Origin of the sequence: Paludisphaera soli, from assembly GCF_011064595.1 — a bacterium.
Taxonomy (GTDB): domain Bacteria; phylum Planctomycetota; class Planctomycetia; order Isosphaerales; family Isosphaeraceae; genus Paludisphaera; species Paludisphaera soli.
This window is the reverse complement of the sequence record NZ_JAALJI010000009.1, coordinates 57,672-248,174: the sequence shown is the minus strand read 5'-3', so window position 1 is coordinate 248,174 and position 190,503 is coordinate 57,672. Positions and strand designations below refer to the sequence as shown.

144 protein-coding genes, 5 tRNA genes, 2 pseudogenes and 1 riboswitch (1 of these 152 cut by a window edge) are annotated in these 190,503 nt (G+C 70.8%); of the genes and pseudogenes, 80 read left to right on the top strand and 71 right to left on the bottom strand.

The window, feature by feature from the left end; genetic code table 11:
- Nucleotides 1–160: 160 nt before the first annotated feature.
- From G6O68_RS32815 to G6O68_RS14390, 5 genes and pseudogenes are all read left to right on the top strand, one after another.
- Nucleotides 161–301 (top strand): annotated as a pseudogene (locus tag G6O68_RS32815) (DUF2997 domain-containing protein); the annotation flags it as partial.
- 332 nt (nt 302–633) lie between these two features.
- Nucleotides 634–1,920: an AAA family ATPase gene (locus tag G6O68_RS32810; protein ID WP_240911182.1), complete on the top strand. Its 1,287-nt coding sequence runs from the start codon at nt 634–636 to the stop codon at nt 1,918–1,920.
- 106 nt (nt 1,921–2,026) lie between these two features.
- Nucleotides 2,027–3,010, top strand: coding sequence for a hypothetical protein (locus G6O68_RS14400; RefSeq protein ID WP_240911181.1), 984 nt, complete (start codon nt 2,027–2,029; stop codon nt 3,008–3,010).
- A complete protein-coding gene (locus G6O68_RS14395) occupies nt 3,010–3,291 on the top strand; it encodes a hypothetical protein (protein WP_165248909.1) in 282 nt (93 codons plus the stop codon). Before G6O68_RS14400 ends, G6O68_RS14395 begins: the two co-directional genes overlap by 1 nt.
- Before the next feature lie 122 nt (nt 3,292–3,413).
- Nucleotides 3,414–3,719, top strand: a complete 306-nt coding sequence (locus tag G6O68_RS14390; RefSeq protein ID WP_165248907.1) for a hypothetical protein — start codon at nt 3,414–3,416, stop codon at nt 3,717–3,719.
- Nucleotides 3,720–4,947: 1,228 nt separating this feature from the next.
- Here the strand turns inward: G6O68_RS14390 and G6O68_RS14385 are convergent.
- Nucleotides 4,948–5,029, bottom strand: a tRNA-Leu gene (locus G6O68_RS14385).
- Between the two features lie 78 nt (nt 5,030–5,107).
- Here G6O68_RS14385 and G6O68_RS14380 point away from each other — a divergent pair.
- The 3 genes from G6O68_RS14380 (at nt 5,108) to G6O68_RS14370 (ending at nt 8,760) form a co-directional block, all read left to right on the top strand.
- A complete protein-coding gene (locus tag G6O68_RS14380) occupies nt 5,108–6,823 on the top strand; it encodes an FAD-dependent oxidoreductase (RefSeq protein ID WP_165248905.1) in 1,716 nt (571 codons plus the stop codon).
- 242 nt (nt 6,824–7,065) lie between these two features.
- Nucleotides 7,066–7,839 carry a Bax inhibitor-1/YccA family protein gene (locus G6O68_RS14375; protein ID WP_165248903.1) on the top strand — a complete coding sequence of 258 codons (774 nt, stop codon included), beginning with the start codon at nt 7,066–7,068 and terminating at the stop codon, nt 7,837–7,839.
- Between the two features lie 414 nt (nt 7,840–8,253).
- Nucleotides 8,254–8,760: a hypothetical protein gene (locus tag G6O68_RS14370; protein WP_165248901.1), complete on the top strand. Its 507-nt coding sequence runs from the start codon at nt 8,254–8,256 to the stop codon at nt 8,758–8,760.
- Nucleotides 8,761–8,867: 107 nt separating this feature from the next.
- Here G6O68_RS14370 and G6O68_RS14365 read toward each other — a convergent pair whose 3' ends face one another.
- The 4 genes from G6O68_RS14365 to G6O68_RS14350 form a co-directional block, all read right to left on the bottom strand.
- Nucleotides 8,868–9,905 (bottom strand): isoaspartyl peptidase/L-asparaginase, encoded by a 1,038-nt coding sequence (locus tag G6O68_RS14365; RefSeq protein ID WP_165248899.1) that lies wholly within the window; start codon nt 9,903–9,905, stop codon nt 8,868–8,870.
- A 105-nt stretch (nt 9,906–10,010) separates the two neighbouring features.
- Nucleotides 10,011–11,039, bottom strand: a complete 1,029-nt coding sequence (locus G6O68_RS14360; protein ID WP_165248925.1) for a DUF1559 domain-containing protein — start codon at nt 11,037–11,039, stop codon at nt 10,011–10,013.
- Nucleotides 11,040–11,149: 110 nt separating this feature from the next.
- Nucleotides 11,150–11,362, bottom strand: coding sequence for a hypothetical protein (locus G6O68_RS14355; RefSeq protein WP_165248897.1), 213 nt, complete (start codon nt 11,360–11,362; stop codon nt 11,150–11,152).
- Between the two features lie 180 nt (nt 11,363–11,542).
- Nucleotides 11,543–12,046: a hypothetical protein gene (locus G6O68_RS14350; RefSeq protein WP_165248895.1), complete on the bottom strand. Its 504-nt coding sequence runs from the start codon at nt 12,044–12,046 to the stop codon at nt 11,543–11,545.
- A 204-nt stretch (nt 12,047–12,250) separates the two neighbouring features.
- On the opposite strand from G6O68_RS14350, the gene G6O68_RS14345 reads away from it, so the two are divergent.
- Nucleotides 12,251–13,300 carry a N(4)-(beta-N-acetylglucosaminyl)-L-asparaginase gene (locus G6O68_RS14345; RefSeq protein ID WP_165248893.1) on the top strand — a complete coding sequence of 350 codons (1,050 nt, stop codon included), beginning with the start codon at nt 12,251–12,253 and terminating at the stop codon, nt 13,298–13,300.
- A 70-nt stretch (nt 13,301–13,370) separates the two neighbouring features.
- On the opposite strand, the gene G6O68_RS14340 is transcribed toward G6O68_RS14345, so the two are convergent.
- From G6O68_RS14340 to dnaE, 4 genes are all read right to left on the bottom strand, one after another.
- Nucleotides 13,371–13,577, bottom strand: a complete 207-nt coding sequence (locus G6O68_RS14340) for a hypothetical protein (protein ID WP_165248891.1) — start codon at nt 13,575–13,577, stop codon at nt 13,371–13,373.
- Between the two features lie 20 nt (nt 13,578–13,597).
- A complete protein-coding gene (locus tag G6O68_RS14335; RefSeq protein ID WP_165248889.1) occupies nt 13,598–14,746 on the bottom strand; it encodes a DUF1559 domain-containing protein in 1,149 nt (382 codons plus the stop codon).
- A gap of 623 nt (nt 14,747–15,369) precedes the next feature.
- On the bottom strand, nt 15,370–15,912 hold the full coding sequence (locus G6O68_RS14330) for a hypothetical protein (protein ID WP_165248887.1): 543 nt from the start codon (nt 15,910–15,912) through the stop codon (nt 15,370–15,372).
- 109 nt (nt 15,913–16,021) lie between these two features.
- On the bottom strand, nt 16,022–19,768 hold the full coding sequence (dnaE, locus tag G6O68_RS14325; RefSeq protein ID WP_165248885.1) for a DNA polymerase III subunit alpha: 3,747 nt from the start codon (nt 19,766–19,768) through the stop codon (nt 16,022–16,024).
- 285 nt (nt 19,769–20,053) lie between these two features.
- Between dnaE and nuoL the strand changes: the two genes are divergently transcribed.
- Nucleotides 20,054–22,342, top strand: a complete 2,289-nt coding sequence (gene nuoL, locus G6O68_RS14320; RefSeq protein ID WP_165248883.1) for an NADH-quinone oxidoreductase subunit L — start codon at nt 20,054–20,056, stop codon at nt 22,340–22,342.
- Between the two features lie 57 nt (nt 22,343–22,399).
- Nucleotides 22,400–24,088 carry a complex I subunit 4 family protein gene (locus tag G6O68_RS14315; RefSeq protein ID WP_165248881.1) on the top strand — a complete coding sequence of 563 codons (1,689 nt, stop codon included), beginning with the start codon at nt 22,400–22,402 and terminating at the stop codon, nt 24,086–24,088.
- Between the two features lie 13 nt (nt 24,089–24,101).
- Here G6O68_RS14315 and G6O68_RS14310 read toward each other — a convergent pair whose 3' ends face one another.
- From G6O68_RS14310 to G6O68_RS14300, 3 genes are all read right to left on the bottom strand, one after another.
- Nucleotides 24,102–25,820 carry an NAD-dependent malic enzyme gene (locus G6O68_RS14310; RefSeq protein WP_165248879.1) on the bottom strand — a complete coding sequence of 573 codons (1,719 nt, stop codon included), beginning with the start codon at nt 25,818–25,820 and terminating at the stop codon, nt 24,102–24,104.
- Nucleotides 25,821–25,904: 84 nt separating this feature from the next.
- Complete coding sequence (locus G6O68_RS14305; RefSeq protein WP_165248877.1) at nt 25,905–27,074, bottom strand: Gfo/Idh/MocA family protein; 1,170 nt, start codon at nt 27,072–27,074, stop codon at nt 25,905–25,907.
- Nucleotides 27,075–27,182: 108 nt separating this feature from the next.
- On the bottom strand, nt 27,183–28,364 hold the full coding sequence (locus tag G6O68_RS14300; RefSeq protein ID WP_165248875.1) for a Gfo/Idh/MocA family protein: 1,182 nt from the start codon (nt 28,362–28,364) through the stop codon (nt 27,183–27,185).
- Between the two features lie 298 nt (nt 28,365–28,662).
- On the opposite strand from G6O68_RS14300, the gene G6O68_RS14295 reads away from it, so the two are divergent.
- The 7 genes from G6O68_RS14295 (at nt 28,663) to G6O68_RS14265 (ending at nt 39,788) form a co-directional block, all read left to right on the top strand.
- Nucleotides 28,663–29,430, top strand: coding sequence for a YkgJ family cysteine cluster protein (locus tag G6O68_RS14295; RefSeq protein ID WP_165248873.1), 768 nt, complete (start codon nt 28,663–28,665; stop codon nt 29,428–29,430).
- A gap of 130 nt (nt 29,431–29,560) precedes the next feature.
- On the top strand, nt 29,561–30,724 hold the full coding sequence (locus tag G6O68_RS14290; RefSeq protein ID WP_165248871.1) for a Gfo/Idh/MocA family protein: 1,164 nt from the start codon (nt 29,561–29,563) through the stop codon (nt 30,722–30,724).
- Between the two features lie 28 nt (nt 30,725–30,752).
- On the top strand, nt 30,753–31,223 hold the full coding sequence (gene nikR / locus G6O68_RS14285; protein WP_165248869.1) for a nickel-responsive transcriptional regulator NikR: 471 nt from the start codon (nt 30,753–30,755) through the stop codon (nt 31,221–31,223).
- Nucleotides 31,224–31,388: 165 nt separating this feature from the next.
- Nucleotides 31,389–31,712, top strand: coding sequence for a 2Fe-2S iron-sulfur cluster-binding protein (locus tag G6O68_RS14280; RefSeq protein WP_165248867.1), 324 nt, complete (start codon nt 31,389–31,391; stop codon nt 31,710–31,712).
- A gap of 55 nt (nt 31,713–31,767) precedes the next feature.
- Nucleotides 31,768–34,584, top strand: a complete 2,817-nt coding sequence (locus tag G6O68_RS14275) for a M16 family metallopeptidase (RefSeq protein ID WP_165248865.1) — start codon at nt 31,768–31,770, stop codon at nt 34,582–34,584.
- Between the two features lie 122 nt (nt 34,585–34,706).
- Complete coding sequence (locus G6O68_RS14270) at nt 34,707–36,032, top strand: dicarboxylate/amino acid:cation symporter (RefSeq protein ID WP_240911179.1); 1,326 nt, start codon at nt 34,707–34,709, stop codon at nt 36,030–36,032.
- Nucleotides 36,033–36,191: 159 nt separating this feature from the next.
- Nucleotides 36,192–39,788, top strand: coding sequence for an Ig-like domain repeat protein (locus G6O68_RS14265; protein WP_165248863.1), 3,597 nt, complete (start codon nt 36,192–36,194; stop codon nt 39,786–39,788).
- Between the two features lie 30 nt (nt 39,789–39,818).
- On the opposite strand, the gene G6O68_RS14260 is transcribed toward G6O68_RS14265, so the two are convergent.
- Entirely contained in the window at nt 39,819–40,841 is a 1,023-nt protein-coding gene (locus tag G6O68_RS14260; protein ID WP_165248861.1) for a S66 peptidase family protein, read from the bottom strand.
- Nucleotides 40,842–40,916: 75 nt separating this feature from the next.
- Nucleotides 40,917–42,431, bottom strand: coding sequence for a N,N-dimethylformamidase beta subunit family domain-containing protein (locus tag G6O68_RS14255; protein WP_165248859.1), 1,515 nt, complete (start codon nt 42,429–42,431; stop codon nt 40,917–40,919).
- Nucleotides 42,432–43,040: 609 nt separating this feature from the next.
- Between G6O68_RS14255 and G6O68_RS14250 the strand changes: the two genes are divergently transcribed.
- Nucleotides 43,041–46,940, top strand: a complete 3,900-nt coding sequence (locus G6O68_RS14250) for a beta strand repeat-containing protein (RefSeq protein ID WP_165248857.1) — start codon at nt 43,041–43,043, stop codon at nt 46,938–46,940.
- Nucleotides 46,941–47,031: 91 nt separating this feature from the next.
- Here the strand turns inward: G6O68_RS14250 and G6O68_RS14245 are convergent, their stop codons facing one another.
- The 3 genes from G6O68_RS14245 to G6O68_RS14235 form a co-directional block, all read right to left on the bottom strand.
- Nucleotides 47,032–47,850 carry an esterase/lipase family protein gene (locus G6O68_RS14245; protein WP_165248855.1) on the bottom strand — a complete coding sequence of 273 codons (819 nt, stop codon included), beginning with the start codon at nt 47,848–47,850 and terminating at the stop codon, nt 47,032–47,034.
- A 498-nt stretch (nt 47,851–48,348) separates the two neighbouring features.
- Nucleotides 48,349–49,518: a pyridoxal phosphate-dependent aminotransferase gene (locus tag G6O68_RS14240; RefSeq protein ID WP_165248853.1), complete on the bottom strand. Its 1,170-nt coding sequence runs from the start codon at nt 49,516–49,518 to the stop codon at nt 48,349–48,351.
- 83 nt (nt 49,519–49,601) lie between these two features.
- A complete protein-coding gene (locus G6O68_RS14235) occupies nt 49,602–50,024 on the bottom strand; it encodes a cytochrome c (protein WP_165248851.1) in 423 nt (140 codons plus the stop codon).
- A gap of 250 nt (nt 50,025–50,274) precedes the next feature.
- On the opposite strand from G6O68_RS14235, the gene G6O68_RS14230 reads away from it, so the two are divergent.
- From G6O68_RS14230 to G6O68_RS14215, 4 genes are all read left to right on the top strand, one after another.
- Nucleotides 50,275–51,318 carry a DUF1559 domain-containing protein gene (locus G6O68_RS14230; RefSeq protein ID WP_165248849.1) on the top strand — a complete coding sequence of 348 codons (1,044 nt, stop codon included), beginning with the start codon at nt 50,275–50,277 and terminating at the stop codon, nt 51,316–51,318.
- A gap of 11 nt (nt 51,319–51,329) precedes the next feature.
- On the top strand, nt 51,330–51,695 hold the full coding sequence (locus G6O68_RS14225) for a hypothetical protein (RefSeq protein WP_165248847.1): 366 nt from the start codon (nt 51,330–51,332) through the stop codon (nt 51,693–51,695).
- Between the two features lie 164 nt (nt 51,696–51,859).
- Entirely contained in the window at nt 51,860–52,720 is an 861-nt protein-coding gene (ypfJ, locus tag G6O68_RS14220; protein ID WP_165248845.1) for a KPN_02809 family neutral zinc metallopeptidase, read from the top strand.
- A 333-nt stretch (nt 52,721–53,053) separates the two neighbouring features.
- Nucleotides 53,054–54,265 carry a hypothetical protein gene (locus G6O68_RS14215; RefSeq protein ID WP_165248843.1) on the top strand — a complete coding sequence of 404 codons (1,212 nt, stop codon included), beginning with the start codon at nt 53,054–53,056 and terminating at the stop codon, nt 54,263–54,265.
- A 63-nt stretch (nt 54,266–54,328) separates the two neighbouring features.
- Here G6O68_RS14215 and G6O68_RS14210 read toward each other — a convergent pair whose 3' ends face one another.
- From G6O68_RS14210 to G6O68_RS14200, 3 genes are all read right to left on the bottom strand, one after another.
- Entirely contained in the window at nt 54,329–55,303 is a 975-nt protein-coding gene (locus G6O68_RS14210) for a ThuA domain-containing protein (RefSeq protein ID WP_165248841.1), read from the bottom strand.
- Between the two features lie 77 nt (nt 55,304–55,380).
- Nucleotides 55,381–56,313 (bottom strand): cation diffusion facilitator family transporter, encoded by a 933-nt coding sequence (locus G6O68_RS14205; RefSeq protein ID WP_165248839.1) that lies wholly within the window; start codon nt 56,311–56,313, stop codon nt 55,381–55,383.
- A gap of 105 nt (nt 56,314–56,418) precedes the next feature.
- Complete coding sequence (locus G6O68_RS14200; RefSeq protein ID WP_165248837.1) at nt 56,419–56,745, bottom strand: hypothetical protein; 327 nt, start codon at nt 56,743–56,745, stop codon at nt 56,419–56,421.
- A 394-nt stretch (nt 56,746–57,139) separates the two neighbouring features.
- Here G6O68_RS14200 and G6O68_RS14195 point away from each other — a divergent pair, with 394 nt between their 5' ends.
- The 3 genes from G6O68_RS14195 (at nt 57,140) to G6O68_RS14185 (ending at nt 59,144) form a co-directional block, all read left to right on the top strand.
- Nucleotides 57,140–57,562 carry a DUF6157 family protein gene (locus G6O68_RS14195; protein ID WP_165248835.1) on the top strand — a complete coding sequence of 141 codons (423 nt, stop codon included), beginning with the start codon at nt 57,140–57,142 and terminating at the stop codon, nt 57,560–57,562.
- Nucleotides 57,563–57,585: 23 nt separating this feature from the next.
- Nucleotides 57,586–58,089 carry a GNAT family N-acetyltransferase gene (locus tag G6O68_RS14190; RefSeq protein WP_165248833.1) on the top strand — a complete coding sequence of 168 codons (504 nt, stop codon included), beginning with the start codon at nt 57,586–57,588 and terminating at the stop codon, nt 58,087–58,089.
- 326 nt (nt 58,090–58,415) lie between these two features.
- A complete protein-coding gene (locus G6O68_RS14185; protein ID WP_165248831.1) occupies nt 58,416–59,144 on the top strand; it encodes a PEP-CTERM sorting domain-containing protein in 729 nt (242 codons plus the stop codon).
- A 133-nt stretch (nt 59,145–59,277) separates the two neighbouring features.
- On the opposite strand, the gene G6O68_RS14180 is transcribed toward G6O68_RS14185, so the two are convergent.
- Nucleotides 59,278–59,856, bottom strand: coding sequence for a tetratricopeptide repeat protein (locus tag G6O68_RS14180; protein ID WP_165248829.1), 579 nt, complete (start codon nt 59,854–59,856; stop codon nt 59,278–59,280).
- A 222-nt stretch (nt 59,857–60,078) separates the two neighbouring features.
- On the opposite strand from G6O68_RS14180, the gene G6O68_RS14175 reads away from it, so the two are divergent.
- Nucleotides 60,079–60,513, top strand: a complete 435-nt coding sequence (locus G6O68_RS14175) for a hypothetical protein (protein ID WP_165248827.1) — start codon at nt 60,079–60,081, stop codon at nt 60,511–60,513.
- Between the two features lie 18 nt (nt 60,514–60,531).
- Here the strand turns inward: G6O68_RS14175 and ilvA are convergent, their stop codons facing one another.
- The 6 genes from ilvA to G6O68_RS14145 all read right to left on the bottom strand — a co-directional run bounded on the left by ilvA (nt 60,532) and on the right by G6O68_RS14145 (nt 70,183).
- Nucleotides 60,532–62,037, bottom strand: a complete 1,506-nt coding sequence (gene ilvA, locus G6O68_RS14170; RefSeq protein ID WP_165248921.1) for a threonine ammonia-lyase, biosynthetic — start codon at nt 62,035–62,037, stop codon at nt 60,532–60,534.
- A 222-nt stretch (nt 62,038–62,259) separates the two neighbouring features.
- A complete protein-coding gene (locus tag G6O68_RS14165; protein WP_165248825.1) occupies nt 62,260–62,832 on the bottom strand; it encodes a hypothetical protein in 573 nt (190 codons plus the stop codon).
- Between the two features lie 200 nt (nt 62,833–63,032).
- Nucleotides 63,033–66,413 carry a PVC-type heme-binding CxxCH protein gene (locus G6O68_RS14160; RefSeq protein ID WP_165248823.1) on the bottom strand — a complete coding sequence of 1,127 codons (3,381 nt, stop codon included), beginning with the start codon at nt 66,411–66,413 and terminating at the stop codon, nt 63,033–63,035.
- 65 nt (nt 66,414–66,478) lie between these two features.
- Nucleotides 66,479–67,405: an ABC transporter ATP-binding protein gene (locus G6O68_RS14155; protein WP_165248821.1), complete on the bottom strand. Its 927-nt coding sequence runs from the start codon at nt 67,403–67,405 to the stop codon at nt 66,479–66,481.
- 73 nt (nt 67,406–67,478) lie between these two features.
- The gene (locus tag G6O68_RS14150) at nt 67,479–69,797 is read right to left on the bottom strand and encodes a hypothetical protein (protein WP_165248819.1); all 2,319 of its coding nucleotides are present in this window, start codon (nt 69,795–69,797) and stop codon (nt 67,479–67,481) included.
- A gap of 65 nt (nt 69,798–69,862) precedes the next feature.
- Nucleotides 69,863–70,183, bottom strand: a complete 321-nt coding sequence (locus tag G6O68_RS14145; protein WP_165248817.1) for a MazG nucleotide pyrophosphohydrolase domain-containing protein — start codon at nt 70,181–70,183, stop codon at nt 69,863–69,865.
- Nucleotides 70,184–70,501: 318 nt separating this feature from the next.
- Here G6O68_RS14145 and G6O68_RS14140 point away from each other — a divergent pair, with 318 nt between their 5' ends.
- From G6O68_RS14140 to G6O68_RS14120, 5 genes are all read left to right on the top strand, one after another.
- Nucleotides 70,502–73,432, top strand: a complete 2,931-nt coding sequence (locus tag G6O68_RS14140) for an FG-GAP-like repeat-containing protein (RefSeq protein WP_165248815.1) — start codon at nt 70,502–70,504, stop codon at nt 73,430–73,432.
- Between the two features lie 354 nt (nt 73,433–73,786).
- Nucleotides 73,787–74,002 carry a hypothetical protein gene (locus G6O68_RS14135; protein WP_165248813.1) on the top strand — a complete coding sequence of 72 codons (216 nt, stop codon included), beginning with the start codon at nt 73,787–73,789 and terminating at the stop codon, nt 74,000–74,002.
- A 167-nt stretch (nt 74,003–74,169) separates the two neighbouring features.
- Nucleotides 74,170–75,270 carry a DUF1559 domain-containing protein gene (locus G6O68_RS14130; protein WP_165248811.1) on the top strand — a complete coding sequence of 367 codons (1,101 nt, stop codon included), beginning with the start codon at nt 74,170–74,172 and terminating at the stop codon, nt 75,268–75,270.
- Between the two features lie 202 nt (nt 75,271–75,472).
- Nucleotides 75,473–76,282, top strand: coding sequence for a hypothetical protein (locus tag G6O68_RS14125; protein WP_165248809.1), 810 nt, complete (start codon nt 75,473–75,475; stop codon nt 76,280–76,282).
- Nucleotides 76,283–76,445: 163 nt separating this feature from the next.
- Complete coding sequence (locus G6O68_RS14120) at nt 76,446–77,345, top strand: tetratricopeptide repeat protein (protein WP_165248807.1); 900 nt, start codon at nt 76,446–76,448, stop codon at nt 77,343–77,345.
- On the opposite strand, the gene G6O68_RS14115 is transcribed toward G6O68_RS14120, so the two are convergent.
- Entirely contained in the window at nt 77,279–77,548 is a 270-nt protein-coding gene (locus G6O68_RS14115) for a hypothetical protein (protein WP_165248805.1), read from the bottom strand. The two genes, G6O68_RS14120 and G6O68_RS14115, sit on opposite strands and share 67 nt — an antisense overlap.
- A gap of 203 nt (nt 77,549–77,751) precedes the next feature.
- Between G6O68_RS14115 and G6O68_RS14110 the strand changes: the two genes are divergently transcribed.
- Entirely contained in the window at nt 77,752–78,969 is a 1,218-nt protein-coding gene (locus G6O68_RS14110; RefSeq protein ID WP_165248803.1) for a Gfo/Idh/MocA family protein, read from the top strand.
- A 68-nt stretch (nt 78,970–79,037) separates the two neighbouring features.
- Here the strand turns inward: G6O68_RS14110 and G6O68_RS14105 are convergent, their stop codons facing one another.
- The 4 genes from G6O68_RS14105 to G6O68_RS14090 all read right to left on the bottom strand — a co-directional run bounded on the left by G6O68_RS14105 (nt 79,038) and on the right by G6O68_RS14090 (nt 82,464).
- Nucleotides 79,038–79,628: a DUF2239 family protein gene (locus tag G6O68_RS14105; protein ID WP_240911178.1), complete on the bottom strand. Its 591-nt coding sequence runs from the start codon at nt 79,626–79,628 to the stop codon at nt 79,038–79,040.
- An 84-nt stretch (nt 79,629–79,712) separates the two neighbouring features.
- Nucleotides 79,713–80,372 carry a hypothetical protein gene (locus G6O68_RS14100; RefSeq protein WP_165248800.1) on the bottom strand — a complete coding sequence of 220 codons (660 nt, stop codon included), beginning with the start codon at nt 80,370–80,372 and terminating at the stop codon, nt 79,713–79,715.
- Nucleotides 80,373–80,680: 308 nt separating this feature from the next.
- Nucleotides 80,681–81,787, bottom strand: coding sequence for a slipin family protein (locus tag G6O68_RS14095; RefSeq protein ID WP_165248798.1), 1,107 nt, complete (start codon nt 81,785–81,787; stop codon nt 80,681–80,683).
- Between the two features lie 606 nt (nt 81,788–82,393).
- Nucleotides 82,394–82,464: transfer RNA gene (locus G6O68_RS14090), tRNA-Cys, on the bottom strand.
- A gap of 572 nt (nt 82,465–83,036) precedes the next feature.
- On the opposite strand from G6O68_RS14090, the gene G6O68_RS14085 reads away from it, so the two are divergent.
- From G6O68_RS14085 to G6O68_RS14075, 3 genes are all read left to right on the top strand, one after another.
- A complete protein-coding gene (locus G6O68_RS14085; RefSeq protein ID WP_165248919.1) occupies nt 83,037–83,987 on the top strand; it encodes a DUF1559 family PulG-like putative transporter in 951 nt (316 codons plus the stop codon).
- A gap of 186 nt (nt 83,988–84,173) precedes the next feature.
- A complete protein-coding gene (locus G6O68_RS33265) occupies nt 84,174–85,790 on the top strand; it encodes a hypothetical protein (protein ID WP_165248796.1) in 1,617 nt (538 codons plus the stop codon).
- 24 nt (nt 85,791–85,814) lie between these two features.
- A complete protein-coding gene (locus G6O68_RS14075) occupies nt 85,815–86,717 on the top strand; it encodes a Zn-dependent dipeptidase, microsomal dipeptidase (RefSeq protein ID WP_165248794.1) in 903 nt (300 codons plus the stop codon).
- Nucleotides 86,718–86,730: 13 nt separating this feature from the next.
- On the opposite strand, the gene G6O68_RS14070 is transcribed toward G6O68_RS14075, so the two are convergent.
- The gene (locus G6O68_RS14070) at nt 86,731–87,540 is read right to left on the bottom strand and encodes a HEAT repeat domain-containing protein (protein WP_165248792.1); all 810 of its coding nucleotides are present in this window, start codon (nt 87,538–87,540) and stop codon (nt 86,731–86,733) included.
- Nucleotides 87,541–87,890: 350 nt separating this feature from the next.
- On the opposite strand from G6O68_RS14070, the gene groES reads away from it, so the two are divergent.
- The 8 genes from groES to G6O68_RS14030 all read left to right on the top strand — a co-directional run bounded on the left by groES (nt 87,891) and on the right by G6O68_RS14030 (nt 98,407).
- The gene (gene groES / locus G6O68_RS14065) at nt 87,891–88,181 is read left to right on the top strand and encodes a co-chaperone GroES (protein ID WP_165248790.1); all 291 of its coding nucleotides are present in this window, start codon (nt 87,891–87,893) and stop codon (nt 88,179–88,181) included.
- Between the two features lie 73 nt (nt 88,182–88,254).
- Nucleotides 88,255–89,880: a chaperonin GroEL gene (gene groL, locus G6O68_RS14060; RefSeq protein WP_165248788.1), complete on the top strand. Its 1,626-nt coding sequence runs from the start codon at nt 88,255–88,257 to the stop codon at nt 89,878–89,880.
- Between the two features lie 159 nt (nt 89,881–90,039).
- Entirely contained in the window at nt 90,040–90,342 is a 303-nt protein-coding gene (locus tag G6O68_RS14055; protein WP_165248786.1) for a hypothetical protein, read from the top strand.
- Between the two features lie 33 nt (nt 90,343–90,375).
- Complete coding sequence (locus tag G6O68_RS14050) at nt 90,376–91,953, top strand: hypothetical protein (RefSeq protein WP_165248784.1); 1,578 nt, start codon at nt 90,376–90,378, stop codon at nt 91,951–91,953.
- A gap of 390 nt (nt 91,954–92,343) precedes the next feature.
- Nucleotides 92,344–92,877, top strand: a complete 534-nt coding sequence (locus G6O68_RS14045) for a hypothetical protein (RefSeq protein WP_165248782.1) — start codon at nt 92,344–92,346, stop codon at nt 92,875–92,877.
- A gap of 126 nt (nt 92,878–93,003) precedes the next feature.
- A complete protein-coding gene (locus G6O68_RS14040) occupies nt 93,004–93,813 on the top strand; it encodes a rhomboid family intramembrane serine protease (protein WP_165248780.1) in 810 nt (269 codons plus the stop codon).
- Nucleotides 93,814–93,985: 172 nt separating this feature from the next.
- Nucleotides 93,986–95,995, top strand: a complete 2,010-nt coding sequence (asnB, locus tag G6O68_RS14035; protein ID WP_165248778.1) for an asparagine synthase (glutamine-hydrolyzing) — start codon at nt 93,986–93,988, stop codon at nt 95,993–95,995.
- 825 nt (nt 95,996–96,820) lie between these two features.
- Entirely contained in the window at nt 96,821–98,407 is a 1,587-nt protein-coding gene (locus G6O68_RS14030) for a GMC oxidoreductase (RefSeq protein WP_165248776.1), read from the top strand.
- 713 nt (nt 98,408–99,120) lie between these two features.
- On the opposite strand, the gene G6O68_RS14025 is transcribed toward G6O68_RS14030, so the two are convergent.
- Entirely contained in the window at nt 99,121–99,798 is a 678-nt protein-coding gene (locus tag G6O68_RS14025; protein WP_165248774.1) for a hypothetical protein, read from the bottom strand.
- A gap of 178 nt (nt 99,799–99,976) precedes the next feature.
- On the opposite strand from G6O68_RS14025, the gene G6O68_RS14020 reads away from it, so the two are divergent.
- Nucleotides 99,977–101,047, top strand: a complete 1,071-nt coding sequence (locus G6O68_RS14020; protein WP_165248771.1) for a fatty acid desaturase family protein — start codon at nt 99,977–99,979, stop codon at nt 101,045–101,047.
- 55 nt (nt 101,048–101,102) lie between these two features.
- Here G6O68_RS14020 and G6O68_RS14015 read toward each other — a convergent pair whose 3' ends face one another.
- Nucleotides 101,103–102,491, bottom strand: coding sequence for a PhoPQ-activated pathogenicity-related family protein (locus G6O68_RS14015; protein WP_240911177.1), 1,389 nt, complete (start codon nt 102,489–102,491; stop codon nt 101,103–101,105).
- A gap of 203 nt (nt 102,492–102,694) precedes the next feature.
- Nucleotides 102,695–104,437, bottom strand: a complete 1,743-nt coding sequence (locus tag G6O68_RS14010) for a rhomboid family protein (protein WP_165248767.1) — start codon at nt 104,435–104,437, stop codon at nt 102,695–102,697.
- 138 nt (nt 104,438–104,575) lie between these two features.
- Here G6O68_RS14010 and G6O68_RS14005 point away from each other — a divergent pair, with 138 nt between their 5' ends.
- The 12 genes from G6O68_RS14005 (at nt 104,576) to G6O68_RS13950 (ending at nt 117,273) form a co-directional block, all read left to right on the top strand.
- Nucleotides 104,576–105,361: an MlaE family ABC transporter permease gene (locus G6O68_RS14005; RefSeq protein WP_165248765.1), complete on the top strand. Its 786-nt coding sequence runs from the start codon at nt 104,576–104,578 to the stop codon at nt 105,359–105,361.
- Nucleotides 105,362–105,489: 128 nt separating this feature from the next.
- Complete coding sequence (locus G6O68_RS14000) at nt 105,490–105,939, top strand: hypothetical protein (RefSeq protein ID WP_165248763.1); 450 nt, start codon at nt 105,490–105,492, stop codon at nt 105,937–105,939.
- Nucleotides 105,940–106,114: 175 nt separating this feature from the next.
- Nucleotides 106,115–107,317: an L-2-hydroxyglutarate oxidase gene (lhgO, locus tag G6O68_RS13995; RefSeq protein ID WP_165248761.1), complete on the top strand. Its 1,203-nt coding sequence runs from the start codon at nt 106,115–106,117 to the stop codon at nt 107,315–107,317.
- Nucleotides 107,318–107,402: 85 nt separating this feature from the next.
- Nucleotides 107,403–108,452, top strand: coding sequence for a D-2-hydroxyacid dehydrogenase (locus G6O68_RS13990; protein WP_165248760.1), 1,050 nt, complete (start codon nt 107,403–107,405; stop codon nt 108,450–108,452).
- Between the two features lie 40 nt (nt 108,453–108,492).
- The gene (locus G6O68_RS13985) at nt 108,493–109,797 is read left to right on the top strand and encodes a lactate racemase domain-containing protein (protein ID WP_165248758.1); all 1,305 of its coding nucleotides are present in this window, start codon (nt 108,493–108,495) and stop codon (nt 109,795–109,797) included.
- Nucleotides 109,794–110,627, top strand: a complete 834-nt coding sequence (locus G6O68_RS13980; RefSeq protein ID WP_165248756.1) for an HAD family hydrolase — start codon at nt 109,794–109,796, stop codon at nt 110,625–110,627. The genes G6O68_RS13985 and G6O68_RS13980 overlap by 4 nt, the downstream gene beginning before the upstream one ends.
- Before the next feature lie 200 nt (nt 110,628–110,827).
- Complete coding sequence (locus tag G6O68_RS13975) at nt 110,828–111,925, top strand: DUF1559 family PulG-like putative transporter (protein WP_165248754.1); 1,098 nt, start codon at nt 110,828–110,830, stop codon at nt 111,923–111,925.
- A 96-nt stretch (nt 111,926–112,021) separates the two neighbouring features.
- Nucleotides 112,022–112,453, top strand: a complete 432-nt coding sequence (locus G6O68_RS13970; protein WP_165248752.1) for a hypothetical protein — start codon at nt 112,022–112,024, stop codon at nt 112,451–112,453.
- A 68-nt stretch (nt 112,454–112,521) separates the two neighbouring features.
- Nucleotides 112,522–113,622 (top strand): DUF1559 family PulG-like putative transporter, encoded by a 1,101-nt coding sequence (locus tag G6O68_RS13965; RefSeq protein ID WP_165248750.1) that lies wholly within the window; start codon nt 112,522–112,524, stop codon nt 113,620–113,622.
- 23 nt (nt 113,623–113,645) lie between these two features.
- Nucleotides 113,646–114,440: an endonuclease/exonuclease/phosphatase family protein gene (locus G6O68_RS13960; protein ID WP_165248748.1), complete on the top strand. Its 795-nt coding sequence runs from the start codon at nt 113,646–113,648 to the stop codon at nt 114,438–114,440.
- A gap of 237 nt (nt 114,441–114,677) precedes the next feature.
- On the top strand, nt 114,678–116,156 hold the full coding sequence (locus tag G6O68_RS32800; protein WP_240911176.1) for a hypothetical protein: 1,479 nt from the start codon (nt 114,678–114,680) through the stop codon (nt 116,154–116,156).
- Between the two features lie 535 nt (nt 116,157–116,691).
- A complete protein-coding gene (locus G6O68_RS13950; RefSeq protein WP_165248746.1) occupies nt 116,692–117,273 on the top strand; it encodes an NUDIX hydrolase in 582 nt (193 codons plus the stop codon).
- A 16-nt stretch (nt 117,274–117,289) separates the two neighbouring features.
- On the opposite strand, the gene G6O68_RS13945 is transcribed toward G6O68_RS13950, so the two are convergent.
- Nucleotides 117,290–118,522 (bottom strand): S1C family serine protease, encoded by a 1,233-nt coding sequence (locus tag G6O68_RS13945; protein WP_165248744.1) that lies wholly within the window; start codon nt 118,520–118,522, stop codon nt 117,290–117,292.
- Between the two features lie 256 nt (nt 118,523–118,778).
- On the opposite strand from G6O68_RS13945, the gene G6O68_RS13940 reads away from it, so the two are divergent.
- The 5 genes and pseudogenes from G6O68_RS13940 (at nt 118,779) to G6O68_RS13920 (ending at nt 126,525) form a co-directional block, all read left to right on the top strand.
- Nucleotides 118,779–119,210, top strand: coding sequence for a hypothetical protein (locus G6O68_RS13940; RefSeq protein WP_165248742.1), 432 nt, complete (start codon nt 118,779–118,781; stop codon nt 119,208–119,210).
- Nucleotides 119,211–119,435: 225 nt separating this feature from the next.
- Nucleotides 119,436–120,419, top strand: coding sequence for a DUF1559 domain-containing protein (locus G6O68_RS13935; RefSeq protein WP_165248740.1), 984 nt, complete (start codon nt 119,436–119,438; stop codon nt 120,417–120,419).
- Nucleotides 120,420–120,526: 107 nt separating this feature from the next.
- Nucleotides 120,527–121,843, top strand: a pseudogene (locus G6O68_RS13930) (carboxymuconolactone decarboxylase family protein); the annotation flags it as partial.
- A 139-nt stretch (nt 121,844–121,982) separates the two neighbouring features.
- On the top strand, nt 121,983–125,696 hold the full coding sequence (locus G6O68_RS13925) for a PVC-type heme-binding CxxCH protein (RefSeq protein ID WP_165248736.1): 3,714 nt from the start codon (nt 121,983–121,985) through the stop codon (nt 125,694–125,696).
- Nucleotides 125,697–125,739: 43 nt separating this feature from the next.
- Nucleotides 125,740–126,525, top strand: coding sequence for a glycosyltransferase (locus G6O68_RS13920; RefSeq protein WP_240911175.1), 786 nt, complete (start codon nt 125,740–125,742; stop codon nt 126,523–126,525).
- Between the two features lie 28 nt (nt 126,526–126,553).
- On the opposite strand, the gene G6O68_RS13915 is transcribed toward G6O68_RS13920, so the two are convergent.
- Entirely contained in the window at nt 126,554–130,102 is a 3,549-nt protein-coding gene (locus G6O68_RS13915) for a protein kinase domain-containing protein (protein ID WP_240911174.1), read from the bottom strand.
- A gap of 250 nt (nt 130,103–130,352) precedes the next feature.
- Complete coding sequence (locus G6O68_RS13910; protein ID WP_206108093.1) at nt 130,353–131,324, bottom strand: bestrophin family protein; 972 nt, start codon at nt 131,322–131,324, stop codon at nt 130,353–130,355.
- Between the two features lie 188 nt (nt 131,325–131,512).
- Here G6O68_RS13910 and G6O68_RS13905 point away from each other — a divergent pair, with 188 nt between their 5' ends.
- The gene (locus G6O68_RS13905) at nt 131,513–132,268 is read left to right on the top strand and encodes a YoaK family protein (RefSeq protein ID WP_165248732.1); all 756 of its coding nucleotides are present in this window, start codon (nt 131,513–131,515) and stop codon (nt 132,266–132,268) included.
- Nucleotides 132,269–132,280: 12 nt separating this feature from the next.
- Here G6O68_RS13905 and G6O68_RS13900 read toward each other — a convergent pair whose 3' ends face one another.
- Together G6O68_RS13900 and G6O68_RS13895 are read right to left on the bottom strand one after the other, a co-directional pair.
- On the bottom strand, nt 132,281–134,512 hold the full coding sequence (locus G6O68_RS13900) for a cellulase family glycosylhydrolase (protein ID WP_165248730.1): 2,232 nt from the start codon (nt 134,510–134,512) through the stop codon (nt 132,281–132,283).
- 19 nt (nt 134,513–134,531) lie between these two features.
- The gene (locus G6O68_RS13895) at nt 134,532–137,381 is read right to left on the bottom strand and encodes a tetratricopeptide repeat protein (RefSeq protein WP_165248728.1); all 2,850 of its coding nucleotides are present in this window, start codon (nt 137,379–137,381) and stop codon (nt 134,532–134,534) included.
- Between the two features lie 180 nt (nt 137,382–137,561).
- Nucleotides 137,562–137,688: riboswitch (cobalamin riboswitch) on the top strand.
- Between the two features lie 423 nt (nt 137,689–138,111).
- Between G6O68_RS13895 and G6O68_RS13890 the strand changes: the two genes are divergently transcribed.
- Nucleotides 138,112–138,978 (top strand): PEP-CTERM sorting domain-containing protein, encoded by an 867-nt coding sequence (locus G6O68_RS13890; RefSeq protein ID WP_206108092.1) that lies wholly within the window; start codon nt 138,112–138,114, stop codon nt 138,976–138,978.
- A 30-nt stretch (nt 138,979–139,008) separates the two neighbouring features.
- Here G6O68_RS13890 and G6O68_RS13885 read toward each other — a convergent pair whose 3' ends face one another.
- From G6O68_RS13885 to G6O68_RS13875, 3 genes are all read right to left on the bottom strand, one after another.
- Nucleotides 139,009–139,455 (bottom strand): hypothetical protein, encoded by a 447-nt coding sequence (locus G6O68_RS13885; protein ID WP_165248724.1) that lies wholly within the window; start codon nt 139,453–139,455, stop codon nt 139,009–139,011.
- Between the two features lie 132 nt (nt 139,456–139,587).
- Entirely contained in the window at nt 139,588–144,849 is a 5,262-nt protein-coding gene (locus tag G6O68_RS13880) for a M56 family metallopeptidase (RefSeq protein ID WP_165248722.1), read from the bottom strand.
- Nucleotides 144,846–145,241 (bottom strand): BlaI/MecI/CopY family transcriptional regulator, encoded by a 396-nt coding sequence (locus G6O68_RS13875; protein ID WP_165248720.1) that lies wholly within the window; start codon nt 145,239–145,241, stop codon nt 144,846–144,848. The genes G6O68_RS13880 and G6O68_RS13875 overlap by 4 nt, the downstream gene beginning before the upstream one ends.
- 185 nt (nt 145,242–145,426) lie before the next feature.
- On the opposite strand from G6O68_RS13875, the gene G6O68_RS13870 reads away from it, so the two are divergent.
- On the top strand, nt 145,427–146,800 hold the full coding sequence (locus tag G6O68_RS13870; RefSeq protein WP_165248718.1) for a c-type cytochrome: 1,374 nt from the start codon (nt 145,427–145,429) through the stop codon (nt 146,798–146,800).
- Between the two features lie 250 nt (nt 146,801–147,050).
- On the opposite strand, the gene G6O68_RS13865 is transcribed toward G6O68_RS13870, so the two are convergent.
- Both G6O68_RS13865 and G6O68_RS13860 read right to left on the bottom strand, forming a co-directional pair.
- The gene (locus tag G6O68_RS13865) at nt 147,051–147,485 is read right to left on the bottom strand and encodes a hypothetical protein (protein WP_165248716.1); all 435 of its coding nucleotides are present in this window, start codon (nt 147,483–147,485) and stop codon (nt 147,051–147,053) included.
- 70 nt (nt 147,486–147,555) lie between these two features.
- Nucleotides 147,556–148,059 (bottom strand): hypothetical protein, encoded by a 504-nt coding sequence (locus tag G6O68_RS13860; protein ID WP_165248715.1) that lies wholly within the window; start codon nt 148,057–148,059, stop codon nt 147,556–147,558.
- Nucleotides 148,060–148,505: 446 nt separating this feature from the next.
- Between G6O68_RS13860 and G6O68_RS13855 the strand changes: the two genes are divergently transcribed.
- Entirely contained in the window at nt 148,506–148,688 is a 183-nt protein-coding gene (locus G6O68_RS13855) for a hypothetical protein (RefSeq protein WP_165248713.1), read from the top strand.
- Between the two features lie 96 nt (nt 148,689–148,784).
- On the opposite strand, the gene G6O68_RS13850 is transcribed toward G6O68_RS13855, so the two are convergent.
- The 4 genes from G6O68_RS13850 to G6O68_RS13835 form a co-directional block, all read right to left on the bottom strand.
- Nucleotides 148,785–150,083 (bottom strand): dipeptidase, encoded by a 1,299-nt coding sequence (locus G6O68_RS13850; RefSeq protein WP_240911173.1) that lies wholly within the window; start codon nt 150,081–150,083, stop codon nt 148,785–148,787.
- Nucleotides 150,084–150,323: 240 nt separating this feature from the next.
- On the bottom strand, nt 150,324–150,671 hold the full coding sequence (locus tag G6O68_RS13845; protein WP_165248711.1) for a hypothetical protein: 348 nt from the start codon (nt 150,669–150,671) through the stop codon (nt 150,324–150,326).
- A gap of 9 nt (nt 150,672–150,680) precedes the next feature.
- On the bottom strand, nt 150,681–152,147 hold the full coding sequence (locus G6O68_RS13840; protein ID WP_240911172.1) for a DCC1-like thiol-disulfide oxidoreductase family protein: 1,467 nt from the start codon (nt 152,145–152,147) through the stop codon (nt 150,681–150,683).
- Nucleotides 152,132–152,836 (bottom strand): hypothetical protein, encoded by a 705-nt coding sequence (locus tag G6O68_RS13835; RefSeq protein WP_165248707.1) that lies wholly within the window; start codon nt 152,834–152,836, stop codon nt 152,132–152,134. The genes G6O68_RS13840 and G6O68_RS13835 overlap by 16 nt, the downstream gene beginning before the upstream one ends.
- Before the next feature lie 344 nt (nt 152,837–153,180).
- On the opposite strand from G6O68_RS13835, the gene G6O68_RS13830 reads away from it, so the two are divergent.
- The 3 genes from G6O68_RS13830 (at nt 153,181) to G6O68_RS13820 (ending at nt 155,464) form a co-directional block, all read left to right on the top strand.
- Nucleotides 153,181–153,864: a hypothetical protein gene (locus G6O68_RS13830; protein WP_165248705.1), complete on the top strand. Its 684-nt coding sequence runs from the start codon at nt 153,181–153,183 to the stop codon at nt 153,862–153,864.
- A 196-nt stretch (nt 153,865–154,060) separates the two neighbouring features.
- Entirely contained in the window at nt 154,061–154,393 is a 333-nt protein-coding gene (locus G6O68_RS13825; RefSeq protein WP_165248703.1) for a hypothetical protein, read from the top strand.
- A gap of 246 nt (nt 154,394–154,639) precedes the next feature.
- A complete protein-coding gene (locus tag G6O68_RS13820; RefSeq protein WP_165248701.1) occupies nt 154,640–155,464 on the top strand; it encodes an all3515 family Zur-repressed PEP-CTERM protein in 825 nt (274 codons plus the stop codon).
- A gap of 34 nt (nt 155,465–155,498) precedes the next feature.
- Here the strand turns inward: G6O68_RS13820 and G6O68_RS13815 are convergent, their stop codons facing one another.
- The 3 genes from G6O68_RS13815 to G6O68_RS13805 form a co-directional block, all read right to left on the bottom strand.
- Nucleotides 155,499–157,232, bottom strand: coding sequence for an HAD-IIB family hydrolase (locus G6O68_RS13815; RefSeq protein ID WP_165248699.1), 1,734 nt, complete (start codon nt 157,230–157,232; stop codon nt 155,499–155,501).
- Between the two features lie 144 nt (nt 157,233–157,376).
- Nucleotides 157,377–157,568, bottom strand: coding sequence for a hypothetical protein (locus G6O68_RS13810; RefSeq protein WP_165248697.1), 192 nt, complete (start codon nt 157,566–157,568; stop codon nt 157,377–157,379).
- 77 nt (nt 157,569–157,645) lie between these two features.
- The gene (locus G6O68_RS13805) at nt 157,646–158,740 is read right to left on the bottom strand and encodes a DUF1559 domain-containing protein (RefSeq protein ID WP_165248695.1); all 1,095 of its coding nucleotides are present in this window, start codon (nt 158,738–158,740) and stop codon (nt 157,646–157,648) included.
- Between the two features lie 519 nt (nt 158,741–159,259).
- Between G6O68_RS13805 and G6O68_RS13800 the strand changes: the two genes are divergently transcribed.
- The 3 genes from G6O68_RS13800 (at nt 159,260) to G6O68_RS13790 (ending at nt 163,891) form a co-directional block, all read left to right on the top strand.
- On the top strand, nt 159,260–159,589 hold the full coding sequence (locus tag G6O68_RS13800; protein WP_165248693.1) for a hypothetical protein: 330 nt from the start codon (nt 159,260–159,262) through the stop codon (nt 159,587–159,589).
- A 732-nt stretch (nt 159,590–160,321) separates the two neighbouring features.
- Nucleotides 160,322–162,073 carry a biosynthetic-type acetolactate synthase large subunit gene (gene ilvB, locus G6O68_RS13795; RefSeq protein WP_165248911.1) on the top strand — a complete coding sequence of 584 codons (1,752 nt, stop codon included), beginning with the start codon at nt 160,322–160,324 and terminating at the stop codon, nt 162,071–162,073.
- A 312-nt stretch (nt 162,074–162,385) separates the two neighbouring features.
- The gene (locus G6O68_RS13790) at nt 162,386–163,891 is read left to right on the top strand and encodes a succinate CoA transferase (RefSeq protein WP_165248691.1); all 1,506 of its coding nucleotides are present in this window, start codon (nt 162,386–162,388) and stop codon (nt 163,889–163,891) included.
- A gap of 97 nt (nt 163,892–163,988) precedes the next feature.
- Here G6O68_RS13790 and G6O68_RS13785 read toward each other — a convergent pair whose 3' ends face one another.
- Complete coding sequence (locus tag G6O68_RS13785; RefSeq protein ID WP_165248689.1) at nt 163,989–165,599, bottom strand: sigma-54-dependent transcriptional regulator; 1,611 nt, start codon at nt 165,597–165,599, stop codon at nt 163,989–163,991.
- 236 nt (nt 165,600–165,835) lie between these two features.
- Entirely contained in the window at nt 165,836–166,726 is an 891-nt protein-coding gene (xerC, locus tag G6O68_RS13780) for a tyrosine recombinase XerC (RefSeq protein ID WP_165248687.1), read from the bottom strand.
- Between the two features lie 253 nt (nt 166,727–166,979).
- Between xerC and G6O68_RS13775 the strand changes: the two genes are divergently transcribed.
- From G6O68_RS13775 to G6O68_RS13760, 4 genes are all read left to right on the top strand, one after another.
- A tRNA-Met gene (locus G6O68_RS13775) sits at nt 166,980–167,052 on the top strand.
- 313 nt (nt 167,053–167,365) lie between these two features.
- Nucleotides 167,366–167,438, top strand: a tRNA-Met gene (locus tag G6O68_RS13770).
- Nucleotides 167,439–167,682: 244 nt separating this feature from the next.
- Nucleotides 167,683–168,147, top strand: a complete 465-nt coding sequence (locus G6O68_RS13765; RefSeq protein ID WP_165248685.1) for an acyl-CoA thioesterase — start codon at nt 167,683–167,685, stop codon at nt 168,145–168,147.
- 228 nt (nt 168,148–168,375) lie between these two features.
- Nucleotides 168,376–170,031: an RNA polymerase sigma factor gene (locus G6O68_RS13760; RefSeq protein WP_165248683.1), complete on the top strand. Its 1,656-nt coding sequence runs from the start codon at nt 168,376–168,378 to the stop codon at nt 170,029–170,031.
- A 20-nt stretch (nt 170,032–170,051) separates the two neighbouring features.
- On the opposite strand, the gene G6O68_RS13755 is transcribed toward G6O68_RS13760, so the two are convergent.
- The 12 genes from G6O68_RS13755 to G6O68_RS13700 form a co-directional block, all read right to left on the bottom strand.
- Nucleotides 170,052–170,714, bottom strand: a complete 663-nt coding sequence (locus G6O68_RS13755) for a tetratricopeptide repeat protein (RefSeq protein ID WP_165248681.1) — start codon at nt 170,712–170,714, stop codon at nt 170,052–170,054.
- 128 nt (nt 170,715–170,842) lie between these two features.
- A complete protein-coding gene (gene rpiA / locus G6O68_RS13750) occupies nt 170,843–171,559 on the bottom strand; it encodes a ribose-5-phosphate isomerase RpiA (RefSeq protein WP_240911170.1) in 717 nt (238 codons plus the stop codon).
- A 177-nt stretch (nt 171,560–171,736) separates the two neighbouring features.
- Nucleotides 171,737–172,780: a linear amide C-N hydrolase gene (locus tag G6O68_RS13745; protein WP_206108091.1), complete on the bottom strand. Its 1,044-nt coding sequence runs from the start codon at nt 172,778–172,780 to the stop codon at nt 171,737–171,739.
- A 115-nt stretch (nt 172,781–172,895) separates the two neighbouring features.
- A complete protein-coding gene (ycaC, locus tag G6O68_RS13740) occupies nt 172,896–173,519 on the bottom strand; it encodes an isochorismate family cysteine hydrolase YcaC (RefSeq protein WP_165248675.1) in 624 nt (207 codons plus the stop codon).
- A gap of 175 nt (nt 173,520–173,694) precedes the next feature.
- Entirely contained in the window at nt 173,695–173,892 is a 198-nt protein-coding gene (locus tag G6O68_RS13735; RefSeq protein ID WP_165248673.1) for a hypothetical protein, read from the bottom strand.
- Nucleotides 173,893–173,982: 90 nt separating this feature from the next.
- Nucleotides 173,983–174,056, bottom strand: a tRNA-Pro gene (locus G6O68_RS13730).
- An 83-nt stretch (nt 174,057–174,139) separates the two neighbouring features.
- Complete coding sequence (locus G6O68_RS13725; protein WP_165248671.1) at nt 174,140–174,865, bottom strand: hypothetical protein; 726 nt, start codon at nt 174,863–174,865, stop codon at nt 174,140–174,142.
- Nucleotides 174,866–175,302: 437 nt separating this feature from the next.
- Nucleotides 175,303–176,184 carry a ParB/RepB/Spo0J family partition protein gene (locus G6O68_RS13720; RefSeq protein ID WP_165248669.1) on the bottom strand — a complete coding sequence of 294 codons (882 nt, stop codon included), beginning with the start codon at nt 176,182–176,184 and terminating at the stop codon, nt 175,303–175,305.
- Nucleotides 176,177–176,923 carry a ParA family protein gene (locus G6O68_RS13715; protein ID WP_068410111.1) on the bottom strand — a complete coding sequence of 249 codons (747 nt, stop codon included), beginning with the start codon at nt 176,921–176,923 and terminating at the stop codon, nt 176,177–176,179. Before G6O68_RS13715 ends, G6O68_RS13720 begins: the two co-directional genes overlap by 8 nt.
- A 210-nt stretch (nt 176,924–177,133) precedes the next feature.
- Nucleotides 177,134–178,504: a nicotinate phosphoribosyltransferase gene (locus G6O68_RS13710; RefSeq protein WP_165248667.1), complete on the bottom strand. Its 1,371-nt coding sequence runs from the start codon at nt 178,502–178,504 to the stop codon at nt 177,134–177,136.
- Nucleotides 178,504–180,174 (bottom strand): glycosyltransferase family 39 protein, encoded by a 1,671-nt coding sequence (locus G6O68_RS13705; RefSeq protein WP_165248665.1) that lies wholly within the window; start codon nt 180,172–180,174, stop codon nt 178,504–178,506. Before G6O68_RS13705 ends, G6O68_RS13710 begins: the two co-directional genes overlap by 1 nt.
- 68 nt (nt 180,175–180,242) lie before the next feature.
- Nucleotides 180,243–180,794, bottom strand: a complete 552-nt coding sequence (locus G6O68_RS13700; RefSeq protein ID WP_165248663.1) for a CHRD domain-containing protein — start codon at nt 180,792–180,794, stop codon at nt 180,243–180,245.
- A gap of 242 nt (nt 180,795–181,036) precedes the next feature.
- Here G6O68_RS13700 and G6O68_RS13695 point away from each other — a divergent pair, with 242 nt between their 5' ends.
- Together G6O68_RS13695 and G6O68_RS13690 are read left to right on the top strand one after the other, a co-directional pair.
- Complete coding sequence (locus G6O68_RS13695; protein WP_165248661.1) at nt 181,037–182,221, top strand: glucose-6-phosphate dehydrogenase assembly protein OpcA; 1,185 nt, start codon at nt 181,037–181,039, stop codon at nt 182,219–182,221.
- A 41-nt stretch (nt 182,222–182,262) separates the two neighbouring features.
- Nucleotides 182,263–182,649, top strand: coding sequence for an STAS domain-containing protein (locus G6O68_RS13690; protein WP_165248659.1), 387 nt, complete (start codon nt 182,263–182,265; stop codon nt 182,647–182,649).
- Nucleotides 182,650–182,703: 54 nt separating this feature from the next.
- Here G6O68_RS13690 and fabD read toward each other — a convergent pair whose 3' ends face one another.
- From fabD to G6O68_RS13675, 3 genes are all read right to left on the bottom strand, one after another.
- Nucleotides 182,704–183,615 (bottom strand): ACP S-malonyltransferase, encoded by a 912-nt coding sequence (gene fabD / locus G6O68_RS13685; protein WP_165248657.1) that lies wholly within the window; start codon nt 183,613–183,615, stop codon nt 182,704–182,706.
- A gap of 28 nt (nt 183,616–183,643) precedes the next feature.
- Complete coding sequence (gene plsX / locus G6O68_RS13680; protein ID WP_165248655.1) at nt 183,644–184,690, bottom strand: phosphate acyltransferase PlsX; 1,047 nt, start codon at nt 184,688–184,690, stop codon at nt 183,644–183,646.
- A gap of 242 nt (nt 184,691–184,932) precedes the next feature.
- A complete protein-coding gene (locus G6O68_RS13675) occupies nt 184,933–187,629 on the bottom strand; it encodes a M16 family metallopeptidase (protein WP_165248653.1) in 2,697 nt (898 codons plus the stop codon).
- A gap of 360 nt (nt 187,630–187,989) precedes the next feature.
- Between G6O68_RS13675 and G6O68_RS13670 the strand changes: the two genes are divergently transcribed.
- Together G6O68_RS13670 and G6O68_RS13665 are read left to right on the top strand one after the other, a co-directional pair.
- Nucleotides 187,990–188,895 (top strand): DUF1559 family PulG-like putative transporter, encoded by a 906-nt coding sequence (locus G6O68_RS13670; protein ID WP_165248651.1) that lies wholly within the window; start codon nt 187,990–187,992, stop codon nt 188,893–188,895.
- Nucleotides 188,896–188,935: 40 nt separating this feature from the next.
- Entirely contained in the window at nt 188,936–189,403 is a 468-nt protein-coding gene (locus G6O68_RS13665; protein WP_165248649.1) for a hypothetical protein, read from the top strand.
- Nucleotides 189,404–189,415: 12 nt separating this feature from the next.
- On the opposite strand, the gene G6O68_RS13660 is transcribed toward G6O68_RS13665, so the two are convergent.
- Nucleotides 189,416–190,503, bottom strand: partial view of a beta-galactosidase gene (locus tag G6O68_RS13660; protein WP_165248647.1) — the end only. Its footprint extends 1,537 nt past the window's final position; only the last 1,088 of its 2,625 coding nucleotides appear in the window; its start codon lies off the right edge, out of view — the gene reads right to left on this strand; it ends in the stop codon at nt 189,416–189,418.

The following is a 190,503-nucleotide window of genomic DNA, read 5'->3' as shown; positions in this document are numbered from 1 at the left end:
ACGGCGGGGCCTGGGGGGAGCGGGCCCCGCTCGACCGCCTGCCGCAGATGTACGCGGTGGAAAAGGCCCGGATCGAGGCGAGGAGACGGGGCCACGCCATCGCCGAGCGCCTCCTCGGCGACGGCTCCATCAGGCTCACGATCCAGGTCGGAGGTGCGTCTTGAAGAGGGTCGTCGAGATCTCGGTCGCCCCCAAGGGCGAGACGACCGTCCGAACGCGGGGCTTCGCCGGCCCGGAGTGCCGCGAGGCGATCCGATCCGTCGAGCGGGCCCTGGGCCGGCGGACGTCCGAGGCGCTGACGGCCGAGTTCCACCAGGGCCAACGCTCCGATCTGCGGCCGGATCAGTTCACCCGACCCCGCCCCCGAATCCCTCGCCGCCCGCTACCTGCGATCACCTCCCCCAGACACCATAGAGGAGCCTTCGATGACGCTCGCCGAGCGCCTCGAGGAGTACGTGCGCCTGCTTCACCGGGCTGTGGCTCCGGTCCTCCGAGCACCAGGACGCCCTGGCCGAGATCGCCGCCCTCTGCCGCGCCCGGGGGTGGTCGGTCGCCGCATGGGACGTCGACGGGGGCCTCAGGGCCCTCGGGGGCGAAACCGAGGCTATCGCTCCCGTCGACGCCGCCGACCCGTTGGCGGCGATCCGGGCGCTGGACGCCATGGCCGCGCCCGACGGCGCGGCGCTGCTGGTCCTGGTCAACTTCCACCGCTTCCTGGGCAGCCCCGAGGTCGTCCAGGCCCTCGACGCCCGGATCGTCGCCGGCAAGCAGGCCCGGACCTTCGTCGTCGTCCTGTCGCCGGTCGTCCAGGTGCCCGTCGAGCTGGAGAAGCAGTTCGTCGTCCTGGAGCACGACCTGCCCGGCCGCGATCAGCTGGAGGCGATCGCCCGCTCGATCGCCTGCGAGCCGGGCGAGCTGCCCGGGGGCGACGAGCTCGACCGGGTCCTGGACGCTGCGGCGGGGCTGACGCGGTTCGAGGCCGAGGGGGCCTGCAGCCTCTCGCTCGTCCGCCACGGCCGCGTCGCCGCCGGGCCGCTCTGGGAGCTGAAATCCGGCATGCTCAAGAAGTCGGGCCTGCTGACGCAGCACCGCGGCGGCGAGGCGTTCGCCGACCTGGGCGGGCTGGACGCCCTCAAGGCGTTCTGCTCGCGGGCCCTGCGGCCCGGCCGCGGGGCCGGCGTCCGCGCCCGGGGCGTCCTGCTGCTGGGCGTGCCGGGCACGGGCAAGTCGCAGTTCGCCAGGGCCCTGGGCAACGAGACGGGCCGGCCGACGCTCACGCTCGACGTCGGGGCCCTGCTGGGCTCGCTCGTGGGCGAGACCGAGCGGAACGTCCGCCAGGCGCTGCGGATCGCCGACGCGATGGCCCCCCGCGTCCTGTTCTGCGACGAGGTCGAGAAGGCGCTCGGCGGCGCCGCCTCGGGCTCCCATGGGGACTCGGGCGTCGGCGCGCGGCTGTTCGGCTCGCTGCTCTCGTGGCTGTCCGACCACGATTCGGACGTCTTCTTCGTCGGCACCTCCAACGACGTCTCGAAGCTGCCGCCCGAGTTCGGCCGGGCGGAACGCTTCGACGCAATCTACTTCCTCGACCTGCCCGGCTCCGCCGAGAAGGAGGCGATCTGGAAGATGCACCTGGAGCGGTTCGGCCTCGACCCCGACCAGCGTCGGCCCCGCTACGCCGACTGGACCGGGGCCGCGGTGCGGGCGTGCTGCCGGCTGGCGGCCCTGCTCGACGTCCCGCTTGTGGAGGCGGCGAGGAACATCGTCCCGGCGGCGGTCACCGCGGGCGAGTCGGTCGAGCGGCTGCGGTCGTGGGCCGCCGGCCGCTGCCTGGCCGCCGACCGCCCCGGCGTGTATTCGCGCGTCGGCTCGCCCGAGGGGCCCCGCCGCCAGGTCCGCCGGGGCGAGCCCTCGGACAACTGACCCTCCGTCGCCGGGCTCTCCCGGCGGGTCGACGACTTGTACGAAGACCCCATCACGAGGCGGCGGCCCGCACGGCCGGCCGCCTCGTCTCTTTCCAGGAGGTTCGATGACCACCCTGCTCGACCGCATCGAAGGACCCCCGGCCGTCGCATCAGTCGACGACCTCGCCGAGCCGGCCCGGCGGCTGCGGGCCGAGACGGCCGCCGCCCGCGTCGCGTTCACCTGGCTGGGCACCCGCAAGGCGCTGACCGCCCCGCAGCGCGACCGCGCCGCCGAGGCGTTCGACGCCGAGGGCGGATGCCTCTCCGCGGGCAAGCGGCTGCTCGACGTCAAGCACCCGGCGTTCCGCGCCGTCACCGCCGTCCGCGGCCGCATCCGCTCGTACCGGCGCGAGGTGTCGCCGCCCTTCCCCGAGCCGGGCGTGCGACTGATCCGACGCGACGCGGTCGACGAGTTCGCGCGGCGGATCGCCGGCTTCCGCGGCGAGCTGGACGACGCCCTCGCCGACCTCGACCGCCGTTACGGCGAGCTGAGGGGGGCGGCCGCCCGCCGGCTCGGCAGCCTGTATGACCCGGCCGACTACCCCGCCTCGCTCGTCGGCCTGTTCGCCGTCGCCTGCGACTTCCCCTCGGTGGAGCCGCCCGACTACCTGATGAGGCTCGCGCCCGACCTCTACGAGCGCGAGCGGGCCCGGTTGGAGTCGCGGTTCGAGGAGGCGGTGGCGCTGGCCGAGCGGGCGTTCGCCGAGGAGTTCGCCCGCCTGGTCGAGCACCTGGCCGAGCGGCTCGACGGCGTGGGCGACGACGGCCGCCCCAAGGTGTTCCGCGACTCGGCGGTGGAGAACCTGTCCGGCTTCTTCGACCGGTTCCGGGCGCTCAACGTCCGCAGCGACGCCCAGCTCGACGAGCTGGTGGAGCGGGCGCGGCAGGCGGTCCGGGGCGTGGGCCCGCGGGAGCTGCGCGAGGCCCCCGACCTGCGGCGGCGGGCGGCGACGCAGCTCTCCCAGGTCCAGTCAGCCCTGGACGGCATGCTGGTCGAGCGGCCCCGCCGCCGCATCCTCCGGCAGGCGTCCGCGCCGGGGGGCGACTGATGCGGCTGGTCGTCGACCCCCGCGGCGTCGTCAGGGCCGCCTACGCCGAGGCCGTCGACCTGGCCGCACTCGGCCGCCCGACGATCGCCCGCGCCAGCCATGTCGAGCCCGACGCCGAGGGCCGCTGGACGGCCGACCTCTCCCCCTGCGGCGGCCCGACGCTCGGGCCGTTCGCCCGCCGCGGCGAGGCCCTGGCGGCGGAGGTCGCCTGGCTGGAGGCCAATCGGCTGGCGCCCCCGGACCGGGCCGACCCTTGCGGCCCTCGCACCCCTCGGGCTTGACGGGCGCTTCACGCCGTCGATCGCAGTCGTCCCCCGTCCCGCGCCGTCGCGCCGCGTCATCCCGAAGCCGCCGGTCGCATCTACGCCCCTGGATCCTTCCCCCACCCGAGAGGAGCCTCCCCGTGACCCAGTCCCAGCTCGACCGCACCGTCGCACGCCGCATCGGCGAGCCGCTCGCCGTGATCCGCCGCCTCGGCTTCCAGGCCCGCTCCGGGCGGCCCGACGACCCGGAGGCCGAGGACCTCCACCTGGCCGTCGACTGCCCGTTCTGCGGCGGCGGCGTCTCCCTCTCGGCCCGCCCCGGCGGCCCGCCCCCGCTCGCCGAATGCGGCGGCTGCGACGTGGAGTTCGCGTTCGCCGCCGCCGACGTCTACGCCGCCGGCCCCGGGCCCGGGAGGCGGCCCCACCGCCCCGTCCACGCCGCGTAACGGGCCGTGCGGCGGGCGAACTTCGATGCCCGCCCAGCCGAGGCCACGCCGCATCGATTGACGTCGATAATCACCTGCCATGTATGGAGTCGACCGCCATGATCGTCCTGACCCGCCGCGAGGCCCGCCGCCTGCGGGCCGTCCTCCGCCGCCGCACCCTGGGCCTCGCCCGCAACGGCCCGGCCCCCCCGTTCGTCGTCCACGCCGACCCGGGAGGCGGGTTGCGCGTCCGGCTGCACCTCGACCACCTGGCCGTCGAGTGCCTCCTGGAAGACGTCCCCGGGTCCGAGGGGGCCGTCATGATCCTGCTTGAGTCGTTGGCCGACTTCGAGGGCCGCGACGACTCCCCGGTGCTCCTGGTGTCCCCCGCCCCCGCCCCGCGACCGCGCGCTGGGACGACCGGGGCGTCCCGCAGTCCCGCGAGTACGCCGTCCCCGACGTCGCGCCTTCGGCCTTCCAGGAGACGCCCGCCGACCTCGTCGAGGGTCCCCCGGGCTCCTGGAGGTCCTGGCCGAGACCGCCGCGTCGGCCGGCGAGCGATCGGCCCGCCACGCCCTCGACTGCATCCTGCTGAGGGGCTCGACCTCGGAGGCGATCGCCACCGACGGCCGGCAGGTGCTCGTGTAGGGCGGCTTCGGCCTGACCCGGGACGACGACCTCCTCGTGCGCGCAGTGCCGCTCTTCGCGTGCAAAGCCCTGCCGCGCGACGTCCCGGTCCTCCTCGGACCGACCGGGACCCACGTCGCGCTGCGGGCCGGGGCCTGGACTCTCCAAGTGGCGATCCAGGCCGACGCCCGCTTCCCGCGCGTCGAGCACGCCGTGCCCGACGCGGGCTCGGCCTCGACCCGGCTGACGATCGACCCGGCCGACGCCGCCTTCCTCGCCGCGATCGACCGCCTCCCCGGCGGCGACGACCCGCACGCGGCCGCGTCGCCGGGCGCGCCCGCTCGTCCGGCGTGGGGCCGCCGACCGAGCTGGTCCTGGCCCGCTCCCGCCACTCCGGCGAGCCCGTCCGGCTGCACACCAACCGCGAATACCTGGCGCGGGCCCTGCGCCTCGGCTTCGACGAGCTCCGCCTCTTCGGGCCCGACGCCCCCGCGCTCTGCCGCGACGGCCTCCGGTCGTTCGCCTGGCAGCCGTTGTCCAGGGAATCGGCGATCGGCCCGTCCGACGACGCCGTAATGGTGGAGCCCGCCCACGCCGGCCCGGCCGTCGGGACGATTTGTCATGCGAGAGGAGGGACTCGAACCCTCACGCCTTGCGGCACAGGAACCTAAATCCTGCGCGTCTGCCAGTTCCGCCACTCTCGCGCGACGGGATGCCCTCGCGGAGGGATCCGCGGGGGCTTATCCTAACAAGATCGGTGTCCGCTCCCAAGAGGTCAATCCATGACGACGCGTCGCCTGTTGCTTCAAAGATTCGGCCGGGGTCTCTCGCTCCTGCCGCTGCTCGGCCCTTCCGCCCTGGGCCGCGAGGCCCTCGCCGGGCTCGCCGCCGCCCGCGGCGAGCTGGCCGCCGACCTGGCGATCGTCGGCGGCGGCGTGGGGGGCGTGGCCGCCGCGCTCGCGGCGCTGCGCCAGGGCCTGCGCGTCGTCCTGACCGAGCCGACGGACTGGATCGGCGGCCAGCTCACCAGCCAGGCCGTCCCCCCGGACGAGCACCCCTGGATCGAGCAGTTCGGCTCGTCCCTCGCGTATCGCGCCTATCGCACGGGCGTCCGCGACTACTACAAGAAACACGCCCCGCTCACCGTGGAGGCGCTCTCCAACCCGTTCCTCAACCCCGGTGGCGGCGGCGTCTCGCGGCTCTGCCACGAGCCCCGCGTCGGCCTGTCCGTCCTGACGGACATGCTCGCCCCCTACGCGTCGCTCGGCCGATTGGTTTTGCTCCTGGACCACGAGCCGGTCCGCGCCGAGGTCGACGGCGACCGCATCCGCGCCGTGACCGTCCGCAACCGGCGGACCGGGGCCGAGGTCGCGCTGACGGCCCCGTACTTCCTCGACGCGACCGAGCTGGGCGACCTGCTGCCGATGGCCGGCGTCGAGCACGTGGTCGGGGCCGAAAGCCAGGCCGAGACCGGCGAGCCCCACGCGCTCGCCCAGGCCGACACTGGCGTCCAGCAGGCGTTCACCGTCTGCTTCCCGGCCGAGTATCGCGACGGCGAGGACCACACGATCGACCGCCCCGAGGAGTACGACTTCTGGCGCGAGTTCGTCCCGGACCTGTCGCCGCCGTGGGCCGGCAAGCTCCTGGACCTGAGCTACACCCACCCCGTGACCCTCAAGCCGAACAACCAGGGCTTCGACCCCACCGGCAAGGGGAAGGGCCTGTGGCTCTACCGCCGGATCCTCGACCCGTCGATCTACCGCCCCGGCGCGTACGACGGCGGCGGCGCGACGCTGGTCAACTGGCCCCAGAACGACTACCTCCTGGGCCCCCTCGTCGCCGAGGGCCAGACCGCCGAGAAGGCCGAGGACCACGTCCGCCGCGCCAAGCAACTGAGCCTCTCGCTGATGTACTGGCTCCAGACCGAATGCCCGCGCCCCGACGGGGGCACCGGCTGGAAAGGCCTGAGGCTCCGCCCCGACCTCGTGGGGACCGACGACGGCCTGGCCAAGGCCCCGTACATCCGCGAATCGCGCCGGATCAAGGCCGAGTTCACCGTCACCGAGCAGCACGTCGGCCTGGAAGCCCGGCGCAAGGAGCTGGGCCGGGAGGACGTCTCGGCCGAGCCGTTCTGGGACTCGGTCGGCGTCGGCAGCTACCGGATCGACCTCCACCCGGCGACCGGCGGGAAGAACTACGTCGACATCTCCTCGCTCCCGTTCCAGATCCCCCTGGGCGCCCTGTTGCCGGTCCGCGTGACCAACCTCGTCGCCGCCTGCAAGAACCTCGGCGTCACGCATATCACCAATGGTTGCTACCGCCTGCATCCGGTGGAGTGGCTGATCGGCGAGGCCGCCGGCTCGGTCGCGGCGCATGCGCTGGCGATCAATGAGTCGCCGAAGGCCGTGCGGGCCGACCGGAAGCGGTTCGAGACGTTCCAGAGCAAGCTCAAGGCCCAGGGGGTCGACGTCGCCTGGCCGAAGGCGACCGCGCGCTGAGGCGGCGGCCCGGCGATGAGTTTCCTTTCAAGGACCCAAGAACCGGGCGGATTGAACGAACTCGGAGTCGGAAGTCGTCGTATGATAGGAGGTATGGAGGCGGTCCCGCGCGACGGCGGTTCTGCTTGCCGGATCCGGGGGACCAGTCGAGAATATCAGTGGACGGCCCCGCGGCCTTCCCGGGCCGGCCGCCGCCGCGGACGATCGACCGAAGCCGTCGCGAAACTCGTGGAGAAGAAACCGTGACGTCCAGCAATCCCGCCTTTTCTCAGGATATGTTCGCCGGCTACGACCAGGTGTACGGCGCGCCTCGGAGCATGGCGACGACCGTCCAGGGGACGATGGGCAAGACCTTCCTCTTGCTGGCGATCCTCTCGGCGACCGGCCTCTGGTCTTGGAACGCGGTCGGCACCGGCCAGATGCCCATGGGCGTGGTCGTGGGAGCGGCCCTCGCCGGGTTCGTGACCTCGCTGGTGACGATCTTCAAGCCGACCTTCGCCCCCTGGACCGCGCCGGTCTACGCCGCGATGCAGGGCGTGTTCCTCGGCGGCCTCTCGCAGGTCATCGACGCCCAGGTCCGCCTCCGCCAGGGGCTCGACAGCCCGTTCCAGGGGATCGCCCTGCAGGCGGTCTCGCTGACCATCGGCGTGACCCTGGTCATGCTGTTCCTCTACGCCAGCGGGACGATCCGGGTCACCGACAAGCTGCGGTCCGGGATCATCATGGCGACGGGGGCGGTCTGCCTCTTTTACATCGTCTCGATGGTGATCCGCCTCTTCGGCTACACGCCCCCGCTGATGGGCGCGACGCCGATGGGCATCGGCTTCAGCCTGCTCGTCGTCGGCCTGGCGGCGTTCAACCTGCTGCTCGACTTCGACTTCATCGAGGAGGCCGCACGCCGCGAGGCCCCCAAGTACATGGAGTGGTACGGGGCGTTCGGCCTGATGGTCACCCTGGTCTGGCTGTACCTGGAGATCCTCCGCCTGCTCTCCAAGCTCGCCAACAGCCGCGACTGATCGGCGCCCGGGACTCGAACGAAACCCACGCCGCGAAAGGCCGGCGATCCCGCCCCCACGGGCGGATCGCCGGCCTTCGGCTTTTTGTGCGTACGATGGACGCCCACTTGGCCTTGCCCGCTCGGCGAGGCCGTAGTACTCTGCGGCCCACCTCGAAGGAGCCTCAAGTTTCGGGCCGCTCCAGCCGACCCGGACGCGCGATCCTGGAACCGGAAAACGACGGCGGGCCCCGCGCCCCGCGTGCGTCGATCCCGCAGCGACGCGGACGGCGGCGGGGGCGGAACCCCCTGGCAGGCACAGGCCGACGGACGGTCGGTGAGGCGGCGACGCGATGACCGCGCCCCTCGCGACGGTCGGGCACGACGGACGACCCAGGACGGGTCGGCCGGTCCTTTGAGAATGGAGTCGACCGCGATGCGTCTCAGGTTCTGGTCTGCTTCGGCCCTGGCCGCGGGGTTCGTGACCGCCCTCGTGTTCGTCCGCCCCATCTTCGGCCAGGACGCCGGGCCCGCCCCGGCGACGAACCCGAAGACGGAGGCGGCCGCCCCGGCCGTCGAGAAGGCGAAGGGGCGTGCGATCGACCTGAAGCTGGCGATCGCCGGCCTGGGATCCAAGGGCTGCGAGGTCGACGTGAAGCCGGGAAACCCGACCTGCGTCTTCAGGCCCCAGACGCTCCGCGTCAAGGCCGACGGCCAGGTCACGGTGTCGCTCAAGGAGGTCGAGATCCGCGGCGCGGACCGCAACTGCTCGATCGCCCTGACGATCCGCGAGGACGGCCAGCCGGCCAAGACCATCTATCGCGGCTACCGCGTCGCGGCGGTGGCCCGGCCGGGCACGGCGGAAAGCTTCCTCTGCTGCCTCAGCTCGCCGTCCAAGGTCGCCGCCGTCGCCGGATCGACGCCCGCCGCCACCCGCCGCTGAGGCCGAGACGAGACGGCCGCCCCCCCTGAAACGAACACGGCCCGCCCGGCGAGCTTCGCGGCTCCTCCGGGCGGGCCTTCGTATTCCGCGGCCGGCGCGAATCCGGATCAGTCGAAGAGGGTGGCCGAGTCGACCGTCTTGATCGTGTCGCCGTCGGCCACCACGATGCCGGCCGGGCCGTGGATGTTGGCCGCGGCGTACTTGCCGTCCTTCGTGAGCAGGTAGAAGACCACGTCGAAGGCGGGCTTGCCGTCCTCGGTGCGGAACCGGGGGTCGCGCAGGGTGGTCTCGACGAGTTGCTTGGTGGTCGCGACCAGGGCGTCCTTGGGCTTCGCCCCGCGCCGGAGGTTCTCGACGACCAGGAACGAGGCGCAGTTGATCAGGTTGACCTCGCCCAGGCCGACGGATCCGCACGAGCCGACGGTGTTGTCGAGCCAGAGCCCGGCGCCGAGGATCGGCGAATCGCCCACGCGGCCGGGCACCTTGTAGCCCAGGCCCGAGGTCGTGGTCACGGCCCCGAGGTCGCCGTGTGTGTCCAGTACGGAGCAGTGGATCGTGCCGTGGGTCGGCCGCTCGACCAGCTCGCGGATCGGCGGGTCGAGCGAGGCGACGGTCTGGGGGATACGGGAGCCGCGGAGCTTGGCCTCCTTCCAGGCGATCCAGGCCTTGCGGGTCTCCTCGGTGAGCAGGTCCTCCTCCGGGAAGCCGTGCTCCTTGGCGAACTTCAGGGCGTTGTCGCCGACGAGCAGGACGTGCTTGGTGCGCTGGAGGATGCAGCGCGCGACGGCCGCCGGGTGGGCGATGTTGCGGAGCCCGGCGACGCCGGCTCCGCCGTGGGTCGGCCCGTGCATGACCGAGGCGTCGAGTTCGACGACCCCTTCCTCGTTCGGGGTCCCCCCCTTGCCGACGGAGTGCTCGTTGACGTCGGCCTCGACGATCGCCACGCCGGCGATGGCCGCGTCCAGGGGGTCGGCCCCCTTGCGCACCAGGTCCATGGCGATCTCGACCGTCTTCTCCCAGCCGCTGGCGATCACGACCGGCTTGCGCGGGCCGGGCTTCTTCTCGGGGAAGGCGCCGATCGAGAGGGCGGCCAGGCTGGTCGTCCCCAGGGACAGGAAATGGCGGCGGTGCAGGCTGGGAGTCATCGGTGTTGGTCCGGGGTGGTGAGGGAGACGTGCCGGTGCGCGACACCGCCCGACGGGCCGGGGAGGCCCGTCGGGCGGGTCGGTTTCACGACGAAGCGCGATCGCTCAGAGCGAGTCGGCGCTGATGATCTCGCCGCTGGCGCGGGTCGAGAGGGCCTGCCAGACGCCGAGCTGCTGGCCGGGAAGCACCTGCAGGACGCCGTTGGCATCCGGGGCGATCGCCAGGGGGAGGCCGGTGGCGGCGTCGAACGGGGCGCTGTTGATGGAGTCCTTGAGGAACTTCACCGAGCCGTCGGCGAACGCCGCGTTCATGCCGCCCGGGTGGAAGCTCGAGAAGCTGTGGAACATGATCTGCACGTTGATGCCGAGCTGACCCGTGTTCACGTAGTTCTCATTGAGCTTCTTCTGGGGATTGATGGGATAGAGCGTGTTCGCCAGGGTGTCGGCGTTGTTGCCCGAGTACCACCAGACCCAGTCCCAGCGCACGTCGGCCGGGATCTTGCCGTAGGCGACCTCGCCGGCCACCATCGTGTTGCTGGTGCCGTCGGTGATGCCGGCGATCGAAACCGAGCTGTCGTAATAGAGCATCCCGTCGGCGCGGGCGAGACGGGTGGCGTAGGTGGCGTCGCAGCTGCGCTCGCTATAGCGGCCGACGTAGAAGGCGGTCCCGGCGGAGCCCCGGTAGTTGGTGAAGTAGATCGGGTAGCCCATGCTGCGGGTGTCGGAGATCGCCGCGGCTCCGTCGCTGGGACACCAGAACGCCTGGACGCCCGTCGAGTAGACGGTCCGGTTCATCTGGTTGTCCGTGTAGTGGATCATGAAGTTGTGGGAGTCGTACAGCGGCGACTGTTCGATGTACGGCAGGATCGAGATCAGGAAGCTGTGCTCGTGGCTGCCGGAGCACGGCGTGCCGCGGTGGAAGCCGCCGATGGGGTAGCGGGAGTTGGAGCTCTCATAGTTCGCCAGCCCCAGGCCCATCTGCTTGAGGTTGTTGGTGCACTGGGCGCGGCGGGCGGCCTCGCGGGCCGCTTGGACTGCGGGGAGCAAGAGGGCGATCAGGACGGCGATGATGGCGATGACCACCAGCAGCTCGATCAAGGTGAAGCCGCGCGGACGGGATCGGAATCGATCCATCGGGACCTCCTGGACGGATGAGTGAGGAACGGGGATTGGGGAGGTTTTCGAGGCCTGGGCCTCGGGGAGCGAGTGACGTACGGGCGAGGGCGAGAACCGACCAGGTCGGCTCATCGCCTCGAGCGCGAGCCGGGCTTCGGTTGCTTGACCTCGACCCCGTACGGGTTTTCGATGTCCTTCTGAAGATCGTCCCGCTTCTTGTCGGTCGACGCGATGGGGGCCTCGGATTCGCCGCAACCGGCCATCGGCAGGAGGCCGGCCGAGCAGGCGAGGATCAGGGGCCCAAGTGTCAGGGCGCGCGAGGGCGCGGTGAGTCTCCACATTGTCGGGCGGGCTCCTTGGCTAGGAGGGGGGGGCGGGGTCGATCGATGGATCAACCATCGGCAATCGTCGCCGGGATGAGGACTTTTCGCGGAGCGAGGGCCGTGGGACTTCGGGGGCCGGCGCTGGGCTGAAGGGTCGTCGAGAAGGGTGAAAAGCCGCACCCGGCCGCCGGCATCGCCTCAGATGTTGGTATTCTCTCCTTGATAGGACACGATGACGCGGAATCCCCTCGGGGACGGGGGGATGGCTTCGCCTCCCACGCCGGGTCCCTCGCTGGACGCGGCCGGGACGGTCGCGGGCTCAGGTAGGACGTGGAGGACGACCAGCAATTCGCCGATCGGCTTGATCAGGAATTTCCTCGAATGTGAGGCTCCGGCGGCGTCCTTGCAGGTCAACGTCGCGTCGAACCTGCCCGGCACCTGGATCGAGGTCCCGACCGATTTCCCGGCGGACAGCTCGGGGAGCTTGAAGTTCCCCCCGGGGAACTCGATCGTCGGCTCGATCAGCGCCGCGTCGGTGTCGTTCGCCAGGACGATCGAGACGCCGTCGCCGACGATGAGGTCGCGGCCGAACTGCGCGTAGCCGACCCAGCCCAGCAGGATCGCGTTCAGCAGGAGCGAGAGCTTCATCATATTGGACGGGCCCGCGGCCGCCCGCGTGGGCTCGGCGATCTGGCGTTCCATCGACTGGCGTCCGTCTTGGAAGGTGTCGGGAAGCGCTGCGGGACGGCGGACGGCCGGGGGGGAATGTGAGTTTTCCCCGGCCTGCCCGCCGGTTGATTGTGGCGATCTTCCGGTCTATCTCCGAGAATGTCAAGCATCAACGGCCATTTCCATGAATCGCGCCTCATCGTCGAGGCCAAACCGAATTCCCTAGGTAAAAAGACCATGCGCAGACCGATCAATCGTCGCCTCTTCATGGGGAGCACCGCCGCCGCCAGCCTGGGGACGCTGGCGATCGGGGCGTCCGAGCCGAGGCCGACGGGGGACCGTCGGCCGGTGGCGGTCTCCAGCGGCAACGGCCTGCGGGCGGTCGAGAAGGCGGTCGAGCTGGTGAAGAAGGGGATCGACCCGCTCGACGCCGCGATCGAGGGCGTGGCGATCGTCGAGGCCGATCCCAAGGACGACTCGGTGGGCTACGGCGGCCTGCCGAACGAGGACGGCGTGGTCGAGCTTGACGCGGCGGTCATGCACGGGCCGACCCACGGCGGCGGCTCGGTCGCCTCGATCCGCAACATCATGCACCCCGCGGCCGTCGCCCGGCTGGTGATGAAGCGGACCCGCCACTGCCTGATCGTCGGCGAGGGGGCGCTGCGGTTCGCCCGCGCCCACGGCTTCCCCGAGGTCGACCTGCTGACCGAAGAGTCCCGCAAGGTCTGGCTGCACTGGAAGGAGACCCGCGACCCCAACGACGACTGGGTCCCCCCGCCGGAGGCCGAGGTCGCCGCCTACCTCGACGACTACATGAAGCGGCGCGTGACCGGCACGATCCACTGCTCGGTGCTGGACACCCACGGCGACCTGGGCTGCACCACGACGACCTCCGGGCTCTCCTGGAAGATCCCCGGCCGCGTCGGCGACTCGCCGATCCTGGGCGCGGGGCTGTACCTGGACAACACGGTGGGCTCGGCCGGGTCGACGGGCATCGGCGAGGCCAACCTGCTGAACCTCTCCAGCTATCTCGTCGTCGAGAACATGCGCCGGGGCGACGCCCCGAAGGACGCCGTGATGGGGGCCCTGAAGCGCATCGCCGAGACCAGCGTCCGCGACCCCAAGCGGCGGCGGCCGGACGGCAAGACGAAGTTCAACGTGTCGTTCTACGCCGTCTCCAAGGACGGCAAGTTCGCCGGCGGCTGCGTCTACCCCGGCGGCAAGATGGCCGTCCACGACGGCGATTCGGCCCGCGTCGTCGAGCTGGACCCGCTCTACGACAAGTGAGCTGAACGGGGCCGGAAACGCGAAGACGCCCTCGCACGGGATGGTGCGAGGGCGTCTCGTGGGGTCAGGTTCAGCCCGGCTCGTCGAGGGGGTTCTTGGGGATGTTGGAGGGCTTCTTGCGGGCCCCCTTCATGATCTCCTTGCCCCGTTCGGCGGCCTTCTGGACCTCCTGCTGGTTGTTCTGGAAGGCGGCCGGGTCGTCGGGGTCGCCGCCGCATCCGGCGGAAGCGGCGAGACATCCCGAGAGCAACACCGCGATGAACGTCGACTTCCTCATGGGATCTCCCGTCGCGGCGATCAGTAGGAGTCGGACGAGAGGATCTCGCCCTCGTTCTTGGTGATGAGGCCGCGGAGGACCTTGCCGTCGACCGATTCCTTGAGGAACCGGACCGAGCCGTCGCCCATCAGGACGTTGGCGCCGCCGGAGTGGAAGCTGAAGATCTCGTTGTTCGGCCCGCAGTCGTGGGCGTTCCAGGGGCACTGGCCGGCGGCCGGCTGCACGCCCAGGGCGTAGCCGGCGTTCTTGTTGTTGTTGATGAGCTTGGAGACGCCGCTGGCGCTGTCGGGCTCGGCCCAGCGCCAGTGGCAGCGGGCCTCGCCGGTGACCGGGTCGAGGTAGCCGCCGGACGAGGCGGCGAGGTTCTGGCCGACGGTCTCCCACATCTTCGGGCTGCGGCCGGTGTCCTCGTAGAACAGCAGGCTGTTCGAGGTGCCGTCGGAGATCGAGGCCAGGGTCGAGCCGCCGAAGTACGGGTCGATCTTCCCCTTGGCCGGGTCGAGGTGCACGGTCTTGCCGGAGGAGACGTAGGTCTGCCCGCCCGAGGGGGAGAACTGCGAGTAGAGCGAGACCGGGTACGATCCGCTGGTCATCGCGGCCAGGCTGAGCTTCTTTTCGGCCGGGGCGACGCCGTGGGCCGGGCTGCCGGTGGGATTGCCCAGCGTGTCCAGCTCGGTGTAGGGGCAGACCGCGTAGTCGGAGCAGCCGTAGCCGAGGTTGTCCTTGCCGTCGCCCCCGGAGCGGTCGCCCGCGAGCGGGTTCGTCGGGCAGAGGAACGCCTTGACCGCCGTGGCCGAGGCGGTGAAGTTGCTGGGCAGGTTGTACCGCAGCTCCAGGTTGAAGGCGTTGAAGACGACCGACTGCTCCATGTACGGCAGGATCAGCGTGAACGCGCTGTGGTAATCCTGCGACTTGTAGGTCTTGCCGTCCGTGAAGGTCACCGGGTGCTCGCCGCTGCGGGGCAGCGCGCCGTTCGACGATTCGAAGTTGTGCACGCCGAGGCCGAGCTGCTTCAGGTTGTTGACGCACTGGGCGCGACGGGCGGCCTCGCGGGCCGACTGCACGGCGGGGAGCAGCAGGGCGATCAGGACCGCGATGATCGCGATCACGACCAACAGCTCGATAAGGGTGAAGCCGGGACGCGGCGACGATCGGGTCGAGGGGCTCATCGGGGAAAGTTCTCCATGGCTTGGCTGAGGGTGGGAACGGCGGGCGGGGAGCCCTTCGACGAGGTGGGCGGCGACCAGCCGCGGCGACGCGGGCGAACGGATCGGGCCCGCTCGCGAGGACGCCGAGTCGGCTCGCGAACCGGCCGCGCCCTGCAACGCGGAGGCGAGCCAGCAGCCCGCCGCCACGATCAGGGCCCGCCAGGCGACGATCCCGGAAGAGGGACGCACGCAGAACATGGGGGGCCTCGCCGAGACATCCACGATCGTCGAAAGACTAACGCGAGTTAATTTACTCGGCTCCTGCGTGCGATCGGCGAACGCGAGAGGAAGCTTGCGTGTAGAGATGAAGAAGATCGAACTTCCGGCCGATCCCCTCGATTTGGAGGGTGGCCCGAACGCAGGCCCAGGCCCGGTCGTGAGCGGGGGGGGGGAACAGCCCGCGGCGAGGATGCGACGAACCGAGATCCGGCCGAGTCCCTGCCGTCGCGCGGCCTCAGAGCGGCTCGACCCGATCGCCCGGCGAAGCCGATCCGGCCATCGACCCGACGAATCGGTCGGGGTTCATCCCGGGGACGGCCACGAATTCGCGGAGCCGCTTCCCTGCGCCGCTTCCTGGCGCCTTCTCAAGCGGGAGTCGTGATTCGATTCCTGGCGCCTCGGCGTTCGAGCTCGTCGAACTCCGCCTCGATCTCGTCGTAATGGTCGGATAGGCGAATCCTCGAGTCGTCTCGTCGCCACTCGTCGAAGCGGTCGAGGATCGTCGGGTCCCCGAGGGCCGTCGCCCCGAGCTTCACGACGAGCCGATTGGGGCTGTGTCGGGTGGCGTCGAGGAGGGTGATCGCCTCGGCCGGCGCGCGGACCTGACATGCGATGAGATAGGCGAGCGCCGCGCTCCGCCCCTGCCCCGCGCGGCAGGTCACGAGGACCTTATCCTTCGCCGTGGCGAAATCGAGGCCCCGGCGGAGCGCGTCCCGGGTGGGCGTGATTTTCCCCGGACGCGGATCGAGCACGTCGTCGAAGCGGAGGTAAAGGCAGGAGAGGGCGCGAGTCTCGGCGTACCCCGTCGACTCGGTCTCGGCGCCGAGGATCACCACCGCATGCCATCGACCCGGCTCGCGCTCCAGGAGGTGGCTCGCCGCCAGGTACCCGGCGATTCGGATCTCCATCGCCTTCCCCTGCCCTCCGGCCGGCCATCCGGCTGAGCCACGAATCGAGAGCCGAGCGGAACTCACTCGGGCTGAATGAGCCCGCTGCGGCGGAGGTCGTCGCGGTGGATCAGTCGTCGTCGGGGTCGGCATAGTCGTCCATCCCGTCCGCCCCGTCCATCACGCCGACTCCGACGGGGACGCGTGCGGCGGCCGCCGGAGAGGGGGAAGGGGCTGCGGTCGCACCCTCGGGGCGGGCGGTCGCCCCGCGGGCGCCGAGGAGCCGGACGTTGCCGGGGCCGACGACCTGGCCCATCTCGGAGACCATGCGGTCGTCGAAGCGGACCCGCAGCGAGGCCCCCGCGCGGTAGATCACGCGCCGGACGTGCTCGATGCCGAAGATTTCGAGGTAGAGGTCCAGGTTGCCGGGGCGGACGCGGACGATCCGCAGGAGCCGCTCCAGGTCCTCCTGCTGCTGGACCCCCTTGTGGAGCGTGACGATGACTCCCTTGGCCAGCTCGGCGTCGGCGTTCTCGATGGGGATGAATCGGCTGACGATGATCTCGGACGGCTCGCGGCTGAGGTCGATGGTCCCCTTGATGAAACCGATCGCGTCGTCCTTGATCAGGTCGCCGAGCTTGGCGAACTCCTCGGGCCAGAGCATGGCCGGGGTCGACCCGCTGAGGTCCTCGAAGGTGAACTTGGCCATGCGGGTCAGGCCCGACCGGCTCTTCTGGACGTTGCGGACCTGGACGTTGGTGACGAGCCCGCCCAGGATGACCTCCATCCGGCTCCCGCCCCCTCCGCCGCCGCGGAACCCGCCTTTGCCGCCCCCGCCGCCGCCGGACGAGCCGCCCGAGGCCTCCTTCAGCCGGGCCGCGGCCTCGGCGATGTCGGCGGCGCGGTGGGTCGCCAGCGCCTGGAGCTTGTCGGCGTGCTGCGAGAGCGGGTGGCTGGACATGTAGAAGCCCAGCGCCTTCTTCTCGCCGGAGAGCCGCTCGATGTCGGGCAGCTCGGGGACGTCGGGCAGGCTCGCGACCCGAGAGCCGACGTCGGCCGCATCGGAATCGTCGTCGTCGAACAGCCCGCGCTGGCCGCGCTTGCGGTCCTCCTGCTTGGCCTGGCCGCCCTGCATGGCGCGGGGGAGGATCGTCAGGAGCTGCGAGCGACGGGCGCCGAGGAAGTCGAACGCCCCGGCGCGGATGAGGGTCTCGGCGGCCCCGGCGCCGACCTCCTTGGTGGAGACGCGCTCGAAGAAGTCTTCCAGGCTCAGGAACGGCCCGTCCTTGTCGCGGGCCTTGAGGATCGCCTCGACGGCCTTGGCGCCGACCCCCTTGATCGCCTCCAGGCCGAACTCGACCTTGCCTTCCGTGTGGACGGTGAACGTCGCGCGGCCGTCGTTGACGCTCGGCGGCAGGACCTCGATCCCCATCCGGCGGCAGTCTTCGATGTGCTCGACGAAGAACTTGTCGCGCTCGGCCCCCCCCATCTCGGACGAGAGGACGGCGGCCATGTACTCGGTCGGGTAGTGGGACTTCAGGTAGGCCGTCTGATACGCCACCAGGGCGTACGCGGTGGAGTGCGACTTGTTGAAGCCGTAGCCGCCGAAGAACTCGATCAGCTCGAAGATCCGGGCCGCCTTGTCCTTCTCCAGGCCCTTCTGGACGGCGGTCTTGACGAACTGGTCGCGGTTCTCGGCGATGATCTCGGTCTTCTTCTTCGAGATCGCCTTGATGCACGCGTACGCCTTGGAGAGCTCGATGTCCCCCAGGCGGTTGAGGATCCGCATGACCTGTTCCTGGTAGACCATGACCCCGTAGGTCTCTTCCAGGATGTCTTGCAGCACCGGGTGGAGGTACGAGGCCTCCTTGCGCTTGTTCTTGACGTCGACGTACTCGTCGACCATGCCGCCGTTGAGCGGGCCGGGGCGGTAGAGGGCGTTGGTGGCGATGATGTCGGCGAAGCGGTCGGGCTTCATCTTCACGAGCAGGTCGCGGATGCCCGCGGATTCCAGCTGGAAGACGCCCTTGGTCTCGCCGCGCTGGAGCAGCTCGAACGCCTTGGGGTCGTCGAGTTCCAGGGCGGCGAGGTCGAGCGGCCGGTCGGGGTAGCGTTCGGCGATCAGCTTGACCGCGGCCTGCAAGGTGGTCAGGTTGCGGAGGCCGAGGAAGTCCATCTTGAGGAGGCCGGCCTTCTCGACGTCCCCCATGTCCCACTGGGTGCAGAGGACCTCCTCCTTGTCGCCCCGGCGGATGACCTGGAGCGGCACCAGCGATTCGAGCGGCTGGTCGGCGATCACGACGCCGGCCGCGTGCGTGCTCGCGTTCCGCGCCGAGCCTTCGAGCCGGCGGGCGAAGTCCAGGAGCCGCTTGACCTCGGGGTCCTCGTCGGCCATCCGCCTGAGCGCCGGCTCCTCGGCGATCGCCTCCTCAAGCGTGATGTTGAGCCGGGTCGGGATGAGCTTGTTGATCTCCTCGACCCGCGACAGCGGCAGGTTCATCGCCCGGCCGACGTCCTTGATGGCGGCCTTGGCCTTCATGGTGCCGAAGGTGCCGATCTGCGCCACGTTGGCGTCGCCGTACTTGCGGCGGACGTACTCGATGACCTCGTACCGCCGGTCCTGGCAGAGGTCGATGTCGATGTCCGGCGCCTCGGACCGGTTCGGGTCCAGGAACCGCTCGAACAGCAGGTCGTACTTGATCGGGCAGACGTCGCTCAGGTAGAGGACGTAGCTCACCAGGGCTCCGCAAGCCGAGCCTCTCGCCAGCGCCGGGATCTCCTGCTCTCGAGCGTACCGGACGAAGTCCCAGACGATCAGGAAGTACGAGGCGAACCCCATCCGGTTGATGATCCCCAGCTCGTGGTCGAGCCGGGCGCGGACCTCGGCCGGCGGCGGGGAGGGGTAGCGCTCCTTGAGGCCCTTCTCGCAAAGCTCCAGCAGGTACGCCTCGGGGGTCTTCTCCTCCGGGGGCTTGAACGAGGGGAACTGGCGCTTGCCCAGCTCGGCGCTGGTGTAATTCTCCTCGACCATCTCGGCGATCAGGGCCGACTGCTTCAGGGCCTCCTCGAAGCCCGGGGCGGAAGCGTACATCTCGTCGGGCGAGCGGACGTGGAACTGGTCGGAGATCCGCCCCTCGTCGTTGACGAACCGCGGCTTGTCCAGCGGCTGGTCGATCGTCTTGCCGGTGTTGATGCACAGGAGGACGTCGTGCGACAGGTTGTCGTCCTGCCGCAGGTAGTGGGCGTCGCTGGTGGCGACGAGCGGCAGCCCGAGCTTCCGCGCCACGTCGACCTGGCGCTCGCGCGCGTCGCGCTGGATCTGCAGGCCGTTGTCCTGGATTTCGACGTAGAAGTTCCCTTCGCCGAACGTCTTCTGGTACCAGATGGCCAGGTTCTCGGCCTGCTCGAAGCGGTCGCGCAGCAGGTGCTGCGAGAACTCCGACCCCACGCAGCCCGAGAGGCAGATGAGCCCCTCGCTGTAGCGTTCGAGCAGCTCCTTGTCGATGCGGGGCTTGTAGTAGTACCCCTCCTGGTACGACCGAGACGAGAGCCGGAGCAGGTTGCGGAACCCGATCCCGTTCTTCGCCAGCAGGGTCAGGTGGTAGGCGAACTTCTCCTCCCCCGACCCGTTCGTCGACCGATCCGTCCGCTTGCCCGGGGCGACGTACGCCTCGATCCCCACGATCGGCTTGATGCCGGCGTACTTCGCCTCGCGGAGGAATTCCACCGCGCCGAACAGGTTGCCGTGGTCCGTCACCGCGACCGCCGACATCCCGCTCGCCTTCACGTGCTTGACCAGGTCCGGCAGCTTGTTGGCCCCGTCGAGCAGGCTGTAATGGCTGTGGCAGTGGAGATGGCAGAACGGTCGGCTCGACATTCCCGATTGCTCCCGGCGCGAGGATGACGACGGTTTTGCGTGAACCTGCGTCCAGTCAGTATACCATATCGAGCGGGCGAGGGGGACCCGTCGCGGAGGTCGACCCGGCATCGGCGGGGGCTTGCAACGGCGGGGGCGGTGTGACATAGTCCAGGCTCACGCCTCGCCCGGCCGGAGTGCCGGCGCCCCCTCGCGCGGGCCGGATCGCGAGGCCCCGCCCGACGGGTCGCGAGCCGGGCCTGCAACGCTACGCAGCGACGCGATCGCAACGAAGGACGTCCGAACATGCCCTGGCAGGTGGGTCTCTACACGGCCGCCGTCTTGATCCCCCTGGCGGCCTTCCTCGTCGAGATCCTGTTCATCCGCAAGCTCGGCCGGCTCAACGCCGCGATCGCCACCGGCGCGATCGCCGCCTCGTGCGTCCTCAGCGCGATCGGATTCTTCGATTACTTCCTGATCGAACAACGCGCCGCACTCGCCGAGCCGGCCCATCACGAGGCCGCCGCACTCGCCGACGCCCACGCGATCCATGCCGGTCCGCTCGCCTGGAAGGGGAGCTTCGACTGGGTCGTCCTCGGGTCACCCGAGGCGGGACGACGGCTGTCCCTGCCGCTGGGCGTCCACATCGACGGACTTGCGGCGATCCTCTTCCTGATGGTCACGTTCGTCGCGACCCTGATCCACGTCTATTCGATCGGCTACATGGCCGAGGACCCGCGATACCCCCGGTTCTTCGCGTACCTTTCGCTCTTCTGCTTCTCGATGCTCGGGCTGGTCGCGGCGTCGAATTTGTTCATGATCTTCGTCTTCTGGGAACTGGTCGGGGTCTGCTCCTACCTGCTGATCGGCTTCTGGTACGAGGAGAAGTCGAACGCCGACGCCGCCAACAAGGCGTTCGTCGTCAACCGCGTGGGCGACGTCGGCATGCTGATCGGCCTGGGGATCCTCTGGTCGGCGCTCGGCACGTTCGACTTCCACGAGGTCTCCTCGGGACTCCGCGACGCCGCGGGCCAATTGAACGTCGCCAGGCCGTTGACCCCCGCCGATCGCGTCCCCTTCCGCGGGCCGGATTTCCACATCGGGGACTGGCCCACCCCCTCGATCGCCTATGGTTTGTTGACGCTCGCCGGGCTGGGGATCTTCGCCGGCTGCGCGGGGAAGAGCGCGCAGTTCCCGCTGCACGTCTGGCTGCCGGACGCGATGGCGGGGCCGACGCCCGTCTCGGCCCTGATCCACGCGGCGACGATGGTCGCGGCCGGCGTGTACCTCGTCGCGCGGTTCTTCCCGGTCTTCACGCCCGAGGTCCTGCTGACGATCGCCTACACGGGCGGGATCACGCTTCTCATCGGTGCGACCGTCGCGATGGTGCAGACGGACTACAAGAAGGTCCTCGCCTATTCGACGGTCAGCCAGCTCGGCTTCATGATGCTCGCGTTGGGGGTCGGCGGCTGGTCGGCGGGGGTCTTCCACCTGCTGACCCACGCCTTCTTCAAGGCCCTGCTCTTCCTGGGCGCGGGGAGCGTCTATCACAGCGTCCACACCTATGAGATGTCGGGCCTTGGCGGGCTCCGCAGGCGGATGCCGATCACGGCGGCGACGATGTTGGTGGGTGTGCTGGCGATCTCGGGCGTGCCGTTCTTCAGCGGATTCTACTCGAAGGACGCCGTCCTGGCCGCCGCCCTGGCGCGCGTCTGGCAGAGCCCCGAGCACGCGTTGCTGTTCGTCCTGCCGGTCGTCGGGGCGTTGTTGACGACGTTCTACATGTTCCGGATGTGGTTCCTGGTCTTCGCCGGCGCGCCCCGAGGCTTCCCCGACCCGCACACGGCGCGCGTCGCCCACGCGCGGGACGAGGAAGGCGTCCTCGCGGCCGAGGAGGCCGAACAGGGCGAAGGCGCCCCGCTGCACGAGTTGAACCCGGCGGCCCACGCTCACGAGAGCGAGCCGGTCATGACCCGCCCGTTGATCCTGCTGGCGACGCTCAGCGTCTTCGCCGGCTGGACGGTCTGGCTCGGCCTGCCGATCGGGACGCCCCTCCTGCAACGGATGATCGCCCACGGCGAGCCGGCCGGCGCGATCGACGCCCACGCCGCGCACGGCTACGCGCTCGGGGCCTCGCTGCTGATCGTGGCGCTCGGCTTCGGGCTCTCGGCGCTCTATTACGCACCCGCCGGGCTGCCGTTCCTGCCCGCCCTCCGCCTGAGCCCGATCCGGGCCGCGTCGCGGTTCCGGCCGCTCTACGCCCTGTTCAAGAACAAGTGGTACTTCGACGACCTGTACGACCTGGCGCTGGTCCGGCCCTGCCTGCGGCTGGCGAAGGCCTGCTCGGGGATCGACCGCCACCTGATCGACGGGTTCGTCGACGGCTCGGCACGAACGGTCGAGCTGCTGAGCCGGCTGGGCGGCCTGTTCGACCGGTTCGGCGTCGACGGCGCGGTGAACACGATGGCGCAAGCCGTGTACGCCGCCGGCGACCGCGCGCGGTCGATCCAGACGGGTCGGATCCGTAATTATCTGATGTACCTGACGCTGGCCCTGATCGGCCTCTTCGCCGGCGTCTACGCCTGGGTGGGCTGACGCCCCGACCCCGGCCCGAACCGAAGCCGCGAGACCCCTTTGCCCGGTGCTCCGATCATGAGCGACTACCTGCTGCTGACCTCCCTCTGGCTCGTCCCCCTGATCGGCGCGGGCGTCGTCCTGTGCGTGCCGAAGGGGTCGGAGCGCCTGGTCAAATACGTCGCGACCGGGTTCACGGCGGCCGGGTTGCTGCTGGCCCTCGTGGCGCTCGCCATCTACGTCGGCGACGATCGGGCGAATGCGCCGCTGGCGGAGCGGGCGGCTGCGATCCGAGTGGTTTCCTGGCCCGCTTCCGAGGCCATGGGGGCGGGGGACGTGGACGGGAACCTCGTCATCCGTCGCGATTGGATCCCGGCCTTCAATATCCAGTACTACCTGGGCCTCGACGGGATCAGCGTCAGCCTGCTGGTGCTGACGGGCCTGGTGAGCCTGCTGGCCTGCCTGGCGTCGTGGGGGATCGAGAAGCAGGTGCGGGGTTACTACGCCCTCTTCCTTCTGCTGGTCGCCAGCATGACGGGGGTCTTCCTGGCGCTCGACCTGTTCCTCTTCTACGTCTTCTTCGAGGTGATGCTTCTGCCGATGTACTTCCTGATCGCCGTCTGGGGCGGCGAGGAGCGGGAGTATGCGGCGATCAAGTTCCTGCTGTATACGCTGTTCGGGTCGGTCTTCATCCTGGTCGCGATCCTGATCCTGTACTTCTGGCCCGGCGACGCCCCGGCGGGCGGGTTCCAGGCGGGGACGTTCGACGTCGTCGCCCTGACCACGATCGCCTCGACGACGGGGTATTACGGGCGTTGGATCCAGGACTGGGTGTTCGTGCTGTTCCTGGTCGGATTCCTGGTCAAGCTGCCGTCGTTCCCGTTCCACACCTGGCTGCCCGACGCCCACGTCCAGGCGCCGACGCCCATCAGCATGATCCTGGCCGGCGTCTTGCTGAAGGTCGGCGGTTACGGCCTGATCCGGCTGGCCTGGCCGCTCGCCCCGGCGGGGGCGTTCGACTGGTCGTATGTCGTGGCCGCCCTGGGGGTCTTCAGCATCCTCTACGGCGCGCTCGCGGCGATGGCCCAGACCGACTTCAAGAAGTTGGTGGCGTACAGCTCCATCAGCCACATGGGCTACGTCACGCTGGGGATGGCGGCCATGAACCTGGCCGGCGGCTCGGGCTACTACGCCTACGGCGTCAACGGCGCGATGTACATGATGCTGGCCCACGGGGTCACGTCGGCCGCGATGTTCTTCCTGGTCGGCGTGATCTACGACCGGGCGCACACCCGCGACCTGGACAGCCTCGGCGGGCTGAACGACGCGATGCCGGTCTACGGGGCGATGTCGTACGTGATCTTCTTCGGCTCGATGGGCCTCCCAGGCCTCTGTGGCTTCGTCGCCGAGATCTTCGTGGTCCTCGCCGCCTTCCATTACAGCGTGACGCTGGGCGTCCTGGCCGCCGCCGCCGTCGTGCTCACGGCCGGCTACATCCTCTGGACCATCCAGCGCGTCTTCCTCGGCCGCAACGAGACCTGGAAGGACCTGCCCGACCTGACCGCCCGCGAGATCGTCATCGCCGCCCCGCTGGTCGTCCTGACCGTCCTGATGGGCGTCTTCCCGCAGCCCCTCGTCCTGCGTTGGATGAGCCCCTCGGTCGACCGGGTCGTCCAGGGGGTGGCCGAGGGGAGCGCTCGCAACGCCGCCGGCCCAATGGCCGAGTCCCGGGACGCCGGCCCGCCGCAGGTGGCCCGCGCGCGGTAAGGAGCCGACGACCTCAGATCGGCTTGCGACGGATCGGAAGGTAGCGCGGCGTCCATGTCCTCGCGTCGAGGAGGGCATCCAGGTCGTCGGATGGCCCGAACCTCGTCGCCAGCCCCTCGTCACGCGCCGCCAGGGCGACGGCGCGGGCGATCGCGCGGGAGATCCGCCGCGCGTCCGTCAGGGGGGGGAGCACGGCCCCGCGGGGGTCGTGCGACGCCGGCGAGGCTTCGGCCAGCGCCCGGGCCGCCGCCATGAACATGCCGTCGCTGACCCGCCGGGCCCCCGAGGCGAGCACCCCCAGGCCCATCCCCGGGAAGATGTACGAGTTGTTGCACTGGGCGATCGGGTACGTCCGGCCGCCATGCTCGACGGCCGTGAACGGCGACCCGGTGGCGATCAAGGCCCGGCCGTCGGTCCAGGCGATGAGGTCGGCGGGCGTGGCCTCGACGCGCGACGTGGGGTTCGAGAGCGGGAAGATGATCGGGCGATCGACCTGGGAGTCCATCGTCCGGACCACCTCCTCCGTGAACGCCCCCGGCTGGGCGGAGACGCCGATGAGCACGGTCGGCCGGGCCCGCTTCACCACGTCCAGCAGGCCGATCGACGGGCCGGAGCCGGAGTTCCAGCCCGCGACGCGGGCGTGCGGCTGGGCGAGCCTGCTCTGGAAGTCGCGCAGGCCGTCCATCGCGTCGTGGATCAGGCCGGCGCGGTCGATCATGAAGAAGCGGCCGCGGGCCTCGGCCTCGGTCATCCCTTCCGCCTTCATCGTCGCGACGAGTTGCTCGGCGATGCCGCAACCGGCCGAGCCCGCCCCCAGGACCGCGACCCGCTGATCGCGGAGCGCGCCGCCCGAACCGGCCACGGCCGCCAGCAAGGCACCGGTGGTCACGGCGGCCGTCCCCTGGATGTCATCGTTGAACGTGCAGAGCTGGTCGCGGTAGCGTTCCAGCAGCGGCCCGGCGTGGGGCTGGGCGAAGTCCTCCCACTGGAGCAGGACGTTCGGGAAGCGTCGCCGGACGGCCTGGACGAACGCGTCGACGAAGGCGTCGTACTCTGCGCCGTCGACCCGTCGGCTCCGCCAGCCGATGTAGAGCGGGTCGTCCAGGCGTTCCTGGTTGTTCGTCCCCACGTCGAGCACGATGGGCAGGGTCGTGGCCGGGTGGATCCCCGCGCAGGCGGTGTACAACGAGAGTTTGCCGATGGGGATGCCCATCCCGCCGGCGCCCTGGTCGCCCAGGCCCAGGATGCGCTCGCCGTCGGTCACGACGATCACCTCCACGCGGGGCGAGGCCGCGTTCTCCAGGATCTCGTCGAGCTGATCGCGCTCGGCATACGACAGGAAGAGGCCCCGAGGCCGCCTCAGGATGTGGCTGAACCGCTCGCAGGCCAGGCCGACCGTCGGGGTGTAGATGATCGGCAGCATCTCGGGCAGGTGGTCGAGGATCAGCCTGTAGAAGAGGGTCTCGTTGGTGTCCTGCAAGGCCCGGAGATAGATGTGGCGTTCCAGGTCGGTGGTCTTGTCTCCGTACGCCTGGTAGGCGCGATCGAGCTGCTCTTCGAGGGTCTCCTCGTGCGGCGGCAAGAGCCCGAGCAGCCCCAGCTCGCGCCGCTCGGCGGCGGTGAAGGCGGTCCCCTTGTTCAGCAGGGGGCGTTCGAGGAGCAGGTGGCCGCCGAACGGCACCTCGATCTCCTCGGCCCCGATCGCCGCCTCCAGCGCCGCCTGAATATCCATCGACTTCCCTCGGGACGCCTCGCGTGCGATCTGGCGTGAGCGGGCCGCCCCCGGCGAGGGGGGCGGCCCGGCTCGTTCGGTCGGTCAGGCCACGGTGACCCAGTTGCGGGCCTTGGCGGACTGAGCGATGGCCTCGCAGATGCGGACCTCGCGGTCGCCTTCGGCGAACGTGGGGAAGTTGGGTTTGCCCTGGCAGCCGCCCTGGATGTAGGTGTAGAAGGCCAGGTCGAGCTGCTTGAAGGCGTCGGGGAAGCCCTCGGCGTGGCCGCCGGGGTAGTGGCTGAAGTTCCCGGCCTCAGGGCTCAGGATTGCCGGGTCGCGGTTCATGAGCTGGTTCGGGGCGCCACGGCGGCCCAGCCAGAGCAGCTCGGGCGACTCGCTGTCCCACACCATCGAGCCCTCGGTGCCGCAGATCTCCAGGTAGAGGCGGTTCTTGCGGCCGCCGTGCATCTGGTTGACGTAGAAGACGCCGCGCGCCCCCTGCGACAGGTGGAGCATGACCGCGCCGTAGTCCTCGGTTGTGATCTTCACGGCCTCGGACGCCTTCTTGGTGGCGTTGGGGCCGGAGTAGGTCTCGGCGCCGCCGATCGGGCGGTTGCGCTCGGGGTGGAACGTGGCGAGGTCGGCGTTGACCGACTCGATGTGCCGGCCGGTGATGAACTGGGCGAGGTCCATCCAGTGGGTGCCGATGTCGGCGATGGCCCGGAGGTTGGTGTGGCCGTCGGGCTCGACCCGCCAGTTGTAGTCGTCGACCAGGAGCAGCCAGTCCTGGGTATACGAGCCGGCGACGGAGATGATGCGGCCGAGGTCGCCGCGGGCGACACGGGCGTGCATCTCCTGGGCGAGCGGGTAGAACCGCAGGTTGTAGTTCACGCCGGCCGCCTGGTTCGGGCGGCTCGCGGCGAGCTTCACCAGCTCGGCCGACTCGTTCGAGCTGACCGACAGGGGCTTCTCGCAGAGGACGTGCTTTCCGGCCTCGAGCGCCATCTTGGCGTGCTTGAAGTGGATGTCGTTCGGCGAGGCCAGGTGGACCGCGCCGATCTCGGGGTCGGCGAGGACCTCCTCGATCGTGTTGTAGACCTTGGGGATGCCCAGCTTCTCGGCCTGGGGGCGGGCCTTCTCGGGGCTGATGTCGAGCAGGCCGGCGACGTGGACGCCGATCCGGCGCAGGGCCTCGGCGTGGACGGGGCCGATGAAGCCGCCGCCGATCAGGGCGACCTTGGGGGGGTTGGAAAGGACGTAGGGAGCGCCCATCGCAGGATTCCTCTCGCTTCGCTCTCGACGCGGCCGGTCACGGTCGCCGGCCGCGTCGTTCGGGTGGTGGGGTCGGGGGTGCGGGTCGGGACGGCCGGATCGGGTCGGTCACTTCACCTCGTCGAGCGTCACCGGTCGGCGCTCGACGGCGGAGATCATCGCGGCTTCCAGGACGCGCTGGGTCTGATAGGCGTCCTCGAAGTCGGGGATCGGGACGACCGGCTCCTGGCCGCCCAGCACGCGGAGGATGTCATACGCCTGGTTGGTGAAGCCGTGCTCGTAGCCCAGGACGTGGGCGTCGGGCCACCAGTTCTCGGCGTAGGGGTGGTCGCCGCCGTGGGTGCACATGATGGTCGTCCAGCCCTGGACGACGCGGGGGCGGGTGGCGTCGTAGTATTGCAGCTCGTTCATGCGTTCGAAGTCGAACTTGAGCGCGCCCTTGGAGCCGTTGATCTCGAAGCCGTTGCGGTTCTGGTTGCCGGTCGCCTGGCGGGCGGCCTCGAACGAGGCCACGCCGCCGCCGGAGAGCCGCGAGAGGAACAGCACGGCGTCGTCGACCGTCACCGGGCCGGTCTTGTCGGCCCCGCCGACCCCCGCGGCGATCCCGCCGGCCGTGGGGCCGGTCATGAGCTTGCGCTCCTTGATGAACGTCTCGGCGATGGCGCCGGCGATCTCGGTGACCTCCTCGCCGGTCACGAAGCGGACCATGTCGATGATGTGGGCGTTCAGGTCGCCGTGCGAGCCCGCGCCGGAGCCTTCCTTCTGGAACCGCCAGATCAGCGGGATCGACTCGTCCGCCCAGTCCTGCAGGTAGAACGCCCGGGCGTGGCGGATCGTCCCCAGCGCGCCCGACTTCACCAGGTTGTAGGCGGTGGCGACGGCCGGGCATCGGCGGTAGTTGTACCAGACGAAGGTCTTCGCGCCGGCTTCCTTCGCGGCCGCGACCATCAGCCGACCTTCCTCGATCGTCCGCGAGATCGGCTTCTCGCAGGCGACGCTCTTGCCGGCCTTCAGCGCGGCGAGGGCGACCTCGGCGTGCATGTTGTTCGGCGTGACGACGTCGACCAGGTCGATCGCCGGGTCGGCGACGGTCGCCTGCCAGTCGGTCGAGGCGTTCCGCCAGCCCCAGGTCTTCGCGAACTCCGCCGCCGCTTCGGCGTTGCGGCCGAAGACCGTGTGCATGGCCGCCTGGACCGGCGGCTTGAAGAACCGGGGGACCTGCGACCACGCGTTGGAGTGCGTCCGCCCCATGAAGCCCTGGCCGATCATGGCCACGCTGATCTCACGCATGAGTTACCCTCGACGAACGACGGACGGGAGGACCGACGGCCCGCGAGAGGGACGCCGGCGATGTGCACGAATGGAGGCCGGTCCGGGCGTCCGGGGACCGCCCGGCGGCGGGGCGGTCGGCCGCCTCGCACGATCCCGAGACCCCGGCGGCCCGCGACGATGCAGGCCAATATAGCCGTCCTCCCGGGGCCGTCCAAGGGCCGACCGCCGACCGCCGCGTCACTCGCCCGGCCCGAGGCCGTACGACTTCTTCGGGCGTTCGGATCGATCCGGGACGAGGCTGTTCGGAGATCGGCTCATGGCGGCGAACCAGACGGCGCGGATCGGATTGCAGCTCCCGGCGGGGCGGATCGACCTGGAGGTCACCGCCCCCGACGGCGACGTCCCCGTCGACCGCGTGCTCCCCCTGGCCCGCGCGCTCGCGGACAAGGTGGTCGAGCTGACCGTGCTGGAGGTGGAATCGCGGGGCCGCTCGATCTCGTGCCGGGCCGGCTGCGGCGCCTGCTGCCGCCAGCTCGTGCCGATCGGCGCGGCCGAGGCCCGCGGGCTCTCCGAACTGGTCGCGTCGATGCCCGAGCCCAGGCGGGCCGAAATCCGACGGCGGTTCGACGAGGCCCTCCGCCGCCTCGACGAAGCCGGCGTGCTCGCCGACCTGCACCGCCGCGACGCCTGGGACGCCGACGACCGGCGTCGCGTCGGCCTGGGGTACTTCGACGCGGGCGTCGCCTGCCCGTTCCTGGAAGCCGAGTCGTGCTCGATCCACCCCGATCGGCCGATCGCCTGCCGCGAGTACCTGGTGACGTCGCCCGCCGAGAACTGCTCGCATCCCACCCCCGAGGGGATCGACGCGGTGAAGCCGCCGACCTCGGTCTGGACGGCCGCGGCGCGGCTGGAGCCCCCCGCGCCGGGCTCGCGCTCGATCCCATGGACGCCCCTGGTGCTGGCGTTGCAGCTCGCCGAGGCCGAGCCCGAGCCGCCGACGCGGCCGGCGCGGACGCTGGTGGCGGAGCTTTTCCGCAACATCTCGGGATCGCTCCAGGCGGCCGATGCCGACCGATCGGCGTGACCCGCATGCGTCACCCGACGACCCGGGTCTCCCCCTTGCGAGGCGTCCCGTCGCGCGGCTACGCTCGACGTTCCACACATGCCGGTTCGGATGGGATCGATCGAGCCCTCGACGTCGGAAGGCCGTCACGATGAAACGAAGAAAGCTGCGCGTGGGGATGGTGGGCGGCGGCGGGACCAGCAGCTTCTTCGGGGCCCCCCACCGCCGAGCGATCCTGATGGACAACACGGCGGAGTTGACCGCCGGCGCCCTCCGCAGCAAGCCCGACGACTCGATGGCGGCGGCCGAGGAGCTGTTCTTCCCGCGCGGCTACCCCGACTGGAAGACGCTCGTCGAGCGCGAGGCCGCGCTGCCCGACGACGACCGGATCGACTACCTGACGATCGTCACCCCCAACGACGCCCACGCCGGCCCCGCCGAGGCCGCCGCGACCGCGGGAATCCCGGTCCTCTGCGAGAAGCCGCTGACCACCAACCTCGACGAGGCCCGCCGGCTCCACGCCGCGGTGGAGGCCGCCGAGGTCCCGTTCGTCGTCGCGCACACCTACACCGGCTACCCCATGGTGATGTTCGCGCGCGAGCTGGTCCGCGACGGCCTGGTGGGCGAGGTTCGCAAGGTCGAGGCCTGGTATCCCCAGGGCTGGCTGGCCACGCGTCGCGAGGAGGGGGGCCACAAGCAGGCCTCGTGGCGGACCGACCCGGCGCAGGCCGGGGCCTCGGGCTGCGGCGGCGATATCGGCTCGCACGCTTACGAGTTCATCCGTTTCGTCGCCGGGCTGCACGCCACGAGGCTCTCGGCCCGGATGAAGTCCGTCGTCCCCGGCCGGGCGCTCGACGACGACTTCGCCGTCCTCGCCGAGCTGAACAACGGCGCGATCGCCACGGTGACGGCCTCGCAGATCAGCATCGGGGCCGAGAACGACAACGGCTTCCGCGTGATCGGGACCGCCGGCACGCTCCAATGGCGGCACACCCACTTCGCCCAGCTGGAGCACTTCGTCGCCGACCGTCCGGTGGCGGTGTATCGAGCCGGGGCGGACTACGGCTACATGCCGGCCTCGGTGCGGCCCTATCTGCGGATGCCCTGCGGCCACCCGGAAGGTTTCCACGAGGCGCTCGCCAACCTGCACCGGACGCTGGAGTGGACCATCCGCGGCCGTCGCGGCGAGGACGCGCCGACGCCCTTCGAACACCCCGGCATCATCGACGGCGTCGCGGTCATGGCCTTCCTCGACGCGGCCGTCGCCAGCGCCCGCGAGGACGGCGCCTGGGTCGACGTCCCGTTCTCCGGCTGAACCCGCGACGCGCGGGAAGGATCGGGTCGTGAAAGAGCCCCTCGTGCGGTTCAGCGTCGCCATCGGCGGCGAGTTGCTCCGACGCTTCGACGAATACCGCGAGCGTCACCGCTACCCCAACCGCAGCGAGGCCGTCCGCGGCCTGATGCGCGCGGCGCTCATCGACGAGGCCGTCGACGACGCGGCCGCCGACGCCATGGGGGTCGTGACGCTGATCTACGACCACCACGCCCCCCGGATCGCCAAGCGGCTGACCGACGTCCAGCACGACCACCTCGACATGGTCCTGACGACCACGCACGTCCACCTCGACCACGCCCGATGCCTGGAGGTCATCCTCCTCCGAGGCCGCGCCGCGCAGGTCCGTCGCCTGGCCGACGACCTGATCGGCACCAAGGGGGTCGAGACCGGCCGCCTCGTCCTCGCCTCCGCCGCCCCGATCACCGAAGGGCACGGGCATCCCCATCCCCACGGCCACGACCATCCGCATGCGCACTGACCAGGCCGGCGTCGCCTTCGGCCGCCGCAATCCGACGGGCCGACCCACCCCCGCCCCCGCCCCGGTCCGCCTTGCCTGCCCCGGAGGGGGTGTGGCATGATCGTTGACCGAAGTCGAAATGCGAGCAGACGAACCGCGAGACGAAGCTTCCAGGAGCCTGAGAATATGCCCACGGTGACGGTCGACGGGGAGAAGTCGTTCGAGGTCGAGCCCGGCGTCAAGCTGGTGCTGGCAATCGAGGACGCGGGGATCGACATCATGCACAAGTGCGGCGGCAACGCCCGCTGCACCACCTGCCGCGTCATGGTCCTGGCGGGCGAAGCCCCGCCGATGGGCGAAGCCGAGCGCGAGCGCCTGGAGCGCGACACCGGCTCGGCGCCCGGCTACCGCCTGGCCTGCCAGTTGCGCGTCGAGGGCGACCTGACCGTGGCCGTGCTCCAGCGGTCGTCGGTCACCGGCGTGCCGGCCGGCACCCGCCCCGCCGACTGAGGCCCCGCCCGGTCGATCGCGGACTCCCTGGCTCCCGGCCCCGAGGATCGTCGTCATGCGGCCCATCCTGTGCGCCTCGTTCGCCCTGGTCCTGTGCCTCGGGGCCGCCCCGGCCCGCTCCCAGCAGGCCCCGCCGGCGGCCAGGGAGCACGAGGTCCCGGCGCTCGCCGTCGAGAAGTACACGCTCCCCAACGGCCTCACGGTGCTGCTCCACGAGGACCGCAAGACGCCCGTCGCGGCGGTCCACCTCTGGTACAAGGTCGGCTCGAAGGACGAGAAGCCCGGCCGCACCGGGTTCGCCCACCTGTTCGAGCACCTGATGTTCCAGGGCTCGAAGCACCACGACCGCGACTACTTCGAGCCCCTGGAACAGCTCGGCGCCGAGATCAACGGCAACACCACCGAAGACCGCACGGTCTACTTCGAGTCGGTCCCCAGCAACGCGACCGAGCTGGCGCTCTGGCTCGAAGCCGATCGCATGGGCTTCCTGATCCCGGCGATGACCCCGGCGAAGCTCGACAACCAGCGCGACGTCGTCAAGAACGAGCGACGGGAGTCCGTGGAGAACGTCCCGTACGGGATGGCCGACGAGGCCTTGCGGCGGGCGCTCTACCCCGAAGGCCATCCCTACCGACACGAGGTCGTCGGCTCGATGGCCGACCTGTCGGCGGCGAGCCTGGACGACGTCTCGGCCTTCTTCCGGACGTACTACGCCCCCGACAACGCGATCCTCTGCGTCGCCGGGGACATCGACAAGGCCCAGGTCAGAACCTGGATCGAGAAGATGTTCGGCCCGATCCCGAAGGGGCCGGCCGTCGAGCGCCCGAAGCCCTCGGCGCCGAAGCTGGACGGGCCGAAGCGGATCACGCAGACCGACCGCGTCTCGCTCCCCCGCGCCCAGCTCGTCTGGCCGACCGTGCCGAGCCACCACCCCGACGAGCCCGCGCTCGACGTGCTGGCGTCGGTCCTGGGGGGGCTCGACAAGGAGAACCGGCTCTACCGGGCCCTGATGCACGACCGCAGGCTCGCCGCCGAGGTCGGCGCTCAGCATCCGACGCTCAACCTGGCCGGCACCTTCGAGGTCGACCTGCTCGCGCCGCCGGGGGGCGGGCTGGACGAGATCGTCGCGATCGCCCGCGAGGAGATCGAACGCCTCAAACGCGACGGGCCGACGCCCGAAGAGGTGGCCAAGAGCCGCAACGCCCGCGAGAGCGGCCTGATCCTGGGCCTCCAATCCGTCCTCACCAAGGCCGAGGTCTTCTGCCTGTACGAGGCGGTCTCGGGCGATCCGCTCGGCTATCGCGACGAGCTGCAACGCCTCTTCGCCGTCACCCCCGGCGACGTGAAGCGGGTGGCGAACCAGTACCTGACCGACGCCTTCATCCGGCTCGACGTGGTCCCCGGCCCGGCGCCCGAGCGGCCGGCCGAGGCCGAGGCCCCCCGCGCCCCGGCCTCGCCGTTCGAGCCCGTGCAGCAGGCCCGCGAGACAGAGGCCTCGACGAAGATACCCGGGGTCGGCCCGCCCCCCGAGTTCACGCCGCCCGCGTTCGAGCGACGGACGCTGTCGAACGGGCTCCCCGTCTGGATCGTCCCGAGGCGCGAGCTGCCGATCGTCACCTTCCGGCTGGTCGTCGGCGCCGGCGAGACCTCCGCGCCGACGGGCAAGGAAGGGCTCGGCTCGCTCGCGGTCGGCCTGCTCGACGCGGGGACGAAGTCCCGGGACTCGTTCCAGATCGCCGGCGACCTGGCGGAGATCGGCGCGAGCCTGGAGCTGACCTGCGGCCTGGAGTGGAGCGCGGCGGGGGTCACCGCCCTGCTCCGTCACAGCGACCGCGCGCTGGACGTCTACGCCGACGCGGTCCTGAACCCGACGTTCCCCCAGGACGAGGTCGACCGCCGCAAGCTCCTCCGCCTGGCCGACATCGAATCCCGCCGCGACTCCGCCGACGAGGTGGCCGAGGACCTGTTCCGCAAGCTCCTGTTCGGCGGAACGCATCCCTACGGACGGGCCCAACTCGGGACGCAGGCGACGGTCGAATCGATCACCCGCGCGGACGTCGCGGCCTTCCATGACGCCCACTTCACGCCCACGGCCGCCACCATGATCGTCGTCGGCGACGTCGAGCCCGACGCGATCGCCGCCACGCTGGAGGCCCGCTTCGGCGGCTGGAAGCCCCGCCCTGCCCCGCCGAAGGTCGCGCCCGGGCCCCCCGCGGCGACGCCCGCCGGCGCCGTGTTCGTGGTCGACAAGCCCGGCGCGGCGCAGTCGGTGCTGGCGGTCGGCCGGCTGGGCGTGGAGCGGAAGTCGCCCGAGGTCCCGGCGCTGGGCGTCCTGAACGCGATCGTCGGCGGCCAGTTCTCCAGCCGGCTGAACATGAATCTGCGCGAGGACAAGGGCTACAGCTACGGCGTCGGGTCGGAGTTCCGGTCGCTCCGGGCGCCGGGCTGGTTCGAGGTCCGGGGCTCGGTCCAGACGGACGTCACCCGAGAGTCGCTCCTGGAGATCCGCCGCGAGCTGGCCGACCTGCACGGGCCGAGCCCGATCACGGAGATCGAGGTCGAATCCGCCAAGCGACGCACCGCCTACGGCTTCCCCGGTCGCTTCGAGAGCACGTTCGACGTGGCCGACCAGCTCTCCGCGATCGCCGCCTACGACCTCCCCGACGATCACCTGGCGACCTACCTCCGCCGCATCGAGGCGGTGAAGCTCGATCAGATCCGGAGGATGGCCGACGACTACCTGAAGCCCGACTCCATGACCACGGTGATCGTCGGCGAGCGGGCCGTCATCGAGCCCGAGCTTCGGAAGCTCCCCGACGCCGCGGCGGTCCGCCACGTCGACGAGGACGGGGAGCCGGTCGAGAAGCCGTAGGGGACGAAGGGGGAACGTCGCGCCCTCGCGATCACGCCGGCGAAAGGGCATAATCGTCGGTCCTCTCCTTCGGACGAGACCCGCCAGCCCCCTGGCGCCGACCCGCCTTCCCGGAGCCCCCGATGCCGAGCGAGAACGACTTCGACGCCCCGCCCGAGCCCTTCACGGACCCGAACCTCGACCCGATGTTCGGGGCCCCGCCGGTCGAGGACGAGCCCGAAAGCCGGCCGGGCGGGCTGCCGCTCTACGTCTGGGTCGTCATGGCGGTGGGGATCGCGATCCCGATCGGGCTGGCCTGGGGCGAAGGGGCCCGGGCGCTCGAACTGCTCCCCAACCTCATCATGCGGGCCCTCACGGCGCTCGCCGCCCCGCTGGTCGTCATGGCGATCCTCCACGCGATCGTCACGAACGACATCCGGGGCCGGCAGGGCGCGATGATGATGTTCCTGTACCTGATCAACACGATCGTCGCCATGCTGATCGGCCTGGGCCTGTCGAACCTGATCCGGCCGGGGCTGGGGGCGTCGCTCGGCGACGCGGGGGGCTCGGCGGCCCCGATCGCGCAGAAGTCGGCGAGCGAGCTGGTCGTGGAGCTGATCCCGCGCAGCATCGGCGAGGCGTTCGCCACCAACAACATCGCCCAGCTCGTCGTCCTGACGCTGGCCCTGGGCATCGGCCTGGTCAAGATCCGCAACGCCCACCGCGAGGCCGGCAGGGAGGAGTTCCAGACGGTCGTGAACCTGCTCTCCATCGGCTTCGAGCTGCTGATGAAGGTCCTTTTGTGGGTGGTGGCGCTCGTCCCCTTCGCGGTGCTGGGCGTGGTGGCGTCGCGCGTCGGCCAGCCCGACGGCATGCGGATCTTCCTGTCCCTGATCTGGCTGATCCTGGTGGTGGTCCTCGGGCTGGGCTGCCAGGTCTGCTGGTACCTGCTCCAGATGGCGGTCTTCGCCCGGATGTCCCCCCTGCGTTTCCTGGGGGGGGCGGCCGACGTGATGGCCAACACCTTCAGCACCGCGAGCACGGCGGCCACCATCCCGATCACGCTGAAGTCGCTGGGGCGCATGGGCGTCTCGCGGCAGTCCAGCCAGCTCTGCGCGTGCATCGGGACCAATTTCAACAACGACGGCACGGCGCTCTACCAGGCGACCGCCGCGCTCTTCATGGCCCAGGCGCTCGGCTTCACGCTGAGCCTGACCGACCAGATCCTCGTCGTGATGACGACCCTCGTCGCCAGCGTCGGGGCCGGCGGCATCCCCTCAGGGAGCTTCGTGACCATGCCCCTGATCTTCGCCGCCGTCCGCCTGCCGGCCGACAAGATCCCCATCCTCCTGACGATCGACTGGTTCCTGGACCGCTGCCGGACCACCTCGAACGTCCTCGGCGACATGACCGTCGCCGTCCTCCTCGACAAGATCGCCCCCCCCGGCGCGGAGCCGGCCGAGGCCTGATCGGGAGGCCCGAAGGGCATTCCGATGGAATTCGGAAACGTGCCCGCGATCCCCTGGACGACGCCCGGCATGGTTGCATAATAGTCCCGACGGGCTCGACGAGAATCCGACCCGGAATGGACCCCGAGCCGCGACCCCTCTCGACATCAGGGATGCTGCATGATCGTCCACTGGAACGCGGGCGCGAGCCCCGCCGCCGCGCCCGCCTCGAAGCCCCGCCGAGTCGGCCCTCGTCGCCGCCCTTCGCTCCGGCCGTGTCCCGAGCTGTTGGAGGGCCGGCTGGTCCTGGACTCGGGGGCCGGGTGGTCGGCTCTGGCGGGCGGTTCGCTGCCGCCGGCGCAATTCTCGTCGCCGGCGACCAGCACCTACGTCCAGGAGGCCAGGCTCACCTCTCCTGTCGCCGGCGACGAGCTGAACTACGGGTGGGGCATGTCGCTGACGTCCGACGGCGAGACCTTGGCGATCGGCGCGCCCGGGGAGGACTCCATGCCGGGGGCTGTCTACGTCTATACGCGAGGCGATCGGGTCTGGACCGAGACCGCCAGGCTCGCGATGCCGGAGGGAGTCCCGGGCCATCGGTTCGGCCAGGGCGTCGCGATCAGCGGCGACGGGAGCACCCTCGCGGTCACGTCCCGCGTGGGCGAGTGGGCGACCGGGGGGGCGTCGCTCCATATCTACTCGCGGTCCGAGTCCGGCTGGAACTTGTCGCAGACGATCACGCTCGAGGCCAGCTACGGGTTCGGCGGCTGGCTGTCGATCAGCGACGACGGGGGCGTCGTCGCGGGCGGGGCGGCTTTCTTCAATTCCGCGGCAGGTGCAGCCTACGTCTTCTCGCGGGTGAACGGAGTGTACGCGATGGAGCCCCCGATCCTGGCGCCCGACGGGTCGCCTGGTGATTGGCTCGGCGAGCCGGCCGCGCTGAGCGGCGACGGCCGGCTGCTGGTCCTCGGTTCGGCTTATCGCACCGCGGGAGGGGTCGGTCGGGGAGCGATCTACGTCTACGAGAGGTCGGAAAGCGGCTGGAATCACACGGCCACGCTGAGCGCGACGCCAGGGGTCACCACCGGCCTGAGGGTCGCGGTCAACGGCGACGGCTCGGTGCTCCTCGCCCGTGAGCGGACGGAAGGCGAAGCCGGGCCGATCGACGCCGGGGTCGTCTACACCAAATCAGGATCGACCTGGAGCCGATCCGCCGAGTTGATCGATCCCGAGCCCGCACCGGGCGACGTTTACGGCGATTGGGTCGCGCTCAGCCCTGATGGCCTGACGGCTTTCCTCGGCGCCCCTCAGCGAAAGTCGACCGAGGGCGTGCCCGCGGGGGCCGCTTACGTCTTCTCCAGGACGGGGGCGACGTGGGAGCAGGTGGGCCGGTTCGCCGACCCCGCCGGCAAAGCCCTCGACCGTTTCGGCATGGGTGCGACGATTCGCGGCAGGACCATCGTCGTCTCGTCGCCGAACGCCGACGACGGCGCCTCCACGGATCAAGGCGCCGTCTTCGTCTACCACCTGCCCGACGGCCTCGAGGTGGCGACCGATCCCGTGGACCAGGTGGGCCGCCCCTTCTCGCCCATCACGTTCTCGGCCGCCGCGGCCGGGGCCGATTCGATCGCGACCCAGTGGCAGGTGAGCGCCGACGCCGGCGCGACCTGGGCCGACGTCCCGCAGGCGACGAGTCCCTGGCTCACGTTCGTCCCGACCCTGGCGGACTCGGGGCACCTCTACCGGGCCGTCTTCACCGACGGCGGCGGCACGACCCTCGCCACCCGCGCCGCCTTGTTGACGGTCGCGAAGGCGACGCCGATCGTCACCGTCTCAGCGGACCCGACCCGGTGGAACGAGGACGCGACGTTCACCGTCCGGGTGGCGACGGACGGCTCGACCCCGCGGACGCCGGGCGGGGGCTCCGTGACCTTTCGGGCCGGCACGTTCACCGCCACGCGGCCGCTGGTCGACGGCGTCGCGACGTTCGTGGCCCCCGCGGGGACGTTCGCGCCGGGTGCCGTCCAGGCGGTAGCCAGCTACGACGGAAGCTTCGACCCGGTCTTCGTCGCGTCGAGCGGGACGCTGTCGCACTCGGTCCTGCGGGCCGTGACCTCCCTCACCCTCTCCAAGGACGTCGCCGATCCCTACTTCGGCCAGCCGATCCTTCTGACGGGGGCCATCGCCTGGACGCCCTGGAACGGATCCCCCCCGATCCGCCCGACCGGCCTCGTCTACTTCGAGCATCCCGGGCACTGGAAGCAGGGGGTCGGCCGGGTCGACACCTTCCTCGAGTTCACCGGCTCCGGCTTCAACAGTTATGCCTTCGAGCGCGAAGGCAACGTGATCGAGGCCCGATACCTGGGCGACGACTGGTTCGAGCCGTCGGTCGCCCAGCCCCTGGTCTTCGACACGACTCCGGCCCCCATCGAGTTGAACGTCTACACCGAGGCCGGGACGCTCGCGACGTTCGGCGCGACCGTCACCTACCGCGTCTCGGTCGGCGTCGATTCGTACTACCCGGTGAGCGGCGACGTGCGGGTCCTCATCGAAGACGACCACGGTAAAGTCCGCGAGCGGACGACCAGCATCGTGCAGGGTGCTCCGGGCTCGGTCCAGTTCACCGACCTGGCCGTGGGGACGAACAAGGTGACCTTCCTCTTCTCCGACGCGAACGGCAACTGGCGCCCGGCTACGGCGACGGCCTACATCGGCATCTGGAAGTCGCCGACGAACGTGTCGGTGTCCTCCTCCGACCCGGTCTCCGACGCCGGCCAAGAGGTCGTCCTCACGGCCACCGTGAGCGAGCCCAGGGTGGGGAACCTCGTCACCTCGGGGACGGTCCAGTTCTACGTCGGCGATCGGCTGGTCGCCACGTCCCCCGTGGATTCCCTCGGCAGGGCCCGGCTGACGACCTCCGCGCTCATGCCGGGGAGCTACACGATCACCGCCGTCTACCTGGGGTCGGAAAACTACCAGCCGGGTCAGTCGACCGGGCTCGCCCAGCGCGTCGAGCCGCTCCCGGTGTCACCCAAGCCGGCCACCGTCACCACGGTGACCGCCGACGCGGGTTCGAGCGTCGCGGGCCGCGAGGTGACCTTCACGGCGACCGTCGCCCGGGCGGACGGCGGGGGCGGGCCGACCTCGGGGCTCATCTCCTTTTACATTGGCGGGGCGCTGGTCGCCTATGCTCCGATCGGCGCCGACGGCCGCGCGACGCTCAGGACCTCCGCCCTGGTCCCCGGCGTCTACAGCGTGTCGGCGACGTTCCCCGAGTCGGCCGACCTCTGGGGGAGCCAGGCCGCTCCCATCACCCTGGCCGTCGCCGCGTCGGCCTCGTCTCCCCTCGCCACGTCGACCGTCCTGACCTCCACGGCCAGCCCGGCCGGAGTCGGCCAGGCGCTGGCCTTCGGCGCGCAGGTCGCCGGCCCGGCCGGTGCGCCCCGGCCGACCTCGGGGCGGGTCCGCTTCTACCTCGGCCTGGACGCGATCGCGGAACGGCCGATCGACGCGAGCGGCCGGGCGACGCTCGAAGCCCGTTTCGACGCGCCCGGCGGCTATCTGATCACGGCGGTCTACCTGGGCGCTGACGGCTTCGCGACGAGCCAGTCGGACCACCTGGGCCAGGTCGTGACCGCCCCGGTCTCGACGAGCGCCCAGGTGGTGCCTGCGACGGCCCCGGTCGTCATGGCTTGGGCCGCGCAACGGGCGTCCCGTGCGGAGCGGCTGGCGAGGCTCGCGCTGCGTCGGCCGCCCGTGATGCGGGGCCGAGCCTGATCCGGTCCCGCAGGCCGGCGGACCTCCGGCTCATTCCCCGGCCAGGGGCGATTCCAGGAGCCGGAGCGTCCCGGCCTCGGCGTCGATCTCGGAGGGCACGCCGTAAGGGAGGACGGCGTTGTGGGGGATGTGGCCGACGGGGAATCCGGCGAGGACCGGATAACCCCTGTCGGCGAAGTAGTCGCGGAAGACGGCCGCCAGTTCCACCTCTTCCGCGCCGTCGAACGCCCCCAGGACGACGCCGGCGAGGCCGTCGAGCAGCCCGGCCAGGCGCATCTGGCTGAGCATGCGGTCGACCCGGTAGGCGGCCTCGTGCGTGTCTTCGAGGAACAAGATGCGGCCCTTCGTCTCGATCTGGTAGGGCGTGCCGACCGTCGCCGCGACCAGCGAGAGATTCCCGCCGGTCAACCGCCCGGACGCCTTGCCGGGCGCGAGCCTCCTGGGCTTCTCGGACGGCGACGGGGCCGGGACCGTCAGGTCGAGCGCGGGGTCGTCGGCGTAGGTCCCGGTGCGGAGGACCCGCCAGAGGAGGTCGTTCGCGTACTTCCGCTCGCCGTCCTCCTTGTTGAGAGCGGCCAGAGGCATCGGGCCGTGGAAGGTCACCAGCCGACACTTCGCGCCGATCGCCAGGTGGAGCGCCGTGAGGTCGGAGAAGCCGAGGATGATCTTCGGGTGCTTCGCCAGCGCCTCGTAGTCGAGCCGGTCGAGGATCCGGGTCAGCCCGTAGCCGCCCCGGCAGGCGAACACGGCGCGGGCGTCGGGGTCGCGGAAGGCCTCGTTCAACTCGGCCGCCCGCTCGTCGTCGGTGCCGTCGAGGTAGAGGTAGCGCCGCTCGATGTTCTCGGGGACGACGACCTTGTACCCCCTGGCCTCGAACAGCTCGCGGCAACGCCGGACCTCCACCGCGGAGACCGGCCCGGCCGGGGCGACGAACCGGATCACGTCGCCGGGGCGGAGCGGCGCGGGCTTGCTCCACTCTTCCGAACGGGCGGCCGGACCGGCGAAGAGGCCCACGAGGAGCAATGCGGACGAGGCGAGGAGGATTCGAGGCATGGAGGCCGCCGGTCGAGGTGGATGGGGGAACGCCCGGCTGGTGGGGCGGGCGCGTGGAGGGGCGAGGCATCGGGCTCAGGGCGTGCCGCGCAGGCGTTCCAGCAGGTTCGTGGTGATCCGCTGAATGCGGGGATCGACCCCCTGGGGGCGGGTGTAGACGTCGGGCATGATGAAGCCGGGGGGGCTCGACAGGCCGGTGGCCCACCAGATGGTCGAGGCGTTGAACACGAAGTTGTTCTTGGGTCCGGGGTAGATCGTGGCCGTGTAGACGCCCTCGCCGCGGGGGCTCTTGGTCGGCCCGCTGGCGACGATCTCCAGGCCGGGGATGTCCCAGGGCTCGCCGTGCCATTCCCAGCCGACCAGGCCGCCGGCCGAATCGCCCTCTTTCATGCCCGTCCCCCGGAAGAGCCAGTGGTCGGGCTTGCGGCAGGTCCAGTCGCCGCCGCCGGTGACGGGGAAAGTGCTCTGCGCGCCGATCAGGGTGGCCTCGTTGGGGCCGTTCTTCTTGAAGAGGGCCTCCTCGGGGAACCCCTGTTCCAGTTCTTCCTTGCGAGGGGCGCCGAATCGTCCGACGCGCTCGATGATCCGGCCGGGGCGGCCGTCGCTGGACGGGTGGATGTCGACGACGCCGCAGATGCTGTTGCCGGAGAGGAAGGCCAGGTTCAGGCCGTCGTCGCGGGCCTTCTTCACGTTCTCGAACATCTCCAGCGACCAGTATTCGTCGTGGCCGATCGAGATCCAGCCCTTCGCGCGACGGAGCCCCTCGGGGTCGAGGTGGGTGTCGATGTTCGAGATGTAGGTCACGTCGTAGCCGTGCTCCTCCATCCAGAAGGCCAGGGGGAACTCCCACAGGAGCCACTCGCCCGACCCCACCGACAGCGGCGCGTCGAAGATCTGGCAGTACTTGCCGTAGGGGCGGTCGAAGCTCGTCTGGACGTCCGGGCCCCAATACCAGTTCTTCTTGCCGTCGTCGTAGAGGGCGAACTGCGAGGGCCATCGGTTGTAAGCGTTCCAGGTGTTGTCGGAGACCTGGAAGAGATAGTCGGCCTTCCGGTCGTCGCGGACGACGAAGACGACGTAGCTCTGGAGCCCTTCGCGCTCGGCCGTCAGCTTGCCGAGATACACGCCGCTGACCCAGTCCTCCGGGATCTTGAAGGAGGCGCAGGGCTCCCACAGGCACTCGCGGAGCCGCATCGGGCCGATCTCGGGGTCGGGCTGGACCTGCCCGGCGAAGCTCCCCAGCTTCTCCGCCAGCCGCGCGCCGTGGCCCTGGTAGAAGCCCATGCGGTACAGCTCGATGGTGAACCGCGAGGCCGGATTGGTGCTGACGTGGAAGGTCAGGGTCTCGCCGGGCCGGATGCTGGTGTGGGAGACGTAGCCCTCGATCGCGGGGGATCGGAAGTTCGTCTTGGGATCGACGCGGACGTTGGTGTTCATCCAGTCCCGCGTGCCGGGCCTGGCGTTCTCGGCCCGGATGCGGTCGGGGTCGGCGGGGGCGGCCGCGCGGGCGGTCGCGACGCCCGAGGCCAGGCCCGCCGCCGTCGTCGTCTTCATCCAATCGCGCCGATTCATGCCGGGAAGACGTGCCATCGCGGGACGCTCCTGAGGTTTCGTCGCCCTCGCCGCCGGGGGCCGTCCCCCCACTATGAGGCAGGCCGTGGGGCGGTCGCAACCCCGTCGCGATCGCCCGGGGTGATGCGGCCCCGAGACGCTTCGGCACCTTCCGTTGCGAAAGGTCAACGCGACACCAAGTCTGATTAAGCGTTCGGCGGCCGTCGGGAGTGGACGAATTAGGATCGCCAGGTCGCGAAGCGTGCATTTTCAGGGAGTTCGGACACGCGGCGCGAAGTCACCGAACGATCTGGGTGGAACCGGGAGTTCAAAGGATGCTAGATTGCGAAAGCCTCGCACGCGTCTCTCTCCGGTCGTGAACCACGCCTGGGACCGACAGCTCGACCCTCCGCGGCCCCGGAGCCGGGGCGGCGCCGCGATCCGCCTTCGCCATGCACACCCACGGGAATCGCCCTAATGATCTTCGATCGCAGACGTGCTCCGCAGCCGCGACCGGCCGTTTCGAGGGACTCCGTCCGCGCCTCCGAGGCGAGGCGCCGCCGCGCCCGACGGCCGGAACGGGAGCTCCTGGAAGACCGCCTGGCCCCGGCGGCGGGGGCCTGGTCGGCGATCGGGGCGACGGGGCCGATGCCGCCGGCGGCCGTCTCCACCGTCACGGCGACGACGAGCGACGCGGACCTGCCGCTGGGCCTGCAGTACGCGGCCTCCGAGGCGCTGGGCTCCGCCGATCCGTCTTACGCGCCGGCGCCCTCGGGCGCCGGCTACGTGCTGGCGAACGCGACCAACGCCTACTCGGCCTACGTGGACGCTGGCGGCCTGCGGGTGTGGGCCGACGGCGACGCGTGGTCGCTGAGCGTCGCGGGGATCGGCTACGGGTCGGCGACCCGCCCGCTGGGCGCGGCGACGGCGACGGCCGCGGCGAACCGCGTCGAGTACGACTACGGCGGCGTCACCCAGTGGTTCGTCAACGGCCCGCTCGGGCTCCAGCAGGGCTTCACCCTGGCGGAGCGGCCGGCGGGCGCGGCGGCCGGCGGGCCGCTCACCATCGACCTGGACCTGGGAGGCAGCCTGATCGCCGCCGCCGACGCCGGCGGGACGAGCGCGACGCTCGCCCGGGCCGACGGCTCCGCTTCGCTCGTCTACGGCGGCCTGATCGCCTATGACGCGACCGGCGCGGCCTTCCCCGCGACGATGACGGTGACGACCGCCGACGCGGGCCAGACGCTCTCGATCCGGGTGGACGACGCCGGGGCCCAGTATCCGCTGGTGGTCGACCCGTACGTCCAGCAAGCCAAGGTCGTCGGCTCGGTCTCGGGCAGCGTGCAGTTCTTCGGCTCGTCGGTCTCGCTGGCCGCGAGCGGCTCCCTGGCCGTGATCGGCGCCCGCAGCACGGAGGTCTCGTCGCTGTCGATCCCGGGCTCGGCGTATGTCTTCAGCCGGTCCGGCTCGTCCTGGACGCAGCGCGCCCGCCTGCTCCCGTCCGACGGGGCCCAGGGGGACGACTTCGGTGCCGCGACGGCCATCGCCGCCGACGGCGGCACCATCGTGGTGGGGGCGCGGGCCGCCGAGGTCGGCGGGAACGCGGGCCGGGGCGCGCTCTACGTCTTCACCGGGAGCGGGTCGAGCTGGACCGAGGTCCAGAAGGTCACGGCCGCCGACGGCGCCGCCGGGGACGGGCTCGGATACTCCACGTCGATCAGCGCCGACGGCGCGGTGATCGCGTCGGGGGCGGTCGGCGTGGGCGGGAACCAGGGGGCGGTCTACGTCTTCGGCAAGACGGGCTCCACCTGGTCGCAGGGCGCCAAGCTGACCGCCGGCGACGGCGCGGCCGGGGCCCTGTTCGGCTTCTCGACCGCCATCAGCGGCGACGGGACGACGGTGGTGGTCGGGGCGCCCGGCGCGTCGGTCTCCGGCCGGGCCCAGCAAGGGGCGATGTACGTCTACGCCTCGGGCGGCGGGGCGAAGCTCGTCGCCTCCGACGGCGCGGCCAACGACGGCTTCGGGACCTCGGTGACCACCAACTACGACGGCTCGATCGCCATCGCCGGCGCCCCCTACGGCGACGTGGGCGGGAACGCCGACCAGGGCTCCGCCTACGCCTACTTCCGCCTGGCGGCGGGCTGGGCCCAGTCGCAGAAGCTGACCGCCTCCGACGGCGGTGCCTTGAACGGCTACGGCGCCGCCGTCGCCCTGAGCGCCGACGGCCTGACGGCGGCGATCTCGGCCAACTTCGCCACGGTGGGCGCCAACTCCCGCCAGGGGGCCGTCTACATGCTGTCCCGGACGGGAGGGACCTTCACCCAGACGGCGAAGCTCTCGGCGTCCGACGGCGCGGCCAACGACGAGTTCGGCCTGAGCGTCGCCCTCAGCTCCGACGGCTCCACGATACTCGCCGGCGTCCCCAACAAGACGGTCAGCACCTTCTTCTTCCAAGGCGCGTCGTACTTCTTCTACCAGCAGCCGACGCTCGCGGTCGCCTCCTCGCCGTCCAGTCGGACGGCGACGATCGGCGTGGCGACCACGTTCACCGCCGCCTCCACGGGCCTCCCCGGCCGCACCGTCCAGTGGCAGGTGAGCCCCGACGGCGTCGCCTGGTCCAACATCGGCGGCGCCACGCGGACGTGGTACACCCTGACCCCGACCCTGGCCGACTCGGGCAAGCGTTACCGGGCGGTCTTCTCCGACGGAACGGGCGCCACCGCCGTCACCGTCCCGGCCACGCTGACCGTGGCCAAGGCGAGCACGTCGCTCCTCGTGACGGCCAGCGTGAACCCGAGGCAGATCGGCGACCCGCTGACGATCACGGTCGACGCCTCGGCGGCCGTGCCCGGCTCGGGCACGCCCAACGGCGGTACCGTCTCGCTCAACATCGGCCCGGTCAACTTCAGCGGCACCCTGGTCAACGGCCGGGCCGTCTTCTCCAACATCCCGGTCCTCGCCCTCGGCACCTACACCGCGACGGCCACCTACGGCGGCGCCAACGACCCGACCTTCGGCGACGCCCAGGCCACCGCCACCGTCCTGGTCGTCCGGGGCACCTCCTCGCTGACCGCCGCGGTCCCCTCCCAGCCCTCCACCGTCGGCCAGCCGGTCACGCTCACCGCCGTCCTCGGGGCCGCGGGCAACGTCTCCAACCTCGCCGGCGGCGTCATGATCCTCGACCGCGGCCAGCCGATCGCCTTCCCCCAGCTCACCGTCGCCAACGGGGTGGCCTCGGCCAGCTTCACGACCACCGCCCTGGCCGCAGGGGCCCACTTCTTCCAGTTCGTCTACCTCGGCAACCCCGAACTCTTCGCCGCCTCCACCGGCGTCTTCGAGTTCCAGGTCAACCCCGCCGCCGCCTCCAGCACGCCCGCGCCGACGAGTTCGGCCTCGACCTCGACCCCGCCCCCGGCGATCGCCTCGCCCGCCGGCCCGGTCGCGAGCGCGACGCCGGGCCCCGGCCTGTTCCTCGTCAATCCGGGGAACAAGACGGCGACCGCCGGGTCGCCGGTGACCTTCACTGCCGCGCCGACGTCCGCCTCGACCAGCTTCGCCCAGTGGCAGGTGAGCCCTGACGGGAATGCCTGGACGAACATCGTGGGCGCGAACCAGGCCTGGTACACGCTCATCCCGAGCCTGGCCGACTCCGGCAAACGCTATCGCGTGGTCTTCACGAACCTCCAGGGGACGAGCGAGACGAGCGCCCCCTCCACGCTGACCGTCGTGAGGGCGAGCACGGCGCTGACGGTCTCGCCGAGCGTGAACCCGAGGCGGATCGGCGACCCGCTGACGATCACGGTCGACGCCTCGGCGGCCGTGCCCGGCTCGGGCACGCCCAACGGCGGTACCGTCTCGCTCAACATCGGCCCGGTCAACTTCAGCGGCACCCTGGTCAACGGCCGGGCCGTCTTCTCCAACATCCCGGTCCTCGCCCTCGGCACCTACACCGCGACGGCCACCTACGGCGGCGCCAACGACCCGACCTTCGGCGACGCCCAGGCCACCGCCACCGTCCTGGTCGTCCGGGGCACCTCCTCGCTGACCGCCGCGGTCCCCTCCCAGCCCTCCACCGTCGGCCAGCCGGTCACGCTCACCGCCGTCCTCGGGGCCGCGGGCAACGTCTCCAACCTCGCCGGCGGCGTCATGATCCTCGACCGCGGCCAGCCGATCGCCTTCCCCCAGCTCACCGTCGCCAACGGGGTGGCCTCGGCCAGCTTCACGACCACCGCCCTGGCCGCAGGGGCCCACTTCTTCCAGTTCGTCTACCTCGGCAACCCCGAACTCTTCGCCGCCTCCACCGGCGTCTTCGAGTTCCAGGTCAACCCCGCCGCCGCCTCGTCGTTCGCGTCGACGACGGTCGGCGTCCCGGCCCAGTCCGCCTCCTCGTTCGCGGCGAGCCCCTCGACCGCGACGTCCGCCACGTTCGTCGAGGCGCTCGAGACCATCGACGCGTTCGAGACGACGGCCGCGTCGCGGAAGAACGGCCGGACCAACGGTTTCCCGAACGCCTCGGCCATGAGCTTCCGCCGCTTCGCCATGCGTTGAGCGAGGGCCCGGCCGCTCCAACCGAAAACCCCCGGCCCCGGACGTCGTCCCGGGCCGGGGGTTTCGCGTTTCGAAGGCCGACGGGCGGCGATCAGCGGGCCGAGGACGGGACCGAAACGACCGCCGCGGCGTCCGCTTCGGCGTCGGCGCCGAACCCGTGGGCGATCAGGTTCTCGATGATGCGGCCGTAGTAAGCGGGGACGTCCCGCGCCTCGGCGTCGGTCCTGCCGTGGGTCAGCCAGTTCATCTGCCGGAGGTGGTCGAGCGGCCAGGGGTCGAGCGGCTCGCCGAACGCCATGGCCGACTCGACCGAGACCAGGCCGTCGTTCGGGCCTTCCATCTCGGCGAGCGCCTCGTGGAGCCGACGCAGGGGCCAGGCCACGTCGCCCGGGTCGGGATCCCCGGCGATGCTGAAGCAGGGGACGTCGGCGAGCGTCCCGTACTTGCGGCGGAATCGTCGCGAGGCCTGGCGGGTGATGTCGAGGCAGCCCCGGTAGTCGATCCCCATGACGTTCAGCAGGCGATAGATCCGGCCGGCCTTGAGCTTGGCGAAGTCGGCGATGGTCGACCCCATGTGGGGCGTGGCGATCGTCGTCAGGCTCAGGATGCGGTCGCTCCAGCCGGGCTCGGCGAGCAGCCGACGCGCGTCGAGCCCCCCCATGCTGTGGCCGATGACGTGCACCGGCTCGTCCGGAAAGTAGGTGTCGATGCGGTATCCCAGCCGCTGGGCCCGGAAGTCGATCGACGCGATCGGGTGCACGCGCGTGGTCAGCACGCGGTTGCCCGCGTCGCGGAGGATTTGCGGGATGCCCCGGAAGTACGACGTCAGGGTCAGCGGGCCGAAGCCGATCCGCGTGAACCCGAACAGACCGTGGGCGAGGATGATGGGAGCCTTCAGACGCCCGATCATGGTGGGGTCGATCTCGATGGGCCTGGCGGCCAGGCCGGGGTGTTGAATCCTAGGGCATGACGGAGCCGCTCGTCGATCCGCTGCACGTCTCTCTGCTTCTATTGTATGGCATGAATCTTGAGGGGAAGCCGAGGATTTTCGCGTCAGCATTTCAGACGTCCGAACTTTGCGGGTTGCAGCGGTTAAGGGCGACTCGAAGGCCTCGAGATTCGTCCCTTGCGAAGTTGAAGCCGAGGCGTAGCATTCGATCGCGGACGACACGCCGGTCGCGCGGAATTGCCGGGACGTCGGGATTGATCAGGCGCCGAACCGCGAAAAGGTGCGTGGGACGAACGGAGTTTGATCCGCCAAGCGGCTCGGATGTGGGGATGCGGCCGACCGGCCGCGTCCGAGGAAGGCGGGGACAGGCACGCCTCGGTGCCGGTCGCCGTCGTCGCCGGGACGGACGAGGTGTTCGTCTCCATCCCTCCCCGGCTCCTCGGAACCCAGCAACCTCCGTCAGACGACGACCCGCAGCACCCGCAGCCTCCGGGCGGCCTCGTCGAGCGTCTCCTCGCGCTTGCAGAAGCAGAAGCGGACGTAGGAGCGGCCGAGGTCCTTGTCCTGGAAGAAGCTGGAGCCGGGGACGGTCGCCACGCCGATCTCGCGGACGAGCTTGCCGGCGAACGCGACGTCGTCGGTCGCGCCGAAGGGGGTGATGCCGGCCATGACGTAGTAGGCGCCCTGGGGGGCCTCGAACTCGAAGCCGACTTCCCAGAGGGCCTTGCAGAAGCGGTCGCGGCGGGCCTGGTAGGCGGCGGCGAGGTCGTCGTAGTAGGACCGGGGGAGGCGGTAGGCGACCGCGCCGGCCTCTTGCAGCGGGGCCGCCGCGCCGATCGAGACGAAGTCGTGGACCTGGCGGAAGGTCTTCGTCAGGTGGGGCGGGGCGAGGATCGTGCCGATCCGCCAGCCGGTGACGGAGTAGGTCTTGGACATCCCGCCCACGACCACCGAGCGTTCCTTCATCCCGTCGAGCGCCGCGAGGGCGACGTGCTGTCGGCCGTCGTAGAGGATGTGCTCGTAGATCTCGTCGGTGATCGCGATCACGTCCCACTTGCGGCAGAGGGCGGCGACGGCCTCCAGCTCCTCGCGGGTGAACACGGCCCCCGTGGGGTTGTTCGGGTTGCAGAGGACGATCGCCTTGGTGCGGTCGTTGAAGGCGGCGGCCAGCTCGTCGGGGTCGAACTTCCAGTCCGGGGGGCGGACGGGGAAGAAGCGGGGCGAGGCGCCGGCCAGCACGCAGTCGGGCCAGTAGTTCTCGTAGAAGGGCTGCGTCAGGATCACCTCGTCGCCGGGGTTGATGATCGAGAGCAGGGCGACGAGCATGGCCTCGGTGCTGCCGCAGGTGACCGTGATCTCGGCCTCAGGATCGACGTCCAGGCCCAGGTGCCAGGCGGCGTGCTCGGCGATCGCCCGCCGAAGTTCGTGCGCGCCCCAGGTGATCGCGTACTGGTTGACGTCGTCCTGGATGGCGCGGCAGGCTGCGTCCTTGAGGGCCTGGGGGGCGGCGAAGTCGGGCATGCCCTGGGCGAGATTGACGGCGTCGTGGCGGCGGGCCTCGATCGACATGCCGCGGATGACGCTGTCGGTGAACCGCGAGGCCTTGGCGGCGATCAACGGGTGCTGCATGGGAGTCGGCGTCTCGCATACGGGGCGGGGCCGCCGCCGCGGTGGGGCGCGACGGCGGCCGGGGTGGGGCCGGGGCGGGGGTGTCAGTCGGGCTGATGGGCCTCGTGGCAGGCCTTGCAGGAGCCGCCGATGCTCTTGGTGGCGGCCTTGAAGCCGTCCACGTCCTTCTTGTCGACGGCCGTACCGAGCGATTCGGCGTGCTCGGCGAGGGCCTTGGTCAGCTTGTCCCACGAGGCCTTGTCGCCCTTCGGGGGCTGGTTCGCGGCGAGGGCCGGGGCATACTTGGCGAAGACGTCGGACGCCTCCTTGACCTTCGCCCAGTCGGGCGAGCCGGCCTTGGCGGCGGCCTTCAGCGTGTTGTTCGGCGAGTTCTTGCCGGCGAACAGCTTCTTCATCACCACTTCGATGCTGGCCGCTTCGTCGGCCGCGGCGTCGACGCGCGCGGCCGAGAGGCCGGCGATCAGGACCAGGGCCGCCAGGCTCGCTCCGCAGATCAGACTCTTCATGCAAGGCTCCTCAAGGGACCATGAGAACGGGGCCTCCGGCGCGGAAGCCCGCCGCTGCACCATCGGAGAGGCGGGGGATCGACCACGATCCGCCACCGGAATAGACTACCGGCCGGCCCCGGCCCGGGCCAGAACAGCCGGGCCGAAATGCAGGCCCCGCCCGCACGCGGAAGGCTTGCGACGAGGCCCGGCCCTATTACAATCGGCCTTGAGCGGGACGAGCGACGGGGCCGGGGGAGCGGGGGACGCCATGAGAGACATACGCATCGGGCGGGCCTTCACGCTGATCGAACTACTGGTCGCGATCGCGATCATCGGGGTGCTGATCGCCCTGCTGCTGCCGGCCGTCCAGTCGGCGCGGGAGGCGGGCCGGCGGGTCCAGTGCTCCAACAACCTGAAGCAGATCGGCCTGGCGCTGCACCATTACGCCTCGGCCCACGGCGTCTTCCCGCCCGGAAGGGTCAACAGCCACGTCGCCGGCCGGGGGAACACCTGGGGGACCTACTCCCAGCTGCTCCCGCAGCTCGACCTGTCGCCGGTCGCCAACGCGTTCAACTTCGACCTCGCGCCCGATCTCGACCCGGCCAACACCACCGCCGGGGCCGTCTTCATCGCCCCGTTCCTCTGCCCGAGCGACCCCGGCCCGGCCCGGCGCGCCCAGGACCATTACGGGATGCACAACTACCCGGCGTGCGTGGGCGGCCTCCATCCGGTGACGCAGGCCCCGGTCGACGCCTCGGGCGCGGCGATCGCGGTCCGGCCCGACGGCCTGTTCTCGGAGAACGTCGCGGTGCGCCTGGCCGCGGTCGGCGACGGCCTGTCGAACACCGTCGCGATCGGCGAGTCGATCCGCTCGGTCCCCGGGATCGGCTTCGCGGCCGACCGGCTCAACGGCTTCGTGATCACGGGGGACAACAAGACGATCGGGCCGCCGATCACCTCGGACGCCGACTACGCCGCGCTTTGCCTGGTCGCCTCGCCCCCCGGCTTCCAGGTGACGCGCGGGAGCAAGTGGCACTACGGGGCCCCCGGCCATAGCCTGTACAACCACCGCCGGCGGCCCAACGACGACCGGGTCGACTGCCGCGGCGGCCTGCCCCATAGCGACAAGAGCGACCCGGCCTGGCATCAGCTCTCGCTCGACGTCGCCGCGAGGAGCCGGCACCCCGGCGGAGTCCACGCCCTCCTCGCCGACGGTCACGTCGGGTTCGTGAAGGACTCCGTCTCCCTCCCGGTCTGGCGGGCGCTTGCGAGCCTCGCCGGCGGCGAGGTCGTCTCGTCCGGATCGTACTGAGGGCCTCGGCCATGAGCGTCGGCCGCCTCCTGCCCCTCGCCCTCCCGCTCCTCCTCGTCGCGGCGGCCGGCTGCGGGCCGACTCCCGGCGCCGCCGGCCTGTGGGACCTCCGCGTGGGGGGCGAGGCGAAGCTGGCCGGGGCGGGGGACGCTCCGGACGTCGTCGTGAGGCTCCCCGTCGCCCCGCCGGCCTCGGCCCGGTCGACCGGCCGCGCGTCGCGGGCGGCCGCGAAGGACGAGGACGTCGCCCTCCCGGCCGGGACGCGGGTCGAGATCCTGGCCGTCGACGGCGACGACGCCCGCGTCCGGATCGCCGAGGGCCCCCACGCCGGCTCGATCGGCTGGATCGAGTGCCGCCGGCTGGAGCCGACCCCCTGAGGTTTCGGCCCGCCGGCCTCGCGGATCGGTTTCTCCGAGGGGATCCGGCACGGCCCTTGCCTACCCTAGCTCCCGCAAATACCCTTTGTCCATGAAGATCGCGCGCCTTCAGCGCGTCGGGACCGAGGGCGACCATTCGATGCGGAATCTCCGGGAGACGGCCCATGCGTTGGCAAGGCGGACGTGAGAGTGAGAACGTCGAGGATCGTCGCGGCCTCTCGACGGCGGCGGTGGGCGGCGGGATCGGGACCCTGATCGTGATCCTGCTCGCCGCATTTCTGGGGATCGACCCGCGGCCCCTGATGCAGATCTTCCAGGGGGGCGCGCCCGGCGGGGCGGCCCAGCCGCAGCAACGCGAGCGAGAGCTGACCCCGGAAGAACAGCGGCAGGGCCAATTCGTCCGCACCCTGATGGGCATGACCGAGGACGTCTGGAACGAGCAGTTCGCCAAGATCGGCCGCGAGTACCAGGAGCCGACCCTCGTCCTCTTCTCCGGCCAGGTGGGGACCGAGGGCTGCGGGTTCGCCAGCTCCGCGGTCGGGCCGTTCTACTGCCCCGGCGACCAGAAGGTTTACATCGACCTGACCTTTTACGAGGAGTTGGAGACGAAATTCAAGGCCCCCGGCGAGTTCGCCCAGGCCTACGTCATCGCCCACGAGGTCGGCCACCACGTCCAGCACCTGCTGGGGATCAGCGACAAGATCTCGCGCGCCCAGCAGCAGGCGAGCAAGGCCGAGGCCAACCAGCTCTCCGTCATGTTGGAGCTGCAGGCCGACTTCCTGGCCGGGGTCTGGGCGCATCACATCGAGAAGAAGCGCCACGTCCTGGAGAGCGGCGACATCGAGTCCGGCCTCCGCGCCGCCACGGCCATCGGCGACGACGCCCTGCAGAAGCAGGCCCAGGGCTACGCCGTCCCCGACTCGTTCACCCACGGCACGTCCGAGCAGCGCGTCCGCTGGTTCACCAAGGGCCTTCAGACCGGCGACATCAACCAGGGCGACACCTTCAACGCCCCGGAACTCTGACCAGCTCCCCCGCCCTCCTGTCGAGATTCCCACGGCTTCCCTCCCCCCGGGGAGGGAAGCGAGTCTGCCGCCGGCGCAACCGCCCCATTCGACACGGCGTCCGCAATCGCGACGTCGGGATCAATCCTCGCGCCGCGTCCGACCGTCGCTTCGGGTCGGTTGATTGGGAACGGTTCTTCGCGGAGGGGGGCCGATAAGAAGGTCAGTTTGAGGGCCCAGGGCGGTAGCGCGCCGGGTCCCTGTCGCGGCGTCGGGCCTCGGTCGGGTCGTCCGTCCGGGGGAGGAGTCTCGTCGAACGCCGCAACGTCCCTCGCGATCATGGAGGATCGTCGCATGTCGGCCTCATCGAACCGCGCCCGCACGTCGCGTCACACCTTCCGCCCGACGGCGACCGCCGACGCCCGCCTCGAAGAGCGGATCGTCATGTCGAACGCGCCCGTGACGCTGAACGAGTACCTGCGGATCTCGCAGCGGCTGCTGGCGAACCCGTCGCCCCGGCTGGCCCGCGTGGTGGGCTTCCCGGCGTTCACCAAGGACGCCCCGGGCGTCTCCGAGAACCCGAGGACGATCTACGCGCCGGCGATCCAGACGATCCGCGGCGGCCAGGCGGTCAACGTGGTCACGAACGACGGCTCGCGGTTCCGCATCCAGCTCGCCTACGTCTCCAACACCCAGCAGACCGCCGCCGCCGAGGGCGCCGCCGGCGCCTACGCGGTGGGCTCGGGCCAGACGGCCCTCTCGATCGCCCAGCCGACCGAGACGCCGCAGCCCCAGGGGACGGTGCGCGTCTACCCCCGGCCCGACGGCTCGGTCGGCATCATCGTCGACGGCTCGACCTCGAACACCGAGCTGACCATCAGCCCGCTCCCCCGGTCGATCCGCAAGGGCTACGCCCACAGCTTCGCCTACGGCCAGGCCGAGCAGTCCCGCGTGCTCGACGTCAGCTCGATCACCATCAACAGCGGCCAGATCGCGGCCATCCTCGGCTTCCACACGGCGGACCTGACCGGGCCGGTCTCCGTCAGTGGGACGCAGGCGATCGACCGGATGGCCTTCCGCTCGATCCAGCCCGGGGCCTCGATCACCACCGGCGGCGACCTCAACACGCTCGACGTGCTCCAGGACGTCACCCTGAGCGGCAGCAACATCTCGATCGGCCGCGACCTGAACCTGTTCAACGTCGGCGGGAACGTCTCCTTGCAGAACGGCGCCAACGTCTTCGTGAACCGCGACATGGGGCTGGTCGCCCAGGCGCCGAAGGGGACCGGCACCGGGGCCAACGTCCTCACGCTGAACGTCCCCCTCGTCGGCACGCAGTCGTCCCAGCAGTATCCGGGCGTCTCCGCCTACATCCAGGGCGACCTGGTGATCAACCCGGGCAGCCAGTTCGCGGTGGGCCGCGCGATCGACCAGCTCTTCTACGTCGGCGGCGACCTCACCGGGGCCACTGGCTTCAGCTTCGCGGAGAGCAACGTCCAGGATCCGTCGGATCCCAACGCGCCGCCGATCTTCCCGTTGCAGGTGGTCGGGACCATCACCGCCTGAGCCCCGACGGGAGGGCCGCCCGGCGAGGATCCACGAGCCCTCGCCGGGCGGCCCGTCGGGCCGTCATCGCCTCGGGCCGGCCAGGTAGGCCGGCTCGATGTCCTTCTTGAACGTCCCGACGCCCGAGTTGTTCGGCTCGTAAGGGGCGACGAAGTCGGCCTTCACGCCGTCAGCGGGGATCTGCTCCTCCAGGCCGAGCGCCCAGAAGACGCCGTTGAGGGCGAGCTTCCGCATCGACTCCGCCCGGAAGTCGAACGGGTGGCCGAGCGTGGTGAAGAAGACCCGCGCCGGCTTGCCGCTCGCGCCGGTGTAGGTCTTCGTCCAGGCGACGGGGTTGGTCTCCGGGAAGCGGTCGAACTCCTTCGCGTGGCCCGATTTCAGGGCCTTGCCGATCAGCAGCTTCGTGCACTCCCCTTCCAGCGAATCGCCCCCGCCCTCGACATGGTAGAGCCACGAGTAGGCCTCGAAAGACTTCACGCCCCGGAGCGCGGGGTGGCCGGCCTCGGGGGTGTTGATCGAGACGGCGGTGAGCATCTCCTCGCCGTCGCCGAAGTGGCCGTGGTGGGTGATCCATTTCTGGCCGAAGACCTTGCGCTCCCAGGCCTCGTTCATCTCGGCCGCGTGGGGGCCGCCGTCGTACTTGAAGGCGTGGGTGGCCGTGCGGAAGCCCATCATCGGCTTGCCGCCGTCGGCGTACTTCTTGATGCGTTCGAGCTGGTCGTCGGGGAGCTTGCGGAAACGGGTGAACATCACCACGAGGTCGGCGTCGTCGAGCGCCTCCAGGCCGGCGATGTTCGCCAGGGCGTTGGGATCGACCTTCCCCTCGGCGTTCATCGAGTAGCAGACCGAGACGCGGAAGCCGTGGGTCTCGTCGAGGATCCTCGCCAGCATCGGCAGCGACTCCTCGCTGCGGTACTCCTCGTCGCCGCTGATGAGGACGACGTGGGGCTTCTTCGCCGGCTCGTCGGCGGCCCTCGCGACCAGGGGGAGCAGCAGCAGGCAGGCCGGGGCGATCCAGCGAGAGAACGCGCGCGCCATGGGGGGATCCTCGGAGGTGTGGGGCGGTTTCCGCCGTTATAAGGCCGGGGAGGCCCCGGTGCAACGGGCACGACGGCTCAGGCCTCGTCGGAGTGCGCGTGGCGGTGCGGGAACGGCTCCAGGTGCACGAGGACGTCGCGGACGATGGGGAACCGCTCCAGGATGCGATCCTTCACCTGGTGGCTGATCCGATGCCCCTCGTCGACGCTCAGCTCGGCGGGGACCTGGACGTGGATGTCGACCAGGTACTCCAGCCCCGTCTTGCGGACCCAGAGCTTGTCGACGTCGCTGACCTCGGGGGGGTCGACGGCCACGTCCCGGATCGCCGCCACGAAGTCGGCGTCGGCCTGCGCGTCCATCAACTCCTGCGCACTGGAGAACAAGAGAGTCGTCGCCGAGTAGAGGATCACGCCGACGACGACCATGGCCGCCACGGCGTCGAGCCAGGCGTAGCCCGGCCCCAGGATCCGCACCAGGGCCAGGCTGATGAGCACGGCCAGGGCGCTGAGGGCGTCGGAGCGGTGGTCCCAGGCGTTGGCGATCAGGGCGCTGGAGCCGAGCCGGCGGCCCAGGCGGATCTTGTACTGGTAGAGCGCCTCCTTGATCGCCACGTTGACGCCGGCGATCAGCAGGGTCCAGAGGGGCGGGACGGCCTCGATCGGCTCGGGCGGGAACGACCTAAGGGTGTTCCAGCCCACGAGCAGGGCCGAGACGATCACCAGCACCGCCACGTTCGAGCCGGCGATGGCCTCGGCCCGCGTGTGGCCGTAGGGATGTTCGGCGTCGGCCGGCTTCTGGGCCACCCGGAAGGCCAGCAGGACCGCCGTCGACGTGAAGACGTCGCCCAGCGAATTCACCGCGTCGGAGACCATCGCCAGCGACCCGCCGACGATCCCCCCGACGAGCTTCGCCGCACCGAGGGCCAGGTTGACCACCAGCCCCAGGATCGTCGCGCGCACCGCCGCGCCGTACAGCCGGCGTTTGACCAGTTCCACCTTGCGAACGCGCATCCCACGGAGCCCACCGCCGCGACGACGGCGCATCCGCCCGGGCGGCCTCCATCTTATCCGCCCCGGCCCCCCCGACAATCAGAAGATCCGCGACGCCCCGCCAACTCACGGTTGGAACGGCCGGCGAAAGGCCACCCGCTTGAGGTCCCGGTGGCGTTCCAGCGACGACGCGGAGTGGTCGAGCTCCACCCGCATCGCCAGTTTCTCCGCGACGTGCCGCTCGCAGCCGGAGTGGAAGGCCCAGGCCCGCAGCGCCTCGAAGCGGCGGAAGCCATACAGATTGACGCCCACCGCGACGACCAGGATCGCCGCCCGCCTGCGAGCCGGGATCGTCCGGGCCGGCCCGACCGGCAGCGCGAATCGTGCGATCGCCCAGAGGGCGATCCGCCAGGCCGCCCCGAATCCGAAGACACACCATCCCCGCCACCCCATCCTCGCGCCCTTTTACAACGCGCCGATTGGCTTCGTTCGCGCCGTCCTCGAAACGAACCCATCGGACGCAACTCGCATCCCTGAAATCCCTTAAACCCTTAACGAGCGATCGGAAATTGGCTTCGTTCGGCGCAGTTCGCGTGTCGGCGGCGAGGCCCCGCGGACCGCTCCGGGCGAAGCCAGGGCGTCGAACCGAATCCTCGACTCAAGATAAAGGATGAGCAGGAATGCAGGTTGCGGACACGCGCGACGAGGAAAATCGACGGAACTCCTCGACAATCCTCACCTGGGGAAGTCGGATCGGAGCCCGAGGTCGCCGTTGCGGGGACGGGCGCGAGTCGGCATCATGCGGCGCGAACCCGCTCGATCCCCGACACGTCCGAGAAATTCCCCGATGAAACCGATCCGAAATACGTTCGTCCTCGTCGCGACCGATTGCCCGGCCGGGCGGGGCAAGCCGCCGGTCGCGAGGGGGGAGAAGCCGACGGTCGCCTCGCTCCAGCATGAATTGCTCACGACCCGACCGTATACGATGACGCTGGAGGACCTGATCCTCGCGGTCCACGTCCGTCGCGCGGGGATGTCGGAGCAGGAGGTTGCCGAGCGGGACGAGTCGATCCGCGCCGAGCTGTTCGCGAAGCCCCACCCCTGCATGCGGGCCTCTCCCCTGCCGAAGACCTACGGCTGGGGCGTGCACCACGACGACGAGGGGCGGATCGCGATCGTCGGCGTCGAGTCGGAGGAGTACGCCCGTTTCGCGCGCGGCGAGGTCGCCGGGGTCGAGGTCGTCCCCGCCATGCGAAACAAGCGGGCCTGAACGCCCGGAAGGACGAGGAAGCCATGACGATCATCCGCCCCGAACGGCCCGGCGACGAGGCGGCGATCCGCGACGTGATCGCCTCGGCCTTCCCCACCGAGGCCGAGGCGAATCTGGTCGACCTGCTGCGCGAGGCCGGCCGGCTGTCGATCTCGCTGGTCGCGGAGGTCGACGGCGCGATCGTCGGCCACGTCGCCTTCAGCCCGGTCACGGTCGACTCCGGCGCGACCGGCGCGGGGCTCGCCCCGCTGGCCGTGCATCCATCCCACCGGCGGACGGGGATCGGCGGCATGCTGATCCAGGAAGGGCTGGCCGCGTGCCGCACGGCGGGCGTCGGCTGGGCCGTGGTCCTGGGCGAACCGCGTTACTACAGCCGTTTCGGCTTCCGCCCCGCGCCGGGCGTCGGCCTGCTCGACGAATACGGCGGCGGCGACGCCTTCCAGGCCGCCGAACTGGCCCGCGACGGCCTGCCCGTCGGCGCGGGGCTCGTGCGGTACGCCCCGGAGTTCGCCTCGCTGGAAGGTTGAGGCCCCTCGCCGGACGCGGCGGTGCCGGATCGCGATTTTTTTTGCGGTGCTCGTGCAAAAGCGGCCCGGGTCTTCGGGTCCGACCAGTCGTGAATTTCTAACGAATTTTAATGAATTCCACACCGATTACATGATAATCCGGCCTCGGTCTGGCAGGAATCGTCCTCTTCATCCGGCTGCAACCGGATCGCCCCCGCGACCGGCCCGCGGCGGCCGGCGATGGATCCTGGACATCGCCGACGCTCGTGGCTAACCTTCGTCACGCTCGCGGCCGAAAGTCGTGCCGGCGTGCGAAGATGGATCATGGGCCTCGAAGGAACGCTTCTATGCCGCGCCGCGCCGGATTGTTCTCCGTGATGGTCGCCTCGAGCCTGCTGATCCCGGCCGCCAAGGCCGATTTCGTCGTGCGAACCGAGACCCTCGAAGGCGAATGGTCCACGACCGAGGGCGGGACGCTCTCGAACCCGGACGGGCCTCGCTTCGGCTCGCTCCCGCCGGCCCCCGGGGTCCAGGGCTTCAAGATGTCCGGGTCGGCCGAGATGGTCGCGCAGGGCGAGTCGGACGAGACGACGCTGAGCGCGGCGTTCCGGGGCGACGCCTCGGGGACCGTCACGGAGGCGAACGTGCTCGTCGGCCTGCGAGGGGGGGTCGAGGTGCTGACGTCGTCGCCGGACACGCGTTCGCTCGTCGTCCGCCTGATGATCGACCTGGCCCTGGTCGACGACGCGACGGGGGCCTCCCGGAACGCCGTCTTGGACACCTCCTTCGCGTACTCGATCGACGAGTCGATGATCTACTCGTTCGACCGCGAGTTCACCTTCGACCTGTCGGCCTTCCAGGGACTTCGGGTCACAGGCGTGTCCGGCCTGGTCAGCCTGAGCAGTTCGTTCTTCTCCGAGGACGCGGGCGACGTGGTGAGGCTGTCCATCCCCGACTCGTCGCTCGATTTCGGCCTGGGCGGCGCGACGGCCGTTCCGGAGCCTTCCTCGCTGGCCTCCGGCGGCCTCGCCGTGCTGCTGGTCCTGGGCTACGCCCGGCGCCGCCGGCGGGCCTGAGCGAGCCGTCGCACGAGCGTAGGGCTCGATGAACTCCTCGGCCGCCCCACATCCCGCCTGGGTGGGCGTCCGAGGAGGTTGATTTCGTCGAGGACGGCTTCCCGATCCGCGCCGATGGCCCGGTCGGCGGTGTTCAGCGAGGGCCCTCGCCGGGGGGCCCGGAACGGTCCTCGCGCGACCTGCGCCAGTGCTCCAGGAAGGTCCTCGCGCCCTCGTCGTCCAGATCCAGGTCCAGGGCCTTTCGATAGCACTCCTCGGCCAGGTCCGGACGGCCCCGGTCCTCATGGCCGTCGGCCTCCGCACGGAGCCCCCGCAACCGCCACATCTTCAGCAAGCGCCTGGCCTGCTCATCGTCCGGGTCCACTTCCACGGCCTTGCGAAAGTATTCCTCGGCCAGATCCTGACGGTCCTGGAACTCGTAGACGTCGGCCTGGCACCAGAGGGGCACGGTCATGTCGGGGGCCAGCATGGCCGCGAACCGGAACCAGATCAGGGCGACTTCCCAGTCCCGCTCCCTGTAGGCCAGGTTGCCGATGTAAAGATGCGTCCAGACGTCGGTGGGGTCCGCCCGGAGCGCCCTCGTGTACGCCTCGCGCGCCTCGTCGAGCCGCTCTCGACGGCTGAACCACGCGCCCAGCGACTGCAGGGCGCGGGCGTCGTCCGGACGCTCCTCAAGGTAGCGCAGGAGCCGCCAGGGTTCTTTGGGCCGCATGGGACGTCTCCGAAGGATTCCACGACGCCCGGCGACGGGGCCTCGATCCCAAAGACGCTCCCGGACTCCCGAGGTTCGGGGCTCGCCGTCACGGCCGACGGCCCGCCGAGGCGGCTCTTTGCGCGAGCGGCCCCTTGAGCGTCGGATCCAGGTCGGTTTAAGATCGCGACATCGGGACCTGCGGACCGGAGGATCGAGACCGCTTGATGGAGGCGGAGCGAGATGGGAACGACCTTGAATGCAAGCGGCGTCCGTCGCGACGGCCTGTGGCTGGCTCGAGGGTTCGCGGTCGTGCTCTTCGCCCTCGCGGGGATCCTGGGGGCGGTCGCGGCGCTCGGGGCGGCCATGGTGATCACCCGAGGTCAGCGCTCCGACGCCCTGATCCTCGTCTCGACCGGGACGATCGCGTGGGTCCTCGGCTGGCTCGGCGCGCGGCTCTGGGCGGGCCGCTCGATCCCGGGCTGGTTCCTCGCCGGCGTCTTCGGGCTGGTCGTCGTGGTCCCGTTCCTCGGGCTGCTCGCGACGGGCGAGTGGGGCCTGGCGATGATGTTGCTCGGGACGATCCTGCCGGGGCTGGTCGTGTTCGACTTCGGGCTGATCTTCGGCCCCCGCACGGCACCTGGGAAAGCGAAGGACGCCGCGGACGACCTGGCTTGAGGCGTCGATCCCCCGTCATCAGCCCAGGAACAGCCGGTAGACCGGGTTCTCGGTCTCGTCGACGCAGGGGTAGCCGAGGCCTTCGGCGAAGTCGTGGAAGGTGGGGAGGTCGGCGTCGGGGATCTGGAGACCGACGAGGATGCGGGCGTAGTCGGCCCCCTGGTTGCGGTAGTGGAACAGGCTGATGTTCCAGGTCGGCGGCATGGCGGCGAGGAACCGCATGAGCGCGCCGGGGCGTTCGGGGAACTCGAAGCGGTAGAGCCGCTCGTGATGCGCCTGCGGGCTGCGGCCGCCGACGAGGTGGCGGATGTGCCCCTTGGCCAGCTCGTCGCCGGTCAGGTCGACGACGGGGAAGCCCTCGTCGATGAACCGACGCGCCAGCGAGGCGGACTCGTCGCGGTCGCCCACGGCCAGGCCGACGAACAGGTGGGCCTCCTTCGGGTCGGAGATCCGGTAGTTGAACTCGGTCACGCTGCGAGGGCCGATCAACGTGCAAAGGTCGCGCAGGATGCCGGGACGCTCGGGGACGGTCACGGCGAAGAGGGCCTCGCGCTCCTCGCCCACCTCGGCCCGCTCGGCGACGAATCGGAGGCGGTCGAAGTTCATGTTGGCCCCGCAGGCGATCGCCACCAGCGTCTCGCCCTGGAGCTTGTGCCTCGCCGCGTACTGCTTGGCGCCCGCCACCGAGAGCGCGCCGGCCGGCTCCAGGATGCTCCGGGTGTCTTCGAACACGTCCTTGATCGCGGCGCAGGCGGCGTCGGCGTCGACCGTGACGAAGTCGTCGACCAGCTCGCGCGTCAGGCGAAACGTCTCCTCGCCCACGAGCTTGACCGCCGTGCCGTCGGAGAAGAGGCCGACGTCCGAAAGCGGCACGCGCTCCCCGGCGCGGACGGAGCGGATCATGGCGTCGGAGTCGGTCGTCTGGACGCCGATGAGCTTGATCTCGGGCCGGACGGCCTTGATGTAGGCGGCGACCCCAGAGATCAAGCCGCCGCCGCCGATCGCCGCGAAGACGGCGTGGATCGGCCCCTGGTGCTGGCGGAGGATCTCCATGCCGATCGTCCCCTGCCCCGCGATCACGTCGGGGTCGTCGAACGGATGGACGAACGTGTATCCGTGAAGCTCGCAAAGCTCCAGCGCGTGGAGGTGGGCGTCGGAGTAGCTCTCGCCGTGCAGGACGACCTCGCCGCCGAGGCCGCGCACGGCCTCGACCTTGAGCGACGGCGTCGTCACCGGCATGACGATCGTCGCCCGGCAGGCGAGCTTCCGCGCGCTGAGCGCCACCCCCTGCGCATGGTTCCCGGCCGACGCGCAGACGACCCCCCGCCCGCGCTCCTCGGCCGAGAGCCCGGCCATCTTGTTGTAGGCCCCCCGCAGCTTGAAGCTGAAGACCGGCTGCTCGTCCTCGCGCTTGAGCCAGAGGTCGTTCCCCAGCCGCGCCGAGAGCTTGGGCGCCCGCTCCAGGGGGGTCTCCACCGCCACGTCGTACACGCGCGCGGTGAGGATCTTCTTCAGGTAGTCCATCGGGCCGAGGGGGGCGGATTGCGGGCCGTTCACGGGGCGGGTCGATCCTGTTGGGTGGGGAAGTCGTGAAACCCCGCGTCGGGCTCCCCTGCTTCGGGGGTCCGGGTCGTCGTGCGACGGGGGTTCCCGGTCGCCGGCCGGCCGACGTCCCTCGTCCTCGATCAGGGTACCATCTCCGAAGGGGCCCTGGGCACCCCGCTCGGCGTCGTCGGCCCGCCGGGACTACTTGGGGACGGTCCCGGCGGCGAGGTTCTTGTTCACGCGGTCCATGAGCTGCCGGAAGACGTCGGGGTTGTAGCCGGCGGTGAAGCTGAGGAGCGAGGAGAGCCCGGCGAGCCGGATGTACTTCTCCAGGGAGAGATTCGTGAACGCCTGATCGGAGAGGAGGATGGAGCCGGACTGGACGATCAGGAAGATGAAGAAGCCCCGCGTGACGGCGGCGACGTAGGCGTCGCGGCGGCCGGCCGGGTCGCCGGGGCCTTCCCCGCCGACGGCCCGGAACCCGAGGGCGCCGAGGAAGGCCGAAACGCAGCAGAGCATCGCGGTGTTCGTGACCGTGTGGCAGGCCACGATGACCGCCAGGCAGCCGATCAGCTCGACCGCCCCCGCGATCTTGTGGTTGCGGACCGGGTCGATGAAATCCTGCGTGCCGACCGCGATCCCCGCCGCCAGGAGCGTCATCCAGGCTGCGAACGCCAGCCCGCCGGCCGCCACCTCCGCGAGCGCCAGGCGCCGGGGGCTCGCCTCGCGCGTCGCCCATGGGAGCACCGTCGGCGGCACCACCGACGCTCGCACGAGCGTGGACGCCGACGAATCCCGAATCCCCGCACCGACCGCGACGAACGCCCGAATCGGCCCCGCAATCTCGCCGTCCTCCATGACGCCGCGTCGACGCCCCCGCCATTGGGTGGCGGCGTCCCGCGTCTAGGGAATGATGACGATCGCTTCAGGACGCGTGCCACGCGAGGTGGCGAAGGGAGGCCGGCCCGCCCCGATCAGGGGGCGGCGAGGGGCACGGTGGTCGCCAGGAACTCGACGAGGTCGCGGATCTCGCGCTTGTCGAGGCTCTTGATCAGATCCTCGGGCATGGCGGAGCCGCCGCGGGCCTTCTCCTCGATCTCGTCCTTGGGGACGACGACGAGGGCGCCCTCGGCGGTGAGGAGGCGGACCTCGCGGTCGTCCTCGGACTTGACGACGCCGGCGACGACCTGGCCGTTCGCCAGGGCGAGGACCTGGCTCTCGAAGCCCTCGGCGATCTGCTTGTTGGGGAGGACGATCGACTCCAGGATGTACTCGCGGCCTTTCCGCACGCCGACGCCCGCCAGCTCGGGGCCGACCTCGCCGCCGTCGCCGGAGACCTTGTGGCAGCGAAGGCACTGGACCTCGGCCTTCTCGCGGAAGATCCGGCGCCCCCGCGCGGCGTCGCCGCCCACGAGCGCGTCGCGGTAGGCGGCCAGCGGGTCGTCGGCCGGGCGGGCCGCGTCGAGACGAGCCAGGGCGGCCTTCACCTCGGCCGACTCGCGCTTGGCGGCGGCCTCGGCCAGGTCGAGCCGGACCTCGGCGGGGACCTCGCCGGCCTGCAGCTTGGCCAGCCAGCCGCCGAGAACGTCGTCGGCCTTCGCGCCCGGGGCCGTGCCGAGCAGGGCGAAGGCGGCCTGCTTCTCCGGGGTCGAGCCGCTTTCGAGGACCGAGGCGGCCTCGGCGACCGCCCGGTCGGGCTCCAGCCGGCCGAGGATCCGCAGCCCCTCGGCGCGGAGGGCCGGGGCGTCAGCCTTCCTCGCGTCGGCGACGACCTCGGTGAGCTTCTCGTCCTTCAGGGCGTCGAGCGCGCGGAGGGCCTCGACGCGCGAGTCGGCCGGGCGCGAGGCGTCGGCCACGAGCCCCCGCAGCGACGGCCCGGCGTCGGCGACCTTCAACATCCCGGCGGCCGACGCGGCGGCGTTGCGGACCCGGTCGGAGGCGTCGGCCACGAGCGCCGGCAGGACCGACGCCAGGGCCGCGACCGCCGGGTCGGCCGGGCGTTCGAACTCGCCGCGATAGAGGCCGGTGATCGGATGCAGGGGCACCGGTTTCCCCCAGGCCGCCAGGATCTCCAGCGCCTCGACCCGGATCGACTCGGGCACGTCCTTCCGCGCGGCGACGGCCGCCAGCACGGCGGGGTCTCCGGCCTGGCCGAAGGCCTCGCAGGCGGTCAGCACGCGACGCCAGAGCGGCTCCGACAGGCCCGACCGGCCGGCGAGGGCGACGAGCCTGGGGAGCCCCGCGGCGAGGGCGGGGACCTCGGCGATGGCCCGGGCGGCCTCCAGGACGATGGCGGGGTCGGCGTCGTCCAGGAACCGGGCGAGGGCCGGGTTCGCCCGCTCGCGCATCGTCAGCAGGGCGATCATGCGAACGTCGGCGGAGGGATCCGAGGCCAGGGCGTCCATCGCCGCTCGCACCGACGGGTCGCCGCTCTCAGCGCGGGCCAGGGCCCGCTTCGCGGCGTGCCGGAGGTAGGGGTCGCGGCCGTCGCCGGCGCGGATGCGGGCCGCGATCGGTGCGACGACGTCGCCGATGGCGGGGAGGATCAGAGCCTTCCCGCTCATCGCGAGCATCGCGTGAAGCCGGACGCGGGGGGATTCGTCCTTCAGGAGCGGCAAAAGCTCGACCAGCGGAATTCTACCCGCTTCGGCGAGGGCCCTCGCGGCCTGGGCGCGGACCTCCGCGTCGGGATCCTTGACGAGGGCGAGGAGCGCCGGCTGGACCTCGCGGCGAGGGTCGTCGACCGAAGCCCGGAGCACCTGGCCGAGCCCCCAGATCGCGTGCAGCCGGCCGTAGCCCTCGGCCCTCAGTGCGGCTTCCTGGAGCGTCGCGAGCGCCTCGGCCCCCGTCGCGGTCTTCACGCGATCGACCAGCGCGAACTGGGCTTCCTGCCGGACGCGGCGGTCGGCGTGGGCGAGCAGGCGGCCGAGTTCCTCGTTCGGGCGGCCGTCGAAGCCCTCGGCGAGGAGCCGCTTGACCTCGGCCACGCGGGGATCCTCGGCGGCGGCCGGGTCGGAGACGCGCCAGATGCGGCCCTTGCCGGTCTTGCCCCACCCCTTGACCCAGTCGCTGACGTAGAGGGCGCCGTCGGGGGCGAAGTCGCAGTCGGTGGCCTGCAAGCCCCAGAGAAACTGTTTCGGCTCGACCAGCTCGAACGAGGCGCCCTTCGGCCGGGTCGCGAACGAGCGGACGCCGCTGGTGGCCGCCGCGCCCCGGAAGTCGCTGAGGTAGAACCGGCCCTTCTCGCCGTCGTTCAGGCCGACGCCGGGATAAACCGCCAGGCCGGAGGGGCCGTCGGAGAAGTTGGCCAGCGGCGGGAGCTGGTAGGCGGGCTTGCCCTCAAGCTCCGGGGTCCACATCTTCTCGGCGTTCCAGATTCCCCGGCTGTTGGGCCTCTCGAGGAACTGGTAGCCGATGCGCCAGCCGGAGTCGCCCCCCTCGATCAGGTGGATGAACCGGGCCTTGTCGCCGCCGTCGGAGTTGTTGTCGACGGTGAAGAGGTCGCCGGTGTCATTGAAGGCCAGCTCCTGCGGGTTCCGCAGGCCGGTGGCGAAGATCTCCAGGTTCGACCCGTCGAGGTCGCATCGCAGGACCGAGCCGCTGTCGAGGGCGATCAGTTCGCGGCCGTCGGGCGTCTTGACGTTGAAGCCGCGATCGCCGATCGAGAAATAGAGCCGGCCGTCGGGCCCGAGGATCAGCCCGTGGAGGTCGTGGCCGAGGAAGCCGACGTGCACGCCGAAGCCGGTGTAGAGGGACTTCCGCTCGTCGGCGCGGCCGTCGCCGTCGGCATCCTTGAGCAGCCAGAGGTCGGGGATGCTGGTGAAGTAGACGTCCCCCTTGCGGGTCAGGACGCCGGCGGCGATGCCGGTCTCGGGGCCGATGAAGCCCTCGGCGAAGACCTGGGCGTGGTCGGCCTTGCCGTCGCCGTCGCGGTCCTCGATCAGGCTGATCCGCTCGCTCTCGACGCCGAACCGGGCGAACTCCTCGGGCTTGAAGAACTTCTTGTACATGGCGACGCGATCGGCCACCGTCCGCGCGGCCAGGTCGTCCACCAGCCAGTTCATGTGGCCGCGGGTGTCGGTCACGCCGTCGGTGTGGCGGAAGGTCTCGACGACGAAGAACCGCCCCTTCTCGTCGACGTGGAACGCCACCGGGTTCGCCAGCATCGGCTCGGCGGCGAACAGGTCGACCTGGAATCCCGGCGCGACCCGCAGGGACTTCTGGGCCTCGGCCGGCGAGGGGACCCTGGCGGCCCTCTCGGCCCGGTTCGACCCGTCCTCGGCGATCGCCGGGGGGACGGCGGCCGACGCGGCCAGGAGCGCGAATGCGGCGAAGGAGAGGCGGCTACGGCCCATGGAGCGTTCTCGCGAAGGGTGCGGGGGGACGGAAAGGGCCGTCGGGCGGCTCAGCTCGGCTCAGCTCAGCTCGTGATGCCCTTGGTCAGGTGGAGGAACGCGGTCTCGAGGTTGATCTCGTCTTCCTTGAAGAGGGTCAGCTCGAAGCCGTTCTCCAGGATCCGGCTGGCGAGGAAGCCGTACTGGTGGACCCCCGGGCGGAGCTTGACGATCAGCACGCCGGCCTTCTCGTCGACGGTCTCGACCTCGGGCTGGGACTCCAGGAAGTCGGCGGCCTCTGTGAGCCGGTCGGCGACGTTGATGTTCAGGACGATATCGGTCCGGACCCGCTTCATGACCTCCGTCACCTCGCCGTTCACCAGCAGGCAGCCCTGCTCGATGATGCCGATCTTGTTGCAGATGTCGGCCAGCTCCGGCAAGATGTGGCTGGAGACCAGGATGGTCTTGCCCATCCCCCGAAGCTCCTTCAACAGGGCCCGCATCTCGATCCGGGCCCGGGGGTCGAGGCCCGAGGCGGGCTCGTCGAGCAGGAGCACCTGGGGGTCGTGCAGGAGCGTCCGGGCCAGGCCCAGGCGCTGGGTCATCCCGCGCGAGAGGCTGGTGACGAGGGCGTCGCGCTTGTAGGTCAGGTCGACCAGCTCCAGGACCTCCTCGCAGATCTTCCGGCGGGCGGCGCCCTTGATCCGGTAGGCGGCGGCGAAGAACTCCAGGTACTCGATGACCTTCATGTCGTCGTACACGCCGAAGAAGTCGGGCATGTAGCCGATGACGCGGCGGATCTCCTTGGACGCGGTGTAGATCGAGTAGCCGCAGACGGTGGCCTCGCCCCAGCTCGGGTTGAGCAGGGTGGCGAGGATCCGCATCGTCGTGGTCTTGCCGGCGCCGTTGGGGCCGATGAACCCGTATACGTCCCCCTGGTTGAGCGTCAGGTTGAGGCGGTTCAGGGCGTACATCTCGCCGTACATCTTCGTCAGGTCGTGGGTCTCGATCATCGCGGTCCGCCTCGTCTCGTCTCGTCGGTCGGTCTGGGAGATGTTCGCGTGGGGTCGGCTGTCGGGACGGGTCTCAGGGCCGGGCGGCGCCGGGCGACTTGAGCGGCAGGACGACCCGCAGCAGGGTCGTCTGGTCGATCTTGGGCTCGTTGGGGGCGTTGCCGACGGCCATCTGCGCCCCGGGCCGCTTCGTCCGGGCCACGAGCATCGGCCGCTGGAGCGCGAGCTGGCCGGTCAGGTCGAGGTCGTGCAGGGTCGAGTTCCCCAGCGGCTGGTCCTGGCCGGCGGTGCGGCGGGACTCGCTCTCGTGGAACATCACGGCCAGCAGCAGGTCGGCCCGGTTCAGGATCGCGTCGGGGCCCTTGAGCTCCCCCTTCATGTAGCGCGACTCGCGGGATTTCAGCTCGCCCGAGAGGGTGCGGTCGCTCTGCAGCTCCACGCGGATCGTCTGGCCTGGGGCCAGGTCGCCGAGCTGGTAGACCTGCCGTCCGAAGGCCAGCACGGCGTCGGCCAGGGTGTACGTTTGGAGGTTCGTGATGGTCCCCTGCACGCGGTCGAAGCCGGCCAGGCCCAGGTCGGACTCGACCACCGGCGCGGCCGGCCCGAACCAGCGCGAGGAGAAGGTCTTGGTGCTCCAGATCGGCACTCGGACGTGCTCCAGCCGCTCCAGGCCGCCGGCCGGGCCGTACGCGTAGCCGCCGCCTGAGAACGAGAATCGGCCGGTCGAGCCTCCCATGCCGCCGAACTGGGCCTCGGGCACGCCGAACCAGCTGGTCACCACCTCGACGCCCGGGGCGGGCCGCGCGGGCTCGCCGGACGAGGCGGGGGCCAGCGCCGGCGCGTCGGCCTGGCCGTCGACCGGGACGGGGAGGAACGCCAGGTCGTAGTCGCGGTTCTGGGGGCTGAACAGGGTGGCCCACGACCGGCCCCGGGTCAGGCCGGAGACCTGATCGACGTCGACCAGGTCCACCTTGTTGACCAGCAGGTCGCTCCCCTTGAGCCGGTAGGCGGCGAAATAGGCGAGCAGGCTGACCGCCGTCACGATCAGGGGGAACGTGATCCAGGTCAGCTCCATCCGCTTGAGGACCTTCTTCAGGAAGAAGTAGTCCCCCGGGCCGATCGCCAGGATGTAGAGGAAGATCAGGAACGCCACCAGCCCGAACGGCACGAGCTTCACCCGGGGGAACTGCTCCAGCGACACCCGGAGCTGGCTCGCCAGGTCGGTGACGCCCGTGGCGTAGAACCGAGCCGGGCCCCCCATCATGGCCTCGCCGGCGTCTTCCTGGAACCGGTCGCGCTTCAGGTCGAGGGCCTGGACCCAGAAGAGGCCGCGGTCGGCCCAGTCGGCGAAGATCTTCTCCTCCACGTCGACCCCGATCAGGGTCACCCGGCCGAAGCCCAGCGGGCCCCGCACGACCAGCGGCAGGCTGGCGATCGACGCCAGGACCTTGCCGCCACGCTCCTCGACCCCTTCCAGCTTCGTCGCCATGTGGGCGGGGCTGCCGGGGGGGGTGATCGGCCTGGTGGAGTTGGCGAAGGTGTCGAGGGCCTCCAGCGACTGCACCCGCTCGCGGCCGGCGAGCACCGCCGGCAGCGCGGCGCCCAGCGCCGAATCGCGGACGGCCTGCCAGTTGGCCCCCACGGCCACCACCAGGTGCCCGCCCCGCTTGGCCCACTCGACCAGGGCCTCCCCCTTGGGGCCGGCGAGCATCTCCAGCGTCGCGCGGTCGGCGGTGTCCAGCACCACGGCCCGCGCGCCGTCGTAGCCCAGCCAGCGGCCGGGGAGGCGCTCGGCGTCGGCCTCCACGTCCATCGCGCTGAGGAACAGCTCGGACTCGCGGCCGTTCGTGCGTCGGAACCCGGCGACCTCCCGGATCTGGTCGATCCCCTGGGGACGGCCCGCGGTGAGGATCCAGGAGTCGTCGGGCGAGATCGCCGTCAGCTCGGCGCGGGCGATCTGGTCGCGGGTCCGCTCGCCCAGCCAGCGGCCCTTCTCGTCGTAGAACCGGACCGAGAACCCGCCGTCGCGGCCCCCGGCGCGGGTGTAGGCCACATAGGTCCGGGTCTCGCCGGCCGGCACGTCGACCGCCTGACGGGCCGAGGTGGGGACGCCGTCGTCGTCGCCGACCACCACGTCGAGGAAGCCCCGGAAGGGCACGCCTCCCCCCTTGACCTGCACCCGGACCGGCGTCCACGCGCCGATCTTGTAGGCGTCGTTCCCGCCGAAGCCGATGCGAATGTTCTCGACCTCCACCGGCAGCGCCGCACACGCCGGGGCCGGCGCGAGCAGGCCGCCCGCGACGACGAGCGCCGTCAGCGCGATCCAGGGGGCGAACCGGGGACGGGGGCGGGGACGCTTCGTCGGGCGGGTGTTCATCATGGATGCGGCCACGGAGGATGCGCGTCGGGGGGAATGGCTAGGGTACGAAGACGGCGGGCCGATGGTTCGGATCCGGTTCAGGGCTTCTCGGCCGGGTCGCAGACGCAGGGCGATCGGCCGCAGCCGGGGCAGCCCACGCCGTACTTGCGGCGCACGGCGTCGTCGAGGTCGACGCCCTTGATGTTCGCCAGCGTCGCCAGCCAGGCGAGGACGTCGGCCATCTCCAGCGCCAGCTCCTCGTGCGATCCGGAGCGCAGCGCCGTCGCCAGCTCGCCGAACTCCTCGGCCAGCCAGAGGAAGGTCGCCTCCGGCCCGCGCGCGGCGTCCTTGTCCCCGTACATCTCCAGGATCGTCCGCTGCAGCCCGCGGAGCGTCAGCCCGTCGTCGTTCTCGCCCATCCCGAGATCTTACCCGATCGCGCGAGCCGCACGCGAGGGGGATTCGGGCCTGGCGAGGGGGACCGGACGCGGGAACGGGGGGACCTCCTCCCCGACCTCCCGGCGGGGCGCCATCCCGGACCTCCCGCCGCGGGAGGCGGGATAAGTCCCATCAAAATCCACTCGAATCGCGTCCATCAGGATCCATCGGGGCGGCTGATCTCGACGACCCGCCGGGGGCGAGTTCCGCCCCCGGGCCCGCGACCGCTTGTGGAGGCGACGAGCCCGTGATTACATTGACGGGACGGGACGTCCATTTCCCCCAGATCCCGAGCCATCATGAAGAATCCATCCAGGACCGGGCCCTCCCGTTGGGGCCGGGTGCGGGTCATGCTCGCGATCGCGGCGGTCGCCGGGATCGGCTATCTGGCCTTCGTCGAGGCCCGGTACCGGCGCGAGCGGGCCGAGCTGGCGCGCGAGGTCGAGCGAGGCCGCTTCGCGCGGGCCGAGCCGGGCCTGCGGGCCCTGCTGCAGCGACGGCCCGGCGACGGCGAGGTGCTGTTCAACCTCGGCCTCTGCGAAGAGGCGACCGGACGCCTGGGCGACGCGCTCGGCCACTGGGCGGCGGTGCCGGCCGGCTCCGGCTCGGCGGGCCGGGCGGCGGTCATGCGGGCGCGCGCCGCGCTCCTCGGCCACCGCCTGTCCGAGGCCGAGCCCCTGATGCGAGCGGCCTTCGAAGACGAGGGGCCTCATGCCGTCGAAGCCTTCAACACGGTCGTCCACCTCCTCAAGATCGAGGGCCGGTTCGAAGAAGCCCGCCGGGTGCTGCGCGCCACGGCCGAGCGTTATCCCGACCCCATCGGCGTGCTCAAGGAGCTGGCGCAGGTCGACTCGGTCAACCCCTACCCGCTCGACCGTACCCGCGAGGCCCTCGACCGCGCCGAGCGGGCGGCCCCGGGCGACGATCGGATCATGCTCGGCCGGGCGAACCTGGCCGTGAGGACCGGCCGGTTCGACGAGGCCGCCCGCTGGCTCGACCGCTGCGAGCGGGCGCGTCCCGGCGACGCCGCCGTCGCCAGGTCGCGGCTCAACCTCGCCGTCGCCGCCCAGGATCCCGCCGCCGCCCGGCGGGCGCTCCAGGGCATGCCCCCGAGCGACGTCCCCCCGGGCGAGGTGCTCCGCCTCCGCGCCTGGTTCGCCGCCCGGGCGGGGGACGACAAGACCGAGGCCGCCGCGCTGGCCGACCTGGTCGCGTTCGACCCCGGCGACCTCCGCGCGGTCGAGCGGCTCGCCGAGTTGCGGCTCCGCGAGGGCGACCCCGACGAGGCCGCCAGGCTCCGCGCCCGCAAGGCCGAACTCGACCGCGCCCGCGCCCAGTACGACATCATCCTGTTCACGTTCGAGATGACGGGGTCGCGGCCCGCGCAGATGGCGCGATTCGCCGAGACCCTGGCCCGGCCGCTTGAGGCTCGGCTCCTCTGGAAACTGGCCCTCGCGCGGCGACCCGGGGACCCCGAGGCGGCCGAGGGCCTGAAGAGGGCCGAGGCGGCCAGGCCGCCGGCTGCCCCCCCGGGTTCCGACCTCGCCGCCCTCCTCGGCGACCTCGACGACGCCCGCCTCGCGACTGCGGATCCCCCCGCGGAGGCCGGCCCGACCATCCCCCGCTTCGTGGACGACGCCGAGGCCGCCGGGCTCAAGTTCGCGTTCGACAGCGGGATGTCCCCGATCCGCCACCTCCCCGAGACGATGAGCGGGGGCGTCGGGCTGCTCGACTTCGACGGCGACGGTCGGCTCGACGTCTACTGCGTCCAGGGCGGGCCGTTCCCCCCGCCGGCCGACTCCCAATCCTGCGCCGATCGGCTCTTCCGCAACAAGGGGGGCGGCGCCTTCGAGGACGTCACCACGCAGGCCGGCATCGCCGCGATGCCCGGCGGCTACGGCCACGGGGTCGCCGTCGGCGACTACGACGGCGACGGCCGCCCCGACCTCTTCATCACGCGGTGGCGATCCTACGCCCTCTACCGCAACCGGGGGGACGGGACCTTCGAGGACCTCACCGCGCGTGCGGGGCTCGGCGGCGACCGCGACTGGCCGACCTCGGCGGCGTTCGCGGACCTCGACGGCGACGGCGACCTCGACCTCTACGTCTGCCACTACCTCGCCTGGGACTCCGACGCCCCCGAGCCCTGCTACGACGAGAAGCGGTCGGCCTACGTCTATTGCGGGCCGACGCGGTTCCTGCGGCGGCCGGACCACGCCTTCCGGAACGACCGCGGCGTCTTCACCGACGTCACCGAGGAGGCCGGATTCATCGACCCGCACGGGCAGGGCCTCGGCGTCGTCATCTGCGACCTCGACGGGGACGGGAAGGTGGACGTGTTCGTCGCCAACGACCAGTCGGCGAATTTCCTGTATCGGAATCTCGGCGGGTTCAAGTTCGAGGAGATCGGCGAGTTCTCGGGCGTTTCCACGAGCGCCGACGGGTCCTATCAGGCGAGCATGGGCGTCGCGCTCGGGGATCCCGACGGCGACGGCCGGCCCGACCTGATGGTGACGAATTTCTACAACGAGGGGACGACGCTGTATGCGAACCTCGGCGGGATGGCCTTCGCCGACCACAGCACGTCGTCCGGCCTGATCGTGCCCAGCCGCTACATGCTCGGGTTCGGCCTCGCCCTGGTCGACGTCAACGCCGACGGCCGCCTCGACGTGGTCTCGACGAACGGGCACGTCGACGACTTCAGCCCCGACGAGCCGTACCGGATGCCCACGCAGCTCCTGCTGGGCGCCGCCAACGGGCGGTACGTCGACGCGACCCGGCAGGCCGGCCCCGCCCTGGCCGTCGAACGCCTCGGCCGCGGCCTCGCCGCGGGGGACCTCGACAACGACGGCCGGGTCGACCTGGTCCTCGTCCCCCAGAACGGCCCGCTCGCCTTCCTTCGCAACGCCACCGAGGGGGGCGGACGCTGGCTGATCCTCGGCCTGGAGGGGACCGCCTCGAACCGCGACGCTGTGGGCGCGAAGGTCACGGTCAGGGCGTCCGGCCGTCCCCAGACCGCCTGGCGGATCGGCGGCGGGAGCTACCAGTCGGCGAACTCCCCCGCGCTCCACTTCGGCGTCGGCGATGCGGCCGATGTCGAGGAGGTCGAGGTGGCCTGGCCCTCGGGGAAGGTCCAGTCCTTCGGCCGCCTGAAGACCGACGCCGCCTACCTGCTCCGTGAAGGCGACGCGGCGGCGCGGCCTCTCCAAGGCTACGGCCCCCGGGGATGACCCCCCCTGCCCCTCCGCGGGACCGTCGCCGCGGTGCCCGCCAGATCGGTCCCCACTTCAAGGGTCGGCGGACCCCAGGACGTCGGTCGCATCGAGACGCCTGCATCCGCCGTGACGACCGATTCGTCCGGCGCGACGATTTCTTTTCGAAATCCGACCAGGTTCTTGCAAAAACTCGGGCCGGATTCTAGAGTGACGACCTCAGCTCATCTCAATCGTGCTCATATCTCGATTTGGCCCGAATTCGTTAGGTCTCGCCCGTCCGACCGGGAGACCGCGGCGATCGGGCATGGCCACGCCCCCCGACCGAGCCGGGTCGTCGCGTGCGGCCCTGCGCCAGGAGGACCCTCGATCATGGTCCGCGGCAAGCACAACGTCAGGAGCCTCGCCGTCCTCGCCGCCTTCGCGACGGCGTGCCTCGTCGTCCCCGGCTGCGGGGGCCCCGAGACCGCCACGGGCACCCAGGCGACGGACGTCTCGCCCGAGGTCCGTCAGCAGATCTCGGAGACCGTCTCCAAGGGCTACTCCAAGGATTACAACGCGAAGTACGCCCGCAAGAAGGTCAGGTGATCGTCGACCGCGCACGTCCGGTCGCGAGCAAATCCAGGGGCCGCGCCCGCCCGGCCTCGCCCCGGCCCGCCCACCGCGTGCCGGGAGGCAGCCGCTCCCGTCCGAGGCCCCCCCCCTCGCGTCGCCTCCCCTCGCGTCGTTCTCTCCTCATTTCCCCGAGGTGCTCGATGAAGATCCGTCTTCGATCGGTCCTTGCTCGCGGATTCACGCTGATCGAACTCCTGGTGGTCATCGCGATCATCGCCGTCCTCATCGCCCTGCTGCTCCCGGCCGTCCAGTCGGCCCGCGAGGCGGCCCGCCGCGCCCAGTGCACCAACAACCTGAAGCAGATCGGGCTGGCGATGCACAACTATCACAGCACCCACGGGGCGTTCCCGCTGGGCGACTCGCTCCAGCCCCAGGGCTTCCCGACCGGCGTGGGCGACCACGCGGTCTGGAACTCCTTCAGCGCCCAGGCCCTGATGCTGGGCTACATGGAGCAGGGTCCCCTCTACAACGCGATCAACTTCAGCTGGGCCCCGGCCGATTCCCTGAATAACACGGTCTACCTCACCAGGATCAATTCGTACCTCTGCCCCTCGGACGCGAACGCCGGCCGAGTCAACATCAACAGCTACGCCGCATCCTACGGCACCACGACGTCCGGCATGTTCCAGTGGACCGACCAGGCCGGCCATCTCAACTTCCAGAGGGCCGGCCACTCGAGCGGTCTCTTTACCGTGGGCCTGGCCTACGGCGTGGCCGACGCGACCGACGGCACGTCGAACACGATCGCGTACTCCGAGATCCTGGTCGGACGCCAGGGCCGCTTCTACGACAACGTCACCCCGCCCCAGCGGTATCGCGGCAACATGCTGATGGCCTCGACCGCGACCGGCGGCGACGGCCTGGTCTACGCCAGCCAGAACGTCCCGGCGGTCCTCGCCAACATCGCGGCCTGCAAGGCCGAGTTCCTCACCCCGGCCGCCGACGGCAAGATCTCCGACTTCCGCGGCTGGCGCTGGGCGCACGGCAACCCGGCCTTCTCCATGTTCAACACCGTCCTGGTCCCGAACGACACGTTCGGCGGCTGTCGGAACGGCGGCAACCCCGACTACTGGCCGGACAGCAGCTTCGTGGTCGGCGCCTCGGGAGCCCACCCCGGCGGCGTCAACACGCTCATGGGCGACGGCAGCGCCCGGTTCGTCAAATCCTCGGTCAGCCAGCAGACCTGGTGGGCGCTCGGCACCCGGGACGGCGCCGAGGTCCTCTCCTCGGACTCGTACTGATCGGGCCCGGCCGTACGATCCCGGTCGATCGTCGGCGGCGCCCGCATGCCTGGCCCGCCCCCGTCCGGGGGGCGGGCCGGCGTCTTCGGAAGCCCGGCCGCGACGCAAGGGCCCTCGGTCCGCGGGCGATGCGCCACTCCCGAGCCTCCTGAACGAACGGCCTCCACGACACAAAACCCCACGAGCCGAGGAATCGCGAACGATGCTCTCGACCGAAAACCCCGAGCCGACCGGCGAGATCGCGACCGACGTCGCCCCCCCGGGCCCCCGACCGATCCCCGCGGTCCGTCTGTGGGCCCTGACCCTCGGCACCAGCCTCGCGGCGGGCCTGCTCGCCTGGGGGATCGGGGAGAAGAACCTGACTTACTTCGTCCCCCCCACCGTCAAGGTGACCGCGATGGGCGCGACCTTCGACATGGTCACCCGCGAGAACCAGGCTGCCGTCGATCGCAAGAACGCCATGCTCGCGTTCGGCGTGCTGGGGGGCCTACTCGGCCTGGCGCTCGGCCTCGCGGGCGGGTTGTCGCGCGGATCGGTCGCCTCCGGCGCGACCGCCGGGCTGGTCGGCTCCGCGGTCGGAGTCGCCGCGGGCGCGGCCGGCTCGTGGGCCCTGCTGGGGATCTACTTCCATCAAGAACTCAACTCGTTCGAGGAGTTCTCCCGAGACCTGCTGCTGCCGACGCTGATCCGTGGCGGCATCTCGGCGATCATCGGCTCGGCGGCCGGACTGGCCCTCGGCCTCGGCGCCGGCGCCGACCGACGGCAGATCCTCTCGGGGGTCCTCGGCGGACTGATCGGCGGATTGATCGGGGCGACCTTGTACGAAATCGCCGGCGCGTGGCTCTTCCCCACGGCCGACTCGAATCGCCCGATCCCCGGCGCGTGGCCCCCGCGACTCCTCGCCATGCTCCTGCCCGCCGCCCTGATCGGGGCGTGCGCCGCCTTCACCCTGCTCGCCCCCGGCCGTCGCGGACGCGAACGGCCGACCGCGGCTGAGCCGACCGCCGCCTGATCGAGGCGCGGACGACGGCACAGGGGGACCTCTCGGCCATCCGGAAAAGCGTCGACTCCGGCCCGCGGATCTCGGAACATGACGCGATGGGAGACGCTCCGTACGGCCCCCGGGCCCTCGGCGCGGATTCTTTGCATGTCCCAGGGAACTCAGGTGCCCATCCATGAGTCGCGCCCGCGACCCGTTCACCGCCGCCGTCACGGCCTGGTGGTCGCCGCTGATGAAGCAGCACGGCTTCCGGAACTACTCGATCCCGAGATCCAACGTCCGGGGGCTGACGAGGCGGAGGCACCGCACCTTCTCCCGGATCGCGAACGGCCGAGTGTTCCAGTACTTCGGCCTTGGGGCCAGGTCCTCGTCCCCGGGCTCCGGGGCCCGGTTCCACGCCCGCTACGCGAGCCTGCTGATCGGGCGGCTCCAGGAGGAGGTGTACAGCACCGCCGGCGGGACGATCGAGCCCGAAGGCGGGCGCACGTTCGCGGACTGGCCCGCCGACACTCACGGTCGGGCCGACGATTCGATGGTCCGGGTCCGGGACCGGGCGGCCCAGGAGGCGATCCCCTGGCTCGACGCGACCGCGACCGTCGAGGGGTTGGCCAGGGCGCTGGCCGCCATGCCGGCCGGGGAGAACCCCAATACGACCTTCGAGCTGGGCCGGTGCCACGCGACGCTGGGACGGGTCGACGAGGCCGCGGCTTCGCTCCGCGAGGCGATCGCCCTGTTCCAGACGCCGAGCACCTCCGATGCTTCGGTGCCTCGGCCGACCGGGAGCGGCGACGGGCGGAGGAGTTGCTTTCGGCGATCGAGAGAGGGACTTCCGAGGAACTCCTCGCCCGATGGGGCCCAGCGACGATCGAGAACCTCGGCCTGGGCGACCTGCCGGGCGTGGGGGCCGATCCGGCCTGAATCCCCCGCGCCGGCGGTCCTCGTCGCGCCCGGGGAGGGTTCGGGCGCGTCATGCGAGGTGCAGGCGGAACCCCGTGTCGGGTTGATCGGTCAGTCGTCGGCGCCCGCGGAGGAGAAGGCGTGGACGGCGGCGGGGGTTTCGAAGCGGGGGAGGTAGGTGGCGGCCTCGTCGGACTCGGCGGCGGCGAGCAGGGTCAGCTCGGTCTCGAACCGGAAGGCCCGGCGGCGGTCGACGCATTCGACGAGAAAGATCGTCGGCTGGCGTTTCTCGACGATCTTGTGGATCACCACCCCCTGCGAGGCGCGTCCGGTGGTGGTCTGAAAGGCCACGAGATCGCCCAAGGCGAAAGGCCGCTTCATGGTTTCACCCTCCTTGGTAAAACGGCATCGGCGAGGATCCATCGCGGACATCGTAACGAATCGCCCGGATCCGTCTGCGCGGATTCGTAAAAATCCTCAAGATCCGATCCGAGACGAACGGGCCCCGATCGACCGAGTATGATGGGGCCTTCCCGGGCTTCGACCACTCCGGATCGTACCTTCCAACCCAGCGGAGCAAGAGCATGGCGAATCGTCGCGATTTCCTGGGGACCCTGGCGGCGGGCGCGGCCCTGGCGGGCGCGGGCGCCTCGGCCAGGGCGTCGGCGGCCGGCCGGGTGATCGGCGCGAACGACCGGATCCGGTTCGGCCTGATCGGGGCCGGCTCGCGCGGCAAGGAGATCCTCAAGGCGGCGCTCACCTGCCCGAACGTCGAGGTCGTCTCGGTCGCCGACGTCTACACGGCGCGGTTCGACGAGGCGAAGAAGATCGCCCCGGGCGTCGCGACCACCCAGGACCACCGCAAGCTCCTGGAAGACGCGTCGATCGACGCGGTGCTCATCGCCTCGCCCCAGCACCTGCACGCGCGCCACTTCGTCGACGCCATCCGGGCCGGCAAGGACGTGTATCAGGAGAAGACGATGGCCTTCAACGCCGAGCACGCGCGCCAGATGCGCAACGCGCTCGACGGCTCGGGTCGGGTCGTCCAGGTCGGGCTCCAGTGGAACTCCAGCGGCGGCGTGCAGAAGGTCCGCGAGCGGGTGAAGTCGGGCGAGCTGGGGGCGATCTCGCTCCTGGAGACCCACCACTTCCGCCAGACCCCGTACGGCGGCTGGATGCGCGAGGTCCCCAAGGACTTCGACGCCTCGCAGGTCGACTGGGACGCCTTCCAGGGGGACGCGAAGCGGGTCCCGTTCGACGCCGACCGGTTCCTCAACTGGCGGTTCTACTGGGACTACTCCGGCGGCAACGTCTACGAGAACATGGTCCACATCGCGGCCTTCTGGTTCGCCGCGCTCGACCTCTCGATCCCGGAGACCGTCAGCTCCACCGGCGGCAACTTCCAGTCCCCCAAGATGAGCCCACCCGACGCCTTCCAGGTGACGATGAAGCACCCGGAGAACGTCCTGTTCACCTTCACCTCGATGTTCGGCAACGGCTTCTACGGCGAGGGCCGCAACCTGCTGTTCGGCACCAAGGGGACCCTGGTGCACTCGCTGGCCGACCTGATGCACGTCGTCCCCAACGGCACGAAGGTCGAGAGCGACGCCCCCAAGGGGAGCTTCAAGAACCCCACCGCGCAGCACCTCCAGAACTTCTTCGACTGCGTCCGCAGCCGGAGCGAGCCGACCTCCCCCTTCGAGCTGGGCTTCCGCACGGCCGTCGCCTGCCGCATGGCCGTCGAGGCCTACCGACGCGGCACGACCGTCCGCTGGGACCCCGCGACCGAGGAGATCGTCTGAACCGAACCCGCCCGGACCTCGGCCGCACCCGTGAGGCGTGCGGCCGAGGGATCGCCGGTCGTCCGGGTTCAGAAGGACGCGCGGGCCAGGGTCCGGGCGTACTCGCGGACGTCGAGCGGCCAGTCCTCGGTCTCGGCGGCGAACTTCGCGGCGTCGCCGGCGAACAGGGCGCGGCTGGCCTCCTCGAAGCCGGCGAGGTTGCCCCCCATCGCCACGAGGAACCGATACGCGCCTTCCCGCGCCTTGCGGACGCGGTCCTTATCGACGTTCCGCTTGCGGGCCTCCTCGACCAACTTGCGGAGCGCGACCGACGCCCCGCCCGGCTGCTCGCCGAGCCATTCCCAGTGGCGGGGCAGCAGCGTCACCTCGCGGGCGACCACGCCCAGCCGGGGCCGACCCGGCCCCCTCGGCTCGTCGGCCGGCCGAGCCTCGACGGCCGTGGCGGGCTCCGGCTCAAGCCGCGCCAGCACCTCGTCCAGGCTCCCCTCGAAATCCAGCTCGAACTGCTCGCCCGTGGCGTCGTCGAAGAGCAGCAGCAACTCGCGCGAGCCGGCGTCGAGCCGTCGCTTCACCGCCGACGCCACCTCCGCCAGCCCACCCCCGGCGATCCGCCGATCGCCCTCGAACGCCGTGCAGATCCGGCCACTCGTCTCGATCATCTTCATCCTCCCCGTCCGAGGTTTGCCCTGGTACGGAGGGATTTTATCCGGGTGAAACCTAAAGGCAATATCACCCGGGTAAAATCAGGCGGACTCGATCAGGTCGCTTCGAGCGCCCTGGAGCCGCCTGCGTCCGAGGAAGCCGCCGACGGCGACGACCGCGATGGTCGCCGAGGCGATCGAGGCCGGTTCGGGGACGATGGCGGGGAAGCCGGATGACTCGAGAAGCGTGACGCCGATCGCGTAGGTCCAGGTCCGGGACTCTCCGAAGTCATAGGCGGGGTCCGGGCCGTAGTAGCTCGCGCTGATGCGGATCGAAGACGGCCGCGAAGATCCGTCGGGGAGGAACACCCGGTCGAAGAGGCCGGCATGGGTCCCCGGGGATGCCGAGAAGACCCCAAGGATCCCTCCGCCGTATCCGCCGTCCGAGGCCAATTCCAGGGGCGTGTAGCCATAGCGCGCCGGGTTGTAATCGAGGGACTCCCCGAGAACGTTGGCCGGCTGGTCGATCTCGATCCGTCCGAACATCCAGCCTGCGCCCAGGCGGAGGCTCGTGTTCAACAGGAAGGTGCCTTGCAGGTCGGGATCGCCGGTGCCCAGGGTGTCGCCGGGTACGATTTCCCAGTCGAACTGGATGTCCTCGGCGCTCGCGGCGCTGGACAGGCCCAGGGCCAGGACGCAGGCCGCCACGACCTTCGCACCAAGACGGAGCGCCCGACCAAACGCAAGATCGCATGACGACATGGAGACACTCCTGATGACCATCCCGCGGCGACGACTCGATGCTTGGGTCGTCCGAGGCGGGCAGTGTACAGGAGAGCCGTTTCGGGTCCAACGATGGTGCGGAAATGAGACGCGTCGCGCCTTCATCTGGCCGCAAAGTGAAGACAAAAGCAACGATCGCGGCGACGGCCTGTTTAGATAACGAGCCGCATCGACCAGAAAGGCGGGGGCAGGCCACGCATGACGAGATCGCGAAACGTCGACCCATCCGGCGCAAAAAAACGGCCGGGCGACCGGACGACGCGGGGTCGTCGCGGCCGTCCGGCCGATCACAGCAGGTTCAGGACCTTGTCGGAGAGTCGGCCGTCGCCGAGCACCACCTTCAGGTCGCCGGCGACGGCGATCTTCTCCAGGACTTCCAGCTCGCGGAGCCGCATGAGGGTCGGGTTCTCGGCGAGCAGCCGCGCGGTGTTGGCCTGGCTCCGCAGCGCGGCGGTCTCCTCGCGACGGGTGATGAGGTCGGCCTCGGCGGCCTTGCGGGCCTCGGTCACCTTGTTCATCAGCTCCTTCATGTCGCCGGGGAGGATCAGGTCGCGGACGGCCAGCGCGGCGACCTCCAGGCCCAGCTCGGCGGCCCGGGGGGCGAGCAGGCCGGCGGCCTCGACGGCCACGGCCTGCTTGTCGGCGAGCAGGGCGTCCAGGTCGCGCCCGCCGACCACCGCCCGGAGCGCCAGCTGCGCCTCGCGGTAGAGGGCCTGCTTGAAGTCGTCCACGGCGCAGACCGCCTTGCGGGGGTCGACCACGCGGAACGTCGCCAGGGCGTTGATCCGCAGCGAGACCTTGTCGGCGCTCATGATCTCCTGGCCGGCGACGTCCAGGGTCGCCTCGCGGAGGTCGACCTCGACGACCCGGACGTCGGCCGCCCCGCGCCAGAAGGCCCAGGGGCCGGGTTCGAGCCCCCCGGCGAACCGGCCGTCGAGGAAGAGCACCCCCACGCAGCCCCGGCCCACCGCGCCGATCTCAAGGTACGAGGCCGCCGTCATGTGGCGGAGGACGACCTTCGCCTCGTCGTGTTCGAACCGGGGCGTGCGGGCGTCGACCACCTCGAAGCGGACCCGGCGGGGCTCCAGCCAGAAGGCGTGCAGCCCCTCGGGGAGGATCGCCGCGAACCGGCCGTCGATCCAGACCAGGGCCCGCTGGCCGTCCTGGAGGTCGATCACCTGCGCGAAGCCCTTCAGCTCGCCCGACTTCGCGATCAGGTCGAGGCTGTCGTGCCGCAGGAACGGCGCCCGGCGCGAGACCACCTCGACCTTCACCTTGCCGAAGGGGTCGAAGAACCAGTGGTCGCCGGGCGTGAGCAGGCCCCGGAACTCGCCGTCGCGGAAGTGGAGGCCCATCTCGAAGCTGTGGACCTTGAAGCGCTTGATGCAAAACATGACGGAGCCTCCCGCCCGGACCGCGTCCGGACGTTGATTTCAGGGATCGTTCATGGGATGAAAACCGGGTTCGGGTGCGGGAAAGGCCTCCGGGGGGCGGGACGGCCGACGGTCACCCGTCGGGCCGCGGGGCCTCGCTTGAGCCCCGGCGGACGTCGGGTCGGGCGTCGTCCGGGACGGCGGCCGCGGCGAAGGGCCGGCTCGCGCCGGGCCCGTTCGACCGATCCGCCGCCCCTCGCGACGCCTTCGCCGACGCCCGTTCGGGGCGGATCCGCGAAGGTCGCAGGGCGGTCGTCGAGGCCGCCCGCGACGGGCCTCTCGGCGTCGTCGCGGGCCGACCGTCGGGCCGACCGCCCCCCTCGGGCGTCCATGGTCAAAGACGTCAACAGCGTCTCTGGAGACGTGCCGGGGTCAGCCGGCGCGTCGGGGTGGGCAGGATTCGAACCTGCTACACTCAGATCCTAAGTCTGATGCTCTACCAGTTGAGCTACCACTGCTACGGCCTCGCCCTCGTTTGCAATCCCCCGCGCGGGACGCGCCTCGCCGACCGCAAACGCGGGGCGGGAGCGCCGTGGGGCCGACGAGGCCGACAGCTTGCTTGAGAAGAGACGCCGGTGGGAGTCGAACCCACTTGCACCGGGTTGCAGCCGGTCGCCTGGCCGTCTGGCTCCCGCGTCTTGTGTTCGGAAGAAACGCGCGACTTGTCAAAGATCGGGACGGCCCGGGGAACGAAGCGGCCCGGCGTCCTCACGAGACGCCGGGCCGCCGCGACCGGAGGCATCCGGGGCTGCGCGGGGCGGCGTCATGGCCGGAAGCTCCAGCGCGGGCGGCGGCCGACGGGCCTTCGGCGTCGACCTTGATCCTGGGGGCCGGGCGGTCGTATCGGCGTCTTCATGGGCGGCGGCCCTCCGTTCCGGGTCGTGCATGGCTCGTCAAGCTCCCGAGAGACGCGGCCCGCCGCCCGGAAGTTCGCGCGACGCGTCCCGGACCAGCTGAAATCGCCCGCCGGGCGAACGCCGCGGGCAGGGGCGGGGATCTCGAAACCAATGACGCCCCTCACTCCACGCCGCCGAGACGGGGACCTTGAGAGGATCGGTTCCGGGCGCCGCACAGGAGAGCTCTTGGGTCCCAGATGCCTCCCCTCGCCGTTCGGCGGCGCCGAGTGGAGAATGTCAAAATTATCGACCGACGTCGGCGAATATCCCGTGTTTGAGATCCATTCACGTCGAACCGACCCGGAGGACTCGCGATGCCCCCAACCGACCGCCCCCGCGGATTCACGCTGATCGAGTTGCTCGCCGTCGTCTTCATCGTCGCGATCCTTATCGCCCTGCTGCTCCCCGCCGTGCAGGCCTCGCGCGAGGCGGCCCGACGGGTCCAGTGCGCGAACAACTTGAAGCAGATCGGCCTGGCCTTGAACGGTTATGCGACGACAGCGGGGAGCCTGCCGCCGGGATGGCTCTGGAACGGGATGTCGTTCTACGTCCCGCTCCTGCCGGAGTTGGGCCAGTCGGCCTTGTACAACTCGATGAACGCCTCCGCGCACGTCTCGATCGCGTTCGACTATCCCCCGGGCACCCCGATCGACGCCCACTACACGGCGGCCGTCACGCGGCTGTCCGTCCTCGCCTGCCCGAGCGATCGGTCGTCCCCCTGGAACTCGGCGACGACCGGCTACGCCGGGTCGATCGGGCACGGCGCCCAGGACCGGCCCCGTTCCGCCGCCGGGGCGTTCGACGCGTGGCATCCGGGTGCCGCCGTGTCGCTCGTCCAGATCACCGACGGCACGTCGCACACCGCGGCCGTCTCGGAATGGGTCCTGGGCGAGGGGCTGCGGGTCTCGTCGAACAGCAAGGGGAACATCTACGCGGTCCCGGAAGACGGCGACTTCGGCCGTTTCGTCGAGGCGTGCGACGCCAGCGTGGGCGTCCATCCGCCGTTGGGGAACGGCAAGCGCTGCTTCTGGCTGCAGACGGGCCTCTCACAGACGCTCTACAACCACAACCAGGGGATCGGCAAGCCCTCCTGCGGGCGCAATGCGGACTCCGGCTCCTGGACCGCGGCGAGCCTCCACGCCGGGGGGGCCCATTCCCTGGCGGTCGACGGCCACGTCGCGTTCCACAAGGAGTCGATGGCGCGCGAGGTCTGGCGGGCGTTGGGCACACGGGCCGGCGGCGAGCCCGGCCTCGCCGCGGAATGACCGGCCGACCAAGGGGGACCGAACGCCCGCCGGGGGGGGGCTCCGGCGGGGCGTCCGGCCCTGCTATCATGGAAGAGGCCCGACGCCGCGAGGCATCCGGCCCGCGCCTCGGGCGGGTGCCCTAGGCCGACCCCGGCCTCCCGGCCGGGCGCGGGCGTGCCCCGGCTCGACAACCCCCGAGGCTGCATGAGGCGCAAAGAGAGGCGGAGACCTCGCCACGTCGCGATCCTGACGCTGCTGGCCCTGGCGACGTCCGCCCGCGCCGGCGACGCGGAGATCGAGCCGGCGGTGGTGGTGCGGGCGATCCGGCCGGACCGGCAGGCGGAGGCGGTGCTCGGGCTGTTCGAGGGCTCGAGGGCGGCGCACCCGGCGGCGGCGATGGCGGCCTGGCGACGGGCGACGGGGGACGCGAACGCGCTCGGCAAGCCGATCCAGGCCGTCGCGGCGATCTTCAACCCCGAGATGGCGGCCGAGTGGCGGGCCTTCCGCGACGCCGAGCTGGCCCTCGGCCTCGACCCCGCCGGCGGCGTCCGTTGGTCCGCCACGGTCCCGCACGATGGCGGCGAAGTCGCCGCGGTGGTCACGTCGCTTCGGCTGTCGGGCGGTGGCGACGAGCCTCCCCTGGGCGAGCCGCCGCTGGCCGTCGCGCGACTCGGGCCCCCCGGCGCGACGCTGGCGGCCGAATCGCCGCACGGGACGGCTTTCGCGAGCGATCGCGACGAACTCGCGGCGGCGCTCGCGCGGTTGCCGAAGTCCCGCTTCCCCGGCGACGGGCCGCTCGAATTGCTCCCGATCGCTCCCGAGGAGTCCGGCTTCCGCATCGACTTCTTGCCGGGTCGTCTGCCGGCCGACCTCGGCGAAATCCCGGGACGAGAACGGCTGATCCGGGCGGCGAAGGCGACGGGCCTGGAGGCGGTCGCCGGATTCCTGAGCCTTCGCGACGACCACCTGGACCTCGACCTCGCCTCGCGGTTCGACGCGTCCAATCCGGCCCTCCTGGAGACGCCCCCGCTCGACCCTTCCTGGCTGTCGTGGATGCCGGCCGGGTCGACGCAGGCGGCGTTCGCCCTGGCGATGGGGCGTTCGCCGGCCTATCGCGACTCCCTGTTCGACGTGGCCGACCGCATCGACCGCGGAGAGCCCGATCGGGCGCAGCTCCAGCCGCTCCGGGTTCGGCTCAACCTGCTGGCGACCGTCCGGCGCGTCCGGCTCGAAGTCGACCTCTGGCCCCTGCTGCGCGGGGTGAGCCTGGCGACCTTCGCCGACGCCGAGTCGCCCGGGACGACCGCCGGCGCGATCCTCGCGCTGCATTCGGACGGGCCCGAGGAGGCCGCGCGCATCCTGAAGCGCGTCGTGCTCCCGCTGGCCCCGCTGCTCGGCGGCGCGCCGGCGCAAGGTCCCGACGAAGCGGTCGTCCCGCTGGGGAGGGCGTCGGGCCGTCCCGTCGAGGCGACCGCGCGCGGGGCGACGGTCCTGATCGGCTGGGGAGTCGGGGCCGTCGCGACCGCGGTCCGGTCGGCGGAGGCCCCCGAGCGCTCGGCGGCGGCGTGGATCGGCGGGATGCAGGAGCGGCCGGTCGGCCGGGCGGGCGTGATCTGGCCGGGCCGGGCGGGCCTGCCGATCCCGGGCGTGGACGACCCGACGTCGGCCCTCGCGACCACGCTCGCCGAGGCCGCGCCGATCGTCTGGCGGGGGGGCTGGGAGGGCGGCCGGGCGTGGGACCTGATACGCTGGGGCGACCTCCGGCGGTCGGTCGCCCGGTTCCTGGAACGCGTCCCCCAGGCCCCGCCGGAAGCCCCCTGATCGCGATCGACGAGACTGACGGCCATGCCATTGATCGACCTGCGGTGCGACTGGGCCCTCCAGTACGCCGCCGAGAGCAGCCAGTACGACCCCGCCGCCTACGCCGAGATCCTCCCCCGGCTTCCGCGCCTGGACGGCTACCTGATGGGGACGTCGCTCGCCGTGCTCGGCTGCCGCCGCAAGCCGGCCGACTGGGCCGCCCAGGCCGACCCGTGGCACGCGCTGGGCGAGATGATCGCCCGCCACGCGGCCGAGTTCTCCGGCCGCCTGCTCGCCCTGCCCGACGACGCCGCCCGCTGGCGGGCCGAACCGCCGGGCTCGCTCTGCTGGGGCGTGCTCGCCGTCGACGGCCTCGAACACCTCGTCCGCTCGGCGGAAGACCTCGACCGGCTTCCCGGCCTGTTCGCGCGGGGCGTGCGCGTCTTCGGATCGCTCCACGGCGATCTCGGCCGCGCGCACCTCGAACGCCTGCTGGAGCTGGCCCCGGCGACGGGACCCCGCCCGGCGCTCGACCTGGCCGGCGGCGATTCCGATGGGATCGCGGTCGTCCTCGACTGGTTCGAGGCCGACGCGAGCCGGTCGGAGCGAATGCTGCTTTTCCACTCTCAGGGCGACGCGCTCGACGCGGATTCGGCCCGACGCCTCCGCGCCCTCGGCGGCGTGATCGGCGTCCGCCCGATCGGCTCGGCCGAAGTCTTTCGCGCGACTATCGAGGCCCTGGCCGCCTCCCCCTTCCGGGGCAAGGAGGGCTATGAAGGGATCGGCGTGGCGACCGACTTCCTCGGACTCGACGAGGTGCCGGCCGAGCTGGCGGACGTGGAGAAGCTCGAAGGCTGGATCGCCGAGACGTTCCCCCCCGAGGCCGCGTCGCTCCTGATCGCCGACAACGCCCGACGGCTGGCCCTGGCCGTCGCCGGGGCCTCCTGATCGGCCGGTCGCCTCAAGGGGCCGGCGCGAGGGCTTCCAGCCGCTCGCCGGCCCAGCGGCGGATTTCCGGGTCGTCGGCTTCGAGGGCGCCCCGCAGCGCGGCGACGACCGTCTCGGGCGCGGCGAATTCGATCAGCAGGTCGAGCGCAGCTCGGCGGCGTGCGGGCTGCTCAGATACGGCCAGGGGGACGAGGGCGGCGGCCAGCGGGCCGGTCGTCTTCAATCTCCGGATCCAAATGCGGGCCTGGTACGCCACGACCTCGTCCTCAGGGTCGGTCGCGCAGAGGGCAAGGACCGAGGCGGCGGATTGCGCGTCGCCGAGTTGGCAGAGCGAGATTCCGGCCACCAGCCGATTCATGGGATCGACGTCCCCCAGCGCCTTCCGCAGGGCGGCGACGACCTCCTCGTGCTCGGGCCCCCGATCATCCGGAGGGGCCACCATGCCGAGCACGGCGCAGGCCGAGTAGCGGACGTGTCGGTCGGGGTCGCCGACCTCGGCCAGGATCGCCGGGACGGCACGACGCGCCCGGCCGCCGTGCGTCCCCAGGGCCGAGATCGCATACTCGCGGACGCGCGGGCTCGGGTCGCCCAGAGTGCTGATCAGGACGTCGATCGCCGCCTCCGCCTCCCACGAAGGGACGCCGCCGAGGGCGCTCGCCGCCTCGCGCCGGAGGTAGGCGGGCTGGCCGGGGCGGAGCAGGCGGGCCAGCCGCCGGGTCGGGCTCAGGAAGTTCATCCCGGCCCAGGTCGCCGCCGCGCACAGCGCGACCAGCAGCACCATCGTGGAGAGTCGAAATCGCGGCCTCCCGAGCTTCCATCCCATGGCGATCCCCCCTTCGTCCCCGCACGACAATCTAGGACATTTGTCATACAGAATCCGGCCACGATTTGCCAGGGGAATCGCGGGCGGCAGGGCTGCCAAAATGACATGAGCCATCCGCCGGATACCGGGCCCGGCAGGTCGACCGGCAACTGACCCGGGACGCCCACCCATCACAAACCCTTAAACTTAAGGAACTTGCAACACAAACAAATCACCGGCACACTCCTTGCTTATGGGCAGGGGCAAGTCATGGTATCGCGCGGGCCGCGCCCCAGGGTTGGACGGGCGAGTGGCCTGGAGCGAGGTCGAGACGGATTCGAAGCAAGACGTCGAAGAGGAGTTCAGGACCGATGAATCTGAAGCCGTTGGGAGATCGCGTGGTCGTCGAGCGCGAAGAGGCCAAGGGGACCACCGCCGGCGGGATCGTGCTGCCGGAGACCGCCAAGGACAAGCCCCAGAAGGGGAAGGTCGTGTCGGTGGGCGAAGGCCGCGTGACCAAGGACGGCAAGCGTCGCGAGCTGCAGGTCAAGCCCGGCGACGTCGTGATCTTCACCTCGTACGCGGGCGAGGAGTTCAAGCTCGACGGCGAGAAGAAGGTCCTGCTCATGCGCGAGGACGACATCCTCGCGGTCGTCGGCTGATCGCTCGCTCGATCGGCCCCCCGAACACAGCTCACGAGACACATTCCCCTAGTGCTTTGGAGAAGAAGCTGACATGGCTGCCAAGATGATCGCGTTCGATCAGGAAGCGCGGCAGGCGATGCAGCGCGGGGTGGCGAAGCTCGCCCGCGCCGTCAAGGTGACGCTCGGCCCCCGCGGCCGCAACGTCATCATCCAGAAGTCGTTCGGCTCGCCGACGGTCACCAAGGACGGCGTCACCGTCGCCAAGGAGATCGAGCTGGAGGACAAGTACGAGGACATGGGCGCCAAGATGGTCAAGGAGGTCGCCAGCAAGACCTCCGACGTCGCCGGCGACGGCACGACCACGGCCACCGTCATGGCCGAGGCCATCTACAACGAGGGGCTCAAGGCGGTCGTCGCCGGCGTCAACCCGCTTCAGCTCAAGCGGGGCATGGACCGCGCGGTGGTCGACGTCGTCGCCGAGCTGCACAAGCTCTCGACCAAGATCTCCGACAAGAAGGAGACCCAGCAGGTCGCGACCGTCGCGTCGAACTTCGACGTCGAGGTCGGCTCGATGATCGCCGAGGCCACCGAGAAGGTCGGCAAGGACGGCGTCATCACGGTCGAGGAGGGCAAGACCCTCAAGACCGAGGTGGAGTGGGTCGAGGGCATGCAGTTCGACCGCGGCTACCTCAGCCCCTACTTCGTCACCAACCCGGCCGGCATGACCGCCGTCCTGGAGGACGCCTACATCCTGATCCACGAGAAGAAGATCTCGTCGGTCAAGGACCTCGTCCCGGTGCTGGAGAAGGTCGCCCAGACGGGCAAGCCGCTCCTGATCATCGCCGAGGACATCGAGGGCGAGGCGCTGGCCACCCTGGTCATCAACAAGCTCCGCGGCACCTTCCGCTGCGCCGCCGTCAAGGCCCCCGGCTACGGCGACCGCCGCAAGGCCATGCTCGAGGACATCGCCGTCCTGACCGGCGGCAAGCCGATCTTCGAGGCCCTCGGCGTCGAGCTGGAGAGCGTCACGCTCGAAGACCTCGGCCAGGCCAAGAAGGTCGAGATCGACAAGGACAACACCACGATCATCGAGGGCGCCGGCAGCGGCGACTCGATCAAGGGCCGCATCGAGGCCATCCGCCGCGAGATCGCCGACACCAAGAGCGACTACGACCGCGAGAAGCTCGAAGAGCGCCTCGCCAAGCTCGCCGGCGGCGTCGCCAAGATCAACGTCGGCGCGGCCACCGAGAGCGAGATGAAGGAGAAGAAGGCCCGCGTCGAGGACGCCCTGCACGCCACGCGTGCGGCCCTCGAAGAGGGCATCCTCCCCGGCGGCGGCGTCGCCCTGCTGCGGGCCGCCTCGCTCGTCAAGCCCGAAGGCCTGACCCACGACGAGCAGGTCGGCTACAACATCATCCTCCGCGCCACCGCCGCCCCGCTCTCGCAGATCGCCGAGAACGCCGGCCAGGACGGCGGCGTCGTCGTCAACAAGGTTCGCGAGGGCAAGGGCAACTTCGGCTACGACGCCCTGAAGGACGAGTACGTCGACATGGTCCAGGCCGGCATCATCGACCCGACCAAGGTCACCCGCTCGGCCCTCCAGCACGCCGCCAGCGTCTCCACGCTGCTGCTCACCTCCGACGCCCTCATCGCCGACGCCCCCGCGGACGGCGAGAAGAAGGGCGGCGGCCACGGCGGCTACGAAGACATGTATTGATCGATCGACTGATCGATCCATGCGAAATCCGAGGGGCGGGGGCCGGCGACGGCCCCCGCCTTTTTTCATGCGCTCGCGCCCGCACCCCGACCGATTTGCAATCGGCGGAGCCCTGTGGGAAAATGCGCCCGTCGGTGCGATTCGACCAGGAGGTTCGCCATGCCCCAGAACACCCGAGACGCCCTCCAGATCCTCGACCGCGACTTCCTGGAGATCCGCGCCAAGATCCTTGAAGTCGCCGCCGGGCTCGACCGGATCGATCGGGCCCCCGCCCGCCACGGCGAGCACCCCGACCCCCGACTCGGCCACATCCGCCAGGCCCTGGACGCCCTCCGCGAGCCCGGCCCCGATCGCGCCGAGACCATCCAGCTCATCTTCTCGCTCGAATACGACGCCCACTGGCGCGAGAAGACGGGCGTCGACCTGGGACGGACGACCGCCGCCGAGACCACGGCCCGCTGAGCGACCTTCCGAGCCCCTCACTCCGAGGCCCCGATGACGATCGCGAAGGAACGCCCTCGCCCCTGGCCCCGCCTCGCGCCCGCGAGGTCCGCCGTGCGGGCCTGCCTCGGATTGCTGCTGGCCTCGCCGCTCGCCGTCGCCGAGGACGCCGCGCCGAAGCCCTCCGCCTCGGCCGTCCGACTCCTCGGCGCCGAGGAGGTCGCCTTCCAGCCGGGGGCCGCGCCGAGGAGCGTCAAGCTCGACCGCTCGCCGGGACGGTCCGACTTCGCCGTCGGCCTGTCGTTCCGGGCGGACGACTCGGACGTCCGGGATCTCGGCGACCTGCTGAGCTTCTGGGACGCGAAGGGCCGACGGGGATTCACCCTGGGCCTGCGCGACAATACCGGCGTCACGACCAGCCACGCCAACCGGCGTCAGCTCCAGTTCGGCATCGACTCCGGGACCGAGCCGACCTGGCGGGCCGAGGGCCGGCCGGGGCAGGCGATGCTGGGATTCGCCCTGGCCGTGCACGAAGGCCGGCTCTACGTCGGCACGTGCGAGCCGGACCTCCCCCATCGAGGGCAAGTCTACCGCTACGACGGGCCCGGCCGGTGGGAGCCCATGGGCGCGCCCGACGCTTCGAATTCCGTGACGGCCATGGCCGTGCACGAAGGCCGCCTTTACGTCGCAACCGGGAAGTACCGGACGGCCGGCTCGGCGCTCGCCGAGTCGGACAACCCCGAGCGCGGGGGCCGAGTCTTCCGGTTCGCCGGGCCCGGGGCCTGGGAGCCGGCCGGCGACCTGGACCCGACCCCCGCCGTCGCCGGGCTGGTGTCGTTCGGCGGGCGGCTCTACGCCTCGTCGCTGTACCAGCCCGCCGGTTTCTTCCGCTACGAGGGGGGCGAGCTCTGGACCTCGATCCCCACGCCGGGCGGCCGCCGCGTCCAGCCCCTGGCCGTCTTCGACGGGGCCCTCTACGCCGGCAGCTACGACGGCGCGTCCGTCGCCCGCTTCGACGGCGAGGCCTGGACCGACCTGGGGCCCGTGGCCGACGACGTCACCCAGACCTACGCGTTCGCCGTCTATGAGGACAAGCTCCACGTCGCCGGCTGGCCCACGGGCAAGGTCTACCGGCTGGACCCGGACGGACGATGGGCCGACGCCGGCCGGCTGGGGTCCGAGACCGAGGTGATGGGGATGCTCGTCCACAACGGCGTCTTCTACGCCGGCACCCTCCCCGGCGCGGAGGTCTACCGCTACGAAGGCGACGCCTCCTGGTCGCTCCTCAAGCAGGTCGACGCCACGCCGGACGTGAAGTACCGGCGCGCCTGGACCATGGCCACCTTCCAGGGCCGGCTGTTCGTCACCACGCTCCCCTCCGGCGAGGTCTGGTCGATGTCCGCCGGGCGGCTCGTCACCCACGATCACGAGGTCTCTCCCGGCTGGCACGACGTCGTCGCCCAGCGAGCCTCCGACAGGCTCCGCCTCTTCCTCGACGGCCGCCTGGTCGCCCAGGCCGAGGACGCCGACCTCGACCTGAGCGCCGAGGCCCGCGACCTGAAGATCGGCGACGGCCCCCGCGGTCGGTTCGTCGGCTCGATGAAGGACGCCTGGTTCGAAGCCACGCCCTGAGGCGGGACGTCCGCCGATCTGCGCAGATCGGACGATCGGAGACCGCCGCGACGCGAGGATTCCGGCCCGGCCCGCGACGCGCCGCCACGGGGACGACCCCGGCGTAGCATCGGGCCCCGGCCGACGCCCTCGATCAAGCCCTGGACGAAGATGCGGCCGGCTGGATCGGGCCTCGGAGCAGGCTGCTAGACCGGGGTGAACCGGGGTCGCGCGAGATTCTCAGGATTTTGCCTTCCCCGGATCGCGGACCCGGCGCATTGTTTGCTGTAGGGCGATCGGCTGGCATCGTCCTCTCCGCACGCACTCATCGCTCACGAAAGGCCGGACGCTTCCGGATCCAGACGCGTCGATCAACGAGGGCACGGACGACCCCGATCGGAGAAATCACGCATGATTTCCGAATCGCACCCCCTCCACCGCCTGTTCCGCGGGCTGACCGAATCCACCTTCATGACCGAACTCGGCGTGGGGGACCCCTCCCTCGTCGGCTACGTGTCGAACCTCCTCGCCTCGTTCGCGCCGACCCAGGCCATCGGTCGGATCCGCGACCGGCAGGGCCGCCCGCTGTTCGAGGTCGCGCGGATCCTGGCCGAGGCCGAGTCGGCCGAGGACGAGGAACGCCGTTGCGAGTGCCATCGCCACGTCGGCGACTTCACCCTTTTCTGGACCGGGCTCTACCCCGACGCGGTCAAGCGCCTCGCTGCCGACTCGGCCGACGGCCTGCTCGACTACCAGCAGCAAGGGAAACGCTCGTACTACCTGGCCAGCACCCTGGCCGGCAGCCAGGACGAGCGGCCGGTCCTGCGTCGGCTCAGCGAGCACTTCGAGCTTTGCGCCTTCGGCCTCTCCCGGGTCCGCCAGGAACTCGACAAGCTGGAGGTCGAGGGAGCGTCTCGACCCGACGGCCGGGCCATCTGGGCCTGATCGCCTCGGCGATCGAACGGGCTTCCAAGCCGGGGCGGGGTACGTCAGAATAACGACGCTCCCCGCCCCCGCCGCGCCTCCCGTCCGGCGCGAGCCCGACGCCCTCCCCCGGACGCGAGCCCCCTCATGGTCCTCCCCCTCGGCGACCTCCACCGCACCCGGATCACGCCGGTCGTCACCTACGCCATCATCGCGCTCAACGTCGTGATGTACCTGGTCCAGTTCAACCGGGGCGACGAGTTCACGATGGCCCTGGCGGCGACGCCCTACGAGATCACCCACCTGGACGACCTGGAAGGGCCGACCCTCCGGCGCAACGCGCAGGTCGACGCCGACCGCGGGGCGTTCGACGGGATCGTCCGGGTGGACGCGCGCGACGTCGTCCCCCACGCCCCCAGCCCGATCCCGATCTGGCTGACCCTCTTCACCTCGATGTTCCTGCACGGCAGCCCGATGCACCTGATCGGGAACATGCTCTACCTCTGGATCGTCGGCGACAACGTCGAGGAGGTGCTGGGGGGCGTTCGCTACCTGATCGTCTACCTCGCCTGCGGCCTGATGGGCTCGCTCGCGCAGATCGCCGCCGCGCCGGATTCGATCATCCCGACGCTGGGCGCTTCGGGGGCGATCGCCGGGATCATGGGGGCCTACGTCGTCTGGTTCCCGCACCATCAGATCCGGGTGCTGGTCTTCCGGTTCATCACCGTGCTTCCGGCCGTGGTGGTCATCGGCGGCTGGATCGCGCTGCAGGTCTGGCTCGGCGTCCAGGGGATCGGCGAGATGGGCGAGTCCGGCGGCGTGGCCTACCTGGCGCACGCGGGCGGGGCGATCACCGGGATCGTCGTCGCCTTCCTTTTCTACGATCGCGCCCAGCAGGTCAAGGCGATGGACGCCTACGGCCAGGGCTGGCAGACCTCGCCGCCGGGGGCCTACTGACGGATCCAACCGGCCCCGCCCCGCCTCCCATCCTCGGGAGGCCATTCCCGCCGGAGTCCGCCCCGGTTCGCCCGGCATGGTATAGTTGGAAGTCGGGCGGTCGGGGCAAACCTTGACGCCCGGCTCGCCGGGTCCGTCGGAAGACGCAACGAGCCCAGGAGATTCAGCAACCATGTGCGGCATCGCGGGGGCCTTGGATTTACGGGATCGGCGCGAATTTCCGGCGGCTCGCCTCCTGGCGATGACCAGTGCCATTGCGCACCGCGGGCCGGAAGACGAGCAGATCCACATCGAGCCCGGCGTCGCCCTCGGTGCGCGTCGCCTGGCGATCGTCGACCTGGAGGGAGGGCGGCAGCCCCTCTGCAACGAGGACGGGACCGTCTGGGTCGCCCAGAACGGCGAGGTCTTCGAATATCCCGAGTTCCAGAAGGAACTTCTGGCGAACGGGCATACGCTCTCGACGCGCTGCGACACCGAACTCTGGGTCCACTTCTACGAAGAACTGGGCCGGGGCATGTTCGACAAGGCCCGCGGCCAGTACGCCGTCTCGCTCTGGGATCGCAAGGAGCGGACGCTCCTTCTGGGCCGGGACCGCGTGGGCATCTGCCCGCTTTATTACGCCGAAGTCGACGGCTGGCTCCTCTGGGGCTCCGAGATCAAGGCGATCCTCGCCTCGGGGATGATCGACGCTCGCGCCGACCGGCGGGGGATCGACGTCTTCTTCAACACCTTCTGCGCCAGCACCACCCGGACTTTCTTCGAGGGGATCAAGATCCTCCCGCCCGGGCACTTCCTCTCCGTCCGCGACGGCCGGATCGAGACCGTCAAGTACTGGGACCTGGACTTCCCCGACGCCGGCGACGAGCGCCGGATGAAGGACCCGACGCCCCTGATCGACGAGTTGGAGCACCTGATGCGTCAGGCCGTCGAGCGTCGGTTGCGCGGCGACGTGCCGGTCGTCAGCTACATCAGCGGCGGGCTGGACTCGACCGTCGTGCTCGGCCTCAGCTCCCGCCAGCGCGGCTACGCGGTCCCCTCGTTCACCATCGGCCTCAATAAGGCCGGGCCGGACGAGCGGTCGCAGGCCGTCGAGTCGGCCGATGCGCTCGGCTCGAAGCTGACGATGGTGACGATGGACCGCACCGACATCATCAACGCCTATCCCGAGCTGATCCGCGCGGCCGAGGGGCCGGTGATGGACTCCTCGGCGGCCTGCCTGATGCAGCTCGCCAAGGCGGTCCACGCCCAGGGCTACAAGGTCGCCCTCACCGGCGAAGGGGCCGACGAGGCCCTCGCCGGCTACCCCTGGTTCAAGAGCCAGCAGGTCCGAAACGTCATGCGGCGGGTCGCCGGCAACTGGCTTCCGGCCGGGATCCGCAACGTCATCGTCGGCTCGATGAAGGGGAACCCCGCCCACCTGCCGCCGCGCATGGGCTTCCAGGGGACCCGCCCGGCGCAGCAGGACGTGTACGACCTGATGGCCCAGTCGCGCAGCTTCCTCTACTCCGGGGAGATGTGGGACGGCGTCGAGGACTTCTCGGCCTACGACGACCTGCACATCGACCACGAGCGGTTCACGAAGTGGGCCCCGCTCAACCAGTCGCTCTACGTCGGCTACAAGGTGATGCTGGCCGGTCTGCTGCTGCACGGCAAGGGCGACCGGGTGGCGATGAACTCGTCGGTCGAGGCCCGCTACCCGCTGCTCGACGAGGACGTGGTCGCCTTCTGCGCCTCGATCGCCCCGGAGTACAAGCTCAAGGGGCTGACCGACAAGTGGATCCTCCGGCAGGTCGCCGCCCGGACGCTCCCCAAGAAGATCGCCAACCGCCCCAAGACCATGTTCCGAGCCAGCCGGTCCGAAGCCTTCTTCGACTCGGGCCGTCCCGCCTGGGTGGACCAGCTCCTCAGCCCGGAGTCGCTCCGCAAGACGGGGTACTTCGACGCGGAAGGCGTGGCCCGCGAGGTCGCCGCCCACGGCCGGTTCCCGAAGTTCGCCCCCAAGCGGATTATCATGGACCTGAGCCTGACCTGCGTGGCGGCCACCCAGCTCTGGCACCACACCTACCTCGGCGGCGGCCTCTGCGACCTGCCGACCTGGACCCCGTCGCGGTCGGGCGTCGGCAACCCGCCGAGCGGCCTCGACCTCTCGAACCTCAACGGGGCCCTCGCCGGCCGCGTCTGAGCCGACTCCGACCCCATCACGCGCAAACGCCCAGAGGCCGCCCCGCCGTCTCCATCAGGAGCGACGCGGCGGCCTCTTGCTCATGGTCCATCGTCCGACTTCGATTGCCGACCGTCCGACGCGCCCGCCCCGTTCAGCACACCTCCCCAGTGTCTGTGGGATCTCCCCTCGAATCTTGCAACGCCTCGACGGCCGATCGTCGAGGTGATCGCCGGTCTCCAGCGATGCTGCGGACAGGCGGGATGAATCCGCGATGGGACTTTAAGCGCGATTTCGCTGCCGAGACGTTCTTCGAACGCCTCAAATCCACCGATTCATCGGCAAAATCGCAGGATGCCACCTTCTCGACATCCATTCGGTAGTGACTTCGTGTGCGCGGATATGTGATCATAGCGCCGAAGATTGGCCGGTTCGGCATGAAATCTCAGTCAGCGTCAAGGGTTCAGGGGTCGCACTAAAGTCAGTGTCTCCAAGGTCCGCCTCCGGTGAGCATGGCAGCCATCCAGCGTCCTCTCCTGGGGGCGCTCAGGGGCGAACCCGGCCTCGCCGGTAGGGTGCGAGGTCGCCGGAGGTCGTCCAGGTCGACGTCGGACCATGTCGACGGCCGTCGACGACGGTGCAGGAACCGCCCAAGAATTCGACGGACCCGGAGGAATGATGGCTCGCGAGCCTCGCAGGACCGGTTGAGCCTGGCGATACCATGAAGGCCTTGTCTGCGCGGGGACGAGCCGCTCGGGCGGGCGAGACGGCGGATCGGGCGCGCGGCTTCCCGTCTGAGCCGCGTCCGTCTCGACCTCCGTCCCTGATCATCTAGGGAGATGCTCCATGTTGTTTGACGCCCGTTCGGTGCCGGACGGAACCGAGATCGAGACCGACGTCTGCATCATAGGCGGGGGGGCCGCGGGCATCACGGTGGCCCGCGAGTTCATCGATTCCGGGTTCCGCGCGGTGTTGCTGGAGAGCGGAGGCTCCAAGCCGGATCGGCCCACGCAGGACCTCTACGACGGCCGCATCGTCGGGCGTCCTTACGAACGCTTCCCGGACTCGCGTTTTCGCTATTTCGGCGGCACCACCAACCGCTGGGGCCGGGTCTGGTGCGACCTGCCCACCCCGCTGGATTTCGAGGAGCGCGAGGGCGTCCCGTACACCGGCTGGCCGTTCCCGATCGCCGAGCTCGACCCGTGGTATCGTCGGGCGCAAGGCGTCCTCAGGTTCGGCCCGTCGGGTTACGAGCTCCCCGAGTGGGGTATCACGCCGGGCTGTATACCCGAGCCGTTCGGCGGGCCGCATTTCGTCTGCCGGGTCCTCCAGCAAGCCCCGGCCACGCGGTTCGGCCGCGAGTACAAGCCCGAGCTGCAACGGGCCCGAAATCTCAGCGTCTACCTCCACGCCAACGCCCTGCGTTTCGACGCCGGCGAGGGAAGCCCGGAGGTGCGACGACTCCGCGTCGGCGTCCTCCCCGACGGCCGCTTCTCGGTTCGAGCCCGCGTCTTCGTCCTGGCGTCGGGCGGAATCGAGAATGCGCGGCTCCTGTTGCTCTCCGAGAACGAGGCCGGCGTCGCCCTGGGGAACGACCGCGGGCTCGTCGGCCGGTACTTCCAGCTGCATCTGGAGTACACGGGCGGCGAGATCGACCTGAAGGTCCCCGCCTCCCGGCTGAAATTCCAGACGGGCGAACAGGGGGCGATCTTCAGGAGGGTCGGCGCCTCCCGACGTTTCGTTTCTTACATCCTGCTCTCCGACGAGACCAGGCGACGACTCAAACTGGCGAATCTGAGGGTGCGTTTCCAGTATCCCAGGCCCCCCGAGATAGACGCCCTGACGCGGCTCGTCCATCGAAACGGCGGCGGCGCCGGCATGCTGAAGAATCTGGGATCCGTGGTCAGGGGGCTCCCCGGCGTCGCGACCTACGGCGCGCGCCGGGTGATCTACGGCCGGAACAAGCCGACGGCGTCCCTGCGATCCGTCACCCTGAATTGCACGTCCGAGCAGTTGCCGAACCCGGAAAGCCGCGTCGGACTCGGCGAAGACCTCGACGCGTTCGGCCTGCGGAAGATCGTGGTCGATTGGCGGCTGTCGGAGGAGGACAGGCGCGGCATGACCGTCGCGAGCCGGCTGCTCGGCGAGGAGTTGGACCGCTCCGGATTCGGACGGCTCCGGTCGACCGTGCCCGACGACGACGCGCAGTGGCCGCGAGATCTGCGCGGGGATCAGCACCACATGGGGACGACTCGCATGCACCGCGACCCGAGCCTGGGAGTCGTCGACGAGAACTGCCGCGTGCACGGCGTCCCGAACCTGTACGTGGCGGGCTGCTCGGTCTTCCCGACCAGCGGCACCTTCAATTCGGCCTTGACGATCGTGGCGCTCGCCTTGCGGCTCGCGGACCAGATCAAGAAGCGGCATCGATGAGCCGCGACGAGAGGGGCAGGTTCCTGCCGAGGGCCTCCCCCCCCACGCCCGCCCCGACCCGGCCCCCGACGCCCGATCGGCAGGGCCGTTCCGCGTCCTGATCGTCGCCGTGGACGCCTCGATGTGTCACGGGGGCGAGTGCAGCCTCCCCATCCAGTGGTTCCTGGCGTTGCGGAAGGAGGGGGTCGACGTGCGGCTGCTCGTCCACGGCCGCAATCAGCCCAAGCTCGATGTCTCAATCCGCGGCGATGGCACTGCTGGTGCAACACGTAGTGGAAGCGGATGCAGAAGAAGGCCGGCGCCTCGCCGCTGGAGATGCTCAGGGGCGAGGACCTTCGCACCTGCCTGGCCTTCCATGCCGGGGGGACCGCCAAGGGATGGCTCGCCGCGCCGGGCGCCGCCGCCCTGCTCGAGCAGCTGGCCTGCGCGCCGTGCGGCGGCCCGCCCGGGATGCGGGCGTCCTCCCCTTCAAGCGGTTCACGCCGGAGAAGTACCGGTGGCTGCGGAGGCGGGCGAAGCTGCTTCAATCCTGTGAGGAAATGGGCCCGCGTGTTCTGCCGAGGGATGCCTAGACGAACCTCGGCCGCCTCGTCGGATAACCCATCGAGCGGCCGCGGTCCCGAGCCCGACGCCGGACCAACTCGACGCGACGCAAGGGCGGAGGTTGCGGGCGAGGTCCGCGCGGCCCGACTCGCGGACCTCGCCCGATCGGGTCAACGACGCGGCAGCGGATGGGCGCGACGGACGCCGGCGGCGAGGCCGAAGAGCGCCAGGCACCAGGAGACCCCGTAGATGGCGTAGGCGTAGGGGTCGAACTGGGCCATCAGCATCCCCGTGGCCCACATCTGGACGGCCGGGATGAAGAAGAGGGGCGTGAACAGCCAGGCCATCGAGGCGAACAGGAACGTGCTCAGCGTCCCCCAGACGGCCTTGAACCAAGGGTTCTCGATGCCGACCAGCGAGTTCAGCGAGACGACGTTGAACGACAGGATCAGGAAGGTCGTCCAGAGCTTGGCCACCAGGTTCACGGCCGGGGACCGCCGGATCCAGTGCCGCCCCGCCAGGAGCCGCATCGTCGCGAAGACGGCCACCAGCTCCACGAACCAGATCGCCAGGTACCGCAGGTCGCGCCGCGAGACCGGCTCCGCCAGGACCTGGCAGACGATGAAGGCCGCGAGGTGCACCACGCCCACGGCCGCCAGCGCGCGGGGCCAGCGCGGGTCGTCCATCGTCCGGCCCATGTCGGCCCGAAGCGCGGCGCGCCAGCCGTCGAGGGCCGCCGAGGCGTCCTCGTCGGGGGCCCACCTTGGACTTTCCAACACGTCTTCCTCGACCTTCAGACCCGCCGATGCCATGCGCGTGTAAGCCTTCCGCCGAGACAGCACGGCCATGTTCCCCACCCCTTTCGTCAACCTTGACCCGACCTGGCGACGCCGCCCGCCTTCCCTGGTGATCGAATTCAACTCTAGCCGATCGCATGGTAAAATGAGGTGGATGCGGGAAATAAACCGCTTTCGGTTGTGCTCGTCGGATCGGATGAAACATCTGGAAAAAGGTGCTGGGACATCCATGGCGCATGCGACGACGATCGAGGACGAAGCGGCGACGGACTGGAGCTGGGATCGGACGCACCGGGCGCTCGTCCCCCTGCTCCGGGCCGACAACCACACGAACATCGTCTACCTGCTGGGCGAGTACGTCGGGCTCCTCGGCTCGCTGGCGGCCGGGGTGATCGTGTACCGTGCGTGGGCGTCCGGCGGGCTGTCGAACGTCGCTTTCGCGGCGCTGGCGGCCTTGGTCGTGTTCGCCGTGGCGGTGTTCCAGCATCGGCTCTCGGGCCTGGCGCATGAGGGCTCGCACTACGCCCTGTTTCGGAACCGGCTGGCGAACGAACTGGCGTCGGACCTGCTCTGCATGTTCCCGCTGATGTCGATGACCCAGAGGTTTCGGGTCACCCACCTGGGGCATCACCAGTTCCTCAACGACCCCGAGCGCGACCCCGACGTCGCGCGGCTGCACTTCGACGGCGACCGCTACCCGTTCCCGATGCCCCGAGCCCGCTTCTGGTATCGGTACGTGGTGCTCTCGGCCTGGTTGCCCACGCTCGTGAAGTACCTCTTCGGGCAGGCGAAGAACGCCAACGTCACGACCGGGCTGAAGGAGCTGAAGGCCCCGTATCGCTTCAAGGTGGGCCGTTGCCTGCGGGGGACCTACTGGCTGCCGATCCTGGCCCTGGTCCACATCACGGGGTCCTGGCCGATCTTCTTCCTGTTCTGGGTGCTGCCGCTGCTGACGGTCTACCCGTTCCTGATGCAGCTCCGGGAGATCGCGCACCACAGCAACGCGCCGGCGGAGGGGGAGTTCACGCACTCGCGGAACTTCCACTGCAACCCGCTGTTCAACTTCTGCGTCTTCCCGTACGGCCAGGATTATCACCTGACCCACCACGTCTTCGGCCTGATGCCGCACTACAACCTGGCGGAGGCGCACCGGATCCTGGAGCGTTACCCGCCCTATCGCGAGCAGGCCGTCTCGTGCCACGGCTACTTCTTCCGGCGGTTCGGCAAGACCGGGCCGACGGTCCTCGAAGTGCTGGCCGAGCGTCGGGGGTCGGACGGGCCGATCCCGGCCCGCGGCTGAGGCTCGATCGGGTCGAGGGCCGCGGGCCGGGACGTGAGGGGCCGGGCGGGACGGCTCAGCGGTCGGCGCCCGCCCCGACGGGGACGGCGGCGGGCTTGGCGTCCTTCTTGGCCTTGGCGTCGAGGCCGGGCTCGAAGAAGGTCGTGGTCAGGTGGTACGACAGTCCGTCCAGCTCGTACTCCAGGTCGGCGTAGACCGCGCGGTGGCCGTCCTCGGGCGCGGTGACGATCGCGGAGACCAGAGCGCCGGGCTCCAGGGGCTTGGGGGCCCACTTGGCCTCGCGGAAGTCGCGGGTCTGGGAATCGGCGGACCAGATCCGGGCCGACTTCGGCGGCGGGTCCGAGTTGACCTTGAGCGAGAACTGGCCCTTGCCGCCGTCCTCGAAGTTCCAGTCGACCTTCGGCATCGTCCGGCCGGTGACGCTGCTGCGGAAGAAGGCGGCGAGGCCGTTGAAGACCCACGAGCGGTCGCCGTCCAGGCCGTGGCCGGCGTTGGGCAGGGCCATGAGGTACTTGGGACCGCTCAGGCCGTCCCAGTAGAGGTCGATGGCGTTGAGCGTCCAGTAGCGGTCGTTGGCGCCGTTGAGCAGGAACTTCGGCTTGTCGACCAGGCGGTCGCGGTAGGTGTAGGGGTCGACCATCTGCCAGAGCTGGGTGCCGGGGCCGGTCTTGACCTTCTCCATCAGGCCGCGCTTGACGTAGTCGTCGATCTGCTCGGAGTAGAAGCCCCAGACGTCCAGCTGGTTCGGCCCCTGCTCGCCGATGTTGAGCATGACGATGACCATCGGGGCGATGGCGATCACGCGGTCGTCGACCGCGCCGGAGAGCCAGGTCGTCCAGCCCCGCTTCGAGGCCCCGGTGACGACGAATTTCTTGACGTCGAGCTGGCGCTCCTGCTTGGCCCACGCCTGCACGGCGTCCATGGCCCGAACGGCGCTCTTGGCCATGGGGAACAGCAAGGGCCAGCTCTCGTCCTTGGTCTCCAGGTAGCGGATGAAGGTCTCGGCGATCAGCTCGTCTTCCTTCTTGCCGTCCAGGAGCGGCTGGTTGGGGACCTGGCTCAGCAGGGCGACCCGGCCGCCGGAGAGGTTGGCCAGCGTCAGGGCCAGCTTCTCCATGTCCGGGCCCGGCTTGTTGCCGGTGCTGCCGCCGGTGATGAACAGGAGGACGGAGTCGTCGTAGGTCGTCTTCGGGCCCTCGTAGATCCGCAGGCTGTGGGTCCAGGTGATCCCCTGCCAGACCTGCGAGGTCAACTCCAGGACCGAGACCTTGCCCCCTTCGAGGTCCTGGGTCTCCACCTGCTTCCAGGCGAAGGCGGGGTCGGCCTTCTTGACGTATTCGTCGAGGTCCGCGCGGACGGTGGGCGGGGCGGACGCGAACGCCAGCCCCGCGGCGATCGCCAGCAGCGAAGCGACGGGGGAACCGCGATGGGAGATGAACCGCACCGATGACGCTCCTGGGAGAAAGGACGGGCCCCCCGAGCGGGGGCGCCTTGGTGACGTGCGTCGGCCGACGAAGCGTCCGGCCGACCGCGACCGACGTCGGGACACCGGCGTCCCGGGACGGTCGCGGCCGGGCGATCGTAGCACGATCTTCTGGATGCAGGCAATCCGCCCGCGCCCGTTCGTCGCGGCTGGATGGGGATTCGTCAGGGCCGCTCGGCCTCGGCCGGCGCCTGCTCGCGGAGGCGCTCGGAGAGCCGGCCCGCCAGGCGCATCGACTCCGCGAACCGGGGGGCGAAGCCGTCGGGGCCGTCCAGCCATGCGGGATCGCGCGTCTCCTCGAATCGGCCGGCGGCGGCGACGGCCGCGAGCTGCTCGCGCAGAGCGTCGCCCAGCAGGTCGGCCGTCGCTTTCAACTCCGGGTCGGCCGGGCGGACCCGATCCAGCTCGGCCAGGCCGTCGCGCCCCCGTCGGCCCAGCCGCTCCACGACGGCGCGGAGCTGGGCCTTCGCCGCCGCGTCCTCCCCCCTGTCGATCGTCTCGGCGACCTCGCCCATCCCGTTCGCCACCTCGACGAAGCTGTCGTACGCCGGCTCGACCTGGAGGGCGAAGTCGCCGAACCGATCGCGGGCGTCGAGCGTGCCGGCCCGCCACCGGACGACCCCCGCGCCGACGCCGACCACCACCGCCGCGACCGCCGCCGCCAGCGCGGCCGAGCGGGCCAGGCCCCACGCAGACCTCCTCGGGGGCCATGCGGGCGCGAGCACAAGCCCGGCCAGGAATCCGGTCGCCAGCCCCCCCATGTGGGCCGCCTGGTCGATCGCCGGCACGATCGCCCCGAACAGGGTGTTGAAGACGACCATCCCCAGCACGCTCGACCTCAAGGGGACCAGGACCGACGACGGGACCGACCGCCGCCGGACCAGCAGGAACGCCAGCAAGGCGCCGACGATCCCGAAGATCGCCCCGGACGCCCCCACACTCACCCGCGCCGGCGGCGTCGCCATGCTGGCGATCGCCCCCCCCACCCCCGCCGCCAGGTAGATCGCCGCGTACCCCAGGTTGCCGTAGAGCCGCTCGACCAGCGGGCCGAGGTTGAGCAGGCACCACATGTTCACCGCCAGGTGGATCAGCCCGCCGTGGAGGAAGACGCTGGCCGGCAGCCGCCACCACTCCCCCCCCAGCGCGACCCGGACGGCGTTGTTGGCGCCCCAGGCGAGCAGGTCGCCGTTCGACGGCTCCATCGCGTTCACGCCGGTCGCCAGCATCGCCAGGAAGACCCCCACGCAGGCGGCGACGAGCGTCGGCGTGACGAAGGCCGAGCGGGTGCCGGCCAGCAGGTCGGCCTGGAACACGGCGATGTCGGCCCCGTGCGTCCGGAGCCGACGATCCGCCTCCAGGACGTGCGGCAAGGCCGCCTCGATCTTCCGGGCCAGCTCGCCCTCCACCGCCGGCGCGACGCCCGCGCGGGCGGCCGCGCCGAGCTGTCGGAGCGTCTCGGCCAGCGCCCGCCCCAGGTCGAGCGAGCCCGTCGAGGCCCGGACGATCCGTCCGCCCCCCAGGTCCAGCTCGACGCCCCCGCCCGTCGCCGGCCTCGCGACCGGGTCGTCGGGGAGCAGGACGTACTCGACGACCGACCCACGGATCGACGGCCCCCCCTTCCCCACCGGGGCGGAATCCGGCCGGTCGTCGGTCCGCTCGAACCAGAAGAGGCGGCGGTTGGTGAGGACGATCGGGCACGGCACGCCGCCGATCTCGTGGTCGATCGCGCCGACCAGGAACTCCGACGGCTCCAGGGGCAGCTTCGCCCGGAGCGCCACCCCCAGGTCCCGCGAGGCGAGCCGGGGCGACAGGTGTGCGTGGGGAAACGGGCCGAGCCGGGCGCAGGCGGAGAGGACGAACACGTTCCAGGGGTGCGCCGCGTCGAGGGGCCTGGCGTCGTCGGTCATCGCGGTCTCGAGATCCTTCGTGCGTGGATCGCCGTCGATCCACGGCGAGGAAGCGGGTCGGAGCCGTCCTGCATTGTGAGTATCCTGGAAGCCTGCGTAAAGCCGGGTCGGGCGAGCGGGAAGGGGACGGGCCGAGGCATGGCGACCATCATCACCGAGCCGATCGGCCGCGCGGGCCGGTTCCTGGCCTTCGCGGCGCGGACGCTTCTCGCGCTCCCGGCCGCGCCGTTCCGTCGGGGCGGCGAGGTCGTCCGGCTGTTCGAACAGGTCGCGGTCGGCGGCCTGCCGATCGTGCTGGGGGCCGGCCTGAGCGTCGGCCTGGTGACCTGGTTCCAGACCCACCGGCTGCTGGCGGCCCACGGCGCCGAGGCCGCCCTGCCGAGCTTCCTCGCGGTGGCCGTGGTGGTGGAACTGGGCCCGCTGCTGGCCGGCGTGCTGGCCGCGGGGCGCATCGGCGCGGGGCTCGCGGCCGAGATGGGGGTGATGACGCTGAACGAGGAGATCGACGCCCGGATCGTCCTGGGCGCCGACCCGATCGCCGGCCTGGTCGCCCCCCGGGTCGCCGCCTGCATCCTGGCCGTGCCGCTCCTGACCGTGCTGGTCGACGCCTCGGCCCTCGTCGGCGCCCTCGCCGCCGAGGGCCTGGCGGGGAAGCTCTCGCCCCAGCTCTTCTGGCGGCAGTCGCTCGTCTTCCTGCGGCTCTCCGACGTGATCCCGGCGACCCTCAAGACCGCCGCGTTCGGCCTCGCGGTCGGCCTGGTCGGCTGCTGGGTGGGCCTGAACGCGGAACGCTCCGCCGAAGAAGTGGGCCGCGCCGCGACCCGGGGCGTGGTCTGGACGACCCTCGCCGTCTTCGCCGCCAACGTCGGCCTCGTCGCGCTGATCCCCTGGGCGACGGGCCTGCTGGGGCTGTCGGGTTATTGAGGGGCCTCGGGATTCTCGCCGTTTCGGCCGACCCGGTCGGATTGCGTGCGTTAAAATGGAAGCGGAAGGGTCGGGCCCTCGCGGGTCGACCGTCGCTCGACGCACCTCCTAAGTGGAAGACCCGCACCATGCGACGCCTCGCCATGCTGGCCTCGGCCGCCGTGCTCTCGATGACGCCCCTGACTCGCGCGCAGGCCGTGCCGGGCGGGCCGGCGGTCCCCTCGTACCGGGTGAGCGACTACTTCGCGGCTCCGGGGCTCTACGGCACGAGCTACGGCTACAACAGCTACGGCGTGCCCCGGACCTACACGTCGTTCTCGGCCCATCCGTGGTCCGCGTACTACGGCAGCAACCTGCCGCCGACCGGTTACATGCCGGGCCGATACGGCATCGGGCTCTGGCGGCCGGGCTTCGTCGCGCCGGGGTACGTCTATGGGGCGCCGGGGAACGGGAACTCCTACCGAACCTTCCCGGTCACGGCCGGGACCGGCCTGACGCCGGACCAGATCGCCCCGCCGCCGCCGATCGGCGTCTACGCGCCGGCGCTCGGCCCCGGCGTCGGCCTCTACGGCGAGTGAGCCCCCTCCGCCCCTGCGCCGACCGGGAGGCCTTGTGCGGGGGGCGGCGGTCTAGGATGATGATTAGCCGCGGCCCGGCCCGGGCGGGGAGGCCCCTGGCCTCGTTCCCCCGGGCGGCGATCCGGCCGTCGCGCGAGAGCGACCGCGCGGTGCATCCCGAAGACCGAGGAAGACGTTGATAGCAACCGATGTGGCGATCGTCGGTGGGGGGATCGTCGGCCTGGCGACCGCCTACCAGCTCACCCGCACCCTGCCCAAGAGCCGCGTGGTCGTGCTGGAGAAGGAGCCGGAAGTCGGCTGCCACCAGACCGGCCACAACTCCGGCGTGCTCCATTCCGGCATCTACTACAAGCCGGGCTCCCTCAAGGCGACCAACTGCCGCGAGGGCAAGAAGTTGATGGAGCAATTCTGCGCCGACGAGGGGATCGCCTACGAGATCTGCGGCAAGGTCATCGTCGCGATCGACGAGTCCGACCTCCCCGCCCTGGAGCGGATCTACGAGCGCGGGCAGGCCAACGGCGTCGCCTGCGAGGTGATCGACAAGGCCCGGCTCGCCGAGCTGGAGCCCCACGCCGCCGGCATCCGGGCCATCCACGTCCCTGAGGCCGGCATCGTCGACTATAAGGCCGTCTGCCGCCGCATGGCCGAGCGCATCGTCGAGGCCGGCGGCCAGGTCCTCACCGACGCCCGCGTCTCGAGCATCGTCCGGTCGAAGGCGAAGGCCGTCCTCATGACGGCCGACGGCCGCGAGGTCGTGACGGAGCAGATCGTCAACTGTGCGGGGCTCCAGTGCGACCGGGTCACGGCCCTCGGCGGCCAGAAGCCCGAGGCCAAGATCATCCCGTTCCGCGGCGAGTATTTCGAGCTGAAGCACGAGGCCGAGCACCTCTGCAAGAACCTCATCTACCCCGTCCCCGACCCGGCCTTCCCATTCCTCGGCGTCCACTTCACCCGAATGATCGAGGGGGGCGTGGAATGCGGCCCCAACGCCGTGCTGGCCATGGGGCGCGAGGCCTACCGCAAGACCGACTTCAACCTGCCCGACGTCATGGAGATCATGGGCTACTCCGGCTTCCGCAAGCTGGCGTTCAAGTACTGGAAGACCGGCCTGGGCGAGATGTGGAGGTCGGCCAGCAAGGCCGCGTTCGTCAAGGCGCTCTCGCGGCTCGTCCCCGAGATCCGCGCCGAGCACCTGGAGCCCGCCCCGGCCGGCATCCGCGCACAGGCCGTCCTGCCCGACGGCTCGATGGTCGACGACTTCCTGATCCAGGAGGCCGACCACGTCATCAACGTCAACAACGCCCCCTCGCCGGCCGCGACCGCCTCGCTGAACATCGGCAAGACGATCGTCGAACGGCTCGTCCCCCGGCTGACCTGACCCCCCCCGCCCCGCGCGAACGGGCGGCGACCCCCGCGACGTGACCCCGAAGCGACCCCCAAAGCCCGCCCCCGGAGCCCACGCCATGAACCGCCGCTCGTTCCTCGCCGCCGCTTCCGCCACGTCCGCCGCCCTGACCGCCGCGACCGGAGCCACGGCCGCGGCCGCCGGGGCCGACGGCCCCCTCAAGGTGATCGTCCCCCGGATGAAGCCCGAGGAGCTTTCGGACCTCCAGGCCGCTGCGCCGGGCCTCGAACTGGTCGTCTGCGGGAGCGAGGACGAGGCCGTCGCCCGCGCGGCCGAAGCCCAGGGGCTCTACGGCCTCATCACGCCCCGCGTGATCCAGGCCGGGGCGAAGTCGCTGCGATGGGCCCAGAACGCCAGCGCGGGGGTCGAGCACCTGATGAACATCCCCGAGCTGGTCGACGGGCCGATCGTCCTGACCAACATGCAGCGGGCCTACGCCCCCGAGATCGCCGACCAGGCCCTCGCCTACCTGCTGGCCTTCACCCGCGACATCCCCCACTTCCTCCAGAGCAACGCCGAGAAGAGCTGGGGGAGCCGCCGCAAGGGCGTCGTGCTCGACGAACTGGCCGGCAAGACGATGCTGGTGATCGGGATGGGCGGGATCGGCTCCGAGATCGCCCGCCGGGCCTACGGCTTCGGCGTCCGCGTGGTCGCCACCGATCCCAAGGTCTGGGAGCGCCCGCTGTTCGTCGACGAACTCTACAAGCCCGACAAGCTCCACGACCTGCTGCCGAAGGCCGACGTCGTCGCCAGCGCCGTGCCGCTGACGAAGGCCTCGACCCGGATGATCGGGGCGAAGGAGTTCGGTCTGATGAAGCCCGGCGCGATCCTGATCAACGTCTCGCGCGGCAAGGTCGTCGACACCGAAGCCCTGGTCGCCGCGCTCGACTCGGGCCAGGTCTCGGCCGCGGGGCTCGACGTGACCGACCCCGAGCCCCTGCCCGACAACCACCCGCTCTGGTCGCGCAACGTCATCATCACCCCCCACACCGCCGGCCAGTCCCCCGGCGGCGAGCGCCGGCGTCACGAGATCCTCCGCGAGAACCTCCGCCGGTTCGCCGCCGGCGAGGCGCTGTTGAACGTGGTCGACAAGCAGGCCGGCTACTGACCGACCGAAACGGATCGTCCCTCCCACAGGCCTCCGCACCATGAACCTGCCACCGCTCGCCCGCGTCCGCCAGAACATCGCCCAGCCTCGCGTCGAGGACGCGCCGGGGACGGTCCGCCGCCTGATCCTGGAGAGCAAGCTCCGCGACCGCGTGCCGGCCGGCGGGACGGTCGCGGTGGGCGTCGGCAGCCGGGGGATCAAGAACATCGCCGCGATGGCCCGGGCGACCGTCGACGCCCTCAAGGAGATGGGCTACCGGCCGTTCATCGTCGCCGCGATGGGGAGCCACGGCGGCGCGACCCCGGAAGGCCAGGCCGAGCTGCTCGCCGGCTACGACGTCACGCCCGAGGCGATGGGCGTCCCGGTCAAGACCGACATGGACACCGTCGTCCTCGGCACCAACCCCGTCGGCCTGCCGATCTACTTCGACAGGAACGCCCACGGGGCCGACGGCATCGTCCTCCTCAACCGCGTGAAGCCCCACTCCGACTTCCGCGCGACCCACGAGTCGGGCATCCTCAAGATGCTGACGATCGGCCTGGGCAAGCGCGACGGCGCGACCCAGGTCCACAAGCTGGGCCTCCGGGGGCTGAAGGAAGTCCTCCCCGCCGTCGGCCGGTTCCTCGTCGCCAACACCAAATTCGCCCTCGGCCTGGCGATCCTGGAGAACGCCCGCGACGAGACCGCCGAGATCGTCCCGCTCGACCCCGACAATCTCTTCGAAGTCGAGCCCGGCCTGGTTGAGAAGGCCCGCGACCTGATGGGCCGGATCCCGTTCGACCAGATCGACCTGCTGGTGGTCGGCGAGCTGGGCAAAAACTACTCCGGCGCCGGCATGGACCCGAACGTCATCGGCCGGCTGATGGTCGAGACCCAGCACGACTTCGACCGCCCGGTGGTCACTCGACTGGTGGTCCTGGACGTCTCCGAGGAGAGCCACGGCAACATCGTCGGCGTGGGCTTCGCCGACCTGACGACCGAGCGGCTGGTGTCGCAGCTCGACGAGGAGGCCTTCCGGATCAACGTCCTGACCTCCTGCTGCCTGGAACGGGCGCGGATCCCGATCACCCTGGCGACCGACCGCGAGGTGATCGAGAAGGGCCTGGAGACCTGCTGGCGGATCGACCCGGCCGAGGCCCGGATCGTCGTCATCCCGAACACGCTGGAGACCGACGAACTCTGGATCTCCCGGCCCCTGGAGGCCGAGGTTCGGGCGAACCCGGCCCTCTCGCTGGAGACCGACTTCCTCCCCATGCCGATCGACGCCGACGGCCGGCTCGACCAGGTCGGCCTGTTCCCGCACAGCGTGCAGGGGCGGCGGGCGTCGCGGGGCTCGCACGCATGAGCCGGCCCCGCTATCGGATGCTGGCGCTCGACGTGGACGGCACCCTGCTCGACCGCTCGGGCGTGCTCCTGCCCAGCACCAGGGCCGCCGTGGAGCGCGCCGCGGCGGCCGGCATCCGGCCGATCCTCTGCACGGGCCGCCGCTACCGTCGGGCCTGGCCGATCGCCGCCGAGCTGGGGATCGACGCGCCGATCGTCTGCAACTCCGGCGCGATCGTGAAAGAGCCCTCGGACGACCGGACGCTCTGGCGCGCCGACCTCGACGCCGACCTCGCCACGTCGTTGCTCGGCCTCTTCGGCGATCGCGGCCACGACGTCGTGGCGTTCAACGACCGCCCCCACGACGAGCCCGACTTCCGGGTCTCGCGCTACCCCACCGGCGAGCGCTGGTTCGACGACTACGTCGGCCAGAACCTGTCCCACGCCGAGGTCGCCGGCGACTGGGCCTCGGGGCCCTTCTTCCACGTCTGCGCCGTCGGCGCTCGCGAGGCGATGCTGGCGCTCCAGGCCGTCGTCCTGGACGCCCACGGCGATCGCGTCCGGACCTTCGTCCAGAAGAGCCCGCGCTACGTCGGGACGATGTGCGAAGTCATCCGCCGCGATGCCGGCAAGTGGTCCGCCGTGCTCCACGTCGCCGAGCAGTGGGGCGTCGCCCCCGAGGAGATCTGCGCGGTGGGGGACGACGTGAACGACCTCCCCATGATCGAGGGGGCCGGCCTGGGCGTCGCCATGGGCCACGCGCCGGCGGAGGTCCTCGCCGCCGCCGACCTCGTGGTCCCCGACCATGACAACGACGGCGTCGCCCACCTCATCGACGTCCGCCTCCTCTGATCCGAGCCGTCGCGGGCACTCCTAATTATTTCATCAAACCCTCATCATTTCACGCTTGAAATGAGGGAAGCGTGGAGGTTAGACTTCGGCCGCGACGAGCCCAGCCCTCGCCGCGCCGGGCGAAGCCGCCCGACGCCCCGGAGGGTCCCCGCCTCATCCCAACCCGCTTCATCCCCCCCGATCGTTGGAGGACGCCGTCGATGTCCCGGATCAAGCGCCGCGGTTTCACGCTCATCGAGCTTCTCGTGGTGATCGCGATCATCGCGGTCCTGATCGCCCTGCTCCTGCCCGCCGTGCAGTCGGCCCGCGAGGCCGCCCGCCGGGCGCAGTGCACGAACAACCTGAAGCAGCTCGGCCTGGCCGCGCACAACTTCGAGTCGACCAACGGCCACTTCCCGCCGGGCTTCGGCCGCACGCCGACGATCGCCGTGCCGCTGTACCCCAGGCCGACGCCCCTGGTGACGATGCTCGGCTACCTGGAGGGGGGGAACCTGTTCAACACCTACAACTTCGAGCACAACCTCAACGGCATCTTCAACCAGACGGTCAACAACCCGAACTACACGGCGGGCTCGCAGCTGATCTCGGCGTACATCTGCCCGTCCGACCCCAACAGCGTCAAGTTCGCCGGCTTCATCGGCTACAACAACTACTTCGGCTCGATCGGCGGCACCGCCTGCCCCGAGCTGGGCGCCGCCCCCGCCGGCTACGCGGCGAACAAGACCGAGGTCGACACGAACCAGGCGGGCGTCTTCAACGTCCGGCTCGACTACGGGGCCCCCGCCCAGCTCAACGGCGTGAACAACCCGGACTACCAGAAGGTGACGTCCCCCACCACGATCGCCTCGATCTCCGACGGCACCAGCAACACGTCGATGTTCTCGGAGACCCTCCGCTCGACCTCGGTCGCCAACGCCGTGGCCGAGGTCCCCGTGAACAGCTACCTGAACGTCTGGGGCGTGCCGGCGGCCTCGTTCACCACCAGCGTGATCCCCCCGGTCGCGACCTGCACGGCCGGCGCCCGGCTGCGCTATCGCGGCCAGCAGTACTACCGCGGGATCGCCCCCATGGCCTTTTTCTCGCACACCCAGACGCCGAACCCGAAGACCTTCGACTGCGCCAACAGCAGCGACTACATCTGCGCCCACATCGCCGCGCGGAGTGCCCACTCGGGCGGGGTGAACGTCTGCATGGCCGACGGCTCGGTCCGGTTCGTCAAGGACTCGATCAACCCGGCGTCGTGGCGGGCCCTCGGCACGCGGAGCGGCGGCGAGGTCGTCAGCGCCGACTCGTACTGATCCCGCCCCGGCCGCGAAAGGGAACCGAGCCCGCCGGTCCCGGCGCGACGACGCGAGGGCCCGGCGGTCCCTCTTTCTCCCGATGAGGATGGCACCATGACTCGCCGGATCCGATCCCTCGCCGCGTTGCTCGCTGCAGCCCTGCTCCTCGGCTGCGAAGGCGCCCCCAGCGGCCCCCCCACGGCCGACCTCTCCGAGGAGATGAACCTCGCCCAGGTCGGCGAGATGCTCCGCGAATACCAGTTGAACAAGGGCAAGCCCCCGAAGACCCTGAAGGAGCTGCGCACCAGCCCCGGCTCGGCCCTCGGCGGGGTGGAGCTGGTGGCCTCCGGCGACGTCGTCGTCCTCTACGGCGTCCCCTTGCCCGACACCAAGGAAGAGCTCGGCGGCAGCCCCAACGAGGAGATCCTCGCCTACGGCAAGGAGGTCCCGACCAAGGGGGGCGCCGTGCTGCTCCTCAACCGGACCGTCAAGCGGATGACCGCCGACGAGTTCAAGGCCGCCCCTCAGGCCAAGCCCGGCTCCTGAACGATCGTTGAACCGGCGACCGAGGCGAGCTAGACTCGGGATCGCCTCGGCGAGGCGGGAGGTCGGCCGTGGAATCGAAGCCGTCGCGCGGGATCACGCTCCTCGAAGTCTTCGTCATCCTCAGCATCGTCGCGGTCCTTGTCGCGCTCTTGCTCCCGTCCGTGACCACGCGCTGCTACTCCTCGCGCATCCATTGCGTCCAAAACCTGAAGCAGCTGGCGCTGGCGGCCTACGTCTATGAATCGACCTGGGGATGCTTCCCGCCCGGATTCGGCCCGACGCCGATCCACGAGGTCGGGACTTACCCCAGGCCGTCGCCCCTGACGGCGCTCCTGCCCGAACTCGGGCGATGCGACGTCTACGACGCGTTCAACTTCGAGTTCGGCCTCCAGGGCGTCGCGGATCATCCGACGCAGGATCCGAACGGGACGGCGGCGGGCGCGACGATCTCGCAGTTCCTCTGCCCGACCGACCGGTGGAACGCCGGTCCGGCCGGCCTGGCGGGCTGCAACAACTACTTCGCCTCGATCGGCGCCACGGCCTGTCCCGAGCTGGGCCCGGCCCCTCCCCACTACCCGGCGAACAGGGTGGAAGTCGACCTCAGGTTGGCCGGGATCTTCAACGCGAGGCTCGACCACGCCGCGCCAACGGTCCTGCCCGACGGGTCTTACAATCCCGCGAATCTGCGCGTGGCCGGCGCGACGACCCTGGCCGACGTGGCGGACGGGACGGCCTCCACCGCCTTATTCTCGGAGACGCTGCGCTCGACGGCGAGTCGCGGAGAACCCGACGAACTCGCCGCCGACAGCCCGCTCAACGTCTTCGGCGTCCTGACGGCTTCCTTCACGACCTCCCGTCCGCCGCCGGTCGAGGTATGCCGGGGCGGACGCCGGATCGCCTACCGCGGCCAGCGCTACTATCGAGCGGCGTCTGCGACGTCGTTCTATTCGCACACCCTGCCGCCCAACGCCGCCGCGTTCGACTGCGCCAACGTCGACTCCGACTTCGTCTGCGGCCACGTCGCCGCTCGGAGCCTGCACCCGGGTGTCGTGAACGTCGCCTTCGCGGACGGCACGGTCCGCTCCGTCAAGAATTCCATCGCCCCGCCGATCTGGAGCGCGCTCGGAACCCGAGCGGGCGGGGAAGCCTTGCCGACCGAATCACCCTGACTCATGTCCCGGAGTTACGCCCGATGTCCCGCGTCCCGCTTCCGCTGCTCGCCGCCTGCCTCCTCGCCCTCGGTTCCGCCTCGGTCTTCGCCGACGAACCGACCCGACTGCGAATCCTCAGCTACAACATCCGCCACGGCGAGGGGATGGACGGCAAGCTCGACCTGGAGCGGATCGCGGGCGTCATCAAGTCGGCCGACCCCCACGTCGTCGCCTTGCAGGAGGTCGACAAGGGCTGCGAGCGGACGCAGAAGGTCGACGAGCCGGGCGAGCTGGCGCGGCTGACCGGGATGACGCCGATCTTCGAGGGGAACATCGTCTTCCAGGGGGGCGACTACGGCAACGCCGTGCTGACGCGGCTCCCGGTCACGGCCTGGCGGAACGTCCACGTCCCGTCCCACTACGTCGGCGAACAGCGCGGGGCGCTCGTGGTCGACCTGACCGCGCCGGACGCGAAGCACACTCCGATCCGCTTCATGGCCACCCACATCGACTACCGACCCGACGACGCCGAGCGGATGGACTCGGTCAAGAAGCTGGAGGAGGTCGCCCGCGAGCACCCGGACCTCCCCACCCTGCTCGTCGGAGACCTGAACTCCAAGCCCGACAGCCGTGTCATGGCGGCCTTCGGCGAGAACTGGACCCGGACCGACACCTCCCCCCTCCTCACGTTCCCCGCCGACAAGCCCGACCGCCAGATCGACTACGTCCTCGTCCGCCCCGCCCCGCGCTGGAAGGTCGTCGAATCCCGCGTCCTCGACGAGCCCGTCGCCTCCGACCACCGCCCGCTGCTGGTGGTCCTGGAGCTGGCGGACTGAGCGGGCCGCCGTACCGCGGAGTTCCGACGCCCGGATCGAGCACGCTCGAAACTCAAGGAACACCGCCCATATCGCCCGGCCCGATCGTCGGTCGGAAACGTTGCCCGGTGAAACCGACCGATCCTGGGCCGGGTATGCCAACGACACGAAACCGACGCGACCGACCTGTTGGCTGACGGACCGGCAGGGGTCACGGCCTCGGGACTTCAGCCAAATCCTCAGAAGAGGCATACCTTGATGCGACCCACGACCTTGCTCCTGCTCCTCGGACTGGTCGCGACCGCCTTCGGCAGGACTTCGGCGGCCGAGCCCAAGGTCGCCGAGTCTCCGGAGACCCGGTATCTGACCTTCCAGGTCATGACCGGCCTCCCCGGGTATGCGGGCCCCCCGCCGCCGCCCGGCCGATTCGCGCTGAGCAAGGCTCAACTGGAAGGGTTCGTCCGCGAGGTGGTCCAGGCGATCGGGGCCACGGGGGACGCGCGGCACAAATTGGGTTTCGCCGTCGGGCCCCTCTGTTTCGACATGCCGGATGACGAGACGCGCCAGTTCATTCGCGATTCGTTCGCGATCGCCCGGGAAAACGACGTGGCCGTCGCCTTCCACATCGACGATTCGATGGTTTGGGGGCATCGCAAGGATCTGCTGTCGAACCCCGACAACATCGAGACCGCGGACTGGACGCAACAGCCGAACCGCGGCCGGCGGGCGGACTGGGGGCCTGAGCCCACTCGATTCCCTCCGCAAATGTGTTTCAACAGCCCCGCCGTCGTGGCCGCGGTGAAGGCCCGCGCGGGGCTGATCGGTGCGGAAATCAAGCGGGAGTCGGCGGCGCTGGAATCCCAGGGGAGGGGGCACCTGCTCGCGGGCGTGATCGCCGGCTGGGAGACGCAGATCGGCCGCGATTTCGAGACGGGCCGCCCCCTGGGTTACCGAGCCCTCCTGCATCGCGGATTCAGCGAAAACCGCCCGCCCGGGGATGCTGACCTGGAACGAGTTCGGGTCGTCAAGGAATTCATGGAACTCTGGGCGGATTCGCTCCACAAGGGCGGGGCGCCCCGTCAGCGGATCTTCTGCCACATCGCGTTCACCGAGCAAGGGCTGCGCGAACCCGACGTCGAGGGGTCCTTCGCGGCGAAGGTCAACTTCGCGCCGCCGGAGGTGGCCTTCAGCCCCGCGTATCGTCCGGGGTTCTCCACCTACCCCGAGGGGGCGACCTTCAAGGAGATCTACGCCGCCCTGGAGAAGCACGACTCCCCCGGGTGGATCTCCGCCGAGGGGGTCAACGTCTCCCCGACGAGCATGCCCGGCGAGCCCACGATGGAGACCTACCTGGGGCGGATGTTCAACCACGGCGCGGTGATGGTGAACGTGTTCTCCTGGGGCATCGGCGGCGAGGCGATGCGCGACAACTTCTTCCGCCGGGCCACCGAGAACCCCGAGGCGCTCGCCGCCTACGCCAAGTTCCTGCGGCACGCCCCGCTGGTCGAGACGGCCCCGACCGGCTTCTCCAGCGAGGGTCTCCGGGCCAAGATGCGGCGCATCCAGGAGGAACTCCCGGGGTGGGTCCAGAAGTCGGGGAAGCACGCGCAGGCGATGCCACTGGCCGAGAAGCTCCAGGCGGCCCTCAAGGACAGGAGCTGGCTCGAAGCAGACAAGGCGGCCGACGATCTGCTGTCGCTGATGCAGGGCGAGGAGCCGGACAAGGCGAAGCCGTAGACATCCCTCGGATGGTCCCGCCTGCCGTGCGATCCTCGGACCTGGATCCTGACTGACATCGCCTTGACCTGGAGGCCGAGCGTCGGCGAGTCGCGACACTGCGATGAGGACGAGCCCGCCCTTTCATCAGGAAGGGCCAGCCGCCGGGAAAGGCGTGGCCCATCGGCCGGATACGAGGTAACATGGCGGTCGTTGTGATTCGCGGCGAGAGCGGCCCGGTGGTCGAGCCGATCGCGCGGGCCCTCGTGGACTGGGCGACGGGCCATCCCGCTTCGCAGGTCGACGCCTCTCGGCAGACTTCGGTCACCGTCGGCGTCAGCGACCCGGGCTTTGCAAAGTCCGATCGCTTCCGCGTCGGATGGCGGATCCAGCTCGGATCGTCGAGCGACGACGCCCAGGCCGACATCAGCGCGATGAGGTTGCTCGCCTTCAACGCGACGGGACGTTCGATCGCGAACATCGAGTTCGAGGATCCGACCCCTCCACCCTCTGACCCCGCCATCCCGCACCGCAACCCGCATCGGAGCGCCCCGCCTTGGCCCAGAACGAACAGGAAGCCTCCTGGTCCCGCGTGGACGAGGGGCGGCACGACACGACGATCGAGGAGAACTGGCTGTTCGCGCTCCGCAAGGAGCGGTTCCGGTCGCGGCTCTCCGGGTTGACGCACGACTTCTTCGTGGTCCGGCTGGCCGACGCCGTGCACGCGATCGCGATCACGCCCGAGAACGAGGTGCTGTTCGTCCGCCAGTTCCGCGCGGGCTCCGGGCGCGACAGCCTGGAGATCCCCGGCGGGCTCGTCGACCCGAACGAGGATCCGATGGTCGCGGGACCTCGCGAGCTGCTGGAAGAGACCGGCTACGCCGGCGACCCGCCCGAATACATCGGCGCGCTCTGGTCGAACCCGTCGCTCGTGACCTCGCGGACGATCACCCTCGTGATCCGCAACGCCCGCCGCGTCGCCGCGCCGAAGCTCGACCACACGGAGGAACTCACCGTCGAGAAGCACCCCGCGCGCGAGGTCTTCGACCTGATCCGCAAAGGCCGCGTCGACCACGCGCTGGTCGTCGCGGGGCTCCTCTGGTGGCAGGCGTCCGAGGAGAAGTTCTCGCGGACCTGACCGAACGGACCGCCCGTCAGGAGGAGCGGCCGAGCTGCACCGGCACGTCGGCCGGCCGCCCTTCCCGGATGACGGTGATCCGCACCGTGTCGCCGGGCTGGTGTTTCTCGACCTCGGTCAGCAGCTCGTCGACCGTTTTGACCCGCTTGCGCTCGACCGCGACGATCAGGTCGGCCGAGTCGGGGTCCAGCGAACGTCGGATGAATCCCGAGCCCAGGCGCTCGATCTTGACCTGGATCGGCCGGATGCCGGCGCGCTCGGCGGGCCCCCCCTCGGCGACGGCCAGCACCAGGAGCCCCTGCTCGGTCGTGTAGACGCGGGCGATCCCCAGGTCGGCGCGAATGACCCGGCCGTTCTCGATCAGCGGGCGGAGGATGCGGGCGATCGAGTTGATCGGCACCGCGAAGCTGACCCCGGCCGACTGGCCGACGTTGCTGATGATCGCCGTGTTCATGCCGATCACTTGCCCCCGCGAGTTCAAGAGCGGCCCGCCCGAGTTGCCCGGATTGATGGCGGCGTCGGTCTGGATGATCCCCTTGATCATCCGGCCGTTCTTGGCCTTCAGCGAGCGGTCCAGGCTGCTGACGATCCCCGTGGTGAGCGTCCGCTCCAGGCCGAACGGGTTGCCGATCGCCATGATCTTCTGGCCGACCAGGAGCTGGGAGGAGTCCCCCAGCTCGACCGGGTGGAGCATGTCGGCCTCGACGTCCACCTTGAGCACGGCCACGTCGTTCGAAGGGTCCACGCCGACGACGCTGGCCGGGTGGGCGGAGCCGTCGAACAGGGTGGCCCGGACGACGTCGGCCCCCTGGATGACGTGGAAGTTGGTCAGGATGTGGCCTTCCTTGTCGACCACGAACCCCGAACCGGTCCCCGTCGAGGTCTCCTCGGAGCCGAAGAAGCCCTGGACCTCGGACTCGGCGGTGATGTTCACCACGCTCTTGTTGACCGAGGCGTAGACCAGGACGTTCTTCCGCTCCTCGGCGTCGAGGTGCTTGAGGGCCTCCTCGTCAGGGGCCGCGCCCGGGGCGGTCGCGCCGTCGGCCGGCTCCAGCACGGGGGCGGCCGGAGGAGCCGTGGCGGCGCGGCCCGGCGGCGCCTGCACCATCTCGACGCCGGCCTGGGGGCGGGGCGGCGGCGGGACCTGGGCGGAGATCTCGGGCCGGGGGTAGGGCCGCCATCCCACGAGCAGCGCCGCCAGCGCCAGGGTCGTCGCGGCCGTGATCACATGGCCGACGACCGTCGTCATCGGCGACGTCCCGCCGTTCCTCATCGTTCTTGCCCTCGACTCGCGATCGCTTGGAGGCCCGCATTCCGGCGATTCATTGTAAAGGGTCCGAGGCCGTTGAAAAGGCCGGCCGCCTCGGCCCGAGGGCGCGCAATCCGGCCTCGCCCCTTGCGGACCGCGCCGCCGGCCTGTAGAGTCTTCGTCATCCACAAGTCTCCAAATCAGCGGGCCGACGCGTCTCGACTTCCGGACGACCCCCCGCCGGCGAACGATCTCCATGGCGTCACGACCCTCCATCCCGACGCGGACGGCCGCCGTCGCCCTGCTGGCGATGCTGGGGTGCTGGCTCGCGTCGCCGACGGCCAGGGCCGGTTGCCGCCATCCCGGCGCCCGCGACGCGCGGCCCGAGGCCGCCCGCCTGGACCTGCTGGCGGACGTCGGGGCGCTGGCGGCGGCCGAGCCCTCGATCCCGAAGCCGACGACCCCCTCCCCCTCCCCCTGCTCCGGCCTCCGCTGCTCCAGCGACCCCGCCCCCGCGTCCCCCTCGACCTCCGCCCCCGGGGCGCGGGTCGACCGATGGGTGCACCTGACCGCCCCGGTCCCGCCGCCGTCCTACGGTTCCGCCCTCCTCGCTCCCGCCTCGACCGCCTTGCGCCCCTCGCACGGCGGCCCCTCCCCGTTCCACCCCCCGCGACGGCCGATCGGCTGATCCCGGCCGCGAGTCCGCGCGCCGGCCTCCGTCCGCGCCGCGCCTCCAGCGGCCCAGTCCCGACGTGACCGATCCCGACCGACCCGGGCCCGCGAACCCGCGCCCGGGGCGACTCGCCGCGCCCGCCATGCGCCCAGGCGCGACGTCGCCCGGGCCTGCGCGCGGCCGGCGTCGGCGATCCTTCGCCCTCATACCGATCTCATCCCCGAAATCCGGAGGCTTCCCATGAAGCGTCGAGGCTTCACGCTCATCGAGCTGCTCGTCGTCATCGCGATCATCGCCGTGCTCATCGCCCTGTTGCTCCCCGCCGTGCAGGCCGCCCGGGGCGCGGCCCGCCGGATGCAGTGCGTCAACAACCTGAAGCAGTTCGGCATCGCCCTGCACAACTACCACGACGTCCAGGGCTGCTTCCCGCACAGCCGGGGGCTCAGCACGCCGGCCCCCAACTTCCCCCCCACGGCGACCTTCTCGGGGTTCGCCCGCGTGCTGGGCTACATGGAGCAGACCCAGGTCTTCAACACCATCAACTTCGACCTGCTGCCCAACGCGCCCGAGAACACGACGACCCAGGGGACCTCGGTGGCGATGTTCAGCTGCCCGAGCGACCCCCAGGCGACCGTGCCGACCGGCGAGGCCCCCGTGAGCTACCGCTTCAACGAAGGGGCGGGCATCCTGTTCACCTACGGCCCGAGCGACGTCGGCAGCGGCGCGAACGCGAACATGCCGGCCCCGGACGGCGTCTTCTTCAGCGTCAGCAAGACGACGATCGCCGCGATCACCGACGGCACCAGCAACACCACGGCCATGTCCGAGCGGCTCAAGGGGGACTTCAGCAACGCCGTGGCGACCCCGGCCTCCGACCTCTTCCTGCCGAGGACTTTCCCCGCCACGGCCGACGCGGCCATCGCCGACTGCCTTTCGATCGACGTGCGGACCCTCACCACCCAGGGCGTCTCGAGCCAGGGCTCCCCCTGGCTGGCGGGGAGCACTTCGTGCGTGTACGGCCACGGCAACACCCCCAACACCCGCTCCTGCATGTTCCCGCCGGGGCGGATCCTGAACATGGCCTCCAGCACCCACGCGGGGGGCGTCAACGTCCTCCTCTGCGACGGCGCCGTGCGGTTCGTCAAGGACGCCATCGCCCGCGACGTCTGGCGCGGCCTCGGCACCCGAGCCGGCGGCGAGATCCTCAGCGCCGACGCCTACTGACCCGAAACCCCGATCCGAACCATCCGATCACCCGACTTCGCAGACGAGGAACCAGGACCATGATGAAGGAACTCAAGGCCGCCGGCGGCCTGCTGCTCGGCCTGGCGCTGACGGGCCAGGCCCCCGCGGACGAGGCCCCGGCCGTCGCCCCGCTCGACGACGCGGCCTGCTGGCAGGCCCTCCCCGCGATCAAGTCCGGAGGCGGCGGGCCGCTGCCGATCTGGGCGAAGGCCGTGGCCGTGCGCCTCCCCCGCACCGCCGCCGCGATGCTCGAACTGGACCACGCCCAGCGCACCAAGAGCCCGCTCGACCCCAAGCTCCGCGCCGCGATGCGCTGGGTCGTCGCCCACAACAACCGATGCGCCTACACCGAGGCCTACGCCCTGGCCGACGCCCGACGCGCCGGGATGGACGAGGCGACCATCAAGGCCGTCGTCGGCGATCCCGAAGGCTGGCCGGCCCAGTACCGCGACGCCCTGGAATTCGCCCGGCTCCACACCGTCGACGCGCCCACGATCCCCGACGAGCTGTTCGCCCGCCTCGTCGACAAGTACGGCGAGAAGGGCGCCGCGGCGGCCGTCCTGCTGGGGGCCTACGGCAACTTCCAGGACCGGATCGTGCTGGGCCTGAACCTGCCGATGGAGCCGGGCGGGCCGCTGCCGCCGATCGAGGTCGCCTTCGCCCCCGGCGCGTTCCAGTCGCAGCCGGTCCTGCCGCCCCAGGCCGACCTGAAGCCCCTGAAAGACGGCGGCGAGACGGTCGTCGACCGCGATCCCGAATGGTCGGGCCTGTCGTACGACGACCTCCAATCGCGCCTGGAGAGCCAGCGGGCGCGGAAGCCCCGGCTGCCGATCCCCCCCTGGGACGAGGTCAAGAAGGGGCTGCCGCCGGAGTTCGCCTCGCGGCCGACGCGGATCGTCTGGAACCTCGTCTGCTCGGGCTACGTCCCCGAGCTGGCCGTCCCCTGGAGCCGGGCCACGCGGACGATGTGGGCCGAGGCCAAGCCCGACCGCGTGTTCGAGGAGAGCCTGTTCTGGGTCCAGACCCGCGCCATCCGCTGCAACTACTGCATGGGCCACTGCGAGATGCTGCTGGAGGTCGCCGGGCTGGACAAGGGGGCGATCGCCGAGCGCACGCGACGCCTCGCCGGCGACGACTGGTCGGCCTTCCCACCCGAGGAACAGCGCGCCTACGCCTACGCCCGCACGCTGACGAAGGCTCCCTGGACCGTCACGCCCGCCGACTACCGGAAGTTGGAGGCGGACCTCGGCCCCGAGGCGGCCATGGCGACCTTCTGGTGGCTTTGCCGCGGCCTCTACATGACCCGCGTCTCCGACGGCTTCCAGCTCCCGCTGGAGCGTGACAACGTCTTCATGGACTTCTACGGCCCGCGCGGGCCCGGCGCCAAGACCGAGAAGAAATGATCCCGCCGCCCGGCCCGGCCCGCCTCGGCGGTCGGGCCGGGATCGCGGCGGTCACTGGACCGTCGCCGGCCGCTCGGCCAGAATGGGGCGTCGCTGCTCGACGGACGCGCCCCCTCTCCTCGATCTCGCGGAGCCGCCGATGGTCTTCCTGCCCGCGTCGCCTCGCCGCCAGGCCTACCTCATCCTCGCGGGGGCCTGCCTGGCCCTCGCGCCGACCGCGCTCCGCGCGCAGACCTCGCCCGAGGAGTCCGCGAAGAAGCTGAAACCGGCCGAGGGCCTGGAAGCCACCCTCTGGGCGGCCGAGCCCCTGCTCTTCAACCCGACCAGCATGGACGTCGACTCCCGAGGCCGGGTCTGGGTCTCCGAGGGGCTCAACTACCGCCTCACGCGGGGCGGGAACAAGAAGTTCGCCCGCATCGAGGAGTCGGACAAAATCAAGATCCTGGAGGACACCGACGGCGACGGCAAGGCCGACAAGGTCACCGTCTTCGCCGACCGGATCTTCCCCGTCCCCATGGGCCTGGCCGTCGAGGAACGCTACGACGAGGCCGGCAAGTACCGGGGCTGCCGGGTCTACGTCGGCAACAGCCCCGACCTGCTGGTGCTGGAAGACACCGACGGCGACGACCGGGCCGACAAGCGGTACCCGCTGCTCACCGGCTTCGGCGGGCTCGACTCCGACCACGGCGTCCACGGCGTGGCCCTGGGGCTCGACGGCAAGCTCTACTTCACCCACGGCGACGGCTGCTGCTCGGTCCAGGGGGATCGCTCGGAACGCTACCAGAACTTCGACGTGGTCGACGCCTCGGGCCGCCACGTCGTCGCCGACAAGTACGCCAACACCCTCCGCGTCAACCGCGACGGCACCGAATTCGAGGTCGTCTGCGACGGCCAGCGCAACAATTACGAGACCTGCCGCGACGCCTTCGGCAACGGCTTCACCAGCGACAACGACGACGACGGCAACCGCGGCTGCCGCGTGATCCATACCATGGACGGCGGCCGGTTCGGCTACAAGACCCCCGGCAGCCCCCGACACTGGGGCGAGGACGTGCCGGGCAACGTCCCCAAGCTCGTCGGCACCGGCAACGGCAGCCCCTGCGGGATCGCCGTGTACGAAGGCCGGCTCCTCCCCGCCTCCTACTTCGGCGGCCTGCTGGAGGCCGAGGCCGGCACCCGCCAGATTAACTTCTTCCCGATCACCCGGCAGGGCGCGACCTTCCGGGCCGAGTCCCAGGTCCTGCTCGCCAGCGACGACCCGTGGTTCCGCCCCGTCGACATGACCGTGGCCCCCGACGGCTCCGTCTTCGTCGCCGACTGGTACGACGCGGGCGTCGGCGGCCACGCCTTCGCGGACCAGGACACCGGCCGCATCTACCGCGTCGCGCCGAAGGGCGCCGGGCCGAAGGCCGCGAAGCCCGACTTCGCCACCCTCGCCGGCCTCATCGAGGGACTCAAGTCCCCCTGCGTGGCCACCCAGGACGCCGCCCGGCGGTCCCTGATCGCGCGAGGCGACGCCTCGGCCGACTCGCTCGCGACCCTGATCCGCGAAGGCTCCCCCGAGGAGGCCGCGAGGGCGATCTGGACCGCCACGGCCGTCCCGAAGCTCGCCTCGATCGCGGCCGACATGCTGCGGAATCCGAAAGCGTTCCGGGGCGACGACCCGCGGTTCCGCGAGCTGGCCGTCCGCATCCTCGGCCGCGACTGCCGCGAGAACGGGATCGTCGAATACAAGGACCCCGAGGCCCGCAAGCCCGCCCCGGCGCTGGCGCACCTCGACCTCCTGCTCCCCCTGGCCGACGACCCCGATCCGGGCGTCCGCCGCGAGCTGATCCTGGCGCTCCGGAAGGTCCCGACGCCGAAGGCGGCCGAGGCGCTCCGCAAGCTGATCGCCGGCTGGGACGGTCGCGACCGCACGTATCTGGAAGCCCTGGGCCTGGCCCTCGACGGCCGCGAGCCCGAGTTCATCACGAGCCTGATCGACCCCTCGCTGTTCGGCGGCTCGGGCGATTTCGCGAAGCTCGCCGCCGACGACCGCGTCGCCCTGCCGCCGTACTTCCCCGTCGACCGCAACGAGGCGTACATCCCCCTCGGCGCCCCCGAGCCCGAGGCCAACGCCCTGAGCAAGCTGCTCGGCTTCCTGTGGCGGCTGCAACGGCCCGAGGCGCTGCCGCTGCTGGAGCAGGTGCTCCCGCAGCTCAAGGCGCCCGGCCTCCAGCAGGCGGGCGACGACGTGCTGCTCCGGGTCCGCTCCCCCTACGCGGCCGACGTGGCGGCGCTGCTGGCCGCGAGCGCCGCCGACCCGGCCCGCCGCCGCATCCTGCTGGACATGCTGGCGACGCAGCTCGCCGGGCCCTGGAACGAGGCGAAGGGGCGCCCGCCGGTCGTCCGAACGATCGAGGCGGCCCTCGGCGAGCCCGACTGGCGCCGCCAGGGGATCGCGATGGCCGCCGCCAGCCGCGACGCCCGCTATCGGGCCTCGGTGGAGGGCTTCGCGGTCGACCCGGCCGTCCCCGACGAGGTCGCGGCCGCCGCCGTCGAGGCGACGGGTTCGCTCGGCGGGACGCCCGACAAGGTCCTCGCCGCCCTGATCGACGCGACCTCGGGCAAGCCTTCCAACCCGCGCGCCGAGGCCGCCGTCCGCACCCTGCCGAAGACGTCCGACGCCCGCGACCGGCTGTCGGGGCTCCTGACCGACCGCGCGTTCCCGACCGCCCTGCGTCGCGAGGCCCTTCGGACGCTCGCGCGGCTCCCCGAAGGCGGGATGCGGATCATCGAGTTGGCGAAGGGGGGCAAGCTCCCGGACGACCTGAGGACCGAGGCGACCACCACCCTGCACGGCCTGGGCGACCCCCGCGTCCGCGAGGCCGCCGCGAGCGTGCTCCCCCCGCCGGCGACCGCCGGGGGCCGTCCCCTGCCGCCGCTCGGCGAGCTGCTGCGTCGCCAGGGCGACCCGGCGCGCGGCGAGCAGGTCTTCTTCCGGCAGGGCTCCGAGTCCTGCGGCGCCTGCCACCGCGTTCAGGGCCGAGGCCGGTGGGTCGGCCCGGACCTGTCGACGATCGGCGTGAAGTACGGCAAGGACGAGCTGCTCCGCTCGATCCTCAACCCCAGCGCCGCGATCAGCTACAACTTCCGCTCGGTGATCCTCGCCCTGGAGGACGGCCGGATCCTCACCGGCCTGCCGGTCGAGGAGTCGAACGGGTCGACGACGATCAAGACCGCCCAGGGCGAGCGCCTGGTCGTGCCGGCGGCCGACGTCGAGGAGCGTCGCTTCAGCGAGGTCTCGCTGATGCCCGAGAACCTCGCGGGGACGATGACCGACGGCGAGCTGGTCGACCTCGTCGCGTACCTCGGCTCGCTGCGACGGCCGGTCAGCGTCGTCGGCCGCTACCGCGTCCTTGGCCCGATGACGGGCGAGGGATTCGACCCGACCGCCCGGCTCGACCTCGACGCCGCGGCGCCCGACGGCGCCGGCGGCTCGCTCTCGTGGCGCCGCGTCGAGGCCGACGCCGAGGGCCGCGCCGACCTGCGGACGTTCCTGCCCCCCGGCGGGGCGGCCGCCGCGCACGCCTTCGCCCACGCGCCGATCGTCTCGCCCGCCGCCCAGAAGGCGACCCTCGTCGTCGACGCCCAGGCCGAGGTCGCCGCCTGGCTGAACGGCCGGCCCGTCGAGCTGTCCAGGTCCGCCGAAGGGACGTGGACCTCGGCCGAGCTGGACCTGCCGGAAGGTCGGGGGTCGCTCCTGATCCGGGTGGGCGGCGGGAACGGCGACGCGGCGGGCCTCGTCGCCACCATCGTCGCCCCCCAGCCGATCGCCTTCGACGCCGACGGCGCCGAGGCGGCCGGCCGATGATCGCCCCCCAACCGCGTCCACGAACGAGTCGGGACCGCACCCCGTGACAGCGCCAGCATCCGAAGAACCGGGGCGATCGGCGACGATCGCCGTCGCCATCCCCTGCTATAACGAGGCCGCCGCCGTCGGCCGCGTGGTCGACGACTTCCGCGAGCACCTGCCGGGCGCCGAGGTGGTGGTCTTCGACAACGCGTCCGACGACGACACGGCCGCGATCGCCGCCGCCCACGGCGCGCGCGTCGTCCCCGTCCCCGACCGGGGCAAGGGCTTCGCCGTCCGCGCGGCGTTCGCGGCCCTGCGCGGCTACGACGTGGTGGTCATGGCCGACGGCGACGGCACCTACCCGGCGGACCACGTCCGCGAGCTGATCGCGCCGGTGCTGGACGGCCGCGCCGCCATGACCGTAGGGGCGCGGCGGCCGGTGCCGGGCGCGCAGGCGATGGCCCCGGTGCGGGCGCTGGGGAACTTCCTGATCCGGGGGGCCTTCCGCGTCCTGATCGGTCCCGGGACCGGCGACCTGCTCTCCGGCTATCGCGCGTTCAGCCGGTGGTTCGTCGAGTCGGCCGACCTCCGCTCCGAGGGGTTCGAGATCGAGACCGAGCTGGCCGTCGCGGCGACCGCCGGCCGGTTCCCGACTCTGGAAATCGACGTGCCGTACCACCCCCGGATCGCCGGGACCGAGAGCAAGCTCCGGGCCTTCCGCGACGGCCGTCGGATCCTCCGGACCATCGTCCGCGAAGGGGTCCGGCTCCGGCCGCTCCGCGCCGCGGCCCTGCTCGCGACCCTCGCGGCCGCGATCGCCGCGGCCGCGCTGTACTTCCGCCGCTGATGAGGGCGGGTCGCTCGGCCTCGCTTGCTCATTCGGCGGGGGGGGCGGCCCAGAGCTTGATGGTCCGATCGAGGCTGGCCGAGGCCAGGACGCCGCCGTCGCGGCTTACGCACAGGGCGATCACCGGCGCGGCGTGGCCTCGGAGGCTGAGCAGCTTCCGGCCGCCTTCCCGATCCCAGAGGCATACGGCCTTGTCGATCCCGGCGGTCGCCAGCCGCCCGTCCGGGGTGAAGCTCAGGCCGAGGACGTCGCCGAGATGGCCGTCGAGGGGCCGCGAGACGCCGGGGTCCGTCAGGTCCCAGAGCCTGACCGGGCCTCCGTGCGAGGCCGTCGCGAGGGCGTCCCCGGTCTCGTCGAACGTCAGGGCAAGGACATCTCCCTCGGTCGAGAGCCGGGCGGCCACCTTCCCCGAGGCGAGGTCCCAGACGATCGCGGACCGGTCGCTGGAACCCGAGGCCAGCCGCCGGCCGTCCCGGCTCAGCGCGAGCCGGCGGACCGCGTCCTCGTGGCCCTCCAGGACCCGCGCCAGCTCGCCGGTCTCGGAGTCCCAGACGTGGATCTTGCCGTTCCCGCCGCCGGAGGCGACCAGGGCGCCGACGCCGAGGTAGACGACCGCGTCGACCACCTCGCCGTGCCCCCGGTACTCGCGGATCGACCGGCCGGTCGCCACGTCCCAGATGGTCACGGAGCCCCTCTGCTCGGGGGGCTTTTCGGGGTCCCCCGAGGACGAGGCGAGCCGCATCCCGTCCGGGCTGAAGCTCAGGGACCGGGCCCGAGACGCAAGCCCCTTGAGCTGGCGGACGAGGCGGCCCGAGCCGACTTCCCAGAGGCGGATCACGTCGTCGTCGTGCCCGGAGGCCAGGAACCGGCCGTCGTCGGTCATCGCCAGGCAGCCGGCCGAGCCGCCGAAGCGGCGCACCGGGGCGTCCTTGAGCGTCAACGGGCGGGGCGGGCTCGACGGGTCCCAGACCCTCGCCACCCCTTCGGTCGAGACCGAGACCAGGGCCCGGCCGTCCGGGCTCGCCGCCAGCCCGCGCACACCCCCGGTGTGGCCGAGGAACTTGCGCAGGAGGCGGCCCGAGGCGGCGTCCCAGATCCGGATCGCGTCGTCGTTGCCCCCGGACGCCACCCAGCCCCCGGTCGGCGGGTAGGCCAGGCAGAGGACGCCCCCCTGGTGCGCCTGGATCACCATCACCGAGGTCCCGGTGGCGACGTCCCAGAAGCGGACGGTGCCGTCGAGCCCCGCGGTGACGAGCCTCGCGCCGTCCGGGCTGAAGGCCGCGACCCGCACCTCCCCCTCGTGATCGTCGAGCTGGTGGACGACGCCCGATCGTCCGGCGAGGTCCCAGATCTTGACCCGGCCGTCGAGCCCGGCCGTGACGGCGAAGCGGCCGTCCCGGCTGACGTCGATCGCCGAGATCGGCCCTTCGTGGCCGCCGGGGGGCCACGGCCGCTCCGCGCCGGTCTCGGCGTCCCAGATCCGGACGACGTGGTCGGAGCAGGCGGCGGCAAGGCGCTTCCCGTCGGGCGTCCAGGCGAGGCTCAGGACGGCGCGCCGGTCGACGTCCAGGGTTTGCTGGAGGGTGCCGGACGCGACGTCGTAGACCCCCACCGCGAACTCCCCTCCGGGGGCCGGCCCGGCGAGCCGCTTCCCGTCCGCGCTGTAGGCGAGCGCATGGACCCCCGAGCGCAGGTCGGCCGGACGTCGGTCGGTCGACGGCTGCTGGAAGGACCGCCGCTCGCGGCCGTCGTCCAGGCCCCAGGTCCGGATCGCGCCCTCCATAGAGAGCGTGGCGAAGTCGCCCCCAGCGGGGGAGATCGCCGTCGCGACGAGCCGCTCGCCGGGGGTCTTGACCGCCAGCCGCTCCTGGCCGTCCAGCCCCCGGAGATAGCGCCACTCCCAGCCGCGGCGGTCGGGCTCGTCGGGGCCGGGGCGCATCAGATCCAGCTGGGTGCGGAAGTCCCCGTACTCGTCCCCCTCCCAGGCGGACGACGCGAGATTCGAGCGGGTGGCGTAGAGGGTCTCGTCGAGCGCCGCCTGGGTCTCGTTCAGGTCCTCCAGGGTCCGCTGGGCGAGGCGGCGGGCCCCGGCCTCCTGCTCCTGGGCGGCCTTGGCCTCGAGGCTCCGGGCCTCGCTCTGGGCGGCCAGCTGGCTCGCCGTCTCGGCCAGCCGATTCGCCTCGTCGGCCCGGTCGCGGAACTGCCGCGCGACCATCAGCGAGCCGACGGTCATCAGCAGCAGGAGCGCCGTCAGCACGCCTCCCAGGATCGCGATCGTCGGGTTCCGCCGCGCCCATCGCCAGTAGCGTTCGACCGGCGAGGCCCGCCGCGCCAGGACGGGGAGGTCGTCCAGGAACCGCCGGAGGTCCGCCCCGAACGCGGCGGCCGTCGGGTAGCGGCTCTCCGGGGCCTTCTCGATCGCCTTCTCGACGACGGTCGCCAGGTCGAGCGGGATCCGGGGGTCGAGCTTCCGCAGGCGGGGCGGCGAGGCTTCCGTCACCTGGCGGATCAGCCGGGCCCGCTCGCGCTCGTCGAACGCGGGCCGACGCGCCAGCAGCTCATACAGGGTGAGCCCCATCCCGTAGACGTCGGACCTCGCGTCGCACTTGCCGTCGAACGCCTCGGGGGAGAGGTAGCGGAGCGTCCCCACCACGTCCCCGCTCTGCGTGAGGTCCTGGGGGTCGTCCCACTTCGCCAGCCCGAAATCGGTCACCCAGACGGTCCCGCGCTCGTCCAGCATCAGGTTCGACGGCTTCACGTCGCGGTGGAGGATCCCCTGCGAGTGGGCGTAATCCAGCCCCCCCGCCGCCTGCACGCCCAGGCGGGCGACCCATTTCCAGTGGTCCCGGCCGACCTCCGGCTCGGTCTCCCGCTCGCCCGCCTCCGCCTCCGCGGGGGGCGGCCCGTCGGCTTCCGAGGGGTCCGAGGGCCCGTCGGCCGGCCCGGAGCCGTCGTCGGCGCCGTCGCACTCGGTATGCCCCCGCCCCATCAGCGAGCGGGCGACCGCCAGGAACGACCGGTCGCCGCCCGCGTCGATCTGGGTGTCGACCGGCGGGGCCCCCTCGGCCGTATCGTCGGGCTCGACGCCCCGACCCTCGTCGCGACCGCGACCGCGACCGCGACCGTTCCCGCCCCCCGGGGACCGGGACGGATCGTCCAGGGGCTCCGTCGCGTCCAGCCGGGACGGCGGCCGCCGCGAGGCGTCGAGGACCGCGTCCAGCCCCACCCCGGAGATGAACTGCATGACGTAGTAAGGCGTCCCCTCGTACTCGCCCACCCCGAAGACCGGCACGATGTTGGTGTGGTGGAGCCGCCCGGCGGCCCTCGCCTCGCGCTCGAACCGCCGCCGACGCTTGGCGTCCCTCAGCCCCATCGACAGGACCTTCAGGGCGACCCGGCGGCCGAGCGAGACCTGCCAGGCCTCGTAGACCACGCCCATGCCCCCCCGGCCGACCTCGCGCACGATCTCATAGTCGCCGAACGACGAGGGGGCGGGGGACGTCGCGTCGCCCGTCCCTCCGGTCGGGGGGCGGCCGCCCGAGCCCTGATCCGAGTCGCTCTCGCAGGCGGTCGCCATGGTCGCCTCGCCCCTTCGACGTGAGGGCGTCCTCGATGCATGCATGGGGGATCGGGCGGATCGCTCGAAAGCCGGGCGCGACCAGCGGCCTTCCGGCCCCGGCGGCGGTTTCGAGCGACTCCGGATATCGGGCGGGATGGTGCAGGTCGGATCGCAAAAGGCAGGGTCCATCGTGACCGCCCGCCCGCGATTTTGCAAGGGGGACGGTCGCCGTCGTGCGGGCCCTGGGGGAGTGGGCGCGGCGTTCGGTTCAGGACGCCTTGGTCCGCAGGAGCGCCGGCGAAGGGCCGGGCAGGCCGTCCTCGCGGGCGCGGGAATCGGGGGCGGCCGGAGACAGGGTGTCGCCGCGGTCGAGCATCGCCAGCAGGTCGGTCTCGATCTTATGGCAGAGCTGGTCCAACGGCAGGTGGTTGAGGCTCGTCTCCGAGAACGGGAACTGCAACTCCGTGCCGATCTTGTCCAGGGCCAGCACCGGGGCGGCGACGAGCATGGTCACGAGCGGCGTGAGCCAGCCGGCGTCGTCCAGCAGCGCGAACGGCAGCGTCACCAGGAACAGCATGATGAACCGGCGGATCTCGATCCGATACGCCAGGGGCAGCGGCGACGAGCGGATCCGCTCGCAGGCGCCCATGTGGTCGATCAGGATCGCACGCTGGTTCTCCGCCTGATGGAAGGCGAACGCGCTCATCCCCAGCCTCTCGTGAGCCTCCCGCAGGAGGTTGGCCAGGTGCAGGGCGACGGCGTTCGGCATGTGATGCGACGCGAAGAGTCGGTCGGCGGGCTCGCGCCCCAGCAGGGCGACCAGCGACGAGCTGTGCCGCTGGTCGCGCAGGCTCAGCCGGATGGCGTGCGGCAGGGCCGCCGACCAGCGGACGAACTGCTCGCGCCAGCCGCGCTCGGCCGGGCCGTACGCCAGCGCCTCGATCGCGATGTTCCGCGACTGGTTGACGATCCCCCCCCAGAGCTTCCGGGCCTCCCACCAGCGCTCGTAGCCGGCGTTGGTGCGGAGCACCAGCAAGAGGCCCAGGGCGGCGCCCGCGACCTCGTGCGGGCCCACGCCCATGTGCAGGCCGTCGATGAAGTGGTCGCTGAAGTGCAGCGCCGTGACGAGGGTCGCGAACGCCCCGAAGGCGAACACCCGGAGCAGGGTCAGCGGCATCGCCGACCCCTGGATGCCGAACACCTCCACCCAGAACAGCATTTCCTTGTCGCGGAATCTCACGGCCTCGATGATCCTCTTGGGCGGCCCCGCCCCGGGGCCTGGCGTCTCGATGCGTCCCTGCCCCCGCGGCGCCGTCCGGGCCGACCGCGGCTGACGATCGATTCTATCAATGATAGACTGATCCGCTCCAGATGCATGGAATTATGAAAACCCCTAAATCTCCGCGACCAGAAGGCAGGATCATCTCGATGAGAACGGACGTCTTCAAGAACGTCTTCGGCCGCCGCAATCAGTTCCTCTGGCTCAGCCTGGCGTTCCAGGCCGGCTTCATGAACGCCGGGGGCTTCCTGGCCTGCGGCCGTTTCGTCTCGCACGTCACGGGTTACGGCACCTACGCGGGGGTCGCCCTGGGACAACGGGACTACCTCATCTTCTTCGAGATGGCCCTCGCACCGGCCTTCTTTTGCATGGGGGCGGTCTACGCCGGATGGCTCGTCGACCGCCGGCTTCTGCTCGGCGTCGAGCCGCTCGTGGAGCGCGGCATCCTCACTCTGGCCCTCGCGAACGTCGTGATCTGGCTGGCGGAGATCTCGGGATACCTCGGCCAGTTCGGCGAGCCGCTCGAACTCCAGGGCGACGTCTTCCTGCTGTTCGCCCTCTGCTTCGCCTGCGGCCTGCAGAACGGCCTGTTCACCGGGCTGACGTCGGGGCAGGTCAGGACCACCCATCTCACCGGCCCGACCACGGACCTGGGCCTCACCGCCGCGAAGATCTGGACCCTGCCCCGCGACGACGAGCGCCGGAGGCCGCTCGTCCTGGCGAACTGGCTGCGGACCAAGATCATCGTCGCCTTCACCGGCGGCTCGATGATCGCCGTCCTGGTCTTCCCGTTCGTGACGCACGAGGGCTTCGCCTTCCCGGCGGTCCTGTCGCTTTTCCTCGCTTGGTACGTCCGATGGCTGCTGCACCACGGCGACGGCGGCGAGCCCCCCGAGGAGGTCTGAGCACGCGCCCGCTCATCGCCCCAGGCGGTAGGAGGGGGAGGCCAGCGAGACCGAGCCCGCCCCCCCCTTCTCGCGGTCCGGCGAGTCGAGCAGGAGGACGGCCTCCCAGCTCAGCGGGCCGTGGGGGACGCCGTCGCCGGCGCCCCCCCAACGGCCCCCGGGGGCCGAGCCGTCGAGCGGGACGCGGACGAGTTGCCAGCCTTCGAAGTCCAGCCGCCCCAGGTCGGGCTGGAACGGCTGCCCGGACGCATCCCGGAACCGGCAGCGGACGTACGCGTTCGAGCGATCCCCCTTGATCCAGAACAGGGCCTCCACCGCTTCCTCCGGGATCGGCAGGGCCTCGCGGGGCTGGACGGTGAGATACCGCCAGCCCGGGTCGAAGGCGAAGCCGATCGCGACGGCCCGCCCCTCCCGGCCGTCGGCCTCCACCTTCGAAGCCGTCAGCGGGGTGGCGGGCGTCGGGGCGTTCTCGACGTGCAGCACCGCGTGCAGGACGTCGAGGAGGTCGCCGCCGCTTGCCCCCCGGATCGGCTCGAAACGCCCCGACACCGGCTCGACGACCTCGCGGCCGTCCGCATCCAGCAGGACGAGGTCGACGTCCCGGGACTTCGTCGCCAGGCTCACGCGAGCTTCCGCCTCGCCGGCCTGGATCGCCACCCCGGCCGATGCCGCCTCCGCGCCGTCCGGCCCCTTCGCGACCAGCCGGCCGTGGAACGCCCGCCGGGCCGGGTTGGCGATCGAGGCTTCGAACGCCTCGCCGCGCGGGGCGATCGCCAGGGTCAGCGGGTCGATCCGCCAGAACTGGAGCGGGGCGATCGCCGGCAGCGGCTTCCCCTTGTAAAGGAATTCGAGGGCGATTTCGCGGTGGGCCGCCCGCCGCGATTCCTGCGGGAGCATGTAGGACGCCATCCTGACTCCGTCGACCATCTCCCATGAGAAATCGATGATCCGGGGACGTCCCGCGATCCGGAGCGTGAGGTCCTTCGCGCCCGAGACGCCGGCCGCCAGCAGGAAGTCGAGTCTCGGCTCGACGCCCGCACCCTCCACGCGAGGCCCCGGCCTCATCCGGATAGCGGCCAGGGTGCGGAGGTCGGCCGCTTCCGGATCGGAGTCCTTCACCAGGCGGATCGCGGGCGTTCGGGCGGACTCGGGATCGGCCGCGTCGGTCGTCCACGACACGATCGCCAGCGGGCCGTCTTCCTGCTGGAACAGCAACCTCCACTCGGCGGAGCCCGACCCGAGGAGTCGGTGCCGGTACGAGTAGCCGCGCAGCTTCCGGATCAGCTCCTTCGCCGCGAGGAACGAGGGCTTGGGCGTCAGGTCCTGCCGGACGGTCCCGAACCGGTGCTCGTTCTCCTTCGGGTCGGGGCCGTCGTCCTTCCAGTCGTAGAAGATCGAGAGGTCGACGCCGTTGGCGAGGTTCGAGAGGTACTGGCGGACGAGGTAGCGGGCCTGCTCGGCCTCGCTGAACCGCTTCTCGGCCGTGGAGTAGCCCCACTCGCCCGAGAGGATCGGCAGCGCTCGCCTCGGCGGCGCGGATCGGGCGATCATCGCGGCGAGCCGGCCGTAGTCCTCGGCGGCGGTCTCGGGGTGGCTCTCGCGGTAGGGGTGGACCGACACGGCGTCGACGTGATCGAGCAGGCCCGTCGCGAACAGCCTCTCGAAGAACTCCCAGGGGAAGCCCGACGAGGCCGGGGCCGCGACGAACGCCTTCGGGTCGGCCGCGCGGATCGCCTTCGCCGTCTCCAGCGCGAGCTTGGCGTAGTCGTCGACGTTGGGCTCGGGCTTCCAGAAGCTGATGTTGGGCTCGTTCCAGATCTCCCAGATCACCCCCCGGCCTTTGAAGTGGGCGGCCGCAGCCCCTGCGAACCGTGCGAAGGCCGCGCAGCCCTCGGGGGTGTGCGGCGAGAGGCCGTCGTCGTACCGGGGATGGCTGTAGTCGAGGATGAAGTAGGCGCGGGCGCCGACTTTGTCGAGGTGCCCCAGCAGCCGGTCGTAGGCCGAGAAGTCGTACTTCCCCGGCTCGCGTTCGATCCCCTGCCAGAAGAAGTCCATCCGGGCCCACCGGAAGCCCGCCTCGGCGAACCGCTCCATCTCGCCGGGGGCCGCGTCGGTGAAGTGGATGTTCACGCCGAGCCCGTCGGGGATCGTCGGCGGCGGGGGCGTCGGCTGGGCCCGGACGGGGCCGGCGGCCAGCGCGGCCGCCAGCAGGGATGCGAGGAGCCGAGGGGCGGAGAGGGTCATGGCAGCCTCCTGCAGAAGATCAGCCGGCCGTCCCGCCGCCCGCCTCGTCGCGGAGCGCCTTGGCCTCGGGATGTTCCGGGTCGGCCTTGAGCACCTCGTCGAGGGTGGCCCGGGCCTCGTCCTTTCGGCCCATGTCGATCTGGACGCGGGCGAGCTTCACCTTGATGTCGGCCGGCTTCTTGGGCTTCAGCTCCAGCGCGACGCGGTATTCCTCGACGGCCTCGGCGTACTTCTTGGCGATCGCCAGGGCGTCGGCCAGGAGGACGTGCGAGGTCGGGCTGTAGACGTCCACGTACAGGCACTCGCGCGCCCACTTCTCGGCCTCGGAGGCGTCGCCGGCGGCCAGCCAGCGCTCGGCGAGGTTGGTGCGGACGGAGAGGTTGTCGGCGTCGTTCTCGGCGATCTGCGCCAGGTCGGCGAGGAACGCGTCGGGCCGCTTCTGCCGCAGGTGGACCCGCGCCAGGTTGGCGATCCACTTGGTGCGCTGGGGGTCGTCCTTGCGCGCCATCTCGTAGAGCCGCTCGGCCTCCTCCAGCCGCCCGGCCTTGAGCGTCAATTCGCCCAGGAGGTCGACGACGCGCTCGTCGGGGTGCTCGGGGTCGAGGGCCGGCTCCAGCAGCGCGAGCGCCGCGTCGTCGTCGCCGATCGAGGTCAGCAGCCGGGCCTTGACGTAGCTGGCGAGCGGGTGGTGTTCCTTGAGCTTCAGCGCCTTGTCGGCGAGCGGCCGCGCGGCCTTGAGGTCGCGGCGGGCGAAGTGCTCGTAGGCCATCTTGGCGTTCAGGTCGGCGTCGTCGGGCTTGGCCTTCAGCTCGCGTTCGAGCTGCGAGAACTTGATCGGCTCCTCGGCGTCGACGCGGGTCCGGATCGACTTCACTACCTCGTCGAGGTGGGCGAGGTACTGCTTCTCGAAGTCCTCCTTGTCGACGTGGAAGCACTCCTGGATCGCGCGATCGGTCGAGAGGCCGCGGCGGTAGGCGGCGAGCATCTTGATCTGGGCGTCGGGGCCGAACCTCTTGGCCATGTACTGGGCGTAGAGCTGGGCCTGGCAGTAGGCCATCTGGCGGTCGTCGGCCTCGTCGGGGCGGATGAAGCCGAGGTTGATGTTGTCCAGGTTCAGCAGCTTCTTGCGCGAGGGGACGCGGTCCAGCAGCAGCTTGTTCCACTCCTGCGGCCGGGGCCCCCCTTCGCTCTCGACGGCCAGGGCCTCGGTGTACCAGTGGGGGATGTTGAACTCGGTCTGCTGCAGGGTCACGACGTGGACGAACTCGTGCTTGATCACCCGCGCCCAGTTGTACGGCTTGTTGGTGGACCGGGGGCTGGCCATCGCGACGACCTTGCCGGTGCAGGCGCCGACCGTGGGGATGAAAGGCAGGGCGATCGTCCGGCCGCTGAACCACTGGTGGTCCTTCATGATCTCGATCTTCGTCCGGCTCGGCGGCGTGTAGCCGAACATGGCGGTCAGCTCGGGCATGACCGATTCGAGGTAGCCCGACATGTAACGCGCCAGCAGGTCGTCCTGGCCGGGGACGTAGGTGGTGATGAAGTGGTCGGTCTCGAGCGCCTTGTAGGTGCTCATGTGCTTGAGCACCTTCATCATGTTGTCGGCGCGGACGTTGAACGGGTCGGCGGCGAAGGCGGCGTTGAACAGGCTCGACGCCTCGTCCTCGCGACCGATCTGCATGTAGAGCATCCCCAGGCCGATGGGGACGTCGGCGCGGCCGGGGTCGGCCTGGGCGGCGAGCAGGAACGCGCGCTCGGCGGTGAAGTACTTGCGGCGGTCGGCCAGGCGCTCGGCGAGCGCCGCGTGGAAGTTCGCCGGGCGGGGGTTGTTCGCGTACGCGGTCAGCTCGGCCAGGGCGGCGCCCGCCGGGTCGACCAGCAGGCGGCACGAGGCCGCGAGGCGCGCCAGCGCGTCCTCGTCGCGGGGGTTCGCGGCGACGGCCTTCTTCGCCGCTTCGAGGGCGTCGAGGAACCGCTCGTCGGAGATGTTCAGGTCGGCGATCAGGACGTGCGCCGGGCCGTAGTTCGGGTTCACCGCCAGGGCGCGCTCGGCCTTGGCCCGGCCCGAGGCCAGGCGGTAGCCCTGCAAATCGGCCTGGCCCAGCGTCACCAGCACCTCGGGCGCGAGCGGGTTGAGCTGCGAGGCCCGCGCCAGCTCCTTCGACGCGGCCCGCTCGTTATAGCCGGCCAGGAACAGCCGGCCTTCGAGCCAGGGGGCCTTCCAGCAGGTCGGGTCGGCCCGCAGGGCTCCTTCGTAGATCTCGTTGATCACGTCGTTCAGCGACTCGGCCAGCTCCTCGCCCCGGGCCGACGCCCGGTAGTAGCGCTCGGCGGCCTGGCCGATCAGCACGAGGGCCTCGGCGTCCTTCGCCACGTCGTCGCGGCGGGCGTTGTAGCGGTCGACGAACCACTTGCAGGCGTCGACCGCCTTCTCCAGCTCGCCGCGCGACTCCAGCAGCCGGACCGCGATCCAGCGGGCGAGCAGGTCGTCGCCGTCGATCGCCAGGGCGCGGGCGACGGCCTCGTCGGCGGCCTCCCAGCGGCCCCGCAGGAAGTGCAGTTCGGCGAGCTTCGCGGGGACCTTCGCCGACTTCGGCCCCTTGGCCTCGGCGGCCTCCAGGAGCTTCACCGCCTCGTCGGATTCCCCCTGGGCGGCCTTGGCCTCGGCCCGGCCGAGCGCGATCGTCCGCTCCAGTTCGGGCGTGAGGCCGTCGGGCTTCTTGCCGGCCGCCTCCGCCAGCGCCTCGTAGGCTTCGTCCGCCTCGGCGTACCGGCCGCTCGCGATGAGCCGCCTCGCCTCGTCCCCGTCGGCCCCGCCGCCCGCCTGGGCGACGAGCGTCGCCAGCACGATGAACGTCCCGTGAACCATGGCAGCTCCTTCCTCGAAGTCGATCGCCCCACGTTACCAGACGGCCGCCGGGGATGGCAGCGCCTCCTCGATCGCGACGAGGTCCCCGAGCATTCTAGGGGGCGTGGCCTTGCGGAGCCCAGGCCGCGCGGGGTAAAGTCCGGCCAATCCGATGGGCGTCCGGCGCGAAGGCGTCGGACAGGAAGCCGGTGAGAATCCGGCGCGGGACCGCCGCTGTAAGCGAGGAGGTCCCCGGACGAAACGCCACTGCGGGCCGACGGCCCGTGGGAAGGCGTCCGGGGGCCGATCGACTCGCGAGCCAGAATACGGCCCTTCGGACACCCGGTCGATGCTTCGGCCTCAAGCATCCGGGGGAAAAGGCGTCTCGCCGCGCGCCCTCCGTGCGCCGGCCGAGCCCGCGCCCTTTTTCTTTCCGCGAGGCCGTCCCCCGAAAGGCCCCGGAAAGGCTCGCCCTTGGACTCCCCGCCCTCGTCGATCCGCGTCGCCGCACGGCCAGCGCCCGTCGCCCCCTCGCGCCTCCCCTTCGGGAAGCCCAGGGGACCCCGCGGCCTCGCCGCGCGCCGAGCGAGGCCCGACGGCCGCCGAGGAGCCTGAGCCCGCGCCGATCCGACCGCCCCCGGGGGGCGTGCACCCACCCGAAACCCGTCGCCGCGACCGTGGCGACCTGGGACCGGGGGCGGTGCGCGCTCCAGCGTCCCCAAGAGATTCGACGACAGGAAAGGAAACGCAGATGAATCGCCTCGCGACGTTTCGTTCGATGATCCCGGCCGCCCTGTGCGGCACCCTCGCCCTGGCCGCCTCGGCCCCCGCCCGCGCCGATTTCGACCCCCAGATCGGCCAGCCCGGATCGAAGGGGATCGCGGCGACGAGCCCCTTGTTCCAGGGCTGGGCGACCTCGGTGGCCGGCTTCGAGCGCGGGCCGCAGAATGCGGCCAATCCCGCCGGGCCGCTCGCCAACGTCGGCACGCCCGAGAACGCGCTCGGCGATCCTTCGAGCGGCCTCGTCTCGCTCGGCGACGGCGGCTCGATCACCCTGGGCTTCGACGCCCCGATCGCCGACGGCGCCGGCGCCGACTTCGCCGTCTTCGAGAACGGCTTCCTCGCCTCGGCCGGGAGCTTCCTGGCCTACCTGGAGCTGGCGTTCGTCGAGGTCTCGACCGACGGCGTCAACTTCTTCCGGTTCGCCGCGACCTCGCTGACCCAGACGAGCACGCAGGTCGGCGGCTTCGGGATGCTCGACGCCCGCGACCTGGACAACCTGGCGGGCAAGTACGTCGCCGGCTACGGCACGGGCTTCGACCTGGCGGAGCTGGCCGGCGTCTCGCCGCTGCTGGACGTGAGGAACGTCAACTTCGTGCGGATCGTCGACGTGGTGGGCTCGATCGACCCGGCCTACGGGAGCTATGACTCGCTCGGCAACCTGGTCAACGACCCGTACGCCACGCCGTTCGGCTCGTCGGGCTTCGACCTGACCGGCGTGGGCGTGATCAACTTCGCGCCCGCCCCGGCCGCCGTGCCGGAGCCGTCGAGCCTGGCCCTGGCCGGGATCGGGCTGCTCGTGACGGCGGCCCTCCGCGCCTGTCGTCGCGCGGCCTAACGCCCACGACCCGGCCGCGACGCGGGCGACTCAGGCCTTCGTCGCGGCCGGCAGCTCGACCTCTTCGTGCTCGGCGTCCTCGTCCGCGTAGAAGTCGAAGAAGTTCTGGCCGGCGATCGAGTCGGTCATCGCCCGCCGCACCGACCGCATCTGGCCGGCGAACTTGATGTACTCCTGGACGAGCTTGCGACGCCGCTCGTCCGGGAGCTTGGTGATGTCCGTATACGACCGGCGGCCCCGGCGACGGTCGCGGAAGCTCCAGAGCCGCTTGATGCGGCGGCCGCTCTCGGCGTCGTCGTATTCGAGCATCCGGGCGTACTGCCGGGCCTTCATCTTCTTGGCGAACCGGATCAGCTCGGCGTCCGACTCGAACCCGCCGACGTCCTCGATCCAGACCACGATCTGCTCGGTGACGATCCGAGGGCCGTGCTCCTCGCAGAGCTGCTGCAGGCTGGCGACGATCTCCGCAGGTCCCATGCGTGGCCCTCCCCGACGGACGGATTGCGCGCGTCTTCCCGACATCCGTACATCAAGTCGATTCTAGGCGCGCGCATGTCCCCTGTCGATGGACTTCCGTGCAGATTCTCGCATGTCGCTTCGTCGAAATCCTCAGCCCGGCGCGGGCGGCCCACCGATCGGTCCCTTCGACGGCCTGGCGGCCACCTCGCCGGCGTCGACGGGGACCGAGTCTTCCCCCTCCGGCACCACGACCAGCCTGGCGGCCTGGCGGTCGACGCGGGGCATGGGATGGTCTCGGAACTCCACCGGCCCGTGCAGGAACGCCGTCAGCCAGTATCGGCCGGGCGCCACGTCGTCGATCCGGAACCGGCCGTCCGGGTCGAACGGGGCGGCGTGGCGGATCTGGGCGGTCCGCTGGAGTTTCTCGATCTCCACCGGGTCGTCCCCCTCGCCCGCGGGGATCATCTCGACGGGCCCGACCTGTCGCCAGTCGATCGGCGGCTCGCCGGGCGGGCCGCCTTCCAGCCGGACCCGGCCGACCACCGCCCGGCCCTGGCCGCCCATCGTCACGGTCGTCGTCTCCCCCGGTTTCGCCTCGATCCGCCCCTGCCAGGCGATGCTCGACCCGACGTTGTCGTAGGTCGGCGTCTCGATCGTGCGGTAGAGCGTGCCCGGTCCCGGGATGACGTTGTCCAGGACGAAGCGACCGTCGGCGTCGGCCCTCGCCCCATAGTCGGTCGCCAGTCTGGGCAGTCGCGTGGCGTAGGCCTGGTGGTCGGGCTCGTAGTCGATCCGTTCGCCCGCGCCCGGCCGCCTGCCGATCAGGACCCGGCCCTCGACCCGTCCCCAGGGGGCGAGCCTCAAGGTCCGATCCTCCGCGAAGGCCTCGCCGGAAAGCTCCGCGAAGCCGGCCGGCGAGGCGGCGAAGACGCGGCATTCACCGTCCGCGCGGGGGTGGCGAAACCGGCCGTCCGCCTCCGTCGCGCCGATCTTCGGGGAGTGCCGCGGGTCGAATTTCGTCCCGACCAGGCGGGCCGACGATCCACGCTTGACGATCACGACCTGGGCGTCGCCGGCGGGCTTGCCGTCGGGGAGCAGGACCAGTCCCTCGTCGGTCGGCTCGACTTCGAGCGCGAAGTCCCGCTCGGCCGCGACCTCGCCCGCGGCGACGACGCTGGACGAGGCGGTCCTGTACCCCGACGCCTCGATCCGGATCCGCCAGCCGGCGTACGGGACGCCGAAGTCGCGCGAAAAAGCGCCGTCGCGCGACTCCCACGCGTCGTCGCGAGACCAGAACGTCCCCGGGGGCCGGCCTCGCTCGTAGCCCGGCACGACCGTGAACCGGGGGATCGGCCGGCCCGTCGCCGCGTCGACGACCTTGCCCGAGATCCTCAGCGTGGGGCGAAGCTCGACGACGTATTCCTGACGGCCTCCCCCGAGGTCGATCCCCGGGCTCGTCATGTAACCGGCCCTGGAGACGTGGTAGGTCGCCCCGTCCCTCGGGGCGTCGGGCCAAACAAGCCGCCCCTCGGCGTCGGTCCGCCCTTCGAACCGGAGGACGCGACGACCGCGCCACGTGTGGGCCGCGACCCGGGCGTCGGCCACCGGGGCGCCCTGAGAGTCGACGACGCGGACGCGCAAGGTGGTCGGCGGGCCCAGCGTGATGACGACCGGAGGCGACTCGCCGGCCTCCTCGATGCGGACCCCCTGCCACTGGGGGCCGTGGCCCCCGGCCTGGACCGTGACGTAAGTCGGCCCGACCTCGGGGCCCTCGAACACGAACTCGCCGTCCTCGTCGGTCGTCGCCGCCGGTACGCCGGGCCGCTCTAGGACGTTGGCGCCCAGCACCGCCACCGCCCCCGCGACCGGCCGGCCTTCCTCGTCGAAGACCTTCCCCCGCAGCCTCCGCCCGCCGTTCGCGGCGGCCCCGGCGGGGGGAGCCTTAGGTGCCTCAACGGGCCCGGGAACGACGATCCTCGGTAGAGGGACAAAGGCGGCGGGATCCTGCGGCGCGTCGAGCGTGATGGGCACTTCTCCGATGTCGACCGGCGCGTCCTGGTCCCCCTCCGGGACGGTGAAGGAGTGGGTCGCCCTCCCGAGCGGAGCCTCGATCGTCCGCGCCCCGGCCCGGGCGGGGGCGTCGACGGACACGATCAGCTTGTAGCGCCCCGGCGGCACGTCTTCGGCGCGGAACCGGCCGTCCGCATCGAAGTTCCCGCCGTAACTCTTCCAGACGTCGACGCCGCCGCCGAAGAGCCGGCCGAGCAAGCCGGCCTCGGCCATGATCCGCGCCGGCTGGTTCCGGCCCCAGTCGATCGGCCTTTCCGGCTTCTCTCGGGCGACTACTCGGCCGACGACGGTCCGGCCGTCGCCGCCGAGGTCGACCCGCGCCGTCTCCCCCGGCTTGACGTCCACCGCCTTCATCCCGACCGGCATGTGGGACGTCATACCTTTCGTGAGCTTGGTGATCAGCACCCGGCCCACGCGGCCGGGCTTCGGCACGACCTTGTCGATGACGAAGCGCCCTTCCGAGTCGGCACGAACCTCGGGGTTGTATCCGACGTTGATCTGCGGCCTCCCCAAGGCGTCCTGGTTCAGGTCGGGCTGATACGTCACCAGCTCGCCCGCGCCCGGCTTCTTGCCGATCATCACCCGGCCTTCGATCCGCCCCCAGGGGGCGAGCCGGATCGTGGGCGACTTCGCGAACTGGGCGGGGGTCGCCTCGGCGAAGCCCGCCTCGCCGGCGGCCACGACGAGGAAGTCGCCCTCCGGCTTGGGGAACGAGAAGCGGCCCTCGGCGTCGGTCGTCGCGATCGGCGTGTTGTATGCCCGGCCGAACGAAGCCCCCTCCAGGCCGACGTAGACGTTAGGCAGCCCGAGCGCGACCTCCGCCCCCGCCGCCGGCTTGCCGTCGGGCCCCAGGACGACGCCCTCGAGCCCCGCCTGCGGCACCAGCGCGAAGTCCTCCGTCACGGCGCCCTCGTCGGCGCGGAAGACGCGCGACTCGGCCGGCTTGTATCCGGGGGCCTCGATCCGCACCCGCACGCCGTCATTGGGTTCGTTGAAGCGCTCCGAGTAGCGGCCGTCGGTCGACTCGCTCGCCTCGCCTCGCCGCCAGTACATCTCGTCACGACCTTCGAAGAGGATCCCCTGGATGACCCGGAATCTCGGGATCGGCTTGCGGGTCGCGGCGTCGATCACGCTCCCGGAGGCGGCCAGTTCGGGGTTCATCGTCACGACGTGCTCCTCGTCCGAAGCCGACAGCGGGATTTTCCGCCCGGCCATCAAGCCGCGGCGATAGAGGGAGAACTGCACGGCGTCGCGCGGGGCGTCCTTCCAGGTCACCCGCCCCTCGGCGTCGGTCTCACCCCGGAACGAGATCAAACCCCGGTCTCGCCAGGACTCGGCCCCGATCGCGACGCCCTCCAGTGGCTTTCCCTCGCGGTCGACGACCCGCACGCGGAGCGTGGAGCCCGGCTCCAGCGTCAGCGTCGCCGGCGGCGTCTCCCCCTCCGCACGCACCAGGACGTCCGCCATCGCGGGGGCGAAGCCGGGGGCCTCCACGAAGACCCAGCCCGCGCCTGGTTCGCAGGGCTTCAAGGAGAAACGACCTTCCGCGTCCGTCGTCGACTCCGGCGGGTTGGAACGGAAGCGGTCGCCCCCGAGCGTCACTTTCGCCCCGGCCGCGGGCTTGCCGTCGGGGCCGACGACGCGGCCGGTCACCGTCGCCCCCTCCCGCAACACCACCGTCGATTCGCCCGACCCGAGCGCCTCGACGTGCCCCCGGATGTAGTCGGGATGCTGGACCCACCCGGACACCCGCCGGAGGTCCGCTGGTGCCTCGCCGATCCCCCAGCGGCCCCGGGCGTCGGTCTTGGCGGTGGAGAGTATGAAGTTGTACTGTCCGATGTCCGACTCGGTGGCGGGGAGGGACAGCTTCACCTCCGCCCCCTCGATGGGCGCGCCCGCCGCATCGAAGACGACGCCCCCCAGCGCCCTCCCGCGGGCCAGCCTCAGTTCCTTCACGTCCGGGACTACGATCGGCCGCCGGGTCGTCCAGGAGACGAAGGCCGGCACGAACCCGGGCTTCCGGAGCGAGAACGAGAAGCGGCTCAGATAGGCGTCCCGATCATACTCCGTGCGAGCCTCGCCCGCCTTCGACGTGAGCACCTTCGTCACGACCGATTTGGAAGTACTTCCGAGGTAATACTGGAACTCGACCTCCACCCCCTCCAGCGGCTCGCCCGTCTCGGCGTCGAGGGCGCGGACGGTGAGCGTTTTCGACGCGGGTGCGTCGGGTTTCGCGGCCGGCGGCTCGTCCTGGGCGCGGAGGACGGCGGTGCCGCCGATCAGGGCGGCGAGGGCGGTGCAGAGCAGGAGCGCGGGCATGACGAGACTCCTGGGGAGGGGGGAGCGGTGGACCATCCGTTGCAGCGCGGCGATTCGGCGGCGGACGTCCCCGGCGCGGGCCATGGCGAGGCCCCGGGCGGGGGGGCGGTGGGCCGCCTGGAGGGCGAGGCGCGCCAGGGCGCGGGCGTAGGTCGCGACGTCGCCGAGCTGGTCGACGGCCACCGCGTCGCAGACGGCGTCGCAGGCCGAGGCGTGCGCGGCGCGGATCCGCCAGGCGAGCGGGTGGAACCAGAGCACGATCGACGCCAGGTGAAGCGCGTCGTTCCAGAACAGGTCGCCGTTGCGGACGTGGGTCAGCTCGTGGACGAGCACCGCGTCCAGGTCGGGCCCGGGGGCGTCCAGGCCCCTCCCCGCCGGCAGCAGGATCACCGGCCGGACGACGCCGGTCAGGCACGGCGACGCGATCGCCCGGGTTTCGACCACGCGGACCGGCCTCGTCATCCCCAGCCGCTCGGCGGCGGCGCGGGCCGCTTGCTGCACGGCTTCGGGCGCGGCGTCGGCCCGGCGGACGACGCGCGACAGCCGCCACGCCCCGATCGCGAGGCGTAGAACGAAGACCGTACATCCGACGCCCCAGCCGACGAGCAGCCAGGTCCCGGGCGCGAGCGGCGGCCGCGCCGGGACGACTGGCGCGGCGACCGGCGCCGGCGGCGAGGCGGCCGGCCGGATCGGCCCGGCGACCTCGACCGAGGGGAATCCGATCGGGGTTTCCGAAGAGGTCGCCGCCATCTCCGCGACCGCCGCGGCCGAGACCCGCTCGACCGCGGTCCGGGCCGGCGGCGCGACCCGCCAGCGGAACAGCGGCGGCGCGAAGGTCAGGCCGACGATCGCGACGAGCCCCACCGCCGCCGCCCGCCAGGCGAGCACCCGCCAGCGCGGGTTGCGTCGCGAAACGGCCCACGACGCGCCCCACGCCGCCGTCAGGACGGCCGTCGCCTTCAGGACCAGCAGGAGCCCCGAGGGGGCGTCCGCGAGCCAGCCGAACATCGCCGTCGCGCTCATTTCCGCCTCCCTTCGTCGGCCCTGGGATTCGGCTCGTCCGGCTGTTCCTCCGCGAGCTTCCGCAGGGCGATCAGGTCGTCCTCGCTGAGCTTCTCGGACCGGATGATGTTCAGGACGAGGTTCTCCATCGAACCGCCGCAGTAGGCGTCGACCAGCTCGCCCAGCATCGTCCGGAACGCCGACCTCCGCCGCGTCGTCGGCTTGTAGAAGTACGCCTTCCCCACCAGCCGTCGCGTGACGTGCCCCTTCTCCAGCAGGGTCGTCAGGTGCGACCGCAGCGCGGGGTTTTTGATCGGCTCGGGGAACCTCTCCTGAAGCTCCGCCGGCTTCATCTCGCCGTGCTCCCAGAGCAGGCGCATCACCTTCAACTCGCCCGGCGTCAGTCGCGACATGGCCCCTCCCCTCCTCCGAATCGACGATGTGCAGAAACTACCGCACATGGGATCCGACGTCCAGGAAAATGTGCAGGATCTCCCGCACATTGAGGCCGATCGCTCGCCGCGACTTGGCCGGCGCGGGGGCCGGGTATAGAATCCCCCGGTGACGAGCCCCGATGCACACCCCTCGATCCGGACCCATGCGAACAGCAACCAACCGACTCCGCCCCGGCCTGGTCGTCCTCGCGTCCCTGATCGTCGGGGCGGCCTTCGCGAAACGGGCCCTGGCCGACGCACCCTCCGCTCCCGATCCGGCGGCCGTCGAGCGCGGTCGCGAGGCGCTCCTGGGCCGGAGCTTCCTCAAGGCCGAGTGGGCCGACGAGGCTTACAAGGGGGTCGCACGATTTTGGGACGAGCCCGCGCCGGATCCGGAGAAGGACCCGGAAGGCTACGCGCGGGCCTTCGCCAAGCGGTACGGGTTCCACCCCGCCCCGTTCCCGAACGACGGCCTGCCGATGGGGCTGAAGCGGTCGGTCAAGGCCGACGGCAAGACCCGGGGGATGCAGGTCGACTGCCTGGCCTGCCACGGCGGGTCGATCGGCGGAACGAGCTACGTCGGCCTGCCGAACACGCAGATCGACTACACCGGCTTCTTCCTCGACCTCTTCCGCGCCGACGGCCGCCGCACGCCGCTGATGCCGTTCGTCCTGAACAGCGCGAGGGGGACGACCAACGCGGGGATGATGTCGGTGGTCCTGATGAGCCTGCGGAACACCGACCTCTCGTCGCGGACGTTCCCCCTGGCGATGGGCTCCAACCTGCCGGAGCTGGACGCCCCGCCGTGGTGGGTCCTCAAGTACAAGACGAAGATGTACTACGACGGCCGCACCCCGGCCGACTCGTCGCGCTCGATCATGCAGTTCCTGCTCGCCGAGAAGACGGCGGCCGAGTTCGAGGAGCTGGAGCCGACGTTCGCCGACATCCACGCTTATATCCAGAGCATCGAGGCCCCGAAGTACCCCTTCCCGATCGAGGCGGAATCCGCCGCTCGCGGCCGGGCCGTGTTCGAGAAGTCGTGCGCCGGCTGCCACGGGACTTACGGCGAGACGGTCGACTACCCCGGCGAGGTCGTCCCTCTCGACGTGGTGAAGACCGACCCCGCGCGGATCGAGGGGCTTTCCGACCGCTTCGTCGAGCACTACAACGCGACCTGGTTCGCCGCCAAGCACCCGGTCGACGTCGACTCCGAGCGCGGCTACCAGGCCCCTCCCCTCGTCGGGATCTGGGCCAGCGCCCCGTACCTCCACAACGGCTCCGTCCCGACCCTCCGCGCCCTGCTCGACTCCCCCCGCCGCCCGGCCCGCTACCTCCGCCCGCCATCGACCGACTTCGAGCACTACGACCGGCGCGACGTCGGCTGGAAGGCCCAGGTCCCCGCCGGCGCCGAGGTCAAGGAACCCCGCCGCCTCTTCGACGCCTCCCGCTACGGCCTGGGCAACGGCGGCCACACCTTCGGCGACAAGCTGAGCGACGCCGACCGCGACGACCTGATCGAGTACCTCAAGACGCTCTGACCGCGGGGCGGCTCGACCAAGGCCAGCCCGTCACATCCCGGCGAGCCGTTCCCGCGGGAGACGGATCGCGGGTCCATACCCTGCTTAGAGGTCGCGCCGCGACAAATCGTCGACTCTCTGGAGGCAGGTCAAGCCGAGAGTTGATGGCCGATCGACGACTCGGAATCGAGCCGACGCCGCCTCGGCTTCACCCACGTCCGAGCGATCGTCCCGACCGCCGGTTGGCCGCACCCGCTCTCACTGCGAATCCCTAGGCGTCCATGTCCGTAGCATTCCTCAGGAATCGCCCGATCTGCTCCCTGACCCATGGATAGCCGGCCTCGACGCGTCGGGCCTCCGAAACGACTTCCGCGTCCCTCAGGAATTCCGGGTCGCCCACGATTTCGTCGAAGATCGTCTCCAGAACCTCGTCCCTCACCCCCGGGTTCCGGAAGGGCAGGCGTAGGGTTTCCAGGATGACGCCCACGCGGCCCGGCAATTGGGATCGGATGATCAAGTTGGCGCTATAGCATGCGATCGACTCGTCCGTCTCGTCGACCTGGGCCTTCAGGATTTCGGTGATCGTTCGAAGCCCTTCTTCGCCGCAGCCCCGGACGAAGTCGACGTAGGACCGATCGTCCAACTCTTGATGAATCTCCGCGCCCTCTCGGATGATCTCCAACAAACGATCCGGATCGTACTGCATCTTCTTCGGCGACTCCGCACTCCGGCTGCTTGCCCTGAACTTCCCACCTCGATCGATCGCGGTCTCGACGTCAGGAGTCCGGGGTGCCGAGCCGCTCGCGCAGCCGGGCCGCTCCGTACTCGCCTCGCGTGCAGAACTTGCAGGTGCAAAAGGGCCGCCGCCCCTTGGCGGTCGGGAAATAACGCCATCCGACCACCTGCGGCAGGGCGCGGATCCGGTGGATCTCGCTCGCCGCGACGCGCCGAGGGATGACGACCTCCCAGCCCAGACGAGGCTCCGGCTCGGCGAACATCGCCGCGGCGACGGCTGCGGTCACCTGCCGATGCTCGTGCGCGTAGCGACCAACCCAGACCGGCTCGTCGTCGGCGATGCGGAAGTCGATCCCGACGATCGCCCCTCGGCCGCGTCGTCTCAGCTCGCGAAGCCATTGGTGGGTGACGAAGAAGTCGCTGGTGATCGGCATCGCGAAGAGGCCGCCGGAGTGTCCGTCGTCGGGCCTCCTCAGGCGGCCGATGCCGCGGCGACGGATCCGGGACGCCCGCGACTCCGGGGCCAGATGGACGAACATGGGCATCGCGGGAGACTCCCCCAGGGCGGAAGGCACGAACTGAGGTAGGTCGGGGCGAGGCGGCGGCGTTCGCCCTTCGGGCATGCACCCGACACCGAGGCCTCGCCGCCGGTTCGTGCGGCACCTCGGATCGTCGCTCCCCGCGAATCGCCCCACATCGACCCGCCGGGATTCGGGATGCGTGGACGATTTGCGAGATTTTGCGTCAGCGATCCCGGATCGAGGGCCATCGTCCAATCAAGGGCCGTCGCGCGCCGAACGGGCGCGACAATCGAGCCGCGGCGTTCGAGGGGAGGCGACTCATGCAGCGGGAAGCGGAAACTCCCGAATTCCCTCCACCGAGGCTTCGCGGGACGCCTTGACACCGCGTCGTCCACCGAAAACCAAGGGAAAGCGCGCGAACGAAGCCAATTTCTTTGAGTCGTTAAACTCCAATCAGGAATCCACTTACGGTGAAAATCGCGGCGCGCGAACGAACCCAATCGAAGCCGACCCCGATGAGCCCGGCCGGGGTCGCCGGCGGGCCTGCTGAGTTCGCCGCGGTCGCGTCGACGGGAGCCATCGATCAGCAGGCCGGAGGGGGCGATCCGCCCGAGACCGCGTGGCGAAGCGCGCCGAACGAAGCCAATTCTTGACGGCTGCAAGCCAGTTTTAAGTCATTCCTGGAAAAGAACATGAGTCGACCGGGCTCATCCCCACGTCGGCGCGAACGAACCCAATCGAAGCCAGTCTCAGTCGTCGTCGTTCTTGCGGACGTGCTTGATGTCGTCGACCTGGGGGGCGGTGGTCGCCTGAAGCTGTTTGGCCACGGTCTCGGCTTCGCGGAGGGCGCGAAGGGCGTTGCCGCCGAGGATCTTGTGGACGTCGGGCTCGGAGTAGCCGCGACGGAGGAGTTCCTCGGTGATGCGGGGGTAGGCGGAGACGTCGTCGAGGCCGACGGGCCAGCTGTCGATCCCGTCGAAGTCGGAGCCGATGCCGACGTGGTCGATTCCCGCGACCTTCACGATATGGTCGATGTGGTCGACGACCGTCGCCACGGTGCCGCGGATCGTCCCAGGCTCGTTCTCGTACCACTCGGCGATCGCCTTATCGCGCGCGGCCTTGTCGTCGGGGTGGGCCTTGCGGATGGCGTCCTTGGCGGCGCGGGCGTTCTTGTTGGCGTCGGGGACGAGGAACGCGGAGTAGAAGTTAACCATCACCACCCCGCCGTTGGTCTTGAGCCCTGCCAGGATCGGGTCGGGTACGTTCCGGGGGACCGGGCAGAGGGCGAAGGCGCTGGAGTGGCTGGCGATGACCGGGGCCTTGCTCACGCGGAGGACGTCCTCCATCGTCTCGGCCGAGACGTGGGAGATGTCGACGAGCATCCCCAGGCGGTTCATCTCGGCGACGACGCGCTCGCCGAACTCGCTGAGGCCGCCGTGCTGGCGTTCGCCGGTGGCGGCGTCGGCCCAGGCCAGGGTCTTGTTGTGGGTCATGGTCATGTAGCGGGCCCCCAGCTTGTAGAAGGCCCGAAGCTCGGCGAAGCTGTCGTCGATCGCCACGCCCCCCTCGATGCCGATCAGGCTGGCGATCTTGCCGGCCTTGACCGCCTTCTCCACGTCGTCGGCGGTGAGGGCCAGTTGCAGGTCGTCGGGATACTTCTCGACCAGCCGGTTCACGAAGTCGATCTGCTCGACGACGGTCTTGGTCGGATGGGGCTGCTCGCTGGGGATGTAGACCGACCAGAACTGGGCCTTGAGCCCCCCCTCGCGGAGCCGGGGGACGTCGGTCTGGCCGTCGACGTGCTGGGCGAAGTCGGACTTCGTCATCCCCAGGTCGTTCTGGGTCCGCATCAGCCAGGGGAAGTCGTTGTGGCCGTCGAACAGCATCCCGGCGGCGTGGACGGCCCGGGCCCGCTCGGAAACAGGCGGGAGCGGCGGCCTCGCCTCGGCGGGATCCTCGGCGCGGAGCCCGCCGACCGGGGCCGAAACCAGGATCAGGGCCAGCGCCAGGGGGAACATCCTTCGGCCGGTCGTTTGCGCATGCAGCATCGTCTCGAACTCCCGCAGTCGTCCCTGGGCTTCGGAATGGGGCCTATTCTGGTCCGAAAGGCGGGCCCGCCACAACCACCCGCCACGGGCGCGCAGGGCGAACCGTCGGGGCCGTATTCGGCCGCCGAAGGGTTTCGGACTTGTGGGTCGGATTTCAGGCCGGCGAGCGACGTCCTGCGCCCGGAGAAGGGCGAGGGGGAAAGGAGTCGCGGCGTCGCGGCTCGGGAGAGGCGGGGGGACTTACTTCTTCTCGTCGATGACGAAGACGGGCAGGTCGCCGGAATCCATCAGGAACTTGGGGCCCTCGTCGGGGAGGCGACGGGCCTCATACGAGATGATGCCGCGACGGGAGGCGCAGCTCAGGCAGATACGCTCGGAGTCCTGGTGGAGGTAGAGCTCGCCGTCCATCAGGCGGTGATAGTAGTCCTGCCCCGGGGCCATCATGTGGCAGAAGACGCGGTCGCTGCCGCGCTTGATGCTGATCCGCCAGCCCGGCTCGTGGACGAAGAGGCGCTTCCCCGCCTCGCGATCCGCAGAGGGCTTGGCGTCGGACCCCGACGTGGCCGTGTATCGGTTCTGCTGGTTCATGGCGCTCTCTCAGCGTTTTTGCGAAAGGTCCCGGACAAGGCCCCCGGACGGCGGAGAGGCGCGATCGGGAGAGAGGGGGGCCGAATCAGACGAGGAAGCCGGGGGGTGGATCCCGCAGACGTCGTCCGTGCAGGCCGCGTCGCGCGGCCGCGAGGACGCAATCCGATCATAAACGATCCGACCCAGCGACGCGACCCCCGGCAAGCCCCCGATCAGGGCCAGCGGCCGGAAGAGCGGCAGCCAGGACGCGACCCGCACCACGGCGTCGAACCCCGCCGACACCCTCCCCGACCGGGAGACGACGTGCATGGACCTCATGCAATCCTCAGGCCTGAGCGAAGGATGGATCGAGGCCACGTCCACGGCCGTCAGGTCGATCGGCTCGATCACGCGGTCGGGGTCGGCCGCCGTGACCAGCGCCATCGAGGCCCGGCAGCGGGGGCAGGCCCCGTCGAAGAGGACCCGGAGCGCAGGCTGCTCGTCCTCGCGGCCGGCCGCCAGGCTGCGGAGCCAGGTCCCCGAGGCGAACGCCAGGTTCGCCGCGACCATCGCCAGGCCGAACTCGGTCAGCCCGGGGCTCACCACCGCGATCCCCAGATGGAGCAGGACCGCCCCGGCGATCATCAGCGGCCGGGTCGCGGCGAACCAGATCAGGACCGGATAGGCGATCTCCAGCGCCAGGCTGCCGTGGGTCATCGCGTTCAGGACGACCGGCCAGGCCGCCAGCGGGGTGAAGTCGAAGGCGACGAACTCGCCGGCCGCCATCGTGCCCCAGAGTGCCATGCCATTCCACCAGGAGGGGCCTTGCAGCTTCGCCAGGCCCGCCATGCCGTAGATGAACGCCAGGTGGAGCTGGATCAGCCGCAGGCCGAGGTTCGCCGAGGTCGTCGGCCGGGGCTTGCCCGGCTCGGCCGGCGCGACGACGCGGGCCCCCTGGGGACGGACCACGGCCGCCCGCAGCCTCGCCTCGCGATAACGCCTCAGGAAGCGGTCGAGGGAGACCGCCTGGCCGCTCGCCCCGGTCGCCGCCAGGTAGAGCGCCAGGGTCGAGAGGATCTGGTCGAAGCCGAAGACCGCCACCGGCGCCCGCCGGACGGTCGAGACCACGATCACCCAGGCCAGCACCGCCGTCGTCCGGCTGAACAGCCCGAGCGCCAGCAGGGCGAAGACCCCCAGGCAGGCGAGCCACGCCGCGCGCAGGAGGGAGTCGGGGACGAAGAACCAGAACGACCAGGCATAGGGAGGCAACGACTGATACGACGCCTCGGCCTCGGCCCAGCCCTGCGAGCCCAGGTAGGCGTGCAGGTCCAGGCCCAGGACGAAGAGGCTCCAGAAGCCGAGCAGGCCCACGGCGACCCGGATCAGGCCGAGCGGGGTCGGGTCGGCCGGGCGGAAGAAGAACCGCGACCACCCCCGGGCGAAGCCCGAGGCCAGGCCGGAGAGGTACGCGGCCGCGTCGATCAGGAACCGTCGCACGGGAAGTCTCCGATCCATCGGGGCGAGGTGAAGAGCGACTTGTCGAAGAGGTCGAACCGGCCGCCGGTCTCCTCCTTCATCTCCAGGACCCGGTCGGGCCCCGGGATCAGGTGCTGCTGGACCTTGAGCGTGACGCTCGACGTGCCGGGGTGGGCCCGGCCCAGGTATTTCGCGTACGAGCGGGCCAGCCAGGGGGGCTCCTCGTCGCCGCCGTCGTCGTCGCCGTGATCGTGGCCCTCGTGCCCGGAGCGGGTGCTGGCGAAGAGGGCGTTGGCCAGGGCGAGCTGGCGCTGGCGGCGCATCGGCGGCCCGGCGACCTCGCGCTCGGGGATGCGGACGACCTCGTCGGAGCCGTCGGCCCGGCGGAGGGTCGCCACCACGACCGGGGTCGGCGGCGGCTCCGCGTAGTACCGATAGGCGTAGCCCTGGTCGAACAGGCCGTGATGCCAGGTGAACAGGTCGGCGAACCGACGCTGCAGGAGCGACGACGGCGGCACCCCCAGGGCCCCCCCCGCCACCGCCGCGATGTGCACGGCGATGGCCACGGTCGCCGCCCGACGCGCCCACGCCGGCCAGGCAGGCCCAGGCTCCTCGGTCGGGGCGGCCGGGGCCGACGCGACCTCCTCGACGACCGACGGCGACGCCCCGGCGGGCTCCGACGTCCTGCGAACTCCCGGCTTCCTCCCCACGCGATCCCCCTTTCGCCGTAGCCTCGTTGCGATGCGGCGCGGCGCGCGACTCGCAAAGGTCCATCATAACCTATCGGCCCGAGGCAACCCCGCGGGTCGATCCCCCGGCCGAAGACCGCCGTCGGACTCATCCAACCCCGAAAGACGACAGGAACTCTTTATCCAGACGACCAGGTCTTCCTAATCACCCAAGTTTTGGTTGAACGACCGGCGAACGGGTATTAGAATTTGGGCTGCCTGGACAGAGAATGCCGATCACATTGACCCACAGGCTGCGAGACGGACGCGCACGACCTCCAAACGGCGACGGCTCGCTCACACGAATCCGCAACGGGAGCAACGACATGCATGGGACGGTTGTGATGCTGATGGCCCTCAGCGGCCTGGGCTGTCACTACAAGCACGCGGACGTGGCTTACGTCCCGTCGTGCTACAGCAGCGTCTCCGACGCCTGCTACAGCAGCTGCTACTCCTCGGTCGAGCCGACCTACTACAGCGGCTGCTACTCCTCGGCCGACTACATCGGCGGGTGCTACAGCGAGAGCTGCTACTCCGACGCCTTCCCCAGCTGCTACAGCCAGCGGAAGGGCTGCTTCCTGAAGAACCTGTTCCACGGCGGGCTGTTCAAGAAGCACCACCGGAAGTACGTCGAGACGAGCTGCTACTCGTCTTGCTATTCCTCCTGCTACTCGTCTTGCTACTCCTCGGCCTACGAGCCGGCCGTCTTCGGCAGCTCGATGCCGATCTACGAGACCCCCTGGGCCTCGGCCCAGGTGATCGGCGCGCCCTCGAAGTCGATGTACGCGGCCCCCTCGATGCAGGCGGCCCCTGCCAGCGAAGCCCCGGCGACCCCGGCTCCGGCCGCTCCGGCCCCCGCCCCGGCCCCGAGCGACGAGCCCAAGCCCGCCCCGGCCGAAGAGACGGCAGCCCCCTCGTCCACGCCTCCTCCGCCGCCCTCGCCGGCCTCCGCCGTCGACGACGCGCTCCAGTCGGTGACCCCGCCCCCCGCCCCGAACGCCCAGCCCTGATCACCTCGGCCGGGCCGTTCGATCGAACAGACTCCCGCGTCCACCCCGGGCTCCGCGCCCGGGGTGGACGTTCTCGTTTCGGGGCCGACCTCTCCGGGCCGTGCGGGATGACGAGGGAACTTCTCCGGCGCCGCGGGCAGTTCTCAGGTAGACGTCAACGCGACGAGCACCCGAGACCCAGGCCGGCCCGAGAACGATGCGACCGTCAAGCCAGCGAATCATCCTCTGGACCCTGGCCTGCCTCTTCGGCCTCCTGTCGCTGGGGGATCGCGGCTTTCACGCCCTGACGATCACGGCCCACGCCGACGAGACGGGTCTCGACGACCCCGACCGCCGGCTCGATGAGCCGGGCGAGGACGACTCCTGCGCAGCCTGCCGGTTCTTCGGTCAGGCTCAGGTCGTCCTCGAACCGCCGACGATGGCCCAGGACTCACCGGCCGCCCCGGCTCCGCTCCAACTCGGTCCTCATCAGGCCGACGGTCCCGTGGAATTCGTCGCCTCGTCGAGAGGCCCTCCGCGTCGGGGCTGATCCCCACGTCGTCGAGGTCGCGGCCGCCCCACGGCCCCGCCCCCCTCGTCCCCTCGTTTCTCTGGATTGGACGTCCTCGCGTCCGTCGCCCCACCCCGGCGACGGCGGGCGAAGACGCCCCGCCGCATCGCTCCGCGCGGTGTCCGGGGGAACCAATCAGCCGGCCTGCGCGGCCGCTTTCTGGACCAGCATCGGTCCCGGCCGCGCCTCGGCCACGGTCCGTTCGTTTCCCGATTGGAGTGTCCCGTGAAGACTTCCTCGATCGTCTGCGCCCTGGCCCTGCTCGGGGCCGCGTCCTCCACACGTGCCGACATGGTCAACTATTACATCGGCGTCGATTCGCTGGCGACGATCGCATCGGGGACTTACGCCGGGCTCGCCAACCCGAACGCCGGACGGCTCACCCTGCTCTACAACCACGGTGACCACTACCACTCGAAGGGGATCTTCGTCTACACCGGGCCGAACGTCGGCGTCGACACCGAGGTGCGGATCAGCCCGTCGAACTACCTTCCGGAGGGTTCCGCTCCGCCGTTCGCCCTCACCCCGGGCTCGGGCGTCTTCGCCGGGATGCTCGTCTCCGGCCAGACGCCGGACGTCGAGGGCTCGGACATCCGGTTCGGCTCGGTGGACGCCCTCATGGGTTTCCCGGCGGACGCCGAGGAGACGATCCTGTTGAACTCGTCGGGCGGTCGCTGGAACGGCTCGATCGCGCAGGCCGACCTGGTGATCGAGCTGGTGGGGGCGACGGCCGGGTTGTCGATCCTGGACGCCTCGGGCCATTCGCTGTTCGGGGCCGGTTCGACCCTGGCGCTCGGGCTGGGCGTCGCCTCGCTCGACTTCGCCCCGATCTTCGCCGCGGCGGCCCCCGGCGACTACGTCGCGTCGTTCCGGCTGCGTGACCTGAGCGGCACGTTCGGCGACTCGGGCGTCTTCGAGTATCGCTTCAACGCCGCGGTCCCCGAGCCGGGGAGCCTCGCCCTGTCGGCGATCGGCGGCCTCGTCGTCTCGGCGCTGGCGCTCCGGAACCGCCTGCGGACCCGCCGCCGCCTCGACACGGCGACGGCCTGAGCCCCCCTCTCCTCCCCTCGGGCGCGCCCGGCGGTCAGGCCGACGTGACGCGCTCGGCGGGGAGGGTGTAGCGTTCCTCGACGGCTTCCTTGATCTTCGCCCGGCTCTCGTCGGCCGCCAGGCCCGAGGCCGCCACCTGCTCGGCGGCCTCGGCCAGCTCGTCGTCCTTGATCCCTTCCCGGAACCAGAGGGCGTAGTCCCCCTGCTGGAGGTGGTGATCCCAGGTGGCGTCGTCGAGCCCTTCGGCCAGTTGGAGGAACGCCACCAGGTTCTGGGCGCGGAGGTTGAGCTTCCCCTCGGGACCCTTGAAGTAGAAGCTGCGATCGGGCCCGAGATTCCCCTCGGCGTACTTGCGGCTGTGCCGCCGGCGCTGGGACTTGGGCGCGGTGGTCTTCACCTTCACCGGCGGGCGATCTTCGCCGACGAACCAGGCGAGGGTCTCGCCCCGCTCCAGCTCGACCGGCTTCAGGCCCTTCGGCTCGGCACGCCCGGTGGCCTCGCAGAAGCGGCGGATCGTCTTCTCCGGCTCGCCCCCCACAGCCAGGAGCACGTCGACCGCCTCCAGCAAGGCCGGGGCGATGCTGTCCGGCTCGACGGTGATGTAGAGCACCCCGTGGAGGTCCTTGGGGATCACCAGCGGCGCGGGCTGCCAGCTCGCGGGCATCAGGTGGTGGACCTCGTCCACCACGATCCAGTGGGGCCTCCCGGTATGGGCTCGAAGGTCCTGGAGCCTCGGGATGAGCTGGTCCGAGAAGGCCGGGCGGTCCCTCAGGTCGATGCCGAGCATGTTGACCGACACGTCCTCCTTCTCGGGCCTCGCCAGCAGCTCCTCCACCTCGTCGACCGTCGGCGCGTTCTTGGGGTCGCCGAGCTTCATGGTCAGCTCCAGCTCGTCATAGTCCCCTTCGGGATCGATGATGACGAACTGATGGCGGGACTCGCTGAGCCGCTCCAGCAGGCCGGTCGTCAGCGTGGACTTGCCGCCCCCCGACGTCCCAGCGACCAGCACGTTGCGGCCGTAGGACGGAATCCGGACCTCACGCCCCTCCTCGTCCTCGCCCAGCAAGAGATCGTGGCGCGTCAGCTTCGGTTCGAGGGAGGCCAGGTCGTCCGCGATCAGCCCCTCGATCAGCTGCACGACGCCCCGGCCGTGGTCGCCGGCGGTGGTCCAGTCGGCCCGCTCCTTCAAAGTCGGGAGGGCGTTGGAGACCGCCACGCCGCACTCGCTCGACGCCAGGAAGGCGTGGTCGTTCTCGGCGTCGCCGATCGCCACCACGTTGTGGGCCGAGAGCCCCAGGTCGAGGAGTGCCGCCTCCAGCCCGGTCGCCTTGTTGACGCCCGAGGGGAGGATCATGACGGCCCCCTTGTTGAAGATGACCTGCAGCTCCAGGCCCATCTCCCGCACCACGTCCAGGACCGTCGACTCGTGCGGCTCCCAGGTGGCCACGATCACCCGGCCGACCGAGATCGGCCCGACGCCCCGCGCCTTCAGCCGCTCGACGAACTCCGCCGGCGGTCCCTCCGCCAGCGTCTCCTCCTCCTTCTCCCTCGGCCGGTAGAGCAGAGCCCCGTTCTCGGCCACGACGCGATCGAAGAGGTCGATCTCCGGCAGGATCTCCAGGAGTTGGTCCAGCTCCCTCCCGGTGACCATGACGAGCTTCCGGCCCGACTCCTTCAGCCGACGCAGGGCGTCGATCGTCGGCGGGTCGACGCGGCCGTCGGTGGCCAGCGTCCCATCATAATCGGCGGCGAGGACATGGTAGCGCATGATTCGTCTCTCAAGGGGGGCGACTTCGTCCCGTCCTGCAGAGCAATTCATGCGCCAAAAACGAAGACGCCCGGCCTCCTCGCGAGAGGCGAGGAGGCCGGGCGTCCCTGAGGAATTCTCACCACACCGAGGGGGTGATCCCGCTCAGCGGGCCTTCTTGCCCGGCGGCGGGGGAGGCTGCATCTGCTGGAGCTTCTTCGAAGCTTCGAGGCCGGCGTCCGGGCGGGTCTCGTCCACCACCGGGGCCGATCCCCCGCTACCGCCTTCACCGCAGCCGGGGAGGGCGGAGAACGCCGCCAGGATCAGGCCGACCGACGCGATTCGCACGAAAGACATGGGACGATCCTCTTCGCAATCTTCGTCAGGAGAGGGAAAGGCCGGACGTCGGCGACGCCCGGCCCGCAAGTGGCCGATCAGAGCGAGTCGGCGCTGATGACCTCGCCGCCGGCTCGGGTGCCGAGCGCCCACCATGTCGGGAGCGAGATGCTGTCCTTGATGAACCGAACGGAGCCGTCCGCCATGCCGGCGTTGACGCCACCCGAGTGGTTGCTGCTGGGCGACATGGCGTCGATGGCCTGGCCCGGCGGGTAGTTCTCGGCCATGCAGGAGATGCCGTTGGGCGAGTTCACGTGGGAGTAAGTGTTGAACCGGAGCGTGTTGGCGTGCGAGCCCGCCCAAACCGCGCCGCCGATCCAGCCGTTGTTCGTCGTCCCGGCCGTGGAGGTGGTGCCGGGCAAGGAGCGGCAGGCGGCCACGAACGCCTGGGCCTGGACGACCCCGCCCGTGTCCGCCGTGACGCCGGCGCTCGGCACGGCGAAGACGACCCGCTTCGCGTTGGCCGAGCTGATAGTAAAGTCGCCGCTCGCCACGCCGACCAGCCGCTCGCTGAAGGCCACGGTGTTCGACGTGCCATCGGTGACGCTCTGGATGCCAACGGTGCCGAGGTTGTTCGGGTAGTTCGTGCCGACCCGCGTCCGGCCGGGCTCCTCCCTCATCGGAATGATGATCCCGCTCCAGCTCGCCATGGAGGCCGGGCCGCCGATGTTGCCGGCGTAGTTCATCCACGACGACGCGAGCCACGGCCCCTGGGCGAGGCTCTCCGACGGGCAGATGAACGTCGCCACGCGGGCCCGGCAGATCGTCTGGAAGTTGGCCGGCTGGTCCGCGCCGAACGAGTAGTTCGCCGCGTTGGCGATCTGCTGCTGCTCCATGTTCGGCAGCAACGATGCGGCCCAGCCCAGCGGCCAGTTGCCCATGGCGGGCGAGGCGGGCCCGGTCTCCCACATGTTGCCGCAAAGCGGCGGGAAGCTGTTCTGCTGCGAGACGTAGTTGTGGAGGCCGAGGCCGAGCTGCTTCAGGTTGTTGATGCACTGGGCGCGGCGGGCGGCCTCGCGGGCCGACTGCACGGCGGGGAGCAAGAGGGCGATGAGCACGGCGATGATGGCGATGACCACCAGGAGTTCGATCAGGGTGAAACCGACGCGCTTACGTGATAGACCGACAGCCATCCGCTGGATCTCCCGAGAGAGGGAAGGAGAAGGGATTCGAGCACGACAGGGCACGGACGTCGTTTTGATGAAGGGGACAAGTCCGTAACCTTCATTAATACAGCGTCAAATCGCAACATCAAGGCCACACTCCTTAGAAATTCGGAGTCCATCAAGAAACGCGACTTCATGGCTTCTGTGAATATCAGCTATGCGAGATGATCGACGTGCAAGCGATCGAAACGAATGATTCATGGCTCATCGATCACATCGCGCAAGAGGATGAAACACGTTCCTGGAAGACATCCGATGTTTCCCGGACGCCCAGCCTGCATGCGTTCACGATCCTTCCGTTTCCGCGAGCTGGCTTCTGGGGCGGGTTCCTCCGACTCGGTCGCGACGAGGGGCGCGGCCGGGGCCGCCCGACGGGTCGCCGGGTTCGGCGTGGATCCTCGGGGGATCCGAGGGTCGATTTGACCGGGATCTATGATAAATTCGTGACGCGAGACATGACGGATCGGGGAAAGGGAGGGGGGCGGGATGGGAAGGCCACTGAATCGGCGGGACCTGAGGGCGGCGGCGGAGGCCGCCGAAGCGCGGGGGATCCCGCTGGGGCGGGACTCCGGCTCGCGGTCGCGGCCCCGTTCGGACTCCTCGGGGCTCAAGCCGAAACCCTCGGCCGCGCCCCGGATGAAGATCGTCTGGGCGGTATGCGACATCGGCGGCCGGACCGTCGCCAAGTTCGACTTCCCGCAGAAGGCCGAGGCCGAAGCCAAGATCGCCGAGCTGAAGGCCAAGGGAAAGGGGACCCACTTCCTGCGATCGCTCAAGGAGCCGATCGGCTGGGCGGGGACCTCGTCGGACGACTGACCTTGGGGCGAGACCGATCGCGCGAGAACTCGCCCTCACTTCGGGCTCGAATCGAGAAAATCCCGATCGCGGATGCCCTCCGGAGGCGGCCGGCCCGGCTTTGCTCCGCCTCCTCTATGGGGCTCTCCGTACCGATCCCGCCGACGATCGTGGTCGTACGGACGGGCTGATCGCCTGTCGGACTCCTTGACCGACCTGGTTCCGGCCGGCGTCAGGGGCGGCACGCCCGCCTACCTTCCGTTGAGGCCCGCCCCACCGGGGGCGAATATCCCCGAACTAGCGCCACTCGTTCATCGTTACCGGCGATTGACGGGGGCCGGGTCAAGGTATTTGAAATGGCTTCAAATTTATAGTTAAACAATAGCTCCACCCGCTCGCAAGCCTTATCCGAATGAATTCGTCAACACGACACCCATGAATATCACAACGTCGACCACTCGGCATGCGAATCCCGGGCGGGCGGCTCGCGATATGCTAGGGATGGCGGGGGCCCTGGGCCAGCGCCGGGGCGCGAACCTCGCGAGGGTCCGAAGGCTCTAGAGCGTCGCCTCGCAGGGCGGCAGCCCGGGTTCTCGACGCGGGTCGGGTTGTCGGCCCGCGAGGCGATCGCTTAGAATGATGCGTTTCCGGGGCGGATCGCCGGCCCCGGTCGCGCGTCCCGCGTTTTCGGACGCGGAATCTTGAAGGCATCGGCGAACGACACGAGGACTGCACGTGGCCGCCACAGACAAGATGAAGGTTCCGACCGCTACAAGGCCGACGACCGGGGCGGACGTCCTGGTCGAATCGCTGGCGAGGCACGGCGTCGACGTAGTGTTCGCGTACCCGGGCGGGGCGAGCATGCCGATGCACCAGGCCCTCACCCGCTACCGCGACCGGATCCGCACGATCCTCCCCCGCCACGAGCAGGGGGGCGTCTTCGCGGCCGAGGGGTACGCGCGGGCCAGCGGCAAGCCGGGCATCGTCATGGCGACGTCGGGCCCAGGCGCCCTGAACCTGGTGACCGGCCTAGCCGACGCCAAGATGGACTCCATCCCCCTGGTGGCCATCACCGGCCAGGTGCCGACCCACGTCATCGGCACCGACGCCTTCCAGGAGACGCCGACCGTCGAGGTCTGCCGCGCGATCACCAAGCACGCCTACCTGGTGCAGGACGCCCGCGACGTGGCCCGCGTGGTGAAGGAGGCCTTCTACCTGGCCACCACCGGCCGGCCGGGCCCGGTCCTGATCGACATGCCCAAGGACGTCCAGAACACGATCGTGTCGAACCCCGACTACGACGTGGAGATGGACCTCCCCGGCTACAGCCTCCCCCCCGCGCCGACGCCGGAGAAGATCCGCGAGGTGCTCGAGGCCCTCAAGGCCAGCGAGCGGCCGATCATCTACTGCGGCGGCGGCGTGCTGGCCTCGAACGCGGGCGAGATGCTCCGCGACTTCGCCGCCAAGACCGGCATCCCGGTGGCGATGACCGTCCACGGCCTGGGCGCCATGCCCAGCGACCACTACCTGTCGCTCGGCATGCTCGGCATGCACGGCACCGTCTACGCCAATATGGCGGTCAACCACGCCGACCTGCTGCTGGCGCTGGGCGTCCGGTTCGACGACCGCGTGACCGGCAAGCTCAGCGAGTTCGCCAAGCACGGCCGGATCGTCCACGTCGACATCGACGCCTCGGAGATCAACAAGAACAAGTTCGCCCACATCCCGATCCACTCCGACGTGAAGTCGTTCCTGACGGAGATCACCCCGCAGGCGACCACCGGCGACTACCGCGCCTGGCACAAGCAGGTCGACGAGTGGCGGGCGTCCGACCCGATGACGTTCGACCAGCGCGACGACGCCATCCTGCCCCAGTACGTCCTCGACGAGTTCTCCAAGCTCACGGGCGGGGAGTTCATCATGACGACGGGCGTCGGCCAGCATCAGATGTGGGCCGCGCAGTGGACGAAGTTCAACAAGCTCCGGACCTGGATCACCTCGGGCGGGCTGGGCTCGATGGGCTACGGCCTCCCCGCCGCGATGGGCGCGCAGGCGGCGTTCCCGGACGCGCTCGTCGTCGACATCGACGGCGACGGCAGCTTCGTGATGAACATCCAGGAGCTGGCGACGGTCTTCTGCGAGAACCTGCCGGTCAAGATCATCGTGCTGAACAACCAGCACCTGGGGATGGTCGTCCAGTGGGAGGACCGCTTTCACCAGGGGAACCGGGCCCACACCTACCTCGGCCCCGTCGACCACCCCGAGGCCGTCGGCCAGGGGGGCGGCGAGCTTCCGGCGGTCACCTATCCCGACTTCGTGGCCGTCTCCAGGGGCTTCGGCGTCGCGGCCCGCCAGGTCCGCAAGAAGGCCGAGCTGGTGGACGCCCTCAAGGAGATGATCGCCCACAAGGGCCCGTACGTTCTGGACGTCCTGGTCCCCTACCAGGAGCACGTCCTGCCGATGATCCCCGCCGGCGGCACCGTCCGCGACATCATCAAGAGCTGACCGGCCCGATCGGCTGATGGATCTCGAACTCCGACGGCGGCCGCCCCACCCGGGCCGGCCGCCGTCGTCGTTTCCGGCGCCGGGTCCTTGCACCGCCCCGGCGATCGGGGACAATGGAAGGCCTGGAGGGTCCCCCGGGGGACCGGCGACCGCGCCCTCCATTTCCACCGATGACTCCCCGATCGACGCGCCGCCCGGAGCCCCGGGCGCAAGCCGTCGATCACCGCCCCGCCTTCCCGCAGGGGTCCCCCGACCGCCGACGTGGGGGATGCGCCAGGGCCTCATCGACCCAAGAAAGTTCGAGTCCTACCGATGGGAAGTCCATTTCCGACCCTCACCGCCGAGGAGGCGGCCGAGCTGATCCCGCACGGCGCGATGGTGGGGACCAGCGGCTTCACGCCCGCCGGCTCGCCCAAGGTGGTCCCCGCCGCGCTGGCGAAGCGGGCCCGGGCCCTGCACGAGAAGGGCGAGGAATTCCAGATCCGGCTCCTCACCGGCGCGTCGACCGGCGCGCTTTGCGACGACGCCCTGGCCGAGGCCGGCGCGATCAGCTGGCGGGCGCCCTACATGACCTCGGGGCCGCTGCGCAAGCTGGCGAACTCGGGCCGGATCGATTTCATCGACATGCACCTCTCGCACGTCGCCCAGATGACCTCGGGCGGGTTCCTCGGCAAGATGGACTTCGCGATCGTCGAGGCCGCCGATGTCACCGTGGACGGCCGCGTCCTGCTGACGACGGGCATCGGCAACGCGCCCACGTTCCTGGAGCAGGCCGAACGGGTCATCATCGAGAAGAACACGTTCCACCCGGCCCGGATCGCCGAGCTGGCCGACATCTACACGCTCCCCCGCCCCCCGCACCGCGACCCGATCCCCATCCAGGACCCGCTCGACCGGATCGGCACGACCTACGCCGCGGTCGACCCGCGGAAGATCGTCGGCGTGGTCGCCAGCGACCTGCCCGACGGCGGCCGGCCCTTCGCCGCGCCGGACGCGACGAGCGCGGCGATCGGCGAGCACGTCTGCCGGTTCCTCCTGGACGAGATGGCCGCGGGCCGCATCCCGCCGGGCTTCCTGCCCTTGCAGAGCGGCGTCGGCAACGTCTGCAACGCCGTGATGGCCTCGTTCTCGTCCAATCCGGACTTCCCCCGGTTCAAGATCTACACCGAGGTCCTCCAGGACACGGTGGTCGACCTGATCGGCCGGGGGTCGGTCCTGGGGGCGAGCACCTGCTCCCTCAGCCTGTCGGATGAGAAGCTCCGGTTCCTGTACGACCATTTCGACGAGTTCGCCGACAAGATCGTGCTCCGGCCGCAGGAGATCTCCAACAACCCCGAGGTCGCACGGCGGCTGGGGGTGATCGCCACCAACACGGCGATCGAGGTCGACGTCTACGGCCACGTCAACTCGTCGCACTTCTTCGGCACCCAGATCATGAACGGCCTGGGGGGGAGCGGCGACTTCGAGCGCAACGCCTATCTCTCGATCTTCATGTGCCCCTCGGTCGCCAAGGGGGGGCGGGTCTCGACCATCGTGCCGATGTGCACCCACGTCGACCACAGCGAGCACTCGGTCCAGGTGATCGTGACCGAGCAGGGCCTGGCGGACCTCCGAGGGCTCGCCCCGATGGCCCGGGCCCGCGCGATCATCGACCACTGCGCGCACCCGGCCTATCGTCCGTATCTCCACCACTACCTCGAAACCGCGCCGATGGGCCACCTTCGCCACGACATGAGGCGCTGCTTCGAGCTCTGCAACAACTTCCTGGAGACGGGGGCGATGCTCCCCGACCTGGACCTCAAGCAGTTCGAGGCCTGAAGCCGGGCGATCGACGCGACGGCGGGCGGGCTGGAGGGCGGTGTGCTGCGAGGCGGAAGTCTTGAGGGGGGGAGGCTTGTGGGTCGACCGAGCAAGCTCAGTCGACCCACATCGGCTCGTCGACCAGCAACCCGTACTTCTTCATCTTCTTGTAGAGCGTCGTGCGGTTGATGTCGAGCATCCGGGCGGTCTCCTGGCGGTTCCAGTTGAGGGCCTGGAGGGCCTGGATGATGATCTGCTTCTCGGGCTCCTCCAGGGCCTCCTTGAGGGGCCGGATGCCCATGGGCAGGTGGGGACGCCCCGAGTTCGTCCGGGAGCCCCGGGCCCCGCGATGGGGATTGAGGATCGGCCCGAGGTGGGTCGCGGTGATCCGGGGCCCGTGGCAGAGCACGACGGCCCGCTGGACGACTCCCTGAAGCTCGCGGACGTTCCCCGGCCAGTCGTGACGCTGGAGGACCTCCAGCGCGTCCCGCGTGAAGCCGACCACGTTTCGGTCGAACTGGCGGGCAAACCGCGAGCGGAAGTGCTCGGCCAGCAGCTCGACGTCCTGTCCGCGATGGCGGAGCGGCGGCACGGTCAGGCGGATGGAGCTGATCCGATGGAAGAGGTCCTGGCGGAACCTCCCCTGCTCCACCAGCGCCCCCAGGTTCTCGCTCGTCGACAGCACGAGCCTCGCCATCGCCCGCTTGTAGCCCCCCGACCGGCCCGAGGCGGCCTCCATGTCCTGGAGCTGGATCTCCCGGAGGAGCTGGAGCTGGAGCTGCGGGTCGAGGGCGCCGACCTCCTCGATGAAGAGCGTCCCCCCCGCCGCCCGCGACAGCTTGTTCGCCCATTCCAGGCCGAGATTGCGCTGGGGGGAGGCCGGGCCGTCCTGGTCCTCGGTCGCCGGAGGCTCGATCAGCTCGGCGGCGTGGATCGCGACGAACGGGCGGTCGCCCTGGCCGAAGCCCTGGTGGAGCCGCCGGGCGAGTTCCGACTTGCCGGTGCCGGGCTCGCCCTCGATCAGGACGGTCGCCGGGGCGGAGGCGAGCGCGGCGGCCATCGTCATGATCTGGCGGAGGCACGGGTCGGCCCCGACCAGATCCTGACCGCGGGCCGGGTCCGCCGGTTCGAGGTCTGGGTCGCCGCTCGCAGCCGGCACGGTCGCCGCCGCGGTCGCGGTCGCCGTCGCATCACCCCTCGGGCTCGGGGCGGCCGATCCGTCCGGAGAGGCGGGCACCGTCGGGGATCCGACGAAGTACGGCCGGACCGCGAAGGTCGAATCGCCCGCCCCGACGGTCGCGAACGGCGAGGGCGAGGCCGGGGGCGGGGGCGGGGGCGGGGGCGACGGGCGGCGGTCGGCCGCCTGCTCCAGGGCCTGCAGGACGGCCGCCCGAAGCTCGGCGGCCGGCGCAGGATAGCGGAGGACGGCCGCCGCCCCCTGCTTCATCGCCTCTTTCGCCCGCTCCAGATGGAGCCGGGGGAACATCAGGACGACGGGCGTGCCGCCGTGCTTGCGGCGGACGTAGGTCAGCAGCTCCAGGCAGTCCGCGTCCCCCGGGTCGACGCTCGCGAGCACGAGGTCGACCGGGTCGCGTTCCAGCAGCCGGACCGCCGCGCGGTCGTTCGGCGCTTCTTCGATGACGTGGCCCAGCGACTTCAGCATCGAAGTCAGCAGCGCCAGCCCGCTGGAATCCGGGCAAACGATGAGGATCCGACTCTTGGACATCTCGGTCGCTTTCTCTCGGTGTTCCCGCCGGAGGCGCGGCCGACGACGGCGAGCCTCGGGTGGACGGATGACGAGCCCCCGCCGATCCGCCCCGGACGGATCGGCGAGCCGGAAATCGTTCAGCGTCTTTCGTTTGCAACGCCGGAACGATCGTTCGACTCGCATGTCTCTCTGAATGAACGTCTATGTCACGGTTGCATCATCGTCAAAGAGAACTCGCCCGCCCCCGACCGCGGTCAGGCTCGCGGATGGGCCCCCTGGTAGGCTTCCAGGAGGCGTTCTTGGGTCACATGGGTGTAGATCTGAGTCGTCGTCAGGTTGCGATGGCCGAGCAGCTCCTGGACGCTCCGGAGGTCGGCCCCGCGGTCCAGCAGGTGCGTCGCGAAGCTGTGGCGGAGCGTGTGCGGGCTGGCGTCGCCGCGGACGCCCGCGCGGGCGAGGTGGTCCTCCAGGAGCCTTCCCACGCTGCGGGCCGTGAGCCGGTCGCCGTACCGGTTGAGGAACAGGGCGGCCTCGTCGGCGTGCCTCGGCGTCCGCGAACGCAGGTGGAGCCGGATCCAGTGGACCGCCATCCCCCCGATCGGGCAGAGGCGCTCCCGCTTCCCCTTGCCCCGGACGCGCACGAGTTCCTCATCCAGGTCCAGGTCTCCCAGGTCGAGGCCGACGACTTCGCTCACTCGCAGGCCCCCCCCGTACAACGTCTCGAACATCGCCCGGTCCCGGCACCCCAGCGCGTCGCCCACCGGGATGGAATCCAGGAGGCGGACCACCTCGTCGACCCTCAGGAGCTTCGGCAGGCGTTTCGGCTGCTTGGGGTTCCGGAGAGCCGCAGCCGGATCCGCGTCGACCTCGCCGCCGCGGCGGAGGAATCGGAAGAACGAGCGGAGGCTGGCGAGCCGTCGAGCTACGGTCGAGGCGGCGTAGCCCCGACCGGTCAGCCACGCCGAGTACCGCCGCAGCCGGCGGGCGTCGATCGAGGCCGGGTCCCCGGACGGCCCCGAGGTCTCCTCCAGGAAGTGGAGGAAAAGGGCCAGGTCGTCTTCGTACGACCTTAGAGTATGCACGGAGGACTGCCGCTCCACCCGCAGATGGTCCAAAAACGCCTGGATTCGAGCTTTCACGTCCATGGCCCCCGCCAATCGTTCGCACGTCCGGGCGGTCGTCTTCGGCCGACCCCGCCATCCCCCTCTTTCGGCATCATCCCGGCATGACCCCAACCCATTTGCCCCATCCCACCCCCGCCGCGGTCCCGGCCGCCTTCCCGCCCCCCTCTCTACGGAATCGAGGGCTCTCGCATTGGAACGCCGCCGTTTCCCAGAAATGAGTCGGAAGCCGACGGTGCCCCCTTCCGCCCGCGGACCTTATCCGTTAGGATTCCAGTGCGCCGTGGAGCAGCGGCTAGCTCGCCAGGCTCATAACCTGGAGGTCGTAGGTTCGATTCCTACCGGCGCAACTTCGCTCCCACTCTCATCCCCTCCTCTTCCCGCGTTCGTCTCCCCGGCGATCGCGGCGGAAATCCTGACGGTGGCCTTCCTTCTTCGAAGGCCTTTCTGTCCGAGCCCCTTCGGGCTCCCTTATCTTTTTGGCTCGGTGTGCTGAACCTGGCGAACGTCTTGGTCGGTCCCCACTCGGGCCGCGAGTCCTCCGCCGCCGCGCTCCTCAAATTCGAGGCTTCCCCGCCAGGGTCCGCGTCCCGCGTGTCCGTTGTTTCTCGGTTTCAGGCGGTAGCCCCTTCCATCTCGGGGTGCCATGGGTTAGGATTCCAGTGCGCCGTGGAGCAGCGGCTAGCTCGCCAGGCTCATAACCTGGAGGTCGTAGGTTCGATTCCTACCGGCGCAACTTCACTCCCACCTTATCATCCCCATGTCCCCCCCGTGATCCCCCTTGGATCACCTCATCCGCCGTCTTCGGTCTCGAAGTCGAGCATGCCATGTCTCGTCGAAGCTCCTCTGTCTCGACGTTTCCTCACCAGCCGTCAATGGTTGCGACTTGCCCGGGATCGTGCTAGATTCAAGGCGGTGATCGCGGTCGGGCCACGTCCAGAGACGGAGACGCGGCGACGGAACCTGGGGATGGGACGCGTATGGCACCTTCGCACACGCACGACGCCGAGACGCTCACGCACCGACTCGTCCTGCCCCGCGACGCCAACCATCACGGGACGCTCTACGCCGGCTCGCTGCTCTCGCTGGCTCTGGAGGCCGGCTACTCCACGGCTTACCATGCCGCCGGCCTGGACGCCAACCTTGTCTTGAAAAGGGTACTGGACCTCCGCTGCTACGTCCCGGTTCCCATCGGCCGCGTGATCCAGATTCGGGGCCGTCAGATCCACCGCGGCAGCGCCCAGATCGTCGTGGCCCTCTGGGGGACCCCCTTGAACGGCAAGTCCACCCCCTGGATGGATGGCGTCATGCAGTTCGTCCACGTCGATCTCCAAGGTCGTCCCGAACCCCTCGCCGACGGGCCTCCCGAGGCCCCCGAGGAACTTGAAGCCCCCTGGTCGCGCCTTCGCGATCGGACCCGACGGCTGCTCCAGGTTCGGCAGTAGCGTCTCCCGGGGCCACCAGGCCCTGCATCAAAGCAAGCACTCAGGGTCGACTTCAGTAATCTTACGCACGATCCGCGAAACGGGGACAGGGAGCGCCCTGATTTTTCGCGACGGGCGGGGATTCGAGACCTCCTCCGGGAAGTTTTTGGGACGAAGTCGCGTAACCGACGGGTGCCGGAGCTGCAGTAAACGTCCGGTCAACCTGGGGGTGAAGGGGGGCGGACGGTCATGACGCGGCTGACGGGTCCACGGCGCGATGAGCTTGCCAGGTCGTTCGAGCGGCTCTTCGACGAGGGCTCGGCGGTCGGTTGTTCAGACGCCCAGCTCCTGGATCGGTTCGTGCAGCGTCGCGACGAATCCGCCTTCGCGGCGATCGTGGAACGACACGGGCCGATGGTCCTGGGCGTCTGCCGGCGATTCCTCCGCGACCCCAACGACGTCGACGACGCCTTCCAGGCCGTCTTCCTCGTCCTCGCCCGCAAGGCCGGCGGCCTGCGGAGCCGGGACCTGCTGGGGAACTGGCTGTTCGGCGTGGCCTGCCGCGTCGCGGCTCGCGCCCGGATCGCGGGCGTCCGGCGTGGCGAGAAGCTCGTGACCGACGGGGGCGACCGTCTCGACGTCGACCCGCGTCGTCCCGAGGCTCCCGATCCGGTCGACGCGATGGCGCATCGCGAGGAGTGGGTCCTGCTCCACGAGGAGGTACGGCGGCTCCCGCATCGCTACCGCTCGACGGTCGTCGCCTGCTACTTCGAGGGGAGGACGCACGAGGAGGCGGCGGCCCGGCTCCGATGCCCCGTCGGCACGGTCAAGGGCCGGCTCTCGCGAGCCCGCGACCTGCTTCGTCGGCGTCTGGAGTCTCGCGGCGCGACGGCCACGGCCGGCGCGCTGTCGACGGCCCTGGCGTCGACCGAGCTTCGCGCCGCCGTCCCGATCCCGCTCGCCGCCGACGCCGTCCGTCACGCCCTGGCCGTCTCCGCATCCCCGTCCGCCGCCTGGATGACCACCCCGGCGATCTCGCTCTCGGTCCGCACCCTCACCGAAGGAGCCCTCCAGGCCATGTTCTACTCCCAGATCAAAACGTTGGCCCTCCCCGCGTTGACCTTATCGGCGGGCCTGCTCGCCGCCGGCGCGAGCCTCGCTTACTCGCCGCAAGACGGGGCCGATCGGCCTACGGCCGAGGCCCCCGCCGCCCCGGTCGCGGACCCGCAGACCGAAGAGGCCGAGATGGTCGACGACCAGCCCAAGCCCGAACCGGAGGAGGAGGCGAAGACCGAAGCCGAAGACGAGCCGAAGCCCGCGAAACAGTCCCAGTCGGGCGGATTCGGCGGTGGCGGGGGCGGCGGGATGTCCGGCCCCTCCCCCGAGGAGATCCGCCAGAACATCGCCGGGCTCGCGGCCTCGGTCGCCAAGTACGACCAAGCGAGCGCGGACGCCCAGCTCGGAGAAGCCCTGGCCCTGCCCTTCACCCTGAAGTCGGATGAGGACTCCACGCTCCGCGACATGCTCGACTTGATTAAACAGTCCGTGAAGATCGCCGACGGCAAGAGGCTGCCGGTCTACGTCGACCCGGTCGGTCTCCGGGACGCCGACGCCGCGCTCGACTCCTCGGTGACGATCGACCTGGAGGACGTGCCGCTGAAGTTCTCGCTCCGGCTGATGCTCAAGCAACTCGGCCTGGCTTACTGCATCCGGGACGGCGTCCTGATCATCAGCTCCCTCGAAGGCGTCCAGCAGGAGCTGCTCGAAGTCCAGAAGGAGCTGATGGCTCGGTACCCGGAAAAGGTCATCGTTGGCCCGGGCGGCGCCTATTTCGACGGCGTCGCGGTGCCGCGCGGCACGGGCGGAATCGGCGTCATGGGCGGAATGGGCGGCGGCATGCGTTGACGGCCACCGCACCTGCAGGCTCACGCGGCGGCGACCTCCGCAGGCTTGAGGAGGTCGCCGTTCTCTCGCGCGGCCGGCCCGCGTCGCCTCGCCTTTGGGACGCGTATCGCCTGCCGCACGTCGCGGAGGGCCTGCTTGGCGGCCTGGTATTTCGGGTCGATCTGGAGGGCGGCTTCGAAACAGAGGGCGGCCTCGCCGTGGCGGTCGAGGGCGCGGAGGACCAGGCCGAGGTTGAGGTGCGCCTCATCGCGGCAGCCGTATTCGCAGCGCGTCGCGGCGAGGAGGGCGGCCTCGGCTTCTTCGAGCCTACCAGCCTGGGCGAGCACGCCGCCGAGGTAGATCCAGGCCCCGGCCTCCTCGGGCGCGGCGTCGATCGCCCGGCGGTACCAGATCGCGGCCCCGCCGAGGTCGCCGGTCGCTTTGCACAGGTGCCCCATCTCGGCCAGCGGGATCCAGAGCTTCTCGGCGGGGCAGAGGCCCAGCGCCCGGCGGATCGCCGATTTGGCCTCATCGAACCGGGCCAGCTCGATCAGGGCCGAGCCCAGCAGCTTCCAGGCGGGCCCGCAGTCGGGATGGCGGTCGAGGAGTTGCCGGGCCCTCGCGACGGTCAGGGACGGCAGCCCGGCCCGATGCGCGGCCCGGAGGCGGTTCCAGCGGGTCTGAATCCACGGCTTCGTCTTCATCGCGAGCGACTCCTGGGTACGGCTCGGCTGACGCGACCGACTCGCGTGCTGTACCCAGGACGATCAGCAGGTCTCGCCCGGAAATTCCAGGAATCCGAAAAACTCCCCGAAATCCGCCGGGTCGAGCCTCAGGCGCACCCGGTCCAGCGGCGGGCGTGGGTGACGATCTGCTCGGCCCCGTCGGGCCGGCCGACGACCAGCACGTCGCAGAGGCCGAGGAACAGCCCGCTCTCGAAGACGCCGACGACCGACTTGAGGCCGGCCTCGAGCGTCTCGGGGTCGGCGAGGGTCGAGAACCGGCAGTCGATGATGAGGTTGCCGCCGTCGGTGATGAAGAGCATCCCCTCGGGCGATCGCCTCAGCGAGGTCGTCGCGCCGAGACGCCGGAGACGTTGCTCGACGTGCCGGTAGCCCAGGCGGCTGACCTCGACCGGGACCGGGGACTCGGCCCCGAGGCGCGGGACGATCTTCTCGGGCGAGACGATCGTGACCCGGCGTTTGGCGACGCAGGCGACGAGCTTCTCGCGGAGCAAGGCCCCGCCCCGCCCCTTGATCATCCGATACTGGGGGTCGATCTCGTCGGCCCCGTCGATGTTGAGGTCGACCGACGGGACGTCGTCGACGTCCCGCAGGGGGATGTTGAGGTCGCGGGCCAGTTCCGCCGTCGTGACGCTGGTGGGCACGCCGACGAAATCCAGGCCCTCCTGGGCCACCCGCTCGCCCAGCCGTTTCACCATCAGGGCGGCGGTCGAACCCGACCCCAGCCCGACGATCATCCCCGGCTGCACCAGATCCGCCGCGCTCCGCGCCGCGTGAACCTTCGCGACGTCAGCTTCGAGTGCCACGACCATAAGCCTTCAAGGGGGGGTGGGGGGAAGTCCCCGCCGGTCGCCGCCGGCCGGGGTCGACGCCGCCCGCACGCGTGACGTCAAAGTTCCCGTTGCTCGTTCGCGCCGAATCGCCGAACCAGCCATTAGAACGACTTCCCTCGGCCTTGGCCACCCGCCAACGCCGCCTCGCCGTCAATCCGGCTTCCCGGGGAGGAATGGGAACGGTTCCGCGGGCTGGAACCCCGACGAGGCGTCGCCGGCGAAGGTCCGCCCGCCGCTCAGGGTCAGCCGCTTCACCGGGGCGGCGGGATCGAAGTCCATCGCCGACAGCGGCACCCAGAAGATCGACGGGCTGACGGCCGAGTCGAAGTTGAGGGTCCGATCCTTCAGGTCGTAAGCGGTCCGCCAGACCATGCTGGCGATGTTCGGCCGCCCGGGCGACGTGATCCCCATCGGGACCGAGGTGTTGCGGACGATCCCGAACAGGGCGGCCAGCGCCCGCCCCGCGTCGCCGGTCTTGGGGACCGCGTCGATGTAGAACGAGGCCCGGATGAAGCGGTCGGCGGCGCGACTGGTCCCCGGCAGCATGGCCTCCCCCCCGATCTCCTTCCAGTACTCGTTGAGCGCGAGCTGCTGGTCGAAGGTCGGCGAGTTGGTCATGACCTGGAACTCGCGGCCGTGGTGGACGACGAGCTTCCCCTTCACGTACTCGAAAATCGCCGAGTCGCCCGAAGGGTCGACGATCGCCAGGTGCCCCTGCGCCGGGGAACCGTTGGGGAGTATCGGCGCCACGATCGTGAATGGCTCGTCGCGGAGGGCCTCGACGGCTTCGGCGACGGTGGCGAAGTTGTCCAGGACGTACTGGGTCCAGGCGGCGATCGAGAGCGTCGGCCGCGTGCTGTCGGCCCCGTAGTCCGACTCGACGAGGTACAGCGTGTTCGCGACCAGCCCCTTCTCGTTCATTCCGTCCACGCCGGCGACCTCGTAGAACGAGCCCACCAGGCTGCCGTACTTGCTCGTCCACTTCAGGGAGCGGGGGCCGGCCGCGCCGTCGCGTTCCACCCCCCTGGGGAAGCAGTACAGGTTCGTCCCGGGGTCCTCCATCCAGTCCATCGACCGGGCGACGAGGACCCGGCCCTCGGGCCCGAGATACACGCACCGCGTGCATGCTTCCGATTTGACCGAGCCGAAGCAGGCGAGCCCGATGATCATCCCGACGAGTCGTTTCGCGTCCATTGTTCCCAACCTCCAGGTGCGTCCACACGGCCGATCGACTTCGGTCGGCCGAGACGAGCCTAGGAGACGGTTGGGCGCGAGGGAACTCGCGGGACGGACGGGCCCGCCCGGCGGGTCACTTGCGGGCGTTGTGGCTGGTGATGAGGTTGGCATAGCTGGGGAGGTGCTTGGCGAACAGGGCGCCGAGGCCTTCCATGTCGTTCCGCCAGTCGCGATGCAGTTCGCAGGCGACGGCGAACCAGGTCATGAGCTGCACCCCGGCGGCCTGCATCCGGGCCCAGGAGGCCTCGCGCGTCGTCTGGTTGAACGTCCCCGAGGCGTCGGCGACGACGAAGACCTCGAACCCCTCCTCGATCGCCGAGAGCGCGGGGAAGGCCACGCAGACCTCCGTGACCACGCCTGCGATGATGAGCTGCTTCTTGCCGGTGGCCTTCACGGCCTTGACGAAATCCTCGTTGTCCCAGGCGTTGATCTGCCCCGGCCGGGCGATGTAGGGGGCGTCCGGGAACAGCTCCTTGAGCTCGGGCATGAGGGGGCCGTTGGGCCCGGCCTCGAAGCTCGTCGTCAGAATGGTCGGCAGCTCGAAATACTTAGCCGAGTTCGCCAGCGCCAGCACGATGTTCTTGAAATCGTCCGTCGAGAAGTCGCGGACGAGGTTGCAGAGCCCGGACTGATGGTCGACGAGCAGCACGGCGGCGTCGTTGCGATCGAGGCGACGGTACTTGGACCCGGAACTCATGGAGTCTCCTTGCGACACACGGGCGGCCGTCGACCCCGAGCCTTGGACCCTCGACGGGTCCTGAGGCACGGCCGATCGGCTCGGGATGGGGTTGGTTTCGAGGGTCCCTGACGTGGCCTGGGAGGATGGCCGAGGGACGAGACAAGCGAGGGGAGGAGCCTCGACCGGCTCCGCCTCAGCCCGAGGGATTGCCTCGGGATCTCTGGAGAAGGAGCAGCCCCGCGACCAGAACCAGGGCGGAGAAGCCGACCGCCCCTAACATTTTGCTCGACTCGTGCGGGGAGAGCGGCGCTTGCCGCAGGACGATGGCCGCGACCCGGGTGATCGTCATCAAGGCGCCCAGGGCGATCAGAATCAGGCCGGCGATTCTCATCCGTCCACCGCCCCCCTGCGAAATGATCGACGGTGCCAGGAGAGGCCGCTCCGCGCGGACGGGAGAATCCTCGGTTGCGGGGGATCCAAGTCGGGGCGGTGGGATTCGAACCCACGGCCTCCTGCTCCCAAAGCAGGCGCGCTGCCAGGCTGCGCTACGCCCCGCGGCGTGAGACACAGGCATCCTAAGCGGCGGGGGCGGGGGCGGTCAAGGGAAGGCCCGCCCGCCCCGGCCCGCGTCCGACGAGTCAGCTCCGCGCGAGCGAGGGGACCTCGATCCGTCCGTGGTCCGTCGCGGCGGTCAGGGGCCAGCGGAGGCTCGCCTGCACGCGGGGGCGAGGCGACCAGTCGAGGCGGCCGCGATGCTCGGCGACCACACGCGCGAGCAAGGGGAGGGCCAGCGAGCGCGTCGTGGAGGCGAGCGACTCATGGGCGGACGTCGGCCGGCGCGGCGTCCCGTCGAACATGGCCGATGCGGACTCGGCCCATTCCACCTCGAAGCCCCCCGGCGTGGTCGTCCAGGAGAGCACGGCCTCGCCGCCGGGCGCGAGACTCTCGGCCCGCCAGCTCACGAACGCGTCGAGCGCCGCGGAGAGGCGCATGGCGTCGAACTCCCCGGCCTCCTCCTCGTCGGGCGGCTCGATCCGCAGCGTGAGATCGTGGCGATCGAAGGCTGCGACCCAGCACAGCCGGCGTTCCTCGACGATCGCGCCGAAGGGCCTCCTGACCAGCGTCAGCGACATCGTGCGGTAGATCGACTGGATGAGGTCGAACAGGCGTTCGACCTCGATGTAGGTGCGGTTCAGCTCGTCCCAACGTTCCGGGAGCGGGCCGGTGGCGGCTCGTTTCGTGAGGTAGAAGCCCATTTTCATGCTGTTCAGCATGTTGCGGCAGCGGTGATTGAACCCGCTGAGGGCCTGTCGGAGCGGTTCAAGCTGGCCGTCGTCGATGAATCGGAGCAAGGAAGCGCTCAATCCGTCGTCCGCCGATCCGTCATGCGGGTGTATCGACATCGAGTTTGGCACCTGAACGTCGTGGAGCCGCCGTCGGGCGCGGGATGCCTAGCCCTGCACCTTCCGGTACCTGGGCGACCGTCCCCGCCCTGATCGCGGTAAGACCCGTCATCTCGAGAGATGGCATATTATGGCAAGCATCCGACCAGCCCGGCAAGTGTGCGACCTCTCACGATCGAATCGCGGCACCTTGGCGGTTTCTGGAGGAATGCTCGGGCATGCTGAATGCAAATCAGACGCCGATTGGACGCGAAGCCGTTGGGGCCCCCGAGAAGGGGGAAAACAGAAAGGGCGTGGCCCGCTGGGACGGGCCACGCCCTTTCAGGAGCGGCTATCGGGTTTCTCGAAATCGACACGAAGCCCGCAAATGGGAAGTGGGATACCCTGGGCGAGTCTTCTCAGGAACCTCGGATGAGCGAGCAAACGCGGTCGAATTCTTCCTGGTTATTGTAGTCGATCACGAACTGGCCTTTCTCGGCGGTCCGCGAGCGGATGACCACGGGCGTCCCGAACCTCTGGAGGAGGTGCTGCTCCAGCTCTACGAGGTGAGGGGCCTTGACCACCGTGTGCGCGGCGTCCTTGCGGACCCGGGTCTTCGCCGGGGTCGGGACGCCGGTGGCGACGAGGGCCTCGGTCTGGCGGACCGAGAGCCGCTCGGCGATCACGCGACGGCAGGCGGCGACCTGGGTCTCGGCCTCCGGCAGGCCCAGCAGAGCGCGGGCGTGTCCCTGGGTGATGTCGTTGTCGCGGACGGCGTTGAGGATCTCCTCCGGCAGCTCGAGCAGCCGGATGAGGTTGGAGATCGTCGAGCGGTCGAGGCCGAGCCGACCGGCGAGTTCCTCCTGCGTGCCGCCGTAGCGCGAGAGGTATTCGCGGAAGGCGGTCGCCTTGTCGACGGCGTTGAGGTCCTCGCGCTGGAGGTTCTCGACCATCGCCAGCTCGAAGACCCGCTGGTCGTCCAGCTCCATCACCCGGGCGGGGATGTCGTGGAGCTGGGCCTCGATGCTGGCGCGGAGCCGACGCTCGCCCGCGATGAGCTGGTAGCGGTCGCCGACCGCCCGCACCAGGATCGGCATCAGGACGCCGTGCTGGCGGATCGAGTCGGCGAGCGTGGCCAGCTCGGCCGGGGCGAAGTGGCGGCGGGGCTGATACGGGTTCGGGTCGATCTGGTCCACGGCGACGTGGAGCAGCTCGGATTCCTCCAGCGACCCGGGCTCGAATCCCCCTTCTTCGCGGCCCAAGAGAGCCTCGAGCCCACGTCCCAGGCGTCGTTTATTCACGGTCGATGACCTCCATGACAAGTTCCGTGTAGGCTCTGGCGCCCCTCGCCCTCGGCGCGTAGTCGAGGACGCTCCGTCCGTGGCTGGGCGCCTCGCTGATGCTCACGTCGCGCGGGATGAGCGAATCGAAGACCGTCTCGTCGAAGTACTGACGGACCTCGTTCACCACCTCGTTCGCCAGGTCGAGGGCCGGGTCGTACATGGTCAGCACGATCCCGCCGATCTCCAGGCGGTGGTTGTCCTTGGCCTTGGTCTGTCGGGCCAGCTCGATGATCTGCGAGAGCCCTTCCATCGCGAAGTATTCGCACTGGATGGGGATGTAGATCTCGGCCGAGGCCCCCAGCGACGCCCGGGTCAACTGCCCCAGCGACGGCGGGCAGTCGATCAGGACGTAGGTGAAGTGGCTCAGCTCCCCATTCAGCTGCTGGCGGAGGGTGGACGCCCGCTGGCGGTTCGAGGCCGAGAGCGCGTCGGCGTCGGCCAGGCTCTGCGAGCCCGGCAGGACGAACAGGTTGGCCTGCGTCGTCTCGACGACCGTCTCGGCCAGCGGCTTGCCCGCGAGCAGCGGATGCCGCTGCGCCGGCTCCACGCCCAGCCCGCTGGTCGCGTTGCACTGCGGGTCGACGTCGATCACGAGGGCCGTCCGCCCGGACTTCGCCAGGCCGGCGGCGATGTTGATCGCGGTCGTCGTCTTCCCCACCCCCCCCTTCTGATTGGCCACGCTGATGATCTTGGCCATCCCCACCATCCTTCCCGCGGAAGCCTCCGGCGATCCTCCTGTGCGGATTCATCGGCTGATGCGGGCGGAAACTCGATTCGACTCGCGGTGCGGCTCGGCTTCGCTCCCCTCCCCCGGAAGCCGGGCAAGTGGGGCAGACTCGACCGGCGCGACCGCCCGACGCGATCGGCAGGATCGGCCAGGACGACCGCGGCCCGCCACCTTGCCGGATCATCCCGATCGCTGTCGCATCAGCCGCTCCGCGTCCGCTTCGAGGCGGTCGCTGTACGACACCGGATAGACGGCCTCGGACCGCAGGGCCTTGACCGCCTCGGGCAGGGCGGCGAGTTGGTCCCGGCACCGGGCGCGGATCTCCTCCAGCCCGGGCGGGCGTCGCGCCGGCTCGCCGCCTCGGAGGACCGGGACGAGGAGCGGCTCGTCGCCCTGGTCGGGCGTCGGCTCGTCGGCGCGGGCGACGAGGTCGCCGACGAACCGGCCCGAGGCGTCGCGACGGCGGTAGACCTGCTTGGCCATCGGATACGTCTTCTTGCCGGGGGAGAGCTTGACCCGCCCCGCCCCTTCCAGTTCGACGAGCTTGTAGACCATCGACAGCGCCGGGGCGTCGCGCGAGGTCACCAGCTCGGTGCCGATGCCGCAGCCGTCGATCGGAGCCCCGGCCGCCGCGAGATCCTCCAGCGCGGACTCGTCCAGGTCGCCCGAGGCGATGATCCGCACGTCCCCGCGACCGTGCTCGTCGAGGATCAGGCGGGCCTTCTTCGCCAGCTCGGCCAGGTCGCCGCTGTCGATGCGGACGGCCGACGACGGCGGGGCGATCCGAGCCGCCAGCCGGACGCCCTCCAGCGTCTCGTAGGTGTCGACCAGGAGCGTCGTCGAGGCGGGGAAGACTCGGGAGTAGGCCTCGAACGCCTCGGCCTCGGTCGCGAAGGACTGGACCCAGGAATGAGCCATCGTCCCCACGCAGGGGATGCCCAGCCTGCGGGCGGCCTCGACGTGGCTGGTCGCCTCGAACCCGGCGAGGTACGCCGAACGGGTCGCCAGCAGCCCCGCCTGGGGCCCGTGCGCGCGGCGGGCGCCGAACTCGAACAGCGGCTTCCCCCGCGCGGCCAGGACCATGCGAGCCGCCTTCGAGGCGACGAGCGTCGGATACCCGAGCGAGGCCAGCAGGAAGGTCTCCACCCACTGCGCCTGGGGGAGGGGGGCCGTGACCCGGACGAGGGTCTCCCCCGGGAAGACGACGGTCCCCTCGGGGATCGCGAAGACGTCGCCTTCGAACCGGAAGCGGCGGAGGGTCTCGAAGAACGTGGCCGGCAGGCCCTGGAACGCGGGCCAGCGTCGCATCGCCTCGACCTGCTCGCTGGAGAACGCCAGCCGCGCCAGGTCGCCGATCGCCTGCTCCAGGCCGGCGAAGACCAGGAACGAGCGATCCGGGGGCAGGCGGCGGACGAAGATCTCGAAGGTCGCCGACTTCGACCCCATCCCCTCGGCGAGGTAGCCGGCCAGCATCGTCAACTCGTACAGGTCGGTGACCGTCCCCAGGGCCTCGGGGTCGGGCCAGAGCGAGACGAAGGGCTCGGGCGTCATCAAGGGCCTCCCGGAGATCGCGGGCGCAGCAGCCAGAGCGGCGCGTCGGCCGACCTGGCATCGGCGCCCGGGTCGACGTCGAGCCACGTCGGGAGGTTCAGCGTGGTCGGATACACGCCGACCTTCTCCCAACGCTCCAGCAGCCTGGCCTCAAGGCTCGACACGTCCCCAGATTGACGGAGCTGCGCCACGTCCACAAGGGCCCACGCGCCGCCCCCCTTGTCGAGCAGGTCTTCGACGTCGGCCTCGACCCGGGCCCCCGCCCTGCCCCCCAGATAGAACGTGACCGGAGGACGCGCCAGGACGCGGAGCCCCGGCGCGGCCTCGGGGACGTCGGTCAGCAGCCGGGCCGCGGCCGTCCGGAGCGGGTCGCTCGGGGCCAGCAGTCCCGGCCGATCGGACGTCGGGCCGGAGGTGGCCGTCACCAGGGCCTGGGAGATGGCCGCGGCGCAGCAGGCCGTCAGCAGCGGCAGGCGACGCCAACGCAGGATCTCGCCCGGGCGGGCCTCTGCCCTGAGCCGCTCCGCGATCAACCCCGCCCCCGCGATCCAGCCGAGCGCCTGGATCGGCAGCCAGAGCCGCGCATAGGGATGATAAAACGGCGTCAGGATCGAGAGCCCGACCCAGGCGACTCCCAGCAATCGAAGCCCCGGCGAGGCCTCGCGCCCAGGAAAGACCAGCCGAGCCAGGCCGAGCCACCACAAGGTCGTCGGGGCCAGGATCGCCGAAGCGCTCAGGACGACCAGGCCGATCGCGTCCCATCGCGACGGCCGGGGGACGCCAAGGACCCACAACGCCCCGAGCAGGGCCAGGGCCCATCCCGCCGCGTTCCACGCGAAACCTCCCGAGAGGATCCCCACCTGCTCCATCTGGAGCGACCAGTGCGGCAGCCAGGTCGCCGCCGAGCCCATGTAGCTGCGATGATGGGCCATGAGCCCCGCATACCCGCCGTGGGCCTCGACGAACCGGAACCACGGGGCGTAGACCAGCGCCGCGACGAGCGCCGCCAGCGATCCCCAGCCCCAGGCCCGCGTCTGGAAGTCTCCATTGCGTCGCGAAGCGTCGAAAGCCGAGATCGCCGCGACGGCCAGGATCACGGCGACGCCCACCGTCCACCCGCTGTATTTCACGAGTTGGGCCAGCCCCGTCGCCGCGCCGAGACCGATCGCCGAGACCGCACCGGGCCGCTCCAGGAACCGCTGGCCGGCGATCAGGCCGAGGAGCCAGGCGAGTTCGAACGTCGCGTCGGTCAACGCCATCCGCGAGAAGGCGACGTGGAAGCCCGAGAGCGCGACGAGCGCCGCGGCCGCCGCGCCCGCCCCTGGGCCGAACGTCCGCCGGGCCAGCCAAGCGGCGATCGGCACGGCGAGCGTCCCCGTCGCGACCGAGACCAGGATCGCCGCCACGTCGCTCGGGCCGAGGAGGAGATACGCGAGGCCGACGAGCCCCGGGAACCCCGCCGGGGCGTAGGGGATCACCAGCGGATCCATCCCCCCCGGCCCGAGCGGCCAGAGGCCGGCGATCGCGTAGATCCCTTCATCGAAGTGGACGAGCCCGAGCCGGCCGAGTCCCCAGATGCGCACGATCAGCGCGAGCATCGTCGTCGCGGCGACGAAGGCCCCTTCGCGGCGGGTCGATCGAGCTTCCGCGAGGCGGTCGGTTGGCTTCATGGGGGACGATTCTATCGCGGGGCCGCCCTCCCCCGCAGGCGGTCGCGGGGAATTCCGCCCCCCCCGGCTCAGGTCCCGGCCGGCCGTCGCCTGAGGGCGAGCGTGCCGAAAGCCGCCGCGCCGATCCCCATCAGGGCCAGGCCGGCGGGCTCCGGGACGGGCGTCGCGAAGACGCTCAGCTGGCCCCGGATCTCGCCCGCCGGGAAGTCGGCCGTGTGGAGGTTGACGTAAGCCCCGCCAGACTCGATCGCGACGACGGCGTCGGCGAACGTCGCCGCGCCCGGCTGGGAGACGAACTCGGCCGCGGTCAGGACGCCGGCCAGCAGCCCCGAAGGGCCTGCGGGGACGCCGGAGAACGGGAACAGGATCGGCCCGGCGACGCCCATCGGGCCGAGGTGGATGTGCGCCCCAGCGAGGTCGCCCGAGAGGCCCCCGTAGCTGATCGAGTACGCCAGGGATTCCGAAGCGGCCTCGTACACGATCGTGACGAAGCCGACGGCGGGCGAGGCGTTCGGCGGGACCTCCTCGGCCCCGGTGAGCGTCGCCGTCGCGACGAAATCGGCCCGAGCGGCCGACGAGAGCAGCCCCAGGGCCACGAGCATGGCGATGGCGGATTTCACGGTGTAGCCTCCTCGATGGCGTCGAAACGTCGCGGCGTCCGTAAGCCCTCATCAGGTTAACCTGCGCACGCCCCCGCGCCGGAGACAATCCTCGGCGGATTTTCGATCGGATCGAGTCCGACGACCGGGGAGCGGTCGGACGACGTAAGCTGTAGTAGAATGATCGTGGAGCCGGCGTCGGACGTTCCGCGACCCTCGATCCCGATGGACGAGCCGGCGAGCCCAGCCAGGAGGCGGCGACCATGCCCGAGACCAGTTCCGACGCATTCCTCGAAGGTCAGGGGATCCCCGTCCCCCTGGCGCAGATCGACGCGACCCTGGAGAAGCTCTGGGGGCCCGCCGCCGAGCGCGTGGGGGGGCCCGAATTGGAGAATCCCACGGTCACTCGGGTCGTGCTGGCGAACCTCGTCGTGGAACGGCTCGCCCACGAGGCCGAATCGCTCCGGCCGGTGGTCGAGACGGTGGTCGGCCGCTTCCCCTGCCGGGCCATCGTCATCCGCCAGTCCGACGACCCGGGCCGGCAGGTGCTCGCCGAGGTGTCGGCCGTCTGCAGCCTCCCCGAGCCGGGCTCGCCCCAGGTCTGCGCCGAGCGCATCGTCCTGCGCGCCGGGCCCGACGCACTGGACCTGCTCCCCGGGGCCGTGCGGCCCTTGCTCGAAGCCGACCTGCCGATGATCCTCTGGTGGACCACCGACCCGGTCCCGCGCGAGAAGCTCTACCGCGACCTGGCCGCCGAGAGCAGCCGGATCATGCTCGACCTCCCCGACCCGGGGACCTCGGCCGCGGCGCTCCGGCTGGGCCTCGACCCGGCCGTCGGCCCCTGCCGTCGCGACGCCGTCTGGTACGGGCTCACCCACTGGCGCGAGCTGGTCGCCCAGATCTTCGACTGCCCGATCCACCGCAGGAGCCTCGGCCGGATCGAGTCGGTCCGGATCGACGCCCTCTCCCCAGCCCCGGGCTCGCCCCCCCGTCTGGCGCTCTGGCTCGCGGCCTGGCTCGCCGCCCAGCTCGGCTGGGCCCGCAGGGGGACGCCCGAGGTCGTCGCCGAGGACGGAGGCTCGACGTTCCGCGCCGAGTTCGACGGACCGGCCGGCCCGGTCCGGCTGGAGATCGGCACCGGGCCGCTGTCGGCGGGGCTGCCCAGCACTCCTCGGCTGGTCGGCGTCGCGCTCACGGCGCGCGGCGACGACGGCCCCGAGTCGTTCCGCCTCCAGCGGCCCACGCCCGAGTCGCCGGACGTCCGCATCCACGTCGAGGCGCCCGATTACTGCCGGATCCCCAACACCGTTCACGCCGACGAGCTCGACCCGGCGCATCGCGTCGCCGCGGCGCTCGAGCTGTCGCGGTTCGACCCCCCGTTCGAGAAGGCGACCCCGTTCCTGCTCTGGATGCTGGAGCACGCCCAGGCCGTCGCCCCCCTCCCCTGACCCTGCGTCGCTCCACCACCAACGGACCGAGGACCGCTCCGATGCCCCCGAGCCCCCCCGAATTCGAGCTGCTCACCCTCAACATGGTGGGCGACGTCGCCGTGGCCCAGGTGCTCACGCACGAGCTGCGGTTCCCGACGCAGGCCCAGGCCCTCTCGTACGAGCTGGGCCTGGTCGCCGCGCAGGACTGGGCCGAGAAGACGCTCATCGACCTGAGCCGCGTCCATTACATCGGCAGCACGGCGTACGCGGTGCTGGTGGGGGTGGTGAAGCGGGCGGCCGAGCTCGGACACGCCGTCAAGTTCTGCGGCATGAGCCAGGACGTCCGCATCGGCGCCGACATCATCGGCCTGGATCGGCTGGCCGATATCCGCGCGACCGAGGCCGAGGCGCTCGCCGCGTTCGCCGGGACGGCCGTCGCCTCCTGAGCGAACCGGCCGGCGAGGGGCGATCCCCCGCGGGACGCCCCCCGCCCCGCTTCGTCATCGGGCGGGGACGTTCGTGCAGGGGGTCTTGCGGTCGATCCGCTTGAGGAGGCCGGTGAGGACCCGGCCGGGGCCGATCTCGTAGAAGGTGTCGAAGCCGTCGGCGATCATCCGCCGCATCGACTCGTCCCAACGCACCCCCTGGAGGACCTGCGTGACGAGGATCTCGCGGATCGCGCCCGGGTCGTCGTGGGGCGAGGCGTCGACGTTCGAGTAGACCGGGATCCGCGGGGCCCGGACCTCGACGCGGTTCAGGACCTCGGCGAGCTGCTCGTCGGCCGGCTTCATCAAGGGGGTGTGGAACGCGCCGGCGACGGCGAGCCGGACGACCTTCATCGCGCCCAGCTCCTGCGCGATCGGCTCGACGTGGCCGAGCGCCTCGGCGTCGCCCGAGACGACGATGTTGCCGGGGCCGAGCATGTTGGCCTTCCAAATCCGGCCGTGGGGCGCGACCCGGGCGCACAGCTCGTCGACCTTGGCCTCGTCGAGTCCCAGCACGCTGACCATCCCGCTCGGGGAGGCGAGCGAGGCCGCCTGCATCGCCTGTCCGCGACGGCGGACGACCTCCAGGCCGGCCTCGAAGTCGAGCGCGCCGGCGAAGGTGAGGGCCGTGTACTCGCCCAGGCTGAGGCCGGCGGCGCCCTGGCAGGCGGCGACGACGTCCGGGCTGGTCGCCTTCAGGCTCTCCAGCGCGGCGAGGCTGGCGACGAAGATGGCCGGCTGGCTGACGTCCGTCGCCTCCAGCGCCTCGGCGGGGCCCTCCAGGCAGAGCTTGCGGAGGTCGATCCCGAGGACCTCGGCGGCGCGGTCGAACAGGTCCTTGACGGCGGGCAGCTCCTGGTCGAGCTCGCGGCACATGCCGACGGCCTGCGCGCCCTGGCCGGGGAAGAGGAAGGCGATCTTGGACATGGGGATCTCTCGCGACGGTCGGATCGGGTCAGGCGCGGGGCTCGTCGGCGTCGCCGACGCTCGCCCCGAGCTGCTCGATGATCTTGGAGTTGATGCGGTCGGCGGCCATCAGGTCGGCGACCCGCAGGGCGTTCTTGATGGCCCGGGCCTTGGACGAGCCGTGGCAGATGATGCAGGCCCCGCGGATGCCCAGCAGCGGCGCGCCGCCGAACTCCTCGTACTCGAACCGCGTCTTGAGGTTCTTCAGGCTGTGCGCCATCCGGTGGCCGACCTCGACCGGGAACTCGGGAAGCATCCGGGCCAGCTCCTCGCGCAGGGTGGAGAAGAGGAACTCGACCGCCCCCTCCCCCGCCTTCAAGAGGACGTTGCCCACGAACCCGTCGCAGATGACCACGCGGACGTGGCCCTCGTAGATGTCGCGGCCCTCGACGTTGCCGACGAACCGGCTGGCCCAGGGGGACTCCTCGAACAGCTTGCGCGTCGCGCGGGTGAGGTCGTTCCCCTTCTCCTCCTCGGAACCGACGTTGAGGATGCCGATGCGGGGCGCGGTCACCCCCAGGATCTCCTCGGCGTAGATCGAGCCCATCAGCCCGTACTGGTACAGGTCCTCGGGCTTGGGGGCCATGTTGGCGCCGACGTCGATGATGACGATCGGGCCCTGGTGCGAGGGGAAGATGGCGGCGATTCCGGGGCGGCGCACCCCCGGGAGGAACATCTTGGCGTGGGCGCCGGCGAACAGGGCCGAGGCCACCATCGCCCCGGTGTTGCCGGCGGAGACGATCGCCTGGACCTCGCCCGCGGCCATCAACGCCCAGCTCCGGGAGATGGAGTTGTCGCGCTTCTTGCGGAGGGCCTCGACGGGCTTCTCGTCCATGCCGATGGACTCGGCGGCGTGGACGATCGGCAGCCGGTCGCGAGGGGCGTCGGGGAACCTGGCCAGCTCGGCCTCGATCCGCTCGCGATCGCCGACGAGCACCGTGATCAGCCCATCCTGGTCGAGCGCCGCCTCCACCGCGCCCGCGACGATCGGTCCGGGGGCGAAGTCGCCTCCCATCGCGTCCAGGGCTATCCGCATCGTCGATCTCCCGATCTTCCCAGCGTCATGAACCGCCCGAAGGCCGCCCGCCGCCCTCGACCCGGCCGTCGGGTAAACGACGAAGGGATGCGGGACCGGGGAGCTTCGCCCAGTCCGCATCCCGAAAAAGCGTCCCGAGGCCCTCGGCGGACGCGAACCGACGCGGCGCGCGTCGGATGCATCAGCAATCGCAAATAAAGCGGCCCCATCGTAGAAGACCGCCGGGCGGCTGTCAAGCGAGGTCAACGGCGCCGCGAGGGCGACCGGCGCGCCGTGCGGGCGGCCGGGCCGAGTTCCACGCGAAACAGCCCCTCGGGCCTCAGCCGGCGGCGGGCGGCGTCGCGCACCCGGGCAGGGGTCACGGCCGCGATCCGGCCCGGCCAGGTCCTCGGCTCGTCCAGCGGCAGGCCCAGGCGCTCCAGCTCCACCAGACGCTCGGCCCGCTGCTCGACCGTCTGGAGTTCGAACAGCGACGCCCCCGCCAGGTAGCGCTGGACTCGCGCCACCTCGTCGTCGGAGAAGTCGCCGTCGTGCATGGCCCGGATCTGCTGCGCGACGGCCTCGACCACCCGGTCGGCCTCCTCCGGCATGGTCCCGGCGTAGATCCGGAAGACGCCCGGCAGCACGTCGGCCGAGTCGGTCGCCCCGCCGCCGATGCTGTACACGAGCCCCATCTCGTCGCGGACGATCCGCCCCAGCCGATCGGAGAAGCCGGGGCCGCTGCCGAGGATGTGGTCCAGGATCAGGAGCGCGTCGTAGTCCGGGTCGTGCCGGGCGATGCCGCGATGGCCCATGACGATGTGGACCTGCTCTCCCGGGCAGGAGATCCGCCGCGATCGGGGGGGGCCGACCTCGCCGAGCTCCGGCCAGGCCGGGGGGGGCGCCCCGCCCCGCTCCCAGTCGCCGAAATGAGCCCGGACCTGCCGCTTCAGCTCCCCCGGGTCGAATTCGCCGACGACGACGAGGAAGGCGTTCTCGGGGGCGAAGTGGCGCCGATGATGCGCGACCACGTCGTCGCGGGTGAGCCGGCGCAGCTCGCGGAGCCCTCCGCGATAGTCCCGACCCAGGGGGTGGTCGCCGTAGACCAGCCGGCGGAACTCCTGCTCGGCCCGGAAGGCCGGGTCCTCCAGGTCGCTCTTCAGCTCGGCGACCAGCCGCTGCTTGGTCCACTCCAGCGCGTCGGCCGGGAAGGCGGGCCGCCGCGACACGTCGGCGAGGATCTCCAGGCCCAGGCCCAGGTCCTCGGAGCGGGCCCGGAGGGCGCTCCAGGCGGAGCTGAGTTCCAGCGAGCCCCCCACGTCCTCGATCGCCGCGGCGACCTGCTGAGCCGTGCGGGACTCGCTCCCCTCCTCCATCATCCGGCTCGTCAAGGCCGCCGCGCCCGGCGCGGCCTCGCGGACCCAGCCCCCCTCGACGTAGAAGTCGACCGCCGCCACGCCGACGCCCGCACGCCGCTCGTGGATCACGCGCAGGCCGTTGGCCAGCGTGAACCGCCGCGGGCGGTAGTCCACCAGCTTGGGCCGGGTCCGCCCGACCCAGGCCGGCAGGTCAGCCGGGAGGACCAGTGGCTCGGGCTCGGCCCGCGCGGGCTTGCCGGCGGGCGCGGGCCGTCGCGCGGCAACCTCGATCCTCGGCGGGGGGACGTCGTCGGTGCACGAGCGCAGGAGCCAACCGGCGGTGAGTCGGTCCTCGACGAGATACTTCCCCGCCGCCTTCTTCACGGCGTCCGCGTCGACGGCCAGGGCGGCGGCGTGGTCGGCCTGCCAGTCCCGCCAGTCACCCCAAAGGGCGGCCTCGCCCACGCCGCAGGCCAGGGCCAGAAGGTCCTCCTGATCCCAGCGCCAGCCGGCCTCGAAGCGGTTGCGGACGCGGGACATCTCCTCGTCGGTCGGCCCGCGGGCGGTCAGGTCGTCCAGGATGTCGAGAATCGCGCCTTCCACCTCGTCCGCGTCGATGCGCTCGTCGGTCGCCTCGACCTGGACGAGGAACTGCCCCCCCTGCCTCCCCGGCCCGTGGAGGGCCTCCACCCATCCCGCCAGGTGCACGTCCTCGACCAGGGAGCGCCAGAGGCGAGAACGGCGGCCGGCCGAGAGGACGTCGGCCAGGACGTCGAGCGCCGGGGCGTCGGCGTGGTGCGAGGGGACCGTGTGCCATCCGAAGATCCCGCGCGGCAGCGCGTCGGCCTCCGCAAGGACGAAGTCCCGACGGCCGGATTGGGGCGACTCGTCGCCGTCGGCGCGGAGGCGGGGCGTCGCGCCCGGGGGGATGGGCCCGAATCGCTCCTCGACCCGATCCAGGGCCCGCTCGGGATCCAGGTCGCCGGCGAAGACGACGACCGCGCCGTCGGGGCGGTAATGGCGGCGGTAGAACGCCTCCAGGTCGTCCACCGTGATCGACGCCAGGTCGCGCGGCCAGCCCAGCACCGGGTTCCGATACGGGTGCCGCAAGTAGGAGAGCGCCTGGTGGTTCTGCTCCAGCCGAGCCAGGGCCGACTCCGCGTCCCGCGCGCGTTCTTCGCCCACCACCTGACGCTCGGCCTCGACCTCGCGGGGGTCGAACCGGGCCGAGGTCATGCGGTCGGCCTCGATCTCCAGGGCCAGCTCCCAGCGGTCGGCGGGGAGCGAGAACCAGTAGTGGGTGCGGTCCTCGCCGGTGTCGGCGTTGGCCTGGCCGCCGGCGACGAACGCCATCTGGTCGATGCTGCCCTTGGGGAACCGCTCGGTCCCCTTGAAGAGCATATGCTCCAGGAAGTGGGCGATCCCCGACTTGCCCGGCGGCTCGTCGAAGGAGCCGACCGGATAGAACAGGTCGCAGACCACGATCCGGACCCCCTTGCGAGGCAGGACCAGGACCTTCAGGCCGTTGTCCAGGACCCGTTCGAAAACGGGCTGGGAGCCCACCTTCGCGGGGGTGGAATGCGACTTGAGCCGTCGAGCCATTTCGGTGCGACCCTTTCCATCCTTCGATCGGAGGATTGAGGGGTTGACGTCGAGGAGCCCAGGCTCCGTCAGCACGTCCCGGCGCGGCGGGACCGGATGAGGGGCCCGCCCCGGCCCGAGGACGCACTCCATTCTAGCATCCCCCGCCCCTCCCCGCGCCCCCGGGTCAATCCTCGGCGGGCGCCGGCCCCGCTCGCGGCGCCCTTCGTCCGAGGCCGGCCGCGTCGGCGGGGTTTCGCTCCGGGGGCCTTTGCGTCATGATGGCGGATGGCGCAACCACGTCGCTCGATCGCGCCGGGACGAGGCCTCTCCGATCGGGGCGGCCCTCCGGCGGCCGGCTCGGACCTGGAGTTTCTCGACATGCTTCGCGACGCGGGCCGCGGCCTCACACTCGTCGAGCTGCTGATCGTCGTCGGCCTCGCCGGCCTCATGTTCGCGCTCCTCGTGCCGGCCGTGATGCGGGCCCGTGAATCCGCCCGTCGGACGCAATGCACGTCCAACCTGCACGGCCTCGGGATCGCCCTGCACCAGCATCAGGAGAGCCGCGGCGCGTTCCCGGCGGGAGCCGGGCCGCGTTCCTTGCTCTGGAAGCTCCTCCCGTCCCTGGATCAGGACGCCCTGTTCCCGTCGGCGATCGACGACAAGACGGCGGCGGTGCCGATCCCGGGAACCTTCCTCTGCCCGTCCGACGCCGCCCGGACTGCGCCGCTTTCGAAATACGCGACCAGCTACGCCGGCAACGCCGGGCTGTTCGGCCGCGAGCCGGTCTCCGGCTGGGAGGGCGCCTTCCTCGACGCGGAGGTGGCCCCGCACGACGTCACGGACGGGCTTAGCCGGACCGCGGCGATCGCCGAATGGATCGTGGGGACGGGCCACGAAGCGCGGCCCTCCCGGCTGGGATCGATCTTCGCCCTCGACGCCGCCTTCGCCGACTCGCCCCACGGCAGGGAGGATTTCGGTCGGGCCTGCGCAGCCCACGACGGCTCGCCGACGGGTCCGGGCTCCCTCCCGTTCAAGGGCTCGTACTGGTTCCGGGGCCGGTTGGGCCACTCGCTCTACACCCACGCCCTGCCCCCCGGCCGGCCCTCCTGCCGCGCAGTTCCGGACCTGAACGCGATCACCGCCGGCAGCCTCCACGGCGACGGGGGCAACGTCCTCTTCCTCGATGGCACGGTCCGATTCATCAAGAACACCGTCGACCCCGCCGTCTGGCGGGCGCTCGGCACCCGCGCCGGCGGCGAGACGATCGGCGGCGAGGCCTACTGACGGTCCAGGAGTTTCGACCACACCTCCAGGAGATTCGGCCATGAGCGTGATCCTGACGACGTTGACGTGGTGGCTCCTCGCGATCCCTCCGGCGGCCCTCCCTCCCTTCACCGAGCATCGCGCCGAGGTCGGCGGGCTCACGATCGTCGTCTCGGCGAGGAATGCTCGACAGGTGAGCTACGTCGAGAACGCCCGGATGGTCGTCATGGGTTCGATCCGGGCCGAGCCCGAGGCCGACGGCGCCCTCCCCCGAAACGTCCGCGTGGACATCGTTCAGGACGGCGTGACCTACGGCCAGCAGATCGGCGAGCCGACGCCGATCGAGGGCCATCCGGGCACCGTCGCTTTCACTGTGACGATGAGGGTCCCCCGCCGGCCGGGGATCTTCGAGGTGCGGCTCGCTCCAGAAGGCCTGACGCGCGACGGCCGACGATGCGAGGGGGCCGACAGGTATCCGCGATACCTGATCCAGGTCGTCTCGAATTCGCCCCCCGGTCCCGCAGCCTGATCCGCGACGGTTTCACGGGAAACGCAGGATCCGGGTGTCGCCTCGTTTCATGGGAAACGTGGGCGACGCGCCGTCGGGGACGGCCTCGCCGGTCAGGGCGTCGACGATCGCGTCGCGGCCCTTCGGCAGCCGCAGCGCGACCGGGCCGTCCTGGCTCGCGTGGAGGACGACGAAGCGGTCGTTCGCGTAGACGTTGCAATCGGAGTCCGTGTAGAGATGGACCCCCGCCCGTTTCGCCGCCAGCCGGACGAGTTCCGAGGTCAGCCCCGGCGGGCCGGCGAAGAGGGAGAACTCCGGAGCCCCGGGGTCGCCCCGGAGCGCGACGGCCGCCGAGCCGTCCGGGTAGCGGGCCAGGATCTCCTCCGCCGTCGCGTCGGTCGCCGCGAACGTGGGGCGGACGTGGGCGTCGACGCCGAAGGGCCTGGAGAGGCCGAGCGATCGCCCGGCCGCCGTCGGCTCGGCCCAGGCCTTCGCGGCCAGGCTGCGCTCGAGCTTGAAGCCGGTCAGCTCGCGCATCGACTCGGGCGAGGGGGACTCGCCGTCGTACCAGCCGGGGGCGTAACTCCAGACCACCCCCTTGCCCCGCGTCGCCCAGCGTAGCCCGGCGCGTTGCTCGGCGGTGAGGCTCCAGGCGTTCAGGATCACGTACAGCCGGGCGTCCACCTTGCCGGCGATCACGTCGTCGAGCAGATACTGGCCGTACGGAGCTCCGCAGCGTCCGAGCGCCCGACGGGCCTCGTACACCGCCGGACGGCTGACGACCTGGCCGCCGGCCGCGATCCGCGTCAGGCTCGCCTCGTCGATCACGGCGGCGATCTCGGGCCGGTACGCGACGGGGTCGCCGAGCAGAGGGAGGTCGATGGTTTCCAGGCGTTTCATCTGCTCCCAGAGGCGAGGGTCGTTGAACCAGCCGGTCGCGCCGAGGTCCATCCACCAGGTCGCGAAGTTCCGTACGGCCTGCTGGCCGACGTTGCGGAGGAGCATCCTGTTCGTGTCTTCCAGAGTGTCGGCCCCGGCCTCCGCGCCGGGGAACGTGCTGCCGCCGGCCAGGTAGGTCCGGGTGTCGTCCTCGACGAGCCACATCTTGCCCGCGAGGGCCA

Excerpts from the sequence above, each read along its gene's own strand:
- G6O68_RS14270 (WP_240911179.1), top strand. The coding sequence starts at position 34,707 with ATGCCGAGCGAGAACGACTTCGACGCCCCGCCCGAGCCCTTCACGGAC.
- G6O68_RS14315 (WP_165248881.1), top strand. The coding sequence starts at position 22,400 with ATGAGCGACTACCTGCTGCTGACCTCCCTCTGGCTCGTCCCCCTGATC.
- G6O68_RS14120 (WP_165248807.1), top strand. The coding sequence starts at position 76,446 with ATGAGTCGCGCCCGCGACCCGTTCACCGCCGCCGTCACGGCCTGGTGG.
- groL (WP_165248788.1), top strand. The coding sequence starts at position 88,255 with ATGGCTGCCAAGATGATCGCGTTCGATCAGGAAGCGCGGCAGGCGATG.
- G6O68_RS13675 (WP_165248653.1), bottom strand. The coding sequence starts at position 187,629 with ATGGCTCGACGGCTCAAGTCGCATTCCACCCCCGCGAAGGTGGGCTCC.
- ycaC (WP_165248675.1), bottom strand. The coding sequence starts at position 173,519 with ATGAGTTCCGGGTCCAAGTACCGTCGCCTCGATCGCAACGACGCCGCC.
- G6O68_RS13850 (WP_240911173.1), bottom strand. The coding sequence starts at position 150,083 with ATGCTGCATGCGCAAACGACCGGCCGAAGGATGTTCCCCCTGGCGCTG.
- G6O68_RS13940 (WP_165248742.1), top strand. The coding sequence starts at position 118,779 with ATGGCGTCACGACCCTCCATCCCGACGCGGACGGCCGCCGTCGCCCTG.
- G6O68_RS13710 (WP_165248667.1), bottom strand. The coding sequence starts at position 178,504 with ATGACGCCCGAGCCCTTCGTCTCGCTCTGGCCCGACCCCGAGGCCCTG.
- G6O68_RS14355 (WP_165248897.1), bottom strand. The coding sequence starts at position 11,362 with ATGTGGAGACTCACCGCGCCCTCGCGCGCCCTGACACTTGGGCCCCTG.
- G6O68_RS13880 (WP_165248722.1), bottom strand. The coding sequence starts at position 144,849 with ATGAGCGCGACGGCGATGTTCGGCTGGCTCGCGGACGCCCCCTCGGGG.
- G6O68_RS14250 (WP_165248857.1), top strand. The coding sequence starts at position 43,041 with ATGCCGCCGGCGGCCGTCTCCACCGTCACGGCGACGACGAGCGACGCG.
- G6O68_RS14145 (WP_165248817.1), bottom strand. The coding sequence starts at position 70,183 with ATGGGCGAGAACGACGACGGGCTGACGCTCCGCGGGCTGCAGCGGACG.
- G6O68_RS13800 (WP_165248693.1), top strand. The coding sequence starts at position 159,260 with ATGGGAAGGCCACTGAATCGGCGGGACCTGAGGGCGGCGGCGGAGGCC.
- G6O68_RS13870 (WP_165248718.1), top strand. The coding sequence starts at position 145,427 with ATGCGAACAGCAACCAACCGACTCCGCCCCGGCCTGGTCGTCCTCGCG.
- G6O68_RS13905 (WP_165248732.1), top strand. The coding sequence starts at position 131,513 with ATGAGAACGGACGTCTTCAAGAACGTCTTCGGCCGCCGCAATCAGTTC.
- G6O68_RS13970 (WP_165248752.1), top strand. The coding sequence starts at position 112,022 with ATGACTCGCCGGATCCGATCCCTCGCCGCGTTGCTCGCTGCAGCCCTG.
- G6O68_RS14175 (WP_165248827.1), top strand. The coding sequence starts at position 60,079 with ATGGGAACGACCTTGAATGCAAGCGGCGTCCGTCGCGACGGCCTGTGG.
- G6O68_RS13765 (WP_165248685.1), top strand. The coding sequence starts at position 167,683 with ATGGCACCTTCGCACACGCACGACGCCGAGACGCTCACGCACCGACTC.
- G6O68_RS13975 (WP_165248754.1), top strand. The coding sequence starts at position 110,828 with ATGTCCCGGATCAAGCGCCGCGGTTTCACGCTCATCGAGCTTCTCGTG.
- G6O68_RS13810 (WP_165248697.1), bottom strand. The coding sequence starts at position 157,568 with ATGTCTTTCGTGCGAATCGCGTCGGTCGGCCTGATCCTGGCGGCGTTC.
- G6O68_RS14100 (WP_165248800.1), bottom strand. The coding sequence starts at position 80,372 with ATGTCGTCATGCGATCTTGCGTTTGGTCGGGCGCTCCGTCTTGGTGCG.
- G6O68_RS13755 (WP_165248681.1), bottom strand. The coding sequence starts at position 170,714 with ATGAAGACGAAGCCGTGGATTCAGACCCGCTGGAACCGCCTCCGGGCC.
- nuoL (WP_165248883.1), top strand. The coding sequence starts at position 20,054 with ATGCCCTGGCAGGTGGGTCTCTACACGGCCGCCGTCTTGATCCCCCTG.
- G6O68_RS13690 (WP_165248659.1), top strand. The coding sequence starts at position 182,263 with ATGCCCCCGAGCCCCCCCGAATTCGAGCTGCTCACCCTCAACATGGTG.
- G6O68_RS13760 (WP_165248683.1), top strand. The coding sequence starts at position 168,376 with ATGACGCGGCTGACGGGTCCACGGCGCGATGAGCTTGCCAGGTCGTTC.
- G6O68_RS14125 (WP_165248809.1), top strand. The coding sequence starts at position 75,473 with ATGCTCTCGACCGAAAACCCCGAGCCGACCGGCGAGATCGCGACCGAC.
- G6O68_RS13935 (WP_165248740.1), top strand. The coding sequence starts at position 119,436 with ATGAAGCGTCGAGGCTTCACGCTCATCGAGCTGCTCGTCGTCATCGCG.
- G6O68_RS14200 (WP_165248837.1), bottom strand. The coding sequence starts at position 56,745 with ATGGGGTGGCGGGGATGGTGTGTCTTCGGATTCGGGGCGGCCTGGCGG.
- G6O68_RS13745 (WP_206108091.1), bottom strand. The coding sequence starts at position 172,780 with ATGGACGCGAAACGACTCGTCGGGATGATCATCGGGCTCGCCTGCTTC.
- ilvB (WP_165248911.1), top strand. The coding sequence starts at position 160,322 with ATGAAGGTTCCGACCGCTACAAGGCCGACGACCGGGGCGGACGTCCTG.
- G6O68_RS14135 (WP_165248813.1), top strand. The coding sequence starts at position 73,787 with ATGGTCCGCGGCAAGCACAACGTCAGGAGCCTCGCCGTCCTCGCCGCC.
- G6O68_RS13815 (WP_165248699.1), bottom strand. The coding sequence starts at position 157,232 with ATGCGCTACCATGTCCTCGCCGCCGATTATGATGGGACGCTGGCCACC.
- G6O68_RS14265 (WP_165248863.1), top strand. The coding sequence starts at position 36,192 with ATGATCGTCCACTGGAACGCGGGCGCGAGCCCCGCCGCCGCGCCCGCC.
- G6O68_RS13945 (WP_165248744.1), bottom strand. The coding sequence starts at position 118,522 with ATGACGACGGTCGTCGGCCATGTGATCACGGCCGCGACGACCCTGGCG.
- G6O68_RS14140 (WP_165248815.1), top strand. The coding sequence starts at position 70,502 with ATGAAGAATCCATCCAGGACCGGGCCCTCCCGTTGGGGCCGGGTGCGG.
- G6O68_RS14105 (WP_240911178.1), bottom strand. The coding sequence starts at position 79,628 with ATGATCGAGACGAGTGGCCGGATCTGCACGGCGTTCGAGGGCGATCGG.
- G6O68_RS13900 (WP_165248730.1), bottom strand. The coding sequence starts at position 134,512 with ATGACCCTCTCCGCCCCTCGGCTCCTCGCATCCCTGCTGGCGGCCGCG.
- xerC (WP_165248687.1), bottom strand. The coding sequence starts at position 166,726 with ATGGACGTGAAAGCTCGAATCCAGGCGTTTTTGGACCATCTGCGGGTG.
- G6O68_RS13735 (WP_165248673.1), bottom strand. The coding sequence starts at position 173,892 with ATGAGAATCGCCGGCCTGATTCTGATCGCCCTGGGCGCCTTGATGACG.
- G6O68_RS14380 (WP_165248905.1), top strand. The coding sequence starts at position 5,108 with ATGACGACGCGTCGCCTGTTGCTTCAAAGATTCGGCCGGGGTCTCTCG.
- G6O68_RS14245 (WP_165248855.1), bottom strand. The coding sequence starts at position 47,850 with ATGATCGGGCGTCTGAAGGCTCCCATCATCCTCGCCCACGGTCTGTTC.
- G6O68_RS13695 (WP_165248661.1), top strand. The coding sequence starts at position 181,037 with ATGCCCGAGACCAGTTCCGACGCATTCCTCGAAGGTCAGGGGATCCCC.
- G6O68_RS14050 (WP_165248784.1), top strand. The coding sequence starts at position 90,376 with ATGACGATCGCGAAGGAACGCCCTCGCCCCTGGCCCCGCCTCGCGCCC.
- G6O68_RS13885 (WP_165248724.1), bottom strand. The coding sequence starts at position 139,455 with ATGGGACCTGCGGAGATCGTCGCCAGCCTGCAGCAGCTCTGCGAGGAG.
- ypfJ (WP_165248845.1), top strand. The coding sequence starts at position 51,860 with ATGCGTTGGCAAGGCGGACGTGAGAGTGAGAACGTCGAGGATCGTCGC.
- G6O68_RS14260 (WP_165248861.1), bottom strand. The coding sequence starts at position 40,841 with ATGCCTCGAATCCTCCTCGCCTCGTCCGCATTGCTCCTCGTGGGCCTC.
- G6O68_RS13805 (WP_165248695.1), bottom strand. The coding sequence starts at position 158,740 with ATGGCTGTCGGTCTATCACGTAAGCGCGTCGGTTTCACCCTGATCGAA.
- G6O68_RS14115 (WP_165248805.1), bottom strand. The coding sequence starts at position 77,548 with ATGAAGCGGCCTTTCGCCTTGGGCGATCTCGTGGCCTTTCAGACCACC.
- asnB (WP_165248778.1), top strand. The coding sequence starts at position 93,986 with ATGTGCGGCATCGCGGGGGCCTTGGATTTACGGGATCGGCGCGAATTT.
- G6O68_RS32800 (WP_240911176.1), top strand. The coding sequence starts at position 114,678 with ATGCGACCCACGACCTTGCTCCTGCTCCTCGGACTGGTCGCGACCGCC.
- G6O68_RS14160 (WP_165248823.1), bottom strand. The coding sequence starts at position 66,413 with ATGGGCCGTAGCCGCCTCTCCTTCGCCGCATTCGCGCTCCTGGCCGCG.
- G6O68_RS14280 (WP_165248867.1), top strand. The coding sequence starts at position 31,389 with ATGCCCACGGTGACGGTCGACGGGGAGAAGTCGTTCGAGGTCGAGCCC.
- G6O68_RS14290 (WP_165248871.1), top strand. The coding sequence starts at position 29,561 with ATGAAACGAAGAAAGCTGCGCGTGGGGATGGTGGGCGGCGGCGGGACC.
- G6O68_RS14025 (WP_165248774.1), bottom strand. The coding sequence starts at position 99,798 with ATGGCCGTGCTGTCTCGGCGGAAGGCTTACACGCGCATGGCATCGGCG.
- G6O68_RS13925 (WP_165248736.1), top strand. The coding sequence starts at position 121,983 with ATGGTCTTCCTGCCCGCGTCGCCTCGCCGCCAGGCCTACCTCATCCTC.
- G6O68_RS13705 (WP_165248665.1), bottom strand. The coding sequence starts at position 180,174 with ATGAAGCCAACCGACCGCCTCGCGGAAGCTCGATCGACCCGCCGCGAA.
- G6O68_RS13990 (WP_165248760.1), top strand. The coding sequence starts at position 107,403 with ATGAACCGCCGCTCGTTCCTCGCCGCCGCTTCCGCCACGTCCGCCGCC.
- G6O68_RS14030 (WP_165248776.1), top strand. The coding sequence starts at position 96,821 with ATGTTGTTTGACGCCCGTTCGGTGCCGGACGGAACCGAGATCGAGACC.
- G6O68_RS14005 (WP_165248765.1), top strand. The coding sequence starts at position 104,576 with ATGGCGACCATCATCACCGAGCCGATCGGCCGCGCGGGCCGGTTCCTG.
- groES (WP_165248790.1), top strand. The coding sequence starts at position 87,891 with ATGAATCTGAAGCCGTTGGGAGATCGCGTGGTCGTCGAGCGCGAAGAG.
- G6O68_RS13845 (WP_165248711.1), bottom strand. The coding sequence starts at position 150,671 with ATGAACCAGCAGAACCGATACACGGCCACGTCGGGGTCCGACGCCAAG.
- G6O68_RS14345 (WP_165248893.1), top strand. The coding sequence starts at position 12,251 with ATGCGCAGACCGATCAATCGTCGCCTCTTCATGGGGAGCACCGCCGCC.
- G6O68_RS14395 (WP_165248909.1), top strand. The coding sequence starts at position 3,010 with ATGCGGCTGGTCGTCGACCCCCGCGGCGTCGTCAGGGCCGCCTACGCC.
- G6O68_RS13985 (WP_165248758.1), top strand. The coding sequence starts at position 108,493 with ATGAACCTGCCACCGCTCGCCCGCGTCCGCCAGAACATCGCCCAGCCT.
- plsX (WP_165248655.1), bottom strand. The coding sequence starts at position 184,690 with ATGCGGATAGCCCTGGACGCGATGGGAGGCGACTTCGCCCCCGGACCG.
- G6O68_RS13785 (WP_165248689.1), bottom strand. The coding sequence starts at position 165,599 with ATGTCCAAGAGTCGGATCCTCATCGTTTGCCCGGATTCCAGCGGGCTG.
- G6O68_RS14075 (WP_165248794.1), top strand. The coding sequence starts at position 85,815 with ATGCCATTGATCGACCTGCGGTGCGACTGGGCCCTCCAGTACGCCGCC.
- G6O68_RS13960 (WP_165248748.1), top strand. The coding sequence starts at position 113,646 with ATGTCCCGCGTCCCGCTTCCGCTGCTCGCCGCCTGCCTCCTCGCCCTC.
- G6O68_RS14215 (WP_165248843.1), top strand. The coding sequence starts at position 53,054 with ATGTCGGCCTCATCGAACCGCGCCCGCACGTCGCGTCACACCTTCCGC.
- G6O68_RS14300 (WP_165248875.1), bottom strand. The coding sequence starts at position 28,364 with ATGCGTGAGATCAGCGTGGCCATGATCGGCCAGGGCTTCATGGGGCGG.
- G6O68_RS14155 (WP_165248821.1), bottom strand. The coding sequence starts at position 67,405 with ATGATCGAGACCCACGACCTGACGAAGATGTACGGCGAGATGTACGCC.
- G6O68_RS14185 (WP_165248831.1), top strand. The coding sequence starts at position 58,416 with ATGCCGCGCCGCGCCGGATTGTTCTCCGTGATGGTCGCCTCGAGCCTG.
- G6O68_RS13890 (WP_206108092.1), top strand. The coding sequence starts at position 138,112 with ATGAATCGCCTCGCGACGTTTCGTTCGATGATCCCGGCCGCCCTGTGC.
- G6O68_RS14225 (WP_165248847.1), top strand. The coding sequence starts at position 51,330 with ATGAGCGTCGGCCGCCTCCTGCCCCTCGCCCTCCCGCTCCTCCTCGTC.
- G6O68_RS14255 (WP_165248859.1), bottom strand. The coding sequence starts at position 42,431 with ATGGCACGTCTTCCCGGCATGAATCGGCGCGATTGGATGAAGACGACG.
- G6O68_RS13825 (WP_165248703.1), top strand. The coding sequence starts at position 154,061 with ATGCGACCGTCAAGCCAGCGAATCATCCTCTGGACCCTGGCCTGCCTC.
- G6O68_RS14340 (WP_165248891.1), bottom strand. The coding sequence starts at position 13,577 with ATGAGGAAGTCGACGTTCATCGCGGTGTTGCTCTCGGGATGTCTCGCC.
- G6O68_RS14335 (WP_165248889.1), bottom strand. The coding sequence starts at position 14,746 with ATGAGCCCCTCGACCCGATCGTCGCCGCGTCCCGGCTTCACCCTTATC.
- fabD (WP_165248657.1), bottom strand. The coding sequence starts at position 183,615 with ATGTCCAAGATCGCCTTCCTCTTCCCCGGCCAGGGCGCGCAGGCCGTC.
- G6O68_RS14235 (WP_165248851.1), bottom strand. The coding sequence starts at position 50,024 with ATGAAGAGTCTGATCTGCGGAGCGAGCCTGGCGGCCCTGGTCCTGATC.
- dnaE (WP_165248885.1), bottom strand. The coding sequence starts at position 19,768 with ATGTCGAGCCGACCGTTCTGCCATCTCCACTGCCACAGCCATTACAGC.
- G6O68_RS14365 (WP_165248899.1), bottom strand. The coding sequence starts at position 9,905 with ATGACTCCCAGCCTGCACCGCCGCCATTTCCTGTCCCTGGGGACGACC.
- G6O68_RS14180 (WP_165248829.1), bottom strand. The coding sequence starts at position 59,856 with ATGCGGCCCAAAGAACCCTGGCGGCTCCTGCGCTACCTTGAGGAGCGT.
- G6O68_RS14190 (WP_165248833.1), top strand. The coding sequence starts at position 57,586 with ATGACGATCATCCGCCCCGAACGGCCCGGCGACGAGGCGGCGATCCGC.
- G6O68_RS14195 (WP_165248835.1), top strand. The coding sequence starts at position 57,140 with ATGAAACCGATCCGAAATACGTTCGTCCTCGTCGCGACCGATTGCCCG.
- G6O68_RS14070 (WP_165248792.1), bottom strand. The coding sequence starts at position 87,540 with ATGGGATGGAAGCTCGGGAGGCCGCGATTTCGACTCTCCACGATGGTG.
- G6O68_RS33265 (WP_165248796.1), top strand. The coding sequence starts at position 84,174 with ATGAGGCGCAAAGAGAGGCGGAGACCTCGCCACGTCGCGATCCTGACG.
- G6O68_RS13915 (WP_240911174.1), bottom strand. The coding sequence starts at position 130,102 with ATGGCGACCGCCTGCGAGAGCGACTCGGATCAGGGCTCGGGCGGCCGC.
- G6O68_RS13980 (WP_165248756.1), top strand. The coding sequence starts at position 109,794 with ATGAGCCGGCCCCGCTATCGGATGCTGGCGCTCGACGTGGACGGCACC.
- ilvA (WP_165248921.1), bottom strand. The coding sequence starts at position 62,037 with ATGGACTACCTGAAGAAGATCCTCACCGCGCGCGTGTACGACGTGGCG.
- G6O68_RS14310 (WP_165248879.1), bottom strand. The coding sequence starts at position 25,820 with ATGGATATTCAGGCGGCGCTGGAGGCGGCGATCGGGGCCGAGGAGATC.
- G6O68_RS14040 (WP_165248780.1), top strand. The coding sequence starts at position 93,004 with ATGGTCCTCCCCCTCGGCGACCTCCACCGCACCCGGATCACGCCGGTC.
- G6O68_RS13790 (WP_165248691.1), top strand. The coding sequence starts at position 162,386 with ATGGGAAGTCCATTTCCGACCCTCACCGCCGAGGAGGCGGCCGAGCTG.
- G6O68_RS14305 (WP_165248877.1), bottom strand. The coding sequence starts at position 27,074 with ATGGGCGCTCCCTACGTCCTTTCCAACCCCCCCAAGGTCGCCCTGATC.
- G6O68_RS14205 (WP_165248839.1), bottom strand. The coding sequence starts at position 56,313 with ATGCGCGTTCGCAAGGTGGAACTGGTCAAACGCCGGCTGTACGGCGCG.
- G6O68_RS14010 (WP_165248767.1), bottom strand. The coding sequence starts at position 104,437 with ATGACCGACGACGCCAGGCCCCTCGACGCGGCGCACCCCTGGAACGTG.
- G6O68_RS14230 (WP_165248849.1), top strand. The coding sequence starts at position 50,275 with ATGAGAGACATACGCATCGGGCGGGCCTTCACGCTGATCGAACTACTG.
- G6O68_RS13665 (WP_165248649.1), top strand. The coding sequence starts at position 188,936 with ATGAGCGTGATCCTGACGACGTTGACGTGGTGGCTCCTCGCGATCCCT.
- G6O68_RS13875 (WP_165248720.1), bottom strand. The coding sequence starts at position 145,241 with ATGTCGCGACTGACGCCGGGCGAGTTGAAGGTGATGCGCCTGCTCTGG.
- G6O68_RS14350 (WP_165248895.1), bottom strand. The coding sequence starts at position 12,046 with ATGGAACGCCAGATCGCCGAGCCCACGCGGGCGGCCGCGGGCCCGTCC.
- G6O68_RS14020 (WP_165248771.1), top strand. The coding sequence starts at position 99,977 with ATGGCGCATGCGACGACGATCGAGGACGAAGCGGCGACGGACTGGAGC.
- G6O68_RS13865 (WP_165248716.1), bottom strand. The coding sequence starts at position 147,485 with ATGCAGTACGATCCGGATCGTTTGTTGGAGATCATCCGAGAGGGCGCG.
- G6O68_RS13715 (WP_068410111.1), bottom strand. The coding sequence starts at position 176,923 with ATGGCCAAGATCATCAGCGTGGCCAATCAGAAGGGGGGGGTGGGGAAG.
- G6O68_RS13860 (WP_165248715.1), bottom strand. The coding sequence starts at position 148,059 with ATGCCCATGTTCGTCCATCTGGCCCCGGAGTCGCGGGCGTCCCGGATC.
- G6O68_RS14370 (WP_165248901.1), top strand. The coding sequence starts at position 8,254 with ATGCGTCTCAGGTTCTGGTCTGCTTCGGCCCTGGCCGCGGGGTTCGTG.
- G6O68_RS13670 (WP_165248651.1), top strand. The coding sequence starts at position 187,990 with ATGCTTCGCGACGCGGGCCGCGGCCTCACACTCGTCGAGCTGCTGATC.
- G6O68_RS14295 (WP_165248873.1), top strand. The coding sequence starts at position 28,663 with ATGGCGGCGAACCAGACGGCGCGGATCGGATTGCAGCTCCCGGCGGGG.
- G6O68_RS14210 (WP_165248841.1), bottom strand. The coding sequence starts at position 55,303 with ATGGCGCGCGCGTTCTCTCGCTGGATCGCCCCGGCCTGCCTGCTGCTG.
- G6O68_RS14130 (WP_165248811.1), top strand. The coding sequence starts at position 74,170 with ATGAAGATCCGTCTTCGATCGGTCCTTGCTCGCGGATTCACGCTGATC.
- G6O68_RS14330 (WP_165248887.1), bottom strand. The coding sequence starts at position 15,912 with ATGGAGATCCGAATCGCCGGGTACCTGGCGGCGAGCCACCTCCTGGAG.
- G6O68_RS14000 (WP_165248763.1), top strand. The coding sequence starts at position 105,490 with ATGCGACGCCTCGCCATGCTGGCCTCGGCCGCCGTGCTCTCGATGACG.
- G6O68_RS14240 (WP_165248853.1), bottom strand. The coding sequence starts at position 49,518 with ATGCAGCACCCGTTGATCGCCGCCAAGGCCTCGCGGTTCACCGACAGC.
- G6O68_RS13895 (WP_165248728.1), bottom strand. The coding sequence starts at position 137,381 with ATGGTTCACGGGACGTTCATCGTGCTGGCGACGCTCGTCGCCCAGGCG.
- G6O68_RS14055 (WP_165248786.1), top strand. The coding sequence starts at position 90,040 with ATGCCCCAGAACACCCGAGACGCCCTCCAGATCCTCGACCGCGACTTC.
- G6O68_RS14085 (WP_165248919.1), top strand. The coding sequence starts at position 83,037 with ATGCCCCCAACCGACCGCCCCCGCGGATTCACGCTGATCGAGTTGCTC.
- G6O68_RS13830 (WP_165248705.1), top strand. The coding sequence starts at position 153,181 with ATGCATGGGACGGTTGTGATGCTGATGGCCCTCAGCGGCCTGGGCTGT.
- G6O68_RS14360 (WP_165248925.1), bottom strand. The coding sequence starts at position 11,039 with ATGGATCGATTCCGATCCCGTCCGCGCGGCTTCACCTTGATCGAGCTG.
- G6O68_RS14045 (WP_165248782.1), top strand. The coding sequence starts at position 92,344 with ATGATTTCCGAATCGCACCCCCTCCACCGCCTGTTCCGCGGGCTGACC.
- G6O68_RS14275 (WP_165248865.1), top strand. The coding sequence starts at position 31,768 with ATGCGGCCCATCCTGTGCGCCTCGTTCGCCCTGGTCCTGTGCCTCGGG.
- G6O68_RS14110 (WP_165248803.1), top strand. The coding sequence starts at position 77,752 with ATGGCGAATCGTCGCGATTTCCTGGGGACCCTGGCGGCGGGCGCGGCC.
- G6O68_RS14400 (WP_240911181.1), top strand. The coding sequence starts at position 2,027 with ATGACCACCCTGCTCGACCGCATCGAAGGACCCCCGGCCGTCGCATCA.
- G6O68_RS14095 (WP_165248798.1), bottom strand. The coding sequence starts at position 81,787 with ATGTTTTGCATCAAGCGCTTCAAGGTCCACAGCTTCGAGATGGGCCTC.